At 66.2% G+C, this 227650-nt stretch carries 219 protein-coding genes, 3 tRNA genes and 3 pseudogenes (2 of these 225 only partly in view); 115 read left to right on the top strand and 110 right to left on the bottom strand.

All coding sequences use genetic code 11. The features are described from left to right. Positions 1-97, top strand: partial view of a hypothetical protein gene (locus AAYO93_RS18470; RefSeq protein WP_345762651.1) — the final stretch only. It extends 464 nt beyond the left edge of the window; 97 of the gene's 561 nt are visible here — the last part of the coding sequence; its start codon lies beyond the left edge, outside the window; its stop codon occupies positions 95-97. A 218-nt stretch (positions 98-315) separates the two neighbouring features. Here AAYO93_RS18470 and AAYO93_RS18475 read toward each other — a convergent pair whose 3' ends face one another. Then, positions 316-1590, bottom strand: a complete 1275-nt coding sequence (locus tag AAYO93_RS18475; RefSeq protein WP_345762652.1) for an ATP-dependent DNA helicase — start codon at positions 1588-1590, stop codon at positions 316-318. 104 nt (positions 1591-1694) lie between these two features. Here AAYO93_RS18475 and AAYO93_RS18480 point away from each other — a divergent pair, with 104 nt between their 5' ends. After that, complete coding sequence (locus tag AAYO93_RS18480; protein WP_345762653.1) at positions 1695-2771, top strand: hypothetical protein; 1077 nt, start codon at positions 1695-1697, stop codon at positions 2769-2771. Between the two features lie 97 nt (positions 2772-2868). On the opposite strand, the gene AAYO93_RS18485 is transcribed toward AAYO93_RS18480, so the two are convergent. The 14 genes from AAYO93_RS18485 to AAYO93_RS18550 all read right to left on the bottom strand — a co-directional run bounded on the left by AAYO93_RS18485 (position 2869) and on the right by AAYO93_RS18550 (position 15166). Then, positions 2869-4836, bottom strand: coding sequence for a cytochrome c oxidase assembly protein (locus AAYO93_RS18485; protein WP_345762654.1), 1968 nt, complete (start codon positions 4834-4836; stop codon positions 2869-2871). Between the two features lie 140 nt (positions 4837-4976). Next, a complete protein-coding gene (locus AAYO93_RS18490; RefSeq protein ID WP_345762655.1) occupies positions 4977-5264 on the bottom strand; it encodes an HU family DNA-binding protein in 288 nt (95 codons plus the stop codon). 271 nt (positions 5265-5535) lie between these two features. Continuing rightward, positions 5536-5841, bottom strand: a complete 306-nt coding sequence (gene rpsN, locus AAYO93_RS18495; protein WP_345762656.1) for a 30S ribosomal protein S14 — start codon at positions 5839-5841, stop codon at positions 5536-5538. Positions 5842-5844: 3 nt separating this feature from the next. Then, positions 5845-6012 (bottom strand): 50S ribosomal protein L33, encoded by a 168-nt coding sequence (rpmG, locus tag AAYO93_RS18500; RefSeq protein ID WP_146321261.1) that lies wholly within the window; start codon positions 6010-6012, stop codon positions 5845-5847. Further along, on the bottom strand, positions 6012-6248 hold the full coding sequence (rpmB, locus tag AAYO93_RS18505) for a 50S ribosomal protein L28 (RefSeq protein WP_345762657.1): 237 nt from the start codon (positions 6246-6248) through the stop codon (positions 6012-6014). Before rpmB ends, rpmG begins: the two co-directional genes overlap by 1 nt. A 188-nt stretch (positions 6249-6436) precedes the next feature. Further along, positions 6437-6826, bottom strand: coding sequence for a Fur family transcriptional regulator (locus AAYO93_RS18510; RefSeq protein WP_345764918.1), 390 nt, complete (start codon positions 6824-6826; stop codon positions 6437-6439). A gap of 1 nt (position 6827) precedes the next feature. Continuing rightward, positions 6828-7751, bottom strand: coding sequence for a metal ABC transporter permease (locus tag AAYO93_RS18515; protein WP_345762658.1), 924 nt, complete (start codon positions 7749-7751; stop codon positions 6828-6830). After that, positions 7748-8632 carry a metal ABC transporter ATP-binding protein gene (locus AAYO93_RS18520; RefSeq protein ID WP_345762659.1) on the bottom strand — a complete coding sequence of 295 codons (885 nt, stop codon included), beginning with the start codon at positions 8630-8632 and terminating at the stop codon, positions 7748-7750. The genes AAYO93_RS18515 and AAYO93_RS18520 overlap by 4 nt, the downstream gene beginning before the upstream one ends. Before the next feature lie 10 nt (positions 8633-8642). Then, entirely contained in the window at positions 8643-9593 is a 951-nt protein-coding gene (locus AAYO93_RS18525) for a metal ABC transporter solute-binding protein, Zn/Mn family (protein ID WP_345762660.1), read from the bottom strand. A 47-nt stretch (positions 9594-9640) separates the two neighbouring features. Beyond that, the gene (locus AAYO93_RS18530) at positions 9641-10063 is read right to left on the bottom strand and encodes a GNAT family N-acetyltransferase (RefSeq protein ID WP_345762661.1); all 423 of its coding nucleotides are present in this window, start codon (positions 10061-10063) and stop codon (positions 9641-9643) included. Between the two features lie 65 nt (positions 10064-10128). Further along, positions 10129-11553 (bottom strand): dihydrolipoamide acetyltransferase family protein, encoded by a 1425-nt coding sequence (locus AAYO93_RS18535; RefSeq protein ID WP_345762662.1) that lies wholly within the window; start codon positions 11551-11553, stop codon positions 10129-10131. Between the two features lie 46 nt (positions 11554-11599). Continuing rightward, positions 11600-12565 (bottom strand): alpha-ketoacid dehydrogenase subunit beta, encoded by a 966-nt coding sequence (locus AAYO93_RS18540; RefSeq protein WP_434056695.1) that lies wholly within the window; start codon positions 12563-12565, stop codon positions 11600-11602. 350 nt (positions 12566-12915) lie between these two features. Beyond that, complete coding sequence (locus AAYO93_RS18545) at positions 12916-14052, bottom strand: thiamine pyrophosphate-dependent dehydrogenase E1 component subunit alpha (protein WP_345762663.1); 1137 nt, start codon at positions 14050-14052, stop codon at positions 12916-12918. A gap of 4 nt (positions 14053-14056) precedes the next feature. After that, a complete protein-coding gene (locus AAYO93_RS18550) occupies positions 14057-15166 on the bottom strand; it encodes a histidinol-phosphate transaminase (protein WP_345762664.1) in 1110 nt (369 codons plus the stop codon). An 81-nt stretch (positions 15167-15247) separates the two neighbouring features. Between AAYO93_RS18550 and AAYO93_RS18555 the strand changes: the two genes are divergently transcribed. Further along, entirely contained in the window at positions 15248-15637 is a 390-nt protein-coding gene (locus AAYO93_RS18555; protein WP_345762666.1) for a phage holin family protein, read from the top strand. Between the two features lie 64 nt (positions 15638-15701). Next, complete coding sequence (gene purB / locus AAYO93_RS18560) at positions 15702-17087, top strand: adenylosuccinate lyase (protein WP_345762667.1); 1386 nt, start codon at positions 15702-15704, stop codon at positions 17085-17087. Between the two features lie 101 nt (positions 17088-17188). Here purB and AAYO93_RS18565 read toward each other — a convergent pair whose 3' ends face one another. The 10 genes from AAYO93_RS18565 to AAYO93_RS18610 form a co-directional block, all read right to left on the bottom strand. Further along, entirely contained in the window at positions 17189-17470 is a 282-nt protein-coding gene (locus AAYO93_RS18565) for a hypothetical protein (protein ID WP_345762668.1), read from the bottom strand. Positions 17471-17490: 20 nt separating this feature from the next. Next, the gene (locus AAYO93_RS18570; protein WP_345762669.1) at positions 17491-18078 is read right to left on the bottom strand and encodes an HdeD family acid-resistance protein; all 588 of its coding nucleotides are present in this window, start codon (positions 18076-18078) and stop codon (positions 17491-17493) included. Positions 18079-18162: 84 nt separating this feature from the next. Continuing rightward, complete coding sequence (locus AAYO93_RS18575) at positions 18163-18489, bottom strand: hypothetical protein (RefSeq protein WP_345762670.1); 327 nt, start codon at positions 18487-18489, stop codon at positions 18163-18165. A gap of 70 nt (positions 18490-18559) precedes the next feature. Then, the gene (dnaB, locus tag AAYO93_RS18580) at positions 18560-19933 is read right to left on the bottom strand and encodes a replicative DNA helicase (protein ID WP_345762671.1); all 1374 of its coding nucleotides are present in this window, start codon (positions 19931-19933) and stop codon (positions 18560-18562) included. A gap of 502 nt (positions 19934-20435) precedes the next feature. Next, positions 20436-20888: a 50S ribosomal protein L9 gene (gene rplI / locus AAYO93_RS18585; RefSeq protein ID WP_345762672.1), complete on the bottom strand. Its 453-nt coding sequence runs from the start codon at positions 20886-20888 to the stop codon at positions 20436-20438. Positions 20889-20900: 12 nt separating this feature from the next. Beyond that, complete coding sequence (gene rpsR / locus AAYO93_RS18590; protein ID WP_055897232.1) at positions 20901-21164, bottom strand: 30S ribosomal protein S18; 264 nt, start codon at positions 21162-21164, stop codon at positions 20901-20903. Between the two features lie 82 nt (positions 21165-21246). Beyond that, positions 21247-21744, bottom strand: coding sequence for a single-stranded DNA-binding protein (locus AAYO93_RS18595; RefSeq protein WP_345762673.1), 498 nt, complete (start codon positions 21742-21744; stop codon positions 21247-21249). A gap of 4 nt (positions 21745-21748) precedes the next feature. Continuing rightward, positions 21749-22135, bottom strand: a complete 387-nt coding sequence (rpsF, locus tag AAYO93_RS18600; RefSeq protein WP_345762674.1) for a 30S ribosomal protein S6 — start codon at positions 22133-22135, stop codon at positions 21749-21751. A gap of 215 nt (positions 22136-22350) precedes the next feature. Continuing rightward, the gene (locus AAYO93_RS18605) at positions 22351-23316 is read right to left on the bottom strand and encodes a hypothetical protein (RefSeq protein ID WP_345762675.1); all 966 of its coding nucleotides are present in this window, start codon (positions 23314-23316) and stop codon (positions 22351-22353) included. Positions 23317-23419: 103 nt separating this feature from the next. After that, positions 23420-24901 carry a CCA tRNA nucleotidyltransferase gene (locus AAYO93_RS18610; RefSeq protein ID WP_345762676.1) on the bottom strand — a complete coding sequence of 494 codons (1482 nt, stop codon included), beginning with the start codon at positions 24899-24901 and terminating at the stop codon, positions 23420-23422. A 128-nt stretch (positions 24902-25029) separates the two neighbouring features. Here AAYO93_RS18610 and AAYO93_RS18615 point away from each other — a divergent pair, with 128 nt between their 5' ends. The 6 genes from AAYO93_RS18615 to AAYO93_RS18640 all read left to right on the top strand — a co-directional run bounded on the left by AAYO93_RS18615 (position 25030) and on the right by AAYO93_RS18640 (position 32785). Beyond that, positions 25030-27333, top strand: coding sequence for a DUF6049 family protein (locus AAYO93_RS18615; protein ID WP_345762677.1), 2304 nt, complete (start codon positions 25030-25032; stop codon positions 27331-27333). Beyond that, on the top strand, positions 27326-28942 hold the full coding sequence (murJ, locus tag AAYO93_RS18620) for a murein biosynthesis integral membrane protein MurJ (RefSeq protein ID WP_345762678.1): 1617 nt from the start codon (positions 27326-27328) through the stop codon (positions 28940-28942). Before AAYO93_RS18615 ends, murJ begins: the two co-directional genes overlap by 8 nt. A gap of 73 nt (positions 28943-29015) precedes the next feature. After that, the gene (gene trxB / locus AAYO93_RS18625; RefSeq protein WP_345762679.1) at positions 29016-29987 is read left to right on the top strand and encodes a thioredoxin-disulfide reductase; all 972 of its coding nucleotides are present in this window, start codon (positions 29016-29018) and stop codon (positions 29985-29987) included. A gap of 15 nt (positions 29988-30002) precedes the next feature. After that, positions 30003-30329 (top strand): thioredoxin, encoded by a 327-nt coding sequence (gene trxA / locus AAYO93_RS18630; protein ID WP_345762680.1) that lies wholly within the window; start codon positions 30003-30005, stop codon positions 30327-30329. Between the two features lie 143 nt (positions 30330-30472). Then, a complete protein-coding gene (locus tag AAYO93_RS18635) occupies positions 30473-31795 on the top strand; it encodes a PLP-dependent aminotransferase family protein (RefSeq protein WP_345762681.1) in 1323 nt (440 codons plus the stop codon). A 24-nt stretch (positions 31796-31819) separates the two neighbouring features. Next, positions 31820-32785, top strand: a complete 966-nt coding sequence (locus tag AAYO93_RS18640; protein ID WP_345762682.1) for a D-alanine--D-alanine ligase family protein — start codon at positions 31820-31822, stop codon at positions 32783-32785. Between the two features lie 65 nt (positions 32786-32850). On the opposite strand, the gene AAYO93_RS18645 is transcribed toward AAYO93_RS18640, so the two are convergent. The 8 genes from AAYO93_RS18645 to rpmH all read right to left on the bottom strand — a co-directional run bounded on the left by AAYO93_RS18645 (position 32851) and on the right by rpmH (position 37856). Beyond that, entirely contained in the window at positions 32851-33798 is a 948-nt protein-coding gene (locus tag AAYO93_RS18645; RefSeq protein WP_345762683.1) for a ParB/RepB/Spo0J family partition protein, read from the bottom strand. Beyond that, positions 33798-34715: a ParA family protein gene (locus tag AAYO93_RS18650; RefSeq protein WP_345762684.1), complete on the bottom strand. Its 918-nt coding sequence runs from the start codon at positions 34713-34715 to the stop codon at positions 33798-33800. The genes AAYO93_RS18645 and AAYO93_RS18650 overlap by 1 nt, the downstream gene beginning before the upstream one ends. Positions 34716-34828: 113 nt before the next feature. Further along, on the bottom strand, positions 34829-35458 hold the full coding sequence (rsmG, locus tag AAYO93_RS18655; RefSeq protein ID WP_345762685.1) for a 16S rRNA (guanine(527)-N(7))-methyltransferase RsmG: 630 nt from the start codon (positions 35456-35458) through the stop codon (positions 34829-34831). A gap of 14 nt (positions 35459-35472) precedes the next feature. Beyond that, positions 35473-36045 carry a protein jag gene (locus AAYO93_RS18660; protein ID WP_345762686.1) on the bottom strand — a complete coding sequence of 191 codons (573 nt, stop codon included), beginning with the start codon at positions 36043-36045 and terminating at the stop codon, positions 35473-35475. A gap of 9 nt (positions 36046-36054) precedes the next feature. Beyond that, complete coding sequence (gene yidC / locus AAYO93_RS18665; RefSeq protein WP_345762688.1) at positions 36055-37038, bottom strand: membrane protein insertase YidC; 984 nt, start codon at positions 37036-37038, stop codon at positions 36055-36057. A gap of 6 nt (positions 37039-37044) precedes the next feature. Then, positions 37045-37356, bottom strand: a complete 312-nt coding sequence (gene yidD / locus AAYO93_RS18670) for a membrane protein insertion efficiency factor YidD (RefSeq protein WP_345762689.1) — start codon at positions 37354-37356, stop codon at positions 37045-37047. Continuing rightward, on the bottom strand, positions 37353-37694 hold the full coding sequence (gene rnpA, locus AAYO93_RS18675; RefSeq protein ID WP_345762690.1) for a ribonuclease P protein component: 342 nt from the start codon (positions 37692-37694) through the stop codon (positions 37353-37355). Before rnpA ends, yidD begins: the two co-directional genes overlap by 4 nt. Before the next feature lie 24 nt (positions 37695-37718). Next, a complete protein-coding gene (gene rpmH, locus AAYO93_RS18680; protein ID WP_163288492.1) occupies positions 37719-37856 on the bottom strand; it encodes a 50S ribosomal protein L34 in 138 nt (45 codons plus the stop codon). A gap of 434 nt (positions 37857-38290) precedes the next feature. On the opposite strand from rpmH, the gene dnaA reads away from it, so the two are divergent. From dnaA to AAYO93_RS18740, 12 genes are all read left to right on the top strand, one after another. After that, positions 38291-39715, top strand: a complete 1425-nt coding sequence (gene dnaA, locus AAYO93_RS18685; RefSeq protein ID WP_345762691.1) for a chromosomal replication initiator protein DnaA — start codon at positions 38291-38293, stop codon at positions 39713-39715. Positions 39716-40099: 384 nt separating this feature from the next. Then, positions 40100-41245 (top strand): DNA polymerase III subunit beta, encoded by a 1146-nt coding sequence (dnaN, locus tag AAYO93_RS18690; protein WP_345762692.1) that lies wholly within the window; start codon positions 40100-40102, stop codon positions 41243-41245. A 29-nt stretch (positions 41246-41274) separates the two neighbouring features. Beyond that, entirely contained in the window at positions 41275-42162 is an 888-nt protein-coding gene (gene gnd / locus AAYO93_RS18695) for a phosphogluconate dehydrogenase (NAD(+)-dependent, decarboxylating) (protein ID WP_345762693.1), read from the top strand. 21 nt (positions 42163-42183) lie between these two features. Then, complete coding sequence (gene recF, locus AAYO93_RS18700) at positions 42184-43365, top strand: DNA replication/repair protein RecF (protein ID WP_345762694.1); 1182 nt, start codon at positions 42184-42186, stop codon at positions 43363-43365. Then, positions 43358-43876 carry a DUF721 domain-containing protein gene (locus tag AAYO93_RS18705; protein WP_345762695.1) on the top strand — a complete coding sequence of 173 codons (519 nt, stop codon included), beginning with the start codon at positions 43358-43360 and terminating at the stop codon, positions 43874-43876. Before recF ends, AAYO93_RS18705 begins: the two co-directional genes overlap by 8 nt. A 123-nt stretch (positions 43877-43999) precedes the next feature. Continuing rightward, the gene (gene gyrB, locus AAYO93_RS18710; RefSeq protein WP_345762696.1) at positions 44000-45976 is read left to right on the top strand and encodes a DNA topoisomerase (ATP-hydrolyzing) subunit B; all 1977 of its coding nucleotides are present in this window, start codon (positions 44000-44002) and stop codon (positions 45974-45976) included. Between the two features lie 7 nt (positions 45977-45983). Then, positions 45984-48533 carry a DNA gyrase subunit A gene (gyrA, locus tag AAYO93_RS18715; protein WP_345764920.1) on the top strand — a complete coding sequence of 850 codons (2550 nt, stop codon included), beginning with the start codon at positions 45984-45986 and terminating at the stop codon, positions 48531-48533. After that, complete coding sequence (locus AAYO93_RS18720) at positions 48526-48939, top strand: DUF3566 domain-containing protein (RefSeq protein WP_345762697.1); 414 nt, start codon at positions 48526-48528, stop codon at positions 48937-48939. Before gyrA ends, AAYO93_RS18720 begins: the two co-directional genes overlap by 8 nt. 68 nt (positions 48940-49007) lie before the next feature. After that, a tRNA-Ile gene (locus tag AAYO93_RS18725) sits at positions 49008-49081 on the top strand. Positions 49082-49194: 113 nt separating this feature from the next. Further along, positions 49195-49267, top strand: a tRNA-Ala gene (locus AAYO93_RS18730). A gap of 34 nt (positions 49268-49301) precedes the next feature. Then, positions 49302-49904 carry a DUF1214 domain-containing protein gene (locus AAYO93_RS18735; RefSeq protein WP_345762698.1) on the top strand — a complete coding sequence of 201 codons (603 nt, stop codon included), beginning with the start codon at positions 49302-49304 and terminating at the stop codon, positions 49902-49904. A 1-nt stretch (position 49905) separates the two neighbouring features. After that, entirely contained in the window at positions 49906-50580 is a 675-nt protein-coding gene (locus AAYO93_RS18740) for a DUF1254 domain-containing protein (protein ID WP_345762699.1), read from the top strand. Here the strand turns inward: AAYO93_RS18740 and AAYO93_RS18745 are convergent. After that, a complete protein-coding gene (locus tag AAYO93_RS18745; RefSeq protein ID WP_345762700.1) occupies positions 50534-50851 on the bottom strand; it encodes an Lrp/AsnC family transcriptional regulator in 318 nt (105 codons plus the stop codon). The two genes, AAYO93_RS18740 and AAYO93_RS18745, sit on opposite strands and share 47 nt — an antisense overlap. On the opposite strand from AAYO93_RS18745, the gene AAYO93_RS18750 reads away from it, so the two are divergent. After that, on the top strand, positions 50822-51259 hold the full coding sequence (locus AAYO93_RS18750) for a rhodanese-like domain-containing protein (protein WP_345762701.1): 438 nt from the start codon (positions 50822-50824) through the stop codon (positions 51257-51259). The two genes, AAYO93_RS18745 and AAYO93_RS18750, sit on opposite strands and share 30 nt — an antisense overlap. Before the next feature lie 3 nt (positions 51260-51262). Here the strand turns inward: AAYO93_RS18750 and AAYO93_RS18755 are convergent, their stop codons facing one another. Further along, positions 51263-51607, bottom strand: coding sequence for a hypothetical protein (locus AAYO93_RS18755; protein ID WP_345762702.1), 345 nt, complete (start codon positions 51605-51607; stop codon positions 51263-51265). 93 nt (positions 51608-51700) lie between these two features. On the opposite strand from AAYO93_RS18755, the gene AAYO93_RS18760 reads away from it, so the two are divergent. Further along, on the top strand, positions 51701-52120 hold the full coding sequence (locus AAYO93_RS18760) for an NUDIX hydrolase (RefSeq protein ID WP_345762703.1): 420 nt from the start codon (positions 51701-51703) through the stop codon (positions 52118-52120). Between the two features lie 64 nt (positions 52121-52184). On the opposite strand, the gene AAYO93_RS18765 is transcribed toward AAYO93_RS18760, so the two are convergent. Next, positions 52185-52706 carry a hypothetical protein gene (locus AAYO93_RS18765; protein WP_345762704.1) on the bottom strand — a complete coding sequence of 174 codons (522 nt, stop codon included), beginning with the start codon at positions 52704-52706 and terminating at the stop codon, positions 52185-52187. A gap of 101 nt (positions 52707-52807) precedes the next feature. Here AAYO93_RS18765 and AAYO93_RS18770 point away from each other — a divergent pair, with 101 nt between their 5' ends. Both AAYO93_RS18770 and AAYO93_RS18775 read left to right on the top strand, forming a co-directional pair. Next, the gene (locus AAYO93_RS18770; RefSeq protein ID WP_345762705.1) at positions 52808-53347 is read left to right on the top strand and encodes a peptidylprolyl isomerase; all 540 of its coding nucleotides are present in this window, start codon (positions 52808-52810) and stop codon (positions 53345-53347) included. A gap of 151 nt (positions 53348-53498) precedes the next feature. Further along, entirely contained in the window at positions 53499-54194 is a 696-nt protein-coding gene (locus AAYO93_RS18775; protein ID WP_345762706.1) for a rhomboid family intramembrane serine protease, read from the top strand. A gap of 90 nt (positions 54195-54284) precedes the next feature. Here the strand turns inward: AAYO93_RS18775 and AAYO93_RS18780 are convergent, their stop codons facing one another. Next, a complete protein-coding gene (locus tag AAYO93_RS18780; protein WP_345762707.1) occupies positions 54285-54527 on the bottom strand; it encodes a cell division protein CrgA in 243 nt (80 codons plus the stop codon). A gap of 118 nt (positions 54528-54645) precedes the next feature. Here AAYO93_RS18780 and AAYO93_RS18785 point away from each other — a divergent pair, with 118 nt between their 5' ends. Genes AAYO93_RS18785 through AAYO93_RS18795 form a run of 3 tightly spaced genes read left to right on the top strand, consistent with a single transcriptional unit; the run spans position 54646 to position 56273 of the window. Beyond that, positions 54646-55476, top strand: coding sequence for a class E sortase (locus AAYO93_RS18785; protein WP_345762708.1), 831 nt, complete (start codon positions 54646-54648; stop codon positions 55474-55476). 3 nt (positions 55477-55479) lie between these two features. Beyond that, on the top strand, positions 55480-55638 hold the full coding sequence (locus tag AAYO93_RS18790) for a hypothetical protein (RefSeq protein WP_345762709.1): 159 nt from the start codon (positions 55480-55482) through the stop codon (positions 55636-55638). Further along, positions 55635-56273, top strand: coding sequence for an anthranilate synthase component II (locus tag AAYO93_RS18795; protein WP_345762710.1), 639 nt, complete (start codon positions 55635-55637; stop codon positions 56271-56273). Before AAYO93_RS18790 ends, AAYO93_RS18795 begins: the two co-directional genes overlap by 4 nt. 14 nt (positions 56274-56287) lie before the next feature. Here AAYO93_RS18795 and pknB read toward each other — a convergent pair whose 3' ends face one another. From pknB to AAYO93_RS18830, 7 genes are all read right to left on the bottom strand, one after another. Next, positions 56288-57979, bottom strand: a complete 1692-nt coding sequence (pknB, locus tag AAYO93_RS18800; protein WP_345762712.1) for a Stk1 family PASTA domain-containing Ser/Thr kinase — start codon at positions 57977-57979, stop codon at positions 56288-56290. Positions 57980-58040: 61 nt separating this feature from the next. Further along, positions 58041-59738 (bottom strand): protein kinase domain-containing protein, encoded by a 1698-nt coding sequence (locus AAYO93_RS18805; protein ID WP_345762713.1) that lies wholly within the window; start codon positions 59736-59738, stop codon positions 58041-58043. Next, the gene (locus AAYO93_RS18810; protein ID WP_345762714.1) at positions 59735-61189 is read right to left on the bottom strand and encodes a peptidoglycan D,D-transpeptidase FtsI family protein; all 1455 of its coding nucleotides are present in this window, start codon (positions 61187-61189) and stop codon (positions 59735-59737) included. The genes AAYO93_RS18805 and AAYO93_RS18810 overlap by 4 nt, the downstream gene beginning before the upstream one ends. Further along, positions 61189-62514, bottom strand: a complete 1326-nt coding sequence (locus AAYO93_RS18815; RefSeq protein ID WP_345764921.1) for an FtsW/RodA/SpoVE family cell cycle protein — start codon at positions 62512-62514, stop codon at positions 61189-61191. The genes AAYO93_RS18810 and AAYO93_RS18815 overlap by 1 nt, the downstream gene beginning before the upstream one ends. A 64-nt stretch (positions 62515-62578) precedes the next feature. Next, positions 62579-63829 carry a PP2C family protein-serine/threonine phosphatase gene (locus tag AAYO93_RS18820; protein WP_345762715.1) on the bottom strand — a complete coding sequence of 417 codons (1251 nt, stop codon included), beginning with the start codon at positions 63827-63829 and terminating at the stop codon, positions 62579-62581. A 3-nt stretch (positions 63830-63832) separates the two neighbouring features. Next, complete coding sequence (locus tag AAYO93_RS18825) at positions 63833-64411, bottom strand: FHA domain-containing protein FhaB/FipA (RefSeq protein WP_345762716.1); 579 nt, start codon at positions 64409-64411, stop codon at positions 63833-63835. Further along, positions 64408-65154 carry a DUF3662 and FHA domain-containing protein gene (locus tag AAYO93_RS18830; protein WP_345762717.1) on the bottom strand — a complete coding sequence of 249 codons (747 nt, stop codon included), beginning with the start codon at positions 65152-65154 and terminating at the stop codon, positions 64408-64410. Before AAYO93_RS18830 ends, AAYO93_RS18825 begins: the two co-directional genes overlap by 4 nt. A gap of 293 nt (positions 65155-65447) precedes the next feature. On the opposite strand from AAYO93_RS18830, the gene AAYO93_RS18835 reads away from it, so the two are divergent. Together AAYO93_RS18835 and AAYO93_RS18840 are read left to right on the top strand one after the other, a co-directional pair. Next, a tRNA-Leu gene (locus AAYO93_RS18835) sits at positions 65448-65531 on the top strand. Between the two features lie 452 nt (positions 65532-65983). Beyond that, on the top strand, positions 65984-66277 hold the full coding sequence (locus AAYO93_RS18840) for a hypothetical protein (protein WP_345762718.1): 294 nt from the start codon (positions 65984-65986) through the stop codon (positions 66275-66277). A gap of 128 nt (positions 66278-66405) precedes the next feature. On the opposite strand, the gene AAYO93_RS18845 is transcribed toward AAYO93_RS18840, so the two are convergent. The 4 genes from AAYO93_RS18845 to AAYO93_RS18860 form a co-directional block, all read right to left on the bottom strand. Next, positions 66406-67401 (bottom strand): LacI family DNA-binding transcriptional regulator, encoded by a 996-nt coding sequence (locus AAYO93_RS18845; RefSeq protein WP_345762719.1) that lies wholly within the window; start codon positions 67399-67401, stop codon positions 66406-66408. A gap of 265 nt (positions 67402-67666) precedes the next feature. After that, positions 67667-68404, bottom strand: coding sequence for an SDR family NAD(P)-dependent oxidoreductase (locus tag AAYO93_RS18850; protein ID WP_345762720.1), 738 nt, complete (start codon positions 68402-68404; stop codon positions 67667-67669). Positions 68405-68445: 41 nt separating this feature from the next. Further along, complete coding sequence (locus AAYO93_RS18855) at positions 68446-69168, bottom strand: SDR family oxidoreductase (RefSeq protein ID WP_345762721.1); 723 nt, start codon at positions 69166-69168, stop codon at positions 68446-68448. Continuing rightward, a complete protein-coding gene (locus AAYO93_RS18860) occupies positions 69165-70199 on the bottom strand; it encodes a LacI family DNA-binding transcriptional regulator (protein ID WP_345762722.1) in 1035 nt (344 codons plus the stop codon). Before AAYO93_RS18860 ends, AAYO93_RS18855 begins: the two co-directional genes overlap by 4 nt. Before the next feature lie 99 nt (positions 70200-70298). On the opposite strand from AAYO93_RS18860, the gene AAYO93_RS18865 reads away from it, so the two are divergent. From AAYO93_RS18865 to AAYO93_RS18915, 11 genes are all read left to right on the top strand, one after another. Further along, complete coding sequence (locus tag AAYO93_RS18865) at positions 70299-71132, top strand: sugar phosphate isomerase/epimerase family protein (protein ID WP_345762723.1); 834 nt, start codon at positions 70299-70301, stop codon at positions 71130-71132. After that, positions 71129-72139: a Gfo/Idh/MocA family protein gene (locus AAYO93_RS18870; protein WP_345762724.1), complete on the top strand. Its 1011-nt coding sequence runs from the start codon at positions 71129-71131 to the stop codon at positions 72137-72139. The genes AAYO93_RS18865 and AAYO93_RS18870 overlap by 4 nt, the downstream gene beginning before the upstream one ends. Before the next feature lie 70 nt (positions 72140-72209). Further along, on the top strand, positions 72210-73481 hold the full coding sequence (locus tag AAYO93_RS18875; protein ID WP_345762725.1) for an ABC transporter substrate-binding protein: 1272 nt from the start codon (positions 72210-72212) through the stop codon (positions 73479-73481). After that, complete coding sequence (locus AAYO93_RS18880; RefSeq protein ID WP_345762727.1) at positions 73478-74437, top strand: carbohydrate ABC transporter permease; 960 nt, start codon at positions 73478-73480, stop codon at positions 74435-74437. The genes AAYO93_RS18875 and AAYO93_RS18880 overlap by 4 nt, the downstream gene beginning before the upstream one ends. Beyond that, entirely contained in the window at positions 74430-75299 is an 870-nt protein-coding gene (locus AAYO93_RS18885; RefSeq protein WP_345762728.1) for a carbohydrate ABC transporter permease, read from the top strand. Before AAYO93_RS18880 ends, AAYO93_RS18885 begins: the two co-directional genes overlap by 8 nt. Before the next feature lie 20 nt (positions 75300-75319). Further along, complete coding sequence (locus AAYO93_RS18890; protein WP_345762729.1) at positions 75320-76870, top strand: alpha-L-fucosidase; 1551 nt, start codon at positions 75320-75322, stop codon at positions 76868-76870. A 5-nt stretch (positions 76871-76875) separates the two neighbouring features. Further along, entirely contained in the window at positions 76876-77871 is a 996-nt protein-coding gene (locus AAYO93_RS18895; protein ID WP_345762730.1) for a zinc-dependent alcohol dehydrogenase, read from the top strand. 53 nt (positions 77872-77924) lie between these two features. Next, entirely contained in the window at positions 77925-78983 is a 1059-nt protein-coding gene (locus AAYO93_RS18900) for an aldo/keto reductase (RefSeq protein ID WP_345762731.1), read from the top strand. Further along, entirely contained in the window at positions 78980-79393 is a 414-nt protein-coding gene (locus AAYO93_RS18905; protein ID WP_345762732.1) for an RbsD/FucU family protein, read from the top strand. The genes AAYO93_RS18900 and AAYO93_RS18905 overlap by 4 nt, the downstream gene beginning before the upstream one ends. A gap of 74 nt (positions 79394-79467) precedes the next feature. Further along, complete coding sequence (locus AAYO93_RS18910) at positions 79468-82776, top strand: glycoside hydrolase family 2 TIM barrel-domain containing protein (protein ID WP_345762733.1); 3309 nt, start codon at positions 79468-79470, stop codon at positions 82774-82776. 115 nt (positions 82777-82891) lie between these two features. Beyond that, positions 82892-84520 (top strand): GH39 family glycosyl hydrolase, encoded by a 1629-nt coding sequence (locus tag AAYO93_RS18915; protein WP_345762734.1) that lies wholly within the window; start codon positions 82892-82894, stop codon positions 84518-84520. A gap of 84 nt (positions 84521-84604) precedes the next feature. Here the strand turns inward: AAYO93_RS18915 and AAYO93_RS18920 are convergent, their stop codons facing one another. After that, a complete protein-coding gene (locus AAYO93_RS18920) occupies positions 84605-86071 on the bottom strand; it encodes a glycoside hydrolase family 43 protein (RefSeq protein WP_345762735.1) in 1467 nt (488 codons plus the stop codon). A 141-nt stretch (positions 86072-86212) separates the two neighbouring features. Here AAYO93_RS18920 and AAYO93_RS18925 point away from each other — a divergent pair, with 141 nt between their 5' ends. The 6 genes from AAYO93_RS18925 to AAYO93_RS18950 are packed head-to-tail and all read left to right on the top strand — an operon-like array spanning position 86213 to position 93735. Further along, positions 86213-87703: a DHA2 family efflux MFS transporter permease subunit gene (locus AAYO93_RS18925; RefSeq protein ID WP_345762736.1), complete on the top strand. Its 1491-nt coding sequence runs from the start codon at positions 86213-86215 to the stop codon at positions 87701-87703. 16 nt (positions 87704-87719) lie between these two features. Then, a complete protein-coding gene (locus AAYO93_RS18930; protein ID WP_345762737.1) occupies positions 87720-89306 on the top strand; it encodes a GMC oxidoreductase in 1587 nt (528 codons plus the stop codon). Beyond that, positions 89299-89700: a C-glycoside deglycosidase beta subunit domain-containing protein gene (locus AAYO93_RS18935; protein WP_345762738.1), complete on the top strand. Its 402-nt coding sequence runs from the start codon at positions 89299-89301 to the stop codon at positions 89698-89700. Before AAYO93_RS18930 ends, AAYO93_RS18935 begins: the two co-directional genes overlap by 8 nt. Then, positions 89697-90608 (top strand): sugar phosphate isomerase/epimerase family protein, encoded by a 912-nt coding sequence (locus tag AAYO93_RS18940; RefSeq protein ID WP_345762739.1) that lies wholly within the window; start codon positions 89697-89699, stop codon positions 90606-90608. The genes AAYO93_RS18935 and AAYO93_RS18940 overlap by 4 nt, the downstream gene beginning before the upstream one ends. Positions 90609-90611: 3 nt before the next feature. After that, complete coding sequence (locus tag AAYO93_RS18945) at positions 90612-92087, top strand: C-glycoside deglycosidase beta subunit domain-containing protein (protein WP_345762740.1); 1476 nt, start codon at positions 90612-90614, stop codon at positions 92085-92087. Between the two features lie 13 nt (positions 92088-92100). After that, positions 92101-93735: a DUF5597 domain-containing protein gene (locus tag AAYO93_RS18950; protein ID WP_345762741.1), complete on the top strand. Its 1635-nt coding sequence runs from the start codon at positions 92101-92103 to the stop codon at positions 93733-93735. A 34-nt stretch (positions 93736-93769) separates the two neighbouring features. Here the strand turns inward: AAYO93_RS18950 and AAYO93_RS18955 are convergent, their stop codons facing one another. Beyond that, on the bottom strand, positions 93770-94705 hold the full coding sequence (locus tag AAYO93_RS18955) for a LysR family transcriptional regulator (RefSeq protein WP_345762742.1): 936 nt from the start codon (positions 94703-94705) through the stop codon (positions 93770-93772). Positions 94706-94938: 233 nt separating this feature from the next. On the opposite strand from AAYO93_RS18955, the gene AAYO93_RS18960 reads away from it, so the two are divergent. From AAYO93_RS18960 to AAYO93_RS19030, 14 genes and pseudogenes are all read left to right on the top strand, one after another. Further along, a complete protein-coding gene (locus tag AAYO93_RS18960; RefSeq protein ID WP_345762743.1) occupies positions 94939-96231 on the top strand; it encodes an ABC transporter substrate-binding protein in 1293 nt (430 codons plus the stop codon). Between the two features lie 66 nt (positions 96232-96297). Further along, the gene (locus AAYO93_RS18965) at positions 96298-97245 is read left to right on the top strand and encodes a carbohydrate ABC transporter permease (protein WP_345762744.1); all 948 of its coding nucleotides are present in this window, start codon (positions 96298-96300) and stop codon (positions 97243-97245) included. Positions 97246-97248: 3 nt separating this feature from the next. Continuing rightward, positions 97249-98091, top strand: a complete 843-nt coding sequence (locus AAYO93_RS18970; protein WP_345762745.1) for a carbohydrate ABC transporter permease — start codon at positions 97249-97251, stop codon at positions 98089-98091. 6 nt (positions 98092-98097) lie between these two features. Then, entirely contained in the window at positions 98098-100722 is a 2625-nt protein-coding gene (locus AAYO93_RS18975; RefSeq protein ID WP_345762746.1) for a glycosylhydrolase-like jelly roll fold domain-containing protein, read from the top strand. Further along, positions 100719-101090, top strand: a complete 372-nt coding sequence (locus AAYO93_RS18980) for a nuclear transport factor 2 family protein (RefSeq protein WP_345762747.1) — start codon at positions 100719-100721, stop codon at positions 101088-101090. Before AAYO93_RS18975 ends, AAYO93_RS18980 begins: the two co-directional genes overlap by 4 nt. 28 nt (positions 101091-101118) lie before the next feature. Further along, positions 101119-101913 (top strand): TIM barrel protein, encoded by a 795-nt coding sequence (locus tag AAYO93_RS18985; protein ID WP_345762748.1) that lies wholly within the window; start codon positions 101119-101121, stop codon positions 101911-101913. Next, positions 101910-103453, top strand: a pseudogene (locus AAYO93_RS20250) (GMC oxidoreductase). Before AAYO93_RS18985 ends, AAYO93_RS20250 begins: the two are co-directional and overlap by 4 nt. A gap of 67 nt (positions 103454-103520) precedes the next feature. Next, positions 103521-103919, top strand: coding sequence for a C-glycoside deglycosidase beta subunit domain-containing protein (locus AAYO93_RS19000; protein WP_345762751.1), 399 nt, complete (start codon positions 103521-103523; stop codon positions 103917-103919). Then, positions 103916-105019, top strand: coding sequence for a sugar phosphate isomerase/epimerase family protein (locus tag AAYO93_RS19005; RefSeq protein ID WP_345762752.1), 1104 nt, complete (start codon positions 103916-103918; stop codon positions 105017-105019). Before AAYO93_RS19000 ends, AAYO93_RS19005 begins: the two co-directional genes overlap by 4 nt. Further along, the gene (locus AAYO93_RS19010) at positions 105016-106050 is read left to right on the top strand and encodes a sugar phosphate isomerase/epimerase family protein (RefSeq protein ID WP_345762753.1); all 1035 of its coding nucleotides are present in this window, start codon (positions 105016-105018) and stop codon (positions 106048-106050) included. The genes AAYO93_RS19005 and AAYO93_RS19010 overlap by 4 nt, the downstream gene beginning before the upstream one ends. A gap of 17 nt (positions 106051-106067) precedes the next feature. Further along, the gene (locus AAYO93_RS19015; RefSeq protein WP_345762754.1) at positions 106068-106850 is read left to right on the top strand and encodes a nuclear transport factor 2 family protein; all 783 of its coding nucleotides are present in this window, start codon (positions 106068-106070) and stop codon (positions 106848-106850) included. A gap of 10 nt (positions 106851-106860) precedes the next feature. Next, positions 106861-107277 (top strand): C-glycoside deglycosidase beta subunit domain-containing protein, encoded by a 417-nt coding sequence (locus AAYO93_RS19020; RefSeq protein WP_345762755.1) that lies wholly within the window; start codon positions 106861-106863, stop codon positions 107275-107277. Then, positions 107274-108470 carry a Gfo/Idh/MocA family protein gene (locus AAYO93_RS19025; RefSeq protein ID WP_345762756.1) on the top strand — a complete coding sequence of 399 codons (1197 nt, stop codon included), beginning with the start codon at positions 107274-107276 and terminating at the stop codon, positions 108468-108470. The genes AAYO93_RS19020 and AAYO93_RS19025 overlap by 4 nt, the downstream gene beginning before the upstream one ends. A 26-nt stretch (positions 108471-108496) precedes the next feature. After that, complete coding sequence (locus AAYO93_RS19030; RefSeq protein ID WP_345762757.1) at positions 108497-109498, top strand: sugar phosphate isomerase/epimerase family protein; 1002 nt, start codon at positions 108497-108499, stop codon at positions 109496-109498. Positions 109499-109569: 71 nt separating this feature from the next. Here the strand turns inward: AAYO93_RS19030 and AAYO93_RS19035 are convergent, their stop codons facing one another. Then, entirely contained in the window at positions 109570-110988 is a 1419-nt protein-coding gene (locus AAYO93_RS19035; RefSeq protein WP_345762758.1) for a hypothetical protein, read from the bottom strand. 61 nt (positions 110989-111049) lie between these two features. Beyond that, on the bottom strand, positions 111050-112315 hold the full coding sequence (locus AAYO93_RS19040) for an ROK family protein (RefSeq protein ID WP_345762759.1): 1266 nt from the start codon (positions 112313-112315) through the stop codon (positions 111050-111052). A 222-nt stretch (positions 112316-112537) separates the two neighbouring features. Here AAYO93_RS19040 and AAYO93_RS19045 point away from each other — a divergent pair, with 222 nt between their 5' ends. The 7 genes from AAYO93_RS19045 to AAYO93_RS19075 are packed head-to-tail and all read left to right on the top strand — an operon-like array spanning position 112538 to position 119500. Then, positions 112538-113557: a VOC family protein gene (locus AAYO93_RS19045; protein WP_345762760.1), complete on the top strand. Its 1020-nt coding sequence runs from the start codon at positions 112538-112540 to the stop codon at positions 113555-113557. Positions 113558-113559: 2 nt separating this feature from the next. Continuing rightward, positions 113560-114558 (top strand): cyclase family protein, encoded by a 999-nt coding sequence (locus AAYO93_RS19050; RefSeq protein WP_345762761.1) that lies wholly within the window; start codon positions 113560-113562, stop codon positions 114556-114558. A 53-nt stretch (positions 114559-114611) separates the two neighbouring features. Next, on the top strand, positions 114612-115745 hold the full coding sequence (locus tag AAYO93_RS19055) for an FAD-dependent monooxygenase (RefSeq protein WP_345762762.1): 1134 nt from the start codon (positions 114612-114614) through the stop codon (positions 115743-115745). Continuing rightward, positions 115742-116731 (top strand): fumarylacetoacetate hydrolase family protein, encoded by a 990-nt coding sequence (locus tag AAYO93_RS19060; RefSeq protein ID WP_345762763.1) that lies wholly within the window; start codon positions 115742-115744, stop codon positions 116729-116731. The genes AAYO93_RS19055 and AAYO93_RS19060 overlap by 4 nt, the downstream gene beginning before the upstream one ends. After that, positions 116728-117516, top strand: a complete 789-nt coding sequence (locus AAYO93_RS19065) for an SDR family NAD(P)-dependent oxidoreductase (RefSeq protein WP_345762764.1) — start codon at positions 116728-116730, stop codon at positions 117514-117516. Before AAYO93_RS19060 ends, AAYO93_RS19065 begins: the two co-directional genes overlap by 4 nt. A gap of 17 nt (positions 117517-117533) precedes the next feature. Further along, the gene (locus tag AAYO93_RS19070; RefSeq protein ID WP_345762765.1) at positions 117534-118718 is read left to right on the top strand and encodes an alpha/beta hydrolase family protein; all 1185 of its coding nucleotides are present in this window, start codon (positions 117534-117536) and stop codon (positions 118716-118718) included. A 5-nt stretch (positions 118719-118723) separates the two neighbouring features. After that, positions 118724-119500 (top strand): SDR family NAD(P)-dependent oxidoreductase, encoded by a 777-nt coding sequence (locus tag AAYO93_RS19075; RefSeq protein WP_345762766.1) that lies wholly within the window; start codon positions 118724-118726, stop codon positions 119498-119500. A 970-nt stretch (positions 119501-120470) separates the two neighbouring features. On the opposite strand, the gene AAYO93_RS19080 is transcribed toward AAYO93_RS19075, so the two are convergent. After that, positions 120471-121262: an alpha/beta fold hydrolase gene (locus AAYO93_RS19080; RefSeq protein ID WP_434056655.1), complete on the bottom strand. Its 792-nt coding sequence runs from the start codon at positions 121260-121262 to the stop codon at positions 120471-120473. Positions 121263-121426: 164 nt separating this feature from the next. Between AAYO93_RS19080 and AAYO93_RS19085 the strand changes: the two genes are divergently transcribed. The 3 genes from AAYO93_RS19085 (at position 121427) to AAYO93_RS19095 (ending at position 125117) form a co-directional block, all read left to right on the top strand. Further along, a complete protein-coding gene (locus AAYO93_RS19085) occupies positions 121427-121675 on the top strand; it encodes a hypothetical protein (protein WP_345762767.1) in 249 nt (82 codons plus the stop codon). A gap of 115 nt (positions 121676-121790) precedes the next feature. Further along, entirely contained in the window at positions 121791-123011 is a 1221-nt protein-coding gene (locus AAYO93_RS19090; RefSeq protein ID WP_345762768.1) for an MFS transporter, read from the top strand. Between the two features lie 171 nt (positions 123012-123182). Continuing rightward, a complete protein-coding gene (locus tag AAYO93_RS19095; RefSeq protein ID WP_345762769.1) occupies positions 123183-125117 on the top strand; it encodes a cellulose binding domain-containing protein in 1935 nt (644 codons plus the stop codon). A gap of 43 nt (positions 125118-125160) precedes the next feature. Here AAYO93_RS19095 and AAYO93_RS19100 read toward each other — a convergent pair whose 3' ends face one another. After that, the gene (locus tag AAYO93_RS19100; RefSeq protein ID WP_345762770.1) at positions 125161-126024 is read right to left on the bottom strand and encodes an NAD(P)H-binding protein; all 864 of its coding nucleotides are present in this window, start codon (positions 126022-126024) and stop codon (positions 125161-125163) included. Positions 126025-126106: 82 nt separating this feature from the next. On the opposite strand from AAYO93_RS19100, the gene AAYO93_RS19105 reads away from it, so the two are divergent. Both AAYO93_RS19105 and AAYO93_RS19110 read left to right on the top strand, forming a co-directional pair. Further along, positions 126107-126679 (top strand): TetR/AcrR family transcriptional regulator, encoded by a 573-nt coding sequence (locus AAYO93_RS19105; RefSeq protein WP_345762771.1) that lies wholly within the window; start codon positions 126107-126109, stop codon positions 126677-126679. 1 nt (position 126680) lies between these two features. Further along, positions 126681-127097 (top strand): nuclear transport factor 2 family protein, encoded by a 417-nt coding sequence (locus AAYO93_RS19110; RefSeq protein WP_345762772.1) that lies wholly within the window; start codon positions 126681-126683, stop codon positions 127095-127097. Here the strand turns inward: AAYO93_RS19110 and AAYO93_RS19115 are convergent. The 11 genes from AAYO93_RS19115 to AAYO93_RS19165 all read right to left on the bottom strand — a co-directional run bounded on the left by AAYO93_RS19115 (position 127091) and on the right by AAYO93_RS19165 (position 136930). Further along, positions 127091-127399: a Dabb family protein gene (locus AAYO93_RS19115; protein WP_345762773.1), complete on the bottom strand. Its 309-nt coding sequence runs from the start codon at positions 127397-127399 to the stop codon at positions 127091-127093. The genes AAYO93_RS19110 and AAYO93_RS19115 overlap by 7 nt on opposite strands. 22 nt (positions 127400-127421) lie before the next feature. Next, the gene (gene hpaD, locus AAYO93_RS19120; protein WP_345762774.1) at positions 127422-128468 is read right to left on the bottom strand and encodes a 3,4-dihydroxyphenylacetate 2,3-dioxygenase; all 1047 of its coding nucleotides are present in this window, start codon (positions 128466-128468) and stop codon (positions 127422-127424) included. Between the two features lie 11 nt (positions 128469-128479). Continuing rightward, positions 128480-129973 carry a 5-carboxymethyl-2-hydroxymuconate semialdehyde dehydrogenase gene (gene hpaE, locus AAYO93_RS19125; RefSeq protein WP_345762775.1) on the bottom strand — a complete coding sequence of 498 codons (1494 nt, stop codon included), beginning with the start codon at positions 129971-129973 and terminating at the stop codon, positions 128480-128482. A 1-nt stretch (position 129974) separates the two neighbouring features. Then, a complete protein-coding gene (dapA, locus tag AAYO93_RS19130) occupies positions 129975-130919 on the bottom strand; it encodes a 4-hydroxy-tetrahydrodipicolinate synthase (RefSeq protein ID WP_345762776.1) in 945 nt (314 codons plus the stop codon). Continuing rightward, complete coding sequence (locus AAYO93_RS19135; protein ID WP_345762777.1) at positions 130916-131584, bottom strand: GntR family transcriptional regulator; 669 nt, start codon at positions 131582-131584, stop codon at positions 130916-130918. Before AAYO93_RS19135 ends, dapA begins: the two co-directional genes overlap by 4 nt. Beyond that, positions 131566-133017, bottom strand: coding sequence for a fumarylacetoacetate hydrolase family protein (locus AAYO93_RS19140; RefSeq protein ID WP_345762778.1), 1452 nt, complete (start codon positions 133015-133017; stop codon positions 131566-131568). Before AAYO93_RS19140 ends, AAYO93_RS19135 begins: the two co-directional genes overlap by 19 nt. 52 nt (positions 133018-133069) lie before the next feature. Then, a complete protein-coding gene (locus tag AAYO93_RS19145; RefSeq protein ID WP_345762779.1) occupies positions 133070-133648 on the bottom strand; it encodes an RES family NAD+ phosphorylase in 579 nt (192 codons plus the stop codon). A 2-nt stretch (positions 133649-133650) separates the two neighbouring features. Beyond that, the gene (locus AAYO93_RS19150; RefSeq protein WP_345762780.1) at positions 133651-134016 is read right to left on the bottom strand and encodes an antitoxin Xre/MbcA/ParS toxin-binding domain-containing protein; all 366 of its coding nucleotides are present in this window, start codon (positions 134014-134016) and stop codon (positions 133651-133653) included. 100 nt (positions 134017-134116) lie between these two features. Beyond that, the gene (locus AAYO93_RS19155; protein WP_345762781.1) at positions 134117-134803 is read right to left on the bottom strand and encodes an IclR family transcriptional regulator; all 687 of its coding nucleotides are present in this window, start codon (positions 134801-134803) and stop codon (positions 134117-134119) included. Continuing rightward, entirely contained in the window at positions 134800-136698 is a 1899-nt protein-coding gene (locus AAYO93_RS19160) for an FAD-binding monooxygenase (protein ID WP_345762782.1), read from the bottom strand. The genes AAYO93_RS19155 and AAYO93_RS19160 overlap by 4 nt, the downstream gene beginning before the upstream one ends. A 76-nt stretch (positions 136699-136774) precedes the next feature. After that, a complete protein-coding gene (locus tag AAYO93_RS19165; protein ID WP_345762783.1) occupies positions 136775-136930 on the bottom strand; it encodes a hypothetical protein in 156 nt (51 codons plus the stop codon). Between the two features lie 21 nt (positions 136931-136951). On the opposite strand from AAYO93_RS19165, the gene AAYO93_RS19170 reads away from it, so the two are divergent. Then, the gene (locus tag AAYO93_RS19170) at positions 136952-137233 is read left to right on the top strand and encodes a dihydrofolate reductase family protein (protein WP_345762784.1); all 282 of its coding nucleotides are present in this window, start codon (positions 136952-136954) and stop codon (positions 137231-137233) included. A 15-nt stretch (positions 137234-137248) separates the two neighbouring features. On the opposite strand, the gene AAYO93_RS19175 is transcribed toward AAYO93_RS19170, so the two are convergent. Next, the gene (locus AAYO93_RS19175) at positions 137249-138175 is read right to left on the bottom strand and encodes an NADP-dependent oxidoreductase (protein WP_345762785.1); all 927 of its coding nucleotides are present in this window, start codon (positions 138173-138175) and stop codon (positions 137249-137251) included. An 82-nt stretch (positions 138176-138257) separates the two neighbouring features. On the opposite strand from AAYO93_RS19175, the gene AAYO93_RS19180 reads away from it, so the two are divergent. Then, positions 138258-138866: an HD domain-containing protein gene (locus AAYO93_RS19180; protein WP_345762786.1), complete on the top strand. Its 609-nt coding sequence runs from the start codon at positions 138258-138260 to the stop codon at positions 138864-138866. Positions 138867-138882: 16 nt separating this feature from the next. Here AAYO93_RS19180 and AAYO93_RS19185 read toward each other — a convergent pair whose 3' ends face one another. Continuing rightward, positions 138883-139854, bottom strand: coding sequence for an MBL fold metallo-hydrolase (locus AAYO93_RS19185; protein ID WP_345762787.1), 972 nt, complete (start codon positions 139852-139854; stop codon positions 138883-138885). A gap of 153 nt (positions 139855-140007) precedes the next feature. Here AAYO93_RS19185 and AAYO93_RS19190 point away from each other — a divergent pair, with 153 nt between their 5' ends. The 4 genes from AAYO93_RS19190 to AAYO93_RS19205 all read left to right on the top strand — a co-directional run bounded on the left by AAYO93_RS19190 (position 140008) and on the right by AAYO93_RS19205 (position 142699). Then, complete coding sequence (locus AAYO93_RS19190; RefSeq protein ID WP_345762788.1) at positions 140008-140478, top strand: hypothetical protein; 471 nt, start codon at positions 140008-140010, stop codon at positions 140476-140478. Positions 140479-140520: 42 nt separating this feature from the next. Next, entirely contained in the window at positions 140521-140823 is a 303-nt protein-coding gene (locus AAYO93_RS19195) for a YciI family protein (RefSeq protein WP_345762789.1), read from the top strand. Positions 140824-141325: 502 nt separating this feature from the next. Then, positions 141326-141880 carry a hypothetical protein gene (locus AAYO93_RS19200; RefSeq protein WP_345762790.1) on the top strand — a complete coding sequence of 185 codons (555 nt, stop codon included), beginning with the start codon at positions 141326-141328 and terminating at the stop codon, positions 141878-141880. Positions 141881-142081: 201 nt separating this feature from the next. Next, on the top strand, positions 142082-142699 hold the full coding sequence (locus AAYO93_RS19205) for a hypothetical protein (protein ID WP_345762791.1): 618 nt from the start codon (positions 142082-142084) through the stop codon (positions 142697-142699). Between the two features lie 885 nt (positions 142700-143584). Here AAYO93_RS19205 and AAYO93_RS19210 read toward each other — a convergent pair. From AAYO93_RS19210 to AAYO93_RS19230, 5 genes are all read right to left on the bottom strand, one after another. Then, the gene (locus AAYO93_RS19210; protein WP_345762792.1) at positions 143585-143998 is read right to left on the bottom strand and encodes a DUF4190 domain-containing protein; all 414 of its coding nucleotides are present in this window, start codon (positions 143996-143998) and stop codon (positions 143585-143587) included. A 67-nt stretch (positions 143999-144065) separates the two neighbouring features. Beyond that, entirely contained in the window at positions 144066-145184 is a 1119-nt protein-coding gene (locus tag AAYO93_RS19215) for a bifunctional 2-methylcitrate synthase/citrate synthase (protein ID WP_345762793.1), read from the bottom strand. A gap of 7 nt (positions 145185-145191) precedes the next feature. After that, positions 145192-146097: a methylisocitrate lyase gene (gene prpB, locus AAYO93_RS19220; protein WP_345762794.1), complete on the bottom strand. Its 906-nt coding sequence runs from the start codon at positions 146095-146097 to the stop codon at positions 145192-145194. Beyond that, positions 146097-147599 (bottom strand): MmgE/PrpD family protein, encoded by a 1503-nt coding sequence (locus AAYO93_RS19225; RefSeq protein ID WP_345762796.1) that lies wholly within the window; start codon positions 147597-147599, stop codon positions 146097-146099. The genes prpB and AAYO93_RS19225 overlap by 1 nt, the downstream gene beginning before the upstream one ends. Continuing rightward, the gene (locus AAYO93_RS19230) at positions 147596-148267 is read right to left on the bottom strand and encodes a GntR family transcriptional regulator (RefSeq protein WP_345762797.1); all 672 of its coding nucleotides are present in this window, start codon (positions 148265-148267) and stop codon (positions 147596-147598) included. The genes AAYO93_RS19225 and AAYO93_RS19230 overlap by 4 nt, the downstream gene beginning before the upstream one ends. A gap of 167 nt (positions 148268-148434) precedes the next feature. On the opposite strand from AAYO93_RS19230, the gene AAYO93_RS19235 reads away from it, so the two are divergent. The 4 genes and pseudogenes from AAYO93_RS19235 to AAYO93_RS19250 all read left to right on the top strand — a co-directional run. Then, positions 148435-148737 (top strand): hypothetical protein, encoded by a 303-nt coding sequence (locus AAYO93_RS19235; RefSeq protein ID WP_345762798.1) that lies wholly within the window; start codon positions 148435-148437, stop codon positions 148735-148737. Beyond that, complete coding sequence (locus AAYO93_RS19240) at positions 148737-149084, top strand: hypothetical protein (protein ID WP_345762799.1); 348 nt, start codon at positions 148737-148739, stop codon at positions 149082-149084. Before AAYO93_RS19235 ends, AAYO93_RS19240 begins: the two co-directional genes overlap by 1 nt. Before the next feature lie 9 nt (positions 149085-149093). After that, on the top strand, positions 149094-149300 hold the full coding sequence (locus AAYO93_RS19245) for a hypothetical protein (protein WP_345762800.1): 207 nt from the start codon (positions 149094-149096) through the stop codon (positions 149298-149300). A gap of 117 nt (positions 149301-149417) precedes the next feature. Then, a pseudogene (locus AAYO93_RS19250) lies at positions 149418-149831 on the top strand (SURF1 family protein); the annotation flags it as partial. Positions 149832-150248: 417 nt separating this feature from the next. On the opposite strand, the pseudogene AAYO93_RS19255 reads toward AAYO93_RS19250, so the two are convergent. Further along, positions 150249-150344, bottom strand: a pseudogene (locus AAYO93_RS19255) (hypothetical protein); the annotation flags it as partial. A 31-nt stretch (positions 150345-150375) separates the two neighbouring features. Then, positions 150376-151290: an AraC family transcriptional regulator gene (locus AAYO93_RS19260; protein WP_345762801.1), complete on the bottom strand. Its 915-nt coding sequence runs from the start codon at positions 151288-151290 to the stop codon at positions 150376-150378. Between the two features lie 71 nt (positions 151291-151361). Here AAYO93_RS19260 and AAYO93_RS19265 point away from each other — a divergent pair, with 71 nt between their 5' ends. Continuing rightward, positions 151362-152756, top strand: a complete 1395-nt coding sequence (locus AAYO93_RS19265) for an FAD-dependent oxidoreductase (RefSeq protein ID WP_345762802.1) — start codon at positions 151362-151364, stop codon at positions 152754-152756. 37 nt (positions 152757-152793) lie between these two features. Here the strand turns inward: AAYO93_RS19265 and AAYO93_RS19270 are convergent, their stop codons facing one another. Next, on the bottom strand, positions 152794-153402 hold the full coding sequence (locus tag AAYO93_RS19270; RefSeq protein ID WP_345762803.1) for a TetR/AcrR family transcriptional regulator: 609 nt from the start codon (positions 153400-153402) through the stop codon (positions 152794-152796). Between the two features lie 105 nt (positions 153403-153507). Between AAYO93_RS19270 and AAYO93_RS19275 the strand changes: the two genes are divergently transcribed. Further along, a complete protein-coding gene (locus AAYO93_RS19275; RefSeq protein WP_345762804.1) occupies positions 153508-154149 on the top strand; it encodes an NAD(P)-dependent oxidoreductase in 642 nt (213 codons plus the stop codon). 104 nt (positions 154150-154253) lie between these two features. Continuing rightward, complete coding sequence (locus AAYO93_RS19280; RefSeq protein ID WP_345762805.1) at positions 154254-155270, top strand: zinc-dependent alcohol dehydrogenase; 1017 nt, start codon at positions 154254-154256, stop codon at positions 155268-155270. 44 nt (positions 155271-155314) lie between these two features. Here AAYO93_RS19280 and AAYO93_RS19285 read toward each other — a convergent pair whose 3' ends face one another. The 3 genes from AAYO93_RS19285 to AAYO93_RS19295 all read right to left on the bottom strand — a co-directional run bounded on the left by AAYO93_RS19285 (position 155315) and on the right by AAYO93_RS19295 (position 156529). Beyond that, positions 155315-155665 (bottom strand): ArsR/SmtB family transcription factor, encoded by a 351-nt coding sequence (locus AAYO93_RS19285; RefSeq protein WP_345762806.1) that lies wholly within the window; start codon positions 155663-155665, stop codon positions 155315-155317. 224 nt (positions 155666-155889) lie between these two features. Beyond that, the gene (locus AAYO93_RS19290; RefSeq protein ID WP_345762807.1) at positions 155890-156222 is read right to left on the bottom strand and encodes a hypothetical protein; all 333 of its coding nucleotides are present in this window, start codon (positions 156220-156222) and stop codon (positions 155890-155892) included. Between the two features lie 37 nt (positions 156223-156259). Beyond that, positions 156260-156529, bottom strand: a complete 270-nt coding sequence (locus tag AAYO93_RS19295; RefSeq protein ID WP_345762808.1) for a hypothetical protein — start codon at positions 156527-156529, stop codon at positions 156260-156262. A 474-nt stretch (positions 156530-157003) separates the two neighbouring features. Between AAYO93_RS19295 and AAYO93_RS19300 the strand changes: the two genes are divergently transcribed. The 3 genes from AAYO93_RS19300 (at position 157004) to AAYO93_RS19310 (ending at position 161012) form a co-directional block, all read left to right on the top strand. Then, positions 157004-157366 carry an L-rhamnose mutarotase gene (locus AAYO93_RS19300; RefSeq protein WP_345762809.1) on the top strand — a complete coding sequence of 121 codons (363 nt, stop codon included), beginning with the start codon at positions 157004-157006 and terminating at the stop codon, positions 157364-157366. Positions 157367-157453: 87 nt separating this feature from the next. Then, positions 157454-158236 carry a polyphosphate kinase 2 gene (gene ppk2 / locus AAYO93_RS19305; RefSeq protein WP_345762810.1) on the top strand — a complete coding sequence of 261 codons (783 nt, stop codon included), beginning with the start codon at positions 157454-157456 and terminating at the stop codon, positions 158234-158236. A gap of 25 nt (positions 158237-158261) precedes the next feature. Then, entirely contained in the window at positions 158262-161012 is a 2751-nt protein-coding gene (locus tag AAYO93_RS19310; RefSeq protein WP_345762811.1) for a cation-translocating P-type ATPase, read from the top strand. On the opposite strand, the gene AAYO93_RS19315 is transcribed toward AAYO93_RS19310, so the two are convergent. After that, positions 160990-161727, bottom strand: coding sequence for a hypothetical protein (locus AAYO93_RS19315; RefSeq protein ID WP_345762812.1), 738 nt, complete (start codon positions 161725-161727; stop codon positions 160990-160992). The genes AAYO93_RS19310 and AAYO93_RS19315 overlap by 23 nt on opposite strands. A 315-nt stretch (positions 161728-162042) precedes the next feature. Between AAYO93_RS19315 and AAYO93_RS19320 the strand changes: the two genes are divergently transcribed. The 5 genes from AAYO93_RS19320 to AAYO93_RS19340 all read left to right on the top strand — a co-directional run bounded on the left by AAYO93_RS19320 (position 162043) and on the right by AAYO93_RS19340 (position 168781). Then, positions 162043-162258, top strand: a complete 216-nt coding sequence (locus tag AAYO93_RS19320) for a hypothetical protein (protein WP_345762813.1) — start codon at positions 162043-162045, stop codon at positions 162256-162258. A 112-nt stretch (positions 162259-162370) separates the two neighbouring features. Further along, positions 162371-164725 carry an arylsulfatase gene (locus tag AAYO93_RS19325; protein WP_345762814.1) on the top strand — a complete coding sequence of 785 codons (2355 nt, stop codon included), beginning with the start codon at positions 162371-162373 and terminating at the stop codon, positions 164723-164725. Positions 164726-164778: 53 nt separating this feature from the next. Next, positions 164779-166269, top strand: coding sequence for a cytochrome bc1 complex cytochrome b subunit (gene qcrB / locus AAYO93_RS19330; protein ID WP_345762815.1), 1491 nt, complete (start codon positions 164779-164781; stop codon positions 166267-166269). A 2-nt stretch (positions 166270-166271) separates the two neighbouring features. Beyond that, a complete protein-coding gene (locus tag AAYO93_RS19335; protein WP_345762816.1) occupies positions 166272-167033 on the top strand; it encodes an SDR family oxidoreductase in 762 nt (253 codons plus the stop codon). A gap of 11 nt (positions 167034-167044) precedes the next feature. Then, positions 167045-168781, top strand: coding sequence for an L-aspartate oxidase (locus AAYO93_RS19340; RefSeq protein WP_345762818.1), 1737 nt, complete (start codon positions 167045-167047; stop codon positions 168779-168781). Between the two features lie 124 nt (positions 168782-168905). Here AAYO93_RS19340 and AAYO93_RS19345 read toward each other — a convergent pair whose 3' ends face one another. Beyond that, positions 168906-171296, bottom strand: coding sequence for a cellulase family glycosylhydrolase (locus AAYO93_RS19345; RefSeq protein WP_345762819.1), 2391 nt, complete (start codon positions 171294-171296; stop codon positions 168906-168908). 166 nt (positions 171297-171462) lie between these two features. On the opposite strand from AAYO93_RS19345, the gene AAYO93_RS19350 reads away from it, so the two are divergent. Next, positions 171463-172113, top strand: a complete 651-nt coding sequence (locus tag AAYO93_RS19350) for a TetR/AcrR family transcriptional regulator (RefSeq protein ID WP_345762820.1) — start codon at positions 171463-171465, stop codon at positions 172111-172113. Between the two features lie 181 nt (positions 172114-172294). Here the strand turns inward: AAYO93_RS19350 and AAYO93_RS19355 are convergent, their stop codons facing one another. The 3 genes from AAYO93_RS19355 to AAYO93_RS19365 all read right to left on the bottom strand — a co-directional run bounded on the left by AAYO93_RS19355 (position 172295) and on the right by AAYO93_RS19365 (position 174438). Next, positions 172295-173215: an RNA polymerase sigma-70 factor gene (locus AAYO93_RS19355; protein WP_345762821.1), complete on the bottom strand. Its 921-nt coding sequence runs from the start codon at positions 173213-173215 to the stop codon at positions 172295-172297. Then, positions 173212-174144, bottom strand: a complete 933-nt coding sequence (locus AAYO93_RS19360; RefSeq protein WP_345762822.1) for an NAD-dependent epimerase/dehydratase family protein — start codon at positions 174142-174144, stop codon at positions 173212-173214. Before AAYO93_RS19360 ends, AAYO93_RS19355 begins: the two co-directional genes overlap by 4 nt. A 99-nt stretch (positions 174145-174243) precedes the next feature. Next, a complete protein-coding gene (locus AAYO93_RS19365) occupies positions 174244-174438 on the bottom strand; it encodes a PspC domain-containing protein (protein WP_345762823.1) in 195 nt (64 codons plus the stop codon). A gap of 119 nt (positions 174439-174557) precedes the next feature. Between AAYO93_RS19365 and AAYO93_RS19370 the strand changes: the two genes are divergently transcribed. Then, positions 174558-175184, top strand: coding sequence for a methyltransferase family protein (locus AAYO93_RS19370; protein WP_345762824.1), 627 nt, complete (start codon positions 174558-174560; stop codon positions 175182-175184). An 81-nt stretch (positions 175185-175265) separates the two neighbouring features. Here the strand turns inward: AAYO93_RS19370 and AAYO93_RS19375 are convergent, their stop codons facing one another. Then, positions 175266-175871 (bottom strand): PadR family transcriptional regulator, encoded by a 606-nt coding sequence (locus tag AAYO93_RS19375; RefSeq protein ID WP_345762825.1) that lies wholly within the window; start codon positions 175869-175871, stop codon positions 175266-175268. Positions 175872-176147: 276 nt separating this feature from the next. Here AAYO93_RS19375 and AAYO93_RS19380 point away from each other — a divergent pair, with 276 nt between their 5' ends. Together AAYO93_RS19380 and AAYO93_RS19385 are read left to right on the top strand one after the other, a co-directional pair. Further along, positions 176148-176438, top strand: coding sequence for a hypothetical protein (locus tag AAYO93_RS19380; RefSeq protein WP_345762826.1), 291 nt, complete (start codon positions 176148-176150; stop codon positions 176436-176438). Positions 176439-176464: 26 nt separating this feature from the next. Beyond that, a complete protein-coding gene (locus AAYO93_RS19385; protein WP_345762827.1) occupies positions 176465-177658 on the top strand; it encodes an FAD-dependent oxidoreductase in 1194 nt (397 codons plus the stop codon). Between the two features lie 85 nt (positions 177659-177743). Here AAYO93_RS19385 and AAYO93_RS19390 read toward each other — a convergent pair whose 3' ends face one another. Then, on the bottom strand, positions 177744-179570 hold the full coding sequence (locus AAYO93_RS19390) for a DUF4012 domain-containing protein (RefSeq protein WP_345762828.1): 1827 nt from the start codon (positions 179568-179570) through the stop codon (positions 177744-177746). Between the two features lie 139 nt (positions 179571-179709). Between AAYO93_RS19390 and AAYO93_RS19395 the strand changes: the two genes are divergently transcribed. Continuing rightward, positions 179710-180978 carry a nucleotide sugar dehydrogenase gene (locus AAYO93_RS19395; RefSeq protein WP_345762829.1) on the top strand — a complete coding sequence of 423 codons (1269 nt, stop codon included), beginning with the start codon at positions 179710-179712 and terminating at the stop codon, positions 180976-180978. 6 nt (positions 180979-180984) lie between these two features. Here the strand turns inward: AAYO93_RS19395 and AAYO93_RS19400 are convergent, their stop codons facing one another. Then, a complete protein-coding gene (locus AAYO93_RS19400; protein ID WP_345762831.1) occupies positions 180985-182148 on the bottom strand; it encodes a glycosyltransferase in 1164 nt (387 codons plus the stop codon). Between the two features lie 143 nt (positions 182149-182291). On the opposite strand from AAYO93_RS19400, the gene gmd reads away from it, so the two are divergent. Genes gmd through AAYO93_RS19420 form a run of 4 tightly spaced genes read left to right on the top strand, consistent with a single transcriptional unit; the run spans position 182292 to position 186892 of the window. Next, the gene (gmd, locus tag AAYO93_RS19405) at positions 182292-183302 is read left to right on the top strand and encodes a GDP-mannose 4,6-dehydratase (RefSeq protein WP_345762832.1); all 1011 of its coding nucleotides are present in this window, start codon (positions 182292-182294) and stop codon (positions 183300-183302) included. Beyond that, positions 183299-184516, top strand: coding sequence for a glycosyltransferase (locus AAYO93_RS19410; RefSeq protein WP_345762833.1), 1218 nt, complete (start codon positions 183299-183301; stop codon positions 184514-184516). The genes gmd and AAYO93_RS19410 overlap by 4 nt, the downstream gene beginning before the upstream one ends. Further along, positions 184513-185619 carry a DegT/DnrJ/EryC1/StrS family aminotransferase gene (locus AAYO93_RS19415; protein ID WP_345762834.1) on the top strand — a complete coding sequence of 369 codons (1107 nt, stop codon included), beginning with the start codon at positions 184513-184515 and terminating at the stop codon, positions 185617-185619. Before AAYO93_RS19410 ends, AAYO93_RS19415 begins: the two co-directional genes overlap by 4 nt. Before the next feature lie 28 nt (positions 185620-185647). Beyond that, a complete protein-coding gene (locus tag AAYO93_RS19420; protein ID WP_345762835.1) occupies positions 185648-186892 on the top strand; it encodes a hypothetical protein in 1245 nt (414 codons plus the stop codon). Here the strand turns inward: AAYO93_RS19420 and AAYO93_RS19425 are convergent. From AAYO93_RS19425 to AAYO93_RS19490, 14 genes are all read right to left on the bottom strand, one after another. Beyond that, entirely contained in the window at positions 186825-188132 is a 1308-nt protein-coding gene (locus AAYO93_RS19425; protein ID WP_345762836.1) for a hypothetical protein, read from the bottom strand. The two genes, AAYO93_RS19420 and AAYO93_RS19425, sit on opposite strands and share 68 nt — an antisense overlap. After that, positions 188129-188809, bottom strand: a complete 681-nt coding sequence (locus AAYO93_RS19430; RefSeq protein ID WP_345762837.1) for an acetyltransferase — start codon at positions 188807-188809, stop codon at positions 188129-188131. Before AAYO93_RS19430 ends, AAYO93_RS19425 begins: the two co-directional genes overlap by 4 nt. Beyond that, entirely contained in the window at positions 188806-189939 is a 1134-nt protein-coding gene (gene wecB / locus AAYO93_RS19435; protein ID WP_345762838.1) for a non-hydrolyzing UDP-N-acetylglucosamine 2-epimerase, read from the bottom strand. The genes AAYO93_RS19430 and wecB overlap by 4 nt, the downstream gene beginning before the upstream one ends. Continuing rightward, positions 189936-191033 carry a polysaccharide biosynthesis C-terminal domain-containing protein gene (locus AAYO93_RS19440; protein ID WP_345762839.1) on the bottom strand — a complete coding sequence of 366 codons (1098 nt, stop codon included), beginning with the start codon at positions 191031-191033 and terminating at the stop codon, positions 189936-189938. The genes wecB and AAYO93_RS19440 overlap by 4 nt, the downstream gene beginning before the upstream one ends. Next, positions 191030-192082 carry an SDR family NAD(P)-dependent oxidoreductase gene (locus AAYO93_RS19445; RefSeq protein WP_345762840.1) on the bottom strand — a complete coding sequence of 351 codons (1053 nt, stop codon included), beginning with the start codon at positions 192080-192082 and terminating at the stop codon, positions 191030-191032. The genes AAYO93_RS19440 and AAYO93_RS19445 overlap by 4 nt, the downstream gene beginning before the upstream one ends. Beyond that, positions 192079-193311: a glycosyltransferase family 4 protein gene (locus AAYO93_RS19450; protein ID WP_345762841.1), complete on the bottom strand. Its 1233-nt coding sequence runs from the start codon at positions 193309-193311 to the stop codon at positions 192079-192081. Before AAYO93_RS19450 ends, AAYO93_RS19445 begins: the two co-directional genes overlap by 4 nt. Further along, positions 193308-193952 (bottom strand): acetyltransferase, encoded by a 645-nt coding sequence (locus AAYO93_RS19455; protein ID WP_345762842.1) that lies wholly within the window; start codon positions 193950-193952, stop codon positions 193308-193310. The genes AAYO93_RS19450 and AAYO93_RS19455 overlap by 4 nt, the downstream gene beginning before the upstream one ends. Beyond that, positions 193949-194575: a sugar transferase gene (locus tag AAYO93_RS19460; protein WP_345762843.1), complete on the bottom strand. Its 627-nt coding sequence runs from the start codon at positions 194573-194575 to the stop codon at positions 193949-193951. The genes AAYO93_RS19455 and AAYO93_RS19460 overlap by 4 nt, the downstream gene beginning before the upstream one ends. Continuing rightward, positions 194575-195711, bottom strand: a complete 1137-nt coding sequence (locus AAYO93_RS19465) for a DegT/DnrJ/EryC1/StrS family aminotransferase (RefSeq protein WP_345762844.1) — start codon at positions 195709-195711, stop codon at positions 194575-194577. Before AAYO93_RS19465 ends, AAYO93_RS19460 begins: the two co-directional genes overlap by 1 nt. After that, positions 195708-197573 carry a polysaccharide biosynthesis protein gene (locus AAYO93_RS19470; protein ID WP_345762845.1) on the bottom strand — a complete coding sequence of 622 codons (1866 nt, stop codon included), beginning with the start codon at positions 197571-197573 and terminating at the stop codon, positions 195708-195710. Before AAYO93_RS19470 ends, AAYO93_RS19465 begins: the two co-directional genes overlap by 4 nt. Next, positions 197564-198541 carry a hypothetical protein gene (locus AAYO93_RS19475; RefSeq protein WP_345762846.1) on the bottom strand — a complete coding sequence of 326 codons (978 nt, stop codon included), beginning with the start codon at positions 198539-198541 and terminating at the stop codon, positions 197564-197566. The genes AAYO93_RS19470 and AAYO93_RS19475 overlap by 10 nt, the downstream gene beginning before the upstream one ends. Positions 198542-198546: 5 nt before the next feature. Next, entirely contained in the window at positions 198547-199074 is a 528-nt protein-coding gene (locus AAYO93_RS19480; RefSeq protein ID WP_345762847.1) for a low molecular weight phosphatase family protein, read from the bottom strand. A 62-nt stretch (positions 199075-199136) separates the two neighbouring features. Continuing rightward, complete coding sequence (locus tag AAYO93_RS19485; protein ID WP_345762848.1) at positions 199137-200555, bottom strand: polysaccharide biosynthesis tyrosine autokinase; 1419 nt, start codon at positions 200553-200555, stop codon at positions 199137-199139. A gap of 328 nt (positions 200556-200883) precedes the next feature. Beyond that, on the bottom strand, positions 200884-201981 hold the full coding sequence (locus AAYO93_RS19490; protein ID WP_345762849.1) for a calcium:proton antiporter: 1098 nt from the start codon (positions 201979-201981) through the stop codon (positions 200884-200886). A gap of 334 nt (positions 201982-202315) precedes the next feature. On the opposite strand from AAYO93_RS19490, the gene AAYO93_RS19495 reads away from it, so the two are divergent. After that, positions 202316-203452 carry an NAD(P)/FAD-dependent oxidoreductase gene (locus AAYO93_RS19495; RefSeq protein WP_345762850.1) on the top strand — a complete coding sequence of 379 codons (1137 nt, stop codon included), beginning with the start codon at positions 202316-202318 and terminating at the stop codon, positions 203450-203452. Positions 203453-203472: 20 nt separating this feature from the next. Next, on the top strand, positions 203473-204459 hold the full coding sequence (locus tag AAYO93_RS19500) for a sugar-binding transcriptional regulator (RefSeq protein ID WP_345762851.1): 987 nt from the start codon (positions 203473-203475) through the stop codon (positions 204457-204459). A 183-nt stretch (positions 204460-204642) separates the two neighbouring features. Here AAYO93_RS19500 and AAYO93_RS19505 read toward each other — a convergent pair whose 3' ends face one another. The 5 genes from AAYO93_RS19505 to AAYO93_RS19525 form a co-directional block, all read right to left on the bottom strand. Continuing rightward, positions 204643-205629, bottom strand: coding sequence for a sugar phosphate isomerase/epimerase family protein (locus AAYO93_RS19505; RefSeq protein ID WP_345762853.1), 987 nt, complete (start codon positions 205627-205629; stop codon positions 204643-204645). 28 nt (positions 205630-205657) lie between these two features. Then, entirely contained in the window at positions 205658-207172 is a 1515-nt protein-coding gene (locus AAYO93_RS19510; protein ID WP_345762854.1) for an FGGY-family carbohydrate kinase, read from the bottom strand. After that, positions 207165-208142, bottom strand: coding sequence for a transketolase family protein (locus tag AAYO93_RS19515; protein WP_345762855.1), 978 nt, complete (start codon positions 208140-208142; stop codon positions 207165-207167). Before AAYO93_RS19515 ends, AAYO93_RS19510 begins: the two co-directional genes overlap by 8 nt. Beyond that, positions 208139-209017: a transketolase gene (locus tag AAYO93_RS19520; RefSeq protein WP_345762856.1), complete on the bottom strand. Its 879-nt coding sequence runs from the start codon at positions 209015-209017 to the stop codon at positions 208139-208141. The genes AAYO93_RS19515 and AAYO93_RS19520 overlap by 4 nt, the downstream gene beginning before the upstream one ends. Before the next feature lie 123 nt (positions 209018-209140). Further along, positions 209141-209749 carry a TetR/AcrR family transcriptional regulator gene (locus AAYO93_RS19525; protein WP_345762857.1) on the bottom strand — a complete coding sequence of 203 codons (609 nt, stop codon included), beginning with the start codon at positions 209747-209749 and terminating at the stop codon, positions 209141-209143. Between the two features lie 125 nt (positions 209750-209874). Here AAYO93_RS19525 and AAYO93_RS19530 point away from each other — a divergent pair, with 125 nt between their 5' ends. The 8 genes from AAYO93_RS19530 (at position 209875) to AAYO93_RS19565 (ending at position 223120) form a co-directional block, all read left to right on the top strand. Beyond that, entirely contained in the window at positions 209875-211389 is a 1515-nt protein-coding gene (locus AAYO93_RS19530; protein WP_345762858.1) for an ABC transporter substrate-binding protein, read from the top strand. Between the two features lie 74 nt (positions 211390-211463). Beyond that, positions 211464-212405: an ABC transporter permease gene (locus AAYO93_RS19535; protein WP_345762859.1), complete on the top strand. Its 942-nt coding sequence runs from the start codon at positions 211464-211466 to the stop codon at positions 212403-212405. After that, complete coding sequence (locus AAYO93_RS19540; protein WP_345762860.1) at positions 212402-214228, top strand: dipeptide/oligopeptide/nickel ABC transporter permease/ATP-binding protein; 1827 nt, start codon at positions 212402-212404, stop codon at positions 214226-214228. The genes AAYO93_RS19535 and AAYO93_RS19540 overlap by 4 nt, the downstream gene beginning before the upstream one ends. Further along, positions 214225-215088 (top strand): ATP-binding cassette domain-containing protein, encoded by an 864-nt coding sequence (locus AAYO93_RS19545; RefSeq protein WP_345762861.1) that lies wholly within the window; start codon positions 214225-214227, stop codon positions 215086-215088. The genes AAYO93_RS19540 and AAYO93_RS19545 overlap by 4 nt, the downstream gene beginning before the upstream one ends. Further along, entirely contained in the window at positions 215089-217248 is a 2160-nt protein-coding gene (locus AAYO93_RS19550) for a beta-galactosidase (protein ID WP_345762862.1), read from the top strand. Then, on the top strand, positions 217245-219725 hold the full coding sequence (locus AAYO93_RS19555; protein ID WP_345762863.1) for a beta-glucosidase family protein: 2481 nt from the start codon (positions 217245-217247) through the stop codon (positions 219723-219725). Before AAYO93_RS19550 ends, AAYO93_RS19555 begins: the two co-directional genes overlap by 4 nt. A gap of 2 nt (positions 219726-219727) precedes the next feature. Further along, a complete protein-coding gene (locus AAYO93_RS19560) occupies positions 219728-221272 on the top strand; it encodes a glycoside hydrolase family 43 protein (RefSeq protein ID WP_345762865.1) in 1545 nt (514 codons plus the stop codon). A 12-nt stretch (positions 221273-221284) separates the two neighbouring features. Then, positions 221285-223120 carry a DUF5605 domain-containing protein gene (locus AAYO93_RS19565; protein ID WP_345762866.1) on the top strand — a complete coding sequence of 612 codons (1836 nt, stop codon included), beginning with the start codon at positions 221285-221287 and terminating at the stop codon, positions 223118-223120. A 37-nt stretch (positions 223121-223157) separates the two neighbouring features. Here AAYO93_RS19565 and AAYO93_RS19570 read toward each other — a convergent pair whose 3' ends face one another. The 4 genes from AAYO93_RS19570 to AAYO93_RS19585 form a co-directional block, all read right to left on the bottom strand. Next, a complete protein-coding gene (locus tag AAYO93_RS19570) occupies positions 223158-223547 on the bottom strand; it encodes a hypothetical protein (protein ID WP_345762867.1) in 390 nt (129 codons plus the stop codon). A 257-nt stretch (positions 223548-223804) separates the two neighbouring features. Beyond that, entirely contained in the window at positions 223805-224110 is a 306-nt protein-coding gene (locus AAYO93_RS19575) for an AzlD domain-containing protein (protein WP_345762868.1), read from the bottom strand. Beyond that, on the bottom strand, positions 224107-224841 hold the full coding sequence (locus AAYO93_RS19580; protein WP_345762869.1) for an AzlC family ABC transporter permease: 735 nt from the start codon (positions 224839-224841) through the stop codon (positions 224107-224109). Before AAYO93_RS19580 ends, AAYO93_RS19575 begins: the two co-directional genes overlap by 4 nt. Positions 224842-225012: 171 nt before the next feature. Beyond that, entirely contained in the window at positions 225013-225573 is a 561-nt protein-coding gene (locus AAYO93_RS19585; protein WP_345762870.1) for a TetR/AcrR family transcriptional regulator, read from the bottom strand. 101 nt (positions 225574-225674) lie between these two features. On the opposite strand from AAYO93_RS19585, the gene AAYO93_RS19590 reads away from it, so the two are divergent. Further along, positions 225675-226994 (top strand): MFS transporter, encoded by a 1320-nt coding sequence (locus AAYO93_RS19590; protein ID WP_345762871.1) that lies wholly within the window; start codon positions 225675-225677, stop codon positions 226992-226994. A gap of 94 nt (positions 226995-227088) precedes the next feature. On the opposite strand, the gene AAYO93_RS19595 is transcribed toward AAYO93_RS19590, so the two are convergent. Further along, on the bottom strand, positions 227089-227650 hold the 3' portion of the coding sequence (locus AAYO93_RS19595; RefSeq protein ID WP_345762872.1) for an NADPH:quinone reductase. Its footprint extends 470 nt past the window's final position; the window shows 562 of its 1032 coding nt (coding positions 471-1032); the start codon falls outside the window, past its right edge; its stop codon occupies positions 227089-227091.

Below are 227650 nucleotides of genomic sequence, written 5' to 3' on the forward strand. Positions count from 1 at the left end.
GGTCACGCTGGTGACGGTGCCGGCGCTCGCGGCGACCGGCCCCGGCGCACAGGCGGTCGATGCACACCTGCTGCACGAGGGCGGCCACCACCACTGAGCGTCGTCGTCCGCCATCGCTTGCCAATCTTTTGGCATCCAATTCGCCCGAGCGCCAAAACTTTGGCTACCAATTCGCCCGAGCGCCAAAACTTTGGCATCCGATCGATGCCGCGACCGCGACCTCGGCACCGGCCCGCGATCACTCGCCAAAGTATTGGCGCACCATGTGATTGGTTGCCAAAAGATTGGCAACCAATCGAGACAGGTGTCGGCGCGTCAGCGCTCGCGCATGAACCGCTCGACGTCGGCGTCGACCATGATGTCACCCGGACGCAGCGGACGCGTGAGGTAGAGACCCTCGAGTGACGTGATGCGGCTCAGCGCCACATACGTCTGCCCCGGGCTGAACGCGCGCGCCCCCAGGTCGACGATCGCACTGTCGTACGTCTTGCCCTGCGACTTGTGGATGGTGACTGCCCACGCGAGACGCAACGGAAACTGGGTGAACTCGGCCACCACATCCTTGGTCAGCTTCTTGGTGACGGGGGAGTAGGAGTACTTGAACTTCTCCCAGATCGCCGGCTCGACCTCGTGCACGTCGCCGTCGACATCCACATAGACCATCGAGTCGATTCGTGTCACCGTGCCGATCGTTCCGTTCACCCAGCGCGGCCCGTCGCCGGTGCCCGCGTCGTTGCGAAGGAACATCACCTGCGCGCCGACCTTCAGCTCGAGCACCTCGTCAGCCGGAAACGCACGGCCCCCGAAATCACCGCTGACCTCGGCTTTTGCCGTGAGCGCGCGACCGGGCAGCTGGCGCAGGGCGTTCGAGTTGATGCGGTTGACCGCGTCGTTGCGGGTCGCGAGCGTGATCGTCCCCTCGTCGGGGGCGGGACGCGCTCCCATCTCGTTGAGCCTGTCAGCGATCTCTTTGGTGACGCGTCCGTGCCGGACCGCGTTCAGCATCGCCTTGAAGTCCGCCTCGTGCTGACGGTGGATCTCGGTGAGCTCCACGATCTTCAGTTCGGTCTCCCGCCACACTTTCGCGTCGAAGAACCACATCGACCGGTATGTGTCGCCGAAATAGGCGCGCTCGTCGGAGTCCCCGGGCACGGGCGCAAGCTGGTACGGGTCGCCGAACAGCACCACCTGCACGCCGCCGAAAGCCTCCAGCGGCCGCTGCCGTGCCTGCCTGAGGCTCCGGTCGATGGCATCCATCAGGTCGGCGTTGACCATCGAGATCTCGTCGATGACCAGGGTGTCGATCGTGTTCAGGAGCTTGCGGAGTTCGGCACTCTGGTCGATGTCGTGGTCGGCGATGACGCCGATCGGCAGGCGGAACAGCGAGTGGATGGTCTGGCCACCGACATTGAGCGCTGCCACGCCGGTCGGAGCGCTGATCACCAGCTGCTTCTCGGTGTTCCACGAGAGGTGGTTGAGCAACGTCGACTTTCCGGTACCGGCGCGCCCGGTGACGAAGACGTGTTCGCGCGTGTTCTCGATGAGCTCGAACACGGCCGACTGCTCGGCCGAGAGGGGGAGCTGGCCCACCTGCGTCCCCTTTCCTGCGATGCGAAGCCCATTCAGCCTATCCCGCCGACGGGCCCGGGGAGGCCCTCCACGCCCGCCCTGTGAGTGCATCTTAGGATTGCCTCATGCCTGAGGTTGCGGAGGACAGCACCCCTGCGCATCCGACCGCCCCGTTCCGCCCTCGCACTCGCGTCGTGCTCCTGTGGTCGGGCATCGGCGTTCTCCTGCTGCTGGCGTTCGTGGCGGCGATCGGTGCGTTGCAGCGCGACGTCTACAGCCCGTCAGGGTTCGTCACCGGCTACCTGAACGCACTCGTCCGCCATGACGCCCGGGCCGCGCTCGCCATGCCCGGTGTCGACGCGTCCGACGCCGCGCTCTCTGCGGCGGGGCTCCCGACGGCGCCGTCGAGGGAACTGCTGCGGTCGGATGTTCTGGCCGACATCTCGAGCGTACGGATCGTTCACGACGACGAGCTCTCGGACGGCGTTCACCAGGTCGCGTTCGATGCGGTGGTGGACGGCACGCCGGTCTCGTCGACGTTCCGCGTGAAGCAGACGGGCAGCATTCTGGGTGTTCTTCCGTTGTGGAGGTTCTCGACGACACCGCTCGCGGTGGCCGCGGTGACCGTGGAGCACGCCGAGACGTTCACTGTCTCGGGGCGGACCCTGGATACGCGTGCCGCCGATCCGACGCAGCCCGCGGCGGCGTTCACGACCAAGGCCGACTATGTCGTCTTCGCTCCGGGGATCTACCGGCTCGCTCACTCGTCGATGTACCTTCACGCGGACACGGCGTCGCTGCTCGCCCGGAAGCCCGGCGCTGTGGCCTCCGTCTCGGTGGTCGCCGAGCCGACGTCGGACTTCGTCTCGCAGGTGGAGTCGCAGCTCGATGCGTTCCTCGACGACTGTGCGAAGCAGACCGTGCTGCAGCCGAGTGGATGCCCGTTCGGGGTCGTGATCGACGATCGCGTTGTCGGCGCACCCGCCTGGTCGATCGTCCGGTACCCGCCGGTGAACGTGGTGGCGGGCACGAACAGCTGGCAGATGTCACCGGCGGAGGGGATCGCACACCTTCAGGTCACGGTGCAGTCGCTCTTCGACGGCACGATCTCCACCCGCAGTTCGGATGAGCCGTTTTCGGTGGCACTGTCGAGCATCGTCATCCGGCCGGATGGCGCACTCGACATCGTCGTCGCCGGCTGAGCGCACGCAGCCCCGGCGCGGCAATCGCACTAGTTCTGTCTCACCGCACTAGCTCTACTAAGTGCGGTGGGACGCATCTAGTGCGGCGAGCCGGAGCTCAGCCGCTGTGGTCGTGCTCGGCGAGGCGCGCCAGACGCGCGTTGTAGGCGTTGAGCTCCGCCTCTCCGGTGCGGTCTGCGTTCCTGTCGCGGCGCTTCGTCTCCTTCGCGTCGCTTCGACTCCACTGGACGGCGACGACGATCGCCAGGATGACGGTCGGGATCTCGCCGATGCTCCAGGCGATCCCCCCTCCCGTGGCCTGATCGGCGAGCGGTGTCTGCCCCCAGGTGCGACCCATCGCCCCGAACCAGTCGGCGAGCAGAAGGCTGGACGACGTGATGATGCTCAGGCCGAAGAAGGCGTGGAAGGCCATCGTTCCGAGCAGCAGGACGAGGCGGAACGGGTAGGGCAGCCGGTAGGGGACCGGATCGATTCCGATGAGGGACTGTACGAACAGGTAGCCGGTGATGAGAAAGTGGATGATCATCCACTCGTGACCGATGTGATCGGTGGTGGCCCACCGGAACAGCGGCGTGTAGTAGAACGCCCACAGCGAGCCGGCGAACAGCACGGCCGCGACGATCGGGTGGGTCAGGAAGGTGGCCACCCGGGAGTGCACGGCGAGCATGATCCATTCGCGCCCGCCTCGGGAGCCGTCGCTACGTTTGCGGATCGTCCTCAGCGCCAGCGTGATCGGCGCGCCGGGGACGAGCAGCAGCGGCACCATCATGGTGAGCACCATGTGAGAGAGCATGTGCGACGAGAAGAGGTACTTCTCGTAGACGTTGACCCCGCCCGACGTGATGTAGAACAGCAACACGATTCCCGCGATCCAGAGGATCGTGCGGAGTACCGGCCAGCGGTCTCCCCGCTTGATCAACCGGCGCACACCGGCGAGGTAGAAGAAGATCGCGAAGCCGCACCCGAGCACCCAGAGCAGGTCGAAGTTCCAGCTGGTGAAGTACCGGGCGAAGGTCAGCTCGGGCGGAAGCTTCTCGCCGGTGAGGATCTCGGCGGGCGTCGGCGCACTGCCCAGGGTCTGCGCGACGGGCGTCGCCGTACGTGCCAGCGCCGCTGCGACTCCGGACGCGATGCCCATGAATGCCAGCTCGGCTGTCACCAGCCACCAGAACATGCTCCGCTTCGCGCCGGACTTCAGCCGGGCGATCAGGAACCGCCTCTGGGCGACGCCGAAGACACCCAGGGCGACGAGCGCCGCGACCTTGACCAGCACCAGGATTCCGTAGGGCGTGGCCAGCTTGTCGAGCGTGCCGATGCGCAGCTCCGCACTCACGTAGCCGGATGCCGCCACGACGACGAAGCAGACGATCGCCAGCGTCGAATACCGTTCGATGACGGCGACGAGTCGTGCGCCGTCGAGGGCCTTGCGGATGAGCACGACGGTGAGCAGCCCGCCCAGCCAGATCGCAGCGAAGGCGATGTGCAGGCCGAGCGCGGTGATCGCCGCATCGTGGCCGGCTGTGCCCGCCGCGTGCCCCTGCTGCGCCATCGGAAGAAGGGAGAGCAGCGCGAGGGCTGTGACGAACGCGAGCGCGGTCTGGTTTCGCACGGCGAAACAGAGCACCGTGACGGCGGCCGCGATCAGGGTCGTGCCGAGCCAGGCCTGGCCGAGCGAGACACTCGTCACGAAGGAACTGAGGCCGTCGGTGAACGTCTGGTCGAGGGAGAGCGGGATGCCCGTGACACTGACGAACGTCAGCAGGCCCGTGATGGCGCTGGCCACGGTCATCACCGCCGCCGACGCAGCGGCGACGTCGAGGGTGCGATTGAACTCCGGATGGCGCGGGCTCAGCGCGAAACAGGTGAGAAGCAGCGCCCCGATGGTGCCGGCCGCGCTCAGGTTGACTATGAGCTTCGCGGCGGGCAAGCCGTAACGGACGAGCGCCCCGGGATCCGCGAGGAGCGGTGCGGCCGCGCCGCCACCGAAGGCGAGGGCGGCGAAGAGGGCCAGAAATGCCACCAGCACGAGCACTACGGGGCCGGCTAGGCGGATGACTCTGGGCACCGATCAAGCCTATGTCGTGCCTGCTGTGAGCAGGCACACAAGGGTAGGGCTGTGGAGAACGGCCCGGTCGGGCGTTCGCGTGGAAAAGCAACGAGGGGGACGCCGACCTGCGGCATCCCCCTCGTCGAAAGCGTGAGCTACTACTTGACGGCAGCCTTGAGCTTCGAGCCGGCGGTCAGCTTGACGCGGTGGCCGGCCGGGATCGCGATCTCGGCGCCGGTCTGCGGGTTGCGGCCGGTGCGAGCGGCGGTCTCGGTGCGCTCGGCGGCGAGCCAGCCGGGGATGGTGACCTTGCCACCGTTGGAGACGGTGTCCGCGACGGTGGCGAAGAATGCGTCGAGCACGCCACCGACGGCGGCCTGGCTCTGACCGGACGCAGCGGCAACTGCGGCAACGAGCTCGGTCTTGTTCAGCGACTTGTCAGCCATTGAGTGTCCTCCTCGGACCTTTTTGCTGTAATACAGCTTTCTAGTGGAACGGTTGAGGCCACGAAGGGCCATTACGTCTGGTCGGTTTGACCGCCTTGAATGTATCAGAATCCCGCGTGTTTTCGCGGATTTACTGGCCTTTTTGGCAATCTCTACGCGTTTCGCGAACATGGATCGGCGGCTGTTCGACCGCGGAGACAACAGAGGGGGTGCCCGACCGAAGTCGAACACCCCCTCTGGAGTGAACTGGCATGTCTACCAGTCGCGCTGTCTACCAGCTCGACTTGGTGATACCGGGCAGCTCGCCACGGTGGGCCATGTCACGGAAACGAACACGCGAAATGCCGAACTTGCTGAGGTTTCCGCGGGGACGACCGTCAACGGCGTCGCGGTTGCGCAGGCGCACCGGCGATGCGTTGCGGGGGAGCTTCTGCAGGCCGATACGTGCGGCCTCGCGGGACTCGTCGGTTCCGTTCTGGTCGACGAGCGCCTTCTTCAGCTCCAGTCGCTTGGCAGCGTAGCGGTCGACGATCACCTTGCGCTGCTCATTGCGGGCGATCTTGCTCTTCTTGGCCATGGTCTAGCGCTCCTCTCGGAACTCGACGTGCTTACGCACGATGGGATCGTACTTCTTGAGTACGAGACGGTCGGGGTCGTTGCGGCGGTTCTTCTTGGTCACGTAGGTGTATCCCGTGCCAGCCGTCGAACGAAGTTTGATGATCGGACGGATGTCCTGCTGCTTTGCCATTAGATCTTCTCCCCACGGGCCAGGATGTCTTTGACAACCGACTCGATGCCACGGACGTCGATGACCTTGATGCCCTTGGCGCTGAGAGTGAGTGTGACGTTACGGCGAAGCGACGGAACGTAGTACGTCTTCTTCTGAACGTTCGGGTCGAAACGACGCTTGGTGCGCCGGTGCGAGTGCGAAATGTTGTGACCGAAGCCGGGAACCGCTCCAGTCACCTGGCAGGTTGCTGCCATGGTTTTCCTCCAATACCGCGGAGCAGGAGTGCTCCGCCCAAGATCCCTTGTCGGCACGCGCAACACACCTGCTTGTGTAAGAAAGTGGATTGGCGCACGATCCGAGTGGGAGAGGCCCACTCAGCCAAACATCAATACTACGTTGAAAGGCTGCGCCCCTGCAAACCGAGCCATCCGCCGCTCGTGTTTCACGCCGTCGAGGAGCAGCTCGCGCAGAGTCCGAAGACGTCGACGACGTGCTGCGCCTCAGTGAAACCGTGCGATGCTGCGGCGGCTTTCGCCCACTGCTCCACAGCATCCGCCTCGATCTCCACCGTCAGGCCGCAGTTGCGGCAGATCAGATGGTGGTGGTGTCCGGTCGTGCACGCCCGGTAGAGGCTCTCGCCCTCTGGGGACTGCAGCGAATCCGCGTCGCCTTCCGAGGCGAGGTCGGCGAGTGCCCGGTACACGGTCGCCAGGCCGATCGGCGACCCGGCCTCGTGCAGGTTCATGTGGAGGCCCTGCGCGCTGATGAAGCCTTCCGTGGAGGTCAGCGCGTCGCGGACGGCCTCTCGTTGCCAGGTGTTGCGCTTCACGATCTCAGGCTAGCTCTTTCTGGAGGTCACGAGCCGGACGCCCGGCCTCCGTCGGTGCCGCACTCCGCTGCGGGCGGGAGCGGCGGGTGGACCGCCGTGTGCCGACGATCCGGCACACGACGTAGATGAGGAACGAGATGGTCGTCACGTACGGACTGATCGGAAGCGATCCGCCCAGCGCGAGCATGATGCCGCCGACGACCGACGTGAGCGCGAACACCACACTGAGGATGGGCACGGCGAGCGGGGAGGACGAGATCCGCATTGCTGCGGCCGCCGGAGTCACGAGCAGGGAGAGCACGAGGAGCGCTCCGACGATCTGGATCGATACCGCGACGGCGAGCCCGAGCAGCACCATGAAGGCCAGCGAGATGAATCGCACCGGCACTCCGCGCGACGCCGCGACATCCGCATCCAGGCTGTCGAAGCTGAGCGGCCGCCACATCACCAGCAGGCCGACGAGCACGAGGGCGCTGATCGCGATCAGCCAGCCGAGCTGCGGGTCGTCGACGGACACGATCTGCCCGGTCAGCAGCCCGAATTTGTTCGCACTCCTCCCCGGATACAGGGCGAGGAACAGGATGCCGAGGCCCAGCCCGAAAGGCATGAGCACCGCGATGATCGAGTTGCGGTCCCGCGCCCGCGCGCCCAGGATCCCGATCAGCACGGCCGCGATCAGGGAGCCCGCGAGCGAACCGATGACGACGTTCACCCCGAAGAGCAGGGCGGCGGATGCTCCCGCGAACGACAGTTCGCTGATGCCGTGGACGGCGAACGCCATGTCGCGCTGCATGACGAAGACGCCGATCAGGCCGCCGATCACGCCGAGCACGGCGCCGGCGAGGATCGAGTTGCGCACCAGCACGAGCAGTTCCCCGTAGTTGGCGAAGTCGAAGAGCTGGTTCCAGAGGTCGGGTGTGCCGGTCATGCGACGGGCTCCCGGTATTCGGCAGGCTCCGGATGCCCGGTCCGGCCGTGATCGTGGTGCCCGTGCGTCTCCGCATCCGGGATCCCCACGACCACGATGCGTCCGCGGCTTCTGATGACGTCGACGGGCGTACCGTACAGGTCGGTGAGGACCTCGCTTCGGAGCACTTCGTCGGGCGTTCCCGAACGGAACCGGCCGCCGGCGAGGTACAGCACCCGGTCGACCATCCCGAGCACCGGATTCACGTCGTGCGTGACGAACACCACCGCGCTGCCGTGTTCGCGCCGTCTCCGGTCGATCAGTTCGCTCACTCCGCGCTGGTGCTGCAGATCGAGCGACAGCAGCGGCTCGTCGCACAGGAGGAGTGCCGGGTCGCCGGCCAGCGCCTGGCCCACCCGGAGCCTCTGCTGCTCGCCACCCGACAGGTTGCCCACCGGAACGTCGGCGTAGCGCCGCGCTCCGACCGCGTCGATCAACCGCTCGGTCTGACGCCGGTCCTCCTTCGTCGAGAACGGGAGCCCCCACCGGTGCCCGTTGACGCCGAGTGCGACCAGGTCGCGCGCTCGCATCGGGGTGCCGGCTGCGATGATCTTCTGCTGCGGGATGTAGCCGATGCGCCGGTCGCCCGTCCGCACGTCGTGGCCGTCGAACTCGATCGTTCCCGAATCGAGTCGCTGCTGGCCGAGGATCGTCTTGAGCAGGCTGGTCTTTCCCGAGCCGTTCGGCCCGAGCACCGCCACGAACTCTCCGGCGTGGACATCGAGCGAGAGTCCGCGCCAGAGTGTGCGGTCGCCGAAGCCGAGGTCTGCGTCGCGCAGCCGCAGCACGACCGCCCGCTCCGCAGGCGCAGGCACGAGGTCGAGGGGTTCCGAATCCGTCATCGTCTCTGCCTCACTCGTCCAGCGCCGCGGCGATCGCGTCGAGGTTGCCGTTCATCCAGCCGATGTAGTCCTTGCCCTGGGGAAGCGTCTCGGTCACCGGCACGACCGGAACGTGGGCGCTCTTCGCCGCCGCGATCACCTTGTCGGTCTCCGCGCCGCTCGTCTGCTCGTTGTAGACGAGGAGCTTCACCGCATTCTCGCGGAACAGCGCGACGGTGCTCGAGAGAACGGCGGGGGACACATCCGTTCCTTCTTCGATCGCATGGCTGAAAGCCGCGGGCGTCTTGTCGACGAGGCCGATCGCGTCGAGCATGTACAGGGGCACGGGCTCGGTGATGGCGGCCCCAACGCCAGCGTGCTTCGCCCGGAGCGCGGCCTCGCGGGCCTCGAGTGCCGTGAGCTTCGCGGTGAAGGCGGCGGCGTTGGCGGTGAAGGTCGCCGCTTTCGACGGATCGACCTTCGCGAGCTCGGCGGCGTAGTGATCGGCGAAGGTCGCCATGGTCGGGAAGTCGTACCAGACGTGCTCGTTCAGGTCGCCGTTCGTGTCGGGCTTCTTGCCGGACAGGTCGACGACGTTGAGAACGGCCGCCTTCCGGTTGTTCAGCGAGGACATCATCGTGCCCATGAAGTCGTCGTATCCGCCGCCGTTCTCGACGACGATGCGGGCTTTCGAGAGCGCCAGTTCGTTCTGCGCGCTCCCTTCGAACGAGTGCGGGTCCTGGGCGGGGTTGGTGATCAGCGCGGTCACCTGGACGGCGTCGCCCCCGATCGTCTGCGCGATGTCGCCGTACACGTTAGTGGAGGTGACCACGGAGATGGCCCCGGATGCGCTGGTTCCGGATGCGGCGGGTACGCCCGAGCACCCCGCCAGGAGCAGCGCGGCTGCGATGGCCGCCGCCGCGAGCACGGAGGCAAGCGGTCGCGTCTTCACGCGTCGGGGGAGTCGGGGTGGTCGGGGCACCCTTAGAACCTATCCCTTGTTGATAATGATTGTCAAAACCATTGTCGTTAGTCGAACCGGACGAACGCGTGGAGCACGCCGTCGTGCGCTTCCCGGATGTCGCCGAAACCCAGCGACTCGTAGAACGCCTTCTGAGCGGCCTCGTCGTCGGTGAGCAGCACCTTCTGTCGAACGCCGGGGTAGCGGTCCAGCAGTGCAGTGACGAGCGAGCGCCCCAGCCCGAGCCGCTGGTGATCCGGACGCACGAGCACATCCTGCAGATACAGGATGGTCGCCCCGTCGGTCACCGCACGCGCGAGTCCCACGAGTTCGGCCCCGTCCACCGCGGCGACCAGCGCATCCGACCCGGCGAGCGCACGCCCCAGCGTCTCCGGATCCTTCGTGTACACACTCCACCCGACCGCCTCGTAGAGTGCGCGGACCGACGCCGGATCCAGCTCGTGCGCATCCGCGACCCGCACCTCGACCATCCGAATCCCCTCATCGTTCGTCGAGAACAGACTTGTGGCGCGCCGGGAGCGCGCGGGGCGTGCGCTCAGTCGAGCAGCAGCGCAGGCTCCTCGATGATCGCCGCGACGTCTGCCAGGAAGCGGCTGGCCACATCCCCGTCGACGATCCGGTGATCGAACGACGCTCCGAGCGTCGTGACCATGCGCGGCCGCACTTCGCCGTCGACGACCCACGGCTTCTGCTTGATCGTGCCGAGTGCGACGATGCCGACCTCGCCCGGGTTCAGGATCGGCGTTCCCGTGTCCATGCCGAACACGCCCACGTTGGTGATCGTGATCGTCCCGCCGGACATGTCGGCCGGCTGCGTGCGGCCGTCGCGCGCGGTGAGCGTCAGCTGTTCGAGCGCGCCCGCCAGCTCGAGAAGCGACATCGCCTGTGCTTCCTTCACGTTCGGAACGATCAGACCGCGCGGCGTCGCAGCGGCGATCCCGAGGTTCACGTAGTGGTGGACGATGATCTCCTCATCCGTCCAGGTCGAGTTCACCGTCGGGTTGCGGCGCACCGCCCAGATCATCGCCTTCGCCATGATGAGCAGCGGAGACACCTTGATCCCGGCGAAATCGGGGGAGTTCTTGAGACGCTTGACGAACTCCATCGTGCGGGTCGCATCCACATCGACGAACAGGCTGACGTGCGGCGCCGTGAACGCGCTCGACACCATCGCCTGCGCGATCGCCTTGCGGACACCCTTCACGGGAATGCGCTCCTCGCGGGCATCCGGCCATTCGGGCGTCTGGATGTTGCGGAACACGCTCGCCTGCGTGGCTTCCCGCAGCACGTCGTCGCGGGTGATGTCGCCGATCGGGCCGGTCGCAGTGACCACCGCCAGGTCGACGCCCAGGTCCTTGGCGAGCTTCCGGATGGGCGGCTTGGCGATCACAGGAACGGACGAGGCGGGCGCTGCGGCCGTCTCCGGCCGGTTCGGGATGTGCTGGGTCGGCGGGGCCGCGTGCGCGGCGTGCGACGGCGGCATCTGTGTCTGGGTCTCGGTCTGTGTCGCATCCGTCGCCACGGGAACCGCGGACGTTCCCGGATGCGTCACCCGGCGCCGCCTGCTCGAAACGTGACCGGTGCTCCCGTAGCCGACGAGGGGCGCCTGCTTCTCGTCGGCTTCATGCGAGACGCTGGCGGCCGTGTCGGCGGCGGCCTCGTCGACCTCCGGCGTGGAGCCGTGAGCGGGCGCACCCAGCGCGACCCCCGCATCCGCCGAGCTCGACGACACGGTGATGATCGCGGTTCCCACGTCGACGGTCTGCCCCTCGGACACCAGCAGCTCGCCGACAGTCCCTGCGAACGGCGACGGCAGTTCGACGAGCGACTTCGCGGTCTCGATCTCGACGAGCACCTGGTTGACCGTGATGGTGTCGCCCGGGGCCACCTTCCATTCGACGATCTCCGCCTCGGTCAGGCCTTCGCCGACGTCGGGGAGGAGGAACTTCGATTCGCTCATAGTGCAGCTTCTTTCGGTCGGTTCGCCCGGGGTGCCGGTGTGCGGGTCAGTACGCGAGGCTTCGGTCGACAGCCTCGAGCACCCGGTCGGCGTCGGGGAGGTACATCGATTCGACCTTCGACGGCGGGTAGGGAGTGTCCCAGCCCGAGACGCGGATGACCGGCGCTTCCAGGAAGTAGAAGGCCTTCTCGGCGATGGTCGCTGCGATCTCCGACCCGACGCTGGCGTTGGATGCCGCCTCCTGCACGACGACCAGGCGACCGGTCTTGCGCACCGAGTCGAGCACAGGGCCGTAGTCGATCGGGGAGAGCGAGCGCAGGTCGATGACCTCGAGGCTGGTCCCTTCTTCTGCAGCGAGTTCCGCCGCGTGCAGGAGGGTCGACAGGATCGCGCCGTGGCCGACGACCGTCACATCCGTGCCGTGGCGGGCCACCCGGCTCGCGTGCAACGGCGCGACAGGGTCGATGAGATTGATCTCACCCTTGATGAAGTAGCGGCTCTTCGGCTCGAAGAACAGGACGGGGTCGTCGGAGGCGATCGCTTCCTGGATCATCCAGTAGGCGTCGTGCGAGTTGCTGGGGCTCACGACCCTCAGGCCGGGCGTGTGCGCGAAGTAGGCTTCCGGGCTCTCGGAATGGTGCTCGATCGAGCCGATGTGGCCGCCGTACGGAACGCGGATCACGATCGGCATCGTCACCGTTCCCTCGTGGCGGTTGCGCATCCGGGCCAGTTGCGTCGTGATCTGGTCGAACGCGGGGAAGATGAACCCGTCGAACTGGATCTCGCAGACCGGGCGGTACCCGCGCATGGCGAGTCCGATCGCGGTGCCGAGGATGCCCGACTCGGCGAGCGGAGTGTCCAGTACGCGCTGCGGGCCGAACTCGGCGTGCAGGCCCTCGGTGACGCGGTAGACGCCGCCGAGCGGGCCGATGTCCTCGCCCATGAGCAGCACTTTGGGGTCGTTCGCGAGAGCGTCGTGCAGGCCCTTGTTGATCGCCTTGCCGAGGGGCAGGGTCACGATCGGGCTGGACGGTGCGGCGGATGCGGCGGGCTCGGGCTCGGCGGGCTCGGGCTCGGCCGGTTCCGCGCTCTCGGCCGCGTCCTCGACCTCGACCGTCCCGGCGTCCTCAGCTGTTTCGGAATCCTCGGCGACGTCGGAATCCTCGCCGCCATCAGCGTCCTCGATGTCCGCAGCCTCTTCGACGTCGACGACTTCGGCGTCCTCGATGACTTCGGACTCCTCCGCATCCATCGTCGCCTCGTGGATCTCGTGCGCCTCGACGAACTCCGCCTCGTGCACGTCGTGCGCGTCATCCGTTCCGTCGGCGTCGACGATCACGGGGAAGCTCTGGTTCAGGTCGCTCATGCGCGCTCCTCATCGAAGGACGCCTCGTAGCGCTGCGCCCATTCCTTCTGTTCGGCGATCAGCGGATGCGGCTCCGAGTAGACATGGTCGAAGATGATGTCCATCGGGGGAGGCGTGACCTCCAGCAGCCGACGGCGGGCATCCGCCGCGATGTCCGCAGCCTCTTCATCGACGGACGCGAAGAAGGTGTCGCCGACACCGAGGTCGGACAGGTAGGTGCGGTAACGGGCGATCGGATCGCGGGCGATCCACGACTGCAGTTCGTCTTCGGTGCGGTACTTGGTGGGGTCGTCGGCGGTCGTGTGGGCGCCGACGCGATAAGTGAGCGCCTCGATGAGCGCGGGTCCGTAACCGGCGCGGGCGTCGTCCATCCACTTCGCCGTGACAGCGTAGCTGGCGAGGACATCGTTGCCATCGACGCGCGTACCAGGGATGCCGAAGCCGCTCCCGCGCAGATACAGGGGAGTGCGGGACTGGCGTTCGACCGGGACGGAGATCGCCCACTGGTTGTTCTGAAGGAAGAAGACCTGGGGGGTACGGTAGCTCGCAGCGAAGACCAGTGCCTCACTGACGTCACCCTGCGATGAGGCCCCGTCACCGAAGTAGACGATGACCGCTTCGTCGCTCTCGGGGTCACCGGTGCCGCTCTTGCCGTCGAACTGGATGCCCATGGCGTAGCCCGTCGAGTGCAGGCTCTGCGAGCCGAGCACGAGCGAATAAAGGTGGAAGTTGCCGTTCTCCTCCGGGTTCCAGCCGCCGAGCGTGACTCCGCGCAGCATCCGGAGGATGTTCACGGGGTCGAGCCCTCTGATCATCCCGACAACGTGCTCGCGGTACGACGGGAAGACGTGATCCTGCACGCGCGTGGCGTGCGCGGAGCCGACCTGGGCGCCCTCCTGGCCGTGGCTCGGCACCCACAGGGCGAGCTGGCCCTGGCGCTGGAGGTTGGCCGACTCGTGGTCGAAGCGGCGGATGACCGCCATGTCGCGGTAGAAACGGCGATAGTCGGCCTCGGTCAGGCGCTCGAGGTAGGGGATGTACTCCGCGGCGGACTCGCTCGGCTGGAAACGCCCCTCGGGGGTCAGCAGTTGAACGGTCGGCGCTTGGCGCGGGGAATCGATCGAGGCAGCCACCGTACTAACCTAACCGCTTGGCGGGGTGCCCATTTGGTAGGTTCCGCACAATATCTTGGCCAACCTCAAGGAGTTTGTCCACAGATTCGGCTTCGCCGACGCTGATTCGGATGCCCTCCGGCGGGAAGGCGCGCACGGTCAGCCCGGCATCGAAGAACGCGTCGTTCGCCGCATCCGTCTCCGCACCCGTCGCCAGCCAGACGAAATTGCCCTGCGCCTCGGGAACGATCCAGCCCTGTTCGATGAGTTGCGCGCGCAGATCGTCGCGCACCATTGCGATACGCGCGACGCGTTCCATCAGCTCGTCTTCGCGGTCGATCGAGGCGAGAGCAGCGACCTGGGCCGCATCCGTCACCGACAGGGGGATCGCGGCCGAACGCGCAGCGTCGAGCACCTGCTCGGGGCCGACCGCGTAGCCGATGCGGAGGGCGGCGAGCCCGTACGCCTTCGAGAAGGTGCGGAGCACGACCAGGTTCGGGTACCGGCCGAGGAGGGGGATGCCGTCCACGCTGGCATCGTCGGTAACGAACTCGTAGTACGCCTCGTCGAGCAGCACGAGCAGGTCGCTCGGGACCTTCTCCATGAACGCTTCGAAATCGCCCGCGGTGACGATCGTGCCGGTCGGGTTGTTCGGAGTGCAGACGATCACGACGCGCGTGCGGTCGGTGATCGCGGCGGCCATCGCGTCCAGGTCGTGGCTGCCGTCAGTGCGATTGGGCACGCGGATGCTCGTGGCACCGGCGACCGTGACGAGTCCGGGGTAGGCCTCGAACGACCGCCACGAGTAGACGACTTCGTCGCCCGTTCCCGCGGCCGCTGAGATCAGCTGGGCGAGCAGGGAGACGGATCCGCTCCCGAGGTGGACCCGGCCGACCTCGACGCCGTGGCGCTCGGCCAGGCGCGTGCGGAGGGCAAGGCCGCTCGCGTTCGGATAGCGGTTCAGGTCCGCGAGGACGGCTGCGACCGCACCCACTACGCCCGGAAGAGGTGTGTACGGATTCTCATTGCTCGACAGCTTGAAACCGTCGGCGGGAGCCGGCCTTCCCTGCTTGTAGGCGGGCACGGCCACGATCTCCGGGCGCAGCTTCACGCCCGGCCGCTCTGAGTTACTCACAGACCCAACTTAGCGGCGTCCACATTCCACGGAGGGAATTACTTCCTCGACCGTCACCGCCTCCGCTGCCATAGTGGAGCCATGAGATTCATCCTCAGACTCATCATCAACGCTCTCGCGCTGTGGTTCACCACGTTCATCGTCAGCGGTGTCACGGTGAAGCCGTACGCCGAGGGCGAAGTGCCGACCATCCTGACCTACCTCCTGATCGCGCTGATCTTCGGTGTCGTCAACGGCATCCTGGGCACCTTCATTCGAATCGTCGCGTTCCCGCTGTACGTGCTGACGCTCGGCCTGCTCGCGCTCGTGGTCAACGCGCTGCTGCTGCTCCTGGTCGCGTGGATCAGCAGCCTGATGGGCTTCGGGCTCTACATCGACGGGTTCTGGGCGGGCTTCTGGGGTGCGATCGTGCTCGCGATCATCTCCTGGCTGATGGGGCTCATCCTGCGCCCGGTCACCCGCGATCGCTGACGCGGGGAGGCTCCCAAGCAAACTGCGGAAGAATGGGTACGTCGTCCCGTTCGCAAGGAGCCCCATGACCGCCCTGCCTCCCCAGCCGCTCAGCCCGCTCGACGGCCGCTACCGTTCCGCGGTGGTCGGTCTCGGCGATTACCTGTCCGAGGCGGGGCTGAACCGCGCCCGCGTGCAGGTCGAAGTCGAGTGGCTGATCTACCTGACGGGCCACCGGATGTTCGGTTCGTCGCCGCTCACGACCGATCAGATTGCGTCACTGCGGGCGCTGGCCGACGATTTCGGGCAGCCCGAGATCGACCGGCTCGCAGAGCTCGAAGCGACCACGAAGCATGACGTGAAGGCCGTCGAGTATCTCGTTCGCGAACGACTCCACGCTCTGGGACTCGACCACATCGCCGAGCTCACGCATTTCGCGGCGACGAGCGAAGACATCAACAACCTGTCGTACGCGCTCACGGTGAGTGCCGCGATCAACCGGGTGTGGCTGCCGAAGTTCCGCGCCGTCATCAGGGAGCTGCAGGCGCAGGCACGCCAGTACCGCGACGACGCCATGCTCGCGCGAACCCACGGCCAGCCGGCGACACCCACGACGATGGGCAAGGAGCTCGCGGTCTTCGTCTACCGCCTCGACCGCGTCGAGCGGCAGATCGGCGACACGGAGTTCCTCGGCAAGTTCAGCGGCGCGACCGGCACGTTCGCCGCGCACCTCGTGGCCGATCCCGACGCCGACTGGCAGCAGATCTCACAGGAGTTCGTCACGAGCCTGGGTCTCGACTGGAACCCGCTGACCACCCAGATCGAATCGCACGACTGGCAGGCGGAGCTGTACAACCGGGTCTCGCACGCGAACCGCATACTCCACAACCTGGCCACCGACATCTGGACGTACATCTCGCTCGGCTACTTCCGCCAGGTCCCGGAGCCGGGCGCAACGGGCTCGTCGACGATGCCGCACAAGGTCAACCCCATCCGTTTCGAGAACGCCGAGGCGAATCTCGAGCTGAGTTCCGCCCTGCTCGACTCCCTCGCGGCCACTCTTGTCACCAGCCGGTTGCAGCGCGACCTGACCGACTCGACGACGCAGCGCAACATCGGCGTCGCGCTCGGTCACTCGCTGCTCGCGCTCGACAACATCCAGCGGGGGCTCGGCCAGATCGATCTGGATCGCACGCTGCTGGCGTCTGATCTCGACGCCAACTGGGAGATTCTGGGCGAAGCCATCCAGACCGTCATCCGGGCCGAGGTGTCGGCCGGCCGTTCGTCGATCGCAGACCCGTATGCGCTGCTCAAGGAGCTGACCCGCGGCAAGCGCATCGGCCGCAGCGATCTCGTGGAGTTCGTGCAGCGACTCGACATCGGCGACGCGGCGAAGGCGCGCCTGCTCGAGCTGACACCCGGCACGTACACCGGCGTCGCGTCGAAGCTCGTCGACCGGCTCGACGCGTAACCGCGGTCTCCCGCCCCGAGGGCGTCACCTCCGGACGAAAGCGTCCCGCACACTTGGCACCCTCGGCCGGAACGGGCACACTCGGCCCGCGCCGCGCGACGTCAGTGCGTGGAGTCGTCTCCGCGGTTCTGCTCCTCGAGGTCGCTGACCTCTTCAGCGTTCGGCTTGAACGCGAGCGAGAACATCGCAAGACCGACGAGCGAGACGATGAACGCGATGCCGAGGGCGATCGAGGCGAGGAGGAGCTCCCGTGTCGACATCAGCACGATCAGGCCGACGAACACGGCGAGGATCGCCGAGATGACGAGCAGCTCGACCGGCCGGAAGCGGTCCTTACGGGTCGGCTGGTGCACTGCGCCGGTGGCGGAGGAGTTTGCGGGCACGTTGGAATCCTTCTTGCGGCTCATGAACCGCTCTCCATGGGGCGCTCGGTGGGGGTCGGATGCTGCGCCGCCCACTTGAGCGAGAATCCGCCGATTCCGAGGTAGACCCCGAGGATCACGGCGTAGGCGCCGAACAGGCCGACGGCGAGCACCGAATCCGACGGGATGAGCAGGAAGACGATCGCCAGCACAGCGGTGAACGCGCCGACGACGATCCAGTCGCGCGCCGAAGAGTCTTTCGACCGACTGCGCAGACCGCAGTAGAGCTCGAGGAATCCGGTGAGGGCGGCCCAGACGCTGACGAGGTAGAGGAAGAGGCCGAGGCCGCTCGACGACAGCGCGAGCGCAAGGACACCGGCGATGACGCCGATGACGCCCTGCGCGACGAACAGCCGACGAGTCGTGCGATCGGGGACGGTGCGGAGGCTCAGGATGCCCACCAGCAGCCCCTCGACGACCGCGTAGACGCCGAACACGATGAGCCCGAACGTCGCGGAGTGGTTGGCGGTGAAGGTGATGACACCGGCTGCGACGAGCGCTACGACCGCCCGCGCGACGGGGACGGCCCAGTACCCGGATGACTTCTGGGCGGTGGGGGCGGCTGCCACTCGGCGACCTCTTTCATTGGGCGGTGGAACCTACCCAGTTTAGTCGGCGTTGTCTGCGCGTTTGCCGCTTGCCCGATACCAGGCTCAGGATGCGGCATCCGGTTCGCCGGGGACCGGCCCGTCCGCCTCGTCGGTCAGTGGCAGGGGTGGCGCCGGGGCGAAGTTCTTCGCAATGTAGAACATCACGATGCTCGCACCGACGAGGGCTGAACCGAGGAACGGTGAGTACACGCTGATTGTGCTCAGCAACGTCGTCAGGACGCTGACGAGCGCCCCGTCGACGCCGGTGGGCCCGGATCCGTCGCCGAATCGTGCGTATGTGATCCCCGGAATCGCATAGCTCAGGATCAGGCTGGCGACGAGAAGGCCGATGCCCAACCAGAGGACGACTTTCGGGCGAAGACGTGGCACGGGCGTACTCCTTCATCGGAGGGGACGTGGACTGATCGACCGACTGATCGACCCAACCCTAGGGGTTGTCTCAGATGGGCGCCATGTCGGTGAAGCGCGAGTAGTGGCCCTGGAAGGCGACGGTCACGGTGCGTGTCGGGCCGTTTCGGTGCTTGGCGACGATGAGGTCGGCTTCGCCCGCGCGCGGGTTGTCCTTCTCGTACGCGCTTTCGCGGTGGAGGAGGATCACCATGTCTGCGTCCTGCTCGATCGAGCCTGACTCGCGGAGGTCGCTCAGCGCGGGAAGCTTGTCCGCGCGCTGCTCGGGTCCACGGTTCAGCTGCGACAGCGCGATCACGGGGACCTGGAGTTCTTTGGCGAGAAGCTTCAGAGCACGCGAGAACTCGCTGACCTCCTGCTGGCGGCTTTCGACTCGCTTGCCGCTCGTCATGAGCTGGAGGTAGTCGATGATGACCATCTTGAGGCCGACCCGCTGTTTGAGGCGACGGCATTTCGCCCGGATCTCGACGAGCGTCATGTTCGGGCTGTCGTCGATGTAGAGCGGCGCATCGTTGATGCGGCCTCGGGTGGATGCGATGGTCGTCCAGTCGCGGTTGTCGACCGTTCCCTTGCGCATGCTCTGGAGTGGCACGGATGCTTCGGCCGACAGCAGGCGCATCGCGATCTCACTGCGCCCCATCTCGAGCGAGAAGAAGATGGTCGCCATGTCGTGCTTGATTGCGGCGGCGCGGGCGAAGTCGAGCGCAAGGGTCGACTTTCCGAGTGCGGGGCGCGCGGCGACGATGATCATCTGGCCGGGGTGCAGCCCGTTGGTGAGCTCGTCGAGTTCGGCGAAGCCGGTGGGAACGCCGGTCATCGAGCCGTCTTTGTGCTTGGCTGCCTCGATCTCGTCGATGGCGACCGTCACGGCTTCGGTGAGGGGCACGTAGTCTTCGCTGTCGGTCGAGCCCGTGACGGCGTAGATCTCGGCCTGGGCGTTGTTGACGAGGTCGAGCACCTCACCCTCTGCGGCGTAGCCCATCTGCGTGATGCGGGTGCCCGCCTCGACCAGCCGGCGGAGGAGGGCGCGCTCCGCGACGATGGATGCGTAGTAGCCGGCGTTCGCAGCGGTGGGGACGAGGCCGGTGAGCGTGTGCAGGTAATCGGCGCCGCCGGCGCGGGAGAGTTCGCCGGCCTTGGTCAGTTCGTCGGTGACGGCGATGACGTCGGTGGGTTCGCCGTGCGAGTAGAGCGACAGGATCGCGTCGTAGATGATCTCGTGCTTGGGAATATAGAAGTCGGTGCCCCGCACGACCTCGACGACGTCGGCGACCGCGTCTTTGCTGAGGAGCATGCCGCCCAGCGCGCTCTGCTCGGCAAGAAGGTCGTGAGGGGGAGTGCGCTCCGTCTGCCTGTTCTCGCCTGGCTGTCGGTTCTCGGCCAGACCCAGATGGGCAATGGACACCCCGGCCTCCTTCTCGTCTTCGTCATCGCGCAGCGGGCGCGAGCCTGCCTTGCATACCCTCAGTGAACCGCGATCGAGCGGCCGTTCCCGGCGCCTCGCCGGACACGTCGATACTCCCAGGAGCCACCGACAGGCCTGACTCCTCGAATCGTTCTGTCCCCGCCGTGATCCGGCGTCGCCCAACACTAGGAGGAGCGCTCGGCGCGCCACAACTCAGCCTGTGGATAGGGATGTGGATAATCTGCGCGAAACGCCGCACTCCATGTGCACAACCTGTGGGCAACCTTGTGGACAACCAAAGAATTTCAGGGGTTATATCGACCCTGATCAGGTTTTTAGTTTCCCCCACCCTGTGTGAAGAAACTTGTTTAAACAACACGTCGAAGCTTGCCCCCATTGTGGGTGACCCTGTGTACAAAGTTGTGACAAAAGCTTGCGCTGGGCGGTTAAACAGGTGTAGCGGCGGACCTTCGTCCACCGCTACACCGTGTTGTTTCTGGCGCTACTTGGCGGCGACCACCTGCAGGGTGATCGTCGCGAAGAGGTCTTCGCGCAGGCGGATCGTCGCCTCGTGCTCGCCGACCACCTTGATGGGGTTGGGGAGCTCGATCTTGCGCTTGTCGAGCGTGCCGATTCCGGCTGCTTCGACGGCTGCTGCGACGTCCGAGGTCTTGACCGAGCCGAAGAGGCGGCCTTCGCTGCCGGCCTTGACCGTCAGCTTGACCTTCGTCGCTTCGAGCTTGGCCTTGAGGTCCTGTGCCTCTTCGATGGTGGCGAGCTCGCGGGCGACGCGCGCTGCCTTGATCGAGTCGACCTGCTTTTCGCCACCACGGGTCCACGCCACGGCGAAGCCCTGGGGGATGAGGTAGTTACGGGCGTAGCCGTTCTTGACGTCGACGACGTCGCCGGCGGATCCGAGGCCGGAGACCTCGTGGGTCAGAATGAGTTTCGACATGTCTTCCGGCTCCTAACGGCCCGAGCCGGCGTAGGGCAGGAGTGCCATCTCACGCGCGTTCTTGACGGCGCGGGCGATGAGGCGCTGCTCCTGCACGGAGACACCGGTGATGCGGCGAGCGCGGATCTTGCCACGCTCGGAGATGAACTTACGCAGGGTTGCGACGTCCTTGTAGTCGATGACTCCGACACGGATCGACTTCGCGGGGGCGGCGTTCTTGCCGTCCTTGCCCTTGCGGATCGGCTTGCGGCGGTCGCCGCTCGACTTTCCAGCCATGATTTCCTTTGCTTTCGTTTAAGTGTGTGTCGCGATGGTTTCCGCATCGGCGAGCTCTGCTCGTCGGATGCGGGGTCGCTGCCTAGAAGGGGGTCTCGTCGTTGAAGTTGCCGGGCGAGCTCCACACGTCCGCTCCCGAGGAGGAGTCGGAGGAGGAGGGTGCTGCGGCAGCCCACGGTTCGTCGACGGCACCGGCGGGAGACCCGCCGCGCGACGACTGTGCGCGCGTGACCGAGGCGGTGGCGTAGCGGAGCGAAGGGCCGATCTCGTCGATTTCGAGTTCGATGGACGTTCGCTTCTCACCTTCCTTCGTCTCGTATGAGCGCTGCTTGAGACGTCCCGTTGCGATGACTCGGGATCCCTTGGTAAGCGATCCGGCGACGTGCTCGGCGAATTCACGCCAGACGCTCGCGCGCAGGAACAGGGCCTCGCCATCTTTCCAGTCGTTGGCCGCGCGGTCGAAGCTGCGCGGAGTGGATGCGATGGTGAAGTTGGCAACCGCCAGCCCGTTCTGCGTGTAGCGCAGCTCCGGGTCGCTGGTGAGGTTGCCCACCACGGTGATTACGGTCTCGCCTGCCATCGGACTAGGCGGTCTTCTCGGCGGGAGCGGCTTTGGCGGGAGCGGCGGCCTTGCGGGCGGCCTTCTCGTCGGCGAGCTTCGCGGCGGCGGCGACCTGGGCGATCGCTTCTTCGGCGCGGAGCACCTTGGTGCGCATGACGGCCTCGCTGAGCTTCAGCTGGCGGTCGAGCTCCTTGGTGGTCTCACCGGTCGCGGTCAACTGCACGACGGCGTAGATGCCCTCGGACTTCTTGTTGATCTCGTAGGCGAGACGGCGGCGACCCCAGATGTCGACACTGTCGACAGTTCCACCGTCGTTACGAACGACATTGAGGAACTTGTCGAGGCTGGGAGCTACGGTGCGCTCGTCGATCTCTGGATCGAGGATGACCATCAACTCGTACTGATGCATGACTAACCCACCTCCTTTGGACTTAGCGGTTACAGACGGTCTGTAACAGGAGGGTTGTACATCTGTCGTAGGGCACACTGCGCCCAGACAACCTACCTAGCGTACCCGATGCACCCCCGCCCCGCCACTCGGCCGACTCCCATCGCCGAGAATCGCTGGTGCGACCGAGTTGACCTTGTGCGAGGGCGATTCTCGACACGGGCGGCGATTCTCGGCTAGCGCCGCGCAATGGGGGACAGCCCGGCCGCTTGCAGTCGTGCTTCGAGGGCCGAAGGCGAGCGCGCAACCTCCCAGGTCCATCGGCAGACTCGCTTGCCCGTCGAGCGAAGACGGTCCTCGCGGAGCTTCTCGGCCCAGACGATCTCGGCCATGTCGCGCCCACTCGTGTACTCGTCGCGTGTGTACTTGGCGTATCCGTCGAACTCGCCGAACACATCGTCCCATTCGAAATCCGGGTAGTCGGTGCCGCCATCGGGGCGCGCGACAGCTGTCTGGAGCTGCGGCGGAGGGAACCCGAGCAGATGTATCTGAACGCGACTGAGCGACTCTCCTGGAGATCCGGACCGCGCGTCACTGAACTCAATGGCATCCCGGGCTACCGCCGAGCCTCGCCGAGGTCCGTCCCTCCGAAGTCGCTCGAGTAGCGCACCTTTGGCCACACCCGGTGCCGTCGTTCCATCTGGAAGCGCCAGAGTTCGCTTGGTCGCGAAGTCGATCGACGTCACCGCCGAGACGAAGGGACCCGTCTTTGCCACATCCAGCAGGGTTCGCTCGAGCGTTGTCACGAGGAGCCCCCTGAATTCGGTCACGTCGTCGGCGGAGATCTTGTCGTGATGCCATACGACACCGTTCTTCGAGTGAAGTCCACGCTGACCCAGGCTCATGAGGTGCGCCTCGGGCGGCCATCTCCCGATTATCGGCAGCCCCCAGATGAATGCGGCCGAGACGTGCGAGAACACAGGCGTGAACGATCGTGTTTCGGCGGCGGCGAGCAGCAGTGCCGCGTACCGGCCCGAGGGCGACGCCTCCGACCAGGCACCCGAATCGGCGTAGACCCCGCGCCGCAACCGAACGAGTTCTCCACGGGCGGCCCGAGAATGAAGCGCATTACCGCGTTCGTGCCCGCGGGATTCTCGACGTGAGATCGAAAGGCCGACGGTGTCGAGCGACGTTACATCCATGCACCGATTCTCGGCCGCCAGCCGCACCAACGGGCCCTTCACCCGCGCATCCGTTAGTCACTCACGACCCACCCCGCCTGTGAAGGGATCGTGAGTATCGCCGCTATGGCCGAAACCGACTCGTAGAACGGCGACTCTCGGCGCTAGCGGCGACTCTCGGCGCCCGCGCCGCCCACCAGGCGGCCAGGCGTCGCGCCGCCTCCTCCTCGCCGAGAGGCCCTTCGTCCAGTCGAAGCTCGAGCAGGAACCGCAGCGCCTCGCCGACCTCGCGCCCCGGCTTCAGGTCGAGGAGCTTCATGACCCGTTCGCCGTCGAGGTCGGGGCGCACCGCATCCAGCTCCTCCTTCTCCTGGAGGTGGCGGATGCGCTCCTCGAGATCGTCGTAGGCGAACCCGAGCCGGTCCGCTTTCCGCCGGTTCCGGGTCGTCACGTCCGCCCGCGTGAGCATGTGGAGGTGTTCGAGCTGATCGCCGGCATCACGCACGTAGCGGCGCACGGCCGAATCCGTCCACGCCCCGTCGGTGTACCCGAAGAAGCGCAGGTGCAGCTCGATCAGCCGATCCACCGCGTCGACGGTGTCGTTGTCGAAGCGGAGCGCCCTCAGCCGCTTCTTCGCGAGCTTCGCACCCACGAGGTCGTGGTGATAGAAGCTGACGGCACCGCCCGGCTCGAGCCGACGGGTCGCCGGCTTCCCGATGTCGTGGAGGAGCGCCGCGAGACGGAGCACGAGGTCGGGCCGCTCGCCGGGATGACGCTCGCGTTCGTAGCCGATGGCCTGATCCAGCACCGTGAGGCTGTGCTGGTAGACGTCTTTGTGGTGGTGGTGTTCGTCGATCTCGAGCCGGAGTGCAGGGACCTCCGGAACGACCAGCTCGGCCAGGCCGGTCTCGACGAGCAGTTCGATTCCGCGGCGCGGCGCAGGGCTGCAGAGCAGCTTGGACAGCTCGTCGCGGATGCGTTCGGCACTGACGATCTCGATGCGTTCGGCCAGCTCCTCCATCGCATCGCGCGTCTCGTCGTCGACGGTGAAGCCGAGCTGTGCGGTGAAGCGGGCCGCGCGCATCATGCGCAGTGGGTCGTCACCGAAGGAGATGGCTGGAGTGCTCGGCGTGCGCAGGATGCCGCCGATCAGGTCATCGACGCCGCTCGAGGGGTCGACGAGAACCGTCTCCGGCACCCGCAGAGCGAGCGCGTTGACCGTGAAGTCCCTGCGGACCAGATCGCCTTCGAGGGTGTCTCCGAAGACGACGTCCGGCTTGCGTGTCTCTCCGTCGTAGCTGTCGGCGCGGTACGTCGTGATCTCGACCGTCTCGCCCGCGATCCGCGCGCCGATCGTGCCGAATTCGCGACCGATGTCCCAGTGGGCGTCTGCGAGCGGGGCGACCACGCGCAGGATGTCGTCCGGCCGCGCGTTCGTCGTGAAGTCGAGATCGTTCACAGGGCGGCCGAGGAGCGCATCCCTGACCGGCCCTCCTACGAGGGCGAGTTCATATCCGGCGTCGGCGAATGCCGTGGCGAGCCTGGTGACGATCGCTGTGTTCGCGAGGTCGCCGAGGCGCTCGAGGGATTCGGCGACGCTCTGCATGGTGCTTCAGTTAAACGGGGACGAGCACGCGCGAGCTCTCCACATCCGCCGCTCCTCGCCGGAGTCTCACAGGGCCCACCCCCTAGAATTGGCGACATGGAGGCCGAGCTGGAGTCGTGCGTCGACGCATGAATTCGACCGGCCGACCCCGTAGCTCGGGGCTGCGCAGGCTGGCGATGTTCGCCACAGCGGCAGTTCTGGGCGTCGTGACTTTCGCCTCCCTGGGCGCACTCGATGGCTCAGCTGCGGTCGCACAGCCGGTGACGCAGGGTCACGTCACCCGTTCGGCGGCGGACGCGGATGCTGCCAGCCAGCTGACCGTCACGGTCGCGCCCGACAACGGCGGCATCCTCGCTCCCGGCCAGGATCTCACCGTCCAGGTCTCTGTCACCAACGGCGCTGCCACCTCTTTCGTGGCCGGAACGGTCGAACTGTGGTTCGACACGTCGCCGATCGACTCCCGCAAGAGCCTCACCACGTGGCTCAGTTCGACCGACGCCGCGGCGGGCGCGCAGACCATCGGCCGCACACGGGTCGCCGGACTCGAGCCGGGCATGACCTCGGTGGTCCGCGTCACGGTGCCCGCCGCGTCCGTGCCGCTAGCCGGACGAACAGACCAGGGCGTCTTCGGCATCGGCGCCACGGTGTCCATCGGTTCCGGAACCAGGGCGGGCGCTCGTTCGACGCTGGTGTGGAACCCGGGCACCGAGATCCCCCGCTCGAACGTCTCGCTCGTGATGCCGATCACTGCTCCCGCGACGGCTGCCGGCCTCATCTCCGCTGCCGACCTCGCGGCCTTCACCGCACCGAACGGCATTCTCACCCGACAGCTCGACGGACTGCTCGGCCACCCGGCGGTCGCCATCGGCCTCGATCCCATGATCCTCGCGTCCATCCGGGTGCTCGGCACGTCCGCACCCGCGAGCGCGACGCAGTGGATGGTCTCCCTCTCGCTTCTGCCGAACGACGTCTTCTCCCTCGGCTTCGGCGACGCCGACCTCGCCGGTCAGTTCCAGAGCGGACTGACCGCACCCCTGGCTCCGACGGCGCTCGGCTATGCGATGGATCCCGCGAACTTCCAGACCGAGCCGGAGCCTGTGGGGGAGCCGACAGCGACTCCGACGGCCGGCACTCCGGGCGCCACCCCGACCCCGACACCGACGACTCCCGCTGGACCGGTGCTGCCGACCCTCGATGAGCTGATCGCGTGGCCCTTCACCCTTCACGGCATCGCGTGGCCCGCCGAGAACTCGGTGCGCACGGCCGACATCGCCTCCCTGGTGAGCAACGGGTTCACGACCCCGATCCTCTCGGGCGACAACACGAACGCTGCCGACCTCACTGCGACACCCAGCGCGGTGCTTCCGATCGCCGGCGGCAAGGCGCTCGCGTCCGATGCGGGCATCTCCTCCGCACTGCGCGACGCAGCGACCGCGACCGACGACACGACCTGGAACGCTGCAATGTCGAAGGTCAACGCCCAGCTCGGCCTCGTGAGCGAAGAGGGTGGTACGCAGCACAACCTGGTGGTGACGCTCGGTCGCGCCTGGCCTTCGAGCGGAACCCAGCTGGAACGCACCTTCCGGGCCATCCAGACCTCCCCGTGGGCCACCGCGGTGACCCTTCCTCAGATCGTGTCGAGCGCGCCCACCCCGGGCCTGGCCGTGAAGAACAGGTCCGAGGCCGCGGCGCGCATCACCGGCATCAAAGGGCTCCTCGACACGGAAGCACGCATCGACGACTTCGCGACGATCCTCGACGACCCGACGACCATGACCGGCCAGAACCGCGCCCAACTCCTCACCCTGCTCGGCGTTTCATGGCTCGAGCCGCGCAACGACTGGGCGAGCGCCGTCTCGAACAATCTCCGAGCGTCGTTCAGGACCCTCGACTCGGTGAAGATCCTGCCCACCGAGAACGTCAATCTCGTGAGCGCCCAGGGATCGATCCCGTTCACCGTGAGCAACGGTCTGAGGAATGAGGCCGTGACGATCGTGCTCAGCGCCTCTCCGTCGAACAGCCGGCTCGAGATCGATGAAGACGCGACGAAGCGCATCCAGCCGGATTCCCGCGCAACGGTGCTGGTGCCGGTCAAGGCCAAGCTCGGCAACGGACAGGTGATCCTCACGCTGCAGCTGCTCAGTCCGACGGGCGTGAAGATCGGGATGCCGACGGCGGTGACGGTGGATGTCCACGCCGACTGGGAGGGCATCGGCGCCCTGATCATCGGTGTGCTCCTCGTCCTCCTCTTCGGTTTCGGCATTGTGCGCAACATCCTCCGCCGGCGTCGCGAGAACGCCGCCGGAGAGGGCGGCGACTCGGATGCGGATGCTGACGCTGCTGCGGATCCTGACGCTGACGCTGTCTCGGATGCGGATGCCACGGCCGGCTCCGACGGTCAACCCGACGACTCGAAGGAGCCGAGTGTCTAGCATCGGCCGCTCAAGCGCCGTGCTCGCATCGGGCACGCTCGTCTCCCGGATCCTCGGGTTCGCCAAAGCCTGGCTTCTCCTGCAGGCGATCGGCGCCCTGAGCTTCGCCGGAAACGCCTACGCCACCTCGACGATCGTCCCCAACAGCATCTACGCGATCATCGCCCAGGGCATCCTCAACGCGATTCTCGTCCCGCAGATCGTGCGGGCATCCGTCCACGCCGATGGCGGCAAGGCGTACATAAACAAGCTGGTCACGCTCGGAATTCTCATCTTCGCGGCAGTCGCGCTGGTGGCAACTCTGCTGTCGCCGGTCCTGATGCAGCTGTTCGGCCTGCGCGGCGCGCCCGCCGAACTGGCGACGATGTTCGCCTACTGGTCGCTACCCCAGATCTTCTTCCTCGGGCTCTACACCCTGCTCGGCGAAGTTCTGAACGCCCGCAAGTCCTTCGGTCCTTTCACCTGGGCTCCCGTGGTCAACAACGTCGTCGCCATTGCGATGCTCATCATCTTCATCGTCGCGTTCGGCGCGGATCCGTACGGCCACCGCTCACCGGTGTGGACGCCGACGATGGTGGCGATCCTCGCCGGCGGCGCGACCCTTGGCGTCGCGGTGCAGGCCCTCATCCTGTTCTTCTTCTGGAAGCGGATCGGCCTGCGCTTCCGCTTCGACTTCCGGTGGCGGGGCGTCAACCTTGGACATGCGGGAAAGGCGGCCGGCTGGACGTTCGCCATGCTGCTGGCGACTCAGGCAGCAGGCCTCATCGAGACGAATGTCGCGAACTCTGCGGGCCCGGGCTTCGCCGGTCCGCTGCTGATGAACAACGCGTGGCTGATCTTCATGCTCCCGCACGGCATCATCGCGGTCTCGATCGTGACCGCCTTCTACACCCGGATGGCCGAGCACGCGCACGCAAACGACGTCGCCTCATTCCGCACGGATTTCTCGAGCGCCGCGCGCTCGATACTGCTCCTGATCACGTTCTGCTCCGCCGCCCTCATCGTCGTGGCGTTCCCGCTGGCGAGGATCTTCACTCCGGACTACCAGCCCCTCGGCTTCATCCTCATCGGCTATCTGGTGGGCCTGGTGCCGTTCTCGCTTGTCTTCATGTCCCAGCGCGCCTTCTATTCGCTCGGCGACACTCGGACCCCGTTCTACTTCACACTCGCACAGGTCGCCGTCATCGTCGTCGGTGTGCTCCTCTGCTTCATGGTTGCGCCGGACTTCCGGGCGGCGGCGATCGCCCTCGTCGTCTCTATCGCGGGCGGGATCCAGGCCATCATCGCGGTCTCCCTGCTCAGGCGCCGGATCGGGGGAGTGGATGGGCGGCGCATCGCGAGCGGCCTGTGGCGCTTCCTCGTCGCTGCCGCCGTCTCGATGGTCGCCGGTGCCGGGGTGATGCTCCTCCTCGGCGGCGTATCCGACGGGGCCTTCCCGGTGTCCGGATTCCTGGCTGCAGTCATCTCGATCGCGTTGGCCGGCGTGGTGATGCTCGCCGTCTATGTCGGGGCACTCGTGCTGCTGCGTTCGAGTGATCTGAAGACCGGTCTGGCGCCACTGACGAAACGTTTGAGCCGCCGTTCCGAACACACAGACGACGCGGAATAGCATCCACCTAGGATGTGTTGTATGGGTCAGCGAGTCTTATCGGCCCGTCTTTGATAGTGCAAGGAGTCCTCGAGTGCGGCAGATCATCATCATCGGTTCCGGCCCTGCCGGATATACGGCAGCCGTGTATGCGGCCCGCGCCAACCTCAAGCCGCTGTTGATCGCCTCATCCGTCGAGGCCGGCGGTGAGTTGATGAACACCACCGAGGTGGAGAACTTCCCCGGGTTCCCCGACGGGATCCAGGGTCCCGACCTGATGATGAAGATGCAGGCGCAGGCCGAACGTTTCGGCACCGAGGTCGTTCTCGACGACGTCGTGAGTGTGGAGCTCGCAGGTGACGTGAAGACGGTGACGCTCGGGTCCGGTGCCGTGCACCAGGCGCTCGCGGTGATCTTCGCCACGGGCTCTGCGTACCGCAAGCTCGGGCTCGAAGACGAAGAGCGTCTCGCCGGCCACGGTGTTTCCTGGTGTGCCACGTGTGACGGGTTCTTCTTCCGCGAGCGCGTGATCGCGGTCGTCGGTGGCGGCGACTCCGCGATGGAAGAGGCGAACTTCCTCACCCGCTTCGCCGACAAGGTCTACGTGATCCACCGCAAGGACAGCCTTCGCGCGTCGAAGATCATGCAGGACCGCGCTTTCGCGAACGACAAGATCGAGTTCGTGTGGAACTCCGAGGTCGTCGGGATCCAGGGCACCGAGACGGTCACGGGGCTCACCCTGCGCGACACTGTGACTGGTGCAGAGCGTCCCCTCGAGCTGCAGGGCCTGTTCATCGCGATCGGAAACGACCCGCGCGTGCACCTCGTTCACGGCCAGCTCGACCTCACTTCGGATGGCACGATCGCCGTCGCCGGCCGGAGTTCCAAGACAGCGATCGCCGGTGTGTTCGCCGCCGGTGACGTGGTCGACCCGACCTACCGCCAGGCTGTCACGGCCGCGGCGTCCGGTACCGTTGCGGCGCTCGATGCCGAACACTACCTCGCAAGCCTTCCCGAAGACCTGCTGGCCCAGGCCGGCGATCTCGAACTCACCACAACCGCATAAAGGAGAAACACAAAAATGTCTGCAGCACGTTCGGTCACGGACGCTTCCTTCCAGGACGACGTCCTGAACAGCGAGAAGACGATCCTCGTTGATTTCTGGGCTGAATGGTGCGGCCCGTGTCGCGCCGTCGGACCCATCCTCGACCAGATCGCCGTCGAGCACGCCGACAAGATCGAGGTCGTCAAGCTGAATGTCGACGAGAACCCGCAGACCGCTGCGAAGTACCAGATCACCTCCATCCCCGCGATGAAGGTGTACCAGGGTGGCGAGGTCGTCAAGACCGTCATCGGTGCCAAGCCGAAGCCTGCCCTCGAAGCCGACCTCGCCGCCTACCTTTCGTAGCCGACGAGCGTTTCACAGACCCGTCCGGCACACGCCGGGCGGGTCTTTTTCTTTGTACCCGTGTTCCACGTGAAACATCCCCGATTCTCTGCAATCGGGGTCCCCCAAATAGCATTGGCAGCAGCGTTCAGAACGGATGACAAGTGACAGATCAGGGCAGCCCGACTTCACAGGGCAATAATCTCGACCGGTGGTACGGCCACTACGCGCAGAGGACGAGCGGCCTGGCCGCGAGTGAAGTGCGAGCCCTCTTCGCCGTCGCCTCGCGCCCTGAGGTCGTCTCCCTGGCCGGCGGTATGCCGTTCGTCTCCGCCCTCCCGCAGGATCTGGTGGTGGGAGCCATGGACCGGGTCATGCGCGAACAAGGCGCGGTCGCCCTCCAATACGGCTCGGGGCAGGGCGTTCCCGCGCTGAGGGAGCAGATCCTCGACGTCATGGCCCTCGAAGGAATCAGCGGGAGCGCCGATGATGTCGTCGTCACGACGGGATCGCAGCACGCTCTCGAGCTGTTCAGCAAACTCTTTCTCGACCCGGGCGACGTCGTACTCGCCGAAGGTCCGAGCTACGTCACGGCGATGGTGATCTTCCGCTCGTATCAGGCCGAGGTCGATCATGTTCCGATGGATGAGCACGGGTTGATTCCCGAGGCACTCCGCGAGCACATTGTGCGGCTTAAAAGTGCTGGTAAGACCATCAAATTTCTCTACACCATCCCGACGTTCCACAATCCGGCCGGTGTCACCCTGTCCTGGGAACGCCGTCTCGAGATCCTCGAGATCGCCCGGGCCAACGACATCCTGGTCCTCGAAGACAACCCGTATGGCCTGCTCTACTTCGGCGAGAAGCCTCCTGCGGCGATGCGGTCGGTCGAACGCGAGGGCGTGGTCTACCTGGGCACGTTCTCGAAGACACTCGCTCCCGGGTTCCGGGTCGGCTGGGCGCTCGCACCCCACGCCATCCGCGAGAAGTTGATCCTCGCGAACGAGGCTGCCGTGCTCAGCCCGAGTTCGTATACTCAACTCGTCGTCTCCGAATATCTGCGAGACGCTGACTGGAAGGGCCAGATCGACACCTTCCGTGGCGTCTACCGGGAACGCAAAGAGACCATGATCTCCGCGCTCGAGGAGTATCTGCCCGAGCTGAGCTGGACGAACCCGAACGGCGGCTTCTACGTCTGGCTCACCCTTCCCTCTCACCTGGACTCGAAGGCGATGCTCCCGCGCGCGGTCACCGAGCTCGTCGCGTACACGCCCGGAACGGCGTTCTACGCGGATGGGAACGGTCGCCAGAACATCCGGCTCTCGTTCTGCTATCCGACCCCCGAGCGCATCCGCGTCGGCATCCGACGTCTCGCCGCCGTCATCAACGGCGAGATGGATCTGCTCGACACCTTCGCCGGAACCGGCTCGCTGAGCGCCGTGAGACAGGACAGGGCCAGTGCGAACATTCCGACCGACCTGCGTTAGTCGTCCTCTGAGAAAGGCCTGATCATGGCTGATTTTTCTGCCCTCGATATTGCTGTGCTCGCCGGCGGGATCTCGCACGAACGCGACATCTCGCTCCGGTCCGGGCGTCGTGTCGCCGATGGACTGACTGCTCTGGGTCACCGCGTCACTGTGCTCGAACCTGATGCATCCTTGCTCGCCTACCTTGCGAGCAACCGACCGGATGCGGTCTGGCCGGCGCTCCATGGAGCAAGCGGTGAAGATGGAGCCCTTCGCGCGCTCCTCGAACTGACGGGCATCCCGTTCGTCGGCTCCCGCACGGATGCCTCGCGCCTCGCCTGGTCGAAGCCCGCAGCCAAGACTGTCGTCGAACGCGCCGGCGTCGCGACGGCCGCCTCGGTCACGCTGCCGAAGGAGACGTTCCGCGAGCTGGGCGCCAACAGTGTGCTCGACACGGTGATCGCCGGTCTCGGATCCTCGCTGGTGGTCAAACCCGCCCAAGGCGGCTCGGCCCAGGGGGTCACCATCGTCGAGGATGCCGCGGATCTGCCGCGTGCCATGGTCGACGCGTACACCTACTCCGATGTCGCCCTGATCGAGCAGAAGATCGTCGGCGCCGAGGTCTCGGTGGCGGTGCTCGACCTCGGCGATGGTCCTGTCGCTCTTCCTGCCGTGGAGATCGTTCCGGTGGGCGGCGCGTACACCTACGACGCGCGTTACAACGCGGGGGAGACCCGGTTCTATGTGCCCGCTCGACTGAGCGACGAAGTGGCCGCTCGTGTGTCGCGCGCCGCGGAACTCGCGCATTCCGCTCTCGGACTCCGTCACCTGTCGCGGATCGATCTCATCGTCGACGCCGACGGCGAGCCGTGGTTCCTCGAGGCGAACGTCCTTCCCGGGCTCACTGAGACGTCGATCGCCCCGCAGGCCATCGAGGCCGCGGGCCTGAGCCTCGGCGAGGTCTACTCCGGGCTCGCCGTCGCTGCCATTCGCGACGGCGTCAACGTCTAGCGCCGGCCGGGTGCACCTCGGCGCTCGGCCCGGGACGTCGAGTGCTACAACTTCTCACCCACCGCTCAGTTGTAGCTGGGCTCGCCGAGTTCGCCCAGTATGCGGTTGAGGTCCTGAATCGTCGCGAAATCGACCACGATCTGGCCTTTTCGTGCGCCGAGCGAGACCTTGACCCGTGTGTTGAGCCGGTCTCCCAGGCGTTCTGCGATCTCGTCGAGGTGCCCCTGGCGACGCCCCGGGTTGGCTTTCGGCCGCACCGGCTTCGGCGTCGCACTCGCAGCCGCCTCCGCAGCACGCACTGACAGGTCTTCGTTGACGATCTTGTCCGCGAGCCGCTGCATCGCGTCGACGTCGCCCGTCGAGAGGATCGCCCGCGCGTGACCGGCGCTCAGAACGCCCGCCGCCACGCGCGTCTGCACGGCGGCCGGCAGCTTGAGAAGACGCAGCGTGTTGGTGATCTGGGGGCGTGAGCGCCCGATCCGGCCGGCGAGCTCCTCCTGCGTGATGCCGAAGTCCGCAAGGAGTTGCTGGTAGGCCGACGCCTCTTCGAGCGGGTTCAGGTTCGACCGGTGGAGGTTCTCAAGCAGCGCATCCCGCAGCATGTCCTCGTCGGCGGTGTCCTTGATGACCGCAGGGATCGTGTCGAGGCCGAGTTCTTTGGTGGCGCGCAGTCGGCGCTCACCCATGATCAGCTCGTATTTGTCCGACTGGCCGGCGATCGGCCGGACAACGATCGGCTGCAGCACACCGACCTCGCGGATGCTGTTGACGAGCTCGTCGAGCGCCTCCCGGTCGAATTCCGTGCGCGGTTGCACGGCGTTCGGCACGATATCAGCGGGGGAGAGGTTCGCCAGCTTCGCACCGGGTACCGCCACGAGTTCGATCGTCGCCGTGCCCGTCGAGCCCATGCTGCCTTGGTTGGGGAAAAAGACGTCGACCGGCCGCGCTGCCGAGTCCGAGGTCGGGATGAGCGCGCCGATTCCACGGCCGAGTCCTGTGCGTTTCGCAGCCATTAGCGGGGTACTCCTCTTCGTGCGATCTCGGCGGCCGCTTCGAGGTACGAAAGCGATCCGGACGAGTTGGTGTCGTAGCTGATGACGCTCTGGCCGTAGCTCGGGGCCTCCGAGATGCGAACCGAGCGGGGGATGATCGTGTCCAGGACTTCCTTGGGGAAGTGCGTGCGGACATCCTCGGCCACCTGGTGAGCGAGGTTCGTGCGCGAGTCGTACATCGTGAGCAGGATCGTCGAGACGCGCAGCTTGGGATTGAGGTGCTTCTCGATCAGCTGGATGTTCTTGAGCAGCTGACTCAACCCTTCGAGGGCGTAGTACTCGCACTGGATGGGGATGAGGACTTCGGAGGCGGCGACGAATGCGTTGATCGTGAGCAGTCCGAGCGACGGCGGGCAGTCGATGAGCACGTAGTCGAAGTCGTAGTCGTCCAGGAACTCATTGAGGGAGCGGGAAAGCCGTTGTTCGCGAGCCACCATGGATACGAGCTCGATCTCGGCGCCGGCGAGGTCGATCGTCGCAGGAACGCAGAAGAGACCGTCGAATTCCGGGCTCTTCTGAATGACCTCATCCATGTTCCGGTCATTCACGATGACGTCGTAGACGCTCGGCGTGCCCTCACGATGCTCCACGCTCAGGGCAGTGGATGCATTCCCCTGGGGATCGAGGTCGATGACGAGCACCCGAGCTCCCGACTTCGCCAGTGCCGCGGAGAGATTGACGACCGTGGTGGTCTTGCCCACGCCGCCCTTCTGATTCGAGATCGTGAAGATGCGCGTGCGTGACGGCAATGGCAGCGTCTGGGTGGCGATGGCCTGCCGGCGACGGGTGAGTTCCGCGATTTCGTGAGCGAGTGGGGTCGATCCATCAAAGACGGTGGAGGTCTCTTCGACCTGGCTGTCCTGATTGGGATGTTTCACGTGAAACCTTGTCGCTCTGTTCTCGGTGGGAACCACCGTGTCCGTGGATCCTCCGGGTTCGATCCGGAAGACTTCCTTCTGCGAATGGCCGGTCCGAGGGAGGACCCGGCCGGTCAATCAACTGTAGCTCTGATGACCCGCGTGACCTCGTTCAGCACGCCCTCGCCGAGAGTAATCACTTCGACATTGCTCAGCCGGAATCGTTGGATCTCCTTGGTCGCCGCTTCGATCTCGCCCGTGGCGCCGGCACCCTTCATCAGGACGAGTTCTCCACCCGACCGCACCAACGGAGCCGTCAGTGGGATCAGCTTGCGGAATGCGGAGACCGCCCGGGCGGTGACCTGGTCCAGCGGCGATGCGAGTTTGGCTTCCTCGGCGCGAGCGCGAACAACCTCGACGTTCTGCAGTCCGAGCTCACTCACCTGCTCGGTGAGCCACGCGATCCGTCGCTCCATAGGCTCGATGAGCACGAAGGACACGTCCGGCCGGGCAATCGCGAGGACGAGACCCGGCAGTCCAGCGCCGCTGCCGACGTCTCCGACGCGCCCTGGCCGAAGCAGGGGAGCGACGATCGCGCAGTTGAGAATGTGGCGCGTCCACAGGCGGGGGAGTTCGAGTGGCCCGATCAAGCCGCGCTCCTCGCCCTGTTCGGCAAGGTTCGTTGTGAACCGGCGCGCAACATCCACGTTCGGCCCGAAGAGCGCAGCTGCTTCAGGCGGTTCGGTTTCGAACGACGACGTCAATGTTTCACGTGAAACTATGACGCGGTGATGACGGTGTGACGGTCGCGGCCTTCACCGTGCGAGTTCGAGACGTAGCCACGGTCGGAGACAATGTCGTGGACCAGCTTGCGCTCGTAGGAGGACATCGGGGGGAGTGCCGCCTGGGCTGCGCCCTCTTCGATGCGAGCGATCGCGCGGTCGACGAGGATTCCGAGTTCCGCCTGGCGGGCTTCACGGGAGCCGCCGATGTCGAGGATCAGACGCGAGAACGAACCGGTCTTGTTCTGAACCGCGAGCCGAGCCAGTTCCTGCAGCGCATTGACGGTGTCGGGCTTCGAGAGCAGGCGCAGGTTGGCATCTTCCGAGGCGTTCACCGAGACATAGGCGCGGCCGTTACGGGCGTCGATGTCGATGTCACCGTCGATGTCGCAGATATCGAGGAGTTCCTCGATGTAGTCGGCCGCGATGTCTCCCTCGACATCGAGCTCCGCAGAGGTCGGAGTGGCGTGCTCACCGTCGGTGGGCGTCTCGGGCTCGACGGAGTCCTCGGCGTCTGCCGTCACGGCGTCGGCGTCCAGTTCGGGTTCGGTCTGCTGTACGTCGGTCATCTGCTCTTCCTACTTCTTTCCGCCGGTTTGCTTCTTGGCGCGGCTCTTGCCGACCGGCTGGACGCGCTGCGTCGTGACCGGCTTCTGGGGCTCTTCGTCGATGGAGAGGACCACGACGCCTTCGTCGTTGACCAGCTTGCCCTTCTTCGCCAGACGGGCTTCGCGGGCCTTGGCAGCCTCGCTGCCAGGGGTCGGCATGTTGCGGATGACCACGAACTGCTGCACCATCGTCCAGATGTTCGAGGTGAGCCAGTAGAACATGACGCCGAGCGGAAATGCGAAACCGGAGAACAGGAAGACGAAGGGGAGCAGGTACAGCAGAATGCGCTGCTGCTTGAACTGCGGGCTCGCCTTGGTTTCGGGAGACATGTTCTTGGACACGATCTGCAGCTGGGTGATGAACTGCGACGACGTCATCAGCACGACCATGACCGCCGCGATCACCATGACCGCGACCTGCGGCGGGTGGGCGTTGAGCGCGCCGGAGAAGCTCTGGTGCAGGGGAGCGATGCCGAACAGCTCAGCGTTGCCGAACTGGACAGCGAGCGTCTCGTTCAGAGGGCCGACGCCGGCCTTGCCGCTCTGGGCGCCGTTGAGCACCTGGAAAAGGCTGAAGAACACGGGCATCTGGAGAAGCAGGGGAAGACACGAGCTCAGCGGGTTGGTGCCCGTCTTCTTGTAGAGCTCCATCGTCTCGCGGGACATCGCCTCGCGGGAGAACTGGTCTTTCTTGCCCTTGTACTTGTCCTGGATCTTCTTCAGCTGCGGCGCCACTTCGAGCATCCGTCGCTGGTTCTTGATCTGCCGGACGAAGACCGGGATCAGTGCGGCACGCACGACGACGGTGAGGCCGACGATGGAGAGAACCCAGGTGATGCCGGCCGCCGGGTCCATGCCCATGACCGTGAACAGCTGGTGGAACGCCACGAGAATGAGTTCTACGACCCATTTGATGGGCCACAGAATTGTTCCGAAGATGGCTCCGATGTCCATGTGGTGCTAAGCCTTTCCGTGGCTGCTGGCTACGACGAATCCGAATGGAGTCACGTTGTACCGACGCTTCTTCTTGAGCGGAACATCGTCGATCCCGCCTTCCGCCCAGGGGTGGCAGCGGGCGATCCTGCGAATTCCGAGTACCGACCCGATCACGACACCGTGTTCCTGGATGGCCCCGAGCGCGTACGCCGAGCAGGACGGGTAGTACCGGCACACGTCACCGTAGAGCGGGGAGATAACTGCGCGATACCCGCGCAGCAGAAGCACGGCGACGTTCCGCGGGAGGAGGAGCACAGCTGTGATGGCGGTGTTCATCGACGGAGGTTGCCTTTACTGACGGCGCGGGATATCTCTTCATGCAGGGTAGCCCACTCCGCATTGGCGGAGGCTGGCAATGCCCTGACGACGACATCGGCACCGGGCTGGAGTTCGCGGAGCAATTCGTAGGAGGCGGCCTTGAGCCGGCGCCTCACCAGATTGCGTCGAACGGCGGTGCCGACGGTCTTGCCCACGATAAAGCCGAATCGCACCACTGCGGAGTCAGTATCGGTGCGGATGTAGGTGACGGTGTTCGGTGCGGTGAATCGTGTACCGCGCCTCACGGTCGCCTTGTAATCCGCCCCCCGCGTGATGCGATTGGCTTTAGCGAGCAAGGGGCTGCCTGAGTGATCCGGCAGTTAGGCGGAGAGCTTGGTGCGGCCCTTGGTGCGGCGGGCGGCCAGGATGGCACGGCCGGCACGGGTGCGCATGCGCAGGCGGAAGCCGTGGGTCTTCGCGCGCTTACGGTTGTTCGGCTGGAACGTTCTCTTGCTCATATCTGTCTCCGGAAGTCTCTTCTGTGCAGGCCTGTGCCGATCGAATGGACAGCACGGGAGGCCGAAGAAGTTTTGGGGCAGCCACGTCTGCGGCTGAAGTCAACTGATTAAACTTCCGGCCTCGGGCCGACGAGGTCAAACCAATCGAGCCGAATCATTGATTATCCACAGTATTCGACGGAAAGTAGGACAAGACGCGCCGAGTGTTTCGCCTTGTCAAATTTGTTGTGACGAGGTGCGTTGGTTACCGTGAGGACGAAAAGTTATCCCCAGCCATACCCATTCAAGGCCGGAGATCGCTACGGTAATGGACACACAGCGGTGGATAACTCTGTGAATACCTTCCGGCGGCGCCACGCCCCGGGCCGACAAACATTCACGATGGGGTGGATCGCGTCGACAAAGCGATCCGAGTAACACGAATACGGGGAACAATGGCCAACGGCGAAGAGTTGATTTCTGCAGCATGGCAGACGGTGCTCGGCTCTCTCGAAACAGACGAGCGCATCACGCCGCAGCTGTACGGATTCCTCAGCCTGGTCGAGCCGAAGGGCATCATGGCCGGCACCCTCTACCTCGAGGTGCCGAACGAGTTCACCCGCGGAATGATCGAGCAGCGCAGCCGGGTCCCACTCCTCAACGCGATCGGCGGACTCGACGAATCGCTCGCGGTGAGCAACTTCGCCATCGTCGTGAATCCCGAGATCCAGCAGGAATCGCTCGAAGCACCGATCGAGCAGCCCGAGTCCGGCTACATCGACATCCCGCCGGCCCCAGCTCCGGTCACGGAGATCACCGCTCCTCCCCGCAACGCCGACACGCGCCTGAATCCGAAGTACAGTTTCGACAACTTCGTCATCGGGCAGTCGAACAGGTTCGCGCATGCCGCCGCCGTCGCCGTGGCAGAAGCACCGGCCAAGGCGTACAACCCGCTCTTCATCTATGGAGAGTCCGGCCTCGGCAAGACCCACCTTCTTCACGCTATCGGCCACTACGCGATGAGTCTGTACCCAGGCATCCGCGTCCGGTATGTCAGCTCCGAGGAATTCACCAACGACTTCATCAACTCGATCGCGAACAACCGGGGATCGCTGTTCCAGTCGCGCTACCGCAACATCGACATCCTGTTGATCGACGACATCCAGTTCCTGCAGGGCAAGGCCGAGACGCAGGAAGCGTTCTTCCACACCTTCAACACTCTTCACGACCACAACAAGCAGGTGGTCATCACCAGCGACCTGCCACCCAAGCACCTGACCGGTTTCGAGGACCGGATGCGCTCACGGTTCGAGTGGGGACTGATCACCGACGTCCAGGCGCCCGACCTCGAGACCCGCATCGCCATCCTCCGCAAGAAGGCTCAAAGCGAGAAACTGCAGGTCCCCGACGACATCCTCGAGTTCATGGCCTCCAAGGTGTCCAGCAACATCCGCGAACTGGAGGGGACGCTCATCCGCGTCACCGCGTTCGCCAGCCTGAACCGGACGCCGGTCGACATGAACCTGGTGCAGACAGTGCTGAAAGACCTCATCACTCTCGACGACGACAATGTGATCGCGCCGGTCGACATCATCACCAACACCGCGGACTACTTCAAGCTCACCGTCGACGACCTCTACGGCTCCAGCCGGTCTCAGGCGGTCGCAACCGCCAGGCAGATCGCCATGTATCTCTGCCGCGAGCTCACCAACCTTTCCCTCCCGAAGATCGGCCAGTTGTTCGGCAACCGCGATCACACCACTGTGATGTACGCGAACAAGAAGATCAGCGAGCTCATGAAGGAGCGTCGCTCCATCTACAACCAGGTCACTGAGCTCACCAGCCGCATCAAGCAGAACCACCGCTACAGCAAGGGTTAACCTCCGACCACCCCTTTTCAGGGGAGAAGTGTGAATACTCACACTGTGGATAACTTGTGGAAAACGGTGGAACAACCACCCGCTTAATGTTGACGAATCACACGTTGTTGTGAGTTACGACGATTCTGCCGGCGCCGTTCCCACCCGCATGTTTACGCGCATCCACAGTCCGTCAACATCTCACACCCGTGTAGTTCCCAGTCCTCGACTGGCATCAACGGAGTTATCCACAGTTTCCACAGCGGTTAACGCCGTTAATCGTTAATTAATCTCTAGTGGGGCTCGACAACCTTGACCCGGGGACGCTCGAACGCGCATGGCCTCGTGGGACGCAAGCGCTAGCATTGTCACGATCCATCCGCTCCCTACGACAGAGGTGACTTCGTGAAGTTCCAGGCCAATCGGGATGTATTCAGCGAAGCTGTTTCGTTTGCCGTGAAACTTCTGCCGCAGCGAACCACTCTGCCGATCCTGAGCGGTGTCCTCATCGAGACCACCGATACCGGTCTGCTCCTGTCGTCCTTCGACTACGAAGTGTCCGCGCAGACCGAGATCGCGGCCGAGGTCGAGGAGCCCGGCAAGATCCTCGTCTCCGGGCGGCTCCTCGCCGAGATCGCGAGCAAGCTTCCGAACGCACCGGTCCAACTGTCGACCGAGGAGTCACGCATCATCGTGCGATGCGGTTCGGCGAGCTTCACCCTTCTGTCCATGCCTGTCGAGGAATACCCGAGCATCCCGCAGGTCTCGGGCCAGTCGGGTCTCGTGCCGGCGGAGGAATTCGCCACGGCCGTGGCCCAGGTAGGCGTCGCCGCCTCACGCGACGACGTGACACCGGTCATCACCGGTGTTCAGCTCGAAGTGGGCGACAACACGCTCGGTCTGGTCGCCACCGACCGCTACCGTGTCGCGGTCCGTGAGATCGACTGGGATGGCGGGAGCGGTTCGGGCGAGACCGTCACCGCTCTGGTTCCCGCACGCACGCTCCAGGAGATCGGCAAGACCCTCGGTCACAGCGGAACCATCGCGGTCTCGATCACCAATAAGGACGACCGCGAGCTCATCGCGTTCACGGCGGACAAGAAGACCGTTACATCTTTGCTGATCAAGGGCAATTTCCCGCCTGTTCGCCGACTCTTCCCCGAGACGGTCGACAACTATGCGGTGATCAATACCGCCGAGCTGATCGAAGCAACGCGCCGTGTCTCACTCGTTCTGGAGCGCGAAGCCGCACTCCGGTTCAGTTTCTCCCTCGACGGCCTCACCCTCGAAGCGATCGGCTCCGAGCAGGCGCAGGCTTCCGAGAGCATCGACGCTCTCCTCACAGGCCAGGACACCGTGGTTTCACTGAAGCCGCAGTTCCTGCTCGATGGTCTCGGTGCGGTGCATTCCGAATTCGTTCGCATCTCCTTCACCAAGACCGAGAACCCCAACAAGCCGGGACCGGTCCTGATCACGAGCCAGTCCAGCAAGGACCAGGCCGGCGCGGACAACTACAAGTACCTGCTGCAGCCGAACCTGCTGCTGCGCTGATCGCTGGCTGGCAGAAAGCGAGAACCCCCATGCACATCGGCCTCATCGGTCTCGGAAAAATGGGCAACAACATGCGTGCCCGCCTCGAGAAAAAGGGAATCGAGGTGACCGGGTACGACACGAACCCTGACGTGTCCGATGTCGCCACGGTCGCCGATCTCGTCGCGGCTCTTCCGACGCCGCGTGTGGTCTGGATCATGGTTCCCGCCGGCCACGTCACGGATGCGGTGGTCAACGACCTCGAACCCCTCCTGGAGAAGGGCGACCTCGTCATCGACGGAGGCAACTCCCGGTTCACCGAGGACTTCAAGCACTCCGAGCAGCTCGCCCCGAAGGGTGTCGACTTCATGGATGCCGGCGTCTCGGGTGGCGTGTGGGGTCTCCAGAACGGTTACGGCCTGATGGTCGGCGGGAGTGCCACGCAGGTCGAGCGTGTGATGCCGGTCTTCGACGCGCTGCGCCCTGACGGTCCGCGTGACGAAGGATTCGTGCATGTGGGCGAGGTCGGCGCCGGTCACTACGCCAAGATGGTGCACAACGGCATCGAGTACGCGCTGATGCAGGCCTACGCGGAGGGTTACGAACTCCTCGACACCCGTAAGGACATCATCAAGGACGTCACCGGCACCTTCAAGGCCTGGCAGCGCGGAACAGTCGTGCGTTCCTGGTTGCTCGAGCTGCTCGTCCGTGCCCTGGAGCAGGACCCCGAGTTCGAGCACATCGAAGGCTACGTGCAGGATTCCGGCGAAGGCCGCTGGACGATCGAGGAAGCGCTGGAGAATGCCGTGCCGGTGCCGACGATCAGCGCCTCGATCTTCGCCCGCTTCGTGTCGCGGCAGAAGGATTCGCCGGCGATGAAGGCCGTGGCCGCACTGCGCAACCAGTTCGGTGGCCACGCAGTCAAAGCCGTCGACTGACCTGCGCGACGACCGAACAGAGTGCGCGTCACCCACCTCTCGCTGACCGACTTCCGCAACTATTCGACCGCGGAGGTCCCGCTGGCAGCAGGTCCCAACCTGTTCGTGGGTCGCAACGGTCAGGGAAAGACGAATCTCGTCGAGTCCCTCGGCTACCTGAGCACGCTCGGGTCGCATCGCGTCTCGAGCGATCAGGCCATGATTCGACAGGGTGCGGACGCGGCGATCGTGCGTGCGCGCATCGCGCACGACGGCCGTGAACTGCTCATCGAGGTGCAACTCAACCGTTCGACAGCGAACCGGGCGCAGGTGAACCGCTCGCCGATCAAGCCGCGGGAGCTGCCGCGCTACTTCTCCAGCGTCCTGTTCGCGCCGGAAGACCTGGCGCTGGTGCGTGGTGAGCCGGGCATCCGCCGCCGCTATATCGACCAACTGCTCGTACAGCGGAATCCGCGTCTGGCCGGCGTGCTCGCCGATTACGACCGGGTGCTCCGTCAGCGGAACTCCCTGCTGAAGTCGGCGCGCGCTTCGGGATTGCGCGAATCGCAACTCACCACCCTCGAGATCTGGGATGAACGTCTTGTCGGCCTCGGGTCGGAGATCGTGGATGCCCGTGTCGAGCTGGTCGCGCGCCTGGGCGACCCGATCGCCGCCGCCTACCGCTCGGTCGCGGGCGACGATCATCACCCGAAGCTGATTCCGCTGCTCACGATCCGGGGTGCCGCGGTCGAGGATTCCGACGATGGAGCGGGCCGGGCGGATCCGCTGGCACCCGGCACCGAGGCCGAGGCAGGCGAAGCGGCGGATACGGCATCCGCTTTCCGCGCATCCCTCGCCGCGGTGCGACGGAAGGAGCTGGACCGCGGCATCACGCTCGTCGGTCCCCACCGCGACGACATCCTTTTCGAGCTCAACGGCCTGCCTGCGAAGGGGTATGCCAGCCATGGCGAGTCCTGGTCGTTCGCGCTCGCTCTGAAGCTCGCATCCGCCGAGCTTCTCCGTCGCGAGTCGACGACCGGAGACCCGGTGCTCATCCTCGACGACGTGTTCGCCGAGCTCGACCAGGCGAGACGGCGGATGCTCGCGGCGGCCGTTCACGATTTCGAGCAGGTGCTGATCACCGCTGCCGTCTTCGACGACGTGCCGAAAGAGCTGACGGCGCACACAGTGCGAATCGAGGGGGGTGCGGTCGTCGATGCCTGAGGAGCGGATTCCCGGCGACGGCGCAGGGGAGCAGAGTGAGGCGTCAGCCGTCTATCTGCGCTTTCGCGAACTGTTCGGCGGCGTCCCGGCACGGGCACGCCGGTCCCGGCGGGTGAAGGATCAGGATGACGGGGCCAGCGTTCCGTTCGGTGTCGGGCGCGACCCGCGCGGACTCGGCAACATCGTGGATGCGCTCACCAGCGAACTCGGCTGGAGCTCGCCTCTCGCACAGTCGGAGCTGATGGAGGGATGGGTCGACCTCGCCGGCGACGAGACCGCGAAGCATTCGACACCGATCGGCATCAGCGAGGGCGTTCTCACCGTCTCGTGCGAGTCGACGGCGTGGGCGACACAGCTGCGGATCATGCGCACCGAGCTCATGACGCGGATCGCCGTCCGGTTCCCCGACGCGGGCATCCAGTCGATCCGTTTCCAGGGGCCAGAGGCACCCTCCTGGAAAAGAGGTCCCAGATCAATTCCAGGGCGTGGTCCGCGCGATACCTACGGTTGAGAACGCAAAAGAGGTCACCGACGCAGAATAAACGCGTCAGACGGGCGATTTTGGCCTTTCCGCCGCCCCGCTCTTGGTAGAATGAATAGGTCACACTGAGTGCGGTCAGGAGCCTAATTTCATATGACGATGGAACCTACGAAAGCCGAGACGGAACACGACTACGGTGCCAACGAAATCCAGGTCCTCGAAGGTCTTGAAGCCGTTCGCAAACGTCCCGGAATGTACATCGGTTCCACTGGTCCGCGTGGGCTCCACCACCTAGTCTACGAAATCGTCGACAACTCGGTCGATGAGGCGCTGGCCGGCCACGCCGACAACATCGAAGTGACGATCATGCCCGACGGCGCCGTGCGCGTCGACGACAACGGCCGTGGCATTCCGGTCGACATCCACCCGGTCGAGAAGAAGTCGACGGTCGAGGTCGTACTCACCATCCTCCACGCCGGCGGAAAGTTCGGCGGTGGCGGGTACGCGGTCTCCGGCGGCCTGCACGGCGTCGGCAGCTCCGTGGTGAACGCGCTGTCGAGCCGGCTCGATATCGAAGTACGCCGGCAGGGTCACAAGTGGACCCAGAGCTACCGCAACGGTGTCCCCGTCGCGCCGCTCGAAAAGGGCGAACCCTCGGACGAGAGCGGTACGACGATCACGTTCTGGCCGAGCGCCGAGACGTTCGAGACGACCGAGTTCGACTACGAGACGCTCCGCATCCGCTTCCAGCAGATGGCGTTCCTCAACAAAGGCCTGCGTATCGCTCTGACCGACGAGCGTCCGACTGAAGACCCTGAAGAAGAACCGCAGACCGACGTCTACCTGTACGAACAGGGTCTCACCGACTACGTGCACTACCTGAACACCGCCAAGAAGGCCGAACTCGTCAACGACGAGATCATCTCCTTCGAGTCCGAGGACACCGATCGCAAGATCGCGCTCGAAGTGGCGATGCAGTGGACGACCGGCTACAACGAGAGTGTCTTCACCTACGCCAACACCATCAACACGCACGAGGGCGGAACCCACGAAGAGGGCTTCCGCGCGGCACTCACCACCCTGGTGAACCGGTACGCGCGCGAGAAGGGCATCCTCAAGGAGAAGGACGACAACCTCTCCGGCGACGATGTGCGCGAGGGGCTGACCGCTGTGATCTCGGTGAAGCTGTCGGAGCCGCAGTTCGAAGGCCAGACGAAGACCAAGCTGGGCAACACGGAGGCCAAGGCCTTCGTTCAGAAGGTCGTCGGCGACCAGCTCGGTGACTGGTTCGATCGCAACCCGAACCAGGCCAGGGAGATCATCCGCAAGGCACTCCAGGCAGCGACGGCACGCCTCGCCGCCCGCAAGGCCCGTGAGACCGCTCGTCGCAAGGGCCTCCTCGAGGGCGGCGGAATGCCGGGCAAGCTCAAGGACTGCCAGTCGAAGGACCCGTCGATCTCCGAGATCTTCATCGTGGAGGGCGACTCGGCCGGTGGTTCAGCTGTTCAGGGTCGCAACCCGGAGACCCAGGCGATCCTCCCGCTGCGCGGCAAGATCCTCAACGTCGAGAAGGCACGGCTCGACCGTGCCCTCGCCAACAACGAAGTCCAGGCCATGATCACCGCGTTCGGCGCGGGAATCGGCGAGGACTTCAACCCCGAGAAGGCGCGCTACCACAAGATCGTGCTGATGGCGGATGCCGATGTGGACGGCCAGCACATCACGACCCTGCTGCTCACCCTTCTCTTCCGCTACATGAAACCGCTCATCGAGCTCGGCTACGTCTACCTCGCCCAGCCGCCGCTGTACCGGCTGAAGTGGTCGAACGCCGAGCACCAGTACGTCTACAGCGACCGTGAACGCGACGCACTGCTCGCTGACGGGGTCGCCGCAGGCAAGCGCATCCCGAAAGACAACGGAGTGCAGCGCTACAAGGGTCTCGGCGAGATGGACTACAAGGAGCTGTGGGAGACCACGATGAGCCCCGAGACCCGGACACTGCTTCAGGTGACTCTCGACGACGCGGCCGCGGCCGACGAGATCTTCGCCACCCTGATGGGCGAAGACGTCGAGTCACGACGCAATTTCATCCAGAAGAACGCGAAGGACGTGCGCTTCCTTGACATCTGACAACATCATCCCTGACGACCCGGCGGCCGCCGCGGACGCTCCCATCGACTACGGCGTGCACGGCAGGATCGACCAGGTCGACCTCCAGTCGGAGATGCAGCGCTCCTACCTCGACTACGCGATGAGCGTGATCATCGGTCGTGCGCTGCCCGAGGTCCGTGACGGCCTCAAGCCCGTGCACCGCCGCGTGATCTACGCGATGTACGACGGCGGCTACCGCCCCGACAAGGCGTTCTCGAAGTGCGCCCGCGTCGTCGGCGACGTCATGGGCCAGTTCCACCCGCACGGAGACACGGCGATCTATGACGCGCTCGTCCGTCTCGTGCAGCCGTGGAGCCTGCGCTACCCGCTGGCTCTCGGCCAGGGCAACTTCGGTTCGCCCGGCAACGACGGCGCTGCGGCACCCCGGTACACCGAGACGAAGATGGCGCCGCTTGCCCTCGAGATGGTCCGCGACATCGACGAGGAGACCGTCGACTTCCAGGACAACTACGACGGCCGCACCCAGGAGCCGGCCGTTCTCCCGGCCCGCTTCCCCAACCTTCTCGTCAACGGGTCGGTCGGAATCGCGGTCGGCATGGCCACGAACATCCCCCCGCACAACCTGCGCGAGGTGGCCGAGGGTGCGCTCTGGCACCTCGCCCACCCGGAGGCGACCCGTGAAGAACTGCTCGAGGCGCTCATCCAGCGCATCAAGGGACCGGACTTCCCGACCGGCGCGCAGATCCTCGGGATCAAGGGCATCCAGGACACGTACCGCACCGGACGCGGCTCCATCACGATGCGCGCTGTCGTCAACATCGACGAGATCCAGGGTCGCACCTGCCTCGTCGTGACCGAGCTTCCATACCAGGTCAACCCCGACAACCTCGCGATCAAGATCGCCGACCTGGTCAAAGACGGCAAGGTCAGCGGCATCGCGGACATCCGCGACGAGACCAGCGGCCGCACTGGTCAGCGCCTGGTGATCGTGCTCAAACGCGACGCCGTCGCGAAGGTCGTGCTGAACAACCTGTACAAGCACACACAGTTGCAGGAGAACTTCGGCGCGAACATGCTCGCGATCGTCGACAACGTTCCGCGCACGCTGGCGCTCGACGGATTCATCACCGCCTGGGTCGACCACCAGATCGAGGTCATCGTCCGGCGCACCGAGTACCGGCTCCGCAAGGCCGAGGAGCGTGCGCACATCCTGCGCGGCTACCTCAAGGCGCTCGACGCCCTCGACGAGGTCATCGCGCTCATCCGCCGGTCGCCGACCGTCGACGACGCCCGCGAAGGACTGATGGGTCTGCTCGAGGTCGACCAGGTGCAGGCCGACGCGATCCTCACGATGCAACTCCGTCGCCTCGCCGCCCTCGAACGCCAGAGGATCATCGACGAGCACGATGCGATCGAACTCGAGATCACGGACTTCAAGGCGATCCTCGCCGACCCGGTTCGCCAGCGCACCATCGTCAGCGACGAGCTCACCGAGATCGTCGACCGCTACGGGGACGACCGTCGCACCGAGATCATGTTCGGCTTCGACGGCGACATGAGTGTTGAAGACCTGATCCCCGAAGAAGAGATGGTCGTCACCGTCACGCGCGGTGGCTACATCAAGCGCACCCGCAGCGACAACTACCGGAGTCAGCACCGTGGCGGCAAGGGTGTGAAGGGCGCGCAGCTGCGCGGAGAAGACGTGGTCGACCACTTCTTCGTGACCACGACGCACCACTGGCTGCTGTTCTTCAGCACGAAGGGACGCGTCTATCGCGCCAAGGCGTACGAGGTGCAGGAGGCCGGCCGCGACGCGAAAGGCCAGCACGTCGCCAACCTGCTCGCGATGCAGCCGGATGAGGAGATCGCCGAGATCCTCGACATCCGCGACTACAGTGCGGCGAAGTACCTGGTGCTCGCAACGCGGGACGGCCTGATCAAGAAGACGGCGCTCAGCGAATACGACACCAACCGTTCGGGCGGCATCATTGCGATCAAGCTGCGCGAAGAAGACGAACTGGTCTCGGCGCTGCTCGTCGAAGAGGATTCCGACCTGTTGCTCGTCTCACGCAAGGGCATGTCGATCCGCTTCACTGCATCCGATGAAGCACTCCGGCCGATGGGCCGGTCGACCTCCGGTGTCATCGGAATGCACTTCCGCGGTGAAGACAAACTGCTCGACGCATCCGTCGTCTCCGACGAAGGCTACGTCTTCGTCGTGACCGAAGGCGGCTACGCGAAACGCACCGCCGCCGACCAGTACCGGCTGCAGAACCGCGGTGGACTCGGCATCAAAGTCGCGAAGTTGAACGACGACCGGGGAGACCTCGTCGGCGCTCTGATCGTGGACGAAGAGGACGAGGTCCTTGTGGTTCTTGCCAGCGGCAAGGTGGTACGCTCTGCCGTGGCCGAGGTACCCGCCAAGGGCCGAGACACCATGGGTGTCGTATTCGCACGATTCGCCGAGACCGACAAAATCATCGCTCTGGCAAAGAACACCGAACGTAACCTTGATTCCCAAGAGGGTGATGAAGAATCAGAGGACGTCGGGAAGGAAGAGACCGTAGATGAGTAGTAGCGTCGCTGAGAAGCTCGCCCGAAAGTCGTCGCGCCGTCCGGCGTCGTCCAAGCAGGTCCGGCTGAAGCTGGTCTACATCGACTTCTGGTCGAGTGTGAAGTTGTCGTTCCTGGTGGGGCTGTGCCTCGCGATCATCGCGATCGTCGGCACGTTCCTGGTGTGGACGGTGCTGAACCAGACCGGCATCTTCGACCAGGTCAACAGCCTGTTCAAAGACATCTCGGGCGCCGGCGGAGCAGACCTCAAGTCGATTCTCGGGCTCGGCCAGGTGATGGGCTTCTCGCTCATCGTCGCCATCCTCGACATCGTGGTGATCACCGCCCTCGGCGCGATCTTCGCGCTGCTCTACAACCTGAGCGTGAAGATCACCGGCGGCCTGCTCGTCGGATTCACGAACAACTGAGGCAGCGCTGCCCGATTCGGAGAATCGAGACGAATCAGGTAGTCTCTAATTCGCCCAATCGGGCACTCGGGGATATAGCTCAGGCGGTTAGAGCGCTTCGCTGATAACGAAGAGGTCCGAGGTTCAAGTCCTCGTATCCCCACGGTGTTGATTTCCGGCTTCGCCGGTCCTCGCCCGGCGAACGCGGAGAAATGCGACGTACACGCCGCCACATTCCTCCAGTCGCCAGAACACCACAACTAAAAATCCCATCTCGGGGCCTTAGCTCAGTTGGTAGAGCGCCTGCTTTGCAAGCAGGATGTCAGGAGTTCGAATCTCCTAGGCTCCACAGTTTTCCTCACCCGTGCCGCTAGGGTGCCGCTATGGCAAGTGTTCTCGCGTGGATCTCAGGCTCCGGAGTCGTGCAGGGCGTGATCATCGGCGCGGCGCTGGCGTTTCTCACGGCGATCGTCGTGATGAACGCGGTCGGCCGGACGATCGCAACGACCACCAATGGCTGGAACTCCGTCGTCACGGTCGAACAGCCCGGAAACGGAATCCTCGTGCGTGCCGCCGCCGCGAAAGCACTACCCGCCGTCAACGTGTTCGAAGAGGCCGCGTACTGGACGACCACCAGGGATGGCGCCGGAATAACACTGAGCGGTGCGCACGAATACGTGCTGCGATTTCCGGCCGGGCAACTTCCACCGAATGACGCCTTCTGGTCGCTCACTGTCACGGACGTCGTCGGGTACATGGTGAGCACCCCGATCGGCCGGTCGAGTTTCAACGATCGTTCGGACCTTGCCCGGAACGCGGACGGTTCGATCGACATCCTTCTCCAGCGCGACTCCCCACCCGGGCATGAGCAGAACTGGCTGTCAACGCCTGAGGGGAAGTTCAAGCTGACGCTCCGTGCCTACTTGCCCGGCGCCGCGATCCTCGATGGCACCTACCGTGTGCCCCCGGTCGAAAGGGCGCACTGAGATGAACCGCCTCATCATCAAATACGCCTACCCCATCACAGCGATCATTCTGGTGATCTTCGCGTGGGTCATCTACTCCCGGGCCGCTCAAGGATGGAACAACGTCCTGGTCCTCGCCGTCGCCGCCGTCATTGTGTGGGCGATCGGTGCGCCGACGTTCCTCTACCTGTGGCCGCGCATCACGATCAGCGGCTTCAAGCGCGCGATCCTTAAGCGTGGTTTCGGCACCGGCCCGATCCCCGTGAACACCCTGTACGCCGAGCCGAGCACCTCTTCCGCTTCGCCCACCGGGAGCCTGATGGGAACCGGAACCGACGATGTGCTCTACGTAGCCGGCTGGCTCGACCTGAGGAACGGACCACAGGTCCTGCATGTGCCCGACACGGCCGGCCGGTACTACAGCCTGCAGTTCACCGACCCGTCTACGAGCGCCAACTTCGCGTACGTCGGCAAACGGGTGACGGGCACCGGGGCCGGTGACTACCTTCTCAGCGCACCCGGCTGGAACGGAACGGTACCGGAAGGCCTGACCCAGATTTCGGCGCCCCACAACTCCGCTCTCATCATCGGGCGGGTATTCGTCGATGGCGAGAGCGATCAACCGACCGCATACGCGCTTGCGACGCAGATCACGCTCGCACCAGTAAATCCCTCAGGCCGGTCACTCGGCCAGTGACCCCGGTGGCACGATCGGCCGGGTTTCGAACGGACTCGAATACGAGACGCTGGTGATGGGCTTCCAGCACCTCGAGGATGCCGTACCCCAGACGCTCAGGATCGACGATCGCGCGATAGCCGCGAATCACGCCGCCCTCCTCGGGTCTGCGCACCCGTTCGGCCACCGCACTGTTCGACATGTGCACGGCACGCGCCAGTTCGGCGATCGACTGGCGACCGTCCCGCCTAATCTGTTGGTCATGACTTCGAAAACCGACGCCGCACGGCATTTCGCGGCGAAACTCCAGTTCGAGACCGACCCGTCCGACGTCCACGCGGCCATCGAGAACGGCGAGAGATTCGTCCTGGTCGACACCCGCGGTGAGGCCGCCTGGCGCCAGGGCCGGGTTCCCCAGGCCATCCACCTGCCGACGGCGGAGATCGCAGAGCGAGCTTCCGACCTCTTCGACCCGTCGACGCCGGTCGTCGTCTACTGCTGGGGGCCCGGATGCAACGGCTCGACCAAGGCGGCGCTCCAGTTCAGCCTGCTCGGGTACGACGTGCGGGAGATGATCGGGGGCTTCGAATACTGGGCTCGCGAAGGCCTGCCCGTGGTCGACGACGACGGGCCGGTGGTACGTGAGACGGACGAACTGACCGCTCCGGTCGGAGCCGGCGCGATCGACTGCGCCTGCTGAGCGTCACGTGTTGAAGCGGAGTCCGAAACCCTCGAAGTAGGTCGCGAGGCGGTTCAGTTCTTTCGAGTGCTGCCTGCGAGACGTGTCGAGCACGGCCGAGACCATGATGACGGCGCCGGACGTCGGTTCGTCGGCCTCGGTGATCCAGAGAGTGACGCTCGCATCGGAGGTCTGGCTGAACGGACGTGTCCACTTCGACGGACGTGGGCGGGTTGCCACCACGTGATCCGAGCGGCGGGACATGACGGCCCAGCGACCGTCCAGGGTCAGGAGGGATTCGACGCGGTCGAGGGCCTCGTGAGCGCGCAGGGGAGTCCGGAATGCGTGCTGCACCTCGACAACGGACACAAACCTGAAAGTACAGTGAACGCGCCCTGTGTGCAGAGCCCCCTTTCGGGTGGACCGTCAATGCACGGCATGCCGCAGCAGTAGGGTGACGGAATGGATATCCGCGTGGCTGCGTACGGGGTGATCGTCGACGGTGAGCGCATCCTGCTCGCCCATTGGAACGAATCCGGGCGGTCGGGGTGGACACTCCCGGGCGGCGGAATCGAGGCAGGAGAGGATCCGGCCGACGCTGCGCGACGCGAGATCCTCGAGGAGACGGGCTACAGCGCCGAACTCGACGCATTGCTCGGCATCGACTCGCGAATCGTGCCGGCCACCCAGCGGCTCGACGGTTCGGGCCGCCCGCTCCACGCCATCCGCATCATCTACCGGGCGCACATCGTGTCGGGGAAGCTGACCAACGAACTCGAAGGAACGACCGACGAAGCGGCCTGGTTCCGCCTCGGTGAGGTGCCCAACCGTCGCGTGGAACTGGTGAACGTGGCGCTCGGGCTGATCGGCGCATCCGCCTGACGGGCGCGGCGGGACGCCGAAGGCGGCGCCCGGAGACGCCGCCCTCAGTCGGAATGAGCGCGAACTACTCGCTCGCGGGAGACGCCGGCTCCTCGTCGGCGACCCACAGCTCGTCGTCGGCACGGAACGTCTGCCAGACGGCGTAGAGAACGCCGACCGCAGCGATGACTCCGAGAATGACCGCTATCGCGCTGCCGGCACCGTGGCCGGACTTCTCTTCGACGACGACCTTGCGGGGAGAGCGCTCGCCCGAATAGGAACGGGCGCGTGCGTCGCGTGCGTAGTCGGCCATCGACATGGCAGTGCCGATCGCCGATCCCATCGCGGGAATGCCGTCGCGGACCAGACGCTCCTTCGCGCTGCCTGCCAGGCGGCTCGTTGCTTCCATTCCCGGACGGACATACTGGTGGTAGCTGTCGCGAACGCGCGGAGCCACCTCTTCTCTGTTCAGGTGACCGACCTGCCTGCTGGCCTCCTTGGCCACAGCGTTCGCTCGCGCGAGGAGATCTTGCTGCTCCTCCCACAGTTGCTCAGCGGCACTGCGCAGTTGATCGAGTTCCTTCTTACGCTTCTTTGTCAGGCTCATATGGACCTCCATTGCGTGGTGTAGCGAACAGTCTCCATCTTGCCACCGAATGCGCTGAGGGTAACCCGAGAGGTTCGAACGCCTGTGCAAGAATTGACCTCATGTCAAAGCACACCGCCGTCGCCACGCTCCACACCAACTACGGGGACATCAAGGTCAACCTCTACGGAAACCACGCCCCCAAGACGGTGAGGAACTTCGTCGGGCTCGCGACAGGCGAGATCGAGTGGACCAATCCGTCCACCGGTGCGACCAGCAGCGACAAGCTCTACGACGGTGTCATCTTCCACCGCATCATCCCCGGCTTCATGATCCAGGGCGGCGACCCGCTCGGCACCGGTACCGGTGGACCGGGCTACCAGTTCGACGATGAGATCAATCCTGAGCTGAACTTCACCGAGCCGTATGTGCTGGCGATGGCGAACGCCGGCATCCAGGGTGGCCGCGGCACCAACGGCTCGCAGTTCTTCATCACCGTCGCACCGACGACCTGGCTGCAGGGCAAGCACACCATCTTCGGTGCGGTAGAGGATGAGGCATCGCGCAAGGTCATCGACAAGCTCGCCGACCTCCCGACGGATGCACGCGACCGTCCACTCGACGACGTCGTGATCGAGTCGGTCACGGTCGAGCAGGCCTAGGGCTCAGATGACACAGCCCGCGGATACCCGGGCTGCCTTTTGCTACCGGCACCCGGACCGCCAAAGTTACATTCTCTGCCAGCGGTGCGGGCGCACGATCTGCCCGGAATGCCAGACGCCGGCTCCTGTCGGGGTCATCTGCCCGGAGTGCATGAAGCAGCAGCGCGCCGAGGCACCCAGGACCAAGCCGCAGGTGATCACTCGGCTGACCGGCCGGGGCGCTCCGGTGATCACGTACGCCATCATCGGCCTCTGCGTCTTCGTGTTCATCCTCCAGTCCCTACCCGGGATCGGTGACGCAGTCACGAACGCGATCGTCTACGCCGGTGCGTACTCCTATCCGGGGCAGTTCGAACCGTGGCGGATGCTCACCTCGGTGTTCGCGCACGCGAGCATCCTGCACATCGCACTCAACATGTACACGTTCTGGATCTTCGGAACGCTGCTGGAACCGTTGCTCGGGCGGGTGCGCTTCCTCCTGCTGTTCCTGCTCAGCGGACTGGCCGGGTCGGTCGGGGTGCTGTTCCTCGCGTCGCCCGGGACTCCGGTGCTCGGCGCATCGGGCGCCATCTTCGGTCTGCTCGGCGCCTTCCTGGTCATCCAGCGGCGGCTGGGGGGCAATGCGACCCAGTTGTTGATCCTCGTGGGCATCAACCTGGTGATCGGGTTCATCCCGGGCTTCAACGTCGCGTGGCAGGCGCACGTCGGCGGACTGATCGCGGGTGCGCTGATCGGTCTGATCTACGTGGAGACGCGGTCGCCGGCCCGTCACAACCTGCAGGTCGGCCTGATGAGCCTTCTGACGCTCATCCTGCTCGGATTGAGCGCTGTCCACCTGTTCGTCTAGCCGGTGGAAAAGTTATCCACAGGTTTATTAACACTGGGGATAGTTACAGCGGTGTAATTGTCCCCATTGTTGCGGACCCTCGGGAGGGGGTCAGCGCCACCGGGTGGTCATCAGGAAGCCGATGAAGGCGATCCCGAAACCGACGAGGATGTTCCACGCGCCGAGCGCGGGAATCGGATATTGGCTTTGGCTCACGTAGAAGACGATGATCCAAATGAGGCCGAGGAGCATGAAGCCGAACATCACCGGCTTGAACCACACCGGGTTGGGGGCGTCTTCGCCGGACTGCGCGTCGTTGCGCTCGGATCTGCTCGGGGACTTGGTGCGTGCCATAGGTCAATAGTGTACGGGACAACACGGGGCAGACTCTGCGCGCGCTCTCCTGCGCAGTCGCTTCCCAGCCTGTGGATAACTCGGTGCGTTCACTGGGTGCGCCGTTAGAATCGTCCCCATGTCACCCGACCTCGACCCGACGCCCCCCGGCGACGGCGCTGAGGCGCGGACACCACCGCCGGAACCGAAGACGCATCGCCGTCCGTCGGTGCTCGGCGTGATCGGTGAACTGCTCATCACGGCGGGCGTTCTCGTGCTCCTCTTTCTCGGCTGGCAGGTGTGGTGGAACAGCCTCGTGCTGGCCGGACAGCAGACGAACGCCGCCGCTTCGCAGAGCCGGCAGTGGCTCGATCAGGCGTCCGCGAGCCCGGCACCCACGCCGACGCCGACGAAAACGCCTGGGTCGGACAAGCCCGACTACGGTCCGCCGCCGGTCATGGCGGCTCCCGCCGCCTACCAGCCGTTCGCGGTCCTCTATGTTCCACGGCTCGGTCCGGAGTGGAAACGGATCATCAAGCAGACGGTCGATGTGGACCAGGTGCTCAACAGTTATACGGCCGGCGTCGGTCATTATCCGGACACCCAGATGCCGGGAGCGGTCGGCAACTTCGCTGTGGCGGGGCACGACAGCGGGTGGGGCAACGCGTTCATCGACCTCTCCAAGCTGCGCCTGAACGACGCCATCTATGTGCAGACCAAAGACGGGTGGTACACGTACCGGTTCCGCAACTTCGAATACGTTCAGCCCTCCGCCGTCTCGGTGCTCTATCCCGTTCCGCGCCAGCAGAATGCAACGCCGAAAGATCGCATCATGACCATCACGACCTGCAATCCGCCGTTCCACGCGGGTGAACGTCTCATCGCCTACACCCTGTTCGACAGTTGGCAGCCGTTGAGCGTCGGTCCGCCCGCAGAGATCGCCGCGCAGGTCAAGGCACAGGGAGGGTAGAGAATGTATGCAGCGCTGTGGCGCGCGCTCCCCGGTCCGGTGTGGGTGCGCATCCTGATCCTGATCGTTCTGATCGCGATCGTTCTCTACGCCCTCGTCACATGGGTCTTCCCGTGGGTCGACGCACTGCTGGGCGACCAGGAAGGAACTGTGGGCACGTGACCCGTGTACTCGTCATCGACAACTACGACAGCTTCGTCTACACGCTGAACGGCTACCTCCGGGAGCTCGGCGCCGAAACGGACGTCGTGCGCAACGACGATTTCACCGAGGCCGACGTGCCGGCGCGCCTGGCCGAGTACGACGCCGTGCTCATCTCACCCGGTCCCGGCAAGCCTGCCGAGGCGGGAGTGTCCATTGCGACGGTGCGGGAGGCACTTCGCACCGACCAGCCGCTCCTGGGTGTCTGCCTCGGCCACCAGGCGATCGCCGAGGCGTTCGGCGCTGTCGTCACCAACGCCGAAGAACTCATGCACGGAAAGACCTCGCTCGTCACCCACGACGGCAGTGAGTTCTACGACGGTGTCGGACAGCCCTTCACCGCGACGCGCTACCACTCGCTCGCCGTCGTCGACGGCACCGTTCCCGACGACCTCATCGTGACGGCGCGTACGGCCGGAGGCGTGATCATGGGCCTCCGGCATCGCACGGCACCCATCTACGGCGTGCAGTTCCACCCGGAATCGGTGCTCACCGAGGGCGGCTACCGGATGCTCGGCAACTGGCTCGAGGCGGCCGGACTCGAAGGGGCCAAGGCAACGTCGCGCGACCTGAATCCGCTGGTCAAACTGGCGTAGCTTCGCCCAGGGCCTCAGCCCGTGCAGTACGTGATGGTCACCGTCGAACCCTGCGGGACGTCGCCCGGCGCCAGGGACTGGCTGTGCACCAGTGTGCCCTGCTCCGTCGGACAACTCGAGTCGGGCTGCGGGTTCGCCGTCAGCTGGAGTTGCGCGAGGATTCCTGTGGCCGCCTGGATCGACTGACCCACCAGATCTGTCAGCGTCACCTTGCCGCTCGAGACGGTCAACCCGATCGGATCGCCTTCGTGCGCGTTCGCGTTCGCGGCCGGATCGGTCGAGATGACGACGTTCGCAGCGACGTTCGGCGAGTTCTGTGTTGTGACGGGACCCAGAGTGAAGCCGGCCGCTGTCAGCGCGGCCTTCGCATTCGCTTCGGTCATGTTGTGCACATCCGGAACTGCGACCGACTTCTTGCCTGTGGAGACGTAGATGGTCACCGTGTCGCCCGTCGACAGGATGATGCCAGCGGCCGGGTCGGTGCGGACCACCTGGCCCTCAGGGTAGGTGGCGCTGGACTCCTGCGCCTGCGTCCACTTGAGCTTGTCTTTTTCGAGCGTTGCCGTGGCCTGGTCGATCGTCTGGCCCGCAAGGGCCGGAACGGCACGCGAGGTCGGCGGAAGTTCATTGGTCGGCGCGAGGCGAAGAACCCAGGCCAGGACTGCGACCACGACGACGGCCATTACAGCGATGCCCGCCCAGATCCAGATGACCGGTGGGCGCCGCTGCGTGCGGACCATCGACTGGTCTTCGGCGAGCTGGCGGAAGGCGGCCTCGGGGCCGGAGACCACACTGGGGGGTGCGCCGAACAGTGTCTCGGAGAGCGGGTCGACTTCTTTGTGGATCGGAACGTGGCCGGCGCCGGCCGTCTCCACATCCGCCCGGAACTCCGCGGCCGTCTGGTACCGCTCGAAGCGGTCCTTCGACAGGGCGTGGAGCACGACGACGTCGAGAGCCGGGGAGACCTTGTGGTTGATGGAGCTGGGCGCGACCGGCGTTTCGCTGACGTGCTGGTAGGCGACGGCGACGGGGGTGTCACCGCGGAACGGCGGCCGGCCCGTGAGCATCTCGAAGAAGACGACGCCTGTCGAATAGAGGTCGGTGCGCGCATCCACCGACTCGCCCTTCGCCTGCTCCGGCGAGAAGTAGCTCGCCGTGCCAAGGATCGCCGTCGTCTGAGCGACCGTCGCCGACGAGTCGCTGATGGCGCGCGCGATGCCGAAGTCCATGACCTTGACCTGGCCGGCCTTGGTGATCATGATGTTGCCCGGCTTGATGTCACGGTGCACGACGCCCGCACGGTGCGAATACTCGAGCGCCGTGAGGATGCCCTCGACGATGCGCACGGCTTCGTCCGCGTCGAGGGGTCCCGCCTTGATCAGGTCTTTGAGGAGTACGCCGTCGACGTACTCCATGACGATGAACGGCAACTGCGCTTCGTGCCCGTTCGGCTCGCGGACGGTTTCTTCGCCGGCGTCGAACACGCGGACGATCGTCGGATGCGCCATGCGTGCCGCGGCCTGCGCCTCCTGGCGGAAGCGGGTACGGAAGGCAGGATCGGTCGCGAGCGAAGGCTTGAGCAGCTTGATGGCGACGGTGCGCCCCAGACGCGTGTCCGTTCCCCGGTGCACGTCGGACATGCCGCCGCGCCCGATGAGCTCGCCCACCTGATATCTGCCCGCGAGCAGGCGGCTATCTGGGCTCAATGCGAACTCCTCGTCAGGGGCAGGGTCTTCGTTAGTGTACCGGTCGTTTTCTGGACAGAACCTAAGGAGCGGCAGTGACCGTATACGGGACGGCCGGCGATGACTGCGGCGACTCGACCGATTCGCCACAGAAGATCGTGTAGGTCAGCTGGTAAGTGCCAGCGGCGGTCGGTGTCCACGTGGTGGACGCCGTCGTGACGGGCTGCTGACCCGCACCGTTCACGTAGAGCTGGTGACCGACGAGCCTCTGGCCGGCTGGGCAGGTCGCAGCGCCGAACGTGATCACGATCTTGTCACCCGGCGAAGTGCCCAGGACGTACGGCGACGGCGGTGCGGCCGTCACCCCGTCTGTGGGCGGCGCGACCGGGGCGACCGGGCCATAGACCTTGACGGTGATCTCGGACCCGTTCGGCACCGGGCCGGTCGGGTTCACGGAGTAGACGGTGTCGACCTGCGCGGCGCTCGTGGCCGCACTTCCGGTCTGCACGTTGGCGACCATTCCGAGCGCCTGCAGCATGCTCCGGGCCTCGGCGCTCGTCTTCCCGAGGAAGTCGGACTCAGTGATCTGCTGTGTCGTGCTCGTCGGGGTGGGAGAGGGAGTCGTGGGAGGCGGTGTTGAGTGGGTCGTGGTGGTCGTCGCCGTCGTCGGTGGTGGTGTGCTCGCACCCTTCGGCTGGGCGAGGAGAGCGATGATCGTACCGATCAGCACGACGGCGAGCAGGGCGATGAGGGCGATCAGCGGCCACGTCCAGGGGCTGCGCTTCTTTGTCGTGGTCGAAGGCAGGGTATCGACCGGTCCGACGCCACCGACCGGCGCGGCCGCAAGGAGCGTCGTCGCCTGGGTGTCGCCCGCCGGACCCGACGGCATGACCGTCGTCGCAGCCGTGAGGGCTGCAGCACCGCCGAGGATCGCGGGCACGGAGCCTGCCGCAGCCTGCACATCCCCTCGCCGGAGCGCCTGCGCAGCGCGCGCGAGGTGGGCGGCGGAGGCCGGGCGGTCGGCCGGGTTCTTCGCGATGCACGCGAAGACGAGGTTGCGAACCGGCTCGGAGACGGTCAGCGGAAGCTCAGGCGGCGCCTCGTTGATCTGCGCCATGGCGATCGCGACCTGCGACTCGCCGGTGAACGGACGACGACCCGCGAGGCACTCGTAGGCGACGATTCCGAGCGAGTAGATGTCGGTCGTCGGCGACGCGGGGTGCCCGCTGGCCTGCTCGGGCGAGAGGTACTGGACGGTCCCCATGACCTGACCGGTCGCAGTGAGCGGAACCTGGTCGGCGATGCGGGCGATGCCGAAGTCGGTGATCTTGACCCGGCCATCCGGAGTGATCAGCAGGTTGCCGGGCTTGATGTCCCGGTGCACGAGACCGGCGGCATGGGCCGCGTGCAGGGCGGCGGCGGTCTGGGCGACGATGTCGAGGACCTTGTCGGTGCTCAGGACGTGCTCGCGCTCGAGGACGGTCGAGAGCGCCTCGCCCGGGACGAGCTCCATCACGAGGTAGGCGCTGCCCTCCTCCTCGCCGTAGTCGAAGACGTTGGCGATGCCCTCGTGGTTGACGAGAGCCGCGTGACGGGCCTCGGCGCGGAACCGCTCGAGGAAGCCCGGGTCACCCAGGTACTCGTCCTTCAGGATCTTGATCGCGACGGTACGTCCGATGACGAGGTCGGTGGCCTGCCAGACCTCTCCCATGCCGCCGATCGCGATGCGCGACTGCAGCTCGTATCGTCCCCCGAAGGTGAGCCCTGCTGTGGGTCTCATTTATTCAGCACCGCCTCTAGTACTTTCTTCGCAATTGGAGCAGCGATGGAGTTACCGGTGCCGTTCTGGCCCTGTCCACCGCCATTTTCAACAACAACCGCCACAGCGAATTGAGGGTTCTCCGCCGGCGCGAACCCCGTGAACCACAGCGTGTACGGCTCGCCCTCGCCGTTCTGTGCTGTACCGGTCTTACCGCCCACGCTGACCCCGTCTATTCTTGCATTAGTGGCAACGCCGTGATTTACGCCGTCCACCATCATCTGCTTGATCGTCGCGGCGTTCTCGGGCGAGGTCGCCGTGTCGAGAACCTGGGGTGTGAACGACTGGATCGGCTGCAGGTTGGCCGACCGGATCGAGTCCACCATGTTCGGGTACATCACGACTCCGCCGTTCGCGATTCCGGCCGACACCATCGCCATCTGCAGCGGGGTCGCGCGGTCGTCGAGCTGCCCGAACGCGCTCTGGGCGACCTGCGCCGGATCGGTGTAGACGGGGTAGACGCTCGGCTCGACCTTGACCGGGATAGACAGCTCTTTGTTGAACCCGAACTTCTCGGCCTGGTCTTTGATGGTGCGACCGCCGAGCTGCATTCCGAGCTCGGCGAACGGGATGTTGCAGGAGAGGATCTGCGCGTTGGCGATCGAGACCGTCGCACCCGGGCCGCATGTGGTGAACGTGTCGTTGTGCACGACCGTGCTGGTGCCCGGCAGCGTCAGCGACTGCGGGTTGGGCAGCTGGCTGTCCTTCGTGTACTTGCCTGTGCCGAAAGCGGCCGAGCTCATCACCGGCTTGAAAGTCGACCCCGGCGGGTTCAGGTTGCCGCCGATCGTGCGGTTGATGAGCGGATCGCCGGGAGCCGCGAGCAGAGCCTTGTAGGTCGCGTCGACCTTCGCTGTGTCGTGGCCGGCGAGGGCGTTGGGGTCGTAGTCGGGCTTCGAGACCATCGCTAGGATCCTGCCCGTCTTGGGCTCCATCAGCACGACCGCGCCCTGGTAGTCGCCGAGCGCGTCGTAGGCGGCTTTCTGCGCGACCGGGTCGATCGTGGTCTCGACGGATGCGCCCTGCGGGTTCTTGCCGGTGAGGATCGCGTTCACGCGGTCGAAGAACTGCGAGTTGGATGAGCCGCTGAGCTGGGTGTTGAGCGCGCCTTCGAGACCGGTCGGAGCCCCATCCAGCGGAAAGAAGCCGGTGACCGACGAATAGAGCGGACCGTTGCTGTAGACGCGCTGGAACTTGTAGACGTCCTTCGTCGGGATCGACTGGGCGACGGGCTGGTTCGCGACGAGGATGGCGCCGCGCTGGGCCGAGTAGCTGTCATAGAGCGTGCGGCTGTTGCGCGCATCCGCACTGAGCGAATCCGCCTGGAACACCTGCAGGATCGAGGTCGACACCATCAGTGCGATGAACATGGCCAGCACGACCATGCTGATGCGTTTGATCTCACGGTTCATCAGCTCACCACCAGCCTCGGCTGGTTGCGGACGGAGTCCGACACCCTCAGCAGGAGGGCGACGATGATCCAGTTGGCCACGAGTGAGGAACCTCCGGCTGCGAGGAATGGGGTGGTCAGGCCGGTCAGTGGGATGACCCGCGTGACGCCGCCGATGACGACGAAACATTGCAGGGCGACCGTGAACGACAGGCCGACGGCCAGGAGCTTGCCGAAGTCGTCCTGCCCGGCGAAGCCGATGCGGAAGCCGCGCGCGACGAACAGAAGGTAGAGCGCGAAGATCGCGAAGAGGCCGGCGAGACCGAGCTCCTCGCCGAGACTCGCGATGATGTAGTCGCTCTGCGACAGCGGCGTCACATACGGCTGGCCCTGGCCGAGACCGGTGCCGATGAGGCCGCCGTGCGCCAGCCCGAAGAGGCCCTGCACCAGCTGATAGCTGCCGCCCGTCGCGTTGTAGACGTGGTCGGAGAACGGATTCAGCCAGTTCTCGAAGCGACCATGGACGTAGCTGAGGACCTGGCTGGCGATCAGCGCGCCGCCGATGATGAGCGCGAGGCCGATGATCACCCAGCTGATCCGCGCGGTCGCGACGTACAGCATGACGAGGAACAGTCCGAAGTAGAGGAGACCGGTGCCGAGGTCGCGCTGGAAGACGATGACCGCCATCGACATCAGCCAGACGATGAGGATCGGGCCGAGATCGCGGAGGCGCGGGAAGCGCATCCCCAGGAATTTCTTGCCCACGAAAGAGAGCGAGTCCCGCCGCTGCACGAGGTAGCCGGCGAAGAAGATCGCCAGCGCGATCTTCGCGATCTCGCCCGGCTGGAAGCTGAACGGGCCGATGGCGATCCAGACGCGCGCGCCGTAGATCTCCTTGCCGATGCCGGGAAGCATCGGCAGCAGCAGGAGGGCCAGCGCGACGAACCCGAAGATGTAGGTGTAGCGCTGCAGGATGCGGTAGTTGCGGATGACCAGCACGACACCGATCGCGCAGATGATCGCGATCGCGCTCCAGACGATCTGGCGGACGCCCGCACTGTCCCAGCCGGCGTCCCCGTAATGGATGTCGATGCGGTAGATCATCGCGATGCCGAGCCCGTTGAGCACGGTCGCGATCGGCAGCAGGAACGGGTCTGCCTGCGGCGCGACGTACCGCATCGCGACGTGCATCCCGAAGACGAGGACCGAGAGGCCGAGCCCGAGGTAGAGGAGCGTGAGATCCCGGTGGCCGAGCGCGCCGAGCTGGACGAGGCAGACGGCCGCCGAGTTGATCGCGCACGCCACGATCAGCAGGACGAGTTCGAGGTTGCGCAGCTTCTTCGGCATCCGCAACCGTTTGATCGGCAGCGGACTCGTCGCAGGGCGCGGCGAGTCCACGAGACCGGTCTGGCTACTGTTTGCTGGCATCGGTCAACTGTTCCACGATCTGCCTGGCCGAACTCAGAGTGTCGGCGTTGATCGTCTGCTCCACGAGTTGCTGGTCGTACTGGGGAAGGCTCTTGACGGTGGTGGTCGACTCCTCGTAGACGTGGGAGAGCGCGATCGGCCCGAGGCTCTGCTGCACACCCTGGTAGACGGCGACGTTGCCGTTGGGCGACGAGCCGACGTAGTAGTGGGTCTGGGTCCACTGATAGCCGAACAGGGCGGCCAGCACGATGGCCACGATCAGCGCGATGACGCCGATCAGCCAGGTCATCCTGCGACGCCGCGCACGGCGCTCATCCTCTTCGATCAGCTCGTCGAGGTAGTCCTCCGACTGCGGTTCGAAGTGGGTCGGTCCGGTCGCGGGGCGAACCGGGTGAAGGCGCAGGGTGGGCATCCGGTTCGCGCGGGCCGGCTTCAGGTCGGTCGTGAAGGCGAGGGGGGCGGATGCGGACCCGACCGTCACCGGGTCCTTCACGGTCTCACCGCGGGCGGTGTCGGCGATGTCGAGGATGACGATGGTGACGTTGTCGGGCGCCCCAGCATCCAGACTCTGCTTCAGCAGCCGGTCGGCGACCGCTTTCGGGCCCTCGTGCATCGAAAGCGCGGCCAGCATGTCGTCATGCTTCACGACGCCGCTCAGCCCGTCGGAGCAGATCAGCCAGCGATCGCCCGGCTGCGTGTCGAGGATCCACGTGTCGATCTCGGGGGAGGCGTCGACGTCACCGAGCACGCGCATCAGCACCGAGCGGCGAGGGTGCACCATCGCCTCCTCCTCGGTGATGCGCCCGCTGTCGACGAGCCGCTGCACGAAGGTGTGGTCGATCGACACCTGGGTGAGCTCGCCGTCGCGGAACCGGTAGATGCGGGAGTCGCCGATGTGGGCGAGGGCGAGCTGGTTGCCGACCCGCACCATCGCGCTCACGGTGGTGCCCATCCCGGTCAGTTCCGGATGCTCGAACACGGTCTCCGCCAGAAGCGAGTTCGCCGCGATCAGCGCCGACTGCAGCGCGAACTCGGCCTCGGACGCCGTCGCGTACTCCTTATCGGCCTCGCGGATGCGGTTCACAGCGATCGCAGACGCGACGTCACCGCCCGCGTGTCCGCCCATCCCGTCGGCGACGACGAACAGGTCGTGCCCGGCATAGGCGGAGTCCTGGTTGTTGGAGCGGATCTTGCCGACGTGCGAAACAGCGACGGCTCGGTTAGCGGACGCCACGCACTACCGCCGAAGCTCGAAAGTCGTCGTGCCGATCTTGATCGGGGTGTTCAGGGGGACCTGGGTCGGGACGGTGACGCGTTTGCCGTCGAGGAAGGTGCCGTTCGTCGAATCGAGGTCCTGGATCATCCACTCGTCGTTCCAGAGCAGCAGACGCGCGTGGTGGGTCGAGGTGTAGTCGTCGCGGATGACGAGGCCGGACTCGCTCGAACGACCGATGGTGAGAGGTTCGCGGCCGAGCGCGAGCTCCGTGCCCTGTTTCGGACCGGACGTGATGGTGAGACGGCCCGCGCTGAGGATGGTCGCCTTCGGTTTGCCGGTCGCGGTGTTCGCGCCCGTGGGAAGCGAGGATGCGGGCGGCGGCTGCATCGTGGGAGCGGTGGCCCCGGAAGTCGGGGTGGCGAGAAACGGGGTCGGCCCGGGCGCCGGGGCGGCGGGCTGTGCCGCATCCGGTTGCAGTTTGCGCACGCGCTGACCGAACAGGTCGCTGCGCAAGGCATAGACGATGCCGAACACGAACAACCACAGCAGCAGGAGGAAGCCGAACCGGAGGACCAGGAGGGTCAGCTCGCTCGGGTTCACGGTTTGCTCCAGAACCCGCCGATGTCGTGACGGCGGGTGACGTCGTCGACGTGGTCGGGGGTGAACTTCTCGATAGGGGTCGCCTGAGGCAGCACCCGGAACACGATACGCGTGCGGCCGATGCTGATCACCGAATCCGGGTCGAGCAGGGCCTTGGTGACGGGCTGGCCGTTCAGCTGCGAGCCGTTCGTCGAACCCAGGTCCTGCACCTGGGCGCGGTGGCCGTCCCAGGTGATCTGCACGTGCTTGCGCGAGATGCCGGTGTCATCCACCGTGATGTCCGCATCGCTGCCGCGGCCGATGACCGTGTGCGCCTTCTCGATCGGATAGCGCTTGCCGCCGATGTCGAGCACGGGGGTCCAGGCGATGTCGGTCTTGACGTTCTCGGACTCGACGGTGAGGATGCCCTCGGTCAGGCTCGGGTCCTCGACGAGATCGACGGAGATGCCGCCGGCGAACTGGTAGTGCTGGCCGGCCGCGTACTGCTGCACGTAGGAGACGAGCTCGTCGGTGAGGGTCGGGCCCATGGAGCGCATCCGGTTGTAGTCGGTGGTGGACATGCGCAGCACGAAGCGATTGGGCGCGAGAATGCGGTCGCGTGTGACGATCGCGGCCTTCGTGTCGAGTTCGCGGCGGAGTGCGCTCGTGAGCTCGACCGGTTGCAGCCCCGACCGGAAAGTCTTGGCGAAAGCACCGTTGACGGCGCGCTCGAGACCCTTCTCGAAGTTGTCCAGTATGCCCACAGGTCTCCCGATCCGGCTCGTGTGACTATGAGAATGTTAGTCGGCCCGGGTGTGAGACTGCTTTCTGTACCTCTCTTACTTGGCTGAAGATCATCCGTGCGTTGTAGGCAGGGGCGCGGCGGATGCGGCGCGAGAGGTGCTGCGGACGCGGCGCGAGAGGTGCGAGAAGTGGCCTTCGGCCGCCGTTTGGGGCACTTCCGGCACCTTTCGCGGGCGTGGGATGGGTGGATGCGCGCCGCGAGGGGCGCCCGACTTCTGGTTGTGTGGCCGGACATGCTAATCTCTCTAAGTTCGCGCGAGTGGCGGAATTGGCAGACGCGCTGGCTTCAGGTGCCAGTGCTCGAAAGGGCGTGGGGGTTCAAGTCCCCCCTCGCGCACAGCGGCTGATTCATGAAATAGCGAGAGCGGCTTCATGAAATAGTCGAAGCGAACGAAGAAGGGCCCGGGCCGACGTGATGTCGGACCGGGCCCTTCGTTTTCTCCCGGGTCGTTGTCGACCACTTCGAGCGGCGCTATCGGCTGACCGGTTCGACATTCCTGGGCGCGCGATCCCGAGTAGCCTCACTCGATCGATTGCGTCCCCACCTTGCGGTGTGTCACAAGCCTTCGACTGGTCTTGTTCGCTGCGAGGACAGACCTGGGCCGAGGATTTGGTCAAGTGAAACCGTTGATGTCTCGGCTTCGCTGGAAATTGTTTCCCGGTTTGGCGTAACGATCGATAGACCATCGCGTCTATGTACTGAGAAGTGTCTTTTGGCAGAGGACGGTGTTCTGGCGCCCCCAAATGAATGGGAATGATGCAATGACGTTTTGGCTGAAGAACGTTTAGATGGTTGACGCGGAGATGCCTACGGTGCGCCGGTCGCCCGAATGGTGGCTGCTTGCGGCGGCTGTTGCTGTCGCCGTCGTCATGCAAGTGGCGCCGCTCGCGATACCGGCAGGAGTTGGCGTGATCGTCTTTGCGGCAGTTCTGCTCGGCGGCAAGCGCCCCCGCCGGGCGGGTCCTCTCACCGGAGCGATCGTCGTCCTCAGTGTCTCGTTGGTCGTCATCGCAGCGTTGGGTTTCGCGACCTCGATTGCGGCATCCACGAACGATCACGGTGTGACTCTCATCAAGGGATGATGCGCACTACCCAAAAGTATCAATCATCGAGGCCCGGACTGCCTCGTCGGAATGAACACCAGCACCGCGATGGCACGTTCGATCGCAATCGGACCCCACGACACGGCAGCGCTGTCGGCGCGAGCGCGTCACTCCTCGAGGCGCGTCACGGAAGCGCCCGGGATGAGGTGCGCGTCGAGGTATTCGATCTTCGGTGCGGGGCGCTCGTCCGGCGACTCGATGTGGTCGGCGATCAGGCGGGCGGCGTGCTCGGCGATCTTGCGGGTCGGCTGCACGATGACCGTCAGTTTCGGCACGAGTGCCTGGGCGAGCTCCCGGCTGTCGAACCCCACCACTGAGATGTCCCGGCCGATGCGCAGCCCGGAATCGTTCACGGCGGTCACGGCGCCGAGGGTGAGCTCATAGTTCGCGGTGAAGAGCCCGGTGGGCCGCGGCCACAGGGCGAGGAGTTCCTGAGCGGCACGATAGCCTGCTTCGATCGTCAGCGGCACGAAACGCTCCAGCGCCGGGTCCACCTGGACTCCGTCAGAGGCCAGCGCGCGCTCGAACCCCTCGGTCCGCAGGCGCATCGAAGAGATTATTGGTTCACCGCCGACGAATCCGATGCGACGGTGACCGTGATCGAGGAGGTGCCGGGCGCCGAGTGCTCCCGCCGCCGCATTGTCGAGAAAGACGCCGTCGGCGTGCACGTCGTCGATGTACCAGTCGACCATCACAACCGGCACGCGCGTGGCCGCGGCGCGCAGTGCGCGTACGTCGTGCGATGGGGTGACCGCAACGATCCCGTCCACCATGCGGTCCATCAGCAGGTTGACGGAATCGTCGCTCGGATCGGGGCTGGCTGCCACAATGACGCTGATCCCGCGCGGCCGGAGGGCTTCCTCGACGCCCGCCACGATCGTCAGGTGGAAGTCGTTGTCGAGTGCCGGCAGCAGCACTCCAACCGTCCGTGACCGTCGCGAACGCAACATCCGAGCGTGCTGATTGGGTCGAAAGTCGAGCTCGCGCGCCGCCGACTCGATAGCTTCGCGATTGGCTTCCAGAACGTTTCGCCCGTTGTAGTACTTGGATATCGTGGCGAGCGAGAGTCCCGTGGCCCGCTGGATGTCCTTGTATGTTGTCACAGCCCCGTCTTTCCTGATGTTGCCGCCGACTGCCGCCACGGCTGCCGATGATTGAGAGTCGCGTGCGCTCAGCATAATCCAGCGCCAACGCGGCGCGAATCGTTTCGCCGAGAGTCTCGATATCGATCCCGCTGCATCTCAACCGAATTGGACGGGCCGAACGCCGTCGCCCAGACGACCGGCTTGTCGGAGCCATTCCACCGACTCCGCCACGGCCGCGAGCGACGAGTGGGCCGGCGCGTAGCCCAGCAGTCGGCGCCCCTTCTCAGTGGAACGCGGCAGCGCCGTTGATCGCGACTACTGTTCCCGATGCGAAGCCGCCTGCCTCCGACGCGAGGTACACCGTCGCCGCGGCGACGTCGGCGGGGGTGCCGGCTCGTCGAAGCGGGGTGGCGGCTATGGTCGCGCGCTGGTCGGCTTCCGGGGTGAAGCGCTCATGGAACGGTGTCTCGAGGATGAGCCCAGGGGCTACAGCGGAGACGGCGATCCCGCGCGGCCCCAGCTCCTTCGCGAGAGCGCGGGTGAGGCCCTCGACGCCGGCCTTGGCCGCGGCGTACGCGCCCGCTCCCTGGCCGCCGCCGTTGTGGGCCGCGAGCGAGGAGATGTTCACGATGCGGCCGCCCTCGGCCATCAGGGGTAGGGCCGCGCGCACGACGTAGAAGACGCTCGAGAGATTGAGTTCGATGACGTGCTGCCAGTGCGCGTCATCGGCCGCGTCCATCGGGCGGCGTGCGAGGAGGCCGCCGGCATTGTTGACCAGCACGTCGATCCTGCCCCCGAGAGCCTCGCCGATCCGCGCAACGGTCTTCGTCACCTCGGCGCTGTCGGTGACATCCATCCGCTCGGCGATGACCCGGTCGCCCACGTGCTCGGGCACAGGCGAGGCATTCGTCGTTATCGCCACGCGGTCGCCCGCGCTCAGGAACGCCTCGGCGATGCCGAGCCCTATGCCGGTCGCGCCGCCGGTGATCAGGACGGTTCGTACGGGCGAGGGTGCGGTCATGGAGATCTCCGTCTCGGTCGGAACAGGGGACGTATTTTCGCTCAGCGCGCGGTGGGTAGCATGACGACCTCGCTGACGGTCGCGCGAGCGGGCATTCGGATGACGGCGAGACACATGTCGGCGACGTCCTCGGGGCGCAGTGCTCCCGCCAGCTCCTCGGGCGTGGGCGCCGTCGGGCGGTGGCGGACGAAGCCGGTGTCGATGAGGCCCGGTGAGATCGTCGTGACCCGCACGGCGTCACCGCTGGCCTCGAGCGCGGTGGCACGCGCGAGCGCGGCCAGACCCGCTTTGCTGGCCTGGTAGGCGGCCCCCGACATATCGGGGACGAGAGCGGCGACGGAGGAGATGTGGATGAGCAGGCCGCCACCGTCGGAACGGAAGCACGCAAGTGCCGCCCGGGTGAGGAAGAAGGCCGCGGTGAGGTTGCTGTCCAGCACCGAGCGCCAGCCTGCTTCGTCGAGCTCGTCGAGGCGACGCGCTTTGAGATTGACGCCGACGGCGTTCACGACGACGTCGATGCCGCCTGCGTCGCGTCGCAGCGTCGCGACGGCGTCGTCGACCTGCCCCGCCGAGGTCGCATCGGCGACCGCGACGTGCGCGATCCCCCCGAGCTCGGCCACCTCCGCTCCCACGGCATCGAGGCTGTCCCGATCGCGTCCGAGCAGCAGGACGGTCGCGCCTTCTGACGCCGCAGCCAGGGCGAGAGCGCGGCCGACCCCACCCGTGGCGCCTGCGATGAGCACTCTGGCTCCGGATGGTGTCATCCGATTCTCCGCTCGGTCGAGGCCCGCACCACGAGGGTCGGGGGAAACACGAGCGAGGTTCTCGGCTCGCCGGCGCCGGCCCCGTTCGCCGTTAGACGGACGACCGCCTCGGCCATCTCGCGCAGTGGCTGCTGGACTGTGGTCAGGGCGGGCGAGATGAGGCTCCCGACCGGGATGTCGTCGAAGCCGACCACAGCGAACTCGGCGACATCGCGGCCCGCATCCCGGATGGCGGCGGATGCGCTCAGAGCGAGCATGTCGTTGACGGCGACCAGAGCGGTGGGCTGGTCGTCGAGCGCCAGCAGGGCGTGTACCGCCTTGCGGGCAAGCGGGCCACTGTCCGCATCGCCGAGGTCGGACGAGCGGGGGACGAGTGCGTCGTCGAGAGGGATGCCGTTCTCAGCGAGTGCCCGGCAGTAGCCGGCGAAGCGCCGCTGCCGGCTGATCGTGCGCATCGCCCCCGACACGAACGCGATGCGCCGGTGACCTCGCACGATGAGGTGCTGCGTGGCCATCCACGCGCCCGCTTCGTTGTCGATGCTGACGTTCAGCAGTTCTGGCGGGTCTGTTTCCTGGTGCTCGCGGTCGAACGCGATGATCTGAACGCCGGCATCCATGGCGGGGCGCAGGTGCTCGAGCGACGGGAGCGAGGTGGAGAGCACGATGTGCTCGATGCCGTCGGCCCAGAGCTGCTCGACGTAGGCGCGCTCGCGCTCAGGATCGCGCTCGCTGTTGCAGAGGTAGATCTGCCGGCCGAGAGCATGGAACGCCGCCTCGAGGTGGGCCGCCCACGATCCCCAGAACGGGTTGGCCACGGAGGGGACGATGAGCCCCAGCGTAGGGTTCGGCGCGCCGCGCAATTGCTGGGCCACCCGGCTCGGCCGGTAGGAGAGCGACTCCATGGCCTCGAGCACGCGTCGGCGGGTCTCCGGCTGCATGAGGTGTTCGCGTGCGTTGAGCAGGTTCGAAACGGTGGAGGGCGAGACTCCGGCGGCCTGAGCCACATCCCTGATGGTCGCGATCGCTCTCACCCCTCCTCTGGTTGACGCAGTTCGAACTGACTGTATCGTTGCACGAGTTACTGTATCGTTGCACAAAATTTCCCCGACGTCCTGAACGAGGAGTCCGCCATGCCACACATAGTTCCCCCGACGACGTGGAGTGTCTTCACGAAACCGTGGCGAGATCCACGCATCGGCGCTCTCGGTGAGCTGGTGGCGGTCATGGGTTTCGACGCCGTCGAACTCCCGGTGCGGCCGGGCTACCAGGTGACGCCGGACAACGTGGCGACGGCTCTGCCGGCCGCCGCGCGCGAACTCGCACGAGCCGGGATCGCGGTCACCAGCATCGCCTCGGGGACGGATGAGGCGACGTTCGCGGCCTGTGCGGACGCGGGTGTGCCGTTCATCCGGATCATGGTGCCCATCGGGTCAGGCGGCTACTCCGCAACCGGGGCGGAGATCCGCCGGACGCTCGCCGGCCTGTCCGACAGGGCCGAACGCCGTGGAGTCCGAGTCGCGATCCAGCCGCACTACGACGACTACATCGCCGACTCCTCGGAGCTCTTCGCGCTCCTCCAGGACGTCGATCCCCGATTCGTCGCGGCGATCTGGGACGCGGCGCACGATGGCCTCGCGCGTAAGCGGCCTGAGCACGGCCTCGAACTGCTGTGGCCGTGGCTCGGGATGGTCAACCTCAAGAGCGCGTACTACGAGCGAGTCGACGATCCGGCGTCCTCGCAGGGGGATCCTGTCTGGGAACCGGTCTTCACCGACGCCCGCAGCGGTATGGCGGAATGGGGCCGCGCGATCGGCTACCTCGAAGAGCGTGAGTTCGGCGGCCCGATCTGCCTCACAGCGGAGTACACCGACGAGAGCGACCTGGTGGCGAAGGTGACGCGGGATCTCGAATACGCACGAAATCTGCGAGCCGCGGCTCAGGGCCTCGCGGGAGCGGTCCGATGAGTGCTGCAGAGCGCGGGCCGGTGCGCGTCGCCGTCATCGGCGCCGGGCAGATGGCGAACCTCGTCCACTACCCGTCGTTGACCTCGCTACCGGATGTGGAGATCGTCGGCATCTGCGACCTCTCGCCGGAGCGCCTCCGGGCGACCGGCGAGCGATGGGGGGTCACCGCGCTGTTCAGCGACTGGTCGGCGATGCTCGACGAAACGCGTGCGGACGCCGTCTACGTCATCGGGCCACCCGAACTCATGTTCGGCATCTGGTGTGGGTGCCTCGTGCGCGGGCTGGATCTCTTCGTCGAGAAGCCGCTCGGCCTCACCGTCCATCAGGCGCGCACGCTCGCTCGCCTCGCCGACGAGAATGGCTGCGTCACGCAGGTCGGCTTTCAGCGACGTTCGTCCCCCCTGCTGGAGCGGATGGTCGGCCGGGTACGCGAGCGCGGCCAGGTGGTGCACGCGGTGTGCCGGTTCTACAAGAACGATCCGACCCCGATGGTGTCGGCGCGTGACCGGATGATGGACGACGGCGTCCATGTGATCGACACTCTCCGGCACCTCTGCGGCGGTGAGGTCATCGCCGTGTCGGATGTGACGCGCCGCGTGATCGTCGACGACATCAACTTCATCACGGCGACGCTCGAGTTCGACACGGGCGCCGTCGGGGTGATGATCACGAACTGGACGAGCGGACGGAGGGTGTTCGGTGTGGAAGTCCACGGGCCGGGGATCATGGCGGAAGGCGACCTCGAGGTCGGCGGCACTGTCTGGGAAGCCGATGGGCGGGTGGAGCTGGATGCCGCCGAAGTGGCGGGATCACCGGACCTCCACGTGCGTGGAGGCTTCCGCGCCAAGAGCGCCGAATTCATCGAGGCGGTGCGTACGCGTCGTCTCCCGTCGTCGCATTTCGGCGATGCGCTGAAAACGATGACCGTCGCCGAGACCATCCTCGCGCACGACCTGCTGAAGGAGACGGACCGAACGAAACGTTTAGCGTTCGGCGGAAACTCTTGACTTCGCACCCCAACTATTCCTAGCATTCATGAAGTCGTAACGTTTCGCTCTATTACTCAAGGAGGAGTTCATGAAGTCACGGTCGAAAAACACGAGGAGACGGGGACGCGTTGGCGTCTCGGTTGTGGTCGCGGGGGTGCTCGCCCTCGGTCTCGCTGCATGTTCAGGAGGCGGTGGTGGAACCTCGGGCCTCGACGGCAGCACGCTCAAGATGTACACGTGGATCGGCGGCAAGGCCGACAAGCAGCAGTGGAGCGACTACATCGCCGGAGGAAAGCATGCCGACCCGAAGATGGCGGTGAGCTTCTCCGGGCCGCCGATCGGCGACTACTACACCAAGCTCCCCACCGTGATGACGGGCAGCAGCGCGCCGTGCCTGGTGACGTTCCAGAACGGCCGGGTGAACCAATACGTGCAGGGGTTGGAGCCGCTGGACGACCTGGCGAAGAAGAACAAGCTCGACCTCTCGGCTTACAGCTCGGCGATGCTCGAGCAGCTCAGCGTCGGCGGCAAGCTCTACTCCATCCCGTTCAACGCCGGGCCCACCGTGATCCTCTACAACAAGAAGATGTTCAAGGACGCCGGCGTGGCCGACCCCACCAATAACTGGACGACCGACGACTTCATCGCGGCAGCGAAGGCGACCACGAAGAACGGCAAGTACGGCTTCGCGATCCCCCAGGCGTCGAACCCCATCAGCACCCTCATGGCGGCCGATGGCCACCCCTGGGCGGACAAGAACGGTGCGAAGCTCGACGACCCGAACTTCCACGATGCGCTGCAGCTGCTCGTCGACCTCTCCAACAAGTACAAGGTCGCGAAGCCGCTCGAGGCGGCCGCGGGCGGCACTTTCCCCGACATTGACGCGTTCAGCACAGGCCAGGCGGCCATGGAGATGCAGGGGCTGTGGGATCTGCAGCACGAGCAGCAGACTCTCGGCAAGGACAATGTCGGCATCGCCGTCATTCCGAGCAAGAGCGGCGCCTCCAAGGGGTTCATCGGCGGATCGGGCTTCGGCATCACGAAGACCTGCGGCGACAAGCAGAAGGCATTCCAGGCCATCGAGGCGATGACGAGCAAGAGCGCACTCGAGTTCGTCACCAAATCGCAGGCCTCCGTGCCGGCGCGGCTCGACGCGCTCGACGCCTGGTCCACCAACGTCGGATCGCCGGAGTTCGCCGCGGTCATCAAGCAGATGACCGGTGACGCGACGCCCTCGCCCGTACCGTCGAACCAGGCGCAACTCGACACGCTCCTGACGCAGTACGAAGTGAACGCCTTCTCCGGTAAGAGCACGGTGGCCGAGGTGCTGCAGCAGGTGAAGGCCGGCCTCGGGCAATGACGTTCGTGCGTCTGGACCGTGCGGAGGAAGAGGTCTCCGACGGGTCCGTCGCCCAACCGGACCGCCCGAGAGGCCGGCTTCGTCGCCGGCCCCTCGGGGGTCCTCGTTGGGTAGGGTGGGCCTTCGTTCTGCCGGGGCTCATCGGGCTGGCGGTTTTCATCGTCATCCCCCAGGTCGCCTCGCTGATCTTGGGATTCTCGAACTCGACCCTGCTCGGGGGCACCCAGTTCACCGGGACGGAGAACTACGTCCGGCTGCTGCACGACCCGCAGTTCCTCAACAGCGTTCTCGTGACGGCGATCTTCGTGCTCGTCTATGTCCCGGCGAATATCGCGATCTCGATGGCGATGGCCCTCTGGCTGAAGACCCGTATCGCGGGCCGCAACTGGCTCCGCGTGATCTTCCTGATCCCGGCGCTGTCGCCGATGGTGGCGAACGCCGCGGTCTTCCGTCTGCTGTTCCAGAAGGACGGAGCCGTCAACCAGATGCTGGCGGGGATCGGACTCGGCCCCATCCCCTGGCTCAGCGACGGGAATTGGGCGCTCGCCACCGTGATCGGCGTCTCGCTCTGGCAGTCGTTCGGGTACAACATGATCGTGCTCGGTGCTGGTATCGACTCGATCAGCCCCGACGTCATCGCGGCGTCGCGGATCGACGGGGCGGGCCGGTTCCGGCGCTTGTTCTCGATCACGCTGCCGTTGGTCAGCCCAGCCCTGTTCTTCACCACGGTGCTGACCGTGATCGGCGCGTGGCAGACCTTCGCCCAGGCCTACGTGATCACGGGTGGGGGCCCCGGCAACAGCACGATGACGATCATGCTGTACCTCTATCAGACCGCCTTCACGAACAACCAGCTCGGCTATGCGTCGGCCATCGCCACCGTGCTGTTCGTGATCATCGCGATCTTCACGCTGTTCCAACTCTGGGGGCAGAGGAAGTGGGTCCACTATGACTGAGCACCAACTACCAGCCTCGGGTTCGCACTGGCGTCGCCGGGGACGGACCGTCGGGTTCGCCGCCAACACCACGGCGGCGTGGCTGTTCGCGCTCGTGTTCTCGTTCCCGCTGATCTGGACCTTCTTCACCGCGCTGAAGCCGGCGAACGAGGTGTTCGCCGCGCAGGTCAGCTTCATCGGCTCGAAGGTCCTCTGGTCCAACTTCGTAGACGCGTGGACCGAAGTCGACTTCGGTCGCCTGCTCCTGAACAGCCTGATCGTAGCCGCCATCTCGACCGTGCTGACGCTGGTCGTCGCGACCCTCACGGCATTCGCGTTCGCGAGGCTGCGGTTCCCGGGCCGAAGCGCCGTCTTCCTGCTGTTCGTCATCACGCTGACTCTGCCGAGCGAGGTCGCCGTCGTGCCCCTGTTCCTCGGCTTCGACCACGCGGGGCTCGCGGACACCTGGGTGGCTCTGATCTTGCCAGGCCTGTTCGGAGCCTTCGGAGCGTTTCTGCTCCGGCAGTTCATGCTCCAGATCCCTGCGGAGCTGGAGGAGGCCGCTCGGCTCGACGGAGCGTCCACCTGGCGCATCCTCATCAGCGTCATCGTCCCGCTCGTTCGACCGGCGCTGTCGGTGCTGGCGATCTTCGCCTTCCTGGGCAGCTGGAACAGCTTTCTGTGGCCGCTGATCATCCTCAACAGCGCGGAAAAGTGGACGATCCCCATCGGGATCGCCGGGTTCACGACCCAGACCGGAACGCAATGGCAGCTGCTGATGGCGGCGTGCGTGATGACGATCGCTCCCGTGGTGATCGTGGTCGCCTTCGCCCAGAGACAACTGGTGGCCGCGATCGGCGCGGGCGCCTTCGGCGGCCGTTGAGCCGCGACGGATGGAGACATGTGAACCTCGAACCACTTGACACCACCACCCTGCCGGCGCCGGTCGACGTGTCGGACAACCGTACGGCGCTCGCGATGGTGGATGCCGTCATCGAGGCCGGGCCGTACGACGCCACCTGGGACTCGCTGTCCCGCTATCGCGCTCCGCAGTGGTACCGCGACGCCAAGTTCGGCATCTTCCTGCACTGGGGAGCCTTCTCGGTCCCGGCCTTTGGCAACGAGTGGTACCCCCGCACCATGTACCGGCGCGGCACGCCCGCCTTCGACCACCACGTGGCGACATACGGACCGCACGACCGCTTCGGCTATAAGGACTTCCTTCCGCACTTCCGCATGGAGGGCTACGACCCGAAGGAGTGGGTCGCGCTGTTCAAGCGCGCGGGCGCGCAGTTCGTGGTGCCGGTCGCGGAGCATCACGACGGCTACGCGATGTACGACACTGCGCGCTCGCGCTGGAAGGTGACCCAGGTAGGCCCGGAGCGCGACGTGATGGGAGAGCTTTTCTCGGCGGTCGACCAGGCCTGGCTGATCACCGGCGCGTCGACCCACCGCGCGGAGCACTGGTTCTTCATGAACGGGGGAGCGGAGTTCGACTCCGACGTCCGCGATCCCGCCTACGCCGACCTGTACGGTCCCGCGCTGCGCAAGGAGATGAACCCCACCGAGCGGTTCCTGGAGGACTGGCTGCTGCGTACGGTCGAGATCATCGACTCCTACCGGCCGCAGATCCTGTACTTCGACACCGGGATCGAGGAGCCCTCGTTCGAGCCCTACATTCGCAGACTCGCCGCGTACTACTACAACCGGGCGGCGGGGTGGGGGCGAGAGGTCGTCATCAACTACAAGTGGGATTCGTTCGCGCCCGGTTCGGCGGTGCTGGACATCGAGCGCGGCACGATGGGCGGCATCCGGCCAGACGTCTGGCAGAACGACACGTCGGTGTCGCGGACCTCGTGGAGCTGGGTGGAGGGGCACGACTACAAGGACGCCTCGGAGCTCATCCAGGAGCTCGTCGATGTGGTCGCGAAGAACGGAAACCTACTGCTCAACATCGGCCCCCGCCCCGACGGGACGATCCCCGAGGAGGAGGCCGCGCTGCTGGAGGCGGTCGGCGACTGGCTGGCCGTGCACGGCGAAGCGATCTACGGCTCCAGCCCGTGGGCCGTGTTCGGCGAGGGACCCACGGCTCCCACCGCCGGATCGTTCACCGACGCCGCAGCGGCCGCATACACGGCGGAGGACATCCGCTTCACGAGGATGACCGAGGTCGGCCACGATTACGTCTACGGGATCGGGCTCGTGCGTCCGGAGGACGGCCTCATGCGGATCCGCAGCTTCGGCTCGGGCAGCCGGCTCGTCGACCGTCCGATCGTCGATGTGCGTGTCCTCGGCTCGCGGGAGCAGCCCGAGTGGACTCGCACCGGCGAGCACCTGGAGGTCGTGCTGCCCGACTCCGAAATCGCAGGGCCTGGCGGCGCGGTTGTGCGGATCGAGTTGGCGCCGGAGGCTGTCGAGACGCGTATCGACTTCTTCCACGGCCTGAACATCTAGCGGCGATGCGAGCCTTCGTGATGGACGGGCCCGGCCGCGGCTCGGTCGTCGAGGTGCCCGATCCGCGGGTCGGAGACTACGACGCCGAGGTCGAGATGTTGTGGTGCGGGGTGTGTTCGAGCACGGACAAGATGTTGCGCGCCGGCACCTTCCGCGGCGGAGTCTCCTACCCGAGCATCCTGGGCCACGAGTCGGTGGGCCGCGTGACGGCGGTCGGCTCCGGGGTGCGCCATCTCACGATCGGCGACATCGTCACGCGGCCGGCCGCCTACGCGACGGAGTCAGCGCCCATCGCGATGCACTGGGGTGGATTCGCGGAGCGCGGCGTCGTCCACGACGTCCGTGCGGAGGCAGAGGATCGGGGCGTCAGTGCGGGCGTGGCGCCTTGGGTGCGGCTCGCGCCCGAGACCGACCCGGTTTCGGCAGCGCTCGCGATCAGTCTCAGCGAGACGTTCAGCGTCGCCTGCCGGGAGGACCTGCTGGGTGCGAGGGTCGTCGTCACCGGCACAGGCGTTGCGGGCCTCTCGCTCATGCGGTACGCCGCACTGCTCGGCGCAGCCCAGGTCATCGGCGTTGGACGCCGGCCCGGGAGGCTCGAGGCGGCGAAGCGTGCCGGGGCGACGGAGACCCTGCTCGCCGACGACGCCGCTGGTGAGCTCAGGCGACGCCACGACGCCGACATCGTGTTCGAAGCCTCCGGCCAGGCGTCGATGGTCGATCTCGAGTGCGGCTGGCTCCGCCCGGGTGGTCGGCTCGTCGTTTACAGCGCCCCGGAGGGCACCGCAGACCTTGACCTCATGGCGGCCCCGCGCGACGTGACCCTCCGCGTCGCATCCACCAATGAAACCGCTGTGCTGCCGAACATCGTTCAGCTCGTGCAGTCGGGCTACCTCGCCGTCGACACCTACGTCACCCACCGCGTCGACCTTCCGGACATCGCAGTCGCTTTCGATGCGATCGAGCACGGTGAAGTCGTCAAAGCGATGGTGCGGCTCCACTGAAGCGCCGTCCGCCGAGCCGCACACCCCTGAACCGAATGAAACGGAGAACACACATGATCACGATCGACAGCGTGCCGAAACGACGCCTCGCGAGCGGGGCAGAGATGCCTGCGATCGGAGTGGGGACCTTCGGGTCCGACCACTACCAGGCGGGAGAGGTGGCCGCCGCCGTCGGCGGCGCGATCCGGGCCGGGTACCGCCTGATCGACTGCGCGTCGGTGTACGGCAACGAGGCGCAGGTCGGCGCTGTCCTTCAGGAGGCCATCGCCGGCGGTGTGCCCCGCGACGAACTCTTCGTCATGTCGAAGGTGTGGAACGATGCGCACGAGCCGCACGCGGCGATCGCCTCAGTCCGGCGGTCGCTGCGTGACCTTCGACTCGACGTGCTCGACGCGGTGTTCGTGCACTGGCCGTTCCCGAACTCCCACGCGCCGTTCGCCGATGCGGCTGACCGCGACCCGGATGCACGCCCCTACATCCACGAGGAGTACATGGCACTCTGGCACGCGCTGGAGGGACTCGTCGACGAGGGAGTCGTGCGGCACCTCGGGACCTCGAACGTCACCATCCCGAAGCTCACGGCGATCCTCGCCGATGCGCGGATCGCACCGGCGTTGAACGAGATGGAACTGCACCCGTGCTTCCAGCAGCCCGAGCTCTTCCGGTTCTGCCTCGATCACGGGATCCAGCCGGTGGGCTACTCGCCCCTGGGCTCGCCGTCGCGGCCAGAACGCGACCGCGTCGTCTCGGACGTCTCCGACATGGAGCATCCCGTCGTGGTCTCGATCGCCCGCGCTCACGGAGTGCATCCGGCTTTGATCTGCCTGAAGTGGGCGGTTCAACGTGGACAGGTCCCGATCCCGTTCTCGGTGAAGGAGTCGCAGTTCGTCGCCAACCTTCGGGCCGTGACCGAGGACCCGCTGACTCCCGCCGAGCTCGAGGAGCTGCGATCGGCGGAACAGAACAACCGCCTCATCAAGGGCCAGGTGTTCCTGTGGCCCGGCGCCGGCAGCTGGCTCGACCTGTGGGACGTCGACGGCACGATCCCCGGCTGGGACGGCTACGCCGCAGATCGCGCGTCCGGCCGCGCAGAAGTGGAGGTGACCGCATGATCACTGGCCCGCTCGTCCATCCTCCGCTCCTGGAGGCGCTCGCCTCGTCGGGCCACGGCTCCGGGGTGCTGATCGCTGACGGGAACTACCCGTACCTGACCGCCACCGGCCCGGGGGTGCGCCTGATCCATCTCAATCTACGTCCTGGCCTGCTCGACGTCGCGTCGGTGCTGGAAGCCGTGCTCACCGTCGTCAACATCGAATCGGCGACCGTCATGCAGACCCCGCCCGGGGTCGCGGCCCCGGCGCAGGACGACTACGCACGAAGGCTGGGCGGGGACGTGCCCATGGAGAAGGTCGACCGGTTCGCGTTCTACGACCGGGTGCGCTCTCCGGACGTCGGCGTCGTCATCGCCACCGGGGACGAACGCCTGTACGGCAACCTGCTCCTGACTATCGGTCTGCGCTGACGCGGTAGAGCTTCCCGCCCGACCCTGCATAGCCACTACTGAGAGAAGCGGCCTGAGCAGCCACGCCTGAACACATGACCGGATTCGAGGAGACGATGAAAGCGACGCCAGACTGGAACGACCCTGCCGTCTACGAGTGGGGGAGTGAACCCGCTCATGCCACTCTCGTGACGTACGACACGCTGAGGCAAGCGGTGCTGGCGGATCGCTCGGCATCGCCCTTCCGGGTCAGCCTCGACGGAGAGTGGAAGTTCCGGTGGTCACCGAACCCAGAATCGCGATTGCCTGATTTCGCAGACGAGAACGCCGACGATTCGGGCTGGGACCGCCTCCAGGTTCCCTCGAGCTGGCAAGTGCACGGTTACGACTACCCGATCGGGGTCAACACGGTCCTGCCATGGACCGGCGAGAACGGCAAGAACGAACAACCCGCTGCCACCGGCGCCTACCCGCACGCCCCGACGCGCTACAACCCGGTCGGACAGTACCGGACGACATTCGAGCTCTCTGACGGCTGGGCCGGCCGACGAACGTTCATCCAGTTCGAAGGCGTGGAATCCGCGTACTACGTCTGGATCAACGGTCACCGCGTCGGATACCGAGAAGACAGCTATACCCGTGGCGAATTCGACCTGACCCCGTACGTGCACAGCGGGCGCAATGTGCTGGCCGTCGAGGTGTACCGGTGGTCCACAGGGTCCTACCTGGAGAACCAGGACAATGTGCGGCTCTCGGGCATCTTTCGCAGTGTGCTTCTGGTCTCTCGCCCGCCGGTCCTCATTCGGGACTTCACCGTCAGAACTTTGCTCGCAGACGATTTCTCTGAGGCGGCTCTCGAGCTGAGTGTCGAGGTGCGCGACTACACCGGCACAAGCACCGGGGACGACTTCCAGGTCCGGGCGAGGCTCTTCGACGGAACGGATGCGCGAGCTGTCGAAGTCTGGTCACGATTGGCGATGGTTGAACCGGTGGCTCCCAGTGGCGATGCATCGGCGGCGCTGACGGAGCCAGTGGTGTCGCCTCGACTCTGGTCGGCTGAGCGTCCGGAGCTCTACACACTGGTCGTCGAGCTCTGCGACTCGGATGAGTCGGTCGTGGATCGCGTATCCACTCGCGTCGGCCTTCGCCGAGTCGAGGTCGTCGATGGGGTGTACCGGATCAATGGGCAGGCGATCTCCCTCCGAGGCGTCAACCGCCACGAGTGGAATCCGCGCACCGGTCGCACTCTCAGCTCGGCCGACATGATCGCTGACATCCGTCTGATGAAGCAGAACAACATCAACGCCGTCCGCACCTCGCACTATCCGAACGACCCGCGGTGGTACGAACTCGCCGACGAGTACGGACTGTACGTGTTCGATGAGGCGAACAACGAGAGCCACATCAATCGCGTCGACGCTGAAGGGCGACCGAACATCCCGGGCGATCGCCCAGAACTTCGGGCGCCCCTGCTGTGGCGGATGCGGAACATGGTCGACCGGGACAAGAACCACGCGTGCGTGATCGCCTGGTCGATCGGCAACGAGTCCGGAGTCGGCTCGAACCTGAAGGCCATGTACGACTGGGCCAAGGGGTACGATCCGACCCGCCCGGTGAGCTATCAGGATTCGACCGGCTCCGGCTCGCCGGTCGTCCCGTCTGACATCTCCGATTTCGACGGTGACTTCTACCCGCCGGTGCCCGACCTGATCAACCGGGCCGGCCGCGATCCGAGGCCCTACCTGCTCATCGAGTACGCGTTCAGCCAGGGGAACACGTCTGGCTACTTGGATGAATATTGGGCGGCCATCCGCGAAAATCCGGGTCAGGTACTGGGTGGCTTCCTATGGGACTGGGCCGACAAGGGGCTGTGGTGGGAGATCCCGGGACGGCCGGGTGAGGAATTCCTCGCCTATGGCGGCGATTGGGGCGACGATCCCAACGAAGAAGGCGCACACATGAGTGGCCTGCTGCTGTCCGACCGAACACCGACACCGAAGCTGGAGGAGGCCAAGCTGGCCTACCAACCAGTGAGCATCACCCTTAGAGACCTGGACACCTGGACCGTCGGGATCACGAACGAATACCTGTTCACCAACTTGGACGGGCACAGACTGCAATGGGCGATCACTGAGGACGGAAATGCGATCAGAAGCGGAACGATTCCTGGCTATCAGCTTTCGGTCGGGCCGTTGCAAAGCGCGGACATCACCCTTGGATGTTCGCTGCCGGAACCGCTGCGGGCCGGTTCCGAATACCGGCTGGAGCTCGCGATCGTTCTCGACACTCCTACTTCTTGGGCGGAAACGGGCCACATCGTAGCCAGGGCACAATGTGCTCTTCCCGTCGTTGCTCCCATCACCTCGCTCACTCCGTCGGCGGACCTGGCCTCGCCGCAAGTCGGCCAGACACAGGAGACGATCGAGGTCGCAGGTGACGGCTACGCGGTCAGGATCGACCGGTCCACCGGCCGGCTGACGTCTCTGCGATATGACGACCGCGAAATGCTTGCGAGCGACCTGATGCCGAACTACTGGCGTGCCCCGAATGATCCGGAGCTGTCGATACCTGAATTCAGAGCGACGCTGCCGGAGCCATCCCAACCGTGGCGCGGCGTCGGCGAAGACTGGGCCATCAGCGAGATTGAATCGTCGTCCATCCCGGGCGGTGTCCGGGTAACCGTGCGCGGAAGCGTCACCACCACGATGCCGTTCCGTCCCAGCCACCGCATCACGACGTCGCCTCAGTCGATCGTCTACACGATCTACGGCACCGGGCAGGTGGACGTGCTGTCGACATTCGAGCCGGTACCCGGCACCCCCAACCCGCAGGTCGTCGGGACGGCATTCGGGCTCCGGGCCGAGTTCGCAACCATCGAATGGTATGGCCGTGGCCCGTGGGAGTCGACCGCTGACCGGCGGGGCTCGGCATTCTTGGGACGCTACTCGGGATCGGTCGCGGATCAGGTCACCCGATACAGCCGACCCCAGGATAGTGGGAACAAGGCCGATACCCGATGGGCTGCTCTCACCGACGATGCCGGTAGGGGCGTGCTGCTGGTGGCTAGAGGAAGCATGTACCTCAACGCCCAACCGAACAGTCCAGATGAACTGGCCGGACACCGTCACTGGCACGAGGTGCCGGAGTCGTGGCGGACCGTCGTACGTGTCGACGCTGCGCAGGAAGGCGTCCAAGGCGGCAACTGGGACCAGCTGACGCGCCCGGAAAAGTACAGCAACACACCGGCCAAAGGGCCATACAGCCTCCTCTACCGCGTACTCCCCCTTCGGAAAGGGCAGGATCCGGCAGCCTTGGCAACGCAATACGTGGAAACCGATCTCCCGTATTCACCACCGGCGACCCCGGAGGGAAGTCCGTCGACCGAACCCGACCCCGGTGACTGACCGACGCGACGGCCGGCCGCACACTCTCCCACCGGCCACTTCGTGATCACGTGCGTCTCATACCCACAGTTTTCGCGTTGACCACCCCACACCACCATCCCTGGAGATCATCCCCATGGCATCCGCCTCGCTCCCCGTCATCACCATCGACGACCGCGTCACCGAATCGACCGTTCTCCCGCACGTCTGGAGCCTCTGTGCGGGCGCGGGGCGGGCCAATGAGGCGCTTCGCGCCGACTGGCAGCAGCAGTTCCGCGAGGCGGTCGACCGCCTCGGCTTCCGGTACTTGCGCTTCCACGGCGTGTTCCACGACGACATGTTCGTGTACCGCGGTTCCTACGGCGGAGGCTTCGGGCCGGATGTGCCTCTCGAGACCCCGGTGCACACCTTCTCCTACGTGGACAAGGTGTTCGACTTCCTGATCGATCTGGGGGTACGGCCGTTCGTGGAGTTGGGCTTCATGCCGCGCGAGCTGGCCACCCAGACCGAGACCGTGTTCTGGTGGGGTGCGCACTGCAGCCCGCCGAATGACATGGATCGTTGGGTGGAGCTGGTGGTGCGTTCGGTGGAGCATTGGGTCGAGCGCTATGGTCTCGCCGAGGTGCGCGAGTGGCGGTTCGAGGTCTGGAACGAGCCCAACCTGGTTCCGCATTTCTGGACCGGCACGAAGACCGAGTACTTCGAGCTGTACGCCCGAACGGTGCGGGCCATCAAGGCCATCGACCCCGAACTCAAGGTCGGCGGCCCGTCGACCAGCGTCTTCGTGCCAGACGACCGCTACGCGGGGGAGACCGAGGACCGCGCGGCCGAGCACGCCACCGCCGCGGCATCCGATCCGGATGCGCTCGACTGGCGACCGGTGTGGATCGAGGACTTCCTCGTCTGGTGCGCCGAGCGGCAGCTGCCGGTCGATTTCATCTCGACCCACCTCTACCCCACCGACTTCGCCTTCGGAGTCAACGGCGAGGCCGTCAGTCTCACCCGTTACGCGGATGCGACGCCGGACGACTTGACGTTGCTGCGGCGGCTGATCGGCGAGAGCGCCTATCCGGATGCGGAGGTGCATATCACCGAGTGGTCGAGCTCGCCGTCGAGCCGCGACCACATCCACGACACGGTGTTCGCGGCGACCTACATCACGCGGGCCTATCTCCGCTCCGGAGATCTGGCCGACTCCATCTCGTACTGGACTTTCACCGACATCTTCGAGGAGGGCGGCGCCGGCCTGGGCCCGTTCCACGGCGGATTCGGCCTGGTGAACGAGCAGGGCATCCACAAGCCGACCTTCCACGCCTTCGCGATGCTGAACCGGCTGGGCGACCGGCTGATCGCCTCCACCGCGCGGGGCGTCGTCTCGCAGCACAGCGCGACGGGAAAGCTGGCCGCGCTCTTCTACAACTACCCCGACGACATGAACGACCGCTCGGTCGGCTCTCGCGCCTCCTACGAGGCGACGCGTGACTTGATGGGCATGGGGCCCGAGCAGCACGTGCGGCACATCATCGGCGGGCTGGAGCCGGGCGCCGTCTTCGCGGTCGAGGTTCTCGCGCCGGGGCACGGCGACGCGGCGGAGGCGTGGAGCGCCGTCGGTCAGCCCCTCAACCTCTCGCGTGCCCAGGCCGCCTATCTGCGCGAGCAGGGTGACGCCCTCCAGCGCCGGACCCTGGTCGCCTCGAAGAGCGGCACCCTCGAGATCGACCTCGTCCTCGCCCCTTGGGCCGTGGCGTCGGTCTTCGCTCTCTAGGCGCCGCGATGAGTGACACGGCGATCCAGTCGCCCGCCGGATGTTTTGCGCCGCGCGGTGGCCGCGCCGACTGGCAGGTCGGACTCAGTTCGATGCAAGATCGTCCCTGATGTCGGCCCAATCGTCTGCTCCGACGTACGAGAAGTCGCGGAGGGTGACGCTTCCCCGCACGGCCGAGACGCCGACGATGCGGCCGGTCATTCCGCCGGCGACCTCGGTCGACACAGAGCGTCCGTCGACCCGTGCCGTCTCGACGAATGCACCGTCCGCGACAACGCCGCCGACGATGTAGTCGGGGCCACGCGTCGTGTCGAAGGTCCCGCCTTCCATCGGCATCGTCCGGATGACGAGCTCGGCGCCATCGGGGAGTGGCCGTTCATCGAGTTCGATGCGATGGCCGCCGACCACCAGGATCGAACGGATCCGCCCAGATTCCAGTTCCAGTCGAAACTGGTGCTTCGTGTCGATCCGCAGGCAGAGGGCGGCTTCACCGTCGGTGTCGAGGCGCGCCCGAACAGAGCAGTACAGGCGATCCTGACGCCGGCCGACGAACCGGTCGACACCGTCGGCAGCCGACAGCGTCCATCCCGATTCCCCGACCGTGACGATGCGATCGGGAAACTCCTCAGTGCCGATCCAGGTGGTAGGAAGCGGACTCCCGGCACTGAGGTTCTCGATACTCGGAGCAGGGCGCGGCGAGATCGGTTCGCCCACCACAGGCCAGTCGTCGACCCAGTGCACCTCGGACGCGAACGACTCACGCCCGAGCACGTGCCATTCCGGGCTGCTCCCTCGCGGACGCACACCGAGATAGACGATCGCCCACTCGTCGTCGCCGATCTCGACGATGTCGGAATGCCCGGTGCTCTGCACGGGTGAGTCGGAGCCGCGACGCGTGAGGATCGGGTTGCGCGGGTTGCCTTCGAACGGGCCCATCGCTGACGGCCCTCGGGCGATGGTCACCGCGTGACCACGCTCGGTACCGCCTTCGGCGATGACGAGGTACCAGTATTCGCCACGCTGGAAGAGGTGGGGTCCTTCGGGGAACTTTCCGCCGGTCCCGGACCAGAGCGACCGGAACGGGGAGAGGAGCTCGCCCGTTTCCGGATCGATCTCGACCTGCTGAATGCCTCCCCGGGAGGCGAAGGTGACGAGACACCGCCCGTCCGCGTCCCAGGCGATGTCGGGGTCGATTCCCTCGATCTCAGGGATGCGAATGGCCTCCGACCAGGGGCCGGCCGCGTTCTCCGCGGAGACGAGGACCTGCCCTTGTGCGTCGGCGACGTTGGTGGTGATCATCCAGAATCGTCCGTCGTGGTGACGAAGGGTCGGTGCGAAGATGCCGCCGGAGGGACCGGTACCGGCTAACGGGAGCTGGTCGGGCGTGTTCAGCGCATGGCCGATCAGCGTCCAGTCGCGAAAGTCGGTGGATGCATGGATGGGCACCCCGGGCGCGTATTCGAAGGTCGAGTTCGCCAGGTAGAAGGTGCCGTCGACGGCACAGACGGAGGGATCCGGATGGAATCCCGCGATGATCGGAGTCTGGTTCACACGAGTAATCTTAGGTTGAAAAAGAACCAAAGTGTGCATAGAATCGACATGACGTCGGGGCCACCAGCCCGTTCCTCACCGTGACGCTGCGGCGGGGGCACAAACTGTCGCGTCGATTGCCCGATCGTTCGGGCTTCGCGTATGCCACTCTCGCCACTCAGGTTCCGCCTCCTCGTCGTCTCCCTTCTCGCCGTGTCCTTCCTCGGCGCCCTCGACAACACGGTGGTGAGCACAGCGCTCGCGACCGTCGCGGGGCAACTCGGCGCGCTCGAGCACATGAGCTGGATCGTCGTCGGCTACACGCTGGCGAGCACGGCGCTGCTGCCCGTCCTCGGCAAACTCGCCGATCGCGTCGGGCCCCGCGCGGTCTTCCTCACATCGGTGATCGTGTTCATCCTGGCCTCGGTCGCATGCGGCTTCGCCAACGGCATCATCTGGCTCATCGTCGCCCGCGTGATCCAGGGGATGAGCTCGGCCGGGCTCCAGCTCATGTCGCAGACGATCATCGCCGAGGCGACCTCGCCGCGGGAGCGCCCGAAATACATGGCGATCATCGGTGCGGCGTTCCCCATCGCCATCCTCATCGGTCCCGTGCTCGGCGGCCTGATCACGGACTACTGGGGCTGGCCCTGGATCTTCTGGATCAACGCACCCGTCGGAGTGGTCGCGCTCATCCTCGCGATCGTGGCGGTTCCGCACATCGAGCCCGGCCGTGCGGCTCGGTTCGACATCGCCGGATCGATCGCGCTCACGATCGGACTCGTCTCGCTCGTGCTGGCTGCAACCTCGGTCGGCGACCCATCCCAGGCCGGTTCGACCATCCTCGCGTTCGTCATCGCCGCCGTCGCCTTCGCGGTGTTCTTCTTCGTCGAGGTGCGCGCGCGGGATCCACTCGTGCCGCTGCGTCTGTTCGCGAACCGCACGATTGCGACCGGAACGGTGATCTCGGCAATCGTCGGCGTCGGGCTCTTCTCGATCACGTCGTACCTGCCCACCTATTTCCAGATGGCCTACCGCACGACGGCCACCGTATCCGGACTCGTTCCGATAGCGACCGTCTTCGGGATGCTCGTCAGCAACCTCGTGACCGGATGGCTGGCGAGCCGCACGGGACACTTCCGCGTCTTCCCCTTGGTCGGCACCACGCTCGCAGCGGCAGGGTTGGCCACGATGGCAGTCCTACCCCTGGGGGCGCCGCTCTGGGCGCCGATGCTCGTCATGGCGGTCGTCGGACTGGGAACCGGCGCGTTCATGAGCCTCATCGTCGCCGTTGTGCAGAGCGCGGCTCCCCGAGCCGAAACGGGGACGATCACCGCGAGTGTCAACCTCGTACGCCAGGTCGGAGCCACTGTCGCGACCGCTCTCATCGGAGGCATCATCGGCGCGACGCTCGTCGCGATGGCTCCGGCCGGCCTTGATGCCGCGTCCCTGACGCCGGCGCTCGTCCACGCCCAGGCACCCGAGACGCAGCTCCACGTGGCCGAGGCGTATCGCGCCGTGTTCGTCCCGATCTTCGTAGCTCTCGCCGCAACCTACGGCGTCGGCATCCTCGCGTCGATCCTGCTTCCCAACGGTCGACTGTCTGATGAGCACGGACCACTCACGCCCGAAACCGCAGCCATTGCCATCTGAATCGCAGGAGCACACCATGCCCACTTCCTCCACCATCGCCATCGTCGGCAGTGGCCCGATCGGATCGGCTTATGCGCGGGTGCTGCTCGAGGCCGTGCCGACCGCCCACGTCGTCATGTTCGAGGCGGGGCCGCAGCTGACCGCGATCGCCGGCGAGAGCGTGCGGAACATCGCCGACCCGGCTGAGAAGGACCGCGCCCGTGAACTGTCGCAGGGTCCACAGGCGGGGTCCTTTCGCGAGTCGCTCGGTATCCCGCCGTCGGCGGTCATCGAGGGCATGTTCACCGCGCGCGGTGGCACGCACCTCCTCGACTTCGGTGGTGAAGGCTCCGCGCACGCGGCGTCGTTCCCCGCGGCCGCCGCCTCGACCAACGTCGGCGGGATGGGGGCGCACTGGACCTGCGCGACACCCAGCCCGTCGTTCAGCGAACGCGTCCCGTTCATCACCGACGACGAGTGGGACGGCCTCATCGCCGACGCGTCGCGGCTGCTGCACGTGCAGAACGCCGCGTTCGCCGACTCCGGGGTGGGGGCTGCCATCCGTTCGCTCCTTGCCGAGGAGTTCGCCGGTGAGCTCCCGGACGGATTCGGGCCCGGCACCCTGCCGGTCTCCGGTGACCCGCAGCCCGACGGCTCGATGCGCTGGGCCGGAGCCGATGTCGTCCTCGGCCCGCTGATCGACCCGGATAGCGCGCTTTCGGCGCGGTTCGAGCTCCGGGACCTGTCGCTGGTGCGGCGAATCGACCACACGGACGGCCGCGTCGTCGGCGTCACGGTCGAAGATCTTCGAAACAACGAGGTCTACTCGGTCACCGCCGCCCTCGTCGTCGTGGCTGCGGACGCGTTCCGCTCGCCTCAGCTGCTCTGGGCGTCCGGCATCCGCCCGCACGCCCTCGGGCACTACCTGACCGAGCACCCGGTCGTCATCTCGACGGTCGCACTCGATGCTGACAGCATGGGCCGGTTCGCCACCGACGATCAGCTGGCGGACGAGCTGGAGCGCCGCTCGGCGAATCCGGCCGATCCGGTGGCAGCCGTCAACCGCATCCCCTTCTCCGAACCTGCACACCCCTTCTCGCTCCAGGTGATGTACGCCGAGAATCCGCCATTCCAGCTCGACCCCGACCATCCGGCGGCCGGCAATCGGTGGGGCTACGTCAACATGGGCTACGGGATGCGCAAGCAGCCCCGCTACGAGGATGCGGTCACATTCGATGACCACGAACCCGACTACCGGGGGTTTCCCAACATGACGATCTCGTACGAGCTCACCGAGCCCGAGCAGGGCGAGATCGCGGAGGCGACGGGGCGACTGAGGCGGGCGGGCGAGGCGCTGGGCAGTTTCATCGCCGAACCGCGTCTGCTCCCGAATGGGTCCAGCCTCCACTACCAGGGAACGATGCGCATGGGCGATGCGGATGACGGCACGTCGGTGGCCGATCCATACTCGCGCGTCTGGGGTTACGAGAACCTCGTGGTCGGCGGCAACGCACTGATTCCGACTGCCACGACGATGAACCCCACGCTCATGAGTGTCGCGATCGCGGTCCGTGGGGCGCGCAAAGCCGCCGAACGACTGAATGAAGGGGACGAAAATGCTTGAAGAACAACTCATCCAGACCGCCGGGTTCCGCAACGTCGGGCCCGAGACTGCCCGCACCGGGTTCCAGCTGCGAGTCCGGAGTCCTTACTACCGCGGGCTCTGGGCGAACCTCATCGAGCGGCCGACCGTGATCGTCGATGGCGAAGAATTCGACGGCCGGGACATCCGGTGGACTCTGCCTACGGGCCACTACACCTTCGCGGCCCTTCAGGAATCCGCGGATGCGCGGTGGCCGCTGGGCAAGGCGGCCGTTCTGACGGTTCCGCGCGACGGGGGCCTCGAGCGCGGCATCCACGACGTCACGCTCGTGCTCCGGCTGCGAATGTCGTACATCCCCGAGGAACTGCAGCCATCGATCTGGACCGCGACGCGGAAGTCGGTGATCGTCAAATGAGCACGCACGATCTGCCATTCGGACTCGGGGTTTCGCTGTACAGCTACACGGACGACATCGGCGTAACGATGACCGTCGAAGAATGCATCGAGGATGTCGCCGACCTGGACGCGACCGGCCTGGAGATCCTGGGTGAAGGCCACATCGAGGACTATCCCACCCCATCCACCGCCTGGATCGACGCGTGGTTCGCGCGCAATGAACGGCTCGGCCTCACGCCGACCCTCTACGGGTCGTGGCTGGACACGCGCCGTTTCACCGGTCGCGGAATGACGGTGACAGAGGGCGCGGATCAGCTCGAGCTCGATCTGCGTCTCGCCGCGCGGCTGGGCTTCTCGTTCGTGCGGCCGAAGATCGGTGTGATCTCGGAGGATCTGCGCGTCGACCCGATCTGGCAGGGAGCCGTCGAACGCAACCTGCAGCTGGCCGCGGACCTCGGCATCGTGATCTGCCCCGAGATCCACTGGCCGACGGTGATCAAGTCGCCCGTGGTCGAGGAATACCTGGACTTCAAACAGCGCACCGGTTCGGAGAATTTCGGACTGCTCATCGATACCGGCGTGTTCGAACTGAACCCGTATCCGCGAACCGGAGGCAGCGCCGCGTTCCGCATGGGGGACGGAAGCGGCCGGCCACCCGTGGTGCCGTTCGTGCCGGTGTCCGACCTCACCGAGGTCATGGAGCACACGGTCTACTTTCAGGCGAAGTTCTATGAGGTCGACGATGACCTGGTCGATCACTACATTCCGTGGCGGGAGATCATCGACGTGGTGATCGACTCCGGCTACACGGGTTGGCTGTCGAGCGAGTATGAGGGCAATCATGAGCCCAACCGCGCATCCGACCAGCTGCGTCGCCAGCACGCACTCATTCGCACAATCGCCGCAGAACGATTGAACAGGAGCTAGAACATGCCCAACGGACTCATCGACGACGCAAGCCTGCGCGTCCATCCCGAAGGTCTCGCGCTGGCCCTCACCATTCCCTGGTACCGCAGTCTCTGGCTGTCGTCGGTCACCACGATCCGACTGACCATCGACGGCGCCGACATACCCGAAGCCGACCTCGCGTTCGAACTCGACGGAGTGCGCTACGACATCGCCGACCTGCCGAATCAGAGCGACGTGCTGTGGTACCTGCAGTCACATCCGCTTCTCGTGGTGCGCCGGGACCCGCCGGTCGAGCTTGGCGAGACGCACGAGATCGAGTTGCACGGCGAGCTGCGGCTGCCCTACATGCAGATCGCACCGGGCCAGGACGGCGGCCCCGGTATGTACGTGCCGAATGTCGTGCACCAGCGCCTGACGCTCACTGCGACGAACCGGGATGCGCCCGTGCCGGTGTTCGTCGCAGGGAGCGCCGAACCGGTGACGACGAGTGACGAGGATCCCTTCAAGCTGGGGCTCACGCTCTACTCGGCCAGTGCCGAGTTCCGCGCCGGTTGGTTCGACTTCGATGGCCTGCTCGACCGGGTCGCGGAGCTCGGGATCGGCCCCGGCATCGAGATCGTCGCGTCCCAGGTGCTGCCGACGTATCCGGTCGTCTCCGACGAGTTCGCCTCGACCTGGCGCTCGGCATTCGATCGCCACGGCTTCGAGGCCAGCTCGTTCGGCGCCAACCTCGACATGGGGCTGCGGCGCGGCCGCGACATGACGCCCGACGAGGAGTTCGAATTCAGTGACCTGCTGTTCCGGGGGGCGAAGAAGCTGGGGTTCCCGCTGGTGCGAATCCAGTCGGCGAAGCCGGAGCTGCTGCGCCGCCTGCTGCCGGTCGCCGAAGAGCTCGAGCTGAAACTCGCCTACGAGATCCACGCGCCGATGGGGCCGAACGCGCCGGAGATCCTGAAAGTGCGCGATGTCTATGCCGAGCTCGACTCACCGCTGCTCGGCTTCGTCGCCGACTTCTCCTCGACCATGCACAGCATGTCGCCGACGCTCCTGCGCGCGGTGCGCCGTGCGGGACTCGACGACGACGCGGTTCAGGAGCTCCAGCGGATCTGGGCGACGGACGCCCCCATGCGAGCGCGCCAGGAGGAGTTCATCGGCTACCTGAACGGCCGTGGCTTCGACCCGGGTCGTCTCGGGTCGTTCGCCCACCTCGCATTCAACATGCACGGACACGTCGACCCGCACGAGTGGAGCGACATCATGCCGCAGATCCTGCACGTGCACGCCAAGTTCTACGACATCGACGAGAACGGGCAAGAGCCTGCGATCGACTATCCCGAGCTCGTGCGCATCTTCGTCGAGGGTGGATACCGCGGCTACTGGTCGAGCGAGTGGGAGGGACACGCGTTCGCCGAGCTCGGCGAAGTCGACCCGCTGTTGCTGGTGCGCAAGCAGCACGACCTGATCCGGGCGAGCATGCGGGCCGCGCAGACCGTCTGAGGAGTTTGAGAACATGAATCAATCTGTGCCGAGTCGTTGGACCCTCGCTGAATCGGGTGATCGAATTCTGCGTTTCGACGGAGTACCAGCCCTGCTTCTCGGCGGTCAGGTCCACAACTCGTCGAGCTCGTCCGCAGCGGCAATCGCCCAGTCGTTCGCCCACGCGCGCCGGCTGAACGCCAACGTTGTGCTCGCACCGGTGGCGTGGACGCTGACCGAGCCGACTGAGGGCGTGTTGGACTTCCGCCTGGTGGATTGCATGCTTGATGAGGCACGCAGGAATGGACTCCGGCTGGTCCCGCTGTGGTTCGGGGCTTTCAAGAACGCGCTCTCCACCTACGCGCCGCGATGGGTTCGTGCTGATCGAGAACGATTCCCGCGAACTCTGATAGATGCTGGCGCCTCGACAGCAGCCTTCAGCTACGAAGGCGCCATGCCCGCAACCGTATTGTCAGTATTCTCGGCCGATCTCGTCGAGGCCGATGCCAGAGCATTCGAAGGTCTCCTGCGCCACCTGGTCGAAGCGGACAAGGACGACACCGTAGCCCTTGTTCAGGTAGAGAACGAAAGCGGGGTGCTGCGCGACAGTCGCGATCGAAGCGAAATCGCAGAGGAAGCCAGAGAGGGAATGGTCCCGAGTAGCCTCATCGATCTCGCCCGTACCGTCGGTGACGAATCACTCGTGCGGCAGCTGTGGATCGAGAACGGTAGGAAAGAAATCGGCACCTGGTCTGACACCTTCGGTGACGATTCACGATCAGACGAGATCTTCATGGCGTGGGGATTCGCGACCTACGTACAGCGCCTGGCCGAGCGTGGTCAGGCAGTCAAGAACGTTCCCATGTTCGCGAACGCGTGGCTTGGGCCGCAGCCCGGACAATCTGAACCGGGACAATGGCCAAGTGGCGGTCCGGGCGAACGCGTGCTCGACGTGTGGCGGGCCGTTGCTCCGTCTCTTGCCTTTCTGGGACCGGACATCTACGTCGACGATTCGGCAGCTGCCATGGCGGCCTATTCGACAGGACTCGACCCGTTCTTCGTGCCGGAATCCCGGCCTCGCGCTGGGGAGTTGGTTCGCGCGCTCGGGACACACCGTGCGATCGGCTGGTCGGCCTTCGGTCTCGATGCGCTCAACCCTGAGGGCCAGGTCGCCGCTACCTTGGCCTACCTGACAGCGCTGGAAGGCGAGATCGCTTCGGCCCAGATTGCCGATCGCGTGGCCGCCGTCGTGATCGAGGCAGACGAAGAAGTCGTGAAGATCGGGTTCGGCGACCTGGAGATCCATGCTCGTGGAATGCTGAAGTTGTTTCAACAGATGCTCCTTGACGTGGGGGTTGACGCTCCGACGCTTGACGTCGACGTACCGAACGAGACCATTCCTCACGAGCCCGTTACTCAACCAGGGGAAAGGCGTCCGTTCGGTCTCGTTGTCGCCACTGACGAGAACGAGCTCATTGTGATCGGGCAGGGTCTCAAACTGGATTTCTTCGTCGAAGGCACCCTGGTCGAGGTCGACTCGGTAGAGGAACTCGTCATTCAGGACGGAGAGGTCATCGACGGTCGTGTGCTCAATGGCGACGAGCGTCTCACCGTGTTGCCAACCCACCGCGTCGGCGCCGCGCGAATTCGTCTTCTGCGGGTGCAGTGACCGGCATGACCGAATGGGGCAGCCCGGACTCGCCTCAGATGTGCTTGCCCTCGGCGACCACGCGGCCGGCCTCCTCGAACAGCGAACGCATCCAGGAGTGCTCGGGGTCGTGGCTGTGGACGGGATGCCACCAGAGCGCGTTGGTGATCGGGGTCGGCGCGAACGGGAGGCCGACGACGCGGACGCCGGCGGCTCGCATTGCGATCGGCACGAGAGCAGAGTGGATGATGCCGACGCGGCGGGTTCCCGCGATGAAATGAGGGATGGCGAGGAAGCTCTCGACGACGACCTCGACGTTCGGCTCGATTCCCAGCTGCTGCACCTGCCGTTCGGCTGAGGTGAACGCGGACCGCGACTGGTAGTTCATGACCCAGGGCAGGCTCGACAATTCCTCGCGGGACAGGGAATCTCCCACCGACTCATTGGATTCGGCGACGATCGCGACCCAGTCGTCCTGCCACAGATCGACATACGGCAACTCGGTGAGAAAGCCGTGGGGGATCACCATTCCGTCGACCGAACGCAGACGGTTGGCGGCGTCCTCCACGACCGTCGGGTTGTGCAGCATGAACCGGAAGTGGACGCCCGGCGCACGCTCTGCGGCCAGCTCGGAAGCGACGCGCCCGATGGTCGTGAATCCATAGTCGGAGCCGAAGATCGAGAACTCGCGCACCGATTCGGCGGGGTCCCAGGTGGCCTGACTCTCGAACACCCGCCGGGCGGCTTCGAGGGCGGTTGTCGTATGGTCGGCCAGGCGCAGGGCCAGGGGCGTCAGTTCGTACGTGTTCCCGCGCCGCGCGAGGATCGGGTCCCCGAAATGGATGCGGAGACGGGAAAGGGATGCGCTGAGGGCCGGCTGGCTCAATCGCAGCTGCTCAGCAGCCCGCGTGACACTGCGCTCCGTGAGGAGGGCGTCGAGCGCAACCAGGAGGTTGAGATCCAGACGAGACAGCAGCGGATAATCGGTCACTTCGTTGTGATCCTTCCTACAAGACGCCCTGCGGATTCACTATATCCACGCCGCTTTCGGGCGTGCTCCCGGCTGAGGGATCGAAAGCGTATCGATCGAGCTTATGTGCGAGATAAGCAAAAGGTCCTTTGTTTACATGCTTTAGTGCTGATTGACTCGATCTTGCCCACCCGAGGGCCGACGCCCTAGTCGCCACCCTCATCGACAATGAAGTCCCAGAAGAGGTCTTTCCCATGAAGCAATCACACAGGAGCCGACGGACTCGGCTTGCATGGCTCGCAATTCCCGCCGCTGCCGGACTTCTCCTCGCGGGGTGTTCGAGCTCGGGAACGTCGTCTGCGAAGGAACCCCAGACGATCACTTTCGCATTCGGTGCGACGAACGACCAGGACAAGGCGGCCTACGTCAACCTGGTCGACGGGTTCGAAAAAGAGAACAAGGGCGTCACGGTGACGCCCCTCAACCTGCCCACCCAGAGTTACGCGACGGCGATCGCCACCCGGGTGCAGGGTGGTAACGCACCCGACACGTTCTATGCAGAAGGCGGCACCGGACAGGCCGACTCGATCATCCCGTTCGCGAAGGCCGGTCAACTACTCGAACTCAACGACGCGGCGATCAAGCGGGCGCTTCCCTCGGATCAGAAGGATCTGTGGACCTACAACGGCAAGATCTACGGTGTGCCGCTCGGAACGCAGTCGAACGGTGTCATCTACAACGACGACCTGGCCAAGTCCATCGGTGTGAACATCGATGCGTCGACCAGCCTCGACGACATCATCGCGCAGTGCGGTGCCGCTCGTGCCAAGGGCAAGACGGTCTACGGACTCGCCGGATCCACGTACCAGAACAACGGCATCCTCGCGGTGGCGCTCGCCACGTCGACCGTGTACGGCCCGAATAAGAACTGGAACAAGGACCGCGCTGACAACAAGACCACCTTCGCCGGCACCAAAGGCTGGACGACGGCACTCGACTCGATCAAGAAGATGTACGACGCCGGATGCTTCCAGGACGGCGCGACAAGCGCCGGGTTCGATGCGCTGACCAACGGCGCGTCCTCGGGGAAGATCCTCGGCTTCTTCGCTCCGAGCGCCGCGGCGCAGCAGATCATGCAGGCGGCGGGTGGACACGTCAAGCTCATTGCGCTGCCTGTCGCGGCTCCCAGCGGCACGAAGACCTACCTGTCACTGAGCGCCGACCAGAGCGTTGCCGCCAGCGCTAAGACGAAGAGTCCGAAGCTCGCCGAGAACTTCCTGAAGTACATCGTCTCGGATGCGGGCCAGCAGACGTACTCGACCGCGACAGGCACGATCCCGGTGAACGCCGGCCGGACCTCGACGCTCCTGCCGCAGTACGAGTCGATCAAGGACATGATCTCGTCGAACGACACCCGCGGGTATGCGCCGACAGCATGGCCGAACGCCAAGATATACACCGACCTCGGCAACGGAGTGCAGGGCATCCTGACCGGCCAGATGACGACCAAGCAGGTGCTTGAGCAGATGGACACCGACTGGGGTTGATCCGGTGATTCGGTGGCCGGACCATGACGGTACCGGCCACCGATCTTCGGCGAAAGGGACGAATCGATGACGATGCAGACCGAAGCGCACACCACCGCAGGAAGCAGCGGGCCCGCACGGGCTCCGCGTCGCGACCCCCGCAAGAAGTCGTACCATGTGCGACTCGGCAGCTGGTGGTGGGCACTTCCCGCACTCGTACTGATGGTGATCGTGATCTATGTCACCACGATTGCGGGCGGGTTCTTCGCATTCACTAACTGGTCGGGCCTTGGACCCTTCGACTTCGTCGGCTTTCAGAATTTCGTCAAGATCTTCAAGACCCCGGAACTCGTCGGGTCGTTGTGGAACACGTTGTTCCTCGCCGTTGGATTCCTGATCCTCACCAACGTGTTCGGTCTGCTCTTCGCCCTGGCGCTGAACCGCGGCCTGAAGTCCCGCTACGTTCTGCGCACGCTGGTGTTCATGCCGGTCGTGGTCGCCCCGATCGCGGTCTCGTACATCTGGAAGTTCATCTTCGATTACAACGGTCCGCTGAACGGCATGATGACCGGCATCGGGCTCCCCAAGCAGAATTGGCTGGCCAGCCCCAGCCTGGCGATCTGGTGCGTGCTGATCGTGATGGTGTGGCAGAACATCGGCTTCGTCATGGTCATCTACCTCGCGGGCCTTGCCACTGTGCCCGTCGAGATGGAAGAGGCCGCAGCACTCGACGGGGCCAGCACCTTCCGCCGGTTCCGGTATGTCGTTCTGCCGATGATCAATCCCTCGGTCGCGATCGCCACGACGCTGACGCTGATCCAGGGGCTGCGCGTGTTCGACCAGGTCGTCGCGCTCACCGGCGGCGGTCCCGCCGGAGCGACCCAGACACTGGCGCTCGAGGTCTACCAGACAGCGTTCACGTACCAGGAGTTCGGTTTCGGTGCCGCCCTCGCTCTCCTGCTCAGCCTGCTGATCCTGATCTTCTCCATCGCACAACAGTGGGCGACCCGCAGCCGCTCCGGCCAGGAGGCATGAGCCGTGTTCCGCTATACGAAGAAGACGCTGACGGTCGAGATCATCACGATCCTGGCGGCCGCCATCCTGCTGCTGCCGTTCTGGATCCTGCTGATGGGCTCACTCAAGTCACTCCCGGAAGTGCTGAGCTCTTCCGCGGTCGCCCCGCCATCGCATCCGACGCTCGACGCCTTCGTCACGTTGCTCTCGCCCGCCTCGTCATCGTCAGGCAATATCTGGGCAGGACTGGCCTCCAGCGTAACCATCACGGTCGGCAGCATCGTCCTGCTCGTGGTGCTCGGCTCGATCGCCGCCTACGGCATCGCCCGGTCGACGAGCCGGTGGAGCCGCCGGGCCTACTACCTCTTTCTCGTAGCGATCCTCCTGCCCACCCAGCTCGGCACGCTGCCGCTGTACATCGGTGCGCGCACAGTGGGCCTGGTCGGCAACCCGTGGGGCATGGTGCTCATCTACACCGGGATGCTGCTGCCGCTGTCGGTGTTCCTGTACGCGAACTTCTTCCGGAATCTCAGCCAGGAATACGAGGAGGCCGCCGTCATCGACGGCGCCAACCGGTACCAGGTGTTCTGGCGGGTCGTCTTCCCCCTGATGTCGCCCGCGACCGGCACCGTCGCCATCCTGGCCGGTCTCATCGTCTGGAACGACTTCTTCACGGCCCTGATCTTCCTCAACGGCACGGCGTACCAGACGCTCCCGGTCGTGATGTACAGCTACGTCGGATCGCTCGTCTCGCAGTGGAACCTGATCTTCGCAGTCGTCATCGTCTCGATGATCCCGATCCTCGCCTTCTACGCCTTCGCGCAGAAGAAGTTCATCCAGGGGTACGCGGGCGGACTCAAGGGCTGACGGCACATGACTCTCGAACGGCTGCGCGACGTCACCGACGGGGTCGTGCCGAACTCGATCATGCCGCTCTTCTGGCAGAAGGGCGGACCCACCGAGGTCGTGCGCGAGGAGATGGAGCGCATCGGCGACGCGGGAATCGGCGCCGTCATCCTCGAGGCGCGACCGCACCCGGAGTTCCTCGGCGACGGGTGGTGGCGCGACGTCGACGCTGTACTCGAGATCGCCCGACGACGGAACATGAAGGTCTGGTTCTTCGACGATGACACGTTCCCTACCGGCCACGCGGGCGGTGCCGTAGAAGCGGCGGCACCCGATGTGCAGCGGCACTTCCTCACCGAGAGACACGCCGATGTGGTCGGACCCGCCCGTGGTGGGTCGCTCATCGTCGATCGCCGAAAGTTCTGGGGGCCCGAGGCGGCCTCGGACCCTGGTCGCCTCCTTCACGTGCTGGCGTACCCGCGGGCGGAGTGCTCTGACGAACTGACCGGCGAACCGGTCGACCTCACCGACCGCATCGTGGATGGAGTGCTGTATTGGGACATCCCTGATGGCTGGTGGCGGGTCTTCTTCGTCTCTGTCACGGCGGACGGCGGCAGTGACCCGCACGCTCACCACATCGACTATCTCAACGCGACCTCGACGCAACTGCTCATCGACAGCGTGTACGAGCGCATCCACGAGCGGTACGCCGACGAGTTCGGCTCCACGATCGCGGGATTCTTCAGCGACGAGCCCGGACTCTACAACGACCCGGACACGTTCGACTTCGGCTCACAACTCGGCAAGCCCGTGCCGCTGCCCTGGAACGACGACGTCGCAGCTGCGTTGTCGGAGAAGCTCGGCACGGATGCTGCATCCCTTCTGCCGCAACTGTGGTGGCCGGCCGGCGGTCGGGAACGTGAGATCCGTTACGCGTTCATGGATGTCGTGACGCGCCTGTACTCCGACAACTTCAGCCGGCGGCTCGGTGACTGGTGCCGCGCCCATGGTGTCGAGTACATCGGGCACGTCATCGAGGACAACGGCGCTCACGCGCATCTCGGCCCCGGCGTCGGGCACTACTTCCGGGCGATGGCCGGGCAGGACATGGCCGGGATCGACATCATCGGCGGACAGGTGATCCCAGGCTTCTCGCGCGGCCCGTTCGGCAACGTGTCGGGCGCCGCAGACGGCGAGTTCTTCCACTTCGGACTGGCCAAGCTCGCCTCATCCGCCGCGCATCTCGACCCGCTCAAGCAGGGCCGTGCGATGTGCGAGACGATCGGAGCGTACGGCTGGTATGCGGGGCTGCGCCTCTTCACCTGGCTGACCAACCACCTCCTGGTGCGCGGGGTGACGCACGTCGTTCCGCACGCGTTCTCGCCGGCACCGTTCCCGGACCCGGATTGCCCGCCGCACTTCTTCGCGCAGGGCAACAACCCGCAGTACCGGCACCATCACCTGCTCAGCGAATACACGAACCGTCTCAGCCACCTGCTTCAGGGCGGAACGCACATCGCTCCGTTCGCCGTGCTCTACCATGCGGATGCCGAATGGCTGGGCGACGCGATGCCGAGTGAGCGACCGATGCGGCTGCTGATGGAGGCGCAGCTGGACGCCGACATCCTGCCTGCCGACATACTTTCCGGCGCGGGCAGCGCAGGTTCGGCGCTCGCCGTGGGAGGCGAGACCTACGACGCATTGATCGTGCCGGGGAGTGCCTTTCTGCCCGAGCATGTCGCCCGCGAGCTGCTGCGCCTCGACGATGCCGGCGTTCCGGTGGTCTTCGTCGATGAGGTGCCCGAAGTCGCAGGCGCCGACCCGACCGCGCTCCGAACGCGGTTCCGGGCGGTTCGACAGCGGGGGCTGGTCGCGGCCGTCAGCGGGATGACCCAGCGTGCCGTGAGGCTGGACCGGCCGGCCTCGTCGCTCCGGGTGCTCCGTATCGACCAGGGCGAGGCGGATGTCGTCATGCTCGTGAACGAGTCCGTACGCGACGCCGTGCGCATCTCTGCGACGATCCCCCGTCGCGGACAGGCGATCGCACTGGACGCCTTCACTGGAACACTGACGGCCGTGCCGAGCGGGAACGGTCCGGATTCCACGATCGTCGACATCGAACTCGGCCCGGGCGGCACCGCGCTGCTGATCGTCGGCCGGCGGTCTGCGTGGGATGGGATCGCGGTCCTCCCCGCAGTCGTGCGCGGCACCGGCGAAGAGCTCGCGTCCACGTGGTCGATCACGATCGCCTCAGCGCTGGAGTATCCCGCGTTCACCGACTGGCAGGAGCTCGACGAACTTCGTCCGCTGAGCGACCCCGACCTTCTTCCGCGATTCAGCGGTACCGCGCGCTACACGACCGACTTCGATTTCGAGAGCGTCGGAGACCGACACGTCCTCGACCTCGGCGAGGTTTTCGAGCTCGCGACGGTGCGCCTCAACGGCGTCGATCTCGGCACGCGCATCGCGCCCCCGTATGTGTTCGACGTGCCTGACGGCATCCTTGCCGCGCGCAACACGATCGAGATCGAGGTCACGAACACACTCGCCAAGGCACAGCCCGACTTCTTCTCCGCTTTCGCCCAGCAGGATCCGACCGGCCTGCTCGGCCCGGTGACGATCGCGCCGCTGGTGCAAGGAGCGTCGGAATGACCGGGAATCGCGCCGCATTCGAACAGTTCTGCGACCTCTTCTATACGCAGAAGAGAGTCGCGGATGCGTTCGCCTACCTCGTCTCGGACGACTACATCCAGCACAACCCGACGCTCGCCGACGGGCCTGCGGCCGCGGTCGAGGCGCTGACGCCGAAATTCGGCGGCAACCCCGATGCGCGGTTCGAGATCCAGCGGATCCTCGTCGACGGCGACCTCGCGATGGTGCACGTCAGGGCTTCGAGCACTGGTCGGCCGGACGCCGCTGTCGCCGACATCTACCGCTTCGACGACGGAAAGCTCGTCGAACACTGGGACGTCCTCCAGGCCGTCCCGGAGAACCCTGCCCACGACCATCCGATGTTCTGAAACGCCACGATCCGAAACGAGAGACGACATGTATCAACTCGCCCCCAACATCGAACTGCTCTTCACCGAGGCAGGGGACTACCACGACCGCGTACGGGCAGCGGCTGCGGCGGGCTTCACCGCCGTCGAGATGTGGGGTCCGACCGGCGTGGACGCACCCGCGAAGCCCAAGGACATCCCCGCTCTCAAGGCGGCGCTCGAGGAGACCGGAACGACTCTGACCGCCCAGCTCTCCGAGCCGCGCACCCAGTTCATGATCCCGCCGCGGGACCACTCGGAGTTCTACCGCAAGCTCGATGAGGGCGTCGATATCGCCCACGAACTCGCCTGCACGCGCATCGTGGTCGGGAGCGGCACCGGGTTCGGGGGCAGCAAACGCCAGACCCAGCTCGACGAGCTCGCCGAGATCTATCGCAAGGCGATCGCGCAGATCGAGGGCTCGGGCATCACCCTCGTTCTCGAAGCGGTGAACGTTCGTGTCGACCACCCCGGTTCACTGCTCGACCGCACCGCCGAGTCCGCTTATGTCACGCGCGGTGTCGACTCCCCGTTCTTCGGCATCCTGTACGACCTGTACCACTCGACAGTGGAAGGCGAGGACCCGGCTGTCGAGCTGGCCGGCGCCGGGGAGCTCGTCAAGTACGTTCAGATCGCGGACGCCCCGGGACGTGGCGAACCCGGCTCGGGCTCGATCGACTGGCCGAGCGCGCTGGGCATCCTGCGCGGATCCGGCTATGACGGCCCCATCGGTCTCGAGTACTACCCGACGCAGGAGTCGTCGGCGTCCGTCGCCCTGATCCGCGACCTGGCGGCGACGGCGTGAGCAGGTATCCCGACTCCGTCGACGTCGCGATCGTGGGAAGCGGTCCGACGGGCGCCGCGTATGCGCGGATTCTTTCCGAGGAAGTGCCGGATGCGATCGTCGCGATGTTCGAGGTCGGGCCGACCGTCTCGGACCCTCCGGGCGCGCATGTGAAGAACATCGAGGATGCGGCCGAGCGCGCCGACGCCCAGGAACGATCGGAGGGACCGGGCGCGGGTGCTGCGACCGTGAACTCGCCCGGCGCGGTGACGGCCGGCCTGCGCCGCGCGCGGCCGGGAACGTATCTGCTCGAGGCCGGCTTCCAGGAGCCGGACGAAGACGGGATGCCCGTCGTCGCCTTCTCGAGCAACGTCGGCGGAATGGGTGCGCACTGGACCGGCGCCTGCCCGAGGCCCGGCGACAGCGAGCGGATCGCATTCCTCCCCGACCTCGACGAGTTGCTCGACGAGGGTGACCGGCTCCTCGGCGTCACGACAGACGCGTTCGACGGAGCGCCGTTCACGGCGCTCGTGCGCGAACGGCTCGGCGCCGCAGTCGATGATGATCGCGACCCTGAGCGGCGTGTGCAGCGGATGCCGCTCGCCGTCCACCGCCGCAGCGATGGGCGGCTCGCCTGGTCAGGATCGGACGTCGTCTTCGGCGACGCAACGCGCAGCAACTCGAACTTCACCCTGTACGACGAATCGCTGGTGTCGCGCGTCCTGCTCGACGACGGTCGTGCGGCGGGCGTCGAGGTGCGTGACCGCCGGACCGGCGAAGTGCACACCGTTCGGGCGCGTTTCGTCGTCGTGGCCGCGGACGCGCTGCGGACCCCGCAGGTGCTGTGGGCATCCGGAATCCGTCCTCCGCCCTCGGGCGCATGCTCAACGATCAGTCGCAGGTCGTCTTCGCCACCCGCATCCGGGATGCTGCACCCGTCAGGGCCGCCGCACCGGGCGGCGACTTCGGCACCGACCAGGTGATCGACGGACCGATCAGTGAGCAGAGCGGCGTCAGCTGGGTGCCGTTCACCGACGACATGCCCTTCCACGGACAGGTCATGCAGCTGGATGCCTCGCCGATTCCGCTCGCTGACGACGACCCGGCGGTGCCTGGTTCCATCGTGGGCCTCGGGCTGTTCTGCGCGAAGGACCTGCAGTGGGACGACCGGGTCGAGTTCAGCGACGACGAACTGGACTGGTACGGGATGCCGGCCATGCGCATCCACTATCGGCTCACCGAGCGGGATCACGCAGTGATCGAGCGAGCGCAGTCCGAGATCGTCGAGCTGGCCCGGGCAGTGGGTGACCCCATCGGCGACCGGCCGTTCACCATGCCGCTCGGCGCTTCACTCCACTACCAGGGCAGCGTCCGGATGGGGGAGACGGATGACGGTCGTAGCGTCTGCAACCCCGACAGCGAAGTCTGGGCTGCGCCCGGCGTCTTCGTCGCGGGCAATGGAGTGATCCCGACCGCGACCGCGTGCAACCCGACCGTGACCTCGGTCGGACTCGCGGTGAAGGGCGCGCGTCGCATCGCGCACGGACTTGTGAAGCCATGAGCTCTTGCTTATGTCTAAATCCGACATTAGAGTGTAGAAACAAAGACAAAGTAGTCAAGGAGGAGCTGTGATCCCCGATCGCATCATCGAGCAAGGAACGCTCAGAACCGACGGCCGGCGTGCGGCGGTCGAAGTGCGCATCCCCTGGTACCGGGCACTCCCGGCGTCGTGCATCGCGGACGCCGCGCTCGCGATCGATGGAATCGCCGCACCAGCGGACTCACTGCGCTGGGAGCTGAACGGACAGGTCCGCACCTTCGCCGAGATGCGCGACGACACCGACGAATGGTGGTTCCCGCTCGACTCGGCGGTGCTCTCGGGTGACGTCCCGATCGCTGCGGACGACGCCGAGCATGAGGTCTCGGTCGATCTGACGCTCTACATCCCCTACATCGTCATCGGCGACGACGAGGTGCTCCACATCGAGGAGCACGACTCGAAGAACATGAAAGCGGTGACGGCATGAGCCTCGGCACTCCTATCCAGGGCGTGACGCTGTACAGCTTCACGCGAGCGTTCCACGGCCGCGAGTACGACCTCGAGGGTCTCATTCGCAAGGTCGCCGCAGACGGCTACGGACCCGGGCTGGAGGTCATCGGCTTCTCCAGCTTCCGCGGCTTCCCGGTCATCGAAGACTCCTTCGCCGGCTGGTTCCGCGACCTCGTGTCCGAGGTCGGGCTCGTTCAGACCTCCCTCGCGATCAACGCCGACATCGGTATCCATCGTGACCGGATGCTCAACCAGGACGAACTCATCGAATACATGCGGAGGCAGATCGAGGCGGCGGCGAAGCTCGGGTTCCCGATCGCCCGCGTGCAGATCTCGCTGACCCCCGATTCGATGGCCGCACTGGCTCCGATCGCCGAACGGTACGGGGTGACCCTCGCACTCGAGGTGCACGCTGACCAGTACGCGTCGCATCCACGCATCCTCGCCCTGCGCGACCGCTACGAAGAGGTGGGATCGCCCTTCCTCGGGTTCACGGCCGACTGGGGAGCCACCACGATCGGCTTCGCGCCGTCGCTCCTCGAGGCCTACCGCCGTCGCGGCGCCTCGGAGGAGTTGCTCGGCAAAGTCGTCGAACTGTGGAACGAGTTCTATCAGGCAGGGCCGCCCGCCGACCAGGCCGACCACGGACAGCGCTTCGGCCGGTTCATCGGTCTCGCCGCCCAGAACGGTCGCCCCGACCTCGGGATCGACTTCGCAATCAACGGCACCGGTCTCTTCGGCCCCGCACGGGTCGACGACTGGCTCGAGATCATGCCGTGGATCAAACACGTGCATGGCAAGTTCTTCGGCATCGACGAGAACCACGAGGAACCGTCCGTTCCCGTACGCGACCTGATCGCACTGCTCGTGCGGAACGGCTACAACGGCGCGATCTCCAGCGAATACGAAGGCTGGCACTGGAACCACTGGCAGTCGCCGTTCGAGATCATCCGCGACGAGCAGGCCGTGCAGCGCTCGGCCGCCCAGGATGCGGGAAGCCGCATGGTCACCAACGCCGCAGAGGCACAGGCGCAGCTCACTCAGTGGCTGCCGAAAACGGAAGGAGCGAGCGCATGAGCGACGACGGCATCGCCGGCACCGGCATCAAGCTCGGCACGACCCTCTATTCGATGACCAGCGAGTTCGCGGCCGGCCTCTACACGCCCGAAACCCTGATCGCGGCGGTTGCCGAGAACGGGATCGGACCCGGCGTCGAGTTCAACATCGCGCAACTGCTGCGCACTTACCCCGACGTCGATGACGAGTTCGTGAAGCTCTGGTTCGACTCGATGGAGAAATACGAGCTCGAGCCGAGCGCCGTCGGCACCAACCTCGACATGGGCCGGCGCAAAGACCGCGATATGACCCCCGACGAAGAGCACGACTTCCTCGCGCGTCAGCTGAAGACGGCGCACACCCTCGGCTTCAAGCGGGTGGTCATCCGCTCCGCGGGCAGGGAGCTGCTGCGCAGTCTCCTGCCGCTCGCCGAGAAATACGATCAGCGGCTCGGCTACGAGATCCACGCACCCCAGGGGCCGAACGATCCGACGGTGCTCGGCATCCGAGAGCTCTATGACGAGCTCGGCAGCGACCGCCTCGGCTTCACCGCCGACTTCTCGTCGACCATGCACAGCCTCTCTCCGACACTGCTCTCGCAGCTGGCGAAGATGGGCCTCGAGGAAAAGCACTTCCCCGTCATGGATGAGATCTGGCACGAGCCCACGCCCATGCACGTGCGCAACCAGAAATTCGAGGACTATCTCAGGGGCGAGGGTGTGGACCCGACGCGCTTCGGCCCGTTCACGCGACTCGCATTCAACATGCACGGGCTGGTTCCACCGGAGGAATGGCTGGACATCATGCCGCAGATCTTCCACGTGCACTCGAAGTTCTACGACATCGGAGCGGACGGCGAGGAGCCGGCCATGGACATCCCTCGAATCGTGCGGCAGTTCGTCACAGGCGGCTACACGGGGTATCTCTCCAGCGAGTGGGAGGGCCACGCGTTCTCCGATCTCGGCGAAGCGGACCCGATCGACCTCGTCAAGAAGCAGCACGCGCTCATCCGGCGCACCATCGAAGATGCCGTCGCCGGCGTCCCGGCCTGATCACAGGAGACAGATCGATGTCAGAGACCGTCACCGACACATCCGTCCAGGACCTCCTCGCCGAGGTCGCGCGCCTGCGCGACGAGGTCGCCGCTACGCAGCGGCTCGCCCGTCGCGCCGCCGACCGCGGTGAGATCGAGAACCTGTTCAACCGTTACATGTACCTGCACAACGCCTTCCAGGACGAGCGCATCATTCCGCTCTGGGTGAAGCGCGGGACGGACGGGATCCGCGCCCGCTATACGAACGCGGGCCAGTACACCGACTACGACAGCGTCATCCGCTACCACCAGGGACGCCCGGCTCCCGAGGGAAAGCTCATCCTCCACGCGACGACCACCCCGGTGGTCGAAGTCGCAGCGGACGGCGAGACCGCAAAGGGAGTATGGCTGATGGCGGGCACCGAGTCCGGTCTCACCGACCCGGCCGTCGCCGAGGCGTTTCCCGACATGTACTCGCCGGACGAGGTGCTCGGCAAGAAAGTGTGGGCGCACTGGGTGTGGTGCAAATACGCCATCGACTTCCTGCGCCAGGACGGCGAATGGAAGATCTGGAAGTTCCGCTGCTACGAACTCGCCAGGGCGCCCTTCGAAGAGAACTGGGTCAGCTTCGGCCAGAAGAACCAGGGCGCGTTCGACCTCGACCTCATGTACTTCGGCGACGACGGCAAACCCGTCTTCATGCCGAAGGCCGACGAACCGGTGCCGAGCGAGAACCACCCCTACAGCCCGACGACAGTGCAGAAGCTCGAACCGGAGCCTCCGCTGCCGCACGAAACCTTCGTCGACACGTTCAAGTAGGAGATGGATCATGGCAACGCACAACTCGCTCTTCGCTGAGAAGGATGTCCGTCGCACCGCCGACGGAATCGCCGTCTCGGTCCAACTGCCCTGGTATCGGAGCCTGTGGCTTTCGGCGGTAGACGGCGTCGACGCCTCCGTCAACGGCGTCGCGGTCCCGCGCGACGACCTGCGGTTCGAGCTCAACGGACGCAGCTATCGTGTCGAAGAACTCCCCGGGCAATCGGAGACCCTCTGGTTCGTCGCGGATCGGCCCGAGATCATCATCCCGCTCGGCCACGCGCCGGCGGAGGGCGAGAAGCTCACGGTGGAGGTCGTGCTCACCATGCGACTCCTCTATATGCAGATCGTGCCGGGCACCGATGGCGGCCCCGGGCGGTATGTGACCAACCGCGTGCCCGTCGAGCGCGAGGTGGTGCTGGCATGACGGAGCGAGTCGACGGTCGCCCTCTGCGGGTCGCGATGATCGGCTACGGGTTCATGGGAGCCGCGCACTCAGTCGGATGGCGGCAGGCGCCCGCTGTCTTCGACCTTCCGCTCGGAGTCGAGATGGCGGTGCTGGTCGGGCGCAACGCGGATGCCGTGGCGCAGGCCGCCGCGCACTGGGGCTGGACCGAGTCGGCGACGGACTGGCGGTCGGTGATCGAGCGGGATGACATCGACATCGTCGACATCGTGACGCCTGGGGACTCGCATGCAGAGATCGCCATCGCAGCACTGGATGCCGGCAAGCACGTGCTGTGCGAGAAGCCGCTCGCCAACACGGTGGCGGAGGCCGAGGCGATGGCGGCCGCCGCCGATCGAGCTGCAGAGCACGGTGTCAGAGCGATGGTCGGATTCACCTATCGGCGCGTGCCGGCGGTGACCTTCCTGCGGGATCTGATCGCGCAAGGCGCCGTGGGAAGAGTGCAGCAGGTCCGCGCGGCCTACCGTCAGGACTGGCTGGTCGATCCGAACGCGCCGCTCGCCTGGCGGCTGCAGAAGGAGCACGCGGGGTCGGGGGCGCTCGGTGACATCGGCGCCCACATCATCGACATGACCCAGTTCGTGACCGGCCAGGAGGTCGAGGCCGTCTCCGGCACGATCGAGACGATCGTCAAGCAGCGTCCACTGCTCGGATCCGGTGCGGGCCTGTCGGGCGTCGCTGCGGAAGGGTATGGAGAGGTGACGGTCGACGACACCGCCATCTTCACAGGCCGGCTCGCCGGAGGAGCACTGGTCTCATTCGAGGCCACGCGATTCGCGACCGGACGCAAGAACGCGCTGACGATCGAAGTGTCGGGAGACCAGGGAGCACTCGCTTTCGATCTCGAAGACCTCAACAGCCTGCAGTTCTACGACCGCAGAGAGCCTGCCGATCGTCAGGGGTTCAGGAAGATCCTCGTGACCGAGGCGCAGCATCCGTATGTCGGCGCATGGTGGCCGGCAGGACACATGCTCGGCTACGAACACGGGTTCGTCCACCAGGTCGTCGACCTCGTCGGCACACTCGTCGACGGCACGGAGCCGCATCCGACGTTCGCCGAAGGGCTGAGCGTTCAGCGGGTGCTTGCTGCCGTCGAGGAGAGCGCGGCGAAGGATTCCGCGTGGGTCCGCACCGGCGTCCACGCTCAGGTGTGAGTAGTTTCCTAGAGAAGGAGTTCCTGATGACCCGTCCGATCACACTGTTCACCGGCCAGTGGGCCGATCTGCCGTTCGAGGAGGTGGCCCGGCTCGCCGGTGAGTGGGGTTACGACGGCCTCGAGATCGCGTGCTGGGGCGATCACATCGATGTTTCACGGTGGGACGACGACGAGTATGTGCAGTCGCGGCGCGACATCCTGGAACGTAACGGACTGAAGGTGTGGACGATCTCGAACCACCTCGCCGGCCAGGCGGTATGCGACGACCCGATCGACGAACGGCATCGCGACATCCTGAACGACCGGGTGTGGGGCGACGGCGATCCTGAGGGGGTGCGTCGGCGTGCCGCCGAGGAACTGAAGATGACCGCCCGGATGGCGGCGAAGCTCGATGTGAAGACGGTGACCGGTTTCACGGGGTCGTCGATCTGGAAGGCTGTCGCGATGTTCCCGCCGGCGTCCGACGAGTGGATCGCCGCGGGATACCAGGATTTTGCCGACCGGTGGCATCCCATCCTGGATGTGTTCGAAGAGGTCGGCGTACGTTTCGCCCTGGAAGTGCATCCCTCGGAGATCGCCTACGACTACTGGACCGCGAAGGCGACACTCGAGGCGATCGGCCATCGGAAGAGCTTCGGTATCAACTTCGATCCGTCGCACTTCATGTGGCAGCAGCTGGACCCGGTGGCGTTCGTGCTCGACTTCGCCGACCACATCTTCCACGTGCACGTCAAGGAGTCGATCACGAACCTCGACGGCCGCAACGGCGTCCTCGGATCGCACCTTCCGTGGGCGAACCCGCGCCGCGGCTGGACGTTCGTGTCCACCGCGCACGGGCAGGTTCCCTGGGAGCCGCTGTTCCGGGCGCTCAACGCCATCGGCTACACCGGGCCGACCTCGGTGGAGTGGGAGGACGCCGGGATGGATCGGCTTCAGGGCGCTCCGGAAGCCATCGCTTTCGTGCGCAAGCTGAACGCGATCACGCCACCCGCCGCCGCGTTCGATGCTGCCTTCTCTACGAAATAGCGCGCGGACATCTGTTTGCCACAGTTAGACCTTCCCGTTCCTTTGGGCGATCGATCTTTGGCGAACGGATTTCAGAGTCCGGTCGCAAGCGCGCCGAGGGCAAGGGCGAGGTGCCGACGCGTCAGGTCGGTGGCGTCCGCGTCGAGCCACTCGTGGCCGCCCCATTCGCTGCAGAGCGTGCCGGTGAATCGCGATCGACGCAGCAACGATCCGACATCGCGGAGCGGTTGCGATACGCGATCGTCCGTGTCATCGAGGTCCCAGAACTTGAGGTGGTACGCGCCGACCATGGACAGGATGCCGCGTAACGCGTCCGTCGAAGACCGCCCGAAGCGCACCAGCAGGTTCATGTACAGCGTATGCACCCGGGGCGGCACGCCTCCCGAGCGCAGCAGCGCCACGACAGCCTCCAGCGTTGCGGGTTCCAGCCACGCATCCGTCAGTCGGGCGAGGAGCTCGGGAGGGATGCCGCCGGCGGCCAGTTGCTCGAGAAATGTCGGCGGCAATGCCGGCATGAGCATGCTCGTGTCGACCAGCAGCCGGATGCGCGGGTCGTCGAGAGCCGCGATGTCGTCGATCGCGGTGGCGATCTGCGGCGCATCCGGTGCCTGTTGCCCCTGGAGTTCTTCGTAGAGTGTGAGGCCGAGCTCGTGCAGGGTGGGCTGCAGACGGCGCAGCAGCGTGGGGCCGGCCTGGCCGATCGGCAGCCTCACACCCTCGGCCCCGACATCGAACGCCGTCTGCAACTGGGGGAGCACGAATGCCAGCCGCTGGTCGTCGTCGCGTCGGCGGCTCGGCGAGAGCCAGTCGTCGATACTCACCCCGACGATGGTGACCCGGCCGCCGGCAGCGCGAAGTCGTTCGCGGAGCTCGACCGCCTCGGTGGTGGACGGCGCAGGAAATGAGCGCCAGAGCTGGCCTTCCTCGAGTTCGATGACGGAAGCCACGTCGTCGGCGGCAATGGCCACCGCGATGTCGGTCGCGGGACGGTCGGCTCGTATCACGTCCGCCGTCCAGTTGAAGGCGCTCGCCGAGAGCGTCCACGGCGTGGGGGTCGCCTCCGGAACGTCGGCTGCGCGTGCCACAGGGCGCGAGGTGGGCTCCATCGCCTGCCCTCCTCGAGCGTCCAACGATCGTTCGACGGAGAACGGGATCGTGAGCGGACCGTCCGGTCCACTCTGCAAGTAGGGCACGACGAGCGCGAAGGAGACGGTGACGATGTGGATGCCCGGCCCGAGCATCCACTCGCCGTGCAGGATGAGGCGGTCCTGCAGAAACCACCACGCGCTTTCCGTGGCCATCGCGTCGATGGCGATGGATCGATCGTCGATGTTCGCACGGAGGGACTCGCAGGTGCGGCCATCGATGACCAGGCGGAACTCGGTGACGCTCGAGAGGGGCAGGGAGCGGATCCACGGCAGGCAGACCTTCAGCGCGAAGCCCTCGCGGGTCGAGGTCAGTGCGTCGTCCTGCAGGATGGGCAGAGTCACAGCGCTCCTTCGTCAGCTTATGGACGTAAGCTACACGCTTACGTCGAAAACCGGAAGAAGTTCAGACTGGTGCTTTGACGCCCTCGATCGTCGGGCGACCCGACGCGAACCAGCGCGGGAACGTGACCTCGAACAACTCCTCGATGGCCAGCTCGGCTCCGCCGCGCAGGGGCTCCCGCTCGTCGCCGACCGAGCGGACGATGGAGAGATCGCGGGTGGCCAGCGGCAGCGAGAGCTCATAGACGCGCTGCCGAACCTCGGCGAGGAAGATCTCGCCGGCCGCCGAGACCGCACCGCCGATCACGATGACAGCGGGATTGAACATGTTGACGAGGGCGGCGATCGACTCACCGATCAGTCGCGCCGACCGCTGGACCAGAGAAATCGCGAGCGCGTCACCGTCGACAGCCGCGATCGACACCGCCTCCGGGGTGATCAGCTCGCCGCGGGCGACCAGGCCGGCGAGAATCCCGACGGCTCCTTCGTCGAGCGCGCGCGTGGCATCCCTCACGATCGCCCAGCCCGACGCCTCGGCCTCGAGGCATCCGACCTTGCCGCAACGGCAGGGGGTCTCCGAGTCGCGAACACGGACGTGGCCGATGTCCCCTGCTGCGCCGTTGGCTCCACGGTGAATACGACCGTGGGAGACGAGACCCGCGCCGATGCCGCTTCCGACCTTGCAGTAGATCAGGTCGATGGCGTCGTCGCGTCGATGACTGCGCTCAGTGAGGGCGAGGAGGTTCACGTCGTTGTCGACCCAGACCGGGACATCGAAGCGCTGCTCGAAACGTCGCCGGACATCGAAGCCGTTCCACCCCGGCATGATGGGCGGGGCGACGGGGGAGCCGGACTCGAAATCGACGGGTCCGGGGACGCCGACGGACACTGCCCAGACCGGTCCGCTCGGATGCTCGGCCAGGAGCTGGTCGATCATGCCGAGCGACATGTCGATCGTCTCAGCCGGGCCCCGGCCGATGTCCCATTCGCGGTGCGCCTCCGCGAACACCTCGCCGTCGAGAGTGGAGAGCCCGACCCGGATGTGGAGTGCCCCCAGCGCGCAGATCACGATCGTGGCCTGATCTGAACGAAAGCGAAGGGTGCGCGGTGCCCGTCCACCGGAAGACGGACCGAACTCGCCGTCCTCGAGGAATCCCATCTCGATCGCGGCCTCGACCCGTTGCGTCACGACACCACGACCGAGTCCGGTCAGCCGGCCGATCTCAGGTCTCGTTTCAGCTTCGCCCGTGCGCACGAGATTGACGACGCGCAACAGGCTCATCACTTCATCTGTTTGCGCGCCGAATCGGAGCGCCGAGTCCCTGGCCATGCTTGATTCTGACATAACGGCGGCCCTTTGCGGTCGAAAAAGGAGCAACTTAGGCGCTCTTTGCGGCCACTTGCGCGGCTGCGGAACCAAAGATGCGCCCGTTGCGACCGAGGGAATCACTTTCGTTGATTCTCTGCATAGCCAAAGACGGCTTCCCTGATATTCACCACCCCCCGATAGTTGAAACCGGGCCGCGTTCTGCCCATGTTGAAAGGATCGAGGATGATCAAGCTTCTCTCCCACTTGTCATATGTGGAGATCACGTCACCGGATGTCGAGGCGTCCGTCAGGTTCTACGAGGAACAGGTCGGGCTCACGGTGGTGGACCGGATCGGCGGCTCGGCGTACCTGCGGTGCTGGGGTGACTACTACGCCTACTCGGTCGTGGTGACTCCCGGCGACGAGCCGTCACTGGCGACGATGGCCTGGCGTACCACCAGTGCCGAGGCGCTGGATGAGGCCGCCAAACGCATCGAGGAGGCGGGCATCGCGGGCGAATGGCTCGACGACGTCCCCCAGATCGGCCGCGCCTATCGCTTTACCGGTCCGTGGGGCCACTCGATGACCCTGCACTGGGACGTGACACGCCACCAGGCGCCCGGGCACGTCGCGTCGATCTATCCGGACCGCCCGGAGAAGCGCAGCAGGGTCGCCGGCGCACCGCGCCAGCTCGACCACGTGACGATCGCGACCAGCGACGTGGACGCGTTCGCGGCCTGGTACAATGATGTCCTCGGATTCCGGATCATGGCCCGTACGGTCCTCGACGAGGCACCGATCTCGATCTTCTCGGTGCTGACCACCAATGAGAAGTCGCACGACCTCGGCGTGGTCCTCGACGGTTCGACGAGGGCCGGACGCGTCAACCACTACGCGTTCTGGGTCGACACCTACGAGGAGCTGCTCATCGCGGCGGACACCCTCATGGAGAACGGTGTCCCGATCGAATACGGACCTTCGATCCACGGAATCGGCGAGCAGACGTTCCTCTACTACCGTGAGCCGTCGACCCTGCGGATCGAGCTCAACACGGGAGGCTACCGCAACTACGTTCCCGACTGGCAGCCGAACACGTGGAAGCCGTCGCTCGGATCGAGCAACTTCTACCGCAACGGCGCGATGCCGATGTCGATGACGGAGTCCTTCCCGGCGGCCGACGGGCCGAGCGCTACAGAAGAGGGCGTTCCGGATGAGATCAAGGAAGCGCTGCTGAACCCGTACGCGGTGCAGGGTCGCGGCTGACGATGACCACGCCGAGTGAGCTGCCGGGCGACCTGGACCGGCAGGACCCGGAAGGGGAGATCCGTGCGCGCGCCGAGGCCTATCGCAACTGGGGCCGCTGGGGCGACGACGACGTCCTGGGCACCCTGAACTTCATCGATGACGCGAAGCGTGCAGCGGCGGCAGGACTCGTCAGCGACGGGATCACCGTGTCGCTGGCCCAGCCGTTCGACATGAACGGCCCACAGAAGGGCTGGCGGCGCCGCACCAATCCGGTGCACACGATGCTCGACACCGGCACCGACGCGGAGCGCGGAAACCAGGGCTTCCCGCATGGGCTGGGCGGTGCCGACGATGTGATCGCCATGCCGCTCCAGTGCTCGACGCAGTGGGACGGGCTGGGGCACATCTTCGACCACGGCTATGCGTGGAACGGACGCCGTGCGGGCGAGGTCGTCACGAGTGACGGCGACCTGATAACAGGCATCGAGCACGCCGCAAGCGTCGTCGTCTCGCGCGGCGTGCTGCTCGACCTCGGCCGACACCTCTTTCCCGGCACCGGGGAACTCCCCGATGGCTATGCGATCACGGCGGCGGATCTGCGCTCGTGCGTCGAGGCGCAGGGCCCCACGAGCCAGGTCGGCACCGGCGACATCGTGCTCGTGCGCACCGGACAATACGCGCGCGCTCGCCGGGACGGCTGGGGCGATTACGCGGGCGGCCAGGCACCCGGATTGTCCTTGTCCACCGCCGGATGGCTGCACGACACCGAGATCGCCGCGATTGCGACCGACACCTGGGGCTTCGAGGTGCGGCCGAACGAGTTCGACGTTCCCGCGTTCCAGCCGCTGCACCAGGTCGTCATCCCGAACATCGGTCTTACGATCGGGGAGATGTGGGACCTCGAGCTGCTCGCGACGACCTGCGAGAGGCTTGGCCGCTACGAGTTCCTGCTCTCCGCGCCACCGCTGCCGATCACCTATGCGGTCGGCTCGCCGATCAACCCGATCGCGGTGCTCTAGGCGGCCGGCAGTCCGCCGAACGTGTAAGCCAATAAGAACAGAGAGGTTCTGACATGACCGCAGTGAAGAAGGTCGCGATCGCCGGAAGCGGCGTCGCGGGCCTGGCGACCGCCATCCAGCTCGCCAAGGCAGGAGTCGACGTCGACGTGTTCGAATCGAAGCCTGAGTTGAGTGCACTCGGCTCGGGCATCACCCTGCAGGGCAACGCGCTGCGGGCTTTCGGCGCGCTCGGCGTCTGGGACGACGTTCAGGCCCAGGGCTACTTCTTCGAAGGGCTGACCATTCGTGCGCCCGGGCCCGATGCTCCCGCCGTCGCCGAACTCCCCGAAGTGAGGACGGGCGGCCCCGAGTTTCCGGCCGCAGGCGGAATGTACCGTCCCGACCTGGCCCGCATCCTGCTCGAACACGCGCAGGCCGCGGGAGCGCGCGTGCGGTTCGGCGCAACCGTCACTGCGGTCACCGAGTCGGTGGCGGGTATCGAGGTGGAGGTCGACGGCGCATCCGAAGGCATCTACGACCTGCTGGTCGGTGCGGACGGACTCAACTCGTCCGTGCGCGACCTGATCGGCATCGAGACGAAACCCCAGCCGACCGGCATGGGCATCTGGCGGTCGTTCGTCTCCCGGCCCGCCGAGGTCGAGCACAGTGAGTTGTATTACGGCGGCCCGGTCTACATCGCGGGGTACACCCCGACGGGCGAGGACACGATGTACGCCTACCTGGTCGAGCCGGCGCAGGACCGAAGCGGGCTCAGCGATGAGCAGGCCGTGGCGATCATGCTCGAGGAGTCGGCCGCGTACGGCGGCCCATGGAACAGCATCCGCGCCGACCTCGAAGCCGGCGCCCACGTCAACTACACCTGGTTCACGAAGCACCTGGTGCCGGCGCCGTGGAATCGCGGTCGCGCCGTCATCATCGGCGACGCCGCTCACAGCTGCCCTCCGACCATCGCACAGGGGGCGGCGCAAGCTCTCGAGGACGCCCTCGTGCTCACCGAACTGCTCACGCGAGCGGATGCCCTCGATTCGGCTGTGTGGGATGAATTTCACGCGCGCAGGCTGCCGCGCGCACAGGCGGTCGTGGATGCATCGGTGCAGCTGGGCCAGTGGCAGATCGATCACGACCGCGAGGCCGATGCTCCTGGGCTCATCTTCGGGATCGCGCGGCAGATGGCGGAGCCGGCATGAGGATCGCCCGGTGGGATGCCGACGGGATCCTCGCCGAAGGGTTCGTCGTCGGTGACGGAGTGGTGCCGTTCCCGGATGGACTGACGGTCGCCGACGTGCTCGCGCGCGGGTTGGCGGATGCTCACCAGCTCTTCGACGAGGTTAGGGACGCCGACGGAACCCCGCTCAGCGACGTGCAGTTGCTCGCGCCGCTCGTGCCCGCGGCGATCCGCGACTTCGTCGCTTTCGAGGAGCACGTCGAAGGCATCAGCGCGTCGGTCGACGGGAAGAGCGAGGTGGTGCCGGAGTGGTACCAGGCGCCGACGTTCTACTTCACGAACCCCCACACGGTGCTCGGCCCGAACGATCGGGTGAACCCACCGGTGACGGAACGTCTGGATTTCGAACTCGAGGTGGCCGCCGTCCTGGGTCGCGCATCCGGAATCGGCGAGTCCAATCTGACGGCCGCCGACGCGGCATCGGTGATCTTCGGCTACACGATCATGAACGACTGGTCCGCGCGGGACGTTCAGTCGCGCGAGATGAAGGTGCGGCTCGGCCCCGCCAAAGGCAAGGACTTCGGCACCAGTCTCGGCCCGTGGATCGTGACCGCCGATGAATTCGCGCCGTGTGTCGACGCCGAAAGTTTCCTCGCCATCCGTGCCGAGGTCTTCGTCAACGATGAACTGATCGGCCACGACCTCGTGTCGAACATGGGGTGGCCGTTCGGCGAACTCGTCGCGTACGCCTCACGGAACTCCCGCGTCGTGCCCGGCGACGTGCTCGGGTCGGGAACGACCGGCAACGGTGGCTGCCTCGCCGAGTTGTGGGGTCGGCGCGGCGAGCTGACTCCGCCGCCGCTCGCAGAAGGCGACGTGGTGCGGATGGTCGTGGAGGGCATCGGCGAACTCGTCGGCATCGTCGGTGCATCCGTTCCCGCACCCGAGCTGCCGTCGGCGCGCGTACGCAGCCGGGCGCGAACGCGAGAGGATCGGGTCGCGCCATGACCCGTGACACAGGGCTCGAAGGAGCGACGGTCGTCGTCACCGGTGCCGCGCGGGGGCAAGGCGAGGCGGAGGCGCGGCTGCTCGCTGAGCTCGGCGCGCACGTGATCGCGACCGATGTGCGCGACCCGGCGGCCGGTGCGCTCACCGGCATCGAATTCCGCCACCTCGACATCACCGACGAAGGGGAGTGGGCCGTATTGGCTGCGGAACTCACGGCGGCGCTCGCGGGTGCGCCGCTGCGTGGGCTCATCAACAACGCGGGAGTCACCCACCGCGCCGGCATCGATCAGACCGAGCGGGCCGACTGGGACCGCGTGATCGCCGTCAACCTGACTGGGCCGATGCTCGGGATGCGCGCGCTCGCGCCGCTCATGGCTCAGGGTTCGTCGATCGTGAACATCGGGTCCGTCGCCGGGCTCACGGCGCACTACACGGCCGCCTATACAGCATCCAAGTGGGGTCTTCGCGGGCTCTCTCGCGTCGCCGCAACCGAATACGGTCCGCGCGGAATCCGAGTGAACACGATCCATCCCGGTTTCATCGAGACGGACATGACCGCGAACGCGCCCTCCGCGATGCGGGCATCCCAACTCGAGCTCACGCCGCTGGAGCGCCTCGGAGAGTCAGCGGATGTCGCCGGTCTCGCGGTGTTCCTGCTGTCGGATGCGGCGGCCTACATCTCCGGCGCCGACATCCCTGTCGACGGGGGATTCACCTCGTCGGCGGGCACCAAATACATGGCCGATCGCATCGCTGCAGAGCGTGCGGGCGGATCTGCGCAATAGAAGAGAAGGAACCTCCGATGTTCATGTACTTCCCTACCAACTACGTGTGGAGCCTCGCCGTCGTGGCGACCCTCAACAACGGTGGCTACATCGACGAGGTCGATCGGGCGTGCAAACCGGTTCTGCTCGCATCGCAGAACGGCGACGACGCGGGAACGGCGGAACTCTACGCGGCGTGGGCGGCCGTCGCTGACCGGCTGGTCGCGAAGGCCCAGGATGACGAAGCCCGCGGTCGGCGCATCGGCGCGGGTGAGACGTACTATCGCGCTTCGCTCTACACGTCGCAGTCGGAGCGGCTTCAGTCGCCGCGGTGGGAGGGGCGTAACGCGGCCTACCAGAAGTCGATCGACCTGCTCCTCAAGCATGTGGAGCTGAGCGGGATCCCACTGACCCGCGTCGAGATCCCCTATGAGGACTCGTCGTTGCCCGGCTACTTCTACCGCGCACCGGGCGACGGGCCGCACCCGGTGATAATCCAATGGAACGGCCTCGACTCGACCAAGGAGATGATGTACTACTCCGGCTTCCCGGCCATGCTCGCCGAGCGCGGAATCTCGACGCTCATGATCGACACTCCCGGCTCGGGGGAAGCGCTGCGCCTCCGCGGCTTGACCGCCCGCTACGACACGGAAGCCTGGGCGTCTGCCATCGTGGACTGGATCGAAGAGAACGCGGCCGACCTCGACGCGGACCCCGATCAGATCGGGATCGTGGGCTGGTCCCTCGGCGGCTATTACGCGCCGCGGGCTGCGGCCTTTGAGAAGCGACTCAAGCTCGCTGTCGCATGGGGCGCCAACCACGACTGGGCGGCTGTGCAGGAGGCGCGGCGCAATCGTGAGGGCGAGAACCCTGTACCGCACTACTGGGACCACGTGTTCTGGGTCTGGGGTGTCGACAACATGAACGAGTTCATCGAGAAGACCAGCCACATGCACCTCAACGGCGTCGCCGACAAGATCACCGTTCCACTCCTGATCACTCACGGGGCCGGCGACCGGCAGATCCCGGTGAAATACGCTCACGAGACCTACGATCAGGCCGTCAACAGCGCGGGGCGGGAGTTACGGATCTTCGACGATCCAGAAGGCGGCACCGAGCACATCTCGATCGACAACATGCCCTACGTCGCGGGGATCATCGCCGACTGGGTCGCAGAGACGTTCTCGTCGTTGTCGGCGGCCGACACGGACGCTGTGGCGTAACGGCGATGTCCCCGGGCCGCTTGGAAGGCAAGATCGCCGTCATCACGGGGACCGCCGGCGGCCAGGGGCGCGCGGCCGCACTGCTGTTCGCGCGTGAGGGCGCGACGGTCATCGGATGCGACCTCAACGTCAGCGGGAGCATCGAGACCCTCGCGATGGTCGAAGAGGCCGGCGGTTCGATGCAGAGCACGCATCCGCTGGATCTGACCGACGATCACGCGGTCGCGGCCTGGATCTCGGCGATCGGCGTCGCGCACGGCCGGATCGACATCCTCTATGCGAACGCGGGCGCGACGAAGTTCGCCCCCGTCGATCAGACGACCGCCGCCGAGTGGTCCTGGGTTCTGCGGCACGAACTGGACATCGTCTTTCTGCCGGTGATGCGGGCGTGGCCCTACCTGAAGCAGTCGGCGGGAGTGGTCGTGCTCGTCGGTTCGACGGCCGGCATCTCCGGGTCGATGACCAACACCCGAATCGCGCACACCGCGACCAAGGGGGGAGTTGTCGCGATGACGAAACAGCTCGCGGCTGAGGGTGCGCCCTTCGGGATCCGGGTCAACTGCGTCAGCCCGGGAATGATCCGCACCCCGGCGACCGAGGGCGACCTGCTCGCTGCCGATCATCCAATGCGGACAATCGAGTCATCGATTCCGCTTCGCCGGATCGGGCGCCCGGAGGAGGTCGCGGCGTGCGCACTCTTCCTGGCGAGCGACGACGCCTCATACGTCACCGGTGCGAACCTCATGGTCGACGGGGGCTGGTCGGCTGTCCTTCCGGGGTAGCCACGGGACAGCCTTCTCAAGCCGCCGCAACTCGGCATCCGCATCGCCAACCGATAGATACAGCTCTTGGAAGCGTTGGTCGCCCCGCACAGTGATTCCGAGCGCCTCACCACGCCCGGAGTAGTTCCAGAAATGACGCTCGCCGTTGAGATGGAAGGTCCCACACACCTTCCCCAGGAAGTCGAGCCCTGGGCCACGCCAACCGATTGGAATTCGGAACGGATTTCGCTCCACCCGCGCGGCAGTAATGCTCTCCAGGGGAACGACAACCGCTCTACGGCAACACCACAACCGGTCAAGCCCCCGCGGTTTGACCGTCAGAGTGTCAGAGCTGATTTCCAAGAGCGTCCTATCGGACATCGATAGCCTCGCGTTCTCGGTATTGGTCTAGGTTCGGGCTCACCGTGCATTAGGAGAAGACGCGGCGGGCTCCGATTCATTACGCGGCGGCCTCGCATCACGGTGGGCCATGAGAAGGGACCCAGGCGATAGATCCCGCACTGTCGAGCTTCCTGCTGCGCTGAAACTCAGGCAAAGGATCCCGCGGACACGTAATGAACACATCAGATGCGCGTCCCTCTTAGTGGATGTGCGCCGCGTGGTTCCAGGTCGCCGCGCAGTTAGGAGTTGCTCATGAAGAAACACAGAGATGCCGAGGGGCTGATTTCGTGCCGGTCGTGCGATCGTCGCATGTCGCCTCGACAGTGCTCAGCGAACTTTCGAATGAGACGTCGGCCAATTTGGTCTGCCAAAGCACGTCGAATTGGATCGAGGACGTGGTGAACCTTTGAAGCTCTGGGATCGCGTACTGCGCTTCTGTCGCCACAACTGGGAATGGTGGGTTGGCGGGAACGAGGGCGGCTCAGGCAACGTGCGCCGCTGCACCCGCTGCGGTATCGAGCTTCCAGAACAATAGGGAGCCGGAATCGAATCTGAAATGGGGACACGTCGGGCCGGCCATTCGTCATCGTCACCCGACGTTCGGGGCCTCACTGAGCCATTCGATCGCCGCGTCGCGGAAGTGCCGCGACGTCGGCGCGTTGAAATGGTGCCGATCCGGGATGGTGAAGAAGTGACCTCGGGACGCGGCGTGAGCGAGGCGTCGTGAACGTTCGACGATCGCATCCTCGCTTCCGGTCGCGAACAGGATGGGTTGGCTCGGCGCGTGAGCCGGCGACGGTTCGGGGCCCCCTCGCATCCCGTTGACCAGGGCGACCAATGCCCGAAGGTCGTTGTTCGGCATCGCCGACGCCATCGTGAGGTAGGCGTTCGTGATCCGGTCGGTCACGGGCTCACCCGTGTCGAGGAAGTCGAGCGCCTGGTCGGTGCGGAATCGGGTGAGCGGCTGACCGTCCGGTATTCCGCCCAGCACGGCCCGCGTGATCCGGTCGGGCGCGTCGAGGGCGACCTGCCAGCCGACACGCGCCCCGAGTGAATAGCCGACATAGTGAGCCTCGTCGATCAGGTAGGTGTCGAGCACGTTCAGGATGTCCTGCACGAGCCGGTCGAGGTTGTAAAGGGCCGGATCGTGCGGTTTGTCGCTCGCCCCGTGACCTCGCTGGTCGACGCCGATCACGTGGAAGCCCGCTCGGGTCAGATCGCGGGTCCACCCGGTGCGCATGAAGTTGAGGATCGCGCTGGATGCGAACCCGTGAACGGCGAGCACGGTGGGAGCATCCGGGTCGCCCCACTCGTAGGTGGCGAGTTTGAGCCCGTCCGATGACATGACCACGTGTGCGGGTGGCGGCTCAGGCAGTTTCACGATTCATAGTCTGCCCATAGACGAGCAGCTGGAGCAGTAGCAGGAGACGGTGTTCGATTTCGAGTGGGGCAACAGGTACCGTTTGGGCACGGGTCGCACAGCGTCGGGCAACGCGGATCCGTCGCGCCTTGCTGTCGCAGCCTGGATCCGGCCCGCTGAGCCCGTTGGGCGAGCCGGGACTCGCAGTCGACCTCGCGCGGGTGAGCCAGACCCTTCCGGACTCCAGTAACCCGGCCAACGACATGGGGATCATCGGTCTCGCGAGCTCCCTGCCCTCGTCGGTCGTGCCCGCGCTGCTGCTGATCGGGGCCACGGTCGCGAACCCGCAGAACTTCCCCGCGCTCTTCATCACCGGAGCGATCGCTGCCGCTATCGGAGCGCTGCTGATCATCCCGATCCGCGGAGTGAAGTAGGGAACTGCTCGCCGGGCCCATCCGGCTTGCGCCCGTCTCACCGACGGCATAGCATCGCAGAAACCGACCACTCGACGGTTTTCCGCATTTCTTTGCTCGATGGAGACGCTTCGCGATGACCGACCTGCTCACGCGCACGCCGTCAGCCGTGCGCGCCGTGCTCCGGAGTCCGCTCTACCGCGGTTCGACCGTCGCGCTGTTCCTCTCCGGGCTCGGAACCTCGGCAGCGGCGCCGCAGATCGCGCAGTTCCTGGTCAAGGATCTCGGGGCGTCGCTCACGGTCGCAGGCCTGTACTACCTCACCAACCTCACGGCGCCGATCGCCGGCTATCTGATCGGACGCCGGTCCGACCGCACCGGTCGCAGACTCGGCCTCTTCCGGTTGAGCGCTGCGGCCGGTGCTCTCGGCTGGTTCGCCATCGCCTTCTCCGGTCAGCTCTGGATGCCGTTCGTCATCAGCGCCGTCATCCTGGGCTTCGCCGGCGCCGCGGCGTCGCAGCTCTTCGCCGCGATCCACGACGAGCTCGCGGCCTCGCCGACGCCGGCCGGAGACGGTGTCGTCTCGATCGTTCGCATGGCTCTGACGTTCGGGTGGGTGATCGGCCCGGTCGCCGGATCGTACCTCGCTGCACAGACCAGCCTCCGTGTGATGCTGATCGCGACCGCCGTCTGCACCCTCGCCCAGATCATCCCCCTCGGAAGGCTGCGTGAGGGAGCAGGGGCAGCGCCCGCCACCGAGCATGAGGGTCCGGCCGCACGCGCGCACGTGCCTGTGCGGGCGATGGTCCCGCTTCTCGCGTTCACCGGGCTGTATATCCTCGTCTACGCCGGCGAGCCCATCAAGTACGCCTACCTGCCGATCTACATGAACGAGCAGCTGCATCTTCCCGCCGCGCTCAGCGGCGCCATCATCGGCATTCAGCCACTCGTCGAACTGGCCCTCATGCCGGTGGCGGTCGTCGTCGCGCGCAGGACGGGCATGATCCCGCTCATGGTGGTCGGCGCTCTCTTCGGGATGGGGGCGAACCTTCTCTTCGCGACGACCGGGACAGCGGTCGGCCTCTTCGCCGGTCAGCTCCTCATGGGTGGGGTCTGGGGGATCTTCGCCGGGCTGGGCATCATCGTGGCCCAGCGGCTGCTGCCGGTCGCTGTCGCCACGGCGTCGGCCATCTTCATCACTGCGCCCGCGCTGAGCTCGGCACTCGGCGGTCTCGTCGGAGGCATCGGGGCAGGCACGATCGGGCTCCCACTCGTGTTCCTCATCCCTTCTCTTTTCGCCCTCCTCGCATCGATCGGACTCGTCCTGCTTCACCGACGGGTGGGGAATCCCGCCTGAGTGGCGCGCGAACTGGGGTCTACCTTCCCCGACTCGCGCTGTACGACACTGTCCTCACATCAATAGACAGGGTGATGGCCGCACACAGCTTTGGAGTGACCGCATCGGAGTCGCAGGTGGGGCGGGTCTTGAGACGGCACGTAACCCACACAGAAGGACACCGGTTTCGCGATGAGAAATGATGCATCCCCCTGGCTGAAACCGTTGGCCGTCGCCGTCAGCGCGCTCACAGCCGCGATCTTCGGAATCGGCACGATGCTCGCCCTCCCGGCGATGGCTGCGACCGGCACGGTCGATGTCACCTGGACGAACACCTCCGAATGGACCACCGGCGTGCAAGCGGCGGTCACGATCGAGAACAAGTCGGCCGGGCAGCTCACCGGCTGGCAGGTCCGGTTCACCTACGCCAACACCGTGTCGAGTATCTGGGACGCGACGCAGACGCCGACCGCCGGCGGTTTCATCGCGAAGGCCCCGGCGTACGCGGCGAACATCGCCGCCGGGGGAAAGGCTGCCTTCGGCCTGGTGGGAACGAAGCTGGCCGGCGCCGCGCTCATCCCGACCGGGTGCACCGTCATCCTGCCGACGGGGGCCGCGCCGATCGCGTGCGCCGTCAACGGCGTGCTGTCAGCGGCGGTCACGACGTCACCGACCCAGCCCGCGCCGACCGCGACGCCGACGCCTCCTAAGACCTCCACCGCGACGCCGACCCCCACACCGACGCCGACGCCGACTGCGCCCGTCACGCTTCCGGGCCGCGGTTCCGTGGCCGTCACCTGGACGAACACCTCGGAGTGGGCCGCAGGCTTCCAATCGTCCGTGCGGCTGACGAACACGTCGACGTCTCCGATCTCCCCGTGGGAGATCCGGTTCACCTACGGCAATGTCGTCAACAGTCTGTGGGACGGAACCTCGGCGGTCGTCGCCGGCGGGTTCGGCGTGAAGGCCCCGTCGTACGCACAGGCGCTCGCCGCAGGCGGCACCGCGACGTTCGGCCTCACCTCGAACAAGGTCGCGGGGAACCCCCTCTTCCCGACAGCGTGTGCGGTCGTGAACCCGCCGACGCCCGTCACCTGCACGGTGAACAACGGAACGCCGACGACGTCCACGCCGACCCCGACCCCGACACCGACCCCCACGCAGACCCCCACAGACCCTCCGGTCGTCATCACGCCACCCATCGCCGGCGCGCTCCTCGTCGCCCCCTACGTGGACATGGGCATCTGGCCGACCGCAGACCTGGCTTTGGTCGCAGCGCAGACCGGAACGAACGCACTCACCGCATCCTTCATCGTCGCCGACCGGACCAGTGCCTGCAGCCCGACCTGGGCCGGTTATACCGCGTACGCCATCGGCGGCTCCCAAGACTTCGTCGGAACGGTCAGTGTGTTCCAGGCGAAAGGCGGTCGGATGATCGCCTCGTTCGGCGGGTCCGTCAACGACGAGATCGCCCGGGTCTGCACCGATCCGGCCAAGGTCCTCGCCGCGTACACGAAGGTCGTGACCCGCTTCAACCTCGACCGGATCGACTTCGACATCGAGGGTGCCGACGTGTCCGACTCGACGTCGAACAAGCGTCGCGCGGTCGCCGTCGCGACCTTGCAGGCACAGCGCGCGGCCGCCGGCCATCCGCTGCAGGTGACCCTCACCCTCCCCGTCATGCCGACGGGGCTGCTCGCCAGCGCGCTCCGCACCATCACCGAGTTCCAGGCCGCGGGCGTGAAGCTGGCCGCGATCGACATCATGGCGATGGACTACGGCATCGGAACGAAAGACATGGGCGCTGCCGCCGTCTCGGCCATCCAGGCGACAGCGAACCAGCTGGGCACGCTCCCCGCATACGCCGCGCTGACTCCCGCACAGCGTCTCGCCCTCGTCGGCGTGACACCGCTCATCGGCGTTCAGGACACGGCCGGCGAGACCTTCACCCTCGCGAACGCGACGACCGTCGCAGCGTGGGCGAAGGCGAACCGGATCGCAAGCCTCGGCTGGTGGGAGACCACCCGCGATCAGCCGTGCACGGGCGGAATCGCCGCGTACATGTGCACCGGTATGTCCGCATCCCAGTGGGCCTATGCGAAGGCGTTCGTGGCCGCTGCGAGGTGACAGCAGGGCCGCCGAGCTCCCCTGGTGCCGGTTCGACAACAGTTCAAACCCGCTGGCGAACGGCTTCGAGGCCGTCGGTCGGAGTTCGACCCAGTAACTCGCCCAGGGTCGTCGTGGGCCGTGCCGCCCACCCGCTGCGGAATTCGGCGTACAGGTCGATCAGTCCGTCGCTGAACGCTGACGGGATGCCTGAAGCCGCGAGCCAGGTGCGATATTCGTCGTCGTCGACCTCGCGGAAGGGGATCGTGCGTTCGCTCAGCCGGCTAGCCAACTCGGCGAGATCCTCCCAATCGAGCGACCGCGGACCTGTGAGCTCGAGCGTTGAGCCGGACAGTGAGTCGGCAAGGACGGCGGCAGCGGATGCCTCGGCGAGGTCGGCCACGGACGCTGGGGCTGAGCGCGCCCCGGCGGCGGGGGCGACCAGCTCGCCGTCCCGGATCGCCCACGTGACGTCGCGCGCCACCGCATCCGCCAGTCCATAGCCGAATCGGAGGATCGTCCAGTCCGGTGCCGTCGACTTCAGCAGCTCCTCGGATGTCGCGTAGTCCTGGATCAGGCCGAGCTTCGTGTGTTCGAGATCGGGCCAGCTCGTCAGGACGACGCGTTCGGCGCCCGCTTCGTTCGCCGCAGTGATCGCCGCCGCGACGCGCTGACCTCGAAGCTGTGGGGTAGCGCCGAAGAAGGTCGCATTGATCAGGACCGTGGTTGCGCCGTCGAAGGCCGCGGGCAGCTTCTCCGGTTCGTCGAAGGATCCTGCGCGGACCTGCACACCGCGGTTGCGCAACTCCGCGGCCTTCTCGACGTCGCGAACCGTCGTCCCGATGAACGCGGAGTCGTCCCTTGCGAGGAGTGCGTCGATCACTCCGCGACCGAACTCTCCGTTTCCTCCAGTGATGACGATCGTCATGAGTTCTCCTAAGATATAAACGGGTCTGTCGCCCCGGTTAATATACGGGGCCAGCGCCCCGGTTTGTCAAGAGGGAGGTCAGATGAGCGAGCGAGCACCACGCGCAGACGCCGTCCGCAACCGAACGCGTATCCTCGACGAGGCACGCACGGCGTTCGAACGCGAAGGGGTGGATGTTCCACTCGACTCGATCGCTGCGGCCGCCGGCGTGGGCGCGGGCACCGTTCACCGCCATTTCCCCACGAAGGACGCACTGGTGTCGGCTGTCATCGAGACGCGCCTCACCGAGATGGCCGACCGGGTGAGGGTCGCGTCCGGCGCTTCAGACCCGGGCAGCGAGTTCTTTGTCCTGCTCGTTGAACTCGTCGAATCGGCGGGCGGCAACCTGGCGCTCACCGAGGCTCTCGCAGGAGAGCGACCCGGCCCTGCGGTGGCGACGGCGGGTGCGCGGCTTTCGTCCGAACTTCAGGTACTTCTCACCCGGGCGCAGGATGTGCGCGCGGTCCGCGGCGACATCGACGTGCCTTCGCTCCATGCACTGCTCTCCGGCGCCATCCACATGCGGCGTCTCCCGGGAGTGAAGCCGGAACTCGTCCTCGATGTCATCGAGCGCGGCCTCGCGCCCGGGCCGGGGACCGATGCGGAGGGGGAATGACATGACTGACGTCTTCGACAAGCTCCTCGAGGCGACCAACGCGCATGATCTGGATGCGATGATCGCGCTCTTCGACGCCGACTACCGCAGCGTGCAGCCCGCACACCCGGCGCGAGCGTTCGTGGGAGCCGCCCAGGTCCGGGCCAACTGGGAGGCGATGTTCGCCGGCATCCCGGACTTCCACAACGAGGTCACCCGCACGGTGCGGGACGGCGACACGATCTGGTGCGAATGGGCCTGGCGCGGGACGCGAACCGATGGTCAGCCCTTCGAAGCGCGCGGCGTCGCTCTGTTCCGGGTTCGGAACGACCTGATCGTCGAGGGAACGCTGTACATGGAAGACGTCGAGACGGAAGCGATCAGGATCGAAGACGCGGTCGAGGGCCTCTCGGGCCGCCGACCCCGCCCCGCTCAGTAGCCGACGAAGTCGTATTCCTGGAACGAATCCACTTCGTAGTCCCACCGCGTGGCGACGAACTGCCGATGGTCCGGATGCGCGTTGTACGCGTCGTAGTCGGCCTGGCTTGCGAACGTCATCGCGAACTGGAACGCGGCCGTGCTCTTCGGACTCACCTGCCGGCTGACCGCGAACTCCTGAACCCCGGGAATACCGGGCAGCACGACGGAGGCCGTGCGGATGAAGTCGGACTCCTCCGCGGATCCTGCCGCGTGGCGCAGACGGAAGACGACGGTATGACGGATCGGCGGTTGTGACTCCATTCAATCGACACTAACCGACCGGCTAGACCTGGGACCCGATCTTGAAGCCCTCGTCTTTGCGGGTGAATGAGAATCCGTCGGCGCCGATCGTGACATCGGCTTCCTTGGTCTCGGTGCGCTCACGGATCTCGCGCGGCGTGCCGTCGAGGTCGAGCACGGTCGACGCGTTGGCGTACCAGCTCGGAACGACGGGGGTTCCCCACCAGTCGCGGCGCTGGTTGTCGTGCACGTCCCATTTCACGACGGGATTGTCGGGGTCGCCGGTGTAGTAGTCGTGCGTGTAGATCTCGATGCGGTGGCCGTCGGGATCGAGCAGGTAGAGGTAGAACGCGTTGGAGACGCCGTGCCTGCCCGGCCCGCGCTCGATCTTGTCCGATTCGCGCAGGGCTCCGAGGTGATCGCAGAGGTGCAGGATCTGGCTGCGCTCGTGCGTCGAGAACGCGATGTGGTGCATCCGCGGGCCGTCGCCACCGGTCAGGGCGATGTCGTGCACGGTCGCCTTGCGGTACATCCAGGCGGCGAAGACGGTCTGCTGGTCGTCTTCGATGTCCTCGGAAACCTTGAAGCCCAGGCCGCTGTAGTACTCCATCGCCGCAGGAACGTCAGGCGTGACGATGTTGAAGTGGTCGAGTCTCGCGATGGCCCCGGCGCCCTGCAGGTCGTAGCGCTGGGTCAGCCGTTCGACATGGTCGGCTTCGTAGAAGAATTCGATCGGGAAGCCGAGCGGGTCTTCGATGCGCACCGCCGCCCCGATGCCACGTGTCGCCCCGGCCTCGCGCCGCTCCACCCGCACGCCGAGGTCGGTGTAGTACTCGAACGCCGTCTCCACCTCGGCCTGCGAGCGCACCCGGTAGGCGAGCGCCGCGAGCGCGGCCACAGGACCGCGGCGGAGCACGAGCGAGTGATGCAGATACTCCTCGAACGCGCGCAGGTAGATGGCGTCGGCATCCTCGTAGGTCACGACGAGGCCGAGCACGCCGACATAGAACGCGCGGGACTTCGCGAGGTCGGTCACGATGAGCTCCGCGTACGCGCAGCGGATGACGTCGGGCGGGGTGAGTGAAGTCATGGTGTTTCCTCTTACTTGGACCCGAACCGGGCCGTGTGGACGTCGCCGAGCGTGATGTGCACGGCCTGCGAATCGGTGTAGAAGTCGATCGAACGGTAGCCGCCTTCGTGCCCGAGACCGGACGCCTTGACTCCGCCGAACGGGGTGCGCAGATCGCGCACGTTGTGCGAGTTCAGCCAGACCATGCCGGCCTCGGTCGCGTGGGCGAAGGTGTGCGCCCGGGTCAGGTCGGAGGTCCACAGGTAGGCGGCGAGCCCGTATTTCACGCCGTTGGCCAGCGCGAGGGCTTCCTCGTCGGTGTCGAACGGGCTGATGGCCACGACCGGGCCGAAGATCTCCTCCTGGAAGATCCGCGCATCCGGTTTTACGTCGGCGAACACCGTCGGCGCGACGTAGTTGCCGTCGGGCAGGCCCTCCGGTCGGCCGCCACCGGCGAGAAGCCGTCCCTCGGATTTGCCGAGCTCGACGTAGCTCATCACCTTGGCGTAGTGCTCTGGATGCACGAGCGCGCCGACCTCTGTCGCCGGGTCGTGCGGGTCACCGACCACGATCCTCCTGGCGCGTGCGGCGTAGCGTTCGAGGAATTCGTCGTAGATGGAGCGTTCGACGAGGATGCGCGAGCCGGCGGTGCACCGCTCGCCGTTGAGCGAGAAGACTCCGAACAGTGTCGAATCGATGGCCGCGTCGAGGTCGGCGTCGGCGAAGACGACGGCGGGGGACTTTCCGCCGAGCTCCATGGAGAGGCCTTTGAGGTTCTCCGCGGAGTTGCGGAAGATGGTCTGCCCGGTCGTCGTCTCACCGGTGAAGGAGATCAGGGGGACACCGGGATGCTTGACGAGCGCGTCGCCCGCCTCCTCGCCGAGCCCGTTCACCAGGTTGAAGACGCCGTCGGGCAACCCGGCCTCGCGGAAGATCCCGGCCCACAGGCTGGCCGACAACGGGGTGAACTCGGCAGGCTTCAGCACCACGGTGCAGCCCGAGGCGAGGGCGGGAGCGAGCTTCCAGCTCTCCAGCATGAAGGGGGTGTTCCAGGGCGTGATCAGGCCGGCGACGCCGATCGGCTTGCGGTTGACGTAGTTCATCTGCACGCCGGGCACCCGGTAGGTGTCGTCTGCCTGCGCCACGATCAGGTCGGCGAAGAAGCGGAAGTTCTCTGCGACGCGTTGCGCCTGCCCGAGTGCCTGGGTGATCGGAAGACCCGTGTCGAAGGTCTCGAGTTCGGCCAGCCTGGCATCCTGGGCCTCCACGGCATCCGCGATCCTGTTCAGGATGCGCGCACGGGCACGCGGTGCGAGTCGCGGCCACGGACCCTCCTTGAAGGCTTTCGTGGCTGCCGCGACCGCGAGGTCGATGTCGGCTTTCTGCCCGGCCGCCGCCGTCACGTAGACCTCGTTGGACACGGGGTCGAGCACGTCGAAGGTCTGCCCGCCGACGCTGTCGACGAACTCACCCCCGATGAAGTGCTGGATCTTCTCGGGCAGGCCCTCGGGAACGTAGTGCGCCATGTCAGTGTCCTTTCACCGTGAAGCCGTCGACGGGAGACAGGTATCGTTCGCCCGCCTTCAGGTATTCGCGGATCTTCGTGAGACCGCCGGGGGTCGGCGTGATCAGCGGCGGCCGTACGAAACCGGACTCGATCAGCCCGCGCTGTTCGAGCACCCACTTGCCCGGGGCGGGGTTGGTCTCGACGAAAAGAAGGTCGACGAGCGGGTGCAGACCGTAGTGCAGTTCGCGGGCCCGCTCGATGTCGCCGGAGTTCCACGCCTCGAACAGGTCGGCGTGTGCGCGCGGGGCGATGTTGGACGTCGCGCTCAGGAAGCCGACCCCGCCCAGGGCGAGCAGGGGAAGACACAGCAGTTCGATGCCGCTCCACACCAGCAGGTCGGGCCCGCAGAGCTGCAGCACCCGCGAGAAGTGCTCGAAGTCCTTCGTGGTCTCTTTCACGCCGACGAAGTTGTCGAGATCGCGGTAGAGGCGGGCGACCGTCTCGGGTGCGATGTCGACCGCCGTGCGGCTCGGCACGTTGTACGCCACGATCGGCAGGTCGGGGAACTCCTCGGCGACCGTGCGGTACCAGACGTACAGCGCCTCCTGCGTCGGCCGTGCGTAGTACGGCGTGATGATCAGCGCGGCATCGATGCCGGCGTCACGGGCGGCCGAGGTGAGTTCGAGCGTCTCGTCCAGCTTCTCGGTGCCCGTGCCGGGCATGAACGGGACCCGGTCGTCGATGGCTTTCGCGACCGTCTGGATCGCGGCGATCCGCTCGGGGATCGTCTGGGCGCTCGGCTCACCGGTGGAGCCGCCGATGGACACGCCATGGGTGCCCTGGGCGAGCTGCCACTCGACGAGGTTGGCCAGCCCGGCGTGGTCGACCGCACCGTCAGCGGTGAACGGCGTCATCAGTGGCACGATCGAGCCGCGGATCAGGGACGGGTCGCTGCGGTATTTCACTGGTGTCTTCTTTCCTGATAAGCGAGGAACGCGTCGAGTGTTCTGGTGCGGTGTGCCCGTGCCGCGAGTTCGATATCGAGCGAGGCGGCGTGCTGCTCGAGCAGGGCCAGGATCTGCTCGTGCTCGATCACCGACTCCTGGGCGCGACCCGGCACGAAGCTGAAGGTCGAATCCCGCAGGACGGTCAGCCGGCCCCAGCCGCGGTGCACCAGATCGAGGATGTGCGGATTCGGGCAGTTCTCGAACAGCACCGCGTGGAATTCGAGGTTGAGTTCGGTGAACCGGTGCGGGTCGAAGTGCTCGAGACACTCGATCATCTGCGCGTTGATCGCCCTGGCTCGTGCGATGTCGCCTGCGGTGATGTGCGGCGCCGACAAGGCGGTCGCCGCCCCCTCGACCAGGCTCAGCGTCTGCATCGTGTAGAGGTACTCGGTCTCGTCGTGCATGGCGACCTGCGCGCCCACATTGTGCTCGAACGTGACGAGACCTTCGGACTCGAGCATCCGGATCGCCTCCCGCACCGGCACCACGCTCACATCGAGGGCCTTGGCGATCTGGCCGAGCACGAGCCGGTAGCCCGGTGTGTACGTGCCGTCGGAGATGCGCTCCTTGATCCAGCGGTAGGCGAGTTGCGCTTTGCTCTGCGTCACAGTTTCGCTCGCCATTGTGCGAACCTCGCCTTCCACTGCGCATTCATCGGGTAGAGGCCGTCGATCTTCTCGCCGTCTGCGACCCGTTCGGCGATGAACGTCTCTTCGAGTTCCTGCTCGATGGCGTCGTCGACGATCTCCTCGACCAGGAAAGGCGGGATGACGAGGACCCCATCGGCGTCGCCGACGATGACGTCGCCCGGCTGCACGGCGGCGCCGCCGCAGGTGATGGTGAGGTCGGTGTCCCACGGCACGTGGCGTCGTCCGAGCACTGCCGGGTGCGGTCCGGCGTGGTAGGTGGGGATGGCCAGGGCAGTGACGGCCGCGAGGTCGCGCACGCCGCCATCCGTGACGATCCCGGCAGCGCCGCGCACCTGAGCACGGAGCGCGAGAATATCGCCGACCGTTCCGGTTCCGCGCTCGCCGCGGGCTTCGATGACGATCACGTCGTCGGGGCCGACCGCGTCGAATGAGCGCTTCTGCGCGTTGTATCCGCCGCCGTGAGCCGCGAAGAGGTCTTCGCGGAAGGCGATGTATCGCAGCGTGCGGGCGCGGCCGACGAGTCGTGCGTCGGGCCGGGTCGAGGTCAGCCCGTCGATGGTCACGGCGTTGTAGCCGTGCTTGCGCAGCTGAGCACTGAGCGTCGCGGTGCCGACGCTGTTGATCTTCGCCTTGAGCTCAGCGGTCAGCGTGAACGCGGGCGCGAGGCCTGCAGCCTCGGCGGAACCCCAGGCATCCGCCCGCTGTTCGTCGGTGATCGCGGGCGGCGCGCTGTACGACGGGATGGGCGTCGTTCCTTCGACGACCGGCGTGACCAGTCGCCCGGTGGTCGGCCTGCCGGCGGCTTCGGGGGCATCGACTTCGACCTCGACCACGTCGCCGGGGCGGACGACGGATGCCCCGGCGGGTGTCCCGGTGAGGATGACGTCGCCCGGCTCGAGCGTCAGCTGTTGCGACAGGTCGGCGACGAGCTGGGCGAAAGGGAACAGCAGCTGCGCCGTGGTGTCCTCCTGCACGATCGCACCGTTCACCCACGTTCGGATGCGCAGATTCGTCGGATCGATCAGCGCGGCACTGATCACTTCGGGGCCGAGCGGGGTGAAGCCGTCGCCCCCCTTCGACCGGACATTGGATCCCTTGTCCGCGAGGCGAAGATCGTAGACACCGAAGTCGTTCGATGCCGTCACGCCGGAGACGTACGTCCACGCGTCGGCCGGATCGACGCGGCGCGCCGCGGTGCCGATGACGAGGGCGATCTCACCCTCGAAGGCGAGGAGCTCGGTCCCGGCGGGCCGTTCGATCGGAGTCCCACTGGCCGAGACGGAGGTCGCGGGCTTGAAGAAGTAGCCGGGGTACGCGGGAACGCGACCGCGCTGGGCCGCCCGCGAAGGGTAGTTGATGTGGACCCCGATGATCTTTCCGGGGCGGATCGGCAGCGACTGACCCATGACAACCTCGTCTCGTTAGCAGGAACGATATCACAGATCGTATACAATCCGACTAGTAGTCGATCGGGCGCACGAGTTCATTTGCACTATCGACCACTGCCGAGTGGGATAAGTCCAGCGGTTCGATTCTCAGTAAGGCCAGCGGTGGCCGAATCTCCTCGGTTTCCCACAACATGACGTTCGTCCAGTCCGGCCGATGGAACGACCACCAGGACAGGCCCGCCCAGCGTTGGCTTCCGTCGCCGTCCTGCTCATGGAAGACGCGAAGCGCGAACGGCTGAGTGAACCCCGTGTTCTGCTTCACGATCTGTGACGGCCGAACCTGCCGGCGTATGAGCTCGGCGGGGTCATCGAGATCCAAGACCGGCAGATCGTCCGGGACCTCGAACACGGCCAAGGCCCGCCGCCCGCCGGGCAGGTAGGGGGTCTCGAACATTGATGGCAACCATCTGCCGTGATTGCCGAAGGACTCACCGACCGCGCCCATCGCGGAACGCGAAAGGTACCGGGCGCCGTACGTCTGGGCGTTATCCCATCGACCGGACCCCTGCCGACGGTGGAGGTAACCGGGGTGACCGGGACTATCTGGGCGGGCGGACTGGTGGTGAGCAAAGACCCGGAACAGTTGCATCGCTACGCGTACGCGCCCGCCAGTTCAGCATCGAGGGCGTCGACCACGTCGTGAGATCCTCGAGTTCGCAGCACGTCGATCGGCCGGGCGCCTTCCAGGAACGCGTTCTGCCCCTGAAGCCAGGCGACCACGCTGTCCGTCTGCCACAGCATCGAAGCTCGAGCAACGACGTAGTCAAGATCGAGCAGACCACGTCCGACCTCTGGACTCGGCGATTCTGCCCCCTTGCGCCACTGCGTCGGCTGGCTTCGGTTCACACCTAACAGGCCGGCAAGGACGGCCCCGCTCCCGAGCGTATTGATCAGAAACTCGGTGCGCTCCTGCGTCTGGTTCAGGTTCGCGCGCCTTGACGATCGGAGGTTTGCCATACCTCTACCTGACGCCCAACATACATGTTGGGCATGGCACCCACCGCGATCGGTTGAGTAGCTGGCAGGCCAGATAGTCGGGCGGTGCGGGTGGAAGTTACTACCCCAACCGGCCACCGATCGACCGCGACGCGGTCAGCAGCAGCGTCGCGATCTCGGAGGCGTCCCGGTCGCTGGACACGTAGACCGCCGCAAGGGCTGCAGGGGGACTGCCGTGGGCGGAAAGCGGTACGGCGACCGAACGCAGGCCCGGGATCACCTCGTCATGGCTCGTGGCGAAACCGCCATGATCAAGCGGTCGGCGGGTGACGCCGCGCTCCGCGAGTTCCCGATCGGTGAGCAGCGACTGGATGGCGATCCCCGGCGCCCCGAGCGCAAGCGAGTGGCGCGTGCCCGGTCGCTGGGCGACCGTTGCGGTCCCCGCCCGGGGTTCGACGCTCGACAGCGTGACGCACTGGGTGTGGTCGAGCACCACCAGGAACGCGGTCATCGTGAGCTCGTTCGCGAGTGTCGTGAGTTCGGGAAGGGCGGCGGCCTGGAGGGAACGCTCGACACCGCGGGCGAGAGCGGCCATCTTCGGCGCGAGTGCGAACGCACCTGCCGCGTTCCGCGAGATCATGCCGTGATCCTCGAGGGTGCGGAGGATGCGGTAGGCGATCGACCTGTGCACGCCGAGAGTGGCGGCGAGGTCCGCGATCGTCATCGGTTCGGCCGAGTCGGCGAGCACTTCAAGCACCCGCAGGCCGCGTGAGAGCGTCTGCGAGTGCGGCTGTTGCACGTCGGTCATTCGGCTGCTCTCTGGTTCAGGCTGGATCGGAAGAACTCTGACAGCTCCTCGGTGGCGGTCAGTGGGAGGACCGCGCCGACGTATTGGTCCGGACGCACGACCACGATGGCGCCCGCGCGGTCGATGCCGCGCAGGTCGAAGATGTCCTGCTCCCGGTCCGCGCCGAAAGCGTTCTCGAGGTTCACCAGCCCGAACGGGCTCATCCGGGGCTTGAACGCGGAAGGCACGGTCATGAGGTCCGTGTCCGTGTGATCCTGCTGATAGATCACTTTGACGTCGAACCAGCTGTCAGCGTCCGAGCCCTCCGGCGTGAACGCAAGGATCGGGGAGTCGGAGGAACTCGTGAGCCAGTCCGCGAGGTCAGCCGTCGGCGAGCTTTCGCCGGCCTTCGCGCCGTCGGCGAATACGTAGATACGCCACCGGCCGTCGGCCTGGGCGAGGTGGCCCAGGTGCACCGGGTTGCTGTCGCAGACGCGCCGGACGATCGCCGACTTGAACCGTTTGCCCACCGGGAATCCGGTCGCCAGCGACTGGTGCTCGGTGCCGCCGACGATCGACGACCGCGTGTACTCCGTCATGAAGCCGGCAGGGAACTCGGCCGTCCGGGTGTAGAAGTCCTCGAGCTCGGTCGGGTCTGCGAGCTCGTCGGGCTTCGCCGCCATCATGGCTGACCACACCTTGTCGAAGTCGATCAGATTCTTGGCGATCACCTGCCGCTCGGCCGAGTAGGTGCTGAGCAGCGACTCGGGGCTTCGTCCGTCGAGCACGTAGCCGAGCTTCCAGCCCAGGTTGAAGCCGTCCTGCATGGACACGTTCATGCCCTGGCCGGCCTTGGCGCTGTGCGTGTGGCAGGCGTCTCCTGCGATGAAAACGCGCGGGGTGCGGACACCCAGCTGTTCGGGGATGACGTCGTCGAAGCGGTCGGTCAGGCGGTGGCCGACCTCGTAGACGCTGTACCAGGCGACGTCTTTGACGTCGAGCGTGTACGGGTGAAGGATCTCGTTGGCCCTGGCGACGGTCTCCTCGATCGTCGTGTGCCGAACAGCGCCGTGGTCGTGCTCCGCGACCTCACCGAGGTCGACGTACATCCGGAACAGGTAGCCGCCTTCGCGGGGGATGAGCAGGATGTTGCCGCCCGCGTCGGACTGGATGGCGCATTTCGTGCGAATGTCGGGGAAGTCGGTGACGGCCAGCACATCCATGACGCCCCAGGCATGGTTCGCCTGGTCGCCGTCAAGGGTGCACCCGATCGCGTCGCGCACACGGCTGCGGGCTCCGTCCGCGCCGACCACGTATTTCGCGTGTACGACGCGTTCCCGCCCGATGGTGTCGCCCGCCGTCTCCATGAGGGTGACGGTGACCGGGTATTCGCCCTGGTCGGCGATCTCGAGATCCTGGAATTCCAGCCCGTAGTCGGGCGTCATCCGCGCCGATGAATGGGCCATGAACTCGGCGAAGTAGTCGAGGACGCGAGCCTGGTTCACGAGCAGGTGCGGGAACTCGCTCACGCCGGAGGGGTCGTCGACGGCTCGCGCCGTGCGGATGATGTGCGACGGGTTCTGCGGGTCGGGCTTCCAGAAGTTCATCTCTGTGATCCGGTAGGCCTCGGCGATGATCCGCTCCGCGAATCCGAACGCCTGGAAGGTCTCGACGCTGCGGGCCTGGATGCCGTCGGCCTGCCCGATCGCGAGCCTCCCGTCGCGACGATCGATGATGCGCGTCGTGACGCTGGGAAACTGGGACAGCTGAGCCGCCGTGACCATACCGGCCGGGCCGGTGCCGACGATGAGCACGTCGACGAAGTCGGGGAGTTCCTCCGGGCGATCGACGCCGACACCTGCGAGGGGCTGGATGCGCGGATCACCGGACACGTAACCGCGATGATGGAACTGCACGAATGGCCTCACTTCTCTGTGAATCGCTGTTCGATAATAGAACTGTTCGTTCAACTATCGCACTCAGAGTGTACGGCTATCCAACCCAGCGCACCATGAGCCGGATGGCGGGAGTCCCTTCCTTCGCCGCGGCCGCCTCTTCGAGCACCCCGTCGGCGCGCTCGGGGCCGCGTTCGACGAGGCCGCGGTCGATCGCCCGACGCGACGCCAGCCACATCCCGATGGCGGGCATCCGGAGACCAGCTTTGTACCCGTGCGCGGTGACGTCATCGGCCAGATCGCCGAACTCAAACGAACCGTGGCCGGCGAGATCATCGTCTACGGGAGCCGTCAGCTCATCCGCACCCTGCTGGAGCACGACCTGGTCGACGAGGTGCGGCTGACGGTGTTCCCGGTCGTGCTCGGCTCAGGCGAGCGCCTCTTCGACGAGTCTGCGGGCGCGACGCCGCTTCGACTCACCGGAGTGAGCGCTGTCGGCGACGGCCTGGCCCGGCTCACCTATGCCGTCGACCGCGAGTCCGTCACCCGGCAGTGATCGTCGCCCGACCCGTCAGGAGGGCCGGCCCACCGCGATGACGATCTTCCCTGCCAGCCGAGTCGTGGACGCGAAAGCCGCGGGTGCCTCGTCGAGCGGACGCACCGAGCCGACGATCGGAGCGAGTCGGCCCGCAACGACGCGCCTGGCGAGCTCAGCCAGGGTGGCGCGATCGGGCTCGACGACGAAGAAGATCGCTTGCCCATCCTCAGGTTGCCGGCTCGGCGGCGCGGCGATGGTGACGATACGGCCGCCGGGTCGCACCAGCGGGACGGACCGAGAGTAGATGTCGCCGCCGATCACGTCGAAGATCAGATCGACCTGACCGACAGCATCCAATGAATCGTTCTGGAGGTCGACGAAGCGAGCTGCCCCCAGACGCACTGCGGTTTCGCGGTCGGCCGCGCGGCCGGTGCCGATCACGCGAGCACCCGCGTCGCGAGCGAGCTGCGCGGCGAGGGATCCGACGCCGCCGGCCACCCCGTGGATCAGCACCGTCTGACCGATCTGGAGGTGCCCATGGTCGAAGAGGCCCTGCCACGCGGTGAGACCCGAGATCGGGAGAGCGGCCGCGGTGGTGAAGTCCACGCTCGCCGGCAGCGGGGTGAGATTGCGGGCTTCGACCGACACATACTCAGCGAGGGATCCGTTGCGGGTCCAGTCGGTGAGGCCGAACACGCGCTGGCCCACCGTGAGTCCGGTCGTGCCGTAGCCGAGCTCGACCACGACTCCGGCGACCTCGTGCCCGGGGACGGTCGGAGTCCGATCGCGTCCGGCCCGGTCCGTCCAGGTCGCCGGCCAGCTCAGCTCTCCGGGCGTGAACCCGGCCGCCCGCACTTCAACGATCACGTCGTTCTCCGAGGCATGCGGATAGCCGATCTCGGCCAGTTCCATTCCGCCGACTCCCGCCGACTGATCCGACACCGTGATAGCTCGCATCATTCTCACGCTCCTTGCGGGACGTGTCGTCGCGCCCGCTGCCTCCATCTTTCAGTCTCGGGAGCCGCCGCGCGATGATGAGTTCATGAGATTGAGCGAAATCACCGTCCCGGACACGGCGGCAGCGCGCGCCGCGCTCCAGATCGCGACCACGTACCACACGCCTTCCCTCCTGAACCATGTGCAGCGCTCGTGGCTGTGGGCGGTCGGCTTCGCGCAGGTCCGCCAGCTCGAGCCCGACCCCGAGCTGCTCTACGTCGGCGCGCTCCTCCACGACCTCGGCATCGTCCCGGAGTTCGACAACCACACGCTCGCCTATGAGGATGCGGGTGGGCACGTCGCGATCGCACTCACCGCCGGGGCCGGCTGGCCCGCCGAGCGTCGCGTGCGCGTGCACGAAGTGATCGTCAGGCACAACTGGCCGGAGGTCGATCCGGCGTTCGACACCGAGGGGCACCTGCTCGAGATCGCCACCGCGCTCGACATCGCCGGCGCGCGACCGGACGAGCTTCCTCTCGACTTCCGGCGTGAGGTTCTCAACCGGTACCCGCGCAGGGAGCTGGCCGCCGAGTTCACTGCGTGCGTGACCGATCAGGCCGCGCGGAAACCGGACACTTCCGCTCGGCGCCTGGTCGACGGCGGGGTCGCGCGCAAGCTCCGCGACAATCCGCTGGAGCGGCTGACCGACAGCTGAGCCAGCCGCGATGGCCTCAGCCGAGGTAGCGGGCGGATGCGTCCGAGCGCACGAATTCGAGGTGCATCGCCGTCTGCGCGAGGGCTGACAGAAGGTAGAAACCGTTCAGGTTCGGCCAGCCGGCTGTCCAGGTGAGCTCGGATGCGACCTGCCAGACGGTCGGGTCGCCGTCGATCCGGAGACGGTCGGCGACCTCGCGCGACCGGCGCAGGTGATGCTCGGCCGTCGTCGCGCAGCGGGCCGCCAACCCGCGGAACACGTACTCATGGCCAGGGCACACCTCGTACTCGTCGAATGCGGCGATCCGCTGGAGGGACTTGAGGTAGTCCGCGATCGGGTTCGTCGCCGTCTCGCCGCCGAGCCCCACCCCGGCATGGATGGTCGGCAGCACATGGTCGCCCGTGAAGACCAGGCCGTCTTCCGTATCCACCAGGCACATGTGACCCGGCGTGTGCCCCGGGGTCAGCACGACCTCGATCGCGCGACCCGGGATGTCGAGCAGCGCATCGTCGGTGACCAGAACGTCGGCACCCGACGCATCCATCGCCGGACGCCGCTCGCTCACATCGAGTTCTGCCAGGCGATCCGTCGGCACCCCCCACTCGTCGAACCGGTGCGACGGCGATTCGGCGGGCGCGCGGCCGGCCATGGCTTCGAGCGCCGCCTGTTCCTTCTCGTGCATCACGACCACGGCGCCGGATGCGGTGCGTACGCGGTCTGCCAGCCCGAGATGGTCGGGGTGCAGGTGGGTCACCACGACGGAGGCCACATCCGCGATGCTGTGCCCCGAGGCGTCGAGCGCCTGCGCGAGCGACGCCCAGTTGTCGTCCGACGGCCAGCCCGGGTCGATGAGATGCACGCCGCGCCGAGCATCCTCGACCAGGTAGCAGAGGCTGTAGGGGAGGTGGCCGCCCGGCATCGCCATGCGCAGTGAGCGGATGCCCGGCCCGACGACGCGGAGACCCTCGCCTTCGATGTGTTGCGGCACCGTGATCCCTTCTGGAGTTGCTCTCGAGCTTAGGTGGCCGTACCCCCAATTCTCGGCACATTTCGTGTGGACAGACAGAACGGTCTAGCCAACCGGCCCGTCTACCGACATACTGAGGTCTGGAACAGCAACGTCAACCCGAAGGGCAAGTCTGTGAACCAGGTACACAATCGCGCTCATGACAGCGCGCACCTGCTCGTCCGTCGCCTCGAACGCGACCTCCGCTGGGCGAAGGACCGGCGCCGGCAGCACGAGCGCGAGATCGAAGACGCTCGTCGCCTGCTGGCGACGCCGCCGATCAGCCTTGCCGGCAAGACCGCCCAGTTCGCCTGCATCGCGTTGCTCCTGGTCGTCGGCGGCTACTGGGCTGCGGTGGGGTCCGGGGTTCCGGGAAGGTGGATGACAATCGTCCTCTGGGTGGCCTCAGCGCTCGCGCTCGCCGTGTTCGTCAGTACGCTCGTCTCGCTCGTCAGGCTGCGGAATCGGCGCGCTGCGGCCCAGAAGGTGCTGGATTCGCACGCTGCCCGGTTCGCGCACACGCAGTACCACCTCAGCGAGAGCGTGCACTCCTACATCGGCGCCCGTAGCGAGTTGCACAACACGCGCCATCTGCACCTGGTCTGAGGTATCTGAACGGGGCGGCTCGCTCGGTGGAAGGATGGCCGCATGCCATCGTTCATCTTCATCTATCGAGCAGGTCCCGACCCCGTTCCGGCCGACCGGGTCGCGGAGAACCGAGCGGCGTGGGGTGCGTGGAACACGGCGCTCCACGAGGACTACGGGATCCGCACGGCCGGCGGGAGTGTTGTGGCGGCAGCAGGCGTCGCCGAGTACAGCGGCGATGTTCGCGGCGCGTCGATGGTCGAGTTCGAATCGATGGATGCCGCCGTCGCGGTTGCGATGAAGAGCCCCAATCTCGCGTTCGGCGGGACGGTCGAGGTGCTGCAGGAGTTCGAGCGGGCGGGTTAGCCTGCGCGATCACGGGCGATCGTGTCGGCACAGGGATGATAGTCACGGTTAGTTATGGGGATATGCGATGGCGCAAGGTCGTATCGCTCAATTGCGACACGAACCGCGATCAGTCCGTCGGACGGACCTCGACCCGAGTCTGGAGCCGTTGATATGGACCCGAAAGTAATCAGTTCCGCAATCATTGTGTTCGTCGGAAAAGGACTGTCGCCGTTTCCAATCCCAAGCGGTAATCGCGTTTTAGAGGTCTTCGGTCCCGCGTTAGGACCAGACCTCAACAAGGTGATTGACGCACTTAGTGATGAGTTCTACGAAGTCGAACCGCTCCCAGACGAGACCGTTATCGAAGCCACTGAACGAGCTACGTCGACATTCGTCAGCCACCACCCAGAAATCAGCGAAGATGCTGTCAAGGCGCTTCGGTGGAGCTATTCCTACGATTGGAAATAGGGCGGTACGTTATGGATGGGCGTCGGGCACTCCACGAGGTAGGTGGCCTCCCATGGAGGTGCTGGCGGTGAATGAAGACGCGATGCCGCCTTGGGAGGACCTGACCGAGGCGGAACAACTTGTTTTGGACGAATCGTTCGAGTGCGAGCCGCTTTGGGCTGTATTGAACGGGTGGGTCGCTAACGAAGATGCGCCGTACTGGAATCGAAAGCAGAAATACGTGCCGGAGCTTTCTGCCGCAGCGCGCCACTTAGTTGAACTCCGTCTGATCGAGGTTTACGAAATCGTAGACGGCGACACGATCGAAGACGACCTCCTCTCGTATCAGGATGCACTTGACGCGGTGTCAGATCACGGCAATTGGTGGGGATACGATTCGGAATTGAATTGGGACCCTGCCGAGGACACGAGCGCGTACGACGCTGATCCTGATGCCCCTCATCCGCCGACGAGAATCTATGCGCTCTATGCGACACCATCCGGGCACAGGGTCTCGATCATGCGCAAACTCTGGCCACCAATGTCATCCGTGAGAGTGCGTTCCCTCGGATCGACGGGCGCCGTGGATGTCAGTCGAAGGTTTGAATTTCCATCGGAGTCGAAGTGACTCGGAACTCTTAATGGGAGTCGCCGGCGAAGCTCCGCACACATGGCGACATTCAACATCAGTTCGCTCGGGCGAGAGCAGTACCTGTTGGATCGAAAGAACCGTGGAAGCGAATAGACCTTCATGAACGCGCGGAAATCGCGAGCGTCGCACGACGCACGGAGGACCTCCTGGCTTGGACCGGTGGGGCTCCTCATAACGGTGGTCGCGGCAGTTCGTCTCCTTGTGGTCCTTATTCAGTCGCCGGGCGACAGTGGTCACTACCTCGGGATCTTTCTCATTGTCATGGTGGTTTCGGTCGCGATCGTGCAAGGCACGACCTGGGTCTATGCAGCCCTCAAGTTCGCGGGGTTGTCCAAGCTCCAGCGTCTCACCGAAGAGTCCTATTGCTTTGTGGGCCGAGTAGCGCCTGAGTTCAACGATGGAGTCTCCGCAATCGTCAGAGCGCGTGGCGAACGGCCGATGCCGAAGGGGTTGGCAAATCCTCTTGTGACGGTCGACAAGAAGGGGGTGACCTTCTGGAAAGGGACCCTGAAACCGTCGTCAGTGTTTCACTTGCCTACGACAGCGCTTGAGGGATTCGAAATTGGGACGGCGCGTGAGTTTGGCAGAGACTTGCCAACAATCATCGCGAAAGTGAAGGTCGACGGCGATGAAGTTCTACTGGCTTGGGGCGTTCAGACAGCAGGAATTCTGGGTTTTCGAAGAGAGCGGGGACGAGCGCTCACCCAGGTTATCGCAAGTATCGACCAAGCGGTTGGGCGCCATGCGGCTAGCCAATGGGGTCCGTCGATCTCCAAGACGAGAGGGGATCGGTGACTTCGGTCCGCAGCTGGGAGCCGAATCGTTCCGAGGATGCGCAGGCCGGGAGGTTCGATGAATAAGCGAGGCGAGAAGCACGTGGTTACCGCGGAGATAACGCGGGTGATCTGGGAGTTGGATCCTGTCGGCTTGGGAGTCCCAGATCTGGAAAACAAAGCTGAGTACGACGGGATGATCCTCTGGAATTGTTGCACTGGAATCGGCAGGTCGCGGCGCAGGGGACACCGCGACGTGGGCAAGCAACCTTCTCGTTTCCCAGCGGGGGATGGATCCAGACACGGCAACGACTTTCCGGAGCGAACTTGAGGGCGCGTTGAAAAGTCTGCGGGAGTAGAAGCCGAATGACGCGTGTGTTGGATCCCCGCTATTGATACATTCAGAACAGGAACCTATTCGGACGGCTCACTTAAGGCGAACTTTTTCGGGGTCCAGGGCGTCCAATGAAACATCCAAGTATGGATGTTCTGGTGTTAGGAACCGCATTCGAGGCCGGAGTATCTGGCTTCGATGGCCGCCGGCAGGATTTGCGGGATTGGTATGTAACGGGCCCCAAGCGGGCACGTGGGTGATGATTGAGCCTCTAGTTGATCCGCAGACCGACTCGGTGGCCGAATACGTGTTTGTTTCGCCGGTACATCAACTCTTTGACGCAGACGGAATGCATGTCATCGATGATGGGGCGGTGGGCTCGGTCCGATCAACAGATGGCGGATTAATCGACCAAGCTACGACGCGATTGAACATTCGATGGTCGCTGGACCCAGCCGATCTGAAACGTGACTTTCGAGAACGACGCTAAGTCCGGGCGCGTTGGATTCATACCACGGAACGCTATTGGACGGAACTTGCCTTGCCGCTGCCATCCGCCACCCGCGATCCGCGTCAGCCCCAGACTTTGTTCGCTGAGGTCGGAGTGCACGTATAGATTGCGTTTCCAACGTGATGCACGCCGTTGCCAAGGCGTCCGCACGTCTGGAAAAGGTCCACCATCGTCGGGATCATGACGGCAAGTATGGCGGCGCAGAACAAGATACCCGCGAGGGAGATGATGAGTCCCGCAAGGGCGAAGCCGCTCTTGTGGCCAGCGCGCTTCGACTGCACCAACGCGACGATACAGACGACGAGCCCCGCTATGTCGAGCGGGAAGACGAACGACAGGACAAAGCCGACAATTCCCAGGACTCGACCCGGGCGCGAGGGCACCTGACCGTATGGGAGCGGCGGCATCATGCCGGGTGCGGGCGGCGCGTAGGGAAGTGCGGGTGCGGGGCTTTGGGCGTCAGGTTGGCTGCTCATCGCTCATGAGCATAGGGGCGAAGATGGAGTCGATCCACAAAGCGGTGACTGAAGCTCCCGCGCGTCTTCAGCGCACCGGCACCGCCCGCTGCTCCGCCCCGACATACGCGCTGAGGGGGCGGATGAGCGCGTTGGCCTGCAGCTGCTCCATGATGTGGGCGGTCCACCCGGTGATACGGCTCGCGACGAAGAGCGGCGTGAAGATCTCGGTGTCGAAGCCGATGAGGTTGTAGGCGGGGCCACTCGGATAGTCGAGGTTCGGAAGGATGCCCTTGGTCGAGGTCATCGCCTCTTCGAGCGCGTCATAGAGTTCGGCCATGTCTGGGCGGTCGTATTCGACGATGAGCGTGTCGAGCGCCGTCTTCATGGTGGGGACGCGCGAGTCGCCGTTCTTGTAGACGCGGTGGCCGAAGCCCATGATCTTGCGCTTCTCCGTGAGCGCCGTGGCGAGCCAGCCCGCCGCGTTCTCCGCCGACCCGATCTCGTCGAAGATGTGCATGACCGCTTCATTGGCGCCCCCGTGCAACGGGCCCTTGAGCGCCCCGATCGCACCGACGACGGCCGAGTACAGGTCGGACAGCGTCGAGGTGATCACCCGGGCGGTGAACGTGCTGGCGTTGAACGAGTGCTCCGCATACAGGATCATCGAGACGTCGAACGCGTCGACGACGACCTGGCTCGGGACCTCGCCGAAGGTCATGTAGAGGAAGTTGGCCGAGTAGCCGAGGTCGTCGCGCGGCTCCACGACGGCCTGCCCACGGCGGCGGCGCTGGTCGTACGAGACAATCGCCGGCAGCTGGCCGAAGAGCCGAATCGACTTGTCGAGGTTGGCCTCCCGGCTGGCGTCGGATGCCGCCGGATCGCTCGCGCCGATGACGCTCACTGCCGTGCGGACCACATCCATCGGATGCGCGGTCAGCGGCAGCTCGTCGACGACGCGCTTGACGCGCTCGTCCAGGCGGCGATGGGCGCGCTCGCGGTTCTGGAACACCACCAGCTGTTCCGCATCCGGAAGCTCGCCGTTCCACAGCAGGTACGCGACCTCCTCGAACGTGCAGTTCGCGGCGAGGTCCTGCACGGGATAACCGCGGTAGAGCAGCGAGTTCGTCTCCGGGTTGACCTTCGAGACGCTCGTCGTGTCGACGACGACACCCGCGAGTCCTTTTCTGATGTCGGGATCGGTCATTGTTCGATTACCTTCCGGTGGGTACTTCGAAGTTGAAGACGGACGTGTCGAAGGTGTTGTACGACTCGTAGTCGAGCAGCTCATACAGCCGCGCGCGCGTCTGCATTCCGGGCACCTCGGACCGCAGCGACCCTTCGCGCTGGAGCGTCTCGAGCCCGCGCTCGGCCGCGCCCATCGCGATGCGCAGCAGCGAGACCGGGTAGATCACGATGTTGATGCCGACGTTCGCGAGCTGCTCCGTGCTGAACAGCTCGCTCTTGCCGAACTCGGTCATGTTGGCGAGCACGGGCACGTCGACCGCCGCGCGAATCGCCTCGAACTCGCCGAGGTCGGCCATGGCTTCGGGGAAGATCGCGTCGGCCCCGGCGTCGACGAGTGCCTTCGCGCGGTCGATCGCCGCCTGCAGGCCTTCGATCGCCCGCACATCTGTGCGCGCCATGATGAGCAGATTCGGGTCGCGCCGTGCATCCACTGCGGCTCGGATGCGCTTGGTCGACGTCGCAAGGTCGACGACTGCTTTGCCATCGAGGTGGCCGCACCGCTTCGGGTTGACCTGGTCTTCGATGTGGAGGCCGGAGACCCCTGCGTCTTCGAGGGTCTGCACGGTCCGCGCGACGTTCATCGGCTCGCCGAAGCCGGTGTCGGCGTCGATCAGAGTGGGCAGGTCGGTCATCCGGCTGATCTGCTGGCCTCGGCCGGCGACCTCGGAGAGCGTCGTGAGGCCGATGTCGGGAAGCCCCAGGTCGGCGGCGATGACGGCGCCCGAGATGTAGACGCCTTCGAAGCCCTTGTTTTGGATGAGGCGGGCGCTGAGCGGGTTGAACGCGCCGGGGAAGCGCAGCAGCTCACCGCTGGCGAGGTCGGCGCGCAGCTTCGCGCGCTTGTCGGCGGGGGTGATAGAGGAGTACAGCATCAGAACAGTCCCTTCGGGCCGGGAGTCAGCACCCCGGCTTTCGCGATGAAGTTGAGGCCGTCGAGCTCCCCGGCTTTCAGCTCGGTCAGGCGCTGGACGGTGTCGAGGAAACGCTCGATCTCGGCCGGTTCGAGAACCGGGGCGGCGAGCATCCGGAACTTGCGGATGTAGTCAACACGGGCGAACGGACGGGCGCCGAGTGGATGCGCGTCGGCGACCGCGATCTCGTCGACGATCCGCGAACCGTCGGCGAGCTCGATCTCGACGCGACCGCCGAACGCCTTCTCGGCCGGGTCGTTGGAGTGGTAGCGCCGCGTCCACTCGGCATCCTCCTGCGTGGTGACCTTGTGCCAGAGTTCGACGGTGTCGGGCCGGCCGGCGCGCTCGGGGGAGTAGGACTTCTCGTGGTCCCACTCGCCGTCCTGCAGGGCGACGGTGAAGATGTACGGGATCGAGTGGTCGAGTGTCTCGCGGCTCGCGGTCGGGTCGTACTTCTGTGGATCGTTCGCGCCCGAGCCGATCACGTAGTGGGTGTGGTGCGAGGTGTGGATGACGATCGCGGTCACGTTCGCCGGGTCAGTGAGCTCAGGATGCTCGTTGTGCAGCCTGCGGGCCAGGTCGATCCAGGCCTGTGCCTGATATTCGGCCGAGTGCTCCTTCGTGTAGGTGTCGAGGATGCCGCGCTTCGCTTCGCCCTTTTCGGGCAAAGCTACTACGTAGCTGGCCGATGGACCATCCAGCATCCACGCGATGACGCCATCCTCACCCTCATAGATCGGGGTGGGGCTGGTCTGCCCGCGCATCGCCCGGTCGATCGCTTCGACCGCCATCTTCCCTGCGAACGCGGGCGCGTGCGCCTTCCACGTCGAGATCTCGCCCTTGCGCGACTGCCGGGTGGCGGTGGTGGTGTGCAGCGCCTGGCCCACGGCCTGGAAGATCGTCTCGGTGTCGAGGCCGAGCAGCGTTCCGATGCCCGCGGCGGCGGACGGGCCGAGGTGGGCGACATGGTCGATCTTGTGCTTGTGCAGGCTGATCGCTTTCACGAGGTCGACCTGGATCTCGTAGCCGGTCGCGATGCCGCGGATGAGCGCGGCGCCGTCTTTTCCCGCGTGCTGGGCGACCGCGAGGATCGGCGGGATGTTGTCGCCCGGGTGCGAATACTCGGCCGCGAGGAAGGTGTCGTGGTAGTCGAGTTCGCGCACCGCAACACCGTTCGCCCACGCTGCCCACTCGGGGCTGACGTGGTCGTCGATGCCGAAGACGGTCGAGCCGGGAGCGGCCGGGTGGGCTTCGGCCTGCGAGCGGGCGGCGATCGCGGGGCCACGGGTGATGGAGGCCGCGGCGACGGCAGCGTTGTCGATGATGCGGTTGATGACCATCTCGGTCACCTCGGGGCTGACCGCGACGGGGTCGGTCGCCACCTCGGCGATCTTCCACGCCAGCTGGTCTTCGCGGGCGAGATTCTCTTCGCTCTTGTGTACTCGTACCTCGTGGAGCTTCACTTCTCTTCCTCTCTCACGTTCGTGAGTCGTTCGGCGGAGGCCAGCACGCTGTGCAGGCTCCGATACAAATGGACCTGGGTGGCGGATGCGGCGAGCTCGGCATCGCCTTCGATGATCGCTTCGACGATGAGCAGGTGCTCCTCGGCCGCGGTGCGCAACCGATCGAGATCGTCGCGGGAGACCCGGCGGATGCGCACCAGATGCGGGCGCAGGTTTCGTAGCGTGGAGACGAGGTACGGGTTGCCGGTGGCTTCGTCAACGGCCAGATCGAAGCGGGCCACCAGGTCGTAGTAGCGCTCGTGGGCCGGGTCGCCGTCGGCGAGAAGCTGGGGTGAGGCTCGGAACTCGTCGCGCAGCCCGAGGAACACGTCTTCGTCGCGATTGCGTGCAGCGAGGCGGGCAGCCTCCTGTTCGAGGACCCGGCGCAGATCGAAGAGCTGGCGGATGCTCTCGACGGAGACCGTCGTGACGACCAGGCCGCGGCCGCGCTGTGCGGCGACCAGGCCATCCGCCCCCAGCCGGGCGAGCGCCTCGCGCACCGGAGTGCGGGAGACGCCGAGGCGTTCGGACTGCTCCACTTCCTGCAGCACGGTGCCCGGCGCCAGGCGCCATTCCATGATGTCGTCGCGGAGCGAGGCGTACGCGCGGTCGCTTGCTTTGGTCGCCATTCGGTCCTTTCGTGTATACACAACGTACGCCTGAAGGCCCGTTTCGGTCAATTCGCGACAATCACGATGGCCTATGTATACGTTAGTCGGCCGAGTCCAAACGAGGGCGCACGATCACCACTTAAAACATGTACACGTTAGAGTGCTCAATTTGGTACGGTTGGGGCATGTCAACTGCAGCTCACCTGCCAATGCTGCCGGTTCTTCCGAGCAACGAGGCGCGAACCGAACTGCCCAAGGCACTCAAGCGATTCCGGGCAGATGGGGCGCTTGCACAACCGATGCTATTCGGGTCACATCGCCGTCCGGAAGCGGTGGTGATCCCATTCGCGCTCTACTCCCAGCTGTTGCCGGTGATCGAGGATCTCGAGATCGCACAGCTGGTGCAGGCTCGCCAGGCGGCCGGTCCGTCGACGCCGCTGGCGGACATCGCCGAGGGTTTGGGACTTGACCCGGCTGACTACGCGTAGTGGCAGGCACGTTGGCCCTGCGCGCGCTGCCAGGGTTTCAGGAGGACATGTATGCCCTTCCAGATGATCGAACCCGCAAGGTGGCGTTGGACATGCTGGTGCTCGTCCGCGACGGGAAGGCTCGCGGGGTGCGCCTTGACTCACGGGTCGCGACTGGCGATCTGACTGATTGTTTCAAGTTGTACTTCGACCCGGACGGGTCGCAGAGGCCTCGGTTCCGTCTTGTCTACCGGTACACACCGGACGAGGTGCAGGCGGTCGCGCTGGAGGCTGTTGCGGTTGGGCGTCGGCAGGGGCTGGATGTGTATGTGACGGCGGCCGATCGACTTGGCCGGGGCGACGATTAGGTGACATCGATGGACGCGTCGACCCCAAGCGAATCGGATGCTCGGCAAATCAGCGACAAACTGACTGACGCCGACGAGGAGCGCTACGCCCAGGCCGCGGATTGGGCCGAAAGCGTGGAGGGCCTCCCCGCGGCCGCAAAGATCCTCGACGCGACGATCGCCCGAGACGGACGGGAACTCGTGGAGGAGCTGAGCCGGAGGGTGCCCATAGGTTGACCGCCTACAGTCGCGAGTGTGGCTGCGGGCAACGAACTCTCCAGGGCGGCATCCGATCGCGCCGAACTCGCAGAGCTTCAGGAACAGTTGCGCTCCTACGGGCTGGTGGCCGCCGCGGTGTGGCAGGTCGGACAGTGGCAGCAGATCAACGCGTACAACTCGACGGTGGCGGGCAACTACGGAAGGTCAGCCGTCCCGCTCGAGGCCGTGCTGCCGACCCTTCACTCCTTCCGCGACGCCCAGCAATGGCTGCCGGTCACCGTCAGCGGAACGTACTCGACAGCCCAACAGTTCGTCGTGCGCAACCGAACGTGTGCGAACATCGACGGCTCCGAGGTATTTACGCCGCTGCGCACTGCGGCCGGCAGCATGTTCCTCATCGACCGCGGCTGTGTCGCGGGCGGCGCGATTCCCGCACCGCCGGCGGGCGTCGTCAGTGTGACCGCGCGCCTCATTGCGGGTGAGGCGTACAAGGGCCGCCCGTTCGGAAACCAACTCGATTCGGTCGACCTCGCCCAGGCCGCAAGCAGACTCGACGTCCCGACCTACACCGGCGCCTACGGACTCCTCGTGTCGCAGGAGCCCGCCCCGGCGAAGGTATTGGAGCCCGTGATCTCGGGTCGGCCGATCCTGGACTCCAGCGGGCAGAGCGCGACCACCTTCGCCATCGGGCTCTACCTGATCGTCGGGCTCGTCATCTTCGGATTCGCCGTTCGCGAGAAGTTCCGCTGGGTCAACCGCTTCGATCCGCGACTCTGGCGGCGCGAACTGAAACGCATCCAGAGGCTCGCCCGCAAGCCCTACACCGAAGAGGAACTCGAAGACCAGTGGATCGACCGTGGAGCGGCCTCGGACCCGACGAACCCCCGCACCATTGATGGCGCGGGTGTTGGCGAGGTCGGCGGTCGGGTCGCGATCGAGGAGCACGAGGTCCGCACGCAGGCCGGGAGTGATGCGACCACGATCATCCAGCCCGAACTGCCGCGCAGCCAGTGAGGTCGCGGCGTTCAACACCTCGACCGGTGTGAGCCCGGCATCGACCATGTGCCCGAGCTCGTCGGAGGGTGGACGGGCCTCAGGCGCCGGCCGCGCGCCGGAACCGGGCCGGCGTCGACCCCGTCTGCTGACGGAAAGCGCGTGAGAACGCCGACTCCGACTTGAACCCGACCTCTGCCGCCACGCCCGCGACCGTGAAGCTGGTCGTCTGAAGCAGATCGGCGGCGACCATGAGCCGGACTCTCGTGACGAAAGCGCCGAAAGTGGTCCCGGTGCTGCGCTCGAACTGGCGGATGAACGTCGCCCGCGACATCGAAGTGAGCCGGCTCATTCGCGCGATCGACCAGTCACCGCCCGGGTTGTCGAGCACGCGTTCGATGACGCGGACGATGGCCGTATTCGCCGACGCCGTCCAGAGCGCCGCGTCGGTCGTCGTGCCGCGCGCCGTGCGCAGGATCATGGTGAGCAGGATGCTCGAGAGTGACGAGAGGATCGCTGCGGTTCCCTCGCCCTCGCTGGCCGCCTCGGTTCGCATGAGTGAGCTGAGCATCCGCAGTGCAGCATCCGTCTCCGGGGTCTCGCCGAACGAGATGTGGACGGGCTCCGGCAGGCTCTTGAAGAGGATCGCCCCCGCGCCTGGGCCGAACGTGTAGTGGCCGCAGAACAGGTCGATCACCGGGGTTCCGACGCCGTCGGTCAATGTCGTGGTGAATGCGTTACCCTGCCTTTCCGCAATGCCGCGAAGGTGACCAGGCCCGGACGTGATGATCCGGTGGGGTTCCCCTCCCGGAATGAGGACGACGTCGCCCGGCCGGAGCTCGAGCAGATGCGCCCCGACCTGCAGCTGGCAGGTGCCTTCGAGGAGCACATGAAACGGCGCGGTGCGTTCGCTCTCATACGACACGTCCATCGCGGTCGACCTGCTCAGCAGGCAGTGCTTGTCGAGCGACGCGTCGACGCGCGCGAGGCGGATCAGGTGACTGACAGCATCCATATGAGACTTTCGGGCAGAAAGATGAGATAAAACAGCCTACATCGCGCGGTCGCGAATCGTTGACTAGAGGCATGGAAACAACGAACCTGTCAGCAGACGTCCTCGTCATCGGTTTCGGCAAAGGCGGCAAGACTGCGGCGCACGCGCTCAGCGATGCCGGGCGGCGCGTGATCCTCGTCGAGCAGTCCGAGAACATGTACGGCGGAACCTGCCCGAACGTCGGGTGCGTCCCGACGAAGATGCTCGTGCACTATTCGGGCGCGAAGCGACTCGAAGACGACGCGCAGGAGTTCTTCGCCAACTCCGTCGCCGGTGTCCGCAGATTGACGAGTGCCTTCCGTGCCGGCAACTTCGACGGACTCAACGGCAAGGACACCGCAACCGTCATCACGGGGACCGCGCGCTTCATCGACGCGAACACCGTCGCAGTCGGAGACGGTGACGACCGCATCACCGTGACGGCTCCCACCATCCTCATCAACACGGGATCCGAACCCGTCCTCCCGCCGATCCCGGGCCTCGCGGACAGCCGCCACCTGGTCAGCAGCACCGACCTCATCCAGAACGACCGACTGCCCCGGCAGCTGGTCGTCATCGGCGGCGGCTACCTCGGGCTCGAATTCGCCGCCATCTACCAGCACTTCGGCACCCAGGTGACCGTGCTGGAGGCGGCAGGACGGCTGCTCGGCAGGGAGGACACGGATGTCGCGGAGGTTGCGACCGGGATCCTCGCCGGCGACGGCATCCAGCTCATCACCGGCGCATCCGTCGTCGAGGTCATCGACAACGAAGGCGCCGCATCGGTCGTATATGTGAAGGACGGGGAGCGTCACACCATCGCGGCCGACGCCATCCTGTCCGCGGTCGGGCGGAAACCGGCGACCTCGGGCCTCGGTCTCGAGGTGGCGGGCGTGAAGACGACGGCGCGGGGCGCCATCCAGGTCGACGAACGCCTGCACACCAGCCAGCCACACATCTTCGCTCTCGGCGATGTCAACGGTGGCCCGCAGTTCACCTATGTGGCACTGGACGACGCGCGCATCGTGCTCGATGAGCTTCTCGGCGACGGGACGCGCACCACCAGCGACCGGGTCGCCGTTCCGCACACGCTGTTCATGACGCCGCCCCTCGCGACCGTCGGACTCACCGAGACGGATGCTCGGCTTCAGGGCCGGAACATCACGGTCGCCCGCGAGAACGTCGCCGACATCATCGCGATGCCCCGTGCCTACACGGTTGAAGAGACGCGCGGCGTGATGAAGTTCATCATCGATGCCGACACCGACCTGATCCTCGGCGCCGCTCTGCTCAGCATCGACGCCCAGGAACTCATCAACACCGTCGCCCTGGCCATGCGGCAGAACATCACCGCCACCGAGCTCCGGACCTCGATCTACACGCATCCGAGTTCGACGGAAGCGTTCAACGAGGTGCTCGGCACAGTCGTGAGTGCTGGGGTGAACTGACGCGCCCTCCTCCAGCGTCGATGCGCCGGAGGGTCGGTCACAGCGCCTTCGGTGCCTGGTCCGACTCTCCGGTGGCGGGCGCGGAGGGGAGCGCGGCGGCGGCCAGCGAGCGGGCCATCGCGTGCGCATCCGGTACCGCGTCCAGCGCGTTGTAGGTGGCGAAGAAGGCCTGCTGCATCGCTGCGCCGGCCGCGAGCCTGGCTACGGCATCCGTGTCGAGCGCGTCTGGCAGGCGGCTCGCATCCACCTCGCCGTCGAGATAGGCGCGAACGGCGCGCACAGGTCCCTCCGGTCCGGCGTTCCGGGCGCGCATCCCCTCGCGCTGCACCGCCAGCAGTTCGGGCGACCCGAAGATGGATGCCGCGATCGGGAATGTCAGCACGTAGAAGTGCATGAGCTGCTCGATGATCGCTGCGAGGTTCTCGTGCACGGTGGCAGTTCCGACCAGCTCCGCGGGGGAGGAGAACGACGGTATCCGCTCTTTGAGCACGCGGAGGAAGATCTCCTGCTTGTCGTCGAAGTGCTTGTACAACGTGGCTTCGGAGTAGCCGGCGGCGCGGGCGATCTCCTTGGTCGTGGAGCCTGCGAGGCCGCGCTCGCGCATGACCGCGACGGCGGCGTCGAGGATCTTCTCGCGAGTGCTCATGTGGTCTCCGTGCCGGACGGGCTTGACAGGTTAGTGATCACTAACCTTATAGTAGAACGTGGTTAGTGAGTGTTCACTAACCTGCATTGATCAACCGGAGGAATCATGAAGATCGCTGTCGTAGGCGCCGCGGGCCGCACGGGACGCCGGGTTGTCGAGCGCGCCCTCGAACGTGGCGACGAGGTCGTGGCGATCGCGCGCGACCCCCGCAAGCTGGCGGGAGTCGGAGGGGACGCGACCGGTCGGATGCGCACGGTCGCCGCGACCGCAGTCGATGTCACCGGTCTGACCGCTGCCTTCCAGGGTGTCGACGCGGTGGTCTCGACGCTGGGGCACAACAAGACCAGCGGCACGGAGGTACTCGCAGAGGGCATCACGGCGACCCTGACCGCGATGGACGCCGCCGGAGTGCATCGCCTCGTCGTCGTCAGCGCGAGCGGTCACCTCACGGACGGGGATGCGCTGCCGGTCCGCGTCATCGTCAAGCCGATCCTCGGGGCGTTCCTGCGCGAGCAGTTCGCAGACATGCGCGTAATGGAGCGAATCGTGAATTCCTCGGACGCCGACTGGACGATCATGCGGCCACCGATGCTCACCGACAAGGATGCGCGCGGCAGCTACCGATCGCGGCGCGACGGGAACGTGCGAGGGAGCTTCCGGATGACGCGCGACGGCCTGGCCACGGCGATCCTCGACCAGCTGGGCGACCGGACGACGATCCGCCAGGCGGTCTCCGTCGCCGACTGAGTCGCCGAGTCCACGCTCTCGGCCGTGCCGCTGCCGCAACCACTTCTCGAAAGAGTTGTCTCCCGGTTCGAGTGCGGCCCTGCGGAGTCGTTCAGAATGAGACCATGCGCGCCTTCGTGATCACCGCGCCCGGCGAGGCCGGGGTTCAGGACGTCGAAACTCCCGTGGCAGCGCCCGGCGAAGTCGTCGTCGATATCGAACGCGTCGGGGTGTGCGGAACGGATGTCGAGTTCTTCACCGGTCACATGCAATACCTCGAAGACGGCCACGCCCGCTTCCCGATGCGGATCGGGCACGAATGGATGGGCACGGTCGCGTCCGTCGGAGACGGGGTGGACCCGGAGTGGATCGGCGAACGGGTGACCGGCGACACGATGCTCGGCTGCGGCGTCTGCAGGCGGTGCCTGGCCGGGTACCAGCACGTCTGCGAGTTCCGTGAGGAAGTCGGCATCCGCGGAGGTCGCGCCGGCGCGCTCGCCGAACAGCTCGCGGTGCCGGCACGGTCGTTGCACCGCCTGCCAAGCGAGCTGGATGCGGCCCTTGGCGCTCTCGTCGAGCCCGGCGGCAACGCATTGCGCGCCGTTCAGGGAGCGGATGTCCGCTCCGGCGATCGCGTGCTCGTGCTCGGGCCTGGCACCATCGGACTGCTGGCCGGGATGTTCGCGCGGGCGGCCGGCGCCGAGGTCCACCTCCTGGGGCGCTCGGAGCGGTCGCTCGAGTTCGCCCGGACCGTCGGCTTCGACTCGGTCTGGACCCAGGAGACGCTGCCGGAACTTCCGTTCGACGCCGTGATCGACGCATCCAACGCTCCTGCACTGCCGGCGAAGGCGCTCGACCTGGTCGAGCCGGGCCGCCGCGTCGTCTACATCGGCCTCGCCGGAAGCCCGAGCCTGGTCGACACCCGCACGCTCGCGCTCAAGGACGTGACGGCCGTCGGCGTGCTCAGTGCGTCACCGGGCCTCGCCGGCACGATCGTCGAGTACGCAGAGGGCCGCGTCGATCCGCGGCCGATCATCGCCGCTACTGTCGGGCTCGAAGAGGTTGCGGATGTCCTCGGCGGGAAGCGGCCGGGCGGTGCGGGTGCCGGGCCGAAGATCCACGTGGATCCGCGCATCCGCTGACCGGTGCCGAGTCAGGACCTGTGCTCGGCGAGGCCCGCTGCAGGTCAGACGGTCGCGAAGAACGAGGTGACCGTGTCGAGCGCGCCGGGAGCGATGCGGAAGTAGGCCCAGGTGCCGCGCTTCGAGCGGGTGATGAAACCGGCCTGGGTCAGTACCTTGAGGTGATGCGAGACCGTCGGCTGGGACAGGCCGAGTGGCTCGGTGAGGTCGCAGACGCAGGCCTCGCCGTCTTCGTGGGCGGCGATCATCGACAGGAGACGCAGCCGGGACGGGTCGGCCAGCGCCTTGAGCCCGCGGGCGAGTGAAGCGGCATTCTCTTGGCTGATCACGTCGCGGGTGATCGGCGCGCAGCAGGCCTGCAGGTCACGCAGGGGGAGGAGTTCGGTGAGCGCCATGTAGCGATTCTGATTCATATATTGACAATCGTCAATATTTAACGAGAAGCTTCACAACATCGACAGTCATCGATGAAGGAGGTTGAACATGAGTGGATGCTGCGACACCGCAGAATGCCAGCCGCTCCCGGACGGGTCCTGCCCGCCGGACTGCTGCTGACCGGTGGGGCTGCCGTCGAAAGCGGCAGCCCCGCCCCCTTGGCCTGTGACCGACAACGCGGCCCCTACGGCGGGTTCGGATGCCCGATCCGCCGCACCGCGTTCGACCACAACCAGACATACTCGGGAAACCGCTCACCCTCGGGCACATAGCGAATGAGAACCGCACCGCCCGGCGTCCAGGCGATCGCTTCTGCATCGATCTCGACGACGTCGTCGTAGAGCACCCGGACCGGTACGAGCGCGCGGACGGGAACCGGTCGGGGCTCATCCCGCCGGCGGCCCGTCGTGCGTACCAACCCGTCGGGGAGGCTCACCGGATGCGGCTTGCGCTGGGTCGCCTCCGCTTCGTCCGCGAGTTTCGGCGTGTAGACGTCGTACCGTTTGTTCGTTCCCATCACGCGCCACCTGAACCTGCGGCTCGGATCCGGGCCGTCACCGGTAGCTGGCGATGAGTTCCCAGCGCCCGTCTCCGAGCTGGCGGACGTCGAACATCCGCACTTCGCCGTCGGCGACCGACGCCCCCTGGAAGCGCCAGCCCACCACCTGGAGGAGCGGGTGCGTCAGGGCGTCGTGAATCGCGGGGTTCGTCAGCGGGGTCGGCGTATCGGTGACGACGTAGCGGTTGCCCCGCCAGACGACCCGGGTCGGCCGCCCGTTCTCGGTCCAGACCGAGACGATGTCGGATGCGTGCGCGATGCTCATAGGGACCTCCTGGCGGTTCGGGCTGATGTCTCTATTGCACCACACTTTCGAACGTATGTTCGAACAATTTTCAGGATCGCCGAGAGTCGCCCGTGCGATCGAGGGTCGCCGCTCTACCGGGTCATCTCGCCGAGAGCGGCGACACTCGGCGGCGCGCTTCCGCGAACGACTCCTCGGCGAGACGGCAGAGCACCAGGGCCTGCTGCCAACGGTCGCCTTCCTCCGCGAGTTCCCCCGTCGCATCCCCAAACTGCAGGGCGTAGTAGTCGCTGCCGACAGCAGCTCGGGTGCGAACACGATGTGCTCGTCCGATCGGTGCGCCGCAGAAACGCCGCGAACGCAGCCGGTTGCGCCTGGAGGAGGGTGCGCGTCTCTCCGACTACTACCCCCTGTCGAGCAACTCCCGCCTCGAGTATTAGGCCTGGCGCGACCAGCAGTCGGCCCGCTGACTACCGACGACCTGAAGGAGACCGCATGACCGAGCCGACGGACTACTACGAATCGTGCACCCAGCTGCTGCCCGGTGCGGCCGCCGCCTATGAAGAGTTCCATCGGGCGGTGCCGGGCCGGATCGATCGGTCGCTTCGCGCCGCAGGCGTTCTCGGGTGGAAGATCTATCTCCGCGGCGACGTTCTCACGCACTGCGTCACGGTCGAGGACCGCGAACGGATGGATGCGATCCTCGATGCCGATCCGACAGGCCCGTGGTGGCTGGCTCAGGCGAACCGGTTCCTCGTCTCCGGCGCATCGCCCGAGGTGCGCCGTCCGCTCGGCCGCCTCATCTGGGATCTCGACTGGCCGACCCGGGAGACCCGAGCGCCTGAGCCGCATCCTTGACTCCCGACCGGCCGTGGGTATTGGGTAAGCACTATCGGCCGCACCGCGGACCAGACGTCCCCACCTGCGCCGACAGGGAGGTCAGCCATGGGGAGGGAGAAGCTGGGCCGAAAAGAGTACGAGGCCCGGATGGCCGAGCTGCAGGGTGAGCTGGTCTCGCTGCAGGAGTGGGTGAAGGCGACCGGCGCCAGGATCTGCATCGTGTTCGAGGGCCGTGACACGGCCGGCAAGGGCGGCACGATCAAGCGGATCGTCGAGCGGGTGAGCCCGCGCGTCTTCCGCGTGGTGGCCTTGCCGACGCCGACCGACCGCGAGAAGTCGCAGATGTACATGCAGCGCTATGTGCCGCATTTCCCTGCGGCCGGCGAGGTCGTCATCTTCGACCGCAGCTGGTACAACCGTGCCGGGGTCGAGCGGGTGCTCGGGTTCTGCACGCCGAAGCAGACCGAGCAGTTCCTCCGTATGGTCCCGGCGTTCGAGAAAGCCATGGTCGACTCGGGGATCATCCTGCTCAAGTACTGGCTCGAGGTCAGCGAAGAGGAGCAGACCCGACGGCTCGAGAGCCGCATCACTGACCCGCGCAAGACGTGGAAGCTGTCACCGATCGACCTCGAGTCCTACAGCCGCTGGTACGACTACTCCCGCGCGCGGGATGCGATGTTCGAGGCGAGCGACACCGACTTCGCGCCCTGGTACGTCGCCGACAACGAGGTGAAGAAGCGCGGGCGGCTCAACATCATCAGCCACCTGCTCGACACGATCCCGTACGAGCCGCAGCGCGACCTCGACATCGAGCTTCCGAAACGGCAGAAACGCGGCGACTACCGCGAACCCGAGCTGGCCGTTCGGCGCATCCCGACCCCGTTCTGAGCAGTGCTGCGATGAGGAGGAAGTCATGAGCGACAGTTCCGCGACATCATCGAAGCAGGCCGCACCGACGGCCGCGTGGTACGCGCTCAGCCCCGAGGAGGTCGCGTCCCGGTTGCAGGTGGACCCGGCGCTGGGTCTGAGCGTCACCGAGGCCGCGAAGCGGCTCCAGCAGTACGGGCCGAACGCGCTCGCGGCCACGAAGGCCGAGCCGACCTGGCGACGGTTCTTCAAGCACTACCGCGACTATATGCAGATCGTTCTCGTCGTCGCGGCCGGCGTCAGTCTGATCATCCACGAGTACAAGACCGCCGTCGGCCTCTTCCTGCTGACCTTGTTCAACGCGTGGCTCGGCTACCACCAGGAGGGCAAGGCCGAGGCGGCCGCGGCGTCTCTGGGCCAGATGATGAAGTCGACGGCGAAGGTGCGTCGCGGGGGAGAGATCGTCGAGCTCGTCGCCGATGAGATCGTGCCGGGCGACATCGTGGTCGTCGACGCGGGCGACCGGGTCCCGGCCGACGGGCGGATCATCCTTGCCGCGACCCTGCAGATCGAGGAAGGAGCGCTGACAGGCGAGAGCGTCGCCGTCGAGAAGGATGCGGTGACCATCGACAGCGCGGACGTGGGGATCGGCGACCGCCTCGACATGGCGTTCATGAATACGAATGTGACCCGCGGTCACGGTGAGATCCTCGTCACGACCACGGGGATGGGGTCGGAGGTCGGCCACATCGCCGGCCTGCTGGCCGAGCAGAAAGTGGAGAAGACCCCGCTCACCAAACAGGTCGACCGCCTCACGATCTTCATCATCATCGCGGCGCTGTTCGCGTTCGTCGCCATCGTCGTGATGGGCCTCGTGCAGGGCGAGTCGTTCGAGGTGCTGTTCGGGATCGGCGTGGCGCTCGCCGTGGGCTCGATTCCGGATGCGCTCCCGGCCGTTCTCACGACCATCCTGTCGGTCGGGTCGGTCAACATGGCGAAGAAGAACGCCATCATGAAGGTGCTGCCCGCGGTCGAGACGCTCGGGTCGACGTCGGCGATCAACTCCGACAAGACCGGAACGCTGACGCTCAACCAGATGACCGTGCGCGAAGTCACGACTGTGCAGCACCACTACACGGTCACCGGCGAGGGCTACAGTTTCGACGGCCAGGTGCAACTCACCGACGGAGACGCCGAACGCGATCTGGACTACGTGATGTTCTCGTGCGCGCTGTGCAACGACTCCGACATCAGGGACGGCCAGGTCATCGGCGATCCGACCGAGGGCGCGCTCTTTGTGCTCGCGGAGAAGGGCGGGGTGGATGTGCGGGAGTTCCGAAAGACGTACCCGCGCGTCGCATCCGTTCCGTTCGACTCCGACTACAAGTTCATGGCGACCTTCCATCGGATGCCCGGGGCCGGTGACGCGCCGGTGATCCGGGCGTATGTGAAAGGTGCTCCGGATGTGCTCCTGAGCCTTTCGTCGACGGTGCGGATGTCCGCTGAGCGCAGCGATCCGCTCTCCGAGGAGACGCGCGCGAAAGTGCTGGCCGAGAACGAGCGCATCGCCGGTCAGGGCCGTCGCGTGCTCGCGCTCGCGCAGCGGGAGTTCGATCCGGCGACCTTCGACGCGTCCGGCGACCTGATGGGGCTGATGCAGGATCTCCAGCTGACGGCCCTGGTCGGCGAGGTCGACCCTCCCCGGGCCGAGGCGGTGGCCGCGATCTCCGAGGCGCACCGTGCGGGCATCCGCGTAAGGATGATCACCGGAGACCACGCGGTCACGGCCGCTGCGATCGCCGCTGAACTCGGCATCGAGGGCCGCGCGGTGACGGGCGCCGAGTTCGCGGCGATGAGCGACGCGGAAGCGGACATCGCCGTCGACGGCATCGGCGTGATCGCACGCGTGGCTCCTGAGCACAAGGTCCGGCTGGTCGAAGTGCTGAAACGCAAAGGCAACGTCGTCGCGATGACCGGCGACGGCGTGAACGACGCCCCGGCGATCGCGGCGGCCGACATCGGCATCGCGATGGGCATCACCGGCACGGATGTCGCCAAGGGTGCGGCCAAGATGATCCTCGCCGACGATAATTTCGCGACCATCATCGCCGCCGTCAAGGAAGGGCGACTGGTCTACGACAACCTGCAGAAGTTCATCCGCATCCAGGTCGCGAACCTGTTCATGTTCATCCTCGCGTTCATCGGCTCGTCCGCGTTCGCGATCGCCGGGACTGCGCTGCTGAGTCCGGCGCAGGTGCTCTGGATCCACATGGCGATCGTGGCTCCGATCGGTGCGGTCATGGGCCTGGACCTGGCGACTCCCGGCATCATGGACCGCAGGCCGCGACCGTTCAACCAGCCGATCATCGTGCGTTCGATGATGTTCCGCCTGCTCGGCGCGGGCATCTACATGGCAGCGGCGACCCTGATCATCGTGCAGATCGGCAAGACCACGTATGGTTCGCTCGAGCTTGGCCAGTCGATGGCGATGGTGGGCCTCGCGATGATGAACATCTTCCTCGCGCTGAACCTGCGGTACCCCGAAGAGAGCGCGTTCGGGCCGTCGACGTTCTCGAACCCGAAGCTGCTCTGGGCTTTCGCCTGGGCGGTGATCGGGTCGATCCTGATCACCCAGACGAAGGCGCTGCAGGAGCTCTTCGCCACTGTGCCGCTCACCGCGACGCAGTGGGGGATCTGCCTCGTGCCCGGTGTCATACTGCTGCTGCTCGGCGAGCTGCTGAAGGTGATCCTGCGCGCGCGGCGCCGCTCACGGGCTACCGCCACTTCCAGCTCGTGACGACACCCTCGATCAACTGCTCGCCGTTGTCGTACGGAGTGGTGATGGTGACGACGAACAGTCGAATCTCTCCCCGGGATGTGTCGCGCGCATCCGGGGCAAACCCGACCACAGCGGCCTTGGTCTTCGTGCGACCGGTCGGACTCTTGATCCGCGTGACATTCGCGGGTTCACCGTCGAGGGAGACCGGTTCCTTGAGATTAGTCACAGTGCCCAGATCTTGGAGCCAGCCGTTGTTCAGGGTTTCTATCACGGCATCGAGGTCGATCTCTGAAGACAATTCCTGCCGCGTCGATTCGTTTACCGGCTCGACCGAGATTGTGCCGAGAACGGAGCCGACGCCGGTGTTCCGGATGTTCCCTTGCGGGTCGATCTCGCCCCACAGCTGGAGTTTCGTGAAGCAGTCCTCGATGTCGGAATCCGGCTGGTTGTTGATGAAGTCGCGGGGTCCTTCGAACCTGTAGCAGGGGGTCGAGATGGTCTGGCCAGACACGGACGGGGCCGCGTTGATGTCGTTGATCGCGCGCCTGCTCAGCTCGGAAACGACCGGGCCGGAGAGTACGAGCCAGGCGAGCACGCCGAGGCCGGTGACGATCGCGATTGTAGAGAGGGCGATGCCGGTGATGTTGAGGGCAAGACGGGTCGGTCTGACAACAGCGATGATGCCGATGACCACTCCGGCCACACCAAGTGCAATGCCCGCGAACGGCACCAACCCGAAAGGGAACGCAACTATGCCTACTACCAGACTCGCGATTGCGAGACCGCCGCGAGGTGCGGGCTTCGGGGGCGCCGCGGGCGGGGGAGGAGTCGCGGGCCAGTCGGTTGACGGGATGGGAGGCGGGTCGAATCTCATTGTTCCTTCATACGCATCGTGTGGTTCCCGCCACTACCGAGGCTATCGGGACAGCATCCGAGACTCGAAATGGCGCTTCCCGACCTGTGGATAACCACCCATCGACTCCGCGGTTGACAGCGATACGCTCTGACGCGTGGGAACGTCATCCCGCTTCCACCGGAGGAGCGCACCATGGACGAGCCGGTAACGATCGAGCAATGGTGGCCCGCGCTGACGCCGACGACGCGCGCGTGGCTCATCGACAACAACGGCGATGCGATTCCGACCGACCTGATCGCCGAGGTGACGGCGGCGGGCGGGGCTGCCGACCTCGACGGCCCGCACCTGTCGGACGCCGCCGTCGACTGGATCGAGACGGTCGCCAACGACGAGTCGTCTGAGGCCTGAACCTCGGCCGGGCGGTCGAACCAGGGGTGGTTGATCACCCCGACCGGGTGACGCGATGCCGTGGATGCGCAACTAGCGTTCCGAGCATCCCCACACACTCGGAGGCGGCGACATGACCACGCAATTCTCTGGCAGGATCAACCTCGACATCCGTGACTCGGAGCCCGACTGGGCGCCGTTCGAGCCCGCAAAGGCGCCGAACGGCGCTCCGAACGTGCTCTACATCGTCCTCGACGATGTCGGCTTCTCGGCGATGTCCGCGTACGGCGGCCCGATCGAGACACCGAACATCGATCGCGTGGCAGACCGGGGAGCCCGGTACACGCAGTGGCACACGACGGCGCTCTGCTCGCCGACCCGATCGTGCCTGCTGACGGGACGCAACCACACCCGCAACAGCATGGCGTGCATCACCGAGGCCGCGATCGGCTTCCCGAACGCGAGCGGGACCATTCCGCCGGCGAACGGGATGCTCTCCGAGATCCTCGGCGAACGCGGCTGGAACACCTACATGGTCGGCAAGTGGCACCTGTGTCCCGACGATGAGATGAACGTCGCGTCGACCCGGCGCAACTGGCCGAGCGGGAGAGGGTTCGAGCGCTCCTACGGCTTCCTCGGCGCCGAGACGAACCAGTGGTACCCGGAGCTGTTCTACGACAACCACCCGACCGAGCAGCCCACGGGCCCCGAGGAGGGATACCACTTCTCCGTCGACATCACCGACAAGGCGCTGGAGTTCATCCGGGACGCGAAATCGATCGCCCCCGAGAAGCCGTTCTTCCTCTACTACGCTCCGGGTGCGGCGCACGCCCCCCATCACGCTCCGAAGGAATGGGCCGACCGGTACAAGGGCCGCTTCGACATGGGTTACGAGGCGATCCGTGAGACGACGCTCGCCCGCCAGAAGGAGCTCGGCATCGTGCCGCCCGACACGGAGCTTCCGCCGCTCAATCCGATCGGCACGACCGAGACGCGCACAGGGCCCGACGGCTTGCCGTTCCCTGCGATGGATGAGACCCGGCCGTGGGATTCGCTCGCCGACGCCGAGAAGCGCCTCTTCAGCCGGATGGCGGAGGTGTACGCAGGATTCCTCTCGCACGCCGACTCGCAGATCGGGCGACTCCTCGACTACCTCGACGTCCTGGGAGAGCTCGACAACACGATCGTCGTCGTGGTCTCCGACAACGGCGCGAGCGGCGAGGGCGGCCCGCACGGGTCTGTCAACGAGATGAAGTTCGTCAACGGGGTCCCGGACGACATCGAAGAGAACCTCCGCTATCTCGACGACCTCGGCGGACCGTTGACCTACAACCACTATCCGAACGGATGGGCGATGGCTTTCAACACGCCCTTCAAGATGTGGAAGCGGTACGAGTTCAACGGCGGCACGAGCGATCCGTGCATCATCTCGCTGCCCGGCGCGACGACCAAGGGGGAGCTGCGCACGCAGTACCACCATGCCGTCGACATCGTCCCGACGATCCTCGACGCGCTCGGCGTCGACGCGCCCGACGAACTCAAAGGCCACGAGCAGAGCGCCCTCGACGGTGTGAGCATGCGCTACAGCGTCGACGACGCCTCCGCTCCGACCACGCACCACACGCAGTTCTACGCGATGCTCGGTTCACGGGCGATCTGGCACGACGGATGGAAGGCCGTCACGAACCATCCGACCTTGAGCGGCTGGGGTCACTTCAACGATGACGAGTGGGAGCTGTACCACACCGACGTCGACCGTTCCGAGCTTCACAACCTCGCGGACGACGAACCGGCGAAGCTCCGTGAACTCGTGAATCTCTGGTTCGCCGAGGCGGGCCGCAACAATGCCTTCCCGCTCGACGACCGCTCGGCCATGGAGATCGTCATGACTCCGCGGCCTGTGCTGTCCGCTTCACGCGACCGGTACTCCTATTACCCGAACAGCGCCGAGGTTCCGGAGTCGCAGTCGGTGGTCATCCGTGGCCGGTCTTTCGTCATCGGTGCGCTTGTCGACCTCCCGGAGCCCGGGGCCGAGGGAGTGCTGTTCGCCCAGGGATCCCGTTTCGGCGGCCACGCGCTGTATGTGAAGGACAACCGCCTCCACTACGTCAACAATGTGGTCGGATTGCGAGAGCAGCTCATCCGGGGGACCGAGGACCTGCCGACCGGCGATGACCTGATCCTGTCGGCGTCCTTCGAAATGGACGGCACGGATGACCAGCACATGCCGACGGGGATGCTCACCCTCTTCCATAACGAGACTCCGGTCGGATCCATGCGCATCTCGACCCAGCCCGGCAAGTTCTCGCTCGCCGGCGAGGGCCTGACGGTCGGCCGCGACAGCGGAGCCCCGGTGACGAGCGACTACCCCGGCCGGGAGCCGTGGGCGTTCACGGGAGGGACGCTCCATCGCGTGGCCGTCGACGTGAGCGGCGAGCCATACCTCAACCTCGAGCGCGAGGCGCAGGCGATGCTCATGCGGGAGTGATGTCACAAAAGCGGTCGCTGTCCTGTCTCGGTCTAATGAGACAGGAGAACATCGTGCGAAGGAATCCCGCAGACCGGAACCAGGTCAGCCAATCGTTCACCGACCGGGCAGTACGACTCGTCATCGGCACAGCTCCGGGCCGCCGGCTCACGGCGCTCGCCGCTGAGCTTCGGAACCGTCACATCGCGCTGCACTGGACGAACCTGTTCGGCGTCGTCTCGCTCGCGTGCGTCGCCGTCCTGTTCGTCACGGGCGTGTTCCTCATGTTCTTCTACGCGCCGTCCGGCACGCCGGTCGTCTACCACGGGAGCTACGCGCCCCTCGACGGCGCGACCATGTCGAAGGCGATGCAGTCGACGCTGAACATCTCGTTCGACGTGCAGGGCGGGATGCTCATGCGTCAGGCGCACCACTGGGCGGCGCTCCTCCTGCCCGCCGCGCTGATACTGCAGCTGCTCACCACCTTCTTCACGGGCGGGTTCCGCCGACCACGCCGACTCGGCTGGGTGCTTCTCTTCGCCTTGCTCATCGTCGCGCTGGTGGGCGGATGGAGCGGCTATGCACTGCCCGACGACATGCTCTCGGGAACCGGCCTCCGCATCGTCGAAGGGATCGTGCTCGGGATCCCGGTGGTCGGCACCTGGCTCTCCACCCTGCTGTTCGGGGGTGAGTTCCCCGGGCAGATCATCGAGCACCTGTACCCGATCCACGTGGCCCTGGTGCCGGTTCTGCTGATCGTGCTGCTGGTGGCGCGCATCCGCGATTCGTACGTGAAGGGGCCGGCGCAGTTCCCGGCGCCCGGCCGGACCGAGAGCACGGTCGTCGGCATCCCGGTACTGCCTAACGCGGCCGTTCGCGCGGGCGGCCTCTTCGCAATGGTCGCGGGGATGCTGTTCCTGCTGTCCGCGACCGTCACGGTCAGCCCATCCTGGCTCTACGGTCCATCGTCAGGAGGTGACGCCTCGGCCGGCAGCCAGCCGGACTGGTACACGGGCTTCCTCGACGGGGCACTCCGGCTGGTGCCTCCCGGCTGGGAGTTCGTGTGGCTCGGGCACACCTGGACGCTCGCCGTCCTCATCCCGCTCGTGGTCGTCGGCGGCTACCTGGCGGTCGTGCTGCTGTACCCGTTCATCGAAGAGCGGGTCACGGGCGACCACAGGGACCACCACATCCTCGACCGGCCGCGGAACATGCCGATCCGCACCGGCATCGGCGTCGCCGGGATGGTCTTCTACGCCGTGCTGTGGGGAGCGGCGAGCGCCGACGTGTTATCCACAACTTTCCAGTTGGGGGTGGAGAGCGTCGTCGGGATGTTCCAAGCTGGAGTAGTGCTCGGCCCGATCGTCGCATTCTCAGTCACCCGCCGCATCTGCCTCGGCCTGCAGAAGAGGGAGCGCGAGACGCTGCTCCACGGTTACGAGACGGGGCGAATCGTCCGGCTGCCCGGCGGCGAGTACGTCGAAGTGCACCAGCCGCTCGACGATGGCGAGCGCAGGCGCCTGGTGAATGCGGGCGTCAACGGTGTCGAAGAAGGGAAAGGATGATCATGAAGGTCGTCGTCATCGGCGGAACAGGACTCGTGGGGTCCAGGGTCGTCGCGAAGCTCACCGCGCACGGGCACGAGGCGGTCCCGGCCTCGCCGTCTTCCGGAGTCGACACCCTGACGGGTGAGGGGCTCGCCGCAGCGTTCGAGGGCGTGGCAGTCGTCGTGGACGTCTCCAACTCTCCGTCGTTCGGAGACGAGGCGGTTCTGGACTTCTTCACCCGGTCGACCACGAATCTCCTCAGCGCGGAGAAGGCAGCGGGGGTCAGTCACCACGTCGCGTTGTCGGTCGTCGGCACCGAGCGCCTGTCCCAGAGCGGTTACTTCCGCGCCAAGATCGCCCAGGAGAAGCTGATCGAAGAGTCGGGGCTTCCGTATTCGATCATCCATGCCACCCAGTTCTTCGAGTTCGTGAAGTCGATCGCCGACGCCGCCACCGACGGTTCTACCGTGCGGCTGGCTCCCGTCAAGATCGAGCCGATGGCGGCGGATGATGTGGCCACCGCGGTCACGGAGGCCGCGGTCGGCGAGCCGCTGAACGGCATCCGCGAGATCGCAGGTCCCGAGCAGTTCACTCTCGACGAGCTCGTGCGCCAGGGTCTCGAGGCCCGCAACGACCCGCGCGAGGTGGTCGCCGATCCCGACGCCCGCTACTTCGGCGCGCGGCTGAGCGAGAGCGAGCTCATTCCGGGAAAGTTCGCGGTGCGCTACGCCACACGCTTCGAGGACTGGCTCGCCGCCGAAGAGCTCGAACCGAGACGATGAGGGAGACGACCATGAAAAGGATCCCGGCAGAGAAGCGCATCGCGACGTCGGTGCTCGTGATCGGCTCCGGAGGTTCGGGGTTGCGCGCGGCGATCGAGGTCGCGGAGCGTGGCGGCGACGTGACGGTCGTCGGAAAGCGGCCGAAGTCGGACGCCCACACCTCGCTCGCGGCCGGCGGCATCAATGCGGCGCTGGCGACAATGGACCCCGGTGACTCCTGGCAGCAGCACGCTGCCGACACCCTCAAGGAGAGCTACTTCCTCGCGAACCCGCACACGGTCGAGATCGTCACGCGCGGCGCTGAGCGCGGCATCGAAGATCTCGTCAGCTACGGGATGCCCTTCGCCCGCGAAGACGACGGGCGCATCTCACAGCGGTTCTTTGGAGCGCACACGTATCGCCGCACTGCATTCGCCGGCGACTACACGGGACTCGAGATCCAGCGGACGCTGGTGAACCGGGCGGCGCAGCTGAGCATCCCCGTCCTCGACACGGTCTACATCACGCGTCTTCTCGTGACGGACAACACGGTCTTCGGCGCCTACGGCTTCGACCTCGAAGACGGTACCCGCTACGTCTTCCACGCGGATGCTGTGATCCTCGCGGCCGGCGGGCACAACCGCATCTGGCGGCGCACCTCATCCCGGCGCGACGAGAACACGGGCGATTCCTGGCGGCTCGCGGTCGATGCCGGTGGCCGCATTCGCGATCCCGAACTGGTGCAGTTCCATCCATCAGGGCTGATCGCCCCGGAGAACGCTGCCGGAACGCTGGTGTCCGAAGCTGCGCGAGGTGAGGGCGGCATCCTTCGGAACGCGCTCGGCGAGCGCTTCATGTCCCGGTACGACCCGGAGCGGATGGAGTTGTCCACCCGAGACCGCGTTGCCCTGGCCGAGTACACCGAGATCAAGGAAGGGCGCGGCACACCGGACGGCGGCGTGTGGCTCGACGTGTCGCACCTGCCGCGGCAGACCATCATGGAGAGGCTGCCGCGCGTCTACCAGACGCTCCTCGAGCTGCAGATGCTCGACATCACCCGGGAACCGATCGAGATCGCGCCGACAGCCCACTACTCGATGGGCGGGGTCTGGGTTCGGCCGGAAGACCACCGGACCGACGTTGTGGGACTCTACGCGATCGGCGAAGCGTCGAGCGGCCTCCACGGCGCCAACCGGCTCGGCGGCAACTCCCTGATCGAGCTGCTCGTCTACGGGCGTATCGTCGGCGAGACCGCCGCCGAGTACTCCGCCCGACTGGCGCGGCAGGAGCGTTCGGAGGCCGCACTGGAGCAGGCGCGGGCGGAGGTCGACGGGCTGCTGGCGAACGATGGAGCGGAGAACGTGCGCGCACTGCAGCGAGCCGTGCGCAACACGATGACCGAGCACGCGGGGGTCGTACGCGACGAGGCCGGCTTGCTGGCCGGGCTGGCCGAGCTCGCGGAGATCGAGAAGCGGATGCGCGACATCGGCGTCCACCCCGACATCGCCGGCTTCCAGGACCTCGCGCATGCCTTCGACCTCAAGGCCGCCGTGCTGGCCGCGCGCGCGACGATCGAAGCGGCACTCGAGCGCCGTGAGACGCGCGGCGCCCACAACCGGTCCGACTATCCGCAGCTCGACGAGTCGCTGCAGGTCAACCTCGTGTGGTCGGGGCCGGGGCAGATCACCCGCGAGACGATCCCGCCCATCCCTGACCAGATCGCCGCGCTGATGCGCGACGTGTCGACGGCCGGCAAGCTGGTCGAGTAGCCGGTGCGCGCCGAGCGCGTCACGTCCGGTCGAAGGTGCCCGGCGTGCCTGTCGCGCTCGACCGGAACTGACGCACTCGGCACCAGCAAGCGCACGGGCAGCAGGGCGCCCCCCCGCGGCCCGCCTACCGCGTGGTGAGCGTGTAGTGCCCGGATGCGCATCCTGTCACGCTCCAGCCGCCAGGCACCATCGCCGTCTCGACGTTCGTCATGCCCTTAGTGCGCACGTCCGGCTTCGCTGTGCCAGGCACCCACACGTTCAGCCCGCAGCTCTGCTCCGAGGCCGTGCCGGCGAGCAGGATGTGCGCATCCTGTCCCGCGAGCATCGTGAGCGTGCCGGGCGCGGTGCGGGGGTAGGCGCGGCTGAGGATCTGCAGCAGGTCCGTGCGGGCCGGGCCGTCTCCGCCGGTCGTGCAGTCCTGGACCATGATGCCGTTCCCGGTCGGGCCGACACCGTTCTGCGGGTCGCCGCACGCCTGCTTCCACACCCAATAGGCGCTTCCGAGCAGGTTGGCGTCCTCGGCGTGCGCGTAGCGCGTGAGTCGCGCATCCACATCCTTGGTGTCGCCCCAATAGCCGTACTCTCCCGACCAGAGCGGTGCGTTGTACTCGTCGGCGACGCGCTGTGCGAGCGTGAACTGGCGGTCGAGGCTGACGATGGCGGGGATGCCGAGCGAACGGTCCATCGTGATCGACTCCGCATACAGGTGCGGGGAGAACACGATGTTGTGGTCGCTGGTGAAGCCGGGCGTCGGGCCGCTGTCGAAGCCGAGCCCGGACCAGAGGATACTCGGCTCGACGAACACGATCTGGGGTGCGCCGGCCGCACGGATGGCCGAGATCGCGTGGTCGTAGAACGTGCCGAGCAGATACGACGTCGTCACAGGCGCCGTCTCGCCGAAGCCCGGCTCGTTGAGCAGGTCGTACCCGGCGACTGTCGGGTCGTCGCCGAACATCGAGGCCAGCTTCGCCCAGGTGGCGACCAGGGCGCTCTGGACGCCGTCCCGGTCGAAGTAGAAGTTCTCGAACGCGCGGTCGCCGGCCGGCGAGATGTCGCGACCGGTGAACTCGCAGCGCGGCGCGCCATCCGTGAGCGTGGCCCACGCGGGTGCGCCGTCGTAGCCCCACATCGGGTCGGTTCCGGGCCGGCACGCGGTTCCGTCGGGGGTCGCTCCGTTGTACCAGCCGTCCTGGTGCATGTCGAGCACGACGTAGACGCCGTGCTGCTTCGCCCAGCCGACCGCCTCGGTGATCTTGTCCAGGTACGCCTGGTCGTAGCTGCCGCGGGCCGGCTCCAGCGCCGACCAGGACAGGTTGAGGCGCACTACGTTGAATCCCTGGGCCGCGATGCCCGCGAAGTCGTCCTCGGTGAGCGGCCTGGTCGCCGCGACGTCCGCCTTCGGCTGGTAGAAGTCGACCAGCTGGTTCACGTTCACGCCACGGAGGAGCACCTGGTTGCCGTGGCCGTCGGCGATGATGCGGCCGTCGGCGCGGAGGAAGCCGGCCGGGACGGACGCGTCAGAGCCCGCAGCCTCTGCCGGCACGACGCCGGTGCCCGACAGGCTGGCCCCGACGATCACCGCGATGAGCGCGATCACTGCAGCGGCCGGGCCGGCGAGTCGTGGCACGCGCATCCATCGTCCCTCGCGGATCCGGTCTGCGACGACAGCACTAACACCGACGATCCAGCCGACGCAGGAGCCGAAGGCGAGCCCGTCGGCGATCGCGACGTAGGCCGCCATCAGGGGCCACAGGTCGCCGTTCAGCCCACCGTCGACTGCGAATGCGATCGCCGCCTGGACGATGCCGACGACCCCGCCGGCGACGAGGGCCGCGAGCCAGCCGCCGAGCACACCGGGCACGCGGGAGCGCATCCAGCGCAGGCACAGTCCCGTGGCCACAGCGATGAGCAGCACGGCGACGGTCACGGAGAGGGGACCGCGATCGAGTCGGGCCGCGGGGACACCCGGCGCATACGCCGCGCCCGTCCACCACACCCCGGCCAGCAGCGGAGTGACCAGTGCGAAGATCGCCGCGGGAATCCAGAGGGATGCAGATGCGCCCGCCCGCCGTTTGCCGACCAGCGGCCAGAGCGAACCGGATGCGAAGGACTGCCGGTTCGTCGGGCCCCCGAACCAGCGGGCGAACGCCGAGACGATCAATGCAGCCGGAACCGCTTTCGCGGCCACATAGCCGGCGGCTTGCGCGGCGACGGGGATGTTCCACGTCATGACCAGGCACGCCGCCGCCTGGGCGAGCAGGACCGCCAGGGTGAGGCCGGCGGTCAACGTCCAATACCGGTCGCCTGCGCGAACCGCGACCCACCAGACGACTCCGAGCAGTACCGGCAGGAACACGAGGTAGGGGGCGAACGGCCAGAGTCCTGCCGCGAGCTGCGGTTGGGCTCCCGACCAGCCGACGAGCGCGAGCAGCCCCGTGGGGTCTGCGGCCGCCTGGATGATGACCAGGACGAGCATGGTGGACACCGCTACGGCGGGACGTCGAACCGACTTCATGACACTCCATCGTGACAAGTTCGTGGACGGGAGCTGCTGTGCGAGCCGTCCAAGGTGCTGGTTGATTGTACATAACTATCGATCGATCGATCGGACAGTGCTACGCTGCTGCCACGCCGACGGGGGATGGGACCTGGCGATAGCTGCAGGAATCAGGGGGATCGTTATGAGTTCGGTACTGACTTCGCAGCCCGTGCGGCGCGTGGCGGCAGACCGGATCGTGCTCCCGCCCACCCTGGCGACGACCGACACGCGGGGCCGCATCCTCGAAGCATCCCTCGGGCTCTTCGCCGAGCGCGGGTTCGCCGGCACCTCCATTCGCGACATCGCCGGCGCGGTCGGCATCCAGACCGCCACCCTCTACGGGCATTTCCCGTCGAAGGAGCACATCCTTGCCGAGCTCACCCTGGCCGGGCATGACGGTCACCGGCGAGCGATGGCGGATGCGGTGGCCGCCGCAGGTGCGGACCCCGCTGCCCAGCTCGCCGCGCTCGTCCGCGCCCACGTGATCTTCCACGCCGAGTTCGCCATGCTCGCGACGGTCTCGAACGCCGAACTCCCCGCTCTCTCGCCGGAGTTGGTCGCCGATTCGATCGCGGTGCGCTCCGAGAGCGAGCGGTTGCTCACCGGCATCATCGATCGCGGCGTCGAATCCGGCCGTTTCACCACACGGGACGCCTGGCTGGCCGCCTCAGCGATCGGCGGCATGGGGCTACGGGTGTCGAACTGGTTCGGCCCGGGCAGCCCGATGACCGCCGAGCACGTCGCCGACACGTACGCCGACTTCGCGCTCCGCATCGTCGGCGCCGCGCCCTGAACCGCCCTGCCGCGTCGCTGCCGCGGGCGCCGCGCATCCGCCACCCGGATAGCGCTCACCGCACTAGTTTCGTCCCGGCGCACTACGTAGACCTAGTGCGCCGAGACACGGCTAGTGCGGCGAGCTCTGTGACACCTGCGGCAGCCGGCGCGAGTGCGGCTGCCCCCGGAACCCGCGCGGCTCACCGCGGACGCCGCGCCTCCTGCGCCTCGCGGAGCACCGCCCAGGCATCCGCCACCGGTCCCACGTGCCCGAGCTTGTCGGGGTTGAGCACTGTGCGGATCGCCTGGATGCGGCCATCGAGCACATCCAGCGCCCACGTGTTCATCACCAATCCGGCGCGGTCACGGAAGATGGCGCCGGGCTGGCCGTTGACCACGTGCGGCTCGAGCGTTCCGCCGATCCCGAGGAACAGCGGGATCATCGAGCCGAGCACTCGGCTCACATTGTCGGCGCCGTGGACGCCGCGGCTCCACTGCGGGGCCTTGCCGCCGCTGTCCCCGATCATCTCCACGTCGGCCGCGAGCAGTTCGCGAAGACTGTCGACGTCGCCATCCCGGATGGCGTCGAAGAATCGCGCGGCCAGCTCTTCCCGCTCGCGGCGGTCGGCTTCGAAGCGCGGACGCCCTTCGTCCATGTGCCTCCGCGCCCGGACGGCGAGCTGGCGGCAGGCCGCCTCCGACCGCCCGACGGATGCCGCGATCTCCGGAAAGTCGAAAGCGAAGACTTCGCGCAGCACGAACACCGCGCGCTCGAGCGGCGTCAGCTGCTCGAGCAGCAGCAGGGCGGCCATCGACACCGAGTCCGCGAGTTCTGCCGCGCGCGCCGGGTCCTCATACGGATCCGAGACCAGCGGCTCAGGGAACCACGTCCCGACGTACTGTTCCCGCCGCACCCGCGCCGATCGCAGCACGTCGATCGAGATCCGGGTCACGATGGCAGACAGGTATGCCTTCGTCGAGGTGGGCGTCGTCGCAGACGATTCGTACCGCAGCCAGGTCTCCTGCACCGCATCCTCTGCCTCGCCGACGCTTCCGAGTATCCGGTACGCGATCGCGAACAGCAGCGGCCGGAGGTCTTCGAACTCGTCAACCCTGCTCATGCCAGCCCCTCATTGAACCCCTGACGCCACGACGGGTAGCGGAGCTCCCAGCCGAGCTCCCGCCGAGCCTTCGCATTGGAGAACGCGCGGCCTTCGGTCATCATGATCACCGCGACACCCCCCGCGAGCGGTCGCGCGACCCATGTCGGCACCCGCATCGGCGGCTTCGCGCCCGCGCACTCCGCCAGGTAGGGCAGCCAGTCACGGGCTGCCGCCGGCTCGTCGTCCGTAATGTTGAAAACGCCTGTCGCGTTCTGTTCCACAGCCAACACCGTAGCGCTTGCCGCGTCGTCGAGGTGCAGCCAGGAGCTGTGCCCGGCGCCGTCTCCGACGAGCGGATACTGCCGTTTGCGCACGAGCTCGGCCTGGTCGTCGCTCGCCCCCGGACCGTAGAGGGCGCCGAATCGGAGGGTGGCGCCGCCGAACGCTCGCACCGCATCCTCGAGGTATCGGATGGCCGCCATCCCCTTCTCGGCGGCCGTCCCGGTGAGCGGGTCGAGCGGGTCGTCCTCGGTCTTCACCCAGCCGCCTTCGCGGATTCCGTTCCAGCTGCCGTAGCTCTGCGCGACGACGTGGTGCACTCCGGTCGCCTCGGCCGCGGCGAGCAGGTGGTCCGTTCCTTCGGTGCGCAGCCGGATGGTCGGGGCGAACCAGCGGTCCATGTGCTTGATGTCGGGCTTGCCGGCGTGGCCCGGCGCGATCGCGGTCATCTGGTTGACGATCACGTCGGGCTGCGCCGACGCGACCGCCTGGCCGACGGATGCCGCATCCAGCCCATCCATCACCACCGCATCCGCCCCCAGCCCGCGCAGGGTCGGGAGGTTGCGCTCGGATGTGGTGGTCGCCGTCACCTGATGGCCACGGGTTACCAGTTGCGGCACCAACCGCTGGCCGATGACCCCGGTACCGCCTGCCACGAATACGCGCATTCCCGTCGTCCTCCTCGTTCGAATTCTGCTTCTACGAGGTGAGACGAGGTGGCGCGGTCGGGTGTGACATCCCCCGACCTGTTGTGGCGTACGCAGGGCTTACGCGCGCGCGGGCGACTCCGACGGCATGATGATCCAGAGCGCGATGTACGCGATGAACTGCGGGCCCGGAAGCAGGCAGGACAACAGGAACAGCACACGCACGGTCAGGGGATTCCAGCCGAAGCGCTGGGCGAGGCCTGCGCACACGCCGCCGATGATGCGTCCGTTGATGGGTCGATAGAGAGTGTTCATGGTTCCAGCGTGCCTGCATCCGGTGGCGGTGAACATCCGGGAATCCCCCCAATCGACCCTGAGGTTTTCCGACCCGATCGTCGGGCGTATCGCACGTGTGTGCGCGTAGAGTCGCACCCGTGCGCCCCCTGCCATTGGATGTTCTCCCGGCGAAGATCCTGTTCAACGTGCTCATTTTCGTCTTCGCCGCATCCGAAGTCGCCATCCGGGCGTTCTCGGTGCGCAACCGCGGGCGTGACAGCCGCGACGGCAGCGGCAGCGCTGGCAGCGGCAGCCGAGAGCTGACGAGCCTGGTCGTCGTCGCATTCGGCTTCGTGATCGGCATCATCGGCGCCGTCCTGATCGCCGGGCAGGTCACCGCGGCCGCCATCCCGTTCGGCCGCACAGCGCTCTTCGTGATCGGATGCGCGGCCATGGTTTTCGGCATCGCGTTCCGGGCGTGGTCCGTGGTCGTGCTCGGACGCTGGTTCACGGTCGACGTCCGCGTGCGCGAGCACCAGCGTGTCGTCGACCGGGGCCCCTACCGGCTCCTCCGGCATCCGTCCTACACAGGACTGCTGTGCACCTGCCTCGGCATCGGCCTTGCGCTCGGCAACTGGCTGGCCGTGTTGTTCGCGATCGTGCCGACGACGCTCGCCATCCTGTACCGCATCCGCGTCGAAGAGCGTGCCCTGCTCGACGGCATCGGCGAGCCCTACCGGCAATTCTGCGCAACCCGTTCCCGGTTGATCCCGCACGTCTGGTGAGAGCGCTGGCCGTGTCAGCGCGAAGCGGCACGGCCACCACGAGGCTGCCCGTGTCAACGCGAAGCGACGCGGCCCCGCGCGTCAGCCCTGCCGCGTCGCGAAAGCGCGCAGCTCGTCCGCATCCCAGCTGAGCCGCCCATCCCTCATCTCCGCTGCCGTTGCCCGCACCCAGTCCAGCTCGGCCCGAAGCACCGCACGGAGATACTCGTCCTCGAGCCCCGCGATGCGGGGGAGTCCGGCCGCCGCCTGGGCGGCGATACCTTTTTCGAGCGCGGCGAGCTTCTCCGCCAGCACGCCCGCGCGGGCCTCGAGGGACTGCGCGATGTCCTCCGCCGAGAACAGCAGCAGGTGTGAGAGGGCCGCCGGGAACTCGGGGTACTCGTTCTTCGGGGTCGCAAGCATGTCGCCGAGCCACGTGCGCGCGGTCGTGCGGCCCGCATCCGTCAGCTCGTAGACCGTCCGCTCCGGATACTGCTGGTCGCGCCCGGTCTCGCGAACCCGGATCAGGCCGGCCGTTTCGAGGCGTTCGATCGTGCGGTAGAGGCTGGCGCGTTGCTCGACATTGATGACAGCGTCCTTTCCCCACTGCCGGATGAGGCGTTGCAGGCCGTATGGATGCAGCGGCTCGTAGTGCAGGAGCGCGAGCACCGTCAGGGCCAGCGGGGTCGGGCGGAATGCGGAAGCCATGTCATTCATACTAATCCATCTCAAACTAGTTGCAATGAAACTAGTGCGTGAGTTACTATCAATTCGTCTCTTACGAAAGGAAGACATGATGCAAACCGCAACCCACACCGAGACCCTGGTCGCCGACCACGCAGTGCTGAAGAAGCTGGGCCGCTGGACCGAAGCCACCTCGTTCGCCGTTCGCGCCCGCCGGAGCTCGGTCGTCCTCGACCTCCGCGCCTCGACCCCGACACCCTCGAGTCCGGCGCTGCGAGCAGCGCTGCCGTCGAGGTGGCGGTGGATGCCGACCACTCCGTCATCACGCTCCTCGTTGCGTCGGATTCCGCCGTCGACGCCGATGACGTGCGCTGGACCGGGCGCGGCCGTGTGCACGACGCGGGGATCGCTGCCGCCGGGTCGAGCATCCGTGTGACCGGCGCTGTCCACGACAGCCAGCTGCGTGTATACCGCGGGGGAGTCGCCCAGTTGACGGCGATGCTCTCGGGCGCGTATATCCGGCAGCTCCGCGAGACCGCTCGCACCGGCAACTACCCGACCATCGACGACCCGACGCGCGTCCAGCGCTGACTGCTCTTCAGAAACGAGGTCCCACCATGAATCGCACTACGACAGCCACCGTCATCGGTGGCGGAATCGCCGGCGCCGTCTGCGCCATGGCCCTGCAGCGCGCCGGCATCACGGCCACGATCTACGAAGCGCACATCGGGTCGGATGAGGCCGTCGGCGGCGGCCTGACCCTCGCGCCCAACGGTGTCGCCGCGCTGGACGTCATCGGCTGCGGCGACCTCGTCCGTGAGCTCGGCGACCCGATGACCGGCATCGTCCTCGAGAGCTGGAACGGCAAGCAGCTCGGCGCATTCACGTCGGGCGGCGAAGACCAGGCGGCGCTCTTTCTGTGGCGGGGCCGCTTCAGCGCTGCGCTCCGGGCGGAAGCCGCCGCTCGCGGCATCCGTATCCTCTCCGGGGCGCGGTTCGTGGATGCGGTCAGCGACGCGGATGCCGTCGAGGCGCGTTTCGCAGACGGCACCACCGCACGCGCGGAGGTCCTGATCGGTGCTGACGGCATCCACTCCCGGGTGCGATCAGTCATCGATCCCGCCGCTCCCGATCCGAGCTATACAGGGCTCGTTGGTTACGGCGGAGCGCGGGCGGGTTCGGGGCTGGCGCCTTCTCACGGCACGATGCGCATGAGTTTCGGCAAGCGCGCCTTCTTCGGTTATCGCGTGAACGACGACGGGACAGCCGAGTGGTTCGCGAACCTGCCGAGCGCGGTGCCGCCGACGTCGGAACAGTTGCGGGCCCGGAGCGCCGAGGCGACCCTCGACATCCTGCGCGCTGCGTTCGCCGATGACCGCACGCGCGCTGCCGACCTGATCGCCGGCTCGGATCCCGCCTCGCTCGTGACGGTCGGCCCACTGGAGATCATGCCGCGCCTGCCGCATTGGAGCAGGGATGGCGTCGTCGTCATCGGGGATGCGGCGCACGCGGCGTCCCCGAGTTCCGGCCAGGGCGCGTCCCTTGCGATCGAGAGCGCGATCGAGCTGGCGCGGCACCTGCGGGATCTTCCGCGGGATGAGGCGCTCGCTGCCTACGAGACAGCGCGCCGCCCGCGGGTCGAACGCATCATCGCCGCCGCGGAGAAGACCAACAGCAGCAAGGCGGCAGGGCCTGTTGGTCGCGTCGTCCGCGACCTCGTCATGCCGGTCGCGATGCGGATGATGCGCCCCGAGAGGCAGTCGTGGCAGACCGACTACCGGATCGCGTGGGATGCGGGAGTCGCTCGGTGACGTGGCGGGTGCGCGGAAGGGTCAACTTCCGCCAGTGCGACTGGCGCGCACCCGCGGAAGCTGACCCTTCTGCGCGGACGGGCGCCTATTTCGACGGGAACGTGGCGCAGTTGAGCGATCCCTGGGTGATCGTCGTCGCGCTGACGGCCGGCGTCACCTGCGCGGTCAGGGCCCGCTTGTCGGCATGGTCTGCAATCAGGTCGAACGTGATCGTCTGAGTCTGGCCCGGCATGATCGTGATGCGGTCCTGGGCGGTGGTGTATTCGCCGTCTTTCGCGGCGAGGGGTGCTTCTCCGCCGTTGCTGACCTTGATGGCGGCGACCTTGTAGCCGTGAGGAGCATAGGCGGTGACACCGAGCCGGATGTGACCATCGAGCTGGGTGACATAACTCGGCAACGTGGTGCCCGCGTTGGCCGGCGCGACATTCGTCAGCTTGACCGTGATGCGGACATCCGTCGGGCCGCCGGCCTTGCACGTGGCCTGCGAGAGGTCGACGCTCTGCTTGAGGAAGTAGGCCATCTTCGATGGCGTCATGTCACGGAAGTAGACGCCGAACGCATCCGTCTTTGCGGTGCTCGTTGGCGGGGCTCCGTAGAAGTCGGACTTCTCGATGACGGACTGCTCTGCTTTGTTCGTGCTCCAGAGCAGGATGCGGTGCTGCTTCGAAGCGGTGGTAACGAAGCTCGCGAGTGCTTTGGGGTCGATGCCGCCGTCGAAGAGTTTGCCGAGCACAGATCCGGCGACCGCCTCGTTGATCAGGTCGACGGTGTGAGCATCGTGCTTCTCATACAGGCCGAAGAGGAGCGTCTCCACCGCGTTTGCGCTGGTGAGCTGCGTTCCGTCGATGAGCGGCACCGGGCCGGTCACCTTGAGGAACTGGCTGAGCGCTACGGTGTCAACCGCGACCATTCCGTCGATCTGGATGCCCTTCGCCTTCGCCCACATCGCTTTCGCGATGTCGAAGGTCAGCGAGAAGCGAGGCGTCTCGGTGAGGTTCTGGACGAAGCGGCCGAGGCTCTTCGGGTAGAGCACGGCGGAGTCGGCGGGCACGTTGATCACGGGCGCATCGAACATGGGGAAGACGGCCGGGTCGGCCGAGGACTGCGCAATCAGCTGGATGTCGCCGTTGTCGACGTGCAGAACGGCCATGGATCCCGTCGTGCCGCCCGCGGGCATCAGTTCGCCGTTGTTCTGGAAGATCAACAGGTAGTTGCGCGGCCCGCTGGCGCCCAACGCCCCGGGCAGAATCGCGAGAACGGACTTGGCCGAGTGCAGCGCACCGGAGGTCGAGCCGAGCATCGTCTGGAGCTTGGCCTTGGCAGCGACCACCTGGCCGATCGTGCCGCGTGTGTCTACCGACTTGAGAGCCGCCAGTGCCTTGTCGACGGATGCCGATGCACTGGTGACGGCAGGGATCGTCTTCTCGATCGCCGCCACGTCGATGCGTCCGTTGTGAGGTTTCAGAGACTCCAGCGAAAGAGAGCTGCTGACGGTGACGAGTGGTTTGACCGCTCCCGTGACCAATGCGTCCGTCTCGTTAGCCATGATGCGCACGGCGGTGAGGTTTCGGCCGAGGATCGGCACCGCCTCGGCAATGCGCCAGACAGGGTCACTCGTCAGGTCGCGTGCGTTCGCCACCTTGGGTTCGAGCGTCGCAAAAGTCCCTTTTGCACCTGCGCTGTCCTGGGTGAGCACTTGCGTCTTGAGCGTGCTGATCAGGGGCATGGAGCTCTGCAACTCCTGCTTCGCCTGAAGTGCGCGAACACCGACCCAGGCCGCGCACGCGATCGCGATGACCGCGACGATGATCAGCCAGAACCACCAGCGCGAGTAGAACCGCCTGCGCCGGATGGGTCCGCGGCGCGCGGCGGTAGAACGTCGCGCGCGGCGCGAATCAGGTTCGGTGAGCATCGGACCATTCAATCAGAGAGAACCTGAGCCGGGCCTGTTGACGGGCTGTCCCCCCAAATGGCCAAAGTTCGATTTTGGTAAGGTTCGAACGGCAGCGAGCCAGACGAGCGCGTATACGCCGGTCCAAAGGTCAGGAAGAATGCAGAACATCGCGCCCAAAGCGGTCATCGTCGGTCAGGGATACGTGGGGCTTCCCGTCGCAATGCGGGCTGTCGAGGTCGGATACGACGTCGTCGGCGTGGACTTGGATTCGAGTCGCATCGCCAGCTTGCAGAAAGGCGTCTCGTACGTCGACGACATCTCGGCTGAAGTACTCCGGGATGCACTCGCAAGCGGGCGGTACCTCCCCACGACGGATTACGACCACATCGTCGACTTCGACATTGCGGTGATCACCGTGCCGACGCCACTTCGGGAGAGCCTCCCTGACCTGACATTCATCGAAGAGTCCTCGCGTTCCCTTGCGAAGTCTCTGAAGCAAGGCGCTACCGTCGTGCTCGAATCGACGACCTACCCCGGTACGACCGAGGAACTGATGGTTCCGATCCTCGAAGAGGGGTCTGGCCTCACAGCAGGTGTCGACTTCTTCGTCGGCTACAGTCCCGAGCGCATCGACCCGGGCAACCCGACCTGGAACTTCGTGACCACCCCGAAGGTCGTGTCGGGAATCGATGAGCTGTCGTTGGCAAAGGTCCAGGGCTTCTACGACAACCTCGTAGACCGCACAGTTCCTGTCAGCTCGCCCAAGGAGGCAGAGCTCACCAAGCTCCTTGAGAACACCTTCCGCCATGTGAATATCGCACTCGTCAACGAGCTGGCCATCTTCGCCAACCAGCTCGGCGTCAACGTCTGGGAATCGATCGAGGCCGCCTCGACCAAACCCTTCGGGTTCATGAAGTTCACGCCTGGACCGGGTGTCGGAGGACACTGCCTTCCGGTTGATCCGAGCTATCTCTCCTGGCAGGTTCGCCGCAAACTCGGCCAGAATTTTAGGTTCGTAGAGCTGGCGAACGATGTCAACGACCATATGCCCGACTATGTCGTGCAACGGCTCATGGCGATCCTGAACGGTGAGAAGCGCGCCCTCAACGGCTCACGAATCGCATTGATCGGTCTCTCATACAAGAAGAACTCCGGCGACATCCGGGAATCCCCAGCCCTGCGATTGATCGAATTGCTGGACGAGTACGGTGCCGTCTTGACGGCTGTGGATGGGCATGTCGAGGATCACCGCTGGCCAGACCGCGTCGACAGGGCACCCGACGTCGCAACGGCCATCGACGGGGCGGACGCTGCAATTCTCGTCACCGATCACGATGACCTGGACTTGCTCAGCGTCGAGGGAGCGCGGCTTCCAGTCCTGGATACGAAGAACCGGCTGCGCGGCTCGAACGTCGTACGACTCTGACTCTGATCAGGCGGACGCCGCGAGGTGTGACTCGAGCAGTTCAAGCACATGCGGGTCGCTGGGCCGTGCGCGCCAACGCGCATATGCGGCGGCAGCACGTTCTCGGGCTACCTGGCGTTCTTCGGGAGAGAGGAGTGCGTACGCCTCGATCGCGGATGTCCAGGCCTCAGGGGTTCGATCGAGGACCCAGCCCCCGCCGTCCTCAAGCACGTCGTTCCATGGGGTGTGTGGACTGCACATGACTGGGCAGGATACAGAAAGCGATTCGGCAACGACGTGCCCGAAGTTCTCCCCTGCTGTCGGCATCAGAAGTACGTCGTAGCCCGAGAGCGTGGTGCGCGTCTGGTCGGGGTCGACCATTCCGAGCATGCGAACTGTGGCTGTTGCCGGTAGCGCTGTGATCAGGCCACGACAGAGCTCGACGTATTTTGGATCTTCCATCGGGCCGTAGACGTCCAGCTCTATCGGAGCGCTAACCTTAGCGATCGCTTCCAGGGCGATGTGAAGCCCCTTGTGTTCGACAAGTCGACCGAGGAACACAGCTCGTAGGCCCGGGTCATCGTCGGGATGCCGTGGGCTCGGCTCCGTTGCCGTCGCGGGAAGAAGCGTTTCGTTTTCGCGAATGAGGATCGCGGTCCGATCTCCCCACACGCGACGAATATCCGACGCCTCGAATTCTGACGAAGCGTGCCAGTAGAGGTGTCGATGCAGTCCGAGGGCTCGGTACACAAGAAAGAAGGCTTGCTTCTTCACGGACCGACGCCCCAGCGCCCCGGCGCCGAATTCGCCTCGGGGTGCCAGAAGTCTTACCGCTGACCCCCAATATCCGAACCGCCAGAGGAGTTGCGGCAGGATCGAAAACTTCAGGTCGAAGAAGCCGTTGAAGTAGAGGATGGCAGGCTGTTTCGATTTCAGCGCTCGGTACCCTTCGAACAGCCCGCCGATCGACCTGGCGGACGCATAAAAGACTTTGGCGTGGTGATGATCGAGCCAGCGGTTGCTCGCGACAGGCAGACGATCACGAGCTCCGAGGTCGTGGTCCGACGTCAACACATTCAGCGGGATGCTGCTCGGAGCAACTTCGACGAGCGCATCGAGTGTCCGAATTGGACCGCCGCCGAGTTTGGCGGGCGGAAAGAGCGGCGCAAAGACGGCGACTACTCGCGACAACACCGAACTCCTTGAAGGGAAAGCACCGCCCTGGTCCTCCCCAAATCGGGTAGCAGAAGGGTGGGTACACCGAACGGTCCGCGCCAACGAGGCGCCAAACCCTTCAGTAAGCTTCGCATATAGGAAGTAATAAGGAGAGTCAATTGAAACGTGCGCTTGTCACCGGTACCACCGGACAAGACGGAAGCTACCTTGTCGAGCTGCTGCTCGCCAAGGGATATGAGGTGCACGGACTCAAACGTCGTTCGTCCTCTTTCAACACGGGAAGGATCGAGGAGGCCGTCCGCTCGGAGGGACATCGTCCCGACCGATTCTCGATGCACTACGCCGACCTCGCAGACGCAGCCTCCGTCACCAACCTCGTGCGCGACATCGAACCCGATGAGGTCTACCACCTCGGCGCTCAAAGTCACGTCGCCGTCTCTTTCGAAATCCCCGAATACACCGCCGATATCACCGGACTCGGCACCATCCGACTCCTGGAAGCCATTCGCGCTTCCGGAGTGCCGAGCCGCTTCTACCAGGCTTCCTCGTCCGAGATGTTCGGCTCTACGCCGCCACCCCAGAACGAGGCCACGCCATTCCATCCCCGCAGTCCGTATGGCTGTGCAAAGGTCTTCGGTTACTGGTCGACAGTGAACTATCGCGAGGCATATGACATCCATGCCTCGAATGGCATCCTCTTCAACCACGAAAGCGGTCGCCGAGGTGAGACGTTCGTCACTCGGAAGATCACGCGTGCGGTCGCCCGGATCGCCGCGGGCCTTCAGAGCGAGCTTCGCCTGGGAAACCTCGATGCCGTCCGCGACTGGGGCTACGCTCCCGAATACGTTGAGGCGATGTGGTTGATGCTGCAGCAGGACGAGCCGGATGACTACGTCATTGCGACTGGCGAAGCCCACACGGTCCGCGAATTCGCGGAGGTCGCGTTCGCACAGGTCGGCCTCAACTGGCAGGACTACGTCGTAGAGGACCCCCGCTACATGCGCCCGAGCGAGGTCGATGCGCTCATCGGTGACGCAACAAAGGCGAAAGAAAAGCTGGGCTGGGAACCAAAGGTGCATTTTGCTGAGTTGGTGAAGCGGATGATAGAGGACGACACCACTCTTCTCGAGCACGAGCTGGCAGGGCGGCTGGTCAGAGTCGAGCTATGAGCGGTGAGCAGTTCGGCACTGGATCCGATGGATTAGCTGCCTCGGTCGTGGTGGATCTGACTTCCGTCTCGGCGACATCGGGAGGCGGCGTCGGCCGTGTTGCAACAGGAGTGGTCGACGGATTGGCCTCGATCGGAGTATCCACTCGATGCCTGGTTGCGCCGGGGACTGCGGCCGCCTGGCGTGACCTGCTGCCGGGTGCCGATCTGAGTGAGGTCGCGGTGAAGATGGCCGCGACAAGTGGGTGGCAGAATTCACTCCGGTCGAAGATGCCCGCATCACTCAAGACGAGCAGGCTTGTCGGTGCCGTGCGACGGGTTCGAAGTGGGGCTGTCAAAACGGCAGCAGGAACTGACGTTGTCTGGTATCCGTTCCATCGGAGCCTGGCGACGGCCGTGGCCAGCGTCGTGACGGTTCATGATCTCAGAGTGTTCGAGAGGGATTTCGCTTCGGTCATGGATCAGCGCATCATCGAAGAGAACGTGAGAAATGCCCGCGCGCTCGTCTGTAGTTGGCCACACCCGTTCGACTCTCTGATCGAGCGGTTTCCGGAGGCCGAGAAGAAGTCCTTCCAGATTCCGCTACCGGTGCTCAATCCCGGTCGTCCGCGCGCCACTCGCCGGACCGAAGCGCAGCCTGTGACTCTTATCTACCCAGGGTATGTAACTGAGCACAAAGACCACGAAACGCTGATCCGTGCTTTGGCATTGCTCCCCGATGTCCGCCTGATCTGCACCGGGGCGGAAACCCCGTACGCCAGGACTGTCCGCGATCTGGCTGATGACCTCGGGGTAGCCGATCGGATCGAATGGCGCGGATACGTAGACGAGACAGAACTCGAGAATGCGTACGAGGAGGCAGATGTCCTCGTGATGCCGTCGCTCTGGGAGGCTGCAAGCGGCCCGGTTCTCGAGGCGGTCGTTCGCCAATTGCCCTTCGTCGCCAGTGACATCCCTCCACTTCGGGCACAGGTTGCGCAACTCGGTCTGCATGCGGACGACTGGCTGTTCCCGCCCCGCGATTCAACGGCGCTCGCCGGTGCCATCGAGCGAGCTGTTTCTTCGCATCAGAGTCGCGTTGACGAATTGAAGGCCCCCGCCCAGCAGGTCGGATCCAGGACGTGGGAGACCACCGCGTCGGACTACGAGCGCGTGTTCAATTGGGCGAATGGAACCGGCGAGCTTCCGGCCGACCTCCAAGGAAAGACGCGATGATCCCCATCTCCGAGCCAAGTCTCACGGATCGAGAGCGACAGTATCTGCTCGAAGCCTTCGACAGTGGGTGGATCTCGTCGCGCGGCGAATTCGTCGAACGGGCCGAGGCTCTCCTCCGAAATGCAACGTCCGCTCGTTACGCAGCTGTCGTGAGTAATGGCACCGTCGCACTACACCTCGCCCTGCTCGCCGCCGGCGTCGAAGCAGGCGACGAGGTTGTGATGCCCAGCTTGAGTTATGTGGCCACAATGAATGCTGCGCTCTACATCGGTGCGCGACCCGTCCTGGTCGACGTCGACCCGGACACGTGGTGCGTAGACCCTCACGCTGTCGCAGCAGCCATCACAGACCGAACCAGGGCCGTGATTGCTGTCGATCTCTATGGCAATCCAGCAGACTATGCCGCGCTGCGGAACGTCACTGCCAGTCGAGGTATCGTCCTCATCGCAGACGCAGCTGAATCAATCGGCGGAGCGATGAACGGCGTTCCGACCGGCGCGCTTGCCGATATCTCGATCTTCTCGTTCTTCGGGAACAAGATCGTGACCTCGGGCGAAGGCGGCGCGGTCACCACAGACGACCCGGAAATCGACGCGCGGATCCGACAGCTCCGCAACCAGGGCAACTCTGTTGAGCGACGCTACTTCCACGACGTTCTGGGCTTCAACTACCGAATGACGAATCTGGCTGCCGCAATTCTCTGTGCGCAGCTGGAGAGGCTAGAGGAACTCACGACGCATCGACGCGAAGTACTCGATTGGTATGAGTCGCGGCTGAAAGGCGTAGCTGGCGTTCGCCTGCAGTCAGTCGCGGCCGATGTCGTTCGGTCGCCGTGGCTGATGACGGTCTGTGTGGACGACTGGTCGGGGGCGCAGCGGGACCAGGCGATCTCGCTCTTGGCCGAAGAAGGAGTCGAGACCCGGCCGTCTTTCGTCCCCATGCAGGACATGCCATATGTGAAGACCCCCGAGAGGATCAGTACGCCCATCAGCGCGAAGATCGGTCGTGAGGGCATCAGTCTTCCTACATTCCCTGGTCTGACGAAGGAGCAGGTCGATCACATCTGTGAACGGCTCCTTGCCGCCGTGCGGGGCCTCGATTGAGCCCGCATCCATGTGGTAGGCCCCACTCGTGACGCAACTCGGACGCCAGGTGCGGGCCCTCATGGGTCGTGCGTCTGGGCGCACGCGCTTGTTCTATGCGGTCATCGCGAACGGACTCGTGAGCATCACGAGTCTTCTTCTCGCTGTGGCGATCGCTCGAGTCTCCGACCCTTGGGCCTTCGGCCAGTTCTCGATTGCGATGGCGGTCTACCTGTTCGCAATGGGACTGGTTCGTGCCGCTATCACGGAAACGACCCTTGCGGTGGAACCCACAGCCGAGGTGAACGTCCGCGGCTTCCGCCGGGCCGCACTGGTCTCGCTCGTGTTCGGCGCGGCCATGCTCGGCACCGGGCTTCTCGCCCACAACGACTACCTGATCATCCTCGGCCTGGCTTTCAACGGCCTCATCTGCCTCGACTACCTCAGAACCGTCGAGGCCGCCCTCTATCGCGCCAGGACGTCATTGGTTCAGGGGGGACTCTGGTCGATCGCGACTGCGGTCATCAGCGTTGTATCGTTCGTGATGCCCATAGCGCCGCTGACCACCTTCGTCGTATGGGCCGTGAGCGGATCGCTCATCGGATACGTGTCGGCCGTGGTCGCGCGCTACTCGCTCTTGCCGTCGTGGGGAAGACATGAAACGGAGACGCGCGCAGCTGTTCTCTTCTCGCTCGACTATGTCGCCGGGTCGGGAGGCTCCGCGCTCAGCACCGCGCTACTGGGAGTCACGAGTTCGGCGCGAACGGTGGGTGCGCTTCGCGGTGCGGGAACGATCATCGGCCCGATCAGTCTGCTTTCGACCACCATTCGATCGCTGATCATTCCCTACCTGACCCGCGCCAGAAAGTCCGGGGCTCGAGTCGAATTTGCTCGCGCAGCGGCAGTGGCTCTCGTCGTCGGCGCAGTGCTCGCGATACCTGCCGTGCTTCTATGCTTCTTGCCGTATGCTGCAGGGCACGCCTTGCTCGGCCAGACCTGGCCCGCGGCATCGCCGCTACTGCCCGCGCTTGCGATCGAGTCCGTCCTTGCCCTGATCGGGAACATTGCGTCGGCGGGTCATCGTTCCCGCCTCGCAGGAGTTCGTTCGCTTGTGCTCCGACTCTCTGTCGGGATACCCAGACCATTCATCGTGATTGCCGCCGCAGGAGTATGGGGTGCAGCTGGAGCGGCCTGGGCGATGGCCGCGTTGTCAGCGCTGAATTGCGTTATCTGGTGGTTGAGCTACTGGCAGCTGACCCAGCAGCCCCAGGATGCGATCGATCGCGCTGCTTGAAGATGAGCAGGACGACCAGGATCGGCACGAACGAGATGAGTGCCTGAAGGTATCCGATCACGACATCGGGAAATGTGGATGCCCATCCCATCAACGATGAGGCGGCTAAGACCGCCATACACAGAGCGATTGGTCCCGCCCTGATTGCTCGGCTGACAATGTACGAGAACAAGAGGGCCGCCGCGAAGTAGTAGAAGATCAATCCTGCGGGACCATAGAAGAAGTAGATGGTGCCAATGGACAGGAAGTTGTAGGACGACGTGCTTGATCCGCCGAGGACGCGGTTGATCAGTCCGGCTGACGAGATGTTGGGTCGGTTGGGGTCCAATACGCGTGGGACGAGCCCGTAGCGCAGCACCTGAAGCGGGCCCGGTTGATTGACACTCACCGGGACCTTGAACTGGGCAACCGCCGTGAGCTGGTCGTCGAACCGCAGACGATCAAACGCAGTCACCGATTGGTCGACAGACGAACCCAACTCCACTCGGACCGAGTTCCTCAGTGAAAAGAATGTCGGCCACGCCAGCAGAACAACGATCAGGGCGACCACCAACACGCGAAGCCTGACGAGCCCCAGGACCAGAGCCATGAGCATTACCGACGTGACAACCTGAAGGAGTGGTGCGGTCACCGACGTCTGCAGTGCAGCCCAACCCTCGATCAGGATGATTGCTGAAATCCCAAGCCACAGCGTGCGCTTACTGCATGCTTTTCGCATGTAGCACGCGAAGATGAGCCCTACGCCGAACAGGTTCCACGAGGAGAACAATGAGGCGGCGCTGGCGATCGGAGACTGCTGCGACCCTGTCAGCTGTGCGAGTAGCGATCCGCCCCCGGCCAGAACGAATGCGATGCGAGTAGCTGCGGCGATCATAGTGACGCCTATCGTGATCGCACGAAGGGCCTTTGTTGTCGGGCCAGCAGTCCTTGTGAGATCGATGCGGGCGCGGACAGGCGCCGTCAGACCTTCCGCTACCAGGCATCCGAGGAGCGCTAGACCGAGGAGCCCCAGAATGAAAGGCAGCTGGCGATTTCCCTGAATCAACGCAATGGGGAGAATCAGCCCAAGGTACGGGGCGAGGAGGAACGTCGTCGCAGGAAACAGCTGCAGTATGCGTCCGCGCCAGCGAGGGGCAGGCGTGGTCGAAGTATCAGAAGGCGCAGTGGGGACACTGCCCTTCGCTGCGGCTATCCCATATTTCGAGATGGCTAACGCGCGTGAACCTGTGGTGAAAGTCATCGCGCGGGCACCCCCTTGACAGTTGAATGGGGCTCGACGTCCCCTACTACACATGCCGCCGCCCCGACTGTGCTCCATTCGCCGACCCGTCGGCGTTCGAGGATCACGGCACCAGCGCCTACGAAGCTACCTGCCCCTAACGTGACGTGGCCGGAGATAACCGCTCCAGGGTTGACTGAGACAAAGTCTCCCAGTTGTGCGTCGTGACCGATCGTCGCGTTCGGGTTGATGTGTGTGTGTCGTCCTGTCCGGACGTTGGTCGACAGCTGTGCGCCCGCGCACACGATCGTTCCCGGTGCAAGGTCGGTGTCAGTTCCCAGACCCGCGGAAGGATGCACAATTGCCGGATGGATTCGAAGTCCTGCGTCGGCGTACCGACGATCGATGCTTCTGCGAAGGTCTGGGTCTCCTACCGCAATGAGGTACGGTACCCCCGTTTCACCCTTCCGAAGCCACTCGTCATCCGTTCCCAAGTACGGAACGCGGCGCTTCTCAAGAAGTGCCAGGGAAGCATCGTCTGGGGCGCGGTCGACTACCCCGATGACTGTGATCGCCGATGCCGGGTTCACAAGATTGTGCGCACGGATGACATCGAGTGTCTCGCGCGCGAAACCTCCTGCGCCGACAATCACTACGTCGCCAGCCTGGGCCGGCTCAGTTGTGCTGGAAAGATTCATCCTCGAATCCCGATCCGTTCGTGGTGTCGGGTCGCCGTCGAAACAATGAACGAGACCGTTCGCCAAGAAGTATCGTCGATTCGGTATTCCGCAGGAGCTTCGGCCGCTGCGGCAAGCTCTCGTCGCGTAAGCACAAGCCGTACGCTCTCAGTGATATCCGACGGCCGAACCCCAGCTGTCACTATCGACCCAGTATCCAATGCTTCGGGTCGCTCGATGGAATCGCGCAACGTGACAGCCGGGAACCCGAGGATGCTCGACTCTTCGCTGATCGTTCCGCTGTCTGACAGCACGAGTTTCGCCGACTGCTGGAGCTTGACGTAGTCGTTGAAGCCGAATGGCGGGTGGAACCGCAGCTTCGATTTCAGCTCGTCGGGCTGAGCTTCGAGGCGCTTGCGGGTACGCGGGTGCGTCGACACGAGGACGGGCAGACCGTACTCGTCAGCGAGCTGCCCGAGTGCGTCGAGGACCGAACCGAGGCGTTCCGGGTTGTCCACGTTCTCCTCGCGGTGCAGGCTCACGAGGAAGAATTCGCCCTCGGTGAGCCCCTGCCGCGCGACGACGTCGCTCGCTGCGATGGCCGTGGCGTTGGCCTCCAAGACCTCCCGCATGGGCGAACCGGTGAGCAGGATGCGCGAGGGGTGGATGCCCTCAGCGAGAAGGTTCCGACGCGCGTGCTCCGTGTAGACGAGGTTGTAGTCGGCCACGTGGTCGACCATGCGGCGATTGACCTCCTCCGGCACGTTCTCATCGAAGCAGCGGTTGCCGGCCTCCATGTGGTAGACGGGAATCTTCATCCGCCGCGCCATCAGAGCCGAAATGCAGCTGTTGGTGTCTCCGAGCACGAGCATCGCGTCCGGGCGCTCCTCGGCGAGGACAGCCTCGACCTTGGTGAGCACCGAACCGAGCACGGCACCGAGGGAGCTGGTGTCCGCGTTGAGAAAATGGTCGGGACGCCGAAGCCCGAGATCTTCGAAGAAGACCTCATTGAGTTCGTAGTCGTAGTTCTGACCCGTGTGGACGAGCACATGATCGGTGAAGCGGTCCAGAAGCTTGATCGTCGCAGCCAGGCGAATGATCTCCGGTCGTGTACCGACGACGGTGAGCACCTTTAAACGGTTGTTGGTCATACTGGCTCCGCAATCGTGTCTGGGCGCTCGGAGTCGAACAATTCGTTCGACCAGAAAGATGTGTAAAGGTCGGTTTCACCGACGTTCGTGATGTTGTGTGCCCACATCGTCGGCATGTCGATGCTGGCGGGGGACGTGCCATCCAGCCGGAACTCGAAGACCTCTGTCGAGAATAACTTGCGAAGCTTGATGGTCGCCTCGCCCGAGATCACAGTGAACCGCTCGACCTTACGGCGGTGATAGTGATCGCCACGCGTGACCCCGCTCACGGTTGTCGAGAACGAACTTTGACCCGCTCCGCCGTGTGACCGGACGATCTCGAAGAACGACCCACGGTTGTCCGCGTGCCGCCGCAAGCGAATAGGCGTCCCGTTCGGGAACGCGGCTGCTCGGTACGTGTTGAAGAGATCGCGGTCGAACGGATGCGCGATATCCGGGATTTCGCCGCCGCGCGAGTAGACGCTCGAGATTTCGCGGAGCCTGGTGAGAAGGCCTGTGACCGTCTCGCGTGCGTCCAGCGCTGCGAGCGCATCGTCATCGACGGAGCCGAGCAGCGCATCCGCGGCGTTCTGCGCGTGGAGGAGGGTCAACTCTCGATCCTGGTCGATCTCGGGGTTGCCGCCGCTTGCGAGCAGGTGACTGAAGGTCGCCACAACGGAGTTGTAGAAAGGGCGACCGTGCTCGCCGAAGAGATTCGGCAAGTGCAGGTCCACGAACTCGGCGCCCGCACGTCCAGCGGCACCACGGAGGATGTCGGCTGCTTCCTGCTTCGCTGCTCCATACGTCGTTCCGTTGCCCGCCTGGGTCGAGTTCGCGAAAACGACAACAGATGGAGCGGGTGTGGCGCGGTCAAGTGCGCTCGCCAGCTGTTGCGCGAACCTGATGTTCCCTTCAAGGACCTCGGGATCCGAGGCGCGGTTTACTCCCGCGATGTGGATAAGTCGGTCGGTTCCGGAGATCGCATCGGTCGCCGCGGCCAGGTCAAAATCGTCGCCGACGGCGATGGGCGCGAACGAAATTCCCTGAGCATGGGCGGCGCCCCGGGTATGCCACCCGAGGAATCCGTTCGCACCGGTCAGGGAAATGCGGGTCACGCTGCGCCCGATCGTTCCGGGGTGATGCCGGCCGCCGTGAGCTCTTCGCGCACCTCGGGCAGGCCGAGCAACATGTCCTCGACCTCGCCGATCGAGAGTCGCACGGTGGTGTGCGAGTCGTAGTCGCTGAATTCGGCCTGCATGGTGTCTCCCTCTTCGACGTAGACGCTGTAGTTGAGGTCGCGTTTGTCGGCGGAGATACGGAAGTACTCGCCCATGTCTGTCGCGCGAGCCAGCTCCTCGCGACTCGCGAGGACTTCTGACACCTTCTCTGCGTGACGGGTGCCGATCACATTGACGTCCGACTTCACCCCGAAGAGGTTGGACACGGCCTGGGCGAGATCGCCGATCGTGCACGACGGCGCTTTGCGGATGAAGAGGTCTCCCTGCTCGGCGTTCAGAAAGGCGAATTCAACGAGATCGACGGAATCCTCCAACGACATCATGAAGCGCGTCATTGCCGGGTTGGTGATAGTCAAGGGACCACCCGCCCGGAGCTGCCGGATGAACAGGGGAATGACCGAACCACGAGAGTACATGACATTGCCGTAGCGGACACACGAGACGATCGTGTCTGCGTTGGGGTTGTTGAGGCCGTGGGACTGGGCGACCTTCTCCATCATCGCTTTCGTCATCCCCATGGCATTTACCGGGTACACGGCCTTGTCCGTGCTGAGGCACACGAGCGATTTCACTCCTGACGCTTCGGCCGCGCGAACGACGTTCTCGCTGCCGACGACGTTCGTCTTGACGGCCTCCATCGGGAAGAACTCGCACGAGGGCACCTGCTTCAGGGCTGCCGCGTGGAAGACGTAGTCGACATCCTTCGATGCCCGCGCGACGCTTTCGTAGTCGCGAACGTCGCCGACATAGAAGCGAGCGCGCGAGTCGCCCAGCTCGTGACGCATCAGGTCTTGCTTCGCTTCATCCCTGCTGAGGATGCGCACCTCGGACACATCGCGCTTCAGGAGCTTGCGCGCAACGGTATGACCGAACGAGCCGGTACCTCCGGTGATCAGGATGCGCTTGCCTTCGTAGTGCGATGTCATGCTGAGGCTTTCTTGTCGTGGCTCTGTCGTGCCTTGTCGAGTATTCGTTCGATCTCGGAGACGCCGGTCTCCTTCGACATCGTGCTGTAGTAGAAATTGTTCGCACGCTGCGCCATCGACGCATGTTCAGCCGAGGAGAGTGCGTAGGCGTTGCGGAACGCCGACTCGAGCGAGGCAGCGTTCTCAGGTTCCGCCGTGAATCCGAGCTGGTTATCGCGCACGATGCCTTCGACATCGCCCCGGACTGCGGTGATGACCGGGACGCCGAACGCAAGGCTTGCCTGGAACTTTGACGGGACGGTGCCTTCGAAGATCGGAAGGTCGCGCAGGGGAACGAGCTGATAGTCGGACTCGGAATAGAGTTCTCCGAGCCGGTCGGTTCCGACAGGATCTTCGAACCGAATGTTGGTCGCCCCGAGCTGCTCGGTGAGCTCACGCAAGCGCGGAAGGGCCACTCCCGAGCCCCGGAATACCAAGCGGAACCCGGTGAGGTCGTTCACTGCGTGGGCTGCCCGCACGACTGTCTCAAGGTCCTGGAGCTCTCCGATGTTCCCCGCGTACATGACAGTGCACGCATCCGAGCGTTTCGGCGTTGTCGCGTGGACGGGCGTCGAGGGCTCGTTTCCCCAGTTGAAGACGGTGTGGCTATGCGACGGCGGTAGGCCGCGATCGATCAGCGTCTTCGCCATGGTGGGCGCAATCGCGATCGTTGCCGCGGAGGAACGGTAGAGGTAACGCAGCCAGGGTGTGAGCACTGTGCTGATGAGCGAATTCGCGGTGCCCTGCTTGACGAGATTCGAGCCTGTGATCGACTCGGGCCACACGTCCTGCACGTGCAGTACGAAGGGTGTGCGACGCGTCCAACGCCAGATGGAGGGCGCGATTGCGGCGGTCATTGGCGTTGCGTAGACGTACACGACGTCTGCTCCGCGCACATGCCGGCCGCCCATGAGTGCGCTCAGCCCGAAACTGAGGTAGTTGAGAACCCGCCCGATGACATTGGTCGAATGGCTGAGGAAGAGCGGGACCCGGCGCACTGTCGCTTTGCCGTCATTCTCGACGTGCGAGAGTCTTTGCCGATATCCGGGGAACAACCGTCCGGCCGGGTAATTAGGAAAGCCAGTGAGGACGCGCACGGAGTGGCCGCGCGCGCTCAGGCCAGCGGCGAGCTCGGCTGGGATGGGCACAGCCTCCGGCTTGTAGTACTGGGAGACGATTGCGATCTTCACCGGGCCGGCACTCCCATTACGGTTACACCGGTCGCAACATCTCGCGTCACGCACGCCGCGGCACCGACGGTTGCGCCCTCCCCGACGGTCAGCCCCTGCAGGACGACGGCGCCGGCTCCGATCAGGGTCTGGCTCTCCACCCGCACATCGCCGGAGATCACGGCGGCCGGGTTGACCGAGACGAATGCGGCGATGGATGTGTCATGGCCGACCGTCACGGACGGATTGAGGTTCGCATGTTCGCCGATCGTGACGTTGGTCGACACTTCGACGCCCGAGCAGATCACAACGCCATGTCCGATCGTGGACTGGGAGCCGATCGTGGCACCAGGGTGGACGAGAGTTTCCGCGACCCGTCCGGCCGAATCGAGTCGTTCGGCGATCTGCATCCGCGCCGACGGGCTGCCGATCCCGATGACATACGAGGAATCGGTATCGCTCGCAAGCCACTCCGCGATCGTGCCGATCCAGGGCACCCCGCGCGCCGCGAGTCGTGACAGATTCAATTCGGAAGGCGCATCGTCGACCACCCCGACGACGGCGAACGGCGAAGGCGAGCGTGCCTCGTTGATCGCTTCGATGACGTCCAGAGTCTCGCGCCCGAACCCACCCGCACCGATGACGACGATCGGCCGCGTCACGCGCGGTCACCCCTGTCGGAGCCGATGAACTCGTGCGTCGTCGCATGGCCTTCGGCCGAGATCCCTTCGCGACGCACGACTGACGACAGAGTGCGCCAGATGATGGACGCATCAAGCCTGAGGCCGCGGGTGTCCACGTACTCGACGTCGAGCCGCAGCTTGTCGTCCCAGTCGATGTCGTTGCGGCCGCTGACCTGCGCGAGCCCGGTGATTCCGGGACGGACCTCATGGCGACGCGCCTGCTCCGGCGTATACCGCGTGAGGTATGCGATGAGAAGCGGTCGCGGGCCGACCATGCTCATGTCGCCTCTGACGACGTTCACCAGCGTCGGAAGTTCATCCAGACTGGTAGCGCGGAGTGCGCGACCGAATCGCGTGAGCCGTTCCGCATCCGTCACCAGACCGCTCGTGACGTCGACATCTTTCATCGACCGGAACTTGATCAGGGTGAAAGAGCGCCCGTGAAGCCCGGGCCGCACCTGGCGAAACAACACGGGACGCCCGAGCTTCGCTGCGACAGCGACGCCGACGGCGAGCTGGATGGGCGAGGTGAGGACGAGCAGAACGGATGCGCTCACCAGGTCGAGCATCCGCTTGGCCAGGTCGTACGGCTTCGAAGCCATCACCGGCGCTCCTCGACGAACCGTGCCGCGCAGTCGATCGTCCGATCGACATCCGCATCGCTCAGCGCCGATCCACTCGGCAGCGTCACACCCGTCTCGAACAGCCGCTGCGCGTTCCCGTTCAGCATCGACTGCGCACCGGCGAACACCGGCTGCAGGTGCATCGGCTTCCAGAGCGGTCGGCTCTCGATGTTTGCGGCGCCCAGGGCCGCGCTGAGATCCGCAGCCGTCCATCCGGTCACCGCAGGGTCGACCACGACCGAGGTCAGCCAGCAGTTGTCGTCACGGTCGTCCGCGCCCCCGAAGATCTCGACCCCGTCGACCGACGCCAACAGCGAACGGTAGCGATCGCGGATCGCACGACGCCGTGCCATCATGCCGTCGAGCCGCGTCAATTGCGCCCGCCCGACCGCGGCCAGGAGGTTCGAGAGCCGGTAGTTGTAACCGATCTCGGTGTGCTCGTAGTGCACGGCCGGCTGACGCGCCTGGGTCGCGAGGTACCGCACTCGCGCGACCAGCTCTGCATCGTCGGTCAGCAGCATCCCGCCGCCGGACGTCGTCATGATCTTGTTGCCGTTGAACGAGATCGCGGACGCTGCGCCGAAAGCGCCCGCCTGTTTTCCGGCGTGGGATGCGCCGAGCGCCTCCGCAGCATCGGCCAGCACCGGGACTCCGAAAGCTTCCGCGATCGGCAGGATACGCGTGTAGTCGGCCGCCTTGCCGAGCAGGTCGACCGGCACGATCGCCGAGACCGTCTCGCCGGCCGCGCGGAGCTCGCCCAGGGCGTGCTCCAGCAGAGCCGGGTCCAGGTTGCCGGACTCCAGCTCGGAGTCGACGAAGTAGGGGCGCGCGCCCGTGTAGGTGATGGCGTTGGCCGTCGCCGCGAATGTCATCGTCGACGTGATCACCACGTCGCCGGGCTTGACGCCGAGGCAGAGCAGGCCGAGGTGCAGGGCCGCGGTGCCCGACGACAGGGCGGCGGCGTGGGCGACGCCGACCCGGTCGGCGACTTCGCGCTCGAAAGCGTCGACATCGGGGCCGAGGGGTGCGATCCAACCGGAGCGGAAGGCGTTGAGAAGGTAGGTTTCCTCGAGTTCGCCGACATCCGGCGACGACATGAGGATGCGATCGTTCACCGGCGCTGCTCCTGCGACTCGAGCGAACCCAGGCTGAGGGCGACGGTGTCGGATGAACTGGCACGAACGCGACGGATCCACAGGTCCCGATCGAGGTCGTCGACCAGGAGCGGATCGATGCGCGTGTGCGAGATCTTCGGATGCTTCGGCCGCGCGTCGGACTCGGTCGCCCCGATCAGATCCTCGTGCAGCTTCTCGCCCTGGCGCAGGCCGGTGAACCGGATCTCGATGTCTTTGCCGCTGAAGGCGATCATCCGCTTGGCGATGTCGAGGATGCGCACCGGTTCGCCCATGTCGAGGATGAGCACCTCGCCGGGCTCGCCGATTCCGCCGGCCTGTACGACGAGCTGGCACGCTTCGGGGATTGTCATGAAGTAACGGGTCACATCCGGGTGTGTGACGGTCACGGGCCCACCGGCGTCGATCAGGGACTGGAAGGTGGGGAGCATCGATCCGCGGCTGCCGATCACGTTGCCGAACCTCACTGAGAGGTACCGCCCGGGCGAATTCACGGCAGTCCCGGCGGTCAGCTTCTCAGCCATCCGCTTCGAATGCCCGAGAACGCTGGTGGGGTTCGCGGCCTTGTCGGTCGAGATGTTCACGAAAGTGGATACGTTCACATCGCTCGCCGCATCCAGCACATTCAATGTGCCGAGCACGTTCGTCTTCCACGCTTCATCCGGATACTGCTCCAGCATCGGCAGGTGCTTCAGCGCGGCGGCGTGGAACACGACCTCAGGGCGCCGACGCCGGAAGATCTCACGCAGCGCCTGGGAATCGCGGATGTCCGCCAGAACGACATCGCTCGTGTCGAGCAGGCCATGGCCGGAGATGGCGATCTGGGCGTTCTGCAGGCCCGTCTCGTCACGGTCGAGCATGATGAGTTCGGCCGGGCTGTACTTCGAGATCTGGCGGCACAGTTCCGAGCCGATCGAGCCGCCCGCGCCGGTGACCAGCACGCGCCTGCCGGTGAGGTAGCTGGCGATCGCTGCGACATCCGTATCGACCGGCTGACGACCGATGAGGTCCTCGATGGCGATGTCGCGCACATCCGACAGCTTCGACTGTCCGTCGAGCACGTCCTCGAGGGTGGGCAGCACTTTCACCTGAACGGCGACCGTGTCCGCGATTGCGGTGATCTCGCGGAGAAGAGCAGCATCCACTCGCGAGATCGCGACGATGACGACCTTCGCGCCCGTGCGCTGCGCGACCTCGGGGAGATCCGCGAGGTGGCCCATCACGTGGATGCCGCGGATCTGGCGCTTGGCGTTGTCCGGATTGTCGTCAAGGAGCGCGACAGGGCGGAAAGGCGAGTGCCGGTCGGTGAGCATCCGCTGCACCAGCTGGCTGCCCATGTAGCCGGCTCCGAAGACCAGGGTCGGCTCGGCGCTGTCACCGGGCTTCATCCGGTGCTCGACGTAGAGGCGCTTCAGATAGCGGGCGCCGCCCATCAGCACGAAGGCGAGGGGAAGGGCGATGAAGACGATGCTGCGTGGAAGCCACAGCGCGTTGCCGATGATGGCGATGGGAAGGCCCATCGCGAGGGCGACGAGGCAGACTGAGAACAGCAGGGCCCGAATCTCTTCGAAACTCCCGTAGGTGAAACGGCCCCGGTAGAGCGAGAGCGCCAGTCCGATCAGGAGCTGACAGGCGATCGCTCCGGCGGCGACGAGCCCCAGCGTCACGTAGGCGATGAATTCGACATCGAAGTCGTACCGCAGCAGGGCTGCACAGTAGATGGCAAGGAGCCAGGAAACTCCGTCGATGACGAACTGGGTGCCGAAACGGCGGAACAGTGTCTCGCCCCGCCTCCGCGTCTCCGCGCGCACCCGCGCGCTGAACAGCCTGCCCATCACCGCCATGTCACACCACCATCGGTCGACTTGACTACGGAGTCACCCGACCACATCCACAAGGTACTCCCGCCGTTCGCGACGGCGACGCTGCCCGCGGGCGGTTTGGCGGATGTGGCGCAGCCTCCGCCCGCCAACGCACTGCCGCCGTCGAAGCTGTCCGTCGCCGTTCCCGCGCATCCCTGCCGGTCGGTGACGGCAATGAGGTAGCCGTTGACGGCCGTGCTGATCGCGACAGAGCCCGGCACGGGAACGGCCGGTCCCCAGGCCGCGCCGCCGTTGCCCGTGGCGTGGACAGCATGATTCGCACAAAGCACCGCGGCGTTCGCAGCGTCGCGCACGGCGACGCCGATCACTGTGGCACACGGAGCCTGGACGTCACCGGTCGGGGTGTGGACGACGCTGCGCTTCGCCGCGTCGACATACCAGGAGCCGGCGAGCTGGTCGGGGTAGGTCGCCCAGTTGTCTCCGGCGACATAGGTGCGGATGAACTCCGGGGTGCAGCCCTGCGAGGCGAGCGTGATAGCGCTGGCCTGACTGGCCGACTGCACGGAGATGCCGAGAATGGATGACGCGCCTGTCGGGCCCGCAGCATCCGTCGGTTTCCAGTTGGCGCCGCCATCCGTCGTGATCTGAGGCGACGCCGGGGTCGCCGGGCACGGACCGGTGGAGGCGCGCCACGCCGTCGAGCCGTCGAGAGCGGCCAGCACGCGGGTCGGGGCCACGGCGTCGGCGGCGGGAGTGCTCGTGGGTTTCGGGGTCGCCGATGGGGCAGGGGTCGCAGACGGAGTCGGGCTGACTGCCGGCGAACTCGTCACCGCAGGCAGCGGATCGTGTGGGGGAGTGCGCACTGCGACGACCGCCCAGACGATGAGGATCAGGTCGAAGACCACGAACGCGATGACACCTGCGATCGCCAGGTTGCGTCGACTGAGCCTCACCTCCGGTGTGGTGGCCTTCTTGATCTGCGCTGCCACGTCGCCTACTGGAATCCGTCGGCTGAGCGCAGCACGCTCTGGACGATCGATTGGACGGCGGGCACGAGCTGTCGCACGGATTCCGCGTAGACGGCGTCGTCCCGGCGGAAGGGGTCGACGACATCCTCGTCGGCGGGGTCGTCGGGACGTTCGGCGACGCCCCGATTGGCTGCCGCGATCTCGACGAGCGTGCCGATACGGGCGTAGACGCCGAGCTGGGCGGCGATTTCTGCGCGGTCATCGACGTTCAGGGTGTCGAGGAGTCGCGCGAATTCGCGGAGCGTGAACGTGAAATGGGACGCGCGGGGAAGCAGCTCGACGACCGCGCGCCGGTGTTCGCGGCTGAGGGCGAGCACGAGGTCGGTGTCCCGCAGCTGCTCGATCGTCAGCTGGCGCGCGACATGGCGATCGGGATACCCGCCGTACTGGCGCGAGTATGCGGCGGCGCGGTCATCCATGGGGTCGCCCGCGAGGGCGCCCGTTCCTGCGCTCGACACCGCGATGTCGAGGCCGTCGAGGCCGGTCCGCAACAACTGTTCGGCTAGGGGTGAACGACAGATGTTCCCCGTGCAGACCGTCAGGATGCGAAACGCGCTCACACCTGTGCCGCCCGGCGGATTCGCTTTTCGACGGCTTCCTCATCGGGGAACTCGTTCGTGACTCCGTAGCCGTAGACGCCGTACCCGTAGGAGTCCGGCCCCTTGACGGGAAGCATCGTGACGACGATGCCCACGAGGCGGCTTCCGATGTGGTCGAGCGCCCGCACGGCGGCGGCGAGTTCGTTCTTCTTGGTCATGCCCGACGCTGCCGCGAGGATCGCACCACCAGTGAGCTTGCTGACGAGAGCGGCGTCCGTGACGAGGAGAAGAGGAGGTGCGTCGACCAGCACATAGTCGAACTCGGAGGTGAGTGCGTTGAGCAGCTTCGACATGGAGTTCGAGCCGAGCAGCTCGCTCGGATTCGGCGGGATGCGCCCGGCCGGAAGAACGTAGAGCTCGGTGCGGCCCCACTTCTGCAGCACATCGCCGAGCTGTGCGCGGCCGATGAGGACATCGGTCAGGCCGACAGCCCCTTCGATGCCCATGTTGTCGGCCACCTTCGGCAGACGCAGATCGCCGTCCACGAGCGCAACGCGGGCGCCGGTCTCGGCCAGGCTGATGGCGAGGTTCGCCGCCGTGGTGCTCTTGCCCTCACCCGGTACCGAGCTGGTGATGACGTAGCTTCGCGGCCCGTTGCCGATGTTGACGAACTGCAGGTTCGTGCGCAGGCTGCGGAACGATTCGGCGCGCGGGTTGCGGGGGTCGGCGTGCACGATCAGCGGACGCTTCTTGGCAGAAGGATCGAAGCTGATGGCGCCGAGGATCGGCCGGTCGGTGACCTGCTCGATGTCATGGGAGCTGTGGATGCGCGTGTCCAGGATGCTGCGCAGCAGCGCCGCGCCGATCCCGACCGCGAGACCGATCAGGAGACCCAGGATGACATTCAGGAGCACGTTCGGGCTGGACGGCTTGGCCGGGGCGACCGCAGGCTGGATCGTCTGCACGTTGACGAGGCTCGTTCCGCCCGCAGGCTTCTCCAGCTTGTTCGTGACGATGTACGAGGTGTTCTCGCCGATGGAGTTGGCGATCGCGGCGGCGCGTGCGGGATCCTCGTCCGTGACGGTGATGTCGATCAGCACGGTGTTGAGCGGCGAATCCGCCGACACCTTCGTTGCGAGCTGGCTGGCGCTCACGTCGAGCTTCAGGTCGTCGATGACCCGGTCGAGAACACTCGCGCTGCTCACGACGCTGACATAGCTCGTGACGGCCTGGCGGGCAAAGCTCGTGCCCTGTACGAGATCGGTGGTCGCGCCGGTGTCGCCGGCGCGCACTGAGACGTAGAGTTCGGTGGTGGCCTGGTACTTCGGGGTCACGACCAGCGAATAGCCCGCTGCGACGGCGACGCCGAGGAGAGCGCAGACGGCGATGAGGATCCAGTTCTTATGCAGGATCCTCAGGTAGTCACGCAGCTCCAACGTTGCCTCCCGACAAGCAAACCAATGATGATCGGCGACCGACTGCCACCGTGCGTTCTATCCTTCGCACAGAGGTCTAGGCCGCGCGAGCACCTGTCGGCATCCTAGCTTCGACGAACGTACTCCCAGCGAAACGCGCTTAATGATCGCATATTCGGCTGGGTAGTCTGACCGTTCCGTCTCGCGTTTGCGGGTATTGTGGCGAGTTTTGCAGGGTAGGTCGATGCCTTGTTCACCCGAACGGGGGGTCGGCTTCACCCGAATTGGGGGTCGGCTGCTGCTCGAGTCGACGCAGCGAACCCCGCGCCTCGGATGCGCGACATCACAGTCAGGGCACGATCGCGAGAAAGATGAACGCCGCGAACAGCACGAGGTGCACACCGCCCTGAAGTCGGGTCGCGCGCCCGGGCACGATCGTGAGCACGCTGACGATCACCGTGAGTACGAACAGCACGATCTGGCTTCCGCCGAGACCGAGCAGCAGCGGCCCGGTCAGCCAGATCGAGGCGAGCGCGATGGCCGGGATCGTGAGGCCGATGCTCGCCATCGACGAGCCGAGCGCCAGGTTCAGGCTGGTCTGCATCCGGTTCCGGGAGGCCGCCTTGGCGGCGGCGATCCCTTCCGGCAGCAACACCAGCAGGGCGATTACGACGCCGACGAACGACTTCGGGAACCCGATCGCCGCGACCCCGGCCTCGATCGACGGCGACTCGAGTTTCGCAAGCCCGACGACGGCGATCAGGGCGACCACCAGAAGGACGAGACTCGCGATCGTCTTGCGGCTGCTGGGTGCGTCGGCGTGCGAGTCGTCGTCGTCGACCGGTGTGCCGTTCGCTTTCACCGGCAGGAAGAAGTCCCGGTGCGCCACCGTCTGCGTGAATACGAACATCGCGTAAAGGGCGACGGATGCGATGGCCGCGAACAGGAGTTGGGCCGGCGAGAACTGCGGGCCGGGCGCCGCGGTGAAGGTCGGCAGCACCAGCGTCAGGGTGGCGAGCGCGGTGACGGTCGCGAGCATGGCGCCGGTGCCCTCGGCGTTGAAGCTGGTCGTGGTGCGACGGGATGCTCCGAGCAGCAGCGAGAGCCCGACGATTCCGTTCATGGTGATCATCACGGCGGAGAAGACGGTGTCGCGCGCGAGAGTCGGCGTGTCCTTGCCGCTGGTCATCAGGGTGACGATCAGCGCGACCTCGATGACGGTCACGGCGACCGCGAGCACCAGCGACCCGAAGGGCTCACCGACCTTGTGTGCGACGACTTCGGCATGCTGCACGGCCGCCAGCACAGTGCTCGCGAGGACGATGGCGACAAGCGCGACGAGCACCGGCCCGAGTGGCACCGCCCACACTGCGATGAGGAGCACTATGCCGATGATTGGGACCACCACAGGCCAGAAGCGGACGGACCAGCTCGCGACGGTTCTCATACCATCCATAGTGGCCGAACAGAGAACGCAAAGTGGGTCGGGATGAACGAATCCACCCCGACCCACTGCCCCCCGGCCCTCGGCCCCCCGACCGAAAACCTGTATCCAACGTTACGGTCGGGCGTCCTCCCGTCGCATCGGGGCTGCCACGGAGATCTGCACCGTGACTGCCCCCACCCCCGGGCGCTCGCTGCCTCGCGCGGATGCTGACCGAGTGCGGCAGTTCCGGTCGAGCGTGCCTCGCGCGCCGTACGCGCTCGACCCAACGGACGCCCTCGGTGGCGGTGAGCTACGAGGGGTGCCGCACGCCGCAGCCCGGTGCTAGCGTCGGGCGATGACTGCTTTTCGTGTCATCGTCATCGGCGGCGGAATCGCCGGCGCCGGCACAGCTTTCGCGCTCGCCCGCCGAGGGGCGGAGGTCACTGTCGTCGATGCGGCGGCCGACGGTCAGGCGACAGCGGCCAGCGCCGGGATCATCGCCCCGTGGGCTTCGGCAGCGGACGGCCCGTTCTACGACCTTTATGCCCAGGGCGCGGCGCACTATCCGGTGGTTCTCGAGCGGCTCGCCGACGCAGGCGTCACCCGCACCGACTACCGCCGGTCGGGCGCGCTCTTCGTGAATGCGGACCCCGGCGCTCTTGATGCGGCGGAACGGACGGTGCGCGGGCGCGCATCCGAGCATCCGGATGTCGTGGGCGCCATCGACCGCATCGACGCATCCGAGGTGCGCGCCCTGTTCCCGCCTGCCGCGCCGGAGCTTTCCGGATTGTTCGTCTCCGGCGGAGCTCGCGTCGACGGCCGCACCATGCGCGACGCGCTCCTCATGGGTGCCGGGCACCACGGCGCGACAGTGCTCCGCGCCCGGGTCGAGTTGGAACGCGACAGCGGCCGCGCTGTCGCACGGGTCGACGGCGAGCGTCTCGAATCGGATGCGGTGGTCGTCGCCGCGGGCGCCTGGACTGTCGAGCTCCTCCGTCCCGTCGGCCTCGCGCTGGCACTCGAACCGCAGCGCGGGCAGATCGCCCACCTGCGGGTTGCGGGCGCGAGGACAGAACAATGGCCGTCCGTGCATCCGCTCTCGCACCACTACATCGTCGCGTTCGACGACGCGCGCGTGGCGGTCGGCGCTACCCGCGAGACGGGCAGCGGGTTCGACACCAGGGTGACGGCGGGCGGCCTTCGGCACGTGCTCGCCGATGCCCTCTCGATCGCGCCCGGGCTCGCCGATGCGACGGTCATCGAGACGCGCGTCGGATTGCGGCCACTGTCCCTGGACGGGCTGCCGTACCTCGGGGCGGCGGGCGACGTGCCCGGCCTTTTCGTCGCAACCGGGTTCGGCGCAGCCGGGCTCACCATGGGACCGTTCGTCGGAGAGGCGCTCGCCGCGGCGATCCTCGGCGACGCCCCCCTCGCAGACCTGACCCCCTTCGCGCCCGGCCGCGCCCCTGCCACAGCATCCGCTCGTGAATAGCTATGCAATAGACTCTCGCCATGTCGATCGGGAACGCGGAGTGGAGCAGGCTTCCCGCAGACCGCATGTCCCTGCTGACGAAAGTCGCCCGGATGTACCACGAGCAGCACATCCGCCAGCCCGAGATCGCGCAACGCCTGCACATCTCCCAATCGCGGGTGTCTCGACTGCTGAAGGAGGCGGTGAACCTCGGCGTCGTACGGACGATCGTGGTCTCGCCGCCGGGCGTCCACTCGCAACTCGAGGATGCCATCCGCGACCGTTACGGCCTCGCCGACGTCGTCGTCGGGGGAGATGACAGCGGCCTGACCGACGACGACAACGCACTCCTCGCGACGCTCGGCAGCGCGGGCGCCGCCTACCTGGAGACGACACTGTCCGAGAAGGACGACATCGGCGTCTCGTCATGGTCGTCCACGCTGCTCGCGGTGGTGGATGCGATGACCCCGCAGCGCACGCGCCTCGCCCGGAGCGCGGTGCAACTCCTCGGCGGTGTCGGCGATCCGAGCGTGCAGGTCAAGGCGACGCACCTCACCGACCGGCTCGCCCGAGTCACCGGAGCGGAGGCCCGCTACTTTCCGGCGCCTGGAATCGTCGCGCGCAAATCGGTGCGGGATGCTCTGCTCGAGGACCCGTATGTGAGCGAGGTCGCGTCCGCGTGGGACGGCCTCTCGGTCGCACTCGTCGGCATCGGAAGCCTGCGGCCGTCGCCGCTCCTCCAGTCGTCGGGTAACGCGATCTCCGAGAAGGACCAGGATTCGCTGCGTGAACTGGGTGCGGTCGGCGACGTCTGCCTGCACTTCTTCGACGCCGGTGGCGCACTCGTGGACAGCGAGCTCGAAGACCGCGTGATCGGCATCTCCAGCAAGCAGCTGCGCGCGATCCCGCGCACCATCGGAATCGCCGGTGGCGCACGAAAAGTGGATGCTATCCGCGCCGCAGCGCTCGGCGGCTGGATCGACGTGCTCATCACCGACGTCGAGACGGCCCGACGCCTCGTCGACTGAGCGCCGCGCATCCGCCCGACCCGCGCATCCACCCGCCCCCGCGCATCCGCCGGACCCGCGCATCCACCGTTCACAAAACAGGAGTTCGTGTGACGGGAGTGACGGATGTGGCCCCAGCGGCCCCTGTCCGCCCACTCTGGCCACACCCGTCACACGAACTCCTGTTTTATGAACAGCGACCCCTCACTCGTAGCTCGTGAACAGCGCCTTCTGCGCCAGCGCCAGCGCCCCGATTGCGTCGTGCTTGTCCTGCGCCGCCTGCATCGCCGCGAAGTCGAGTTTCTCGAGCCCGCGGTCCGCCGCCTTCAAAAAGTCGATCGCGTGGTTCGCCGCCTCCACGCTGTCCTCCCGGAACGGGAACTGGTCCAGCTGCCACACGCCTTCCCAGTTGTTCTTGCGCAACGTGTAGAAGAACTCGAACAGCTCGATGGGATGCACGGTGCCTGCGACCATGTCGTCGTCCCACTGGCGCAGGTTGTCGTTCACATCCATGCCGAAGAGCCGGCCGTAGTCGATGGCCAGCTGGGCGGAGTCCGCCGGCGACTCCCCGCCGAACAGGGCGTGGCCGAAGTCGAGAAGGATGCCGACGTTGGGCAGTCCGATGCGCTCGATGCCGAGCAGGGTGCGGGACACGGAGTCGAACGACATGTGGACGCGCGGTTCGCGCGGCTTGTATTCGATGACGAATTTCAGGTCGGGGTTCTCCGACGCCAGCAGCCCGACGCCGTCGAGCGAGTTCTTCCAGAGTGCGCCGTGGTCGACCTGGAACGGGTAGTCCCAGCCGTCCTGCCCGGGCCAGAGCTTCACGTAGTCCGCGCCGAAGTACCGCACGACGTCGGCGGCTTCGGTGATGAGCTCGTGCGCTCGCCGCCGCACACCGGGGTCGGGGTTCGTGAAGGCGCCTTTCGCGAATTCGCGGGTGTAGATCTCGGGGGTGATGCCGATCACGCCCAGCCCGGCCCTGTCGAGCGCCTCTGTGACCTGGTCGTTCGTGAACTCGCCCCCGAAGAACGGATAGTTGAGGTCGACGACGGACAGGTCGCGCACCTCCCCGGCCAGATCGATGGCATCGACGACACTGCGCGGGTCGCCGTAGCCGTCGGTGGCGTAACGGTCGACGTAGGTGGCGAAGTGCCAGATACCGGCGCCGAATCGCTGGATGGTGCTCATCGTGTACTCCTTATATATAGGGATGCGTTCAGGGGGTTGAGGGCGAGCCGCCGGCAGGCGTTCTCGCCAGGCCGATCGCCGCCCGCCATCGTTCCCGCCGGGCCCGCGCGCGCTCCGGGCTCATGACGGGCTCGAACGTCGTGCCGTTGCGGTCGAGCGCCAGCACGTCCTCGGCGGTCCAGATGCCTGCGCCGATTCCGGCCAGGTGGGCGGCACCGAGGGCGGAGAGCCCGGCGACGTCCGGTCGCTGCACCCGGCGCTGGCTGAGGTCGGCGAGAAGTTGGGCGAGCCAGTCGTTGGCGGCCGGGCCGCCGTCGATGAGGATGGTGTCGAAGCGGCGGCCGATCGAACTCTCGGCTGCGCACAGCACGTCGTCGATCTGCAGCGGGATGGACTCGACGGCCGCGCGTGCGAGTTCGGCCCGGGTGGTGCTGAGGTCGAAGCCCGAGATGATCGCGCGGGCGTCGTCGTCCCACCAGGGGGCGCCGAGTCCGGAGAACGCAGGAACGAGGTCCACGCCGCGGCCGGGGTCCGCATCCCTGTCGGTCTCAGCCGCGAGCGCAGCGAGGTCGGCGGGCGTGGTCTCGAGCACGTCCGCGAGCCAGACGAGGGTCGCGCCGGTCGACAGGATGTTGCCTTCGAACGCATAGCTCGGTGCCGGGGCGCTCCAGGCGATGGTGGTGACGAGGCCGTCCGGAGTGGCGCCCCGCGACTCGAGCAGTCCCATGATGGACGATCCGGTGCCGAGGGTGACCTTCACGGAACCGGGCGTGCGGGCGCCGTGGCCGAAGAGGGCGGCGTGCGAGTCGCCGAGGACGGCGTGGATGCGCGTCCCGGCCGGCAGGATCGGCAGGCCGGTCACGGGTGCGGTCGGCGCATCCGACGCGAACACCGGGGGCAGCGTCGCGCGCGGGATGCGGAAGAGTTCGAGGAGTTCGTCGCTCCAGTCCACGGTCGCCAGGTCGAGCAGCGCGGTGCGGCTGGCGTTACCGGCTTCGATGCGGAACTGGCCGGTCAGCCGGTGGACGAGCCACGAGTCGACGGTGCCCAGGGCGAGCTCGCCGCGGTTCGATCGTTCGCGTCCGGGGTCGACCCGGTCGAGCAGCCACGCGAACTTCAGGGCCGAGAACATCGGGTCGAGGGGGAGTCCGGTGATGGCCCGGACGCGTTCGGCACGCCCGGCGCCTCCCGCAGCAAGCTCGTGCGCGTCCGCGACGGTGCGCCGATCCTGCCAGCCGAGCACCGGCCCGAGCGGCTCGCCGGTCGCGCGATCCCAGATCACGGCCGATTCCCGCTGCGTGCTGAGCGCGACCCCGACGACCCGGTCAGCTATGCCTTCGACGGCGAGGCGCACAGCCTCGACCGCGCTGTCGGCGATCTCCACGGCATCCTGTTCGACCCATCCGGGCTGCGGATGCTGCTGGCCGACCGCGACGGATCCCCAGCCCACGACGTTCCCTGCCACGTCGACCGCGAGGGCTTTCGTGGAACTGGTGCCCTGGTCGACCGCGACGATGACGGCCGAGCCGGCAGGCTCATCCATGCGCGAGGGCCTCCCTGGCAGCGTCGGCGATGTGGTCGGCGGTGAGCCCGAAGTGACCGAGCAGGAATTCGGTGCTGCCGGTCGGAGCGAACTCCGTCAGCCCAAGGATACGCAGCGGCACCCGCGCGGCGGACTCCAGCTGGCCGACGACGGAGGCGACCGCCGCGCCCAGGCCGCCCGCGATGTTGGCCTCTTCGGCCGTGACGATCGCGCCCGTGGTGCGGGCAGCATCCGTGATCGCTTCGACGTCGAGCGGAGCGATGTACGAGGCGTTGAGCACGCGCGCATCCAGCCCGGCAGCCTGCAGTCGTTCGGCCGCGATGAGTGCCCGGGAGACGAGTGTTCCGGTGGCGATGAGGGTGACATCGGAGCCTCCGCGCGCCGTCGTGAACCGGCCACGGACGAGCCGGTCACCTTCGATGGTGACGTCGGGCACCTTGTGCCGGCCGACGCGGATGAAGGTGGGGCGCGGATGCTCGACAGCCTGGCGCACCGCATCCCGCGTCTGCCTGCGGTCGGCCGGAACGACGATGTCGAGCCCCGGAAGCGCGCGCAGCCAGGAGAGGTCTTCCACCGAGTGGTGCGTCGGGCCGAGCTCGCCGTAGGCCATGCCCGGGCTCATGCCGCAGAGGATCACCGGATGCTGGCTGTACGCGATATCGGCTTTCACCTGCTCGAGCGACCGGCCGGTGAGGAAGGGTGCGGCCGCACAGACGAAGGGGATGAGCCCCGAGCTGGCGAGTCCCGCTCCGACCCCGACCATGTCCTGTTCGGCGATGCCCACATTGATGAGCCGGTCGGGGAATTCGTCGCGGAACGCGGTCAGGTTGCTCGAGCCCACCGAGTCGTTGCAGACGGCGACGATGCGCTCATCCTGTCGCGCGAGCTGGATGAGCTCGTCGGCGAAGGCGGCGCGATTGTCGTAGACGGGTGCGTCAGCGAGCGAGGTGGTCGGTGTCACGATGGTCATGCGAGTTCCTCCAGGGCGAGTTCGACCTGATCGGGCGACGGCACCTTGTGATGCCATTCGACGCGGTCTTCGATGAATGAGACGCCTTTGCCCTTGGTGGTGTTGGCGACGACGGCGACCGGCCTGCCCGTGGTGGACGGCCGGAAGGCGTCGATGAGCGCGTCGTAGTCGTGACCGTCGATCTCACGCACCTCGCAGCCGAATGCGGCGAGGCGGTCGTCGAGGGGGTCGAGCGCGTTCGTGTCTTCGGTGCGCGCACCCTGCTGGAGCCGGTTGCGGTCGACGATCGCGACGAGGTTGTCGAGGCCGAAATGGGAGGCGGCCATCAGGGCCTCCCAGTTGCTGCCTTCCTGCATCTCGCCGTCGCCCATCACGACGAACACCCGCGCGCCGGAGCCGCTGAGCTTCGCGGCGACCGCCTGCCCGACGGCGACGGGGAGTCCGTGGCCGAGCGGGCCGGTGTTGGTCTCGACTCCGGGGATCTTGTTGCGGTTGGGGTGTCCGTTGAGTTCGGAGAGCGGGGCCATGAAGGTGTCGAGGGATGCGGGGGAGAAGTACCCGGTGAAGGCGAGGGTCGAGTAGAGCGCGGCGGCGCAGTGGCCTTTGCTGAGGATGAAGCGGTCGCGGCCGGCGAGGTCCGGCCGGGCGGGGTCGATACGCAGGGTGTAGGCGAAGAGGGTTGTGAGGATGTCGGTGACCGAGAGGTCGCCGCCGATGTGCCCCTGGCCTGCGGTCGAGATCATCTCGACGATGCTTCGGCGGGTGCGGCGGGCCGTGTCGGCGAGCAGGAGCGAGCGTTCTGCGGGGGCGGATGCGGTCAGTCGCAACCGCAGTTCGCGCCAGTCTTCGACCTGTCGTGGGTCGGTGGTCAACATATGTGCATACCTATTCAGTGGTGACGAGAGTTGCAACAGCTTTGCATGACGAGGCGGATGCTGTCAACAGCACTGGACGCCGGACGAGGCCGAGCCCGCCCCTGATGCGATGCGCGCGCCCGGTTACAGCTCGACGGTGAGGATGCCGCGCAGGTAGCGGCGCATCTCCTCGGCCATGTCGACGCTCGTCCGGTCGAGCAGCCATTGCACCTGAAGGCCGTCCGACAGGGCGACCATCGCACGCGCCGCGCCGACAGTGGTGACGCCCGCGACGAGCTGGCCCGCGTCGCGCATCCGCTCGAACGCCAGGGTCATCTGGCCCACGACGAATGCGTACCGGTTGATGAAGTACTGGTGCGCCGGATGCTCGACCGCGGTCGCCTCCGCCGAGAGCGTGCAGTGCAGCTCGACGAGGCCGGGGACGGTCGCGTTGTATTCGATGAGCCTGACGAATCCGCGGATCGTCTCGATGCCTACGTGCTCGTCGTCGATCGGCACGACTTCGGCCGACTGGTCGTCGCGAAGTTCGAGCACTGCGGCAAGCAGTTCGCTCTTGTTCGCGAAGTGGTGCAGCAGGCCGGCCTGGCTCATGCCGACGCGTTCGGCGATCTCGCGGATCGACCCGCTGCGGAACCCGGAGGTCGAGAACACCTCGATTCCCGCTTCGAGGATCTCACGACGGCGCGCGGGCGTCTTCGCGTAGGAACCGCGCACCTTTCCTGTCGTGCTCATGAGGCGAGGTTAGCAGCGTATTGAAACGATTGAAACAAAAACCTAGTAGTTATTCGGTTTTCGTGTTACTTTCATTTCCCAACAGATGGTCCGACGGCGGACTACCCCCAACGAAAGAGACAAAGATGTTCCGATGGAAGACGCTGGCGGCCCTGGCGGCCGTCGTCGCTCTCGGGCTTACTGGATGTTCATCCAACGGCTCCTCGAGCGGCTCATCGCAGACCCTCACACTCGGTCTGCTCGTTCCCGCGACCACGTTCTCGGCGCAGGACTCCAACTGGGCGAACGAATCGCCCTATATGCAGGCGGTCTACGACACCCTGCTCAAAGCGGACCCGAAAGGCGACATCAAGCCGGGCCTCGCAACCAAATGGGCGTACAACGCCGACAACACTGTTCTGACCCTCACCCTCCGCGACGGCGTGAAGTTCTCGGACGGCACGGCCTTCACCGCCGACGTCGCCGCACAGAACCTCACCCGCTTCCGCGACGGCAACTCGCCCAACAAGACGAACCTCGTGGACCTCGCCAGCGCCAAGGCGGTCGACCCGACCACCGTGCAGCTGACCCTGAAGCAGTCCAACCCCGCTCTGCTCACCTACCTGACCCAGAACGCCGGCCTCCAGGAGAGCCCGAAGGCGTTCACGAGCTCCACGATCAAGACCGACCCGGTCGGATCGGGCCCGTACACGCTCGACACGGGCAAGACCGTCGTCGGCACCTCCTACGTCTTCGACAAGAACCCGAAGTACTGGGATCCGTCGAGCGTCTACTACGACAAGATCGTGATGAACGTCTACGCCGACCCCACCTCCCTCCTCAACGCGATCAAGGGCGGTCAGGTCAACGCGTCGAACACGCCGAACAACAACGACCTCGACCAGATCAAGGCGAGCGGCTTCACCGTGTGGCCGCTCGAACTGAACTGGAACGGCCTGATCCTGCTGGACCGCGCCGGAACGATGAACCCCGCTCTGAAGGATGTCCGGGTCCGCCAGGCCATCAACTACGCGTTCGACACCAAGGCGCTGCTGAAGGCGGTCGGCCAGGGTTACGGAACCCCGACCACGCAGGTCTTCCCGAAGAGCTCCGTCGGGTATGACTCGAGTCTCGACTCGTACTACGCCTACAACCCGTCGAAGGCGAAGTCGCTGCTCGCGGCGGCCGGCTACGCCAAGGGCCTGACGCTCTCGATGCCGTCGAGCAACCTTCTCGGGTCGACCGTCTGGACACTCATCGGTCAGCAGCTGAAGGATGTCGGGATCACGGTGAACTTCACCGACGCCGGCAACAACTTCATCACCGACATGCTCGCCCCGAAGTACCCGGCGACCTACATGATCCTGCAGCAGGACCCCGACTGGGCCCTGATCAACTTCCAGATCTCGAAGGACGCGACGTTCAACCCGTTCCACTATTCGGACCCGAAGGTCGACTCGCTCATCGCCACGGTCCACAACGGCTCGAAGTCCGAGTCGGATGCGGCGGTCAAGGCGCTGAACAAGTACGTGGTCGAGCAGGCCTGGTTCGCCCCCTGGTACCGGATGCAGTCGAGCTTCGTCAGCGACGCGAAGACGAAGGTCACTGTGCAGACCGGCAACGCCTATCCCTACCTCTGGAACATCGTTCCCACCTCCTGAGGTGACCGACCGGGTCGCGCCACGCGCCGGCGCGACCCGGTCCCCACACTCCTAATGCCAACAGAGGAACTTCAATGTTGAGATTCATCCTCCGACGCCTGTTCTCCGGCATCGTGCTGCTGTTCGTCATCACGACGATCGCCTACGTGCTGCTCTACCTCGGCGGCGGCGACATCGCCCGTCGCATCCTCGGAACGTCGGCCACCCAGGCGAACGTCCAGGCGAAGGCCGCAAGCCTCGGCCTCGACCGCCCGCTCATCGTCCAGTACATCGACTGGCTCGGCAACGCCCTCCACGGCGACTTCGGCGCCTCCTGGTTCACCGGCCAGCCGGTCGCGGATGCGATCAGCTCCCGCACCGCGGTCACCCTGTCCATCGTCATCGGCGCGACCGTGCTCAGCGCGATCGTCGCCGTCGTGCTCGGCGTCTGGGCCGCGGTCCGCCGCGGTGGCGTCGACCGGAGCGTCCAGGTGCTCTCGGTCCTCGGCTTCGCCATCCCGGGCTTCCTCATCGCCCTCGCACTCGTGATCATCTTCGCGATCAATCTGCACTGGTTCAAGCCGACCGGCTACATCCCGTTCACGGATTCGCCGTCGGGCTGGCTGTCGACGGTGACCCTCCCGATCATCGCTCTGGCGATCGGCAGCATCGCCGGTGTCACCCAGCAGATCCGCGGGTCGGTCATCGACGCCCTCCGCCAGGACTACGTGCGCACCCTCCGCAGTCGCGGGCTCTCGTCGAGTCGCGTCATCTACAAGCACGTGCTCAGGAACGCCGGCGGCCCCGCCCTCGCCGTCCTCGCCGTGCAGTTCGTCGGCCTCCTCGGCGGGGCGGTGATCGTGGAGCAGATCTTCGCGATCCCCGGCCTCGGCCAGGTCTCCGTCACCGCCACCACGCAAGGCGACATCCCCCTCGTGATGGGCCTCGTCGTCGTCACCGCGATCATCGTCGTGGTCGTCAACCTCCTCATCGACCTGCTGCAAGGCTGGCTCAACCCGAAGGTGCGTCTCTCATGACTCAGACTGCCCCGATGCCGGACCCGTCCCTGACCGTCGCGGTCGAGGAGTCCGGTGCTCGCGTATCCCTCTTCCGCCGGCTGCTGAAGAACCCGGTCGGCCTCATCGCGATGCTCTTCCTCGCGCTGCTGGTGCTCAGCGCCATCTTCGCTCCGTGGCTCGCGCCGCACGACCCGAACGCCGCATCCCTGAATGACGTTCTCGACCCGATCAGCGCCAAGCATCCGCTCGGCGCGGACAGTGCGGGCCGGGATGTGCTGAGCCGGCTCCTCTATGCGACCCGCTTCAGTCTCGCCGGCGCTCTCGTCGCCCTGATCGTCGCCGCCGTCATCGGCGTGACCGGCGGACTCTTCGCCGGCTACTACGGCAAGTGGTTCGATTCGGTGTCGTCGTGGCTGACCAGTCTCCTGATGGCGCTTCCGGGCATCGTCGTGCTGCTGGCGGCACGCGCCGTCATCGGCCCGTCGCTGTGGGCGTCGATGGTCATCTTCGGTGTCATCCTCTCTCCCGCGTTCTTCCGGCTGGTGTACGCCTCGGTCACCGCGGTGCGCAACGAGCTCTACGTCGACGCAGCGCGCGTCTCGGGGCTCGGCGACGCCAGCATCATCGGCCGCCACATCCTGACCGTGGTACGGGCACCCGTCATCATCCAGGCCGCGATGGTCACCGGCATCGCGATCGCCGTGCAGGCCGGGCTGGACTTCCTGGGGCTCGGCGACATGAACATCCCGACCTGGGGTTCCATGCTGAACGACGGCTTCGCGAACATCTACAAGGATCCGCTGCTCATGCTGTGGCCGAGCCTCGCGATCGCGCTGACCTGTATCGCGCTCACGCTGCTCGCCAACGCGATGCGCGACGAGCTCGAGCGGACCGCGGCGAAGAAGACGCGCAAATCGAAGGTGAAGACCGACACGGGCATCGTGCACGAAGCGGTCGTGCGCCACCCCGACGACTCCCGCACCCTCGAAGGCGTCGGTGAGGTGCTCCTCTCGATCGAGCACCTGTCGGTCGGCTACGACCAGCCCGACGGCTCGATCAAGCACGTCGTCAACGACGTGTCGCTCGAGGTGCGCCGCGGTGAGGTGCACGGTCTGATCGGCGAGTCCGGCTCGGGCAAGACGCAGACCGCGTGGTCGGTGCTCCGGCTGCTGCCCGAAGGCGGCCGGGTCACGGGCGGTTCCATCACGTTCGAGGGCAAGGACCTGGCGAACGCCAGCGAGAAGGAGATGACGCGCCTCCGCGGTCGCACCATCGCCTACATCCCGCAGGAGCCCATGTCGAACCTGGATGCGTCGTTCACGATCGGCAGCCAGCTGGTCGAACCGATGCGGGTGTGCCTGAGCCTCTCCAAGAAGGAGGCGAAGGAACGCGCGCTCGAGCTGCTGGCGAAGGTCGGCATCCCGAACCCGCAGCGCACCTTCGCGGCCTACCCCCACGAGGTCTCCGGCGGCATGGCGCAGCGCGTGCTGATCGCCGGCGCGATCTCCTGCAACCCCGACCTGCTGATCGCCGACGAGCCGACGACGGCCCTGGACGTGACCGTGCAGGCCGACATCCTCGACCTGCTGCGCAACCTGCAGGACGAACTGAACATGGGCGTCGTTCTCGTCACGCACAACTTCGGCGTCGTCGCCGACCTGTGCGACCGCGTCTCGGTCATGCGCAACGGGCGCATCGTCGAGTCGGGGCCGGTGCGTGCGATCTTCGCCAACCCTGAGCACGTCTACACGAAGGCACTGTTCGACGACATCCTCGAAGAGGGCGCAGCCCGCGGGGAACTCGTCACGACCAGCGCGACCATCGAAGGAGAACGGTCATGAGCGAGCTGCTGCTCGACGCCGACGAGGTCGTCGTCGAATACCCGGTGAAGGGTTTCCGCAAGGAGCCGTTCAAGGCCCTGAAGAGTGTCTCGCTCGACATCAGGCCCGGCGAGACCGTGGGCCTCGTCGGAGAGTCCGGTTCGGGCAAGACGACGCTGGGTCGCGCGGTGCTGGGGCTCGCCCCGGTGACCGGCGGCGCCATCCGCTACAAGGGCAAGGACATCAGCCGGCTGGGTCGCAAGGATCGTCGCGCGCTCTCCAGCGAGATCCAGGTGGTGTTCCAGGACCCGTACACCTCCCTGAACCCGTCGCTGACGATCGAGCAGATCCTCGTCGAGCCGCTCACCGTGCGAAAGGTTCCGGCGAAGGAGGCCTCGAAGCGCGTGCGCGACCTGCTCGACCAGGTCGGGCTGCCGGCGAGCGCGGCGGGCCGACTGCCCCGCGAGTTCTCGGGCGGCCAGCGTCAGCGCATCGCCATCGCCCGCGCACTCGCGCTCCAGCCCCGGCTGATCGTCTGCGACGAGCCGGTGTCGGCGCTCGACCTGTCGACCCAGGCGCGCGTGCTCGACCTGTTCAAGGACATCCAGGACCGCACCGGTGTCGCCTACCTGTTCGTCTCGCACGACCTCGCCGTGGTGCGCCACCTCAGCCACCGGGTCGCGGTCATGTACCACGGAGAGATCGTGGAGTGGGGAAGTGGCGACCAGGTCACTGGCCGCCCCGAGCATCCGTACACCCAACGGCTGTTCCTGGCGGCTCCGGTGCCCGACCCGGACCGCCAGGAACAGCGACGTGCCGACCGGCAGCGGCTGCTGACGACGCACGCCGAGCAGGACCTGCAGGCGGGCGCGGGCGTCTAGGTGAGCGGCGACGAAGCCGGCCCCGGCATCCGCTTCGGGGCCGCCTACTACCACGAGTACCAGCCGAGTCCCCGTCTGGAGGAGGACTTCGACCTGATGGCCGCGGCCGGGTTCACCGTGATCCGCGTCGGCGAATCGGTGTGGTCCACCTGGGAGCCGGAGCCGGGCGTGTTCGACCTGGACTGGCTGGAGCCCGTGCTGGATGCGGCGCACGCGCGCGGCATCGGCGTCATCCTCGGTACGCCGACGTATGCGATCCCGATGTGGATGAAGCGCCTCCATCCCGAGGTCGCCGGCGACAGTGCGACCGGCGTCCCGATCCCGTGGGGGAGCCGGCAGGAGATGGACTTCACCCATCCGGCGTACCTCTTCTATGCCGAGCGCATCATCCGCGCCGTCGTCGGGCGCTACCGCGAGCATCCGGCGATCATCGGCTACCAGGTCGACAACGAGCCGGGGCTCCGCCTGCTGTTCAACGAGGGCATCTTCCAGCGTTTCGTCGACGAGCTGCGGCACACCTACGGCGACGTCGAGACGCTCAACCGCGAATGGGGCCTCGTCTACTGGTCGCACCGGCTGTCGACGTGGGCGGACCTGTGGCGGCCCGACGGCAACTTCCAGCCGCAGTACGACCTCGCCTGGCGCCGCTTCCAGGCGAAGCTGGTGACCGAGTTCATCGGCTGGCAGGCCGGCATCGTGCGCGAGTTCGCGCAGCCCGGCCAGTTCGTGACGACCTGCATCTCGTACGACCAGGTCGGCGTAGAAGACGTGGATCTCTCCGCCGAGCTCGACATCGCCTCGGGCAACGCCTACTACGAGATGCAGGATTCGCTCGCCCACCCGAGTGCGGACGAGCGCTCGGCCGGCTGGATCGTGAAAGGCACCTGGGCGCTCTACCAGCTCGCCGACCTGATGTTCTCGTCGAAGCAGGCGCCATTCTTCATCACTGAGACGAATGCGTCGTCGATCGGGCATTCCTCGCTGAACTTCTCGCCGTACGACGGCCAGTGGCGGCAGGCCGCCTGGGCGCTGGTCGCCCGCGGCGCCCGCATGGTCGAGTACTGGCACTGGCACACCCTGCACTTCGGGGTCGAGACGCACTGGGGAGGCGTGCTGCCGCACAGCCAGATCCCCGGTCGAACCTACGCGGAGCTCGCCCGGCTGGGAGCCGAGTTCGCGCGCGCCGGTGAGCGCGTCGCCCTCTCGGTTCCGGATGCGGATGTGGTGGTCCTGTACGACTCGGACAGCAAGTTCGCGCTCTCCTCGCAGGCGCCCTTCGGCGCCCCGGGGGAGTACTTCGACCCCGACTCCTACCGGCGCATCGTCGCTGCGTTCTACCGCGGCGCGTTCGACGCCGGCCTCCAGGCCCGGCTGGTGCGACCCCAGCAGCTGTTCGCGTCGCGTGGCGGTTCCGCGAGTCCTGCCGAGTTCGCAGCCGCGCATCCGGTACTCATCGTCCCCGCCTTCTTCACGGCCGGCGACGACGACCTCGACTGGCTCGACGCCTATGCCGCGGCCGGCGGCCATCTCGTGCTCGGCCCGCGTACCGCGTATGCGGACCGCGAAGGCCGGGCCCGGGTCGATGTGAAGCCGTCGAGGCTCACCCGCGCGGCAGGTCTGAGCTACGACGAGTTCGCGAACCTCGAGACGCCCGTTGCGGTCTTCGGCACCGACCGCACCGACGGCTTCGTGACGGGGGCGGATGCGGTGGCCACCGACTGGGTCGACGGCCTGACGCTCGACGGCGCGACCGCCGTCGCCCACTACCGGCACCGACACTTCGGCCGCTGGCCCGCTGTGACGACGAACGTCTACGGCTCGGGCCGCGTCACGACGGTCGGCACTGTTCCCGGGCAGTCGCTCGCCCGGGCGCTCGCCGCCTGGCTGGTGCCCGAACCGCTCGCCGGCTGGCAGGACCTTCCGGACACGGTGACGGTCACGACGTCGACCTCGCCCGATGGCGACCGCATCCACTACCTGCACAACTGGTCGTGGGACGACGCGACGGCCCAGGCGCCGTGCGCCGTCACCGACCTGCTCGACGAGCGTTCCTACGACGCCGGCGAGACCATCCACCTCGGACCGTGGGACGTGCGCATCGTCGCCGGCCCCGCATCCGCATCCGCATCCGCACCCGCTCGAACTGAGGAGCAATCATGAGCTACGCCACCACCATCGCCGCCACTGCGGCCGCCGTCGAGGAGCGCCTGCGCGCCCTGCTCGACGAGCTCACGCTCGAAGAGAAGGTGCAGCTGCTCACCGGGCGCGACTTCTGGAACACCTGGCCGATCGAGAGGATCGGGCTGCGGCGCATCCTCGTCTCCGACGGTCCGTCCGGCGTACGCGGTGAAGTGTGGGATGAGCGCAGCCCGTCGCTGAACCTCCCGTCGGCGACCGCCCTCGGTTCGGCCTGGGACCCGGCGCTCGCCCGCCGCTACGGCGCGGCCGCAGCCGTCGAGGCGCGGCGCAAAGGGGTGGATGTCGTGCTCGGCCCGACCATCAACCTGCACCGTTCCCCGCTCGGCGGCCGTCACTTCGAGGCCTTCAGCGAAGACCCCGTGCTCACCGCCGACCTCGCGGCCGCCTATGTCGACGGCGTGCAGGTGAACGGCGTCGGCGCCACGCCGAAGCACTACATCGCCAACGACTCCGAGACCGACCGCTTCACCGTCGATGTGCGGGTGGCCGACCGGCCGCTCCGCGAGCTGTATCTGCTCGCCTTCGAGAAGGCCATCGTCGACTCCCACGCCTGGCTGGTGATGAGCGCCTACAACTCGATCAACGGCGTGACCGCGACCGAGAACGACCTGCTCGAGACACCGCTGAACAGCGAGTGGGGCTTCGACGGCGTCGTGATCAGCGACTGGACAGCGGTGCGCAGCCTCGACAGTGCCAGGGCCTCCCAGGATCTCGTCATGCCCGGCCCGGACGGGCCCTGGGGTGACGCCCTGGTGGCCGCGGTGAAGGCCGGAACCGTCCCCGAATCCGACGTCGATCGCAAGGTGCTGCGCATCCTGCAGCTCGCCGCCAGGGTCGGGGCGCTCGACGGGTTCGAGCCGGTCGCAGCAGAGCCGACCGAGGTCGAGGACGGCATCGCCTTCGTGCGCGAAGCCGCCGCCGCAGGAACCGTGCTGCTGACGAACCGCGGCGAGCTGCCGTGGAGCACGACCGCGCTCGGATCCGTCGCGGTCATCGGCCACAACGCCGACCTCGCCCGCAGCCAGGGCGGCGGAAGCGCCACGGTGCTCCCCGAGCACGTCGTCTCGCCGCTCGAAGGCATCCGCAACGCGCTGCCCGAAGCCTCGGTCTCGTACGCGATCGGCGCGGTCGTCCAGGAGGGGATCGCGCCGTTCCCCCTCGCTCAGCTCACGAATCCTGTGACGGGTGAGCCGGGCATCCGCATCAGCTTCCGCGACGCAGGCGGCGCCGCCCTGTTCTCCGAGGACCGGCGCGCGACGTCGCTGGTCTGGTTCGGCGGGGATGCGCCGATCGGCGAGTCCGCCACCCTCCACCTCGAAACGCTCTACACGCCCGACGTGACCGATGTGGTGCGGATCGGCTTCGCCGCCTCCGGCACCGCGCGTGTCTACATCGACGACCGGCTCACGGTCGACGCGACGGTCGTCCCCGAAGGAACCGACCTCGGCGCGGCCCTACTCTCGCCGCCGTCCGTCTCGGCTCCCGTCGCGGTCGTCGCAGGCGTCGGCGTGCGCATCCGCGTCGAATACGACCTGCTCGACCGCATCGGGCCGCTCGCGAACGCGCTGTCGTTCACGTTCGGCCTCGAACCCGACGACACCGACCCGCAGATCCTGATCGACGAAGCGGTCGAGGCCGCGCGCGCATCCGATGTCGCCCTCGTCGTCGTCGGCACCAACTCGCGCGTGGAATCGGAAGGCTACGACCGAGACTCGCTGGCGCTGCCCGGCCGGCAGGACGACCTCGTTCGCGCCGTCGCCGCCGCCAACCCTTGTACGGTCGTCGTCGTCAACGCCGGGTCGCCCGTGCTGCTGCCGTGGCGCGACCAGGTCGCGGCGGTGCTGGTCGGCTATTTCGGCGGCCAGGAATTCGGCAACGCGATCGCCGACATCCTGCTCGGCGTCGTCGAACCCGGCGGGCGCCTCCCCACCACGTGGCCGGCCGAACAGGCCGACGTTCCGGTGATCGAGACCACGCCCACCGACGGGGTGCTCATCTACGAGGAGGGCATCCACATCGGCTATCGCGCGTGGCTGCGATCGGACCGCACACCGGCCTACCCGTTCGGGCACGGGCTCGGCTACACGCGCATCGAGCTGACGACGAGCTCGGCCCCGGTCGCCGTCGCGCCGGCGGACGGATCGTTCACGGTCACCGTCGACGTCGCCAACCGCGGTGCACGGGCCGGAAAACAGGTCGTGCAGGTCTACGCTGAACGCGCGGACACCGCGATCGAGCGCCCGGTGCGCTGGCTGGTCGGCTTCGCGCCGGTCCGGGTGGATGCTGGCACGACCGCCGCTGTCGCCATCGACATCCCGGTGCGCGCCTTCGCACATTGGGACGAGGGCTGGAAGTACGAGCCGGGAGCGTTTACATTGCGGATCGGCACGTCCGTCGTCGACCTGCCGCTCGACACCACCGTGCGACTGGAGGCCTGACCATGACGAGTGCCACTTCCACAACCCGCGTCGACTACCCGAATCCGCTCATCCCGGGTTTCAATCCCGACCCGAGCGTCGTGCGCGTCGGTGACGACTTCTACATCGTCACCTCGACTTTCGAATACCTGCCGGGCATCCCTGTGTACCACAGCACCGATTTCGTCGAATGGACGCAGATCGGCAACGTGGCCACCCGCATGGACCAGCTCGGGGTCGAAGACGTGACGACGGGTGGCGGCGTCTGGGCGCCGACGATCCGCCACCGCGACGGCGTGTTCTATGTGATCGTCACGATCGCCATGGGCCGCGGCTGCATCGTGTTCACCGCGACCGACCCCGCGGGGCCATGGAGCGACGGGACCGTCATCGACGGCGTCGGCGGCATCGACCCCGACCTCGCCTGGGACGACGACGGCACGGCGATCGTCACGTTCTCCGGGCTGATGACGACAGGCGCCGACCTGGGTGCGCACCACGGCGTGCAGCAGGTGCGGGTCGACCTCGAGGCCGGCCGCGCGCTCGAAGGGCCGCGCTCGCTCTGGTCGGGTACCGGGCTCAAGTTCCCCGAGGCGCCGCACCTCTACCACCGCGGCGACTACTGGTACCTGATGATCGCCGAGGGCGGCACCGAGCGCGGGCACGGCGTGAGCATCGCCCGAGGGACGTCGCCGTACGGACCGTTCGAAGGCTTCGAGGCTAACCCGATCCTCAGCGCACGCAGCACCTCGCGCCCGATCCAGAACACCGGCCACGGCGACTTGGTCGAGACCCCGGACGGCGGCACCTCCATCGTGCTGCTCGGGATGCGTCCCCGCGGCATGACCCAGGCCTTCTCGGCTCTCGGGCGCGAAACCTTCGTCAGCCGCATCGACTGGGTCGACGACTGGCCGGTCGCCCAGCCCATCGACCTGCGGCCGCGCCCCGGTGCCATCGAATACGACATCACGTTCCACGACCTCGAAGGCGGCCACACCCTCGACGACGGGTGGCTGGCCATCCGCCAAGAGCCGGGCCACGTCGCGAAGTTCGACGTCGACGGGCGCCTCGTTATCACTGGCGACGGCTCGACCCTCGACGACCCTAGGCCGCAGTTCGTCGGCCGCCGCCAGCTCCACCAGACGGCGCGGTTCGCGACCACGGTCGATGTGACCCAGGGCACCGGCGGCCTCGCTGTGCGCTACGACGAAGACCACCATTACGAGATCGAAGCGACCGGCGGGCCGGAGGCGACGGTCGTCGTCGCCCGCGCCCGGCTGGCGAGCCTCGTCCAGGAATGGTCGGTCATGCTCCCCGGCGGCCCCGTCGAGCTGATCATCGACGCGGTTCCCCCGAAGGGAGACGGCTTCGGCCCCGCGATGATGACCAGCGACCGGGTGCTCCTCCGGGCGCGCGTCGGCGACCAGGCGGTCACCCTCGCCGACGTCGACGGCAGGTACCTGTCGGCCGAGACCGCAGCATCCTTCACGGGCCGCGTCGTCGGCCTCTACGCGACCACCGGACGCGTCGCGTTCGCGGGTCTCCGCTACCGCGGCTCCGAAGACTGACAGGAGAGTCTCATGGCAGGCTTCACCGAAGAATCACTGCTCATCGACCTGCTGGACAACCCGCGAGCGCGCGGAGCCGTCCAGCGGGCACTTCCCGGCGTGCTCAACTCGCCGATGCTGACCCAGCTGCGTTACCTCACGATCGGGCAGATCACGACGTTCGGGCTCGAGCGCGTCGAGCCGTCCGAGATCGACAGACTGTGGCAGGAGCTGGCAGCGATCGATGCGGATGCGGTGACGGTGCGGGTCGAAGAGCCGGCCATCGAACCGCGCACGGACTACGAGACGGATGCGGTTGCGCGGGGGTCGGCGCGGAGCACGCATCCCGAGCTGGTCGCACGCTGGGGCGTGTTCGAACTGCTGATCGACGGGCCGTCCCACGGGAATCCGTTCGTGGACGTGGAGCTGACGGCGACGTTCGCGCGGGCCGCGAGCGACGGCGGGGAGCCGGGCGACACCGCCGACCTCGTGCGGGTCGGCGGCTTCTACGACGGAGACGGGCTCTACCGGGTGCGCTTCCTGCCCGAGAGCGTCGGCGACTGGACGTACACGACGACCTCGACCGCCCGTTCGCTCGACGGCCTCAGCGGCAGCTTCGCCGTCACGCCACCGGATGCGGGCAATGCGGGGCCGGTGCGCGTCGCCGACACCTTCCACTTCGCCTATGCCGACGGAACGCGTTACCTCCCCATCGGAACGACCGCGTACGCCTGGACCCACCAACCGGAATCGCTCCAGCAGGCGACGCTCGACACCCTTGCCACGTCGCCGTTCACCAAGCTGCGGATGTGCGTCTTCCCCAAGTCGTACCTCTACAACACGAACGACCCCGAGGTGTATCCGTTCGTGCGTCGCGAAGACGGGTCGTTCGACACGACCCGTTTCGACCCGGCCTATTTCGCCCTGCTCGAGCAGCGCATCCTGCAACTCGCGGAACTCGGGATCGAGGCCGACCTCATCCTCTTCCACGCCTACGACCGTTGGGGGTTCTCCGAACTCGGCCACGCCGCCGACGACCGGTACGTGCGCTACCTCGTGCGCCGGCTCGGCGCATACCGCTCGGTGTGGTGGTCGCTCGCCAACGAATACGACCTGCTGTGGTCGAAGACCGTCGACGACTGGGAGCGACTCGCCGACCTGGTCGTCGCCGAGGACCCGGCCCGACACCTGCTGTCCATCCACAACTGTCTCGGCTTCTACGACTACAGCAGGCCATGGATCACCCACGCGAGCGTGCAGCGCATCGACGTCTACCGCACGTCGGAGAACACGGATGCGTGGCGCGAGCAGTGGGGGAAGCCGGTCGTCATCGACGAATGCGCCTACGAAGGCGACATCGACCAGGGCTGGGGAAACATCACCGGCGAAGAGCTGACGCGCCGGTTCTGGGAAGGCGCGGTGCGCGGCGGCTACGTCGGCCACGGCGAGACCTACCTCAACGACCGCGAAGAACTGTGGTGGTCGAAAGGCGGGGAGCTCGTCGGGTCGTCGCCGCAGCGCATCCGGTTCCTGGCCGAGCTGGTCGCGGAGTCGCCGAGCGGGGTGCTCGATCCGCTGCCCGGCGAATGGGATCTGCCGTGGGGCGGCGTCGCGGGGGAGTACCTCATCGCGTATTTCGGGTTCAACCGGCCGACGTTCCGCATGGTGACCGCGCCGCGCGGACGTCGGTACACGGTCGACGTGATCGACACGTGGGCGATGACGGTCTCGCGCCTCGACGGGGTGTTCGAGGGGACGTTCCGGGTGCCGCTGCCGGCGCGCCAGTACATGGCGGTGCGCCTGGTCGCGGCAGACGCGCCTGCCGCCGCGGCGCCTGCGCCGGCTGCGGCCGCTGCCGATGGCAGCTAGCCCCGCGAAAGTCGCTTTACGCACCTCTGGATGCGGGTCAGCTGCGCGGCGCGGATGTTCGGGCGGGCGCAGCGCTTCCGCGTCTGAGTGAGGTGCGGTAGAACCGCACCAGCTCGGCCGCCGGGGGGCGAAGGCGCGACATGGTCGCCGCATCCGTTCGCTTCGACGCCATGTGATGACGCCACGATTCGTAGGCACAGCGATGGTCCCATCCGGCTGCGGCCGCCGCTTCGAGGGTGCGGCACCATCCGATCAGCTCGCGCCCCTCGGAGGTCGGCGCCCAGGTGACGGCGCGGAACCAGACCTCCGGATGATTCGGGTCGCCGAACGCGAAGCGCCGCACCACCGCGTACGGCTGGCCCAGCTCGCCCTGCCGCAGCGTCCACTCCGACGCGTGCGCGTTCGCGACCGGGTGCCATGCGGACACTGCGCTCCCTCCTCACGTCGGCAGCCCGGCCCGCTGCGCTCCTGAGTGTAGGAGCGGCGGACGACATCGCCTCGGATGCGCATGCTTGCCAGTCGTCAAGGCCGCCCCTCCGCGAGAGTCGCCACAAGTGGCTTTCGCGCACGTCGCCGGTGGCGGACGGCACGGATGCGTGGCGAAAGGTGCCAGAAGTGGCTATCGCGCGCGGTTTGGGCCACTTTTGGCGACTTTCGCGGCCATCCGGCCTGGCGCGGAGCCGTTCAGGTGACGAGGCGGATGAGCGCAGCGACGACCGCTGCAGCCGGCACCACCACGATGAACGGCACGCGCAGCGCGTACAGTCCTGCCGCGATCGCCACTGCCGGGAGCCGCGCGTCGAGTTGCAGCCCCTGCCCGGCCCCGAACGTCTGCACGCAGATCAGTGCGGCCAGCAGCGCCGCCGTGAGCAGGTCGCTGACGCGCGCGACCGTCGGATGATCGAGCGCTTTCGGCGGCACCAGCCAGCCGAGCACCTTGAGGCCGAGCACAGCGATCGACGCGAGCAGGATGATGTTCCACGTCGTCACGGTTCCACCTCCCGTTCCATCGGGATGGCTTCGGGACTGGGCGGCCCACCGCGCGTGCCGAACAGGTTGAGGACGCCGACGACGATCGCGACAGCGGCTGCGGCCAGCACCGGGAGGCCGGGCGTGAGGAACGGGGTCAGCAGGGTGGCGACGAAACCGGCGGCGACGGCGACCGCCTGGGTCTGGCGGGCTTTGAGCCGCGGCCAGAGCAGGCCGAGGAAGGCGGCCGCGGCAGCAGCATCCAGCCCGTACGCGCGCACGTCGCCGATCAGATTGCCGAGGAGCGCGCCGGCGAGGGTCATCAGGTTCCAGCCGACATAGACGGTGATTCCGGTGACCCAGAAGCCCAGGCGCTGTGCCGCGGGTTCGGTCTGCGCGGTGGCGACGGCTGTGGACTCGTCGATGGTGAGCGGGGCGGCCGCAGCGCGCTTGAAGAAGCCGGGCCCGATGATGCGTGAGAGTCTCAGGGCGTAGAACGTGTTGCGCGACCCGAGCAGTGCGGCGCCGGCGATGGCGGATCCAGCGGCCGCAGTGCCCCCGGACGCGAGCACGCCGATCAGGGCGAACTGGGAGCCGCCACTGAACATCACGAGGCTGAGCACGCATGCCTGCCAGACGTCCAGACCGGATGCAGTGGCGAGCGCGCCGAAGGAGATCCCGTACGCTGCTGTCGCAACGCCGACCGCGATGCCGGACCGCATGGCGGCCGACTGGGCTGGCGTTCGGCTCATAACTGGCCAGAATAGTCCGCCCGCGGGGCGGCCGCAGTCGCTCAGCGGGCGGCTTGGCCTCGCCCGGTCGGATTGACCTCGCCGCACTTGCTTCGTCCCGCCGCACGTCGTTGTACGCGTGCGCTCGATGCGAAGTAGTGCGGTCGGCCCGCCAGGCCGGCCGGGATGCGCTCAGTCGAACAGGCGAGCCACCACGGTGTCCGCAGTGTGGTCGTCGAGCGTCCACGGCTGGAAGATCACCCGGTAGATGATCGGCGCCACGACGACGTCGATGATCTCGTCGGAGCTGATCCCGCCCGGGCCGACCGCCGAGCCGGGGTAGCGCTCGAGGAACATGGTCGCTTCTGCGCGACGATTGCGCAGGCAGTCGGATTCGGTGGCGCCGGCGTTCGCAGCCCCACCTCTGAGGAGCGCGGCGTTCACCGGCTTGCGGTAATGCTCGACGATCTCGCGTGCCCACTCGGTGAGGTCACGGCGCAGGTCCCCGCTCTCCGGGAGCGGACGCTCCGGGTCGAGACGGTAGGTCGCGATGTCGTTGATGAGGGTGGGCAGGTCGCCCCAGCGGCGGTAGATGCTCGTCGGGTTCACGCCGGCGCGTTCCGCGATCATCGGCACGGTGACGCGCTCCCGACCGCGCTCCTTGACGAGCTCTTCGACGGCGGTGCGCACGGAGTGCATGACCGCGGCGCTGCGGCCGCCCGTCCTCTTCGACGGCGTGGTCTTGGGATCCATGGGAATAGCTTAACGCAAATCTGGTTGCTTTTGTCAGCGGATCGGTATAACGTCCGTAAAGCAATCGAATTTGCGTTAAGGATGCGCGTTAAGGAGTCGAGATGTCCGCACTGCAAGAGACAGGCGCCACCCCCGTCATCGGCGCCGCGTGCCAGGAGGCGCTGGCCCGTGCGAAGGCCGCGGTGACTCGCCGCACGCTGTCACCGGTCGCCGCCTTCGTCGGCGCAGCGCTCGCCTTCGTGGGGGTCACGTTCGCCGCAGGCGCACCCAGCCCCCTCTTCGTTCTCTACCAGCAGGAGTGGGGCTTCCCGGCCTGGGTTCTCACCATCGCCTTCGCCATCTACGCGATCACGCTGCTCGTGACCCTGCTCATCGCCGGTTCGCTATCCGATCACATCGGTCGCCGTCCCGTGCTGATCGGTGCGCTGGCACTCGAGGTCGTCTCGATGCTGATCTTCCTGTTCGCGCAGGACATCGGCTGGATCATCGTGGCCCGCGCGATCCAGGGCGTCGCGACCGGAGCGGCCACCGGCACGTTCACTGCAGCGATCGTCGAACTCGCTCCGGAGAAGCACAAGAAGCTCGGCGCCGTCATCGGCGGCACGGCGCCGGTGGGCGGCCTCGCGCTCGGGGCCCTGATCACGGGGGCCGCGGTCCAGTTCACCGCGGTGCCGACCGTGATCGTTTTCAGCTTCCTCGCGATCGTCTTCACTCTCGGGATCATCGTGATCGCCCTGTCGGCCGAGACCGTCTCACGGCGCGCGGGTGCGGTGCGGTCGCTCATCCCGAGGTTGTCCATCCCGCGTGGCGCCCGAGCCGAGTTCGGCGCGATCGTTCCCGTGCTCATCGGCACCTGGATGCTCGCCGGGCTGTTCCTCGGACTCGCCCCCTCGATCATCCGCGGCGTTTTCCACATCGACAGCGGACTCGTGAACGGAGCGATCGTGGCACTCCAGCCGGCCGCGGGAGCGGTCGCAGGCTTCCTCCTCGGGCGGGTGCACGCCAGGACCGCGACGATCTGGGGGTCGGCGTCAGTCGTGGTGGGCATCATCGTCTCGGTGTCGGCCATCGCTTTCGGTGTGCTGCCGCTGCTGTTCGTCGGCGCAGTTCTCGGCGGAGCCGGGTTCGGCGCAGCGTTCTCGGGTTCGCTGCGCATCCTCGCGCCGCTGGCTCCCGCCCACCAGCGGGCCGAACTCTTCGCCGGCGTCTACCTGGTCAGCTACCTCGCATACGGCGTCCCCGCGCTCATCGTCGGCGAGCTGATCGGTGTCGTCGGGCTGCTGGATACGGTGATCGGCTACGGAAGCGCCGCCGCGGTCGCCACTGCGGTCGGCCTCGCGGTGCAGCTGCGGCGAGCACACGTCGTTCGCGCCGCCCGCCGGACTACCGGCGCCCTCCGCGCGGTCGCGCCGGCGGAGTAGGGGTCCCGCCGCCGGGCCGGATGCTCGTGCGCAGGTTCTGAACGCCTGCACACGGTGCAACGCGTGCCGGTGTTCAGAACCTGTGCACGCACGGTTACTGCGCCGAGCCGCCGGACACGTCGATCAGCACCTTCCCGACGGTCCCCGCCTCGACGGCATCGTGCGCGGCCGCCGTCTCCGCCAGCGCAAAGCGCGTGATCGGCAGGCCGGCATCTGCTCCGACCGGAAGCGCCCCATCCGCCACTGCTGCAGCGACCGCGCGGACTGCCGCGTCCTTCGCATCCACAGCCGTCGTATACGTGAGCAGGTACCGATACCGCACGTTCTTCGCCATGCTAGGACGCACCGGGACCACCACCGGCTCCCCGTTGTCCGCGTAGACCGCGACGGTCGCATCGGGCGCGGCGACTTCGAGGTCGAGTCCGAGATTCGCGGCAGGGTTGACCTCGACGACGAGGTCGATCCCGCGTGGCGCCAGAGCGCGGATCGCGGCAACGGCATCTGATGCGCGATAGTCCACCACGTGCTGAGCCCCCGCGGCACGGGCGAGCGCAGCCTTCTCCTGGCTGCTCACCGTCGTGATAACGGTGGCACCCGCCCACACGGCGAGCTGAATCGCCGCATGCCCGACCGCACCCGCGCCTCCCGCGACGAGC

The sequence above is a fragment of the Diaminobutyricibacter sp. McL0608 genome, assembly GCF_039613825.1.
In the GTDB taxonomy this organism is placed as follows: Bacteria; Actinomycetota; Actinomycetes; order Actinomycetales; family Microbacteriaceae; genus Diaminobutyricibacter.

Coding starts and splice junctions, on each gene's coding strand:
- AAYO93_RS19260 (WP_345762801.1), bottom strand. CDS start 151,290: ATGGATGCTGTCAGTCACCTGATCCGCCTCGCGCGCGTCGACGCGTCG.
- AAYO93_RS18785 (WP_345762708.1), top strand. CDS start 54,646: ATGTCACCCGACCTCGACCCGACGCCCCCCGGCGACGGCGCTGAGGCG.
- AAYO93_RS19350 (WP_345762820.1), top strand. CDS start 171,463: ATGAGTTCGGTACTGACTTCGCAGCCCGTGCGGCGCGTGGCGGCAGAC.
- AAYO93_RS18640 (WP_345762682.1), top strand. CDS start 31,820: ATGGCTGATTTTTCTGCCCTCGATATTGCTGTGCTCGCCGGCGGGATC.
- AAYO93_RS19100 (WP_345762770.1), bottom strand. CDS start 126,024: ATGACGATCGTCATCACTGGAGGAAACGGAGAGTTCGGTCGCGGAGTG.
- AAYO93_RS19215 (WP_345762793.1), bottom strand. CDS start 145,184: ATGACCGATCCCGACATCAGAAAAGGACTCGCGGGTGTCGTCGTCGAC.
- AAYO93_RS19290 (WP_345762807.1), bottom strand. CDS start 156,222: ATGGGAACGAACAAACGGTACGACGTCTACACGCCGAAACTCGCGGAC.
- AAYO93_RS19545 (WP_345762861.1), top strand. CDS start 214,225: ATGAGCGAGCTGCTGCTCGACGCCGACGAGGTCGTCGTCGAATACCCG.
- AAYO93_RS19490 (WP_345762849.1), bottom strand. CDS start 201,981: ATGAGAACCGTCGCGAGCTGGTCCGTCCGCTTCTGGCCTGTGGTGGTC.
- AAYO93_RS19320 (WP_345762813.1), top strand. CDS start 162,043: ATGGACGAGCCGGTAACGATCGAGCAATGGTGGCCCGCGCTGACGCCG.
- rpsR (WP_055897232.1), bottom strand. CDS start 21,164: ATGGCTGGAAAGTCGAGCGGCGACCGCCGCAAGCCGATCCGCAAGGGC.
- AAYO93_RS18760 (WP_345762703.1), top strand. CDS start 51,701: ATGGATATCCGCGTGGCTGCGTACGGGGTGATCGTCGACGGTGAGCGC.
- wecB (WP_345762838.1), bottom strand. CDS start 189,939: ATGACCAACAACCGTTTAAAGGTGCTCACCGTCGTCGGTACACGACCG.
- AAYO93_RS19235 (WP_345762798.1), top strand. CDS start 148,435: ATGTCAACTGCAGCTCACCTGCCAATGCTGCCGGTTCTTCCGAGCAAC.
- AAYO93_RS19525 (WP_345762857.1), bottom strand. CDS start 209,749: ATGAGCACGACAGGAAAGGTGCGCGGTTCCTACGCGAAGACGCCCGCG.
- AAYO93_RS19520 (WP_345762856.1), bottom strand. CDS start 209,017: ATGTTGACCACCGACCCACGACAGGTCGAAGACTGGCGCGAACTGCGG.
- AAYO93_RS19200 (WP_345762790.1), top strand. CDS start 141,326: ATGGAGGTGCTGGCGGTGAATGAAGACGCGATGCCGCCTTGGGAGGAC.
- AAYO93_RS18850 (WP_345762720.1), bottom strand. CDS start 68,404: ATGACCGCACCCTCGCCCGTACGAACCGTCCTGATCACCGGCGGCGCG.
- AAYO93_RS19495 (WP_345762850.1), top strand. CDS start 202,316: ATGACTGCTTTTCGTGTCATCGTCATCGGCGGCGGAATCGCCGGCGCC.
- AAYO93_RS19070 (WP_345762765.1), top strand. CDS start 117,534: ATGTTCATGTACTTCCCTACCAACTACGTGTGGAGCCTCGCCGTCGTG.
- AAYO93_RS18935 (WP_345762738.1), top strand. CDS start 89,299: ATGCTTGAAGAACAACTCATCCAGACCGCCGGGTTCCGCAACGTCGGG.
- AAYO93_RS18855 (WP_345762721.1), bottom strand. CDS start 69,168: ATGACACCATCCGGAGCCAGAGTGCTCATCGCAGGCGCCACGGGTGGG.
- AAYO93_RS19020 (WP_345762755.1), top strand. CDS start 106,861: ATGGCAACGCACAACTCGCTCTTCGCTGAGAAGGATGTCCGTCGCACC.
- AAYO93_RS19195 (WP_345762789.1), top strand. CDS start 140,521: ATGCCATCGTTCATCTTCATCTATCGAGCAGGTCCCGACCCCGTTCCG.
- AAYO93_RS18810 (WP_345762714.1), bottom strand. CDS start 61,189: ATGAACCGTGAGATCAAACGCATCAGCATGGTCGTGCTGGCCATGTTC.
- AAYO93_RS19410 (WP_345762833.1), top strand. CDS start 183,299: ATGAGCGGTGAGCAGTTCGGCACTGGATCCGATGGATTAGCTGCCTCG.
- AAYO93_RS19300 (WP_345762809.1), top strand. CDS start 157,004: ATGACCGAGCCGACGGACTACTACGAATCGTGCACCCAGCTGCTGCCC.
- AAYO93_RS18605 (WP_345762675.1), bottom strand. CDS start 23,316: ATGGATGTAACGTCGCTCGACACCGTCGGCCTTTCGATCTCACGTCGA.
- AAYO93_RS19510 (WP_345762854.1), bottom strand. CDS start 207,172: ATGGATGAGCCTGCCGGCTCGGCCGTCATCGTCGCGGTCGACCAGGGC.
- AAYO93_RS19365 (WP_345762823.1), bottom strand. CDS start 174,438: ATGAACACTCTCTATCGACCCATCAACGGACGCATCATCGGCGGCGTG.
- AAYO93_RS19430 (WP_345762837.1), bottom strand. CDS start 188,809: ATGAATCTTTCCAGCACAACTGAGCCGGCCCAGGCTGGCGACGTAGTG.
- AAYO93_RS19140 (WP_345762778.1), bottom strand. CDS start 133,017: ATGGGTCAGTCGCTGCCGATCCGCCCCGGAAAGATCATCGGGGTCCAC.
- AAYO93_RS19110 (WP_345762772.1), top strand. CDS start 126,681: ATGACTGACGTCTTCGACAAGCTCCTCGAGGCGACCAACGCGCATGAT.
- AAYO93_RS18660 (WP_345762686.1), bottom strand. CDS start 36,045: ATGACCGACGTACAGCAGACCGAACCCGAACTGGACGCCGACGCCGTG.
- AAYO93_RS18895 (WP_345762730.1), top strand. CDS start 76,876: ATGCGAGCCTTCGTGATGGACGGGCCCGGCCGCGGCTCGGTCGTCGAG.
- AAYO93_RS18740 (WP_345762699.1), top strand. CDS start 49,906: ATGAACCGCCTCATCATCAAATACGCCTACCCCATCACAGCGATCATT.
- AAYO93_RS19175 (WP_345762785.1), bottom strand. CDS start 138,175: ATGATGCGAGCTATCACGGTGTCGGATCAGTCGGCGGGAGTCGGCGGA.
- AAYO93_RS19470 (WP_345762845.1), bottom strand. CDS start 197,573: ATGGCGGTGATGGGCAGGCTGTTCAGCGCGCGGGTGCGCGCGGAGACG.
- trxA (WP_345762680.1), top strand. CDS start 30,003: ATGTCTGCAGCACGTTCGGTCACGGACGCTTCCTTCCAGGACGACGTC.
- AAYO93_RS18490 (WP_345762655.1), bottom strand. CDS start 5,264: ATGGCTGACAAGTCGCTGAACAAGACCGAGCTCGTTGCCGCAGTTGCC.
- AAYO93_RS18815 (WP_345764921.1), bottom strand. CDS start 62,514: ATGCCGAAGAAGCTGCGCAACCTCGAACTCGTCCTGCTGATCGTGGCG.
- AAYO93_RS18750 (WP_345762701.1), top strand. CDS start 50,822: ATGACTTCGAAAACCGACGCCGCACGGCATTTCGCGGCGAAACTCCAG.
- yidD (WP_345762689.1), bottom strand. CDS start 37,356: ATGAACACCGCCATCACAGCTGTGCTCCTCCTCCCGCGGAACGTCGCC.
- AAYO93_RS18770 (WP_345762705.1), top strand. CDS start 52,808: ATGTCAAAGCACACCGCCGTCGCCACGCTCCACACCAACTACGGGGAC.
- AAYO93_RS18515 (WP_345762658.1), bottom strand. CDS start 7,751: ATGACCGGCACACCCGACCTCTGGAACCAGCTCTTCGACTTCGCCAAC.
- AAYO93_RS19155 (WP_345762781.1), bottom strand. CDS start 134,803: ATGACCGACGTGCAACAGCCGCACTCGCAGACGCTCTCACGCGGCCTG.
- AAYO93_RS19295 (WP_345762808.1), bottom strand. CDS start 156,529: ATGAGCATCGCGCACGCATCCGACATCGTCTCGGTCTGGACCGAGAAC.
- AAYO93_RS19310 (WP_345762811.1), top strand. CDS start 158,262: ATGAGCGACAGTTCCGCGACATCATCGAAGCAGGCCGCACCGACGGCC.
- AAYO93_RS19025 (WP_345762756.1), top strand. CDS start 107,274: ATGACGGAGCGAGTCGACGGTCGCCCTCTGCGGGTCGCGATGATCGGC.
- AAYO93_RS19005 (WP_345762752.1), top strand. CDS start 103,916: ATGAGCCTCGGCACTCCTATCCAGGGCGTGACGCTGTACAGCTTCACG.
- prpB (WP_345762794.1), bottom strand. CDS start 146,097: ATGCTGTACTCCTCTATCACCCCCGCCGACAAGCGCGCGAAGCTGCGC.
- AAYO93_RS18735 (WP_345762698.1), top strand. CDS start 49,302: ATGGCAAGTGTTCTCGCGTGGATCTCAGGCTCCGGAGTCGTGCAGGGC.
- AAYO93_RS19055 (WP_345762762.1), top strand. CDS start 114,612: ATGACCGCAGTGAAGAAGGTCGCGATCGCCGGAAGCGGCGTCGCGGGC.
- AAYO93_RS19535 (WP_345762859.1), top strand. CDS start 211,464: ATGTTGAGATTCATCCTCCGACGCCTGTTCTCCGGCATCGTGCTGCTG.
- AAYO93_RS18925 (WP_345762736.1), top strand. CDS start 86,213: ATGCCACTCTCGCCACTCAGGTTCCGCCTCCTCGTCGTCTCCCTTCTC.
- rpmH (WP_163288492.1), bottom strand. CDS start 37,856: ATGAGCAAGAGAACGTTCCAGCCGAACAACCGTAAGCGCGCGAAGACC.
- AAYO93_RS18975 (WP_345762746.1), top strand. CDS start 98,098: ATGACTCTCGAACGGCTGCGCGACGTCACCGACGGGGTCGTGCCGAAC.
- AAYO93_RS18865 (WP_345762723.1), top strand. CDS start 70,299: ATGCCACACATAGTTCCCCCGACGACGTGGAGTGTCTTCACGAAACCG.
- AAYO93_RS19065 (WP_345762764.1), top strand. CDS start 116,728: ATGACCCGTGACACAGGGCTCGAAGGAGCGACGGTCGTCGTCACCGGT.
- AAYO93_RS19265 (WP_345762802.1), top strand. CDS start 151,362: ATGGAAACAACGAACCTGTCAGCAGACGTCCTCGTCATCGGTTTCGGC.
- AAYO93_RS19105 (WP_345762771.1), top strand. CDS start 126,107: ATGAGCGAGCGAGCACCACGCGCAGACGCCGTCCGCAACCGAACGCGT.
- AAYO93_RS19230 (WP_345762797.1), bottom strand. CDS start 148,267: ATGGCGACCAAAGCAAGCGACCGCGCGTACGCCTCGCTCCGCGACGAC.
- AAYO93_RS19045 (WP_345762760.1), top strand. CDS start 112,538: ATGATCAAGCTTCTCTCCCACTTGTCATATGTGGAGATCACGTCACCG.
- AAYO93_RS19285 (WP_345762806.1), bottom strand. CDS start 155,665: ATGGCGCTCACCGAACTCCTCCCCCTGCGTGACCTGCAGGCCTGCTGC.
- AAYO93_RS19015 (WP_345762754.1), top strand. CDS start 106,068: ATGTCAGAGACCGTCACCGACACATCCGTCCAGGACCTCCTCGCCGAG.
- AAYO93_RS19515 (WP_345762855.1), bottom strand. CDS start 208,142: ATGACCATCGTGACACCGACCACCTCGCTCGCTGACGCACCCGTCTAC.
- gnd (WP_345762693.1), top strand. CDS start 41,275: ATGCACATCGGCCTCATCGGTCTCGGAAAAATGGGCAACAACATGCGT.
- AAYO93_RS19050 (WP_345762761.1), top strand. CDS start 113,560: ATGACCACGCCGAGTGAGCTGCCGGGCGACCTGGACCGGCAGGACCCG.
- AAYO93_RS19060 (WP_345762763.1), top strand. CDS start 115,742: ATGAGGATCGCCCGGTGGGATGCCGACGGGATCCTCGCCGAAGGGTTC.
- AAYO93_RS19385 (WP_345762827.1), top strand. CDS start 176,465: ATGAATCGCACTACGACAGCCACCGTCATCGGTGGCGGAATCGCCGGC.
- AAYO93_RS19560 (WP_345762865.1), top strand. CDS start 219,728: ATGACGAGTGCCACTTCCACAACCCGCGTCGACTACCCGAATCCGCTC.
- hpaD (WP_345762774.1), bottom strand. CDS start 128,468: ATGACTTCACTCACCCCGCCCGACGTCATCCGCTGCGCGTACGCGGAG.
- AAYO93_RS19030 (WP_345762757.1), top strand. CDS start 108,497: ATGACCCGTCCGATCACACTGTTCACCGGCCAGTGGGCCGATCTGCCG.
- AAYO93_RS19585 (WP_345762870.1), bottom strand. CDS start 225,573: ATGGATCCCAAGACCACGCCGTCGAAGAGGACGGGCGGCCGCAGCGCC.
- AAYO93_RS19135 (WP_345762777.1), bottom strand. CDS start 131,584: ATGGCGAGCGAAACTGTGACGCAGAGCAAAGCGCAACTCGCCTACCGC.
- AAYO93_RS18745 (WP_345762700.1), bottom strand. CDS start 50,851: ATGCCGTGCGGCGTCGGTTTTCGAAGTCATGACCAACAGATTAGGCGG.
- AAYO93_RS19325 (WP_345762814.1), top strand. CDS start 162,371: ATGACCACGCAATTCTCTGGCAGGATCAACCTCGACATCCGTGACTCG.
- AAYO93_RS18880 (WP_345762727.1), top strand. CDS start 73,478: ATGACGTTCGTGCGTCTGGACCGTGCGGAGGAAGAGGTCTCCGACGGG.
- AAYO93_RS19165 (WP_345762783.1), bottom strand. CDS start 136,930: ATGCCCGCCATCGGGATGTGGCTGGCGTCGCGTCGGGCGATCGACCGC.
- AAYO93_RS19090 (WP_345762768.1), top strand. CDS start 121,791: ATGACCGACCTGCTCACGCGCACGCCGTCAGCCGTGCGCGCCGTGCTC.
- AAYO93_RS19340 (WP_345762818.1), top strand. CDS start 167,045: ATGAAAAGGATCCCGGCAGAGAAGCGCATCGCGACGTCGGTGCTCGTG.
- AAYO93_RS18870 (WP_345762724.1), top strand. CDS start 71,129: ATGAGTGCTGCAGAGCGCGGGCCGGTGCGCGTCGCCGTCATCGGCGCC.
- AAYO93_RS19590 (WP_345762871.1), top strand. CDS start 225,675: ATGTCCGCACTGCAAGAGACAGGCGCCACCCCCGTCATCGGCGCCGCG.
- AAYO93_RS18480 (WP_345762653.1), top strand. CDS start 1,695: ATGCCTGAGGTTGCGGAGGACAGCACCCCTGCGCATCCGACCGCCCCG.
- purB (WP_345762667.1), top strand. CDS start 15,702: ATGACCGCCCTGCCTCCCCAGCCGCTCAGCCCGCTCGACGGCCGCTAC.
- AAYO93_RS19580 (WP_345762869.1), bottom strand. CDS start 224,841: ATGAGCCGAACGCCAGCCCAGTCGGCCGCCATGCGGTCCGGCATCGCG.
- AAYO93_RS19150 (WP_345762780.1), bottom strand. CDS start 134,016: ATGGCAAACCTCCGATCGTCAAGGCGCGCGAACCTGAACCAGACGCAG.
- AAYO93_RS19345 (WP_345762819.1), bottom strand. CDS start 171,296: ATGAAGTCGGTTCGACGTCCCGCCGTAGCGGTGTCCACCATGCTCGTC.
- AAYO93_RS19395 (WP_345762829.1), top strand. CDS start 179,710: ATGCAGAACATCGCGCCCAAAGCGGTCATCGTCGGTCAGGGATACGTG.
- AAYO93_RS19245 (WP_345762800.1), top strand. CDS start 149,094: ATGGACGCGTCGACCCCAAGCGAATCGGATGCTCGGCAAATCAGCGAC.
- AAYO93_RS19530 (WP_345762858.1), top strand. CDS start 209,875: ATGTTCCGATGGAAGACGCTGGCGGCCCTGGCGGCCGTCGTCGCTCTC.
- AAYO93_RS19145 (WP_345762779.1), bottom strand. CDS start 133,648: ATGCAACTGTTCCGGGTCTTTGCTCACCACCAGTCCGCCCGCCCAGAT.
- AAYO93_RS19355 (WP_345762821.1), bottom strand. CDS start 173,215: ATGAGCAGGGTTGACGAGTTCGAAGACCTCCGGCCGCTGCTGTTCGCG.
- AAYO93_RS18595 (WP_345762673.1), bottom strand. CDS start 21,744: ATGGCAGGCGAGACCGTAATCACCGTGGTGGGCAACCTCACCAGCGAC.
- rpsN (WP_345762656.1), bottom strand. CDS start 5,841: ATGGCCAAGAAGAGCAAGATCGCCCGCAATGAGCAGCGCAAGGTGATC.
- AAYO93_RS19280 (WP_345762805.1), top strand. CDS start 154,254: ATGCGCGCCTTCGTGATCACCGCGCCCGGCGAGGCCGGGGTTCAGGAC.
- AAYO93_RS18610 (WP_345762676.1), bottom strand. CDS start 24,901: ATGCAGAGCGTCGCCGAATCCCTCGAGCGCCTCGGCGACCTCGCGAAC.
- AAYO93_RS18780 (WP_345762707.1), bottom strand. CDS start 54,527: ATGGCACGCACCAAGTCCCCGAGCAGATCCGAGCGCAACGACGCGCAG.
- AAYO93_RS19210 (WP_345762792.1), bottom strand. CDS start 143,998: ATGAGCAGCCAACCTGACGCCCAAAGCCCCGCACCCGCACTTCCCTAC.
- hpaE (WP_345762775.1), bottom strand. CDS start 129,973: ATGGCGCACTACGTTCCCGAGGGCCTGCCCGAGAAGATCCAGCACTTC.
- AAYO93_RS18840 (WP_345762718.1), top strand. CDS start 65,984: ATGGTTGACGCGGAGATGCCTACGGTGCGCCGGTCGCCCGAATGGTGG.
- AAYO93_RS19335 (WP_345762816.1), top strand. CDS start 166,272: ATGAAGGTCGTCGTCATCGGCGGAACAGGACTCGTGGGGTCCAGGGTC.
- AAYO93_RS19445 (WP_345762840.1), bottom strand. CDS start 192,082: ATGACATCGCACTACGAAGGCAAGCGCATCCTGATCACCGGAGGTACC.
- AAYO93_RS18885 (WP_345762728.1), top strand. CDS start 74,430: ATGACTGAGCACCAACTACCAGCCTCGGGTTCGCACTGGCGTCGCCGG.
- AAYO93_RS19460 (WP_345762843.1), bottom strand. CDS start 194,575: ATGGCTTCGAAGCCGTACGACCTGGCCAAGCGGATGCTCGACCTGGTG.
- AAYO93_RS18910 (WP_345762733.1), top strand. CDS start 79,468: ATGACCGGATTCGAGGAGACGATGAAAGCGACGCCAGACTGGAACGAC.
- rpmG (WP_146321261.1), bottom strand. CDS start 6,012: ATGGCAAAGCAGCAGGACATCCGTCCGATCATCAAACTTCGTTCGACG.
- AAYO93_RS19360 (WP_345762822.1), bottom strand. CDS start 174,144: ATGCGCGTATTCGTGGCAGGCGGTACCGGGGTCATCGGCCAGCGGTTG.
- AAYO93_RS19540 (WP_345762860.1), top strand. CDS start 212,402: ATGACTCAGACTGCCCCGATGCCGGACCCGTCCCTGACCGTCGCGGTC.
- ppk2 (WP_345762810.1), top strand. CDS start 157,454: ATGGGGAGGGAGAAGCTGGGCCGAAAAGAGTACGAGGCCCGGATGGCC.
- AAYO93_RS18905 (WP_345762732.1), top strand. CDS start 78,980: ATGATCACTGGCCCGCTCGTCCATCCTCCGCTCCTGGAGGCGCTCGCC.
- AAYO93_RS19375 (WP_345762825.1), bottom strand. CDS start 175,871: ATGGCTTCCGCATTCCGCCCGACCCCGCTGGCCCTGACGGTGCTCGCG.
- AAYO93_RS18985 (WP_345762748.1), top strand. CDS start 101,119: ATGTATCAACTCGCCCCCAACATCGAACTGCTCTTCACCGAGGCAGGG.
- AAYO93_RS19010 (WP_345762753.1), top strand. CDS start 105,016: ATGAGCGACGACGGCATCGCCGGCACCGGCATCAAGCTCGGCACGACC.
- AAYO93_RS18765 (WP_345762704.1), bottom strand. CDS start 52,706: ATGAGCCTGACAAAGAAGCGTAAGAAGGAACTCGATCAACTGCGCAGT.
- AAYO93_RS18960 (WP_345762743.1), top strand. CDS start 94,939: ATGAAGCAATCACACAGGAGCCGACGGACTCGGCTTGCATGGCTCGCA.
- AAYO93_RS18705 (WP_345762695.1), top strand. CDS start 43,358: ATGCCTGAGGAGCGGATTCCCGGCGACGGCGCAGGGGAGCAGAGTGAG.
- AAYO93_RS18720 (WP_345762697.1), top strand. CDS start 48,526: ATGAGTAGTAGCGTCGCTGAGAAGCTCGCCCGAAAGTCGTCGCGCCGT.
- AAYO93_RS19500 (WP_345762851.1), top strand. CDS start 203,473: ATGTCGATCGGGAACGCGGAGTGGAGCAGGCTTCCCGCAGACCGCATG.
- AAYO93_RS19095 (WP_345762769.1), top strand. CDS start 123,183: ATGAGAAATGATGCATCCCCCTGGCTGAAACCGTTGGCCGTCGCCGTC.
- AAYO93_RS19425 (WP_345762836.1), bottom strand. CDS start 188,132: ATGACTTTCACCACAGGTTCACGCGCGTTAGCCATCTCGAAATATGGG.
- rpsF (WP_345762674.1), bottom strand. CDS start 22,135: ATGCATCAGTACGAGTTGATGGTCATCCTCGATCCAGAGATCGACGAG.
- AAYO93_RS19275 (WP_345762804.1), top strand. CDS start 153,508: ATGAAGATCGCTGTCGTAGGCGCCGCGGGCCGCACGGGACGCCGGGTT.
- yidC (WP_345762688.1), bottom strand. CDS start 37,038: ATGGACATCGGAGCCATCTTCGGAACAATTCTGTGGCCCATCAAATGG.
- AAYO93_RS18530 (WP_345762661.1), bottom strand. CDS start 10,063: ATGGTCGAGGTGCGGGTCGCGGATGCGCACGAGCTGGATCCGGCGTCG.
- AAYO93_RS19565 (WP_345762866.1), top strand. CDS start 221,285: ATGGCAGGCTTCACCGAAGAATCACTGCTCATCGACCTGCTGGACAAC.
- AAYO93_RS18945 (WP_345762740.1), top strand. CDS start 90,612: ATGCCCAACGGACTCATCGACGACGCAAGCCTGCGCGTCCATCCCGAA.
- AAYO93_RS19180 (WP_345762786.1), top strand. CDS start 138,258: ATGAGATTGAGCGAAATCACCGTCCCGGACACGGCGGCAGCGCGCGCC.
- AAYO93_RS18775 (WP_345762706.1), top strand. CDS start 53,499: ATGAAGCAGCAGCGCGCCGAGGCACCCAGGACCAAGCCGCAGGTGATC.
- AAYO93_RS18615 (WP_345762677.1), top strand. CDS start 25,030: ATGAATTCGACCGGCCGACCCCGTAGCTCGGGGCTGCGCAGGCTGGCG.
- AAYO93_RS19555 (WP_345762863.1), top strand. CDS start 217,245: ATGAGCTACGCCACCACCATCGCCGCCACTGCGGCCGCCGTCGAGGAG.
- AAYO93_RS18645 (WP_345762683.1), bottom strand. CDS start 33,798: ATGGCTGCGAAACGCACAGGACTCGGCCGTGGAATCGGCGCGCTCATC.
- AAYO93_RS18930 (WP_345762737.1), top strand. CDS start 87,720: ATGCCCACTTCCTCCACCATCGCCATCGTCGGCAGTGGCCCGATCGGA.
- AAYO93_RS19270 (WP_345762803.1), bottom strand. CDS start 153,402: ATGAGCACTCGCGAGAAGATCCTCGACGCCGCCGTCGCGGTCATGCGC.
- dnaA (WP_345762691.1), top strand. CDS start 38,291: ATGGCCAACGGCGAAGAGTTGATTTCTGCAGCATGGCAGACGGTGCTC.
- AAYO93_RS18875 (WP_345762725.1), top strand. CDS start 72,210: ATGAAGTCACGGTCGAAAAACACGAGGAGACGGGGACGCGTTGGCGTC.
- AAYO93_RS18950 (WP_345762741.1), top strand. CDS start 92,101: ATGAATCAATCTGTGCCGAGTCGTTGGACCCTCGCTGAATCGGGTGAT.
- gyrB (WP_345762696.1), top strand. CDS start 44,000: ATGACGATGGAACCTACGAAAGCCGAGACGGAACACGACTACGGTGCC.
- AAYO93_RS18915 (WP_345762734.1), top strand. CDS start 82,892: ATGGCATCCGCCTCGCTCCCCGTCATCACCATCGACGACCGCGTCACC.
- AAYO93_RS19415 (WP_345762834.1), top strand. CDS start 184,513: ATGATCCCCATCTCCGAGCCAAGTCTCACGGATCGAGAGCGACAGTAT.
- AAYO93_RS18900 (WP_345762731.1), top strand. CDS start 77,925: ATGATCACGATCGACAGCGTGCCGAAACGACGCCTCGCGAGCGGGGCA.
- AAYO93_RS19115 (WP_345762773.1), bottom strand. CDS start 127,399: ATGGAGTCACAACCGCCGATCCGTCATACCGTCGTCTTCCGTCTGCGC.
- AAYO93_RS19075 (WP_345762766.1), top strand. CDS start 118,724: ATGTCCCCGGGCCGCTTGGAAGGCAAGATCGCCGTCATCACGGGGACC.
- AAYO93_RS18790 (WP_345762709.1), top strand. CDS start 55,480: ATGTATGCAGCGCTGTGGCGCGCGCTCCCCGGTCCGGTGTGGGTGCGC.
- rplI (WP_345762672.1), bottom strand. CDS start 20,888: ATGTCGAAACTCATTCTGACCCACGAGGTCTCCGGCCTCGGATCCGCC.
- AAYO93_RS18965 (WP_345762744.1), top strand. CDS start 96,298: ATGACGATGCAGACCGAAGCGCACACCACCGCAGGAAGCAGCGGGCCC.
- rpmB (WP_345762657.1), bottom strand. CDS start 6,248: ATGGCAGCAACCTGCCAGGTGACTGGAGCGGTTCCCGGCTTCGGTCAC.
- AAYO93_RS19040 (WP_345762759.1), bottom strand. CDS start 112,315: ATGGCCAGGGACTCGGCGCTCCGATTCGGCGCGCAAACAGATGAAGTG.
- AAYO93_RS19505 (WP_345762853.1), bottom strand. CDS start 205,629: ATGAGCACCATCCAGCGATTCGGCGCCGGTATCTGGCACTTCGCCACC.
- AAYO93_RS19390 (WP_345762828.1), bottom strand. CDS start 179,570: ATGCTCACCGAACCTGATTCGCGCCGCGCGCGACGTTCTACCGCCGCG.
- AAYO93_RS18940 (WP_345762739.1), top strand. CDS start 89,697: ATGAGCACGCACGATCTGCCATTCGGACTCGGGGTTTCGCTGTACAGC.
- AAYO93_RS18555 (WP_345762666.1), top strand. CDS start 15,248: ATGAGATTCATCCTCAGACTCATCATCAACGCTCTCGCGCTGTGGTTC.
- AAYO93_RS18520 (WP_345762659.1), bottom strand. CDS start 8,632: ATGACGGATTCGGAACCCCTCGACCTCGTGCCTGCGCCTGCGGAGCGG.
- AAYO93_RS18980 (WP_345762747.1), top strand. CDS start 100,719: ATGACCGGGAATCGCGCCGCATTCGAACAGTTCTGCGACCTCTTCTAT.
- AAYO93_RS18805 (WP_345762713.1), bottom strand. CDS start 59,738: ATGAGACCCACAGCAGGGCTCACCTTCGGGGGACGATACGAGCTGCAG.
- AAYO93_RS18535 (WP_345762662.1), bottom strand. CDS start 11,553: ATGAGCGAATCGAAGTTCCTCCTCCCCGACGTCGGCGAAGGCCTGACC.